General features: G+C 62.2%; 228 protein-coding genes, 2 tRNA genes, 7 pseudogenes and 1 other annotated feature (2 of these 238 cut by a window edge). Of the genes and pseudogenes, 156 read left to right on the top strand and 81 right to left on the bottom strand.

The genetic code is table 11. The features are described 5' to 3' along the window. On the bottom strand, positions 1-2,553 hold the 5' portion of the coding sequence (gene hsdR / locus KFE19_02540) for a type I restriction-modification system endonuclease (protein ID QUO38416.1). The gene continues 711 nt to the left of window position 1, outside the view; only the first 2,553 of its 3,264 coding nucleotides appear in the window; the start codon lies at positions 2,551-2,553; its stop codon lies beyond the left edge, outside the window. 3,967 nt (positions 2,554-6,520) lie between these two features. Here hsdR and KFE19_02535 point away from each other — a divergent pair. Continuing rightward, a pseudogene (locus KFE19_02535) lies at positions 6,521-6,604 on the top strand (SEC-C domain-containing protein). Positions 6,605-6,659: 55 nt separating this feature from the next. On the opposite strand, the pseudogene KFE19_02530 reads toward KFE19_02535, so the two are convergent. The 3 genes and pseudogenes from KFE19_02530 to KFE19_02520 all read right to left on the bottom strand — a co-directional run bounded on the left by KFE19_02530 (position 6,660) and on the right by KFE19_02520 (position 8,668). Then, positions 6,660-6,836 (bottom strand): annotated as a pseudogene (locus tag KFE19_02530) (site-specific integrase). Positions 6,837-6,852: 16 nt separating this feature from the next. Continuing rightward, positions 6,853-8,166, bottom strand: coding sequence for an MATE family efflux transporter (locus KFE19_02525; GenBank protein QUO39499.1), 1,314 nt, complete (start codon positions 8,164-8,166; stop codon positions 6,853-6,855). A gap of 52 nt (positions 8,167-8,218) precedes the next feature. After that, positions 8,219-8,668 carry a MarR family transcriptional regulator gene (locus KFE19_02520; protein ID QUO38415.1) on the bottom strand — a complete coding sequence of 150 codons (450 nt, stop codon included), beginning with the start codon at positions 8,666-8,668 and terminating at the stop codon, positions 8,219-8,221. Between the two features lie 322 nt (positions 8,669-8,990). On the opposite strand from KFE19_02520, the gene KFE19_02515 reads away from it, so the two are divergent. Then, entirely contained in the window at positions 8,991-9,500 is a 510-nt protein-coding gene (locus KFE19_02515; GenBank protein ID QUO38414.1) for a helix-turn-helix transcriptional regulator, read from the top strand. Between the two features lie 62 nt (positions 9,501-9,562). After that, on the top strand, positions 9,563-10,105 hold the full coding sequence (locus KFE19_02510) for a flavin reductase family protein (protein ID QUO38413.1): 543 nt from the start codon (positions 9,563-9,565) through the stop codon (positions 10,103-10,105). Positions 10,106-10,469: 364 nt separating this feature from the next. Here the strand turns inward: KFE19_02510 and KFE19_02505 are convergent, their stop codons facing one another. Continuing rightward, positions 10,470-10,745: a hypothetical protein gene (locus KFE19_02505; protein QUO38412.1), complete on the bottom strand. Its 276-nt coding sequence runs from the start codon at positions 10,743-10,745 to the stop codon at positions 10,470-10,472. A 324-nt stretch (positions 10,746-11,069) separates the two neighbouring features. Here KFE19_02505 and KFE19_02500 point away from each other — a divergent pair, with 324 nt between their 5' ends. The 4 genes from KFE19_02500 to KFE19_02485 are packed head-to-tail and all read left to right on the top strand — an operon-like array spanning position 11,070 to position 12,805. Next, positions 11,070-11,429 carry a hypothetical protein gene (locus KFE19_02500; protein QUO38411.1) on the top strand — a complete coding sequence of 120 codons (360 nt, stop codon included), beginning with the start codon at positions 11,070-11,072 and terminating at the stop codon, positions 11,427-11,429. Positions 11,430-11,484: 55 nt separating this feature from the next. Next, positions 11,485-12,057, top strand: a complete 573-nt coding sequence (locus tag KFE19_02495; protein ID QUO38410.1) for a GNAT family N-acetyltransferase — start codon at positions 11,485-11,487, stop codon at positions 12,055-12,057. A 17-nt stretch (positions 12,058-12,074) separates the two neighbouring features. Then, positions 12,075-12,452, top strand: coding sequence for a DUF1801 domain-containing protein (locus tag KFE19_02490; GenBank protein QUO38409.1), 378 nt, complete (start codon positions 12,075-12,077; stop codon positions 12,450-12,452). Then, complete coding sequence (locus KFE19_02485; GenBank protein ID QUO38408.1) at positions 12,449-12,805, top strand: DUF3795 domain-containing protein; 357 nt, start codon at positions 12,449-12,451, stop codon at positions 12,803-12,805. Before KFE19_02490 ends, KFE19_02485 begins: the two co-directional genes overlap by 4 nt. 109 nt (positions 12,806-12,914) lie before the next feature. Here KFE19_02485 and KFE19_02480 read toward each other — a convergent pair whose 3' ends face one another. Continuing rightward, the gene (locus tag KFE19_02480; protein ID QUO38407.1) at positions 12,915-13,283 is read right to left on the bottom strand and encodes a hypothetical protein; all 369 of its coding nucleotides are present in this window, start codon (positions 13,281-13,283) and stop codon (positions 12,915-12,917) included. Positions 13,284-13,289: 6 nt separating this feature from the next. Then, positions 13,290-13,805 carry a YcxB family protein gene (locus KFE19_02475; GenBank protein QUO38406.1) on the bottom strand — a complete coding sequence of 172 codons (516 nt, stop codon included), beginning with the start codon at positions 13,803-13,805 and terminating at the stop codon, positions 13,290-13,292. A gap of 194 nt (positions 13,806-13,999) precedes the next feature. On the opposite strand from KFE19_02475, the gene KFE19_02470 reads away from it, so the two are divergent. From KFE19_02470 to KFE19_02455, 4 genes are all read left to right on the top strand, one after another. After that, on the top strand, positions 14,000-14,452 hold the full coding sequence (locus tag KFE19_02470) for a helix-turn-helix domain-containing protein (protein ID QUO38405.1): 453 nt from the start codon (positions 14,000-14,002) through the stop codon (positions 14,450-14,452). A 180-nt stretch (positions 14,453-14,632) separates the two neighbouring features. After that, complete coding sequence (locus KFE19_02465; protein QUO38404.1) at positions 14,633-15,373, top strand: EFR1 family ferrodoxin; 741 nt, start codon at positions 14,633-14,635, stop codon at positions 15,371-15,373. A gap of 11 nt (positions 15,374-15,384) precedes the next feature. Next, positions 15,385-16,113: an alpha/beta fold hydrolase gene (locus KFE19_02460; GenBank protein ID QUO38403.1), complete on the top strand. Its 729-nt coding sequence runs from the start codon at positions 15,385-15,387 to the stop codon at positions 16,111-16,113. A 13-nt stretch (positions 16,114-16,126) separates the two neighbouring features. Further along, entirely contained in the window at positions 16,127-16,345 is a 219-nt protein-coding gene (locus KFE19_02455; GenBank protein ID QUO38402.1) for an aspartate dehydrogenase, read from the top strand. Between the two features lie 36 nt (positions 16,346-16,381). Here KFE19_02455 and KFE19_02450 read toward each other — a convergent pair whose 3' ends face one another. Further along, positions 16,382-16,825, bottom strand: coding sequence for a GNAT family N-acetyltransferase (locus tag KFE19_02450; protein ID QUO38401.1), 444 nt, complete (start codon positions 16,823-16,825; stop codon positions 16,382-16,384). Positions 16,826-16,978: 153 nt separating this feature from the next. Beyond that, positions 16,979-17,737 carry an alpha/beta hydrolase gene (locus KFE19_02445; protein ID QUO38400.1) on the bottom strand — a complete coding sequence of 253 codons (759 nt, stop codon included), beginning with the start codon at positions 17,735-17,737 and terminating at the stop codon, positions 16,979-16,981. 212 nt (positions 17,738-17,949) lie between these two features. On the opposite strand from KFE19_02445, the gene KFE19_02440 reads away from it, so the two are divergent. From KFE19_02440 to KFE19_02410, 7 genes and pseudogenes are all read left to right on the top strand, one after another. Continuing rightward, positions 17,950-18,858, top strand: coding sequence for a YafY family transcriptional regulator (locus tag KFE19_02440; protein ID QUO38399.1), 909 nt, complete (start codon positions 17,950-17,952; stop codon positions 18,856-18,858). A gap of 1 nt (position 18,859) precedes the next feature. Further along, positions 18,860-19,180, top strand: a complete 321-nt coding sequence (locus tag KFE19_02435; protein ID QUO38398.1) for a TfoX/Sxy family protein — start codon at positions 18,860-18,862, stop codon at positions 19,178-19,180. Between the two features lie 2 nt (positions 19,181-19,182). Next, positions 19,183-19,815, top strand: a complete 633-nt coding sequence (locus tag KFE19_02430; GenBank protein ID QUO38397.1) for a GyrI-like domain-containing protein — start codon at positions 19,183-19,185, stop codon at positions 19,813-19,815. Positions 19,816-19,832: 17 nt separating this feature from the next. Next, positions 19,833-20,261, top strand: coding sequence for a nuclear transport factor 2 family protein (locus tag KFE19_02425; protein QUO38396.1), 429 nt, complete (start codon positions 19,833-19,835; stop codon positions 20,259-20,261). Positions 20,262-20,274: 13 nt separating this feature from the next. Beyond that, positions 20,275-20,832: a DUF3795 domain-containing protein gene (locus KFE19_02420; GenBank protein ID QUO38395.1), complete on the top strand. Its 558-nt coding sequence runs from the start codon at positions 20,275-20,277 to the stop codon at positions 20,830-20,832. Positions 20,833-20,836: 4 nt separating this feature from the next. Further along, positions 20,837-21,232 (top strand): SRPBCC family protein, encoded by a 396-nt coding sequence (locus KFE19_02415; protein ID QUO38394.1) that lies wholly within the window; start codon positions 20,837-20,839, stop codon positions 21,230-21,232. A gap of 72 nt (positions 21,233-21,304) precedes the next feature. Further along, positions 21,305-21,421: pseudogene (locus tag KFE19_02410) on the top strand (helix-turn-helix transcriptional regulator). A 607-nt stretch (positions 21,422-22,028) separates the two neighbouring features. Here the strand turns inward: KFE19_02410 and ant(6) are convergent. The 3 genes from ant(6) to KFE19_02395 form a co-directional block, all read right to left on the bottom strand. Continuing rightward, the gene (gene ant(6), locus KFE19_02405) at positions 22,029-22,895 is read right to left on the bottom strand and encodes an aminoglycoside 6-adenylyltransferase (GenBank protein QUO38393.1); all 867 of its coding nucleotides are present in this window, start codon (positions 22,893-22,895) and stop codon (positions 22,029-22,031) included. A 173-nt stretch (positions 22,896-23,068) separates the two neighbouring features. Next, entirely contained in the window at positions 23,069-23,599 is a 531-nt protein-coding gene (locus KFE19_02400) for a hypothetical protein (GenBank protein QUO38392.1), read from the bottom strand. A gap of 21 nt (positions 23,600-23,620) precedes the next feature. Further along, on the bottom strand, positions 23,621-24,421 hold the full coding sequence (locus KFE19_02395) for a helix-turn-helix transcriptional regulator (GenBank protein ID QUO38391.1): 801 nt from the start codon (positions 24,419-24,421) through the stop codon (positions 23,621-23,623). Positions 24,422-24,890: 469 nt separating this feature from the next. Here KFE19_02395 and KFE19_02390 point away from each other — a divergent pair, with 469 nt between their 5' ends. From KFE19_02390 to KFE19_02350, 9 genes and pseudogenes are all read left to right on the top strand, one after another. Further along, entirely contained in the window at positions 24,891-25,304 is a 414-nt protein-coding gene (locus tag KFE19_02390) for a cysteine-rich VLP domain-containing protein (GenBank protein ID QUO38390.1), read from the top strand. A 111-nt stretch (positions 25,305-25,415) separates the two neighbouring features. Continuing rightward, positions 25,416-25,811 (top strand): replication initiator protein A, encoded by a 396-nt coding sequence (locus KFE19_02385; GenBank protein ID QUO38389.1) that lies wholly within the window; start codon positions 25,416-25,418, stop codon positions 25,809-25,811. 183 nt (positions 25,812-25,994) lie between these two features. Next, positions 25,995-26,939, top strand: coding sequence for a plasmid recombination protein (locus KFE19_02380; GenBank protein ID QUO38388.1), 945 nt, complete (start codon positions 25,995-25,997; stop codon positions 26,937-26,939). Positions 26,940-27,011: 72 nt separating this feature from the next. Next, a complete protein-coding gene (locus KFE19_02375; protein QUO38387.1) occupies positions 27,012-27,206 on the top strand; it encodes a hypothetical protein in 195 nt (64 codons plus the stop codon). Between the two features lie 145 nt (positions 27,207-27,351). Further along, positions 27,352-28,929: a recombinase family protein gene (locus KFE19_02370; protein ID QUO39498.1), complete on the top strand. Its 1,578-nt coding sequence runs from the start codon at positions 27,352-27,354 to the stop codon at positions 28,927-28,929. A 31-nt stretch (positions 28,930-28,960) separates the two neighbouring features. Further along, a pseudogene (locus KFE19_02365) lies at positions 28,961-29,362 on the top strand (transcriptional regulator). A 110-nt stretch (positions 29,363-29,472) separates the two neighbouring features. Further along, positions 29,473-29,832 (top strand): dihydropteridine reductase, encoded by a 360-nt coding sequence (locus KFE19_02360; protein ID QUO38386.1) that lies wholly within the window; start codon positions 29,473-29,475, stop codon positions 29,830-29,832. Positions 29,833-29,852: 20 nt separating this feature from the next. Next, positions 29,853-30,452: a TetR/AcrR family transcriptional regulator gene (locus tag KFE19_02355; protein QUO38385.1), complete on the top strand. Its 600-nt coding sequence runs from the start codon at positions 29,853-29,855 to the stop codon at positions 30,450-30,452. Further along, entirely contained in the window at positions 30,442-30,924 is a 483-nt protein-coding gene (locus tag KFE19_02350; GenBank protein ID QUO38384.1) for a hypothetical protein, read from the top strand. Before KFE19_02355 ends, KFE19_02350 begins: the two co-directional genes overlap by 11 nt. A 244-nt stretch (positions 30,925-31,168) precedes the next feature. Here KFE19_02350 and KFE19_02345 read toward each other — a convergent pair whose 3' ends face one another. Next, positions 31,169-31,735, bottom strand: coding sequence for a 6-carboxytetrahydropterin synthase (locus KFE19_02345; protein QUO38383.1), 567 nt, complete (start codon positions 31,733-31,735; stop codon positions 31,169-31,171). Positions 31,736-32,067: 332 nt separating this feature from the next. On the opposite strand from KFE19_02345, the pseudogene KFE19_02340 reads away from it, so the two are divergent. Together KFE19_02340 and KFE19_02335 are read left to right on the top strand one after the other, a co-directional pair. Beyond that, positions 32,068-32,719, top strand: a pseudogene (locus KFE19_02340) (Crp/Fnr family transcriptional regulator). Positions 32,720-32,793: 74 nt separating this feature from the next. Beyond that, positions 32,794-33,207 (top strand): DUF3788 domain-containing protein, encoded by a 414-nt coding sequence (locus KFE19_02335; GenBank protein ID QUO38382.1) that lies wholly within the window; start codon positions 32,794-32,796, stop codon positions 33,205-33,207. Between the two features lie 120 nt (positions 33,208-33,327). On the opposite strand, the gene KFE19_02330 is transcribed toward KFE19_02335, so the two are convergent. After that, a complete protein-coding gene (locus tag KFE19_02330; GenBank protein ID QUO38381.1) occupies positions 33,328-34,086 on the bottom strand; it encodes a MerR family transcriptional regulator in 759 nt (252 codons plus the stop codon). A 290-nt stretch (positions 34,087-34,376) separates the two neighbouring features. Between KFE19_02330 and KFE19_02325 the strand changes: the two genes are divergently transcribed. From KFE19_02325 to KFE19_02270, 12 genes and pseudogenes are all read left to right on the top strand, one after another. Continuing rightward, on the top strand, positions 34,377-35,060 hold the full coding sequence (locus KFE19_02325) for a response regulator transcription factor (protein QUO38380.1): 684 nt from the start codon (positions 34,377-34,379) through the stop codon (positions 35,058-35,060). Continuing rightward, entirely contained in the window at positions 35,057-35,959 is a 903-nt protein-coding gene (locus KFE19_02320) for a HAMP domain-containing histidine kinase (GenBank protein ID QUO38379.1), read from the top strand. The genes KFE19_02325 and KFE19_02320 overlap by 4 nt, the downstream gene beginning before the upstream one ends. A 75-nt stretch (positions 35,960-36,034) precedes the next feature. Continuing rightward, positions 36,035-36,718, top strand: coding sequence for a methyltransferase domain-containing protein (locus KFE19_02315; protein ID QUO39497.1), 684 nt, complete (start codon positions 36,035-36,037; stop codon positions 36,716-36,718). A gap of 120 nt (positions 36,719-36,838) precedes the next feature. Further along, positions 36,839-37,507, top strand: a complete 669-nt coding sequence (locus KFE19_02310; protein QUO38378.1) for an ABC transporter ATP-binding protein — start codon at positions 36,839-36,841, stop codon at positions 37,505-37,507. 13 nt (positions 37,508-37,520) lie between these two features. Further along, a complete protein-coding gene (locus KFE19_02305) occupies positions 37,521-40,172 on the top strand; it encodes an ABC transporter permease (GenBank protein QUO38377.1) in 2,652 nt (883 codons plus the stop codon). Between the two features lie 519 nt (positions 40,173-40,691). Beyond that, positions 40,692-41,006, top strand: coding sequence for a TIGR04076 family protein (locus KFE19_02300; GenBank protein ID QUO38376.1), 315 nt, complete (start codon positions 40,692-40,694; stop codon positions 41,004-41,006). Between the two features lie 12 nt (positions 41,007-41,018). Beyond that, entirely contained in the window at positions 41,019-41,732 is a 714-nt protein-coding gene (locus tag KFE19_02295; GenBank protein ID QUO38375.1) for an SDR family oxidoreductase, read from the top strand. Continuing rightward, entirely contained in the window at positions 41,729-42,181 is a 453-nt protein-coding gene (locus KFE19_02290) for a flavodoxin family protein (GenBank protein ID QUO38374.1), read from the top strand. The genes KFE19_02295 and KFE19_02290 overlap by 4 nt, the downstream gene beginning before the upstream one ends. Before the next feature lie 289 nt (positions 42,182-42,470). Continuing rightward, positions 42,471-42,929, top strand: a complete 459-nt coding sequence (locus tag KFE19_02285; GenBank protein ID QUO38373.1) for a metallophosphoesterase family protein — start codon at positions 42,471-42,473, stop codon at positions 42,927-42,929. Beyond that, on the top strand, positions 42,929-43,447 hold the full coding sequence (locus tag KFE19_02280) for a hypothetical protein (GenBank protein QUO38372.1): 519 nt from the start codon (positions 42,929-42,931) through the stop codon (positions 43,445-43,447). The genes KFE19_02285 and KFE19_02280 overlap by 1 nt, the downstream gene beginning before the upstream one ends. After that, entirely contained in the window at positions 43,444-44,133 is a 690-nt protein-coding gene (locus tag KFE19_02275; GenBank protein QUO38371.1) for an alpha/beta hydrolase, read from the top strand. The genes KFE19_02280 and KFE19_02275 overlap by 4 nt, the downstream gene beginning before the upstream one ends. Next, a pseudogene (locus KFE19_02270) lies at positions 44,112-44,807 on the top strand (SAM-dependent methyltransferase). Before KFE19_02275 ends, KFE19_02270 begins: the two are co-directional and overlap by 22 nt. A 480-nt stretch (positions 44,808-45,287) precedes the next feature. Here KFE19_02270 and KFE19_02265 read toward each other — a convergent pair. The 3 genes from KFE19_02265 to KFE19_02255 form a co-directional block, all read right to left on the bottom strand. Beyond that, the gene (locus tag KFE19_02265) at positions 45,288-45,494 is read right to left on the bottom strand and encodes a hypothetical protein (GenBank protein ID QUO38370.1); all 207 of its coding nucleotides are present in this window, start codon (positions 45,492-45,494) and stop codon (positions 45,288-45,290) included. Positions 45,495-45,715: 221 nt separating this feature from the next. Next, positions 45,716-46,159, bottom strand: coding sequence for a hypothetical protein (locus KFE19_02260; GenBank protein QUO38369.1), 444 nt, complete (start codon positions 46,157-46,159; stop codon positions 45,716-45,718). Beyond that, the gene (locus KFE19_02255) at positions 46,156-46,695 is read right to left on the bottom strand and encodes a pyridoxamine 5'-phosphate oxidase family protein (GenBank protein ID QUO38368.1); all 540 of its coding nucleotides are present in this window, start codon (positions 46,693-46,695) and stop codon (positions 46,156-46,158) included. Before KFE19_02255 ends, KFE19_02260 begins: the two co-directional genes overlap by 4 nt. A gap of 154 nt (positions 46,696-46,849) precedes the next feature. Between KFE19_02255 and KFE19_02250 the strand changes: the two genes are divergently transcribed. Continuing rightward, positions 46,850-47,299: a helix-turn-helix transcriptional regulator gene (locus tag KFE19_02250; GenBank protein ID QUO38367.1), complete on the top strand. Its 450-nt coding sequence runs from the start codon at positions 46,850-46,852 to the stop codon at positions 47,297-47,299. A 215-nt stretch (positions 47,300-47,514) separates the two neighbouring features. Here the strand turns inward: KFE19_02250 and KFE19_02245 are convergent, their stop codons facing one another. The 4 genes from KFE19_02245 to trxA all read right to left on the bottom strand — a co-directional run bounded on the left by KFE19_02245 (position 47,515) and on the right by trxA (position 49,753). After that, entirely contained in the window at positions 47,515-47,895 is a 381-nt protein-coding gene (locus KFE19_02245) for a DUF2200 domain-containing protein (GenBank protein ID QUO38366.1), read from the bottom strand. Between the two features lie 374 nt (positions 47,896-48,269). Then, positions 48,270-48,485 (bottom strand): hypothetical protein, encoded by a 216-nt coding sequence (locus tag KFE19_02240; GenBank protein ID QUO38365.1) that lies wholly within the window; start codon positions 48,483-48,485, stop codon positions 48,270-48,272. Between the two features lies 1 nt (position 48,486). Beyond that, on the bottom strand, positions 48,487-49,416 hold the full coding sequence (trxB, locus tag KFE19_02235; protein ID QUO38364.1) for a thioredoxin-disulfide reductase: 930 nt from the start codon (positions 49,414-49,416) through the stop codon (positions 48,487-48,489). Positions 49,417-49,429: 13 nt separating this feature from the next. Beyond that, positions 49,430-49,753: a thioredoxin gene (trxA, locus tag KFE19_02230; GenBank protein QUO38363.1), complete on the bottom strand. Its 324-nt coding sequence runs from the start codon at positions 49,751-49,753 to the stop codon at positions 49,430-49,432. A 191-nt stretch (positions 49,754-49,944) separates the two neighbouring features. On the opposite strand from trxA, the gene KFE19_02225 reads away from it, so the two are divergent. Together KFE19_02225 and KFE19_02220 are read left to right on the top strand one after the other, a co-directional pair. Beyond that, complete coding sequence (locus tag KFE19_02225) at positions 49,945-50,502, top strand: TetR/AcrR family transcriptional regulator (protein ID QUO38362.1); 558 nt, start codon at positions 49,945-49,947, stop codon at positions 50,500-50,502. A gap of 114 nt (positions 50,503-50,616) precedes the next feature. Further along, entirely contained in the window at positions 50,617-51,279 is a 663-nt protein-coding gene (locus KFE19_02220; GenBank protein QUO38361.1) for a hypothetical protein, read from the top strand. A 282-nt stretch (positions 51,280-51,561) separates the two neighbouring features. On the opposite strand, the gene KFE19_02215 is transcribed toward KFE19_02220, so the two are convergent. Further along, positions 51,562-52,458 carry a LysR family transcriptional regulator gene (locus tag KFE19_02215; protein QUO39496.1) on the bottom strand — a complete coding sequence of 299 codons (897 nt, stop codon included), beginning with the start codon at positions 52,456-52,458 and terminating at the stop codon, positions 51,562-51,564. Between the two features lie 141 nt (positions 52,459-52,599). Here KFE19_02215 and KFE19_02210 point away from each other — a divergent pair, with 141 nt between their 5' ends. Genes KFE19_02210 through KFE19_02190 form a run of 5 tightly spaced genes read left to right on the top strand, consistent with a single transcriptional unit; the run spans position 52,600 to position 56,232 of the window. Then, positions 52,600-53,181: a sugar O-acetyltransferase gene (locus KFE19_02210; protein QUO38360.1), complete on the top strand. Its 582-nt coding sequence runs from the start codon at positions 52,600-52,602 to the stop codon at positions 53,179-53,181. Then, positions 53,178-53,717, top strand: a complete 540-nt coding sequence (locus tag KFE19_02205) for a flavodoxin family protein (protein QUO38359.1) — start codon at positions 53,178-53,180, stop codon at positions 53,715-53,717. Before KFE19_02210 ends, KFE19_02205 begins: the two co-directional genes overlap by 4 nt. Positions 53,718-53,735: 18 nt before the next feature. Further along, positions 53,736-54,710: an alpha/beta hydrolase gene (locus KFE19_02200; protein ID QUO38358.1), complete on the top strand. Its 975-nt coding sequence runs from the start codon at positions 53,736-53,738 to the stop codon at positions 54,708-54,710. A 56-nt stretch (positions 54,711-54,766) separates the two neighbouring features. Then, complete coding sequence (locus KFE19_02195; protein ID QUO39495.1) at positions 54,767-55,462, top strand: hypothetical protein; 696 nt, start codon at positions 54,767-54,769, stop codon at positions 55,460-55,462. 14 nt (positions 55,463-55,476) lie between these two features. Continuing rightward, on the top strand, positions 55,477-56,232 hold the full coding sequence (locus KFE19_02190; GenBank protein QUO38357.1) for a carboxymuconolactone decarboxylase family protein: 756 nt from the start codon (positions 55,477-55,479) through the stop codon (positions 56,230-56,232). Between the two features lie 77 nt (positions 56,233-56,309). Here KFE19_02190 and nrdG read toward each other — a convergent pair whose 3' ends face one another. The 3 genes from nrdG to KFE19_02175 all read right to left on the bottom strand — a co-directional run bounded on the left by nrdG (position 56,310) and on the right by KFE19_02175 (position 60,066). Further along, positions 56,310-56,843, bottom strand: a complete 534-nt coding sequence (nrdG, locus tag KFE19_02185; GenBank protein QUO38356.1) for an anaerobic ribonucleoside-triphosphate reductase activating protein — start codon at positions 56,841-56,843, stop codon at positions 56,310-56,312. A gap of 217 nt (positions 56,844-57,060) precedes the next feature. Beyond that, the gene (nrdD, locus tag KFE19_02180; protein QUO38355.1) at positions 57,061-59,259 is read right to left on the bottom strand and encodes an anaerobic ribonucleoside-triphosphate reductase; all 2,199 of its coding nucleotides are present in this window, start codon (positions 59,257-59,259) and stop codon (positions 57,061-57,063) included. Between the two features lie 342 nt (positions 59,260-59,601). Further along, on the bottom strand, positions 59,602-60,066 hold the full coding sequence (locus tag KFE19_02175; protein ID QUO38354.1) for a helix-turn-helix transcriptional regulator: 465 nt from the start codon (positions 60,064-60,066) through the stop codon (positions 59,602-59,604). 114 nt (positions 60,067-60,180) lie between these two features. Between KFE19_02175 and KFE19_02170 the strand changes: the two genes are divergently transcribed. The 3 genes from KFE19_02170 to KFE19_02160 all read left to right on the top strand — a co-directional run bounded on the left by KFE19_02170 (position 60,181) and on the right by KFE19_02160 (position 62,414). Continuing rightward, positions 60,181-61,074 (top strand): TIGR01212 family radical SAM protein, encoded by an 894-nt coding sequence (locus KFE19_02170; protein ID QUO38353.1) that lies wholly within the window; start codon positions 60,181-60,183, stop codon positions 61,072-61,074. A gap of 108 nt (positions 61,075-61,182) precedes the next feature. Further along, complete coding sequence (gene catA / locus KFE19_02165; protein QUO38352.1) at positions 61,183-61,836, top strand: type A chloramphenicol O-acetyltransferase; 654 nt, start codon at positions 61,183-61,185, stop codon at positions 61,834-61,836. A gap of 194 nt (positions 61,837-62,030) precedes the next feature. Continuing rightward, on the top strand, positions 62,031-62,414 hold the full coding sequence (locus KFE19_02160; protein QUO38351.1) for a hypothetical protein: 384 nt from the start codon (positions 62,031-62,033) through the stop codon (positions 62,412-62,414). A gap of 240 nt (positions 62,415-62,654) precedes the next feature. Here the strand turns inward: KFE19_02160 and KFE19_02155 are convergent, their stop codons facing one another. Beyond that, positions 62,655-62,981: a hypothetical protein gene (locus KFE19_02155; protein ID QUO38350.1), complete on the bottom strand. Its 327-nt coding sequence runs from the start codon at positions 62,979-62,981 to the stop codon at positions 62,655-62,657. A gap of 12 nt (positions 62,982-62,993) precedes the next feature. Continuing rightward, positions 62,994-63,554 (bottom strand): hypothetical protein, encoded by a 561-nt coding sequence (locus KFE19_02150; protein ID QUO38349.1) that lies wholly within the window; start codon positions 63,552-63,554, stop codon positions 62,994-62,996. Between the two features lie 419 nt (positions 63,555-63,973). On the opposite strand from KFE19_02150, the gene KFE19_02145 reads away from it, so the two are divergent. Next, positions 63,974-64,459 (top strand): NAD(P)H-dependent oxidoreductase, encoded by a 486-nt coding sequence (locus tag KFE19_02145; protein ID QUO38348.1) that lies wholly within the window; start codon positions 63,974-63,976, stop codon positions 64,457-64,459. A gap of 44 nt (positions 64,460-64,503) precedes the next feature. Here the strand turns inward: KFE19_02145 and KFE19_02140 are convergent, their stop codons facing one another. From KFE19_02140 to KFE19_02125, 4 genes are all read right to left on the bottom strand, one after another. After that, the gene (locus tag KFE19_02140) at positions 64,504-65,310 is read right to left on the bottom strand and encodes a hypothetical protein (protein QUO38347.1); all 807 of its coding nucleotides are present in this window, start codon (positions 65,308-65,310) and stop codon (positions 64,504-64,506) included. Next, on the bottom strand, positions 65,303-65,785 hold the full coding sequence (locus KFE19_02135) for a sigma-70 family RNA polymerase sigma factor (protein ID QUO38346.1): 483 nt from the start codon (positions 65,783-65,785) through the stop codon (positions 65,303-65,305). The genes KFE19_02140 and KFE19_02135 overlap by 8 nt, the downstream gene beginning before the upstream one ends. Before the next feature lie 21 nt (positions 65,786-65,806). Continuing rightward, on the bottom strand, positions 65,807-66,217 hold the full coding sequence (locus tag KFE19_02130) for a hypothetical protein (protein QUO38345.1): 411 nt from the start codon (positions 66,215-66,217) through the stop codon (positions 65,807-65,809). A 96-nt stretch (positions 66,218-66,313) separates the two neighbouring features. Further along, on the bottom strand, positions 66,314-67,273 hold the full coding sequence (locus KFE19_02125) for a DUF1835 domain-containing protein (GenBank protein QUO38344.1): 960 nt from the start codon (positions 67,271-67,273) through the stop codon (positions 66,314-66,316). Between the two features lie 127 nt (positions 67,274-67,400). Between KFE19_02125 and yaaA the strand changes: the two genes are divergently transcribed. Then, positions 67,401-68,159: a peroxide stress protein YaaA gene (gene yaaA / locus KFE19_02120; protein ID QUO38343.1), complete on the top strand. Its 759-nt coding sequence runs from the start codon at positions 67,401-67,403 to the stop codon at positions 68,157-68,159. After that, positions 68,156-68,551, top strand: coding sequence for a hypothetical protein (locus KFE19_02115; GenBank protein QUO38342.1), 396 nt, complete (start codon positions 68,156-68,158; stop codon positions 68,549-68,551). The genes yaaA and KFE19_02115 overlap by 4 nt, the downstream gene beginning before the upstream one ends. A gap of 45 nt (positions 68,552-68,596) precedes the next feature. Here the strand turns inward: KFE19_02115 and KFE19_02110 are convergent, their stop codons facing one another. Next, positions 68,597-69,253 carry a YitT family protein gene (locus KFE19_02110; GenBank protein ID QUO38341.1) on the bottom strand — a complete coding sequence of 219 codons (657 nt, stop codon included), beginning with the start codon at positions 69,251-69,253 and terminating at the stop codon, positions 68,597-68,599. Beyond that, positions 69,250-69,675, bottom strand: coding sequence for a MarR family transcriptional regulator (locus KFE19_02105; GenBank protein QUO38340.1), 426 nt, complete (start codon positions 69,673-69,675; stop codon positions 69,250-69,252). The genes KFE19_02110 and KFE19_02105 overlap by 4 nt, the downstream gene beginning before the upstream one ends. A 145-nt stretch (positions 69,676-69,820) precedes the next feature. Between KFE19_02105 and KFE19_02100 the strand changes: the two genes are divergently transcribed. Genes KFE19_02100 through KFE19_02085 form a run of 4 tightly spaced genes read left to right on the top strand, consistent with a single transcriptional unit; the run spans position 69,821 to position 72,120 of the window. Further along, a complete protein-coding gene (locus tag KFE19_02100; GenBank protein QUO38339.1) occupies positions 69,821-70,039 on the top strand; it encodes a hypothetical protein in 219 nt (72 codons plus the stop codon). Further along, positions 70,039-70,368, top strand: a complete 330-nt coding sequence (locus KFE19_02095) for a cytochrome C biogenesis protein (protein ID QUO38338.1) — start codon at positions 70,039-70,041, stop codon at positions 70,366-70,368. Before KFE19_02100 ends, KFE19_02095 begins: the two co-directional genes overlap by 1 nt. 22 nt (positions 70,369-70,390) lie before the next feature. Continuing rightward, the gene (locus tag KFE19_02090) at positions 70,391-71,425 is read left to right on the top strand and encodes an alcohol dehydrogenase catalytic domain-containing protein (protein QUO38337.1); all 1,035 of its coding nucleotides are present in this window, start codon (positions 70,391-70,393) and stop codon (positions 71,423-71,425) included. A gap of 32 nt (positions 71,426-71,457) precedes the next feature. Then, positions 71,458-72,120, top strand: coding sequence for a metal-dependent hydrolase (locus tag KFE19_02085; protein ID QUO38336.1), 663 nt, complete (start codon positions 71,458-71,460; stop codon positions 72,118-72,120). A gap of 59 nt (positions 72,121-72,179) precedes the next feature. On the opposite strand, the gene KFE19_02080 is transcribed toward KFE19_02085, so the two are convergent. Then, complete coding sequence (locus tag KFE19_02080) at positions 72,180-73,514, bottom strand: butyryl-CoA:acetate CoA-transferase (protein ID QUO38335.1); 1,335 nt, start codon at positions 73,512-73,514, stop codon at positions 72,180-72,182. 204 nt (positions 73,515-73,718) lie between these two features. On the opposite strand from KFE19_02080, the gene cysK reads away from it, so the two are divergent. After that, positions 73,719-74,648, top strand: coding sequence for a cysteine synthase A (gene cysK / locus KFE19_02075; GenBank protein ID QUO38334.1), 930 nt, complete (start codon positions 73,719-73,721; stop codon positions 74,646-74,648). Between the two features lie 72 nt (positions 74,649-74,720). Here the strand turns inward: cysK and KFE19_02070 are convergent, their stop codons facing one another. Together KFE19_02070 and KFE19_02065 are read right to left on the bottom strand one after the other, a co-directional pair. After that, positions 74,721-75,515 (bottom strand): TIGR04255 family protein, encoded by a 795-nt coding sequence (locus KFE19_02070; protein ID QUO38333.1) that lies wholly within the window; start codon positions 75,513-75,515, stop codon positions 74,721-74,723. Positions 75,516-75,585: 70 nt separating this feature from the next. After that, positions 75,586-76,404 (bottom strand): cell wall hydrolase, encoded by an 819-nt coding sequence (locus KFE19_02065; protein ID QUO38332.1) that lies wholly within the window; start codon positions 76,402-76,404, stop codon positions 75,586-75,588. A 169-nt stretch (positions 76,405-76,573) separates the two neighbouring features. On the opposite strand from KFE19_02065, the gene KFE19_02060 reads away from it, so the two are divergent. From KFE19_02060 to KFE19_02025, 8 genes are all read left to right on the top strand, one after another. Beyond that, on the top strand, positions 76,574-76,909 hold the full coding sequence (locus KFE19_02060) for a helix-turn-helix transcriptional regulator (GenBank protein ID QUO38331.1): 336 nt from the start codon (positions 76,574-76,576) through the stop codon (positions 76,907-76,909). Beyond that, positions 76,906-77,976 (top strand): DUF2812 domain-containing protein, encoded by a 1,071-nt coding sequence (locus KFE19_02055; GenBank protein ID QUO38330.1) that lies wholly within the window; start codon positions 76,906-76,908, stop codon positions 77,974-77,976. Before KFE19_02060 ends, KFE19_02055 begins: the two co-directional genes overlap by 4 nt. A gap of 5 nt (positions 77,977-77,981) precedes the next feature. Further along, the gene (locus tag KFE19_02050; GenBank protein QUO38329.1) at positions 77,982-79,115 is read left to right on the top strand and encodes a DUF2812 domain-containing protein; all 1,134 of its coding nucleotides are present in this window, start codon (positions 77,982-77,984) and stop codon (positions 79,113-79,115) included. Positions 79,116-79,132: 17 nt separating this feature from the next. Continuing rightward, the gene (locus KFE19_02045) at positions 79,133-80,266 is read left to right on the top strand and encodes a DUF2812 domain-containing protein (protein QUO38328.1); all 1,134 of its coding nucleotides are present in this window, start codon (positions 79,133-79,135) and stop codon (positions 80,264-80,266) included. Positions 80,267-80,282: 16 nt separating this feature from the next. Continuing rightward, positions 80,283-81,467 carry a DUF2812 domain-containing protein gene (locus tag KFE19_02040; protein QUO38327.1) on the top strand — a complete coding sequence of 395 codons (1,185 nt, stop codon included), beginning with the start codon at positions 80,283-80,285 and terminating at the stop codon, positions 81,465-81,467. Next, positions 81,464-82,675: a DUF2812 domain-containing protein gene (locus KFE19_02035; GenBank protein ID QUO38326.1), complete on the top strand. Its 1,212-nt coding sequence runs from the start codon at positions 81,464-81,466 to the stop codon at positions 82,673-82,675. The genes KFE19_02040 and KFE19_02035 overlap by 4 nt, the downstream gene beginning before the upstream one ends. A gap of 63 nt (positions 82,676-82,738) precedes the next feature. Continuing rightward, positions 82,739-82,942 (top strand): hypothetical protein, encoded by a 204-nt coding sequence (locus KFE19_02030; GenBank protein ID QUO38325.1) that lies wholly within the window; start codon positions 82,739-82,741, stop codon positions 82,940-82,942. A 93-nt stretch (positions 82,943-83,035) separates the two neighbouring features. Further along, positions 83,036-83,821 (top strand): helix-turn-helix transcriptional regulator, encoded by a 786-nt coding sequence (locus KFE19_02025; protein ID QUO38324.1) that lies wholly within the window; start codon positions 83,036-83,038, stop codon positions 83,819-83,821. Between the two features lie 53 nt (positions 83,822-83,874). On the opposite strand, the gene KFE19_02020 is transcribed toward KFE19_02025, so the two are convergent. The 3 genes from KFE19_02020 to KFE19_02010 form a co-directional block, all read right to left on the bottom strand. Further along, the gene (locus tag KFE19_02020; GenBank protein QUO38323.1) at positions 83,875-85,092 is read right to left on the bottom strand and encodes an NADP-dependent isocitrate dehydrogenase; all 1,218 of its coding nucleotides are present in this window, start codon (positions 85,090-85,092) and stop codon (positions 83,875-83,877) included. A 1-nt stretch (position 85,093) separates the two neighbouring features. Continuing rightward, positions 85,094-87,334: a hydratase gene (locus KFE19_02015; protein QUO38322.1), complete on the bottom strand. Its 2,241-nt coding sequence runs from the start codon at positions 87,332-87,334 to the stop codon at positions 85,094-85,096. A 237-nt stretch (positions 87,335-87,571) separates the two neighbouring features. Next, entirely contained in the window at positions 87,572-88,954 is a 1,383-nt protein-coding gene (locus tag KFE19_02010; protein QUO38321.1) for a sodium-dependent transporter, read from the bottom strand. A gap of 178 nt (positions 88,955-89,132) precedes the next feature. Here KFE19_02010 and KFE19_02005 point away from each other — a divergent pair, with 178 nt between their 5' ends. Continuing rightward, positions 89,133-89,666, top strand: coding sequence for a cysteine hydrolase (locus tag KFE19_02005; protein QUO38320.1), 534 nt, complete (start codon positions 89,133-89,135; stop codon positions 89,664-89,666). A 150-nt stretch (positions 89,667-89,816) separates the two neighbouring features. Here KFE19_02005 and ade read toward each other — a convergent pair whose 3' ends face one another. After that, positions 89,817-91,541: an adenine deaminase gene (ade, locus tag KFE19_02000; GenBank protein QUO38319.1), complete on the bottom strand. Its 1,725-nt coding sequence runs from the start codon at positions 91,539-91,541 to the stop codon at positions 89,817-89,819. A gap of 228 nt (positions 91,542-91,769) precedes the next feature. Here ade and KFE19_01995 point away from each other — a divergent pair, with 228 nt between their 5' ends. Continuing rightward, positions 91,770-93,095 carry a hypothetical protein gene (locus KFE19_01995; GenBank protein ID QUO38318.1) on the top strand — a complete coding sequence of 442 codons (1,326 nt, stop codon included), beginning with the start codon at positions 91,770-91,772 and terminating at the stop codon, positions 93,093-93,095. Between the two features lie 47 nt (positions 93,096-93,142). Here the strand turns inward: KFE19_01995 and KFE19_01990 are convergent, their stop codons facing one another. The 8 genes from KFE19_01990 to serC form a co-directional block, all read right to left on the bottom strand. After that, on the bottom strand, positions 93,143-94,696 hold the full coding sequence (locus KFE19_01990) for a hypothetical protein (GenBank protein QUO38317.1): 1,554 nt from the start codon (positions 94,694-94,696) through the stop codon (positions 93,143-93,145). Continuing rightward, the gene (locus KFE19_01985) at positions 94,693-95,253 is read right to left on the bottom strand and encodes an RNA polymerase sigma factor (GenBank protein QUO39494.1); all 561 of its coding nucleotides are present in this window, start codon (positions 95,251-95,253) and stop codon (positions 94,693-94,695) included. The genes KFE19_01990 and KFE19_01985 overlap by 4 nt, the downstream gene beginning before the upstream one ends. A gap of 144 nt (positions 95,254-95,397) precedes the next feature. Then, positions 95,398-96,900, bottom strand: a complete 1,503-nt coding sequence (locus KFE19_01980) for an ABC transporter permease subunit (protein QUO38316.1) — start codon at positions 96,898-96,900, stop codon at positions 95,398-95,400. Further along, positions 96,897-97,550 carry an ABC transporter permease gene (locus KFE19_01975; GenBank protein ID QUO39493.1) on the bottom strand — a complete coding sequence of 218 codons (654 nt, stop codon included), beginning with the start codon at positions 97,548-97,550 and terminating at the stop codon, positions 96,897-96,899. The genes KFE19_01980 and KFE19_01975 overlap by 4 nt, the downstream gene beginning before the upstream one ends. Continuing rightward, positions 97,550-98,662 (bottom strand): ABC transporter ATP-binding protein, encoded by a 1,113-nt coding sequence (locus KFE19_01970; GenBank protein QUO38315.1) that lies wholly within the window; start codon positions 98,660-98,662, stop codon positions 97,550-97,552. Before KFE19_01970 ends, KFE19_01975 begins: the two co-directional genes overlap by 1 nt. A gap of 9 nt (positions 98,663-98,671) precedes the next feature. After that, complete coding sequence (locus tag KFE19_01965; GenBank protein QUO38314.1) at positions 98,672-99,307, bottom strand: GntR family transcriptional regulator; 636 nt, start codon at positions 99,305-99,307, stop codon at positions 98,672-98,674. Between the two features lie 249 nt (positions 99,308-99,556). After that, the gene (locus KFE19_01960) at positions 99,557-100,471 is read right to left on the bottom strand and encodes a 3-phosphoglycerate dehydrogenase (GenBank protein QUO38313.1); all 915 of its coding nucleotides are present in this window, start codon (positions 100,469-100,471) and stop codon (positions 99,557-99,559) included. 421 nt (positions 100,472-100,892) lie between these two features. After that, entirely contained in the window at positions 100,893-101,981 is a 1,089-nt protein-coding gene (gene serC / locus KFE19_01955; protein ID QUO38312.1) for a 3-phosphoserine/phosphohydroxythreonine transaminase, read from the bottom strand. 312 nt (positions 101,982-102,293) lie between these two features. On the opposite strand from serC, the gene KFE19_01950 reads away from it, so the two are divergent. From KFE19_01950 to KFE19_01940, 3 genes are all read left to right on the top strand, one after another. Next, positions 102,294-103,148, top strand: a complete 855-nt coding sequence (locus KFE19_01950; protein ID QUO38311.1) for a hypothetical protein — start codon at positions 102,294-102,296, stop codon at positions 103,146-103,148. A 13-nt stretch (positions 103,149-103,161) separates the two neighbouring features. Beyond that, complete coding sequence (locus KFE19_01945) at positions 103,162-104,463, top strand: chloride channel protein (GenBank protein ID QUO38310.1); 1,302 nt, start codon at positions 103,162-103,164, stop codon at positions 104,461-104,463. A 124-nt stretch (positions 104,464-104,587) separates the two neighbouring features. Beyond that, positions 104,588-104,767, top strand: coding sequence for a hypothetical protein (locus tag KFE19_01940; protein ID QUO38309.1), 180 nt, complete (start codon positions 104,588-104,590; stop codon positions 104,765-104,767). Here KFE19_01940 and KFE19_01935 read toward each other — a convergent pair. Beyond that, complete coding sequence (locus KFE19_01935) at positions 104,764-105,753, bottom strand: lactate dehydrogenase (protein ID QUO38308.1); 990 nt, start codon at positions 105,751-105,753, stop codon at positions 104,764-104,766. The genes KFE19_01940 and KFE19_01935 overlap by 4 nt on opposite strands. Beyond that, positions 105,750-108,008: a polysaccharide pyruvyl transferase CsaB gene (gene csaB / locus KFE19_01930; GenBank protein ID QUO38307.1), complete on the bottom strand. Its 2,259-nt coding sequence runs from the start codon at positions 108,006-108,008 to the stop codon at positions 105,750-105,752. Before csaB ends, KFE19_01935 begins: the two co-directional genes overlap by 4 nt. A 124-nt stretch (positions 108,009-108,132) precedes the next feature. On the opposite strand from csaB, the gene KFE19_01925 reads away from it, so the two are divergent. Then, positions 108,133-108,639 (top strand): DUF4330 domain-containing protein, encoded by a 507-nt coding sequence (locus KFE19_01925; GenBank protein ID QUO38306.1) that lies wholly within the window; start codon positions 108,133-108,135, stop codon positions 108,637-108,639. Positions 108,640-108,695: 56 nt separating this feature from the next. On the opposite strand, the gene hydA is transcribed toward KFE19_01925, so the two are convergent. Beyond that, on the bottom strand, positions 108,696-110,069 hold the full coding sequence (gene hydA, locus KFE19_01920; protein ID QUO38305.1) for a dihydropyrimidinase: 1,374 nt from the start codon (positions 110,067-110,069) through the stop codon (positions 108,696-108,698). Between the two features lie 270 nt (positions 110,070-110,339). Between hydA and KFE19_01915 the strand changes: the two genes are divergently transcribed. Further along, entirely contained in the window at positions 110,340-112,490 is a 2,151-nt protein-coding gene (locus KFE19_01915) for a 5'-nucleotidase C-terminal domain-containing protein (protein QUO38304.1), read from the top strand. Between the two features lie 160 nt (positions 112,491-112,650). Here the strand turns inward: KFE19_01915 and proC are convergent, their stop codons facing one another. Genes proC through KFE19_01895 form a run of 4 tightly spaced genes read right to left on the bottom strand, consistent with a single transcriptional unit; the run spans position 112,651 to position 116,192 of the window. Then, complete coding sequence (gene proC / locus KFE19_01910; GenBank protein ID QUO38303.1) at positions 112,651-113,448, bottom strand: pyrroline-5-carboxylate reductase; 798 nt, start codon at positions 113,446-113,448, stop codon at positions 112,651-112,653. Positions 113,449-113,484: 36 nt separating this feature from the next. Further along, a complete protein-coding gene (locus tag KFE19_01905; GenBank protein QUO38302.1) occupies positions 113,485-114,732 on the bottom strand; it encodes a glutamate-5-semialdehyde dehydrogenase in 1,248 nt (415 codons plus the stop codon). A 51-nt stretch (positions 114,733-114,783) separates the two neighbouring features. Continuing rightward, positions 114,784-115,590, bottom strand: coding sequence for a glutamate 5-kinase (gene proB, locus KFE19_01900; protein QUO38301.1), 807 nt, complete (start codon positions 115,588-115,590; stop codon positions 114,784-114,786). Between the two features lie 2 nt (positions 115,591-115,592). Beyond that, entirely contained in the window at positions 115,593-116,192 is a 600-nt protein-coding gene (locus KFE19_01895; protein QUO38300.1) for a hypothetical protein, read from the bottom strand. A gap of 115 nt (positions 116,193-116,307) precedes the next feature. On the opposite strand from KFE19_01895, the gene KFE19_01890 reads away from it, so the two are divergent. From KFE19_01890 to KFE19_01880, 3 genes are all read left to right on the top strand, one after another. Then, on the top strand, positions 116,308-117,051 hold the full coding sequence (locus KFE19_01890; protein ID QUO38299.1) for an ATP-dependent Clp protease proteolytic subunit: 744 nt from the start codon (positions 116,308-116,310) through the stop codon (positions 117,049-117,051). Positions 117,052-117,173: 122 nt separating this feature from the next. Further along, positions 117,174-117,686 (top strand): hypothetical protein, encoded by a 513-nt coding sequence (locus tag KFE19_01885; protein ID QUO39492.1) that lies wholly within the window; start codon positions 117,174-117,176, stop codon positions 117,684-117,686. After that, positions 117,683-117,880 (top strand): helix-turn-helix transcriptional regulator, encoded by a 198-nt coding sequence (locus KFE19_01880; GenBank protein ID QUO38298.1) that lies wholly within the window; start codon positions 117,683-117,685, stop codon positions 117,878-117,880. The genes KFE19_01885 and KFE19_01880 overlap by 4 nt, the downstream gene beginning before the upstream one ends. Positions 117,881-117,919: 39 nt before the next feature. Here the strand turns inward: KFE19_01880 and KFE19_01875 are convergent, their stop codons facing one another. From KFE19_01875 to KFE19_01865, 3 genes are all read right to left on the bottom strand, one after another. After that, positions 117,920-118,120 (bottom strand): sulfurtransferase TusA family protein, encoded by a 201-nt coding sequence (locus KFE19_01875; protein ID QUO38297.1) that lies wholly within the window; start codon positions 118,118-118,120, stop codon positions 117,920-117,922. A gap of 1 nt (position 118,121) precedes the next feature. Then, positions 118,122-119,228 (bottom strand): YedE-related selenium metabolism membrane protein, encoded by a 1,107-nt coding sequence (locus KFE19_01870; GenBank protein QUO38296.1) that lies wholly within the window; start codon positions 119,226-119,228, stop codon positions 118,122-118,124. 66 nt (positions 119,229-119,294) lie between these two features. Then, positions 119,295-119,531: a DUF3343 domain-containing protein gene (locus KFE19_01865; protein QUO38295.1), complete on the bottom strand. Its 237-nt coding sequence runs from the start codon at positions 119,529-119,531 to the stop codon at positions 119,295-119,297. Between the two features lie 554 nt (positions 119,532-120,085). Here KFE19_01865 and KFE19_01860 point away from each other — a divergent pair. From KFE19_01860 to KFE19_01720, 29 genes and pseudogenes are all read left to right on the top strand, one after another. Continuing rightward, entirely contained in the window at positions 120,086-120,517 is a 432-nt protein-coding gene (locus KFE19_01860) for a flavodoxin (protein ID QUO39491.1), read from the top strand. A 216-nt stretch (positions 120,518-120,733) separates the two neighbouring features. Continuing rightward, a complete protein-coding gene (smc, locus tag KFE19_01855; GenBank protein ID QUO38294.1) occupies positions 120,734-124,300 on the top strand; it encodes a chromosome segregation protein SMC in 3,567 nt (1,188 codons plus the stop codon). 42 nt (positions 124,301-124,342) lie between these two features. Continuing rightward, positions 124,343-124,498 carry a hypothetical protein gene (locus tag KFE19_01850; GenBank protein QUO38293.1) on the top strand — a complete coding sequence of 52 codons (156 nt, stop codon included), beginning with the start codon at positions 124,343-124,345 and terminating at the stop codon, positions 124,496-124,498. A 13-nt stretch (positions 124,499-124,511) separates the two neighbouring features. Beyond that, entirely contained in the window at positions 124,512-124,730 is a 219-nt protein-coding gene (locus KFE19_01845) for a hypothetical protein (GenBank protein ID QUO38292.1), read from the top strand. Between the two features lie 58 nt (positions 124,731-124,788). Next, positions 124,789-125,040 carry a hypothetical protein gene (locus KFE19_01840; protein QUO38291.1) on the top strand — a complete coding sequence of 84 codons (252 nt, stop codon included), beginning with the start codon at positions 124,789-124,791 and terminating at the stop codon, positions 125,038-125,040. A 21-nt stretch (positions 125,041-125,061) separates the two neighbouring features. Continuing rightward, the gene (gene ftsY, locus KFE19_01835; GenBank protein QUO38290.1) at positions 125,062-125,934 is read left to right on the top strand and encodes a signal recognition particle-docking protein FtsY; all 873 of its coding nucleotides are present in this window, start codon (positions 125,062-125,064) and stop codon (positions 125,932-125,934) included. Beyond that, positions 125,931-126,188 carry a hypothetical protein gene (locus KFE19_01830; protein ID QUO38289.1) on the top strand — a complete coding sequence of 86 codons (258 nt, stop codon included), beginning with the start codon at positions 125,931-125,933 and terminating at the stop codon, positions 126,186-126,188. The genes ftsY and KFE19_01830 overlap by 4 nt, the downstream gene beginning before the upstream one ends. 62 nt (positions 126,189-126,250) lie before the next feature. Further along, a complete protein-coding gene (gene rph / locus KFE19_01825) occupies positions 126,251-126,979 on the top strand; it encodes a ribonuclease PH (protein ID QUO38288.1) in 729 nt (242 codons plus the stop codon). Then, positions 126,976-127,566 carry an XTP/dITP diphosphatase gene (locus tag KFE19_01820; GenBank protein QUO38287.1) on the top strand — a complete coding sequence of 197 codons (591 nt, stop codon included), beginning with the start codon at positions 126,976-126,978 and terminating at the stop codon, positions 127,564-127,566. Before rph ends, KFE19_01820 begins: the two co-directional genes overlap by 4 nt. Before the next feature lie 50 nt (positions 127,567-127,616). Further along, complete coding sequence (yhbY, locus tag KFE19_01815) at positions 127,617-127,946, top strand: ribosome assembly RNA-binding protein YhbY (GenBank protein ID QUO38286.1); 330 nt, start codon at positions 127,617-127,619, stop codon at positions 127,944-127,946. Positions 127,947-127,979: 33 nt separating this feature from the next. Then, on the top strand, positions 127,980-129,170 hold the full coding sequence (nadD, locus tag KFE19_01810) for a nicotinate (nicotinamide) nucleotide adenylyltransferase (protein QUO38285.1): 1,191 nt from the start codon (positions 127,980-127,982) through the stop codon (positions 129,168-129,170). 8 nt (positions 129,171-129,178) lie between these two features. Further along, entirely contained in the window at positions 129,179-130,798 is a 1,620-nt protein-coding gene (locus KFE19_01805; GenBank protein ID QUO38284.1) for an LCP family protein, read from the top strand. 24 nt (positions 130,799-130,822) lie between these two features. Beyond that, complete coding sequence (locus KFE19_01800; GenBank protein ID QUO38283.1) at positions 130,823-132,487, top strand: LCP family protein; 1,665 nt, start codon at positions 130,823-130,825, stop codon at positions 132,485-132,487. A 29-nt stretch (positions 132,488-132,516) separates the two neighbouring features. Then, positions 132,517-132,879 carry a ribosome silencing factor gene (gene rsfS, locus KFE19_01795; protein QUO38282.1) on the top strand — a complete coding sequence of 121 codons (363 nt, stop codon included), beginning with the start codon at positions 132,517-132,519 and terminating at the stop codon, positions 132,877-132,879. 159 nt (positions 132,880-133,038) lie between these two features. Further along, a complete protein-coding gene (locus KFE19_01790) occupies positions 133,039-133,377 on the top strand; it encodes a helix-turn-helix transcriptional regulator (GenBank protein ID QUO38281.1) in 339 nt (112 codons plus the stop codon). Between the two features lie 62 nt (positions 133,378-133,439). After that, positions 133,440-133,667: a binding site (T-box leader), on the top strand. 70 nt (positions 133,668-133,737) lie between these two features. After that, the gene (leuS, locus tag KFE19_01785) at positions 133,738-136,164 is read left to right on the top strand and encodes a leucine--tRNA ligase (GenBank protein ID QUO38280.1); all 2,427 of its coding nucleotides are present in this window, start codon (positions 133,738-133,740) and stop codon (positions 136,162-136,164) included. Positions 136,165-136,323: 159 nt separating this feature from the next. Continuing rightward, positions 136,324-136,506: a 30S ribosomal protein S21 gene (rpsU, locus tag KFE19_01780; protein ID QUO38279.1), complete on the top strand. Its 183-nt coding sequence runs from the start codon at positions 136,324-136,326 to the stop codon at positions 136,504-136,506. 173 nt (positions 136,507-136,679) lie between these two features. Further along, on the top strand, positions 136,680-137,078 hold the full coding sequence (locus KFE19_01775; GenBank protein QUO38278.1) for a GntR family transcriptional regulator: 399 nt from the start codon (positions 136,680-136,682) through the stop codon (positions 137,076-137,078). Then, complete coding sequence (locus tag KFE19_01770) at positions 137,075-137,791, top strand: hypothetical protein (protein QUO38277.1); 717 nt, start codon at positions 137,075-137,077, stop codon at positions 137,789-137,791. The genes KFE19_01775 and KFE19_01770 overlap by 4 nt, the downstream gene beginning before the upstream one ends. Then, positions 137,778-138,284 (top strand): hypothetical protein, encoded by a 507-nt coding sequence (locus KFE19_01765; protein ID QUO38276.1) that lies wholly within the window; start codon positions 137,778-137,780, stop codon positions 138,282-138,284. The genes KFE19_01770 and KFE19_01765 overlap by 14 nt, the downstream gene beginning before the upstream one ends. Then, the gene (locus KFE19_01760) at positions 138,281-139,006 is read left to right on the top strand and encodes an ABC transporter ATP-binding protein (protein ID QUO38275.1); all 726 of its coding nucleotides are present in this window, start codon (positions 138,281-138,283) and stop codon (positions 139,004-139,006) included. Before KFE19_01765 ends, KFE19_01760 begins: the two co-directional genes overlap by 4 nt. A gap of 11 nt (positions 139,007-139,017) precedes the next feature. Beyond that, entirely contained in the window at positions 139,018-140,400 is a 1,383-nt protein-coding gene (locus tag KFE19_01755; GenBank protein ID QUO38274.1) for a hypothetical protein, read from the top strand. 184 nt (positions 140,401-140,584) lie between these two features. Continuing rightward, the gene (locus KFE19_01750) at positions 140,585-142,300 is read left to right on the top strand and encodes an ABC transporter ATP-binding protein (protein ID QUO38273.1); all 1,716 of its coding nucleotides are present in this window, start codon (positions 140,585-140,587) and stop codon (positions 142,298-142,300) included. Continuing rightward, the gene (locus KFE19_01745) at positions 142,297-144,033 is read left to right on the top strand and encodes an ABC transporter ATP-binding protein (GenBank protein QUO38272.1); all 1,737 of its coding nucleotides are present in this window, start codon (positions 142,297-142,299) and stop codon (positions 144,031-144,033) included. Before KFE19_01750 ends, KFE19_01745 begins: the two co-directional genes overlap by 4 nt. 335 nt (positions 144,034-144,368) lie before the next feature. Continuing rightward, positions 144,369-146,204, top strand: coding sequence for an iron ABC transporter permease (locus KFE19_01740; protein QUO38271.1), 1,836 nt, complete (start codon positions 144,369-144,371; stop codon positions 146,202-146,204). Positions 146,205-146,263: 59 nt separating this feature from the next. Then, on the top strand, positions 146,264-147,385 hold the full coding sequence (locus tag KFE19_01735) for an ABC transporter ATP-binding protein (GenBank protein QUO38270.1): 1,122 nt from the start codon (positions 146,264-146,266) through the stop codon (positions 147,383-147,385). Positions 147,386-147,460: 75 nt separating this feature from the next. Continuing rightward, positions 147,461-147,544 (top strand): annotated as a pseudogene (locus tag KFE19_01730) (ABC transporter substrate-binding protein). 1,300 nt (positions 147,545-148,844) lie between these two features. After that, complete coding sequence (locus KFE19_01725; GenBank protein QUO38269.1) at positions 148,845-149,396, top strand: hypothetical protein; 552 nt, start codon at positions 148,845-148,847, stop codon at positions 149,394-149,396. Then, a complete protein-coding gene (locus KFE19_01720; GenBank protein QUO38268.1) occupies positions 149,393-150,163 on the top strand; it encodes an HAD family hydrolase in 771 nt (256 codons plus the stop codon). Before KFE19_01725 ends, KFE19_01720 begins: the two co-directional genes overlap by 4 nt. 163 nt (positions 150,164-150,326) lie before the next feature. Here the strand turns inward: KFE19_01720 and KFE19_01715 are convergent, their stop codons facing one another. The 4 genes from KFE19_01715 to KFE19_01700 form a co-directional block, all read right to left on the bottom strand. Then, positions 150,327-151,895, bottom strand: coding sequence for a phosphoglycerate mutase (2,3-diphosphoglycerate-independent) (locus KFE19_01715; GenBank protein ID QUO38267.1), 1,569 nt, complete (start codon positions 151,893-151,895; stop codon positions 150,327-150,329). Positions 151,896-151,934: 39 nt separating this feature from the next. Continuing rightward, positions 151,935-152,711: an HAD family hydrolase gene (locus KFE19_01710; GenBank protein ID QUO38266.1), complete on the bottom strand. Its 777-nt coding sequence runs from the start codon at positions 152,709-152,711 to the stop codon at positions 151,935-151,937. A gap of 155 nt (positions 152,712-152,866) precedes the next feature. After that, positions 152,867-153,604 (bottom strand): HAD-IA family hydrolase, encoded by a 738-nt coding sequence (locus tag KFE19_01705; protein QUO38265.1) that lies wholly within the window; start codon positions 153,602-153,604, stop codon positions 152,867-152,869. Between the two features lie 14 nt (positions 153,605-153,618). After that, entirely contained in the window at positions 153,619-154,353 is a 735-nt protein-coding gene (locus KFE19_01700) for an HAD family hydrolase (GenBank protein ID QUO38264.1), read from the bottom strand. A gap of 486 nt (positions 154,354-154,839) precedes the next feature. Between KFE19_01700 and KFE19_01695 the strand changes: the two genes are divergently transcribed. Next, positions 154,840-155,844 carry a LacI family DNA-binding transcriptional regulator gene (locus KFE19_01695; protein ID QUO38263.1) on the top strand — a complete coding sequence of 335 codons (1,005 nt, stop codon included), beginning with the start codon at positions 154,840-154,842 and terminating at the stop codon, positions 155,842-155,844. A gap of 94 nt (positions 155,845-155,938) precedes the next feature. Here KFE19_01695 and KFE19_01690 read toward each other — a convergent pair whose 3' ends face one another. The 6 genes from KFE19_01690 to KFE19_01665 form a co-directional block, all read right to left on the bottom strand. Then, complete coding sequence (locus KFE19_01690; GenBank protein QUO38262.1) at positions 155,939-156,538, bottom strand: DUF47 family protein; 600 nt, start codon at positions 156,536-156,538, stop codon at positions 155,939-155,941. A 19-nt stretch (positions 156,539-156,557) separates the two neighbouring features. Beyond that, complete coding sequence (locus KFE19_01685) at positions 156,558-157,577, bottom strand: inorganic phosphate transporter (GenBank protein ID QUO38261.1); 1,020 nt, start codon at positions 157,575-157,577, stop codon at positions 156,558-156,560. A 331-nt stretch (positions 157,578-157,908) separates the two neighbouring features. Then, positions 157,909-159,630 (bottom strand): hypothetical protein, encoded by a 1,722-nt coding sequence (locus tag KFE19_01680; protein QUO38260.1) that lies wholly within the window; start codon positions 159,628-159,630, stop codon positions 157,909-157,911. Between the two features lies 1 nt (position 159,631). Beyond that, positions 159,632-160,549, bottom strand: coding sequence for a MoxR family ATPase (locus tag KFE19_01675; GenBank protein QUO39490.1), 918 nt, complete (start codon positions 160,547-160,549; stop codon positions 159,632-159,634). Between the two features lie 106 nt (positions 160,550-160,655). Next, the gene (locus KFE19_01670) at positions 160,656-161,681 is read right to left on the bottom strand and encodes a DUF4179 domain-containing protein (GenBank protein ID QUO38259.1); all 1,026 of its coding nucleotides are present in this window, start codon (positions 161,679-161,681) and stop codon (positions 160,656-160,658) included. Further along, positions 161,678-162,136, bottom strand: a complete 459-nt coding sequence (locus tag KFE19_01665) for an RNA polymerase sigma factor (protein ID QUO38258.1) — start codon at positions 162,134-162,136, stop codon at positions 161,678-161,680. The genes KFE19_01670 and KFE19_01665 overlap by 4 nt, the downstream gene beginning before the upstream one ends. Before the next feature lie 174 nt (positions 162,137-162,310). Between KFE19_01665 and KFE19_01660 the strand changes: the two genes are divergently transcribed. Then, positions 162,311-163,201, top strand: coding sequence for a helix-turn-helix transcriptional regulator (locus KFE19_01660; GenBank protein QUO38257.1), 891 nt, complete (start codon positions 162,311-162,313; stop codon positions 163,199-163,201). A gap of 59 nt (positions 163,202-163,260) precedes the next feature. Here KFE19_01660 and ygfK read toward each other — a convergent pair whose 3' ends face one another. From ygfK to ssnA, 3 genes are read right to left on the bottom strand one after another with little or no spacing between them, the layout of a single operon-like run. After that, the gene (ygfK, locus tag KFE19_01655) at positions 163,261-166,212 is read right to left on the bottom strand and encodes a putative selenate reductase subunit YgfK (GenBank protein QUO38256.1); all 2,952 of its coding nucleotides are present in this window, start codon (positions 166,210-166,212) and stop codon (positions 163,261-163,263) included. 37 nt (positions 166,213-166,249) lie between these two features. Continuing rightward, positions 166,250-166,717 (bottom strand): nucleoside deaminase, encoded by a 468-nt coding sequence (locus KFE19_01650; protein ID QUO38255.1) that lies wholly within the window; start codon positions 166,715-166,717, stop codon positions 166,250-166,252. A 1-nt stretch (position 166,718) separates the two neighbouring features. Beyond that, complete coding sequence (gene ssnA, locus KFE19_01645; protein QUO38254.1) at positions 166,719-168,062, bottom strand: putative aminohydrolase SsnA; 1,344 nt, start codon at positions 168,060-168,062, stop codon at positions 166,719-166,721. Positions 168,063-168,373: 311 nt separating this feature from the next. Here ssnA and KFE19_01640 point away from each other — a divergent pair, with 311 nt between their 5' ends. From KFE19_01640 to KFE19_01630, 3 genes are all read left to right on the top strand, one after another. Continuing rightward, the gene (locus KFE19_01640; GenBank protein QUO38253.1) at positions 168,374-169,555 is read left to right on the top strand and encodes a hypothetical protein; all 1,182 of its coding nucleotides are present in this window, start codon (positions 168,374-168,376) and stop codon (positions 169,553-169,555) included. A gap of 148 nt (positions 169,556-169,703) precedes the next feature. Beyond that, complete coding sequence (locus tag KFE19_01635) at positions 169,704-171,107, top strand: alanine:cation symporter family protein (protein ID QUO38252.1); 1,404 nt, start codon at positions 169,704-169,706, stop codon at positions 171,105-171,107. 176 nt (positions 171,108-171,283) lie between these two features. Further along, positions 171,284-171,943, top strand: coding sequence for a hemolysin III family protein (locus KFE19_01630; GenBank protein QUO38251.1), 660 nt, complete (start codon positions 171,284-171,286; stop codon positions 171,941-171,943). Positions 171,944-172,021: 78 nt separating this feature from the next. On the opposite strand, the gene upp is transcribed toward KFE19_01630, so the two are convergent. From upp to tsaE, 3 genes are read right to left on the bottom strand one after another with little or no spacing between them, the layout of a single operon-like run. Beyond that, positions 172,022-172,654: a uracil phosphoribosyltransferase gene (gene upp / locus KFE19_01625; GenBank protein ID QUO38250.1), complete on the bottom strand. Its 633-nt coding sequence runs from the start codon at positions 172,652-172,654 to the stop codon at positions 172,022-172,024. A 38-nt stretch (positions 172,655-172,692) separates the two neighbouring features. Next, the gene (gene tsaB, locus KFE19_01620; protein ID QUO38249.1) at positions 172,693-173,388 is read right to left on the bottom strand and encodes a tRNA (adenosine(37)-N6)-threonylcarbamoyltransferase complex dimerization subunit type 1 TsaB; all 696 of its coding nucleotides are present in this window, start codon (positions 173,386-173,388) and stop codon (positions 172,693-172,695) included. After that, complete coding sequence (gene tsaE / locus KFE19_01615) at positions 173,385-173,816, bottom strand: tRNA (adenosine(37)-N6)-threonylcarbamoyltransferase complex ATPase subunit type 1 TsaE (GenBank protein ID QUO38248.1); 432 nt, start codon at positions 173,814-173,816, stop codon at positions 173,385-173,387. Before tsaE ends, tsaB begins: the two co-directional genes overlap by 4 nt. Before the next feature lie 155 nt (positions 173,817-173,971). On the opposite strand from tsaE, the gene KFE19_01610 reads away from it, so the two are divergent. The 16 genes from KFE19_01610 to KFE19_01535 all read left to right on the top strand — a co-directional run bounded on the left by KFE19_01610 (position 173,972) and on the right by KFE19_01535 (position 192,075). Next, complete coding sequence (locus KFE19_01610; GenBank protein ID QUO38247.1) at positions 173,972-175,150, top strand: FtsW/RodA/SpoVE family cell cycle protein; 1,179 nt, start codon at positions 173,972-173,974, stop codon at positions 175,148-175,150. Between the two features lie 119 nt (positions 175,151-175,269). After that, complete coding sequence (locus KFE19_01605; GenBank protein ID QUO38246.1) at positions 175,270-176,253, top strand: S-layer homology domain-containing protein; 984 nt, start codon at positions 175,270-175,272, stop codon at positions 176,251-176,253. A gap of 219 nt (positions 176,254-176,472) precedes the next feature. Next, the gene (locus KFE19_01600) at positions 176,473-177,528 is read left to right on the top strand and encodes a D-alanine--D-alanine ligase (protein ID QUO38245.1); all 1,056 of its coding nucleotides are present in this window, start codon (positions 176,473-176,475) and stop codon (positions 177,526-177,528) included. 4 nt (positions 177,529-177,532) lie between these two features. After that, positions 177,533-178,906, top strand: a complete 1,374-nt coding sequence (locus KFE19_01595; protein QUO38244.1) for a UDP-N-acetylmuramoyl-tripeptide--D-alanyl-D-alanine ligase — start codon at positions 177,533-177,535, stop codon at positions 178,904-178,906. Beyond that, a complete protein-coding gene (locus KFE19_01590) occupies positions 178,899-180,800 on the top strand; it encodes an ABC-F family ATP-binding cassette domain-containing protein (protein QUO38243.1) in 1,902 nt (633 codons plus the stop codon). Before KFE19_01595 ends, KFE19_01590 begins: the two co-directional genes overlap by 8 nt. After that, a complete protein-coding gene (locus tag KFE19_01585) occupies positions 180,781-181,608 on the top strand; it encodes a YdcF family protein (protein ID QUO38242.1) in 828 nt (275 codons plus the stop codon). The genes KFE19_01590 and KFE19_01585 overlap by 20 nt, the downstream gene beginning before the upstream one ends. 24 nt (positions 181,609-181,632) lie before the next feature. Beyond that, positions 181,633-182,124: a flavodoxin family protein gene (locus tag KFE19_01580; protein ID QUO38241.1), complete on the top strand. Its 492-nt coding sequence runs from the start codon at positions 181,633-181,635 to the stop codon at positions 182,122-182,124. A gap of 41 nt (positions 182,125-182,165) precedes the next feature. After that, the gene (prfA, locus tag KFE19_01575; GenBank protein ID QUO38240.1) at positions 182,166-183,233 is read left to right on the top strand and encodes a peptide chain release factor 1; all 1,068 of its coding nucleotides are present in this window, start codon (positions 182,166-182,168) and stop codon (positions 183,231-183,233) included. A 63-nt stretch (positions 183,234-183,296) separates the two neighbouring features. Then, a complete protein-coding gene (locus tag KFE19_01570) occupies positions 183,297-184,967 on the top strand; it encodes a threonylcarbamoyl-AMP synthase (protein ID QUO38239.1) in 1,671 nt (556 codons plus the stop codon). After that, positions 184,954-186,360 (top strand): aminopeptidase, encoded by a 1,407-nt coding sequence (locus KFE19_01565; protein ID QUO38238.1) that lies wholly within the window; start codon positions 184,954-184,956, stop codon positions 186,358-186,360. Before KFE19_01570 ends, KFE19_01565 begins: the two co-directional genes overlap by 14 nt. A 215-nt stretch (positions 186,361-186,575) precedes the next feature. Beyond that, positions 186,576-187,016, top strand: a complete 441-nt coding sequence (locus KFE19_01560; GenBank protein ID QUO38237.1) for an ACT domain-containing protein — start codon at positions 186,576-186,578, stop codon at positions 187,014-187,016. Between the two features lie 18 nt (positions 187,017-187,034). Then, entirely contained in the window at positions 187,035-188,228 is a 1,194-nt protein-coding gene (locus tag KFE19_01555; protein QUO38236.1) for a homoserine dehydrogenase, read from the top strand. A 72-nt stretch (positions 188,229-188,300) separates the two neighbouring features. Further along, positions 188,301-189,512 carry an aspartate kinase gene (locus tag KFE19_01550; GenBank protein QUO38235.1) on the top strand — a complete coding sequence of 404 codons (1,212 nt, stop codon included), beginning with the start codon at positions 188,301-188,303 and terminating at the stop codon, positions 189,510-189,512. Positions 189,513-189,619: 107 nt separating this feature from the next. Then, positions 189,620-190,096 carry a hypothetical protein gene (locus KFE19_01545; GenBank protein ID QUO38234.1) on the top strand — a complete coding sequence of 159 codons (477 nt, stop codon included), beginning with the start codon at positions 189,620-189,622 and terminating at the stop codon, positions 190,094-190,096. Positions 190,097-190,189: 93 nt separating this feature from the next. After that, positions 190,190-190,459: an ACT domain-containing protein gene (locus KFE19_01540; protein QUO38233.1), complete on the top strand. Its 270-nt coding sequence runs from the start codon at positions 190,190-190,192 to the stop codon at positions 190,457-190,459. A gap of 257 nt (positions 190,460-190,716) precedes the next feature. Beyond that, complete coding sequence (locus tag KFE19_01535) at positions 190,717-192,075, top strand: PFL family protein (protein QUO38232.1); 1,359 nt, start codon at positions 190,717-190,719, stop codon at positions 192,073-192,075. Between the two features lie 124 nt (positions 192,076-192,199). Here KFE19_01535 and KFE19_01530 read toward each other — a convergent pair whose 3' ends face one another. Beyond that, positions 192,200-192,766, bottom strand: a complete 567-nt coding sequence (locus KFE19_01530; protein ID QUO39489.1) for an epoxyqueuosine reductase QueH — start codon at positions 192,764-192,766, stop codon at positions 192,200-192,202. A 224-nt stretch (positions 192,767-192,990) separates the two neighbouring features. On the opposite strand from KFE19_01530, the gene KFE19_01525 reads away from it, so the two are divergent. The 15 genes from KFE19_01525 (at position 192,991) to KFE19_01455 (ending at position 209,793) form a co-directional block, all read left to right on the top strand. Next, on the top strand, positions 192,991-195,930 hold the full coding sequence (locus KFE19_01525; GenBank protein QUO38231.1) for a 2-hydroxyacyl-CoA dehydratase: 2,940 nt from the start codon (positions 192,991-192,993) through the stop codon (positions 195,928-195,930). A 9-nt stretch (positions 195,931-195,939) separates the two neighbouring features. Next, positions 195,940-197,277 (top strand): 2-hydroxyacyl-CoA dehydratase, encoded by a 1,338-nt coding sequence (locus tag KFE19_01520; GenBank protein ID QUO39488.1) that lies wholly within the window; start codon positions 195,940-195,942, stop codon positions 197,275-197,277. 17 nt (positions 197,278-197,294) lie between these two features. Further along, positions 197,295-197,855, top strand: coding sequence for a flavodoxin family protein (locus KFE19_01515; protein ID QUO39487.1), 561 nt, complete (start codon positions 197,295-197,297; stop codon positions 197,853-197,855). Between the two features lie 176 nt (positions 197,856-198,031). After that, entirely contained in the window at positions 198,032-198,895 is an 864-nt protein-coding gene (locus tag KFE19_01510; protein ID QUO38230.1) for a class I SAM-dependent methyltransferase, read from the top strand. Between the two features lie 4 nt (positions 198,896-198,899). Continuing rightward, on the top strand, positions 198,900-199,505 hold the full coding sequence (locus KFE19_01505; GenBank protein QUO38229.1) for a VanZ family protein: 606 nt from the start codon (positions 198,900-198,902) through the stop codon (positions 199,503-199,505). 7 nt (positions 199,506-199,512) lie between these two features. Beyond that, a complete protein-coding gene (locus tag KFE19_01500; protein QUO38228.1) occupies positions 199,513-200,355 on the top strand; it encodes an energy-coupling factor transporter ATPase in 843 nt (280 codons plus the stop codon). A gap of 50 nt (positions 200,356-200,405) precedes the next feature. Continuing rightward, entirely contained in the window at positions 200,406-201,272 is an 867-nt protein-coding gene (locus KFE19_01495; GenBank protein QUO39486.1) for an energy-coupling factor transporter ATPase, read from the top strand. Beyond that, positions 201,266-202,072 (top strand): energy-coupling factor transporter transmembrane protein EcfT, encoded by an 807-nt coding sequence (locus KFE19_01490; GenBank protein ID QUO38227.1) that lies wholly within the window; start codon positions 201,266-201,268, stop codon positions 202,070-202,072. The genes KFE19_01495 and KFE19_01490 overlap by 7 nt, the downstream gene beginning before the upstream one ends. Positions 202,073-202,195: 123 nt before the next feature. Next, positions 202,196-202,951 carry a tRNA pseudouridine(38-40) synthase TruA gene (gene truA / locus KFE19_01485; GenBank protein ID QUO38226.1) on the top strand — a complete coding sequence of 252 codons (756 nt, stop codon included), beginning with the start codon at positions 202,196-202,198 and terminating at the stop codon, positions 202,949-202,951. Next, positions 202,944-204,128: a hypothetical protein gene (locus tag KFE19_01480; protein QUO38225.1), complete on the top strand. Its 1,185-nt coding sequence runs from the start codon at positions 202,944-202,946 to the stop codon at positions 204,126-204,128. Before truA ends, KFE19_01480 begins: the two co-directional genes overlap by 8 nt. 44 nt (positions 204,129-204,172) lie before the next feature. After that, positions 204,173-204,883, top strand: coding sequence for a CvpA family protein (locus tag KFE19_01475; GenBank protein QUO38224.1), 711 nt, complete (start codon positions 204,173-204,175; stop codon positions 204,881-204,883). Between the two features lie 69 nt (positions 204,884-204,952). Further along, entirely contained in the window at positions 204,953-207,271 is a 2,319-nt protein-coding gene (locus tag KFE19_01470; GenBank protein QUO38223.1) for an ATP-dependent Clp protease ATP-binding subunit, read from the top strand. Positions 207,272-207,291: 20 nt separating this feature from the next. Beyond that, a complete protein-coding gene (locus KFE19_01465; GenBank protein QUO38222.1) occupies positions 207,292-207,516 on the top strand; it encodes a hypothetical protein in 225 nt (74 codons plus the stop codon). 60 nt (positions 207,517-207,576) lie between these two features. Continuing rightward, positions 207,577-208,398, top strand: coding sequence for an EFR1 family ferrodoxin (locus tag KFE19_01460; GenBank protein ID QUO38221.1), 822 nt, complete (start codon positions 207,577-207,579; stop codon positions 208,396-208,398). Between the two features lie 24 nt (positions 208,399-208,422). Further along, positions 208,423-209,793: a triacylglycerol lipase gene (locus KFE19_01455; GenBank protein QUO38220.1), complete on the top strand. Its 1,371-nt coding sequence runs from the start codon at positions 208,423-208,425 to the stop codon at positions 209,791-209,793. 149 nt (positions 209,794-209,942) lie between these two features. Here KFE19_01455 and KFE19_01450 read toward each other — a convergent pair whose 3' ends face one another. Next, a complete protein-coding gene (locus KFE19_01450; GenBank protein ID QUO38219.1) occupies positions 209,943-211,085 on the bottom strand; it encodes a D-alanyl-D-alanine carboxypeptidase in 1,143 nt (380 codons plus the stop codon). Positions 211,086-211,265: 180 nt separating this feature from the next. On the opposite strand from KFE19_01450, the gene KFE19_01445 reads away from it, so the two are divergent. Then, positions 211,266-212,333: a hypothetical protein gene (locus KFE19_01445; protein ID QUO38218.1), complete on the top strand. Its 1,068-nt coding sequence runs from the start codon at positions 211,266-211,268 to the stop codon at positions 212,331-212,333. A 55-nt stretch (positions 212,334-212,388) separates the two neighbouring features. Then, positions 212,389-213,024: a chloramphenicol acetyltransferase gene (locus KFE19_01440; GenBank protein QUO38217.1), complete on the top strand. Its 636-nt coding sequence runs from the start codon at positions 212,389-212,391 to the stop codon at positions 213,022-213,024. Between the two features lie 50 nt (positions 213,025-213,074). Here the strand turns inward: KFE19_01440 and KFE19_01435 are convergent, their stop codons facing one another. After that, the gene (locus KFE19_01435; protein ID QUO38216.1) at positions 213,075-213,968 is read right to left on the bottom strand and encodes a C40 family peptidase; all 894 of its coding nucleotides are present in this window, start codon (positions 213,966-213,968) and stop codon (positions 213,075-213,077) included. A 56-nt stretch (positions 213,969-214,024) separates the two neighbouring features. After that, entirely contained in the window at positions 214,025-214,327 is a 303-nt protein-coding gene (locus KFE19_01430) for a hypothetical protein (protein ID QUO38215.1), read from the bottom strand. 246 nt (positions 214,328-214,573) lie between these two features. On the opposite strand from KFE19_01430, the gene KFE19_01425 reads away from it, so the two are divergent. The 4 genes from KFE19_01425 (at position 214,574) to KFE19_01410 (ending at position 217,022) form a co-directional block, all read left to right on the top strand. Next, on the top strand, positions 214,574-215,602 hold the full coding sequence (locus KFE19_01425; GenBank protein ID QUO38214.1) for a linear amide C-N hydrolase: 1,029 nt from the start codon (positions 214,574-214,576) through the stop codon (positions 215,600-215,602). Positions 215,603-215,644: 42 nt separating this feature from the next. Beyond that, positions 215,645-216,730 (top strand): endonuclease/exonuclease/phosphatase family protein, encoded by a 1,086-nt coding sequence (locus KFE19_01420; protein ID QUO38213.1) that lies wholly within the window; start codon positions 215,645-215,647, stop codon positions 216,728-216,730. 118 nt (positions 216,731-216,848) lie between these two features. Continuing rightward, positions 216,849-216,924 (top strand) — tRNA-Ala (locus tag KFE19_01415). A gap of 22 nt (positions 216,925-216,946) precedes the next feature. Next, positions 216,947-217,022, top strand: a tRNA-Ala gene (locus tag KFE19_01410). A 97-nt stretch (positions 217,023-217,119) separates the two neighbouring features. Here KFE19_01410 and KFE19_01405 read toward each other — a convergent pair. After that, on the bottom strand, positions 217,120-217,674 hold the full coding sequence (locus tag KFE19_01405; protein ID QUO38212.1) for a DJ-1/PfpI family protein: 555 nt from the start codon (positions 217,672-217,674) through the stop codon (positions 217,120-217,122). Between the two features lie 45 nt (positions 217,675-217,719). Beyond that, entirely contained in the window at positions 217,720-218,292 is a 573-nt protein-coding gene (locus tag KFE19_01400) for a putative ABC transporter permease (GenBank protein QUO38211.1), read from the bottom strand. A 130-nt stretch (positions 218,293-218,422) separates the two neighbouring features. On the opposite strand from KFE19_01400, the gene KFE19_01395 reads away from it, so the two are divergent. The 4 genes from KFE19_01395 to KFE19_01380 all read left to right on the top strand — a co-directional run bounded on the left by KFE19_01395 (position 218,423) and on the right by KFE19_01380 (position 223,227). Then, on the top strand, positions 218,423-219,403 hold the full coding sequence (locus KFE19_01395) for a helix-turn-helix transcriptional regulator (protein ID QUO38210.1): 981 nt from the start codon (positions 218,423-218,425) through the stop codon (positions 219,401-219,403). A gap of 169 nt (positions 219,404-219,572) precedes the next feature. Further along, positions 219,573-219,974 carry a ribonuclease III gene (locus KFE19_01390; protein QUO38209.1) on the top strand — a complete coding sequence of 134 codons (402 nt, stop codon included), beginning with the start codon at positions 219,573-219,575 and terminating at the stop codon, positions 219,972-219,974. Positions 219,975-219,978: 4 nt separating this feature from the next. Further along, positions 219,979-221,718, top strand: coding sequence for an NFACT family protein (locus KFE19_01385; GenBank protein QUO38208.1), 1,740 nt, complete (start codon positions 219,979-219,981; stop codon positions 221,716-221,718). Positions 221,719-221,922: 204 nt separating this feature from the next. Beyond that, positions 221,923-223,227, top strand: a complete 1,305-nt coding sequence (locus KFE19_01380; protein QUO38207.1) for a cation:proton antiporter — start codon at positions 221,923-221,925, stop codon at positions 223,225-223,227. A gap of 54 nt (positions 223,228-223,281) precedes the next feature. Here KFE19_01380 and KFE19_01375 read toward each other — a convergent pair whose 3' ends face one another. Continuing rightward, a complete protein-coding gene (locus KFE19_01375; GenBank protein QUO38206.1) occupies positions 223,282-223,500 on the bottom strand; it encodes a DUF378 domain-containing protein in 219 nt (72 codons plus the stop codon). Positions 223,501-223,723: 223 nt separating this feature from the next. Here KFE19_01375 and thrH point away from each other — a divergent pair, with 223 nt between their 5' ends. The 3 genes in view from thrH to KFE19_01360 are tightly spaced (at most 21 nt apart) and all read left to right on the top strand, a layout consistent with a single transcriptional unit that may run on beyond the window. Beyond that, a complete protein-coding gene (gene thrH / locus KFE19_01370) occupies positions 223,724-224,323 on the top strand; it encodes a bifunctional phosphoserine phosphatase/homoserine phosphotransferase ThrH (GenBank protein QUO38205.1) in 600 nt (199 codons plus the stop codon). A gap of 21 nt (positions 224,324-224,344) precedes the next feature. Beyond that, on the top strand, positions 224,345-224,488 hold the full coding sequence (locus KFE19_01365; protein QUO38204.1) for a hypothetical protein: 144 nt from the start codon (positions 224,345-224,347) through the stop codon (positions 224,486-224,488). Positions 224,489-224,506: 18 nt separating this feature from the next. Beyond that, on the top strand, positions 224,507-224,694 hold the 5' end (the start) of the coding sequence (locus tag KFE19_01360) for a DUF1015 domain-containing protein (GenBank protein QUO38203.1). It continues 1,093 nt past the right edge of the window; only the first 188 of its 1,281 coding nucleotides appear in the window; it begins with the start codon at positions 224,507-224,509; the stop codon falls past the right edge of the window.

Below are 224,694 nucleotides of genomic sequence, written 5' to 3'. Positions count from 1 at the left end.
GCCGGTCATGTTGATAAAGTGCTCCATGGTCTTGCTGTCCAGTTTCCGCTTTTTCCGCTGGAGCTTGGCGATGATCTGGTCAATCTGGTACTCAATCTGTTTTTCGTCTTCCAGCACCTCAAGGCCGTCCAGCAGTTGCCCAAAGGACTCAGATGGATTGGCTACCACTGGCTTCATAGTGTTGACTGCGTCCAGGGATTCATAGACGCCGACGGGGTCATAAATCTCAAAATGGGTCTTGTGGATCTTGGGGCACAGACGAGTGGCACGGCCCAACATCTGTTCGAACAGGATGCGGGATTTTACCCGGCGCAGGAATACCAGATTAGTGATCTCCGGCACATCAATGCCGGTGGTCAGCAAGTCTACCGTAACGGCTATGCTGGGATACCGCTCGTTCTTGAACCGTTTGATGGCCTCCTGTACTTTCTTGGGATTTCCACCGCCCACGCTGCCTGTAATCTTCATAATCGCGTCATTGTCCACACCGTATTCGGCATAAATGTTCTTGAGAATGTCCACAATCATGTCAGCGTGCTGGTCATCCACGGCGTAGATGAGCGTTTTGCCCTGCTCCTCCGGATTCTCCGGGTCGATGTCTTTCGCAATTTCGGCCAGCACCGCCTCGTTAAAAGGGCGGGTTATGACTTTCTTATTAAACTGCTCCACATCGAAGTTGAGTTCATCGTTCAACAGTTCGCTGTTAGTGATCTCCCCGGTCACCGGGTCGTAGACAGTGACGGTATCGCCAGATTGATAGTGAATGCCCTCATCCCGCAGTTTGGTATGAAGGTCGTGGGGTGCATCATGATCCACCAGATAACCCTCAATAACCGCTTCCCGATAGGTATACTTGAAAACTGGCTGGCCAAAAATCTCGGTGGTCTGGAGAGCAGGGGTAGCGGTCAGAGCAATTTTCACCGCATCGAAATACTCGATCACGCTGCGGTATTTGCTCTGATAGTCCCTCTGATCCCGGTAGAGAAGTTCGGTGTCTCCCATCTCTTTGTCCAAAAGGTAGCCCCGGTGGGCCTCATCTACAATAATTAGGTCATAGTCGCTGACCGCAGGCATGGTTTCTCCGTCATTGTACAGGATGCGTTTTACCATTCCCTGTACGGTGGCCACCTGGATGCGGGTCTCGCGCTCGATTTCTTTGTCTTCCAGTCCCTTGATGTTATAAATATCGGCCAGGGGCATCAGATCTTCCAGTTTGACCTCCTTGAATACATCCAATGCCTGCTCCCCCAGAGCGGTGCGGTCCACCAGGAACAGAATTCGTTTGAAACGACCTGTTTTCAAAAAGCGGTAAATCATGCCCAGTACCGTCCGGGTTTTTCCGGTACCGGTTGCCATAGCCAACAGAGCAGTGTTTTTCCCGTCCATGATGGCCTGTTCCGCAGCCTGAATAGCCCGTAACTGATAATCGCGAAGATTCAGGCCATCCTTATCCCGCAACAGATCAAAGGGCATCTGTTCCAGCGCGCGATTGCCGGCGTTGATGTCCTTGCCCAACATATCCAACAGGTTTTCTGGGCTCATCCATCCCCGCAGAGCCCTCGGCACATTGGAGGACTGGCGGAGATCCAGAAACCAAATGCCTGACTTTGTTTTATACTGCTCCAGATACGGCCTGCCATTGGTTGCGAAAGTAAACGGCACTTTATAGCTGTCCCAGGTTCCGACCTGGTACTGCGCATCTGCTGCGCGGATGTTGCGCGGGTAGTCCTTCCCTTGATAATCCAACACAGAAGGAATATCCTTGTGCTCCGCTTTCGCCTCAATGATACCGACAAATTGCAGGCCAATAAAAAGGGCATAATCAGCGCGGCCATGATTTCCTACGGTGGAATCAGTAGGCCATTCGGCAATCGCAAAATTATGGCCCTTTGTGGGACGAGTTCCCTTGGAGAAACGCAGATTCTCTGTGTCAGCTTCCCAGCCCACCTGCCGAAGCTGCTGGTCGATAATGTAGCGTGTTTCTGCCTCGGTTTTTTGACGCTGACTGGCCGTCAGACTGGCCCGCTTGCGGCGGCTATCTTTGGAAATAGCTTCAGCCTGTGCAGCTTTTTCCTCGGCCTCCTGGGCCAAGCGGGTTTCGGTTTGTTCTTCCGCTGCCTTGTCCATGGCCTTTGCCTGCTGCGGAGCAGGCATCACGAATTCATGGTGCTGATAACTCCAGTCGCCATAGGTCTGCATGAACCATTCACACAGACTATGCGCCATAGGCAGGAGGGCCTTTCCATCTGCCACAGAAGCATAATTCTCGTGGACCGCCTTATTGCGTACCTTGCGCAGGGCATGCAAAATATCTACCAAATCCTGTGTCAGCAAGCCCTCACGGTAGAGGGTGTCGATCCGCTTTACCGCTGTATTATCAGCAGGAAGTGCAATTCGATCATAGGTGAACATCAGATTGACGATGGTCTCACCAATCATCCCCAACTTCATCAAGCAGGAGTTGGAATCGTTATAACAGTATTCTTCAGCCAACTGTCCAAAGTTAAATAAAACCGGGAAATCTTTCTCTAAAAAACCAAAGTTACTGTGCATGATACTCCTCCATTCTCCAAGATAAGGTGCTTACATCCTTTCCCTTTCCCGAGGTACCTCCACATTATAGTTATTTCGGCACTTTGTTCCGCAGGATTCGCTCTTTGCGTGGGTGTTGTTACACCTTTCTGCAGTTTTTGCAGACCTTCAGCACAGACGCAGGGCTGGTGATCAGGCCTGCATACGCCAGACGGAGGATGGTGAGCAGGCTGTCAACCGCCCACAGAATCTGCGGGGGGCGGCGGTCAGGCAGTACTGCACTCTGCCGGACAGTGCGAGCAACTCCATGCCCTGGCCGGAAAGCTCGCCACAGGTGCTGAGAAAATGCCGATACAATCCCACTACCTCTTCTTGGAACCGGTCCAGCCCCTCACCGTATTCGAATTCACTGAACGGACGGTAGCAGGGAGCCGCAGCACTCTTTTGGCAGGACCCTGCGTTTTTTATGTCCAGCCCTAAAAGCCCGTGGTGGGCTACAAACTCAGTGCACAGACAGTCCAACCCATCTGCCTTCAAAAATACCTACCGTCCCAGTTCAGCGCATTGGAAACCAGCGTTTCCGCCTGCTGAGCGCAGTTATAGGGGATAGCCTCCGTAACGGGCACGGGCATCAGGTAGTTCACACCGTGCCAGGTACGCACCCCGTAGGCCGACTATCGGAGCCATATCATATTGAAGTTGGAAAATATGTACTTGGGATTCAAAAAAATCCCCTCCAATGTAATCGCTAAACACAATTTATCATATTTTAGAAAATGCCGCAATAGAGGATAAACTCTTGTGACTTTTAGGGCACCAACAATTAAAATGCTTTGCGACATAGAATTTTTTGATTCCCCACTTAGGCAATTTAGCCATACTGATAGATACGTAGAAAATGGCTGTCTACCGTCCATCTCCCAACTGAGTGAACGAGCACTACGGTAGAAACTTTTGACTTTTCTGGCTTGCAATCGCTTTCTACATGACGAGATTGTGAACTGGAGCCGGACGGGGCGTACCCAGGACATTCTTGCCAGGCTCTATTCTTTGTTTAGGTGTGTTAAAAATTGATACGCCTGACTTGAAAATACCTCTTGCATCTCTGCCCTGGAAGAGGTACAATACCCCAAACCCAAAGCCACAAAAAGACGCTTCCCGGCCGGGGCCAGCATACACCTGCCGCCCCTGGTCAGGAAGCGTTTTTGACCCCATATTTGACCACAGTCAGGACTGGAATACTCGGAAACAGCGGATTTAAGAGTGCAAAAAAATATCGGATACCGAGCGGAAAGTGTCGGAAAGCACTACAAATTACCACAAAAAATTTGGTTCAAGCGTTTGGGAGCAAGATGCCGGGAGTTCGAGTCTCCCCACTCGGACCACTTAGCGCATAAAAGCCGCCTATTCAGGCGGCTTTTATGCGCTTTTTGTTCTGCTTTTTCGGTTTGGGCGATTGCTGCTCAGCGATGGTTCGAGGGCAGAAAAACGGCGGAAGCATGAGTGAGAATAGCGGTCGAAACCGCCAAATTCCTAACCCATCCCTAACTACAGAGACCATGGTACATTGCTGTAGTGACACATCGGAAATTGAGTTTGTGCGCACTGTTTGCTATAATTATATTAGTATATTTCTGCCATTTTCATCAGCAATCTAAGGAGGGACAGTATGAGTAGGAAAAGTCGTGAACGAAGAGAAAAGAATAAGGCTGTCCGCCCGGACGATTATTTCTCTAATGGTATATTTGAGATGGCACGCTTCGGGAAAAATACTATTGTGAGAAATAATCAAACAAAAGAGCAACACGCTGCACAGATGGACTACCTGCGCACAGAGTACACTGCCAAATACGAGGACATAAATCAGAAAGTAAACTCACTAAAAGAGAGTGTGGCCAAGTGTGAACCATATTCTCTCCTCATGTATTTGCGAAACTTGGCCGTCATGGGAGAAATTAATATTTTCAGCGAAATCGAATACTCAAGCAGAGCCATTGCTCTCATCCGTGCGCAAGAGTATGTCCAGAGTATTTTAATATCCACAAAGAACAATTATGTTCCTACTACACCAGACGAGGAAGAGGCTCTCTATAACCAGATTGTGGCCGATTTTGAGGAGCTATATAAAGAACTCCTCCTTTTTTATCATTTCTGGGCAGCTCATATCCAGAATTCAAAAGAGATAGACGATTCTCGTCTTACTGAAATCGTGGAGTCCCAGTATATGTATTGGGTTAGAGGAAACCGTTATCAAATATTCGAATTAGAGCCGATAAAGGCGTTACTCCCTCCACATGACGATGCCTTGCTGGAGCTTTTCGGAGTTTCTTCGTCAGCAGTGATTGACGGATTAGAAAAACTCCGGTATTCTCTTTCGCAAGGATACGCAGATGCCATTATGGAATTCTACAAAGAATATGACTTATTCGTTGAAGCTGTTGACTCAGGTATTAGTCCTGAGGCCGCACTTAAATGCGGTGAAGGTCGAACTTCAAAGATTGCTGGGAAGTTACTGGGGAGTGATTTGATCAATGTTGAAGCTATTACTGGTTGGGACTCTCGGTTTATTGATATGTTGTCCTGCGGCATTAATGAATGTACCACATTTGGGGGGGTAAGCGAATTCGCTGGATGGCCCATTGTCGAGCTACCAGTAGCAAAAAAACCTTTCATTAAAATCGATGGGACATCTTATGCCTTCTTGTACTATGCTCTTTTTGATAACATATATAGAAATATCCAAAAAGGCATTATGCAGAGAAAGCCAGAATACCTTGAAGCCTGGAAAGAAAAGCAGACACGGGCAAGCGAAGAAATGGTCAAAGAACTATTCCTTAAGATATTACCTGGCGCTGAAGCTCACATCAGCAACTATTACCCTGTTAAAAACTCCTTGAAGCAAACAAATGAGAATGATATTATCATCACTTATCAGAATAATTTGTTTGTGATAGAAGTTAAAGCAGGTTCATTTCCTTCCACTCCGCCAATTACAGATTTTGATGCGCATATAAAAGCATATCAAAAATTAGCAGAGGCAGCCGATTCTCAATGTAGCAGGACTGTAAAATATATCGCAGAACATTCTCCTGCGCAATTTTATGATCACGACAAAAATCCTACATTCCAGCTTCCCGGACTTGACTCGTTCGATCACATATTTACTTTTTCTGTGACAGTTGATAATTTCAACGAGTTTGCCGCAAAAGCCGAAAAGCTGAGTATAATTTCACTGAAGGAAGAAACCATTGTTATTTCTTATGATGATTTGCTGGTATACGCAGATTATTTTGATAATCCAATCTGTTTTTTGCATTATTTGAGACAGCGAAAAGCAGCAATGCATGTTCCTCAATACCAAATGAACGACGAATTTGATCATTTGGGGCTATACATTGATAGGAATCTATACGCTTTAAATCCGTCCCAGTATGGCGATGTTAAAAACATCTTCTGGCAAGGATTCAGACAATCTTTGGATGAATACTTTAATCTGTTATTTGTAAATCCGTCGGCGGCCAATAAACCGGTTCAAAATATGCCCAAAGAAATTTCTGAAATCCTTGACTATTTGGGGCGTGATATTTCTCCAGAAAAAATTCACCTTGCACATTTCCTGATGGATTTGGCATCAGACGCAAAAGAAGATTTTGCTGAGCAGATTAAGTATGCATTGAAACGCCAACGAGAACTGAATTATACCGTACCAATAGCGGCGTTCGGGGACATCAAATACTGTGCCTTCATTTCTATCCCAGGCATCATCCAGCGTCCCGTTCAGGAACAACTTGATTATGCTTACGCCGCCGCATCAAGGAACGAAGAAATACCTGTTATGTGGATTTCACTGGAGTATGACAGCAAAAACAGATTGATTGCCGCTAAAGGGAAAAAGTGCTTCTTTTCAGATTTGAAAGGAGACGATGCTGAACGCATCCGTTGTATAGGACGTGAGAAAGCACATGATTGGGTTTTGCAATATAGGATGGTCCACGGAAAAATAGGCCGAAACGACTACTGTCCGTGCGGAAGTGGAAAAAAGTACAAATTCTGTTGTATCGAAACTCAGTAATTCAAAATGGCGAAAGCCCAAAGGACTTTGGCGTGTCCCTTGGGCTTCGCTTCTTTTATCCTACCCTTTCGAACGGTATCACCTTGCACCGGCTCTCCTCCAGCGGGTCAGGCGGTTCCGGTTTTGACTTGGCCGTAGCCGTTTCCATGAAGCCGACGATCTTCTCTGCTGCGCCGCTCTGCATATCGTTGGTGATATGCGTATAGGTGTCCAGGGTGAACCCGGCGCTGTATGGGCCCGGCATATGCTCAGTCTTTGCTGTTGCCCGCGCTGATCGCGGGATCCTGCCTGCTTTGCCGGCGGGTAAAATAAATGTAAAATCCCACATTCAAAATGATCCCGACCACGGTGGACACCGGGGCGGCAAGGCCGATCTTGGTCAGGCTGGCGTTGGGCTGGATGCTCATGAAATACGCCATGGGAAGGCGGACGAGAAGGGTCTGGACCAGCCCCTGGATCATGACCCAAAGGGTTTGCTGGTTTCCGTTGAAGTAACCGACCATACTGAACAGGACGGCGGTGGCGATGGTCTCCGGGGCGAATCCCTTCAAGTATTCAAAGCCCTTTTGGATGACCGCCGCATCGGTGGAGAAGAAGCCAGCCAGCACATCGCCTTTCAGCATGACCAGAACGAAGACCACGCAGCCGAAGCAAAGACCCACACCGATCCCGGTAAACATAGACTGTTTGGCGCGCTTGGGATTGCCGGCGCCCACATTCTGAGACACGAAGGACGCCATGGACTGCATGAGGGCGCTGGGGATCAGCATGGCAAAGTTGACGATCTTGCTGGCAACGCCGTACCCGGAGGAAGCCTCCAAGCCCAGGCGATTCACAAAGGCGCACAGCGCCAGGAAGGACAGCTGCGTCAAGCACTCCTGCAGCGCCAGGGGCAAGCCGACGGCCAGGAATTTGCGGCACTGGGGATTCAGCCGGATATCTTTTCGGCTGAAGGTAAACGGAAGCTCCTTTTTCAAGAGCAAGACCACCGCGCAGACCACGCTGACGGCCTGCGCAATGACCGTGGCCAGGGCCGCGCCCGCGGCGTCCATTCCGAACCCGGCTACTAGCAGCAGATCTCCGAAAATGTTGACCACACAGGCCACCAGGACAAACAGAAGCGGAGACCGGCTGTCGCCCAGTCCCCGGAAAATGGCGGAGAGCACATTGTAGGCGACGATGAAGAAAATGCCGCTTCCGCAGATGCGCACATAGCTTACGGTCAGGTCCAGAGATTCCGCGGGCGCCTGCATCAGCACGGAGATGGGGCGGGCGAAACAGACCAAAACAATGCACAGCACCACCGAGATCAAAGCAAACACAAGAGCGGCTCCGCCCAGGACGGGCCCGATCTGCTGCGGCTTTTTCTCACCCAGGTACCGCGCAATCAACACCGTAATGCCCATGGCCAGCTGCGTCACAACGAATGTGACCAGATTCAGGACCTGGCTTCCCGTAGAGACGGCGGAGAGGCCGGACGTGGATCCGAACCGGCCCACGACCAGCAGGTCCACCGCTCCGTATGCGGCCTGCAAAATAAGGGCCCCGAGAATGGGGACCATGAACAGGAGCAGCTTCCTGAGAATATTGCCCTGAGTAAAATCCGAATTTTTCTTATCCAACACAAACGCTTCCTTCCGACATGACACGATAGAATTTCTGAATGGTCTGAATGGTACGGTCGGCGTCTTCCTGGGAAATATCGCTCAGGAGCGGCGCCAGACGGCAAAAATACTCCTCGTTGTATATTTGGGACAGCTGCTTTCCCGCCTCCGTGACGGAAATATAGGTGATGCGTCCGTCGCTGGGGGAGGCGTGCTTGCAGAGGAAGCCCTTGGCCTCCATCTCTTTCACCGTCCGGGTCACGCCCGGCCGGGGGAGATTCAGCGTATCGCTGATGTCAGAGATCTTTACCTGCCTGCCCTGCTGCTGCAGGGTCTGGATCACGTCCAGATACGTGATATACGCCGGCGTCACGCCCTGGGGCAGCGCCGGGAGCAGATCCCGGATGCGTTTGGCCAGATAGCAGGCATCCAGCAGCGCTTTGATCGTTTTCGGTTCCATGTTGTCCCCTCCATATAGTTACCTTTGGTAATTATAGTGGAAATACTTTTTTTGTCAACCCCTGCGCTGCCGTCAAAGTGAACGAAGTCCGTTTTCCGACCTGTTTGATCGAAAAACGGACTGCTCATTGCCTTTTGCACTTATACGGATTTACTTTCGCTTTCCAAAAGTGGACTTGACGCGCTCCCGCCTCCTGCCTTATCTTTGATATAGCGACGCAAACAGTTGGGGCGGATGGCCCGAAAAACAGGCCGTGTTACTCTCCGTTGCTTGCGGCAACGGGCCGCTTTTCCTACAATGGGGGCGAAAGGAGCTGAGCCCAATGTTGAACGAAAACATCAAAGCCATCCGGAGATCCAAGGGCCTTTCCCAGCAGGAACTGGCCGTCAAGGTGAACGTGGTGCGGCAGACCGTCTCGAAATGGGAGCAGGGCCTGTCCGTCCCGGACTCCGATCTGCTCATCGCCCTGTCGGAGGCTTTGGAGACGCCTGTCAGCACCCTGCTGGGGGAGACGGTGACGGAGTCGGAGGTGGACGAGATCAAGGCTCTCTCGGAAAAGCTGGAGATCATCAATCTGCAGTTTGCCCGGAGGAAGGCCATGCGGCGCTCGGTCCTCCACTGGCTGCTCGTCGCGGTGTGCGTGGGCATCCTGGCCGTGGTCGGAGTTCTGGCGGCGGTGAACAGCCCTTACCTGGGTTGGGATTACAGCGCCCCGGAGACCGCCGTCATGGGGGTGGCCATCCACGCCTTTGAGTGGGGCTTTGTCCGCCTGGCGCCCTTTGTTCTGATTGCGGCGCTGGTGGGCGTATTTCTGACACGGAAAAAGGCATAACGCGCTGAAATCGGCACGAACTCCAAACCGTGTCGTTCTCTTTCCTCCTCAAATCGTTTAGGATGGGATCGTCAGCATATCCTCAGCCGGTCTTTATCCTGGCTGCCTACAATGAGGACGGCACCCCCAACGCCATGAATGCGGCCTGGGGCGGCATCAGCGAGGACAAGGAACTGAGCATGTGCATCAGTGAAGGCCATAAAACCACCGCCAACATCTTGGCCCGCAAGGCCTTCACCGTCAGCATGGCCACGGCGGAGCAGATGGTTGCCTGCGACTATGTGGGCATCGAGTCCGGCAACCAGGTGGCGGACAAGGTGGCAAAGGCCGGCTGGCACACCACCAAGTCGGAATTTGTGGACGCGCCCCTCATCGACGAGCTCCCCATGGCGGTGGAGTGCCGCCTGGTGAGCTACGACCCGGAGAGCTGCCGTCTGGTGGGCGAGATCGTCAATGTGAGCGCCGACGAGTCCGTGCTGGATGAAGCCGGAAAAATCGACCCGGACAAGCTGCGGCCCATCACCTTCGACCCCATCCACAACGCATACCGGGTGCTGGGCGAGAAGGTGGGCAATGTCTTCCACGACGGCGCCAAGCTGAAATGATTGCCTGATTTGATCCGAGACAGAAATGCGGGACGGAGGTATGGCCTCCGCCCCGCATTTATTTTAACAGAAGATCGTTGCCATTCTGGAAAATTTCAAAACCAGGTGAAGCACCGTTGATAGCGCGCTTTCTCTGGGAGCAAGACGCCGGAAGTTCAATTTTCCTCACTTGTACCGAAATCTTGTGATGTTGGCGGATTTTTATCCCATTGTGGACCGAAAAAAGGCAAATGTTGGTGCATGCCATGGCGGCCTTATCGCTTTCTGAAAGGCCAAAAATAAGCAAGGTGTATTTCAACCTTGCCCCTGCAGTCAGTATCTGATATTCTGTTCACCAAACGGGAAGCTGCCTGGCTGCCGCCATTTATGCCATACTGTTATTCATAAACCCGCCAAATGCAAAGATACACCAAATCAATGCGGCTGCAGCGACCAGCTTCATAACCATGCCGACTCTTGTTTTGGATCGACCAATGAACGGAGCTGTTCCGATGGAACAGACTGCCGCGCTGCAAAGAATGACCCGTTGAACGTACGTCAGATGGATCGGACTGCCGCTGATGACTGCGGAATTGGCGATCACAAAAAGAGCGGCGCCAAGCAGATAGAGCAGGATGCTGATGACATTCCGCTTCTTCATACACTTTCCCTCCTTGCAGAAATGTGCTACTATCTGCATAGACGAAAAAACCGTCAAAAGGTTCCGAAGATCGGTCCCGGAGCGGAACTTTTTATACTGCAAAACGATGGAACTGGGTTTCTCGCCCTTGATTTCACGGAGGTGCCAGAGCATGATCGTAGAAACGAAGCGGCTATTCTGCGTCTCGTTTCGGAGAGCGATGCGGCGGACGTTTACGAATGACTGAGAGAACCTGCGGTCAACTGCTTTTCCGGTATGAAGCTGCACTCCCCGGACGAGGCCGGGGAGGATCGGTAGGGGCCTGATATACAGGAGGACGGGAGCATGAAGTTTAAGGGATTGCCTTACTATTGGGGTGCGATTGCGACCACGAAATGTATCAAAGCGATCCTGTTTGCGTTTCTACCCGGGAAAACCGGAGACAAGGTAAAGCTGGATGCCTGCACCGGATGGGTCCGGCACATGGGGCGCTTTTATGAAAACAGGATTTACGCATTTGCTTTGGATGCCCGACTGACCAAAGGCGAGGCGGAAGTTCTGCTGCTGGATCAGAACAAGCAGCCGCTTTTGAAACTCAGCAGTCAAAATCCCACCCAGTCGATCCATCTGGATGGGGAAACCAGTCGATACTATCTGCAGTGGAAGTTTCAGCAAGCTTCCGGAAAATGCGAACTGCACTGGTGAAAACGCAGATACAGGCACAGCGGTATTCCATTTTATTTGATTGAGGTAACGAAGTATGGTGATTGAAACAAAACGGCTGATCCTGCGTCCCTTTCTGGAGACGGACGCGGCGGATGTCTACGAATATCTGAAAGAACCCGCGGTCAACTGCTTTGCCAGCATGAAGCTGCATTCCCTGGACGAGGCCAGGGAAGCCGTGAAAAAGCGGCTGGGCGAGACGGAATACTACTTCGCCATCACCCTGAAAGACGGAGGCAAGGTCATCGGAGAGATCGACGCCTACCCGGAGACGGGCGAGCCCCACGCGGATGAGCACGCCGTGCGGGATACCTTCAGCCCCTGCTGGATGCTGAATGAGGCCTACCAGGGAAAAGGGTACGCTTTCGAGGCGGCACATGCCTTCTTCGACTATCTCTTTTCCCAAAAGGGCGCACGGCGCATTTACGCCTATACGGAGGACTATAACCTCTCCAGCCAGCACCTGTGCGAAAAGCTGGGCATGCGCCGGGAGGGCGTGTTTTTGGAATTCATCTCCTTCGTGAACGATCCCGACGGCACACCCCGGTATGAAAACACGGTGCAGTATGCCATCCTGAAAAAAGAGTGGGACCGGCGGCAGTCCCAATAGGCAGTGGGAGGTACGATATGGGCGCAACTTCTGTTTCTGAGTATGTGGCGTCGCTGAACGAAGAGCAGCGGCGGCATGTCAGCGCATTCATTGACTTTATGAGCGCGGAATATCCGCAGTTGGTCCCTAAAATCTCCTTTTCCATGCCCATGTGGCTGCTGGGGAAGAAGATGTATGAGGGATATGTGGCGGTTTCCGCCGCGAAAAGCCATTTCTCTATCCATTTTTCCGACGAGGCGTTTCTGAACCGCTTGGCGGAGCGTCTGCCCGCCTGCAAAAAGGGAAAGCGGTGCATCAACATCCCATACGGCGATGAGCAGTCCCTTCGCGCGGTGAAAGAAAGCATCCGCGATTTTCTGGAGATCTGCCATTTTGAAGGGGGCGCGCCCCGATGAACGGCACGGAGGAGATCGGCTGCTGCGGCGCGTACTGCGGGACCTGCCGGGAGTATCGGAACACCTGCAAGGGCTGCAAGACGGGGTATCTGGACGGCTCCCGGGACCTGAGCCGGGCAAAGTGCAGGATGAAGAAGTGCTGTCTGGCCAGAGGCCATGTCACCTGCGGAGACTGCGAGGAATATGACCGCTGCGAGGTCATTCAATCCTTCCTCAACCACTCCGGCTACAAATACGGCAAGTACCAGCAGGCGCTGGAATACATCCGCGCCCACGGCCACGCCGCCTTCCTGAAAGCGGCGGAGCACTGGACCGGCGCCTATGGCAAATACCCGGAACAGGACCCGAAATGAGAAACGAGGGCCGCTGAAGATCCACGGATCTTCAGCGGCCCTTATCTTTGATATAGCGACGCAATCACTGGGCCTGGATCGCCCCGGAGACTGGCTTTCACCGGCTGCACTAGTCGGCAAACTCCACCTCCAGCTGCTCCTTGGGTTGGCCCGCGTACTGCCAGGACTCCTGGAGCCGCTGCTCCAGGTCGGCGATCTCCTGCTGGAGCTGCTCACGGTCCTTGGTCCGGTTCAGCTCCAGAAAGAGGTGGTAGCGCCCCTGCAGGGTCTCCGCTCTGGGGGCGAAGGAGATGACCTGGTCTCCAATCTGATTTCCCTCCAGTTCGTTGCGGCAGATCTCATCGTCCAGGACCGCCATGTAGAGGGCGTACCGAGTGAACTCCCCCAGGGGCATCCGGATCATCCACTTCCAGCAGGCGGCGATGCCGACCACCGCGGCCAGCCCGCCCACCAGCGCGATTTTGCAGCCTTTCTTCATGCTTCCTTATCCTCCGATGTTCTGAATGTTCTTCCCGGACTGTTCCTCCAGGAAGCGGCGGAATTCCGGGAGGCTGCCGCCCTCCAGCGCGGCCTTCTCGAAGGCCAGGGCGTGGTCCTTTCCCATGACGAAGACCAAGTGCGCCCCTGTCTCCGCCAGGGCCAGGATCCTGTCATACTGCCACTTGGACTCCGCCGCGGCGGTCCTTACCAGGAAGTGGTCGGGATAGAAGGCGGTGTCGGCGACATCGGTGCCCGGCAGGGCCCTGCGTTTGGCGAAATAGCCGTTGATGGCGTCCTCTTTCCAGCCGATCACCAGCAGGGCGGCAATCACGATGCTGTCTGCCGCAGTCTGCCAAACGTTCCCCCAGGAGATCCACAGGGACACGGCGAGAAGGGCGATGATGATCCAGGCCCAGACGCGGACCATGCGGCTCCGTTTGGCCCGCACGGTCTTGCGGACCGCCCGGGCCATGGCGGTCAGCGCCTTTTGATCATACTTGGTGTGACAGGTGAATTCCATACGTACCTCCGCGGCTGGTTTTGAAAGTGGGCATCATGATACCAGAGAAAGCCGCGGGAGAAATGAACAGTTTCTGAATTCTTTTTGATCGCGCAATTTCGCCTCAGCATGTGAACGCAGGATGAGCCAGCAACTGCCGGTTGCTTTGCTTTTTGCGTCCACAGTGGTACAATCCAGACGAGGTGGTGATCAACATGGATACCAAAGAAATCCTTCTGGACCTGCGCACCAAGCATGGACTCTCCCAGGAGCAGCTGGCGGAACAAGTACATGTGACCCGTCAGGCGGTTTCCCGCTGGGAGACCGGCGAAACAGTGCCCAACACAGAGACCTTGAAGCTGCTCTCCCGGCTGTTCGATGTCTCCATCAATACGCTGCTGGGGTCCCCCAGGCAGCTGATCTGCCAGTGCTGCGGCATGCCCCTGGAGGATGCCAATATCAGCCGGGAGCCGGACGGCACCTTCAATGAGGAATACTGCAAGTGGTGTTATGCCGACGGAAAATTTGTTTATACAAGTCTCGACGAGCTGTTAGATTTTTTGGAGCGCCACATGTCCAATGAAACCTGGCCTCCAGAACAAGTCAGGACCTATTTTAAAACCCAGCTGCCAAAACTCAATCATTGGAAATGTGAAAAACAGGAATGACTTTTGCTGAAGGCAAAGGATTTCCCCGGAAGTCTTTTCCGCCGGCTGGACAGAACCTGTCTGCGCAGGTTTCCTTTCGTTTCCGTTGTGCTTGGGCGCCGCTTCGCTTATAATGGAGGCAAGAACAGCAAAGGCGCGGCATCGGCAGAGCCGCGGGACGGAAGGAAGCGAGCACGACCAATGATCTTCTATTTTTCCGGAACAGGCAACTCGGCGTGGGCGGCCCGACAGCTGGCCCGCCTCACGGACGATACGGCCTGTGATATTACGCAGCTGAAGGAACTGCCGGATGTGGCGGATGCCCGGCAGATCGGATTCGTCTTTCCGATCTACGCCTGGGGCGTGCCGGAACTCATGGCGGACTTTGCGAAGAAACTGCCAGCAACCCAGGCGTTCACCTTCGGCGTATGCACCTGCGGGGAGGACGCCGGCCACGCCATGAAGCGGTTTTCCAGGCTGTATCCGCTTAGCAGCAGCTACAGCCTGGTGATGCCCAACAACTACATCGTCGGCTCGGACACCGACGGCGAGGACGAGATCCTGAAAAAGATCGCCGCCGCCCGGGAGGAGCTGGGGCGGATGGCCCAGGAGATCCGTCGGCAGGAGCAGGTGTACCGGGTCCGCGAGGGGGGCATGGCCGGGCTCAAGTCCGGCCCGGTCAACTACAGGTTCAACCGGTTCGCCCGCAGCGCGAAGCCCTTCTTTGCCGGGGACAGCTGCAACGGGTGCGGCCTCTGCGCCGCGAACTGCCCGGCCCACGCCATCACCCTCCGGGAGGGGAAGCCCGTCTGGGCGGCCCAGTGTTACCAGTGCCTGCGCTGCATCAACGAGTGTCCCCGGCAGGCCATCCAATATGGAAAGGCCACGGCCGGGCGGCGGCGCTACACCATCCGGGCCTATCTTCCCCAGGAGGAGCAGTGAGGGAAGCGGACATGAAAGGAACGCTGATGCCCCGGCGGAAAAAATGGTTGCTGGCAGGGGGGATCGTCCTGCTGGTCCTGGCCGTCCTGATGGGCGCCTTTTTCTGGTATGTGTCGGATTATTACCGGGCGGACGAGATCGCCCTGGAGGTGCTGGCCCAGGACAGCACCATCACGGTGCAGGACGACCTGACGATCCTCTCACCCTCGTACCCCATGGACACCGCCGTGATCTTCTATCCCGGCGCCAAGGTGGAGGCGGAGGCCTATCTACCCCTGCTGACGAAGATCCGGCAGACCGGCGTCACCTGCATCCTGGTCCACATGCCCTTCCGCATGGCGATCTTTGACGCCAACGCGGCGGAAGAGGTGATCCCACAGTTCCCGGAGTATCAGCACTGGTACATCGCCGGGCACTCCATGGGCGGCGCCATGGCCTCCCAGTTTGCAGCAAGCCACCCGGACGAGGTGGACGGCCTCATTTTGCTGGGGGCTTACATCTACGGCGACTACCCGCCGGAAAAGACCCTGACCGTCTACGGCTCTCTCAACCAGAGCGTGGAGGATCACATCGACTATACGGAGAACGTTGTGGAGATCGAGGGCGGCAACCACGCCCAGTTCGGCAACTACGGCCCCCAGAAGGGGGACCAGCCCGCGACGATCTCCGCGGAGGAGCAGCAGGCCCAGACGGTGGCTGCCATCGAGGAGTTTCTCGGGGAGTCCGACGCGCAGTCTTGAAGAGGGATGCGGGATGTTTTTCAGGAAAAAGCGGGAGACACGTACCTACGACCGGAAGACCCAGGAGCCTGTGATCCACGCCAGCATATGCACCGGGGAGAAGGTGGCGGGCTTTCGGGACCTCCGCACCGGGCGATTCACCGAGATCATGCTGATCCGCACCTCCGGGGACCTGGAGAAATTCCGCCGTCTCTACGGGATCGGAGAGGGCGAGATCACTACGCAATACTGAAAGCGGAGTGTCCGGAAATCGGACACTCCGCCTTTTTTACAAATCTCTTCGCAGATACACCATGTCCACCAGTTGAACCCCGCACTCATAGATGGGATGATCGTAGTGGTCGGTGAAAAAGTTTTTAACCAGATGGTGCCTGCGAAAGCCGCAGGATTCATAAAACGGGATGGTGGAGGGGCTGTCCCCTGTGCCGACTTGCAGTGTTGCATACCGGCCTGTATATGTCCGAATGAGAAACTCTACCAGGGCCTTTCCGTAGCCCCTGCCCTGGAAGGCAGGCGCCACGGCAATGTTTTTCAGCTCCAGGATGCCGTCTCCCTCGTCGGTTACCACGCACTCCGCTTTGACACCGTCCTCCTCCAGCACATACATGGTCCCCCACTCCAGATAGCGGTCCACCATGTCCTCCTGCTCGTCGGCCAGCAGCAGGAGATCCAGGTATCTCTTTTTGTTCGTTTCCACTTTTCTGATTTGCATAGGCACACCTTGTTTTTTCAGAAGCCGCTTCAGCGCGGCGGCGTCCAGTAAATTCACGATTGTGAAGCCGTGGGAGGCGCTGCTTGTTGCGGATGATGCAGCACAGGTGTTCCCAATCCGGATTATCTTCTGTCAAATTGAGAAATCACTCACTCAAGACGCCTTCTCAAAAAAAGCACAGATCAACGCAGCCAGTTCTTCTGCCCGGGAATAGATCAACGGATGGCCGCCTGTCTCAAAAATACGGCAGGTGATCTGGGGAGCGGCTGCTGTCCAGTTTTTGCTTTCCTCAATACAGTGGCCGGAGAGCATCTTGTCCTCACGGCTGACTGTAACGAGCATCGGACATTGGATATCTTCTATGGGCTTAGGAAACAGCGGTCCAGGACGGTGCGCCAAACAAACCAGTGCCTCCGTGTCCAGATCTACGACCTGTTCCCAATCCTCTCCCTGACACCACCGATAAAACTCCCGGGCAGCCGGGTCCGCCTTGGCTCTGCGGCGTTCTTCTGTAACAGATCGGGCAAACTCACTTGGCAGTGTACTGCCGTCAAAGCTGTCAGCTACGATTTTCCCGAATAGTTCCGGTGCCTGAAACCCGGCGTGGATGGCGGCATAGGCCCCACCGCTTGTCCCCACTAGATTGGCCCCGTCGTATCCCAAGCGGCGGCACAGCTCCACCACCTGTCTCCCTTGGTCGGCCCATATATCAGGAGGAAAAGTAGACAAGTGCTCTGACCGCCCGTTCCCCAAGAAATCCATCAGGACGATCTTGCCGTGAGATTGATACAGGGGCAGAAGCGGCTCAAACATGCGGGAAGAGGCCGTGTTCCCATGGAGAAAAATCCAGGGCGTTCCTTCGCCATATTCCTGATAATAGATCTGCATTCCTTGATAAATAAAGTAAGACATAATATGCCCTCCGAACGCTATTTCACGCTTATTTTGCGGCAGGGCTTCATTTCCCAGCCATTCAGAACGGCTTTCTCATACTCCCACGTCCTTTCCATCTGACTTTTATGGTATCAAACAATGTGAAAAAGCGCAACGGAAACAGAAACATGACAGACAGTTGTCGTGTTCCTGTGGTATAATGGACAAAAACAAGAAGGGCGGTGCATCCCATGAAGATGGAGCGGCTCATCGGAATTTTGTCCATCCTGCTCCAGCGGGAGAGGGTCACCGCCCCGGAGCTGGCGGAGCAGTTCGAGGTGTCCCGGCGCACCATCCAGCGGGACATTGAGTCCCTGTGCCGGGCAGGCATCCCCATCGCCACCGCCCAGGGTGCCAGGGGCGGCATCTCCATTATGGAGGGCTACCGGGTGGACCGGACAGTGCTCACCGCTCCGGAGATGCAGGCCATCCTGGCGGGCCTTCGGAGCCTGGACAGCGTCAGCGGCACCCGGCGCTACGCCCTTTTGATGGAAAAGCTGTCCGCCGGGACAGGCGGACTGGTGAGTGGCGGCACCCATATGCTCATCGACCTCTCCTCCTGGTACAAGACCAGCCTGCCGCCAAAAATCGAACGCATCCAGGGGGCCATCGAGCAGTACCGCACCATCCGCTTCGCCTACTTTTCCCCTAAGGGGGAGTTGGTGCGCACCGTGGAGCCCTACTACCTGGTGTTCCACTGGTCCACCTGGTATGTGTGGGGCTGGTGCCAAACCCGGGAGGCTTTCCGCCTGTTCAAACTGAACCGCATGACGGACCTCGCTGCCGGTGAACCCTTTGAACCAAGACACGCACCCCTGCCCGACCTGGAGCCGGAGCGGGTCTTTCCGGTCAAATATCAGGTCACCGTCCTCTTTGATCCCGCCTGCCGCTGGCGGCTGGTGGAGGAGTACGGGGCGGACCGCTTCACCGTGGAGCCGGACGGCCGGCTGCGCTTCATCGGCGGCTTTCCTGACGCCGACAGCGTGCTCAGCTGGGTGCTGACCTTCGGGGACAAAGCGGAGCTGCTGGAGCCGCAGGAGTTGCGGGAGCGTCTGGGGGAACTGACGAAAACGCTGGCTGACCGCTACGGGAGGGATTGACATGGCCTCTCATCAGGACTTTGTGGACTATGTGGCCGAGCAGCTGCGCCAGGCGGGCGCTATCCGCAGCCGGAAGATGTTCGGCGAATACGGCCTCTACTGCGATGGCGTGTTCTTTGCCGTCATCTGCGATGACCAGCTTTTCGTCAAGGTCACCCCGGCAGGCGAAGCAGCTTTTTCAAATCTGCCCAAGGCCCCGCCCTATGAGGGGGCCAATGACTACATCTGGGTGGAGGATGTGGACGACCGGGACACCATGACCGCCCTCACCCGCCTCACCTGTCTGGCCCTCCAGGCCCAGCCCAAAAAGAGGAGGAAATGACCATGGCCTTTGACTACAAGAAGGAGTACAAGGAATTCTATCTGCCGCCCAAGGCACCGGGCATCGTCACCGTGCCTGCCATGAACTTCCTGGCGGTGCGGGGGCAGGGAGATCCCAATGAGGAAAACGGCACCTATAAGCAGGCCCTGGAGCTGCTCTATGCGGTGGCCTTCACCATCAAAATGAGCAAGCAGGGACAGCACCGACTGGAGGGCTACTTCGACTACGTGGTGCCGCCGCTGGAGGGGCTTTGGTGGCAGGAGGGCGTCCACGGGGTGGACTATGCCCGCAAGGAGGATTTCCGGTGGATCTCCCTGATCCGCCTGCCGGAGTTTGTGACGGAAGAGGCCTTTGACTGGGCCGTCCGGGAGGCGACGGAAAAGAAACAGCGGGACTTCTCTAAGGTGGAGTTCTTCCCCTGGGAGGAGGGGCTGTGCGTCCAGTGCATGCACATCGGCCCCTACGACGATGAGCCCGCCACCGTGGCGGCCATGGAGGCCTTCGCCGCGGAACAGGGCTACGGGTTGGATTTCAGCCAGGGCCGGTTCCACCACGAGATCTACTTGAGCGACGCCCGGCGGACCAGGCCGGAAAAGCTGAAAACCGTCATCCGGCAGCCGGTGAAATGTGTGTAATGGAGTTGGAGGCAGCTATGGATATACAGGAACAAAGGGAAGCGCAGGTTCGCCGATGGTTTTCCATGTGGCTGGACAAGCAGGACACGGGCGTTGAGGAGCTCTTTGCCCCCGACGCCCTCTACATCGAGAGCTGGGGGCCGGAGTACCACGGCAGCGGGAAGATCAAGCTGTGGTTTGCCGAGTGGAACAGCCGGGGCACCGTGGAGCGGTGGGACATCCGGCAGTATTTCCACAAGGGGAGTGAGACCGTGGTGGAGTGGGCCTTCCGGTGCGCCATGACGGACGGCACCGTCCAGAGCTTTGACGGTCTCTCCCTCATCCGCTGGAACGAGGCGGGACAGATCTGCTTTTTGCAGGAATTCGGCTGCAACGAAAACCGCTATGATCCCTATGCCCAGGGGGACACCCCGGTGTTCCGGGAGGAACAGGCATTGTGGTTCTGAGGAGGGGAAGAGTATGAAAGGCTTTACCAGAGAAGAGACCCGCTTCTCCCTCTGCGGTCTCAACTGCCGCCTGTGCTCCATGCATCTGGGCGGCTACTGTCCCGGTTGCGGCGGCGGGGCGGGCAATCAGAGCTGCGTAATCGCCAGGTGCTCTCTGGAGCACGGAGGGGTCCCGTTTTGCTGGCGGTGTCCGGAGTACCCCTGTTCCCGTTACGACGGTTTTGACGACGGGGACTCCTTTGTGCCCCACCGGAACCGGCAGCAGGACATCGCCCTGGCCCGGGAGGTGGGGTTGAAATCCTATTTGACTCAGTTGGAGGAAAAGCGAGCCATTCTGGATGCACTTCTGGCGGGCTACAACGACGGCCGCCGCAAGACGCTGTTCAACACGGCGGTCTATCTGCTGCCCCTGGAGGATCTGCGCTCTGTGATGGCCACACTGGACAGTCGGCCGGAGCTTTCCGCCCAGCCCATCAAGGAACGGGCCCTGGCCGCCGTGGAACTGCTCCAGGAGGCGGCTGACCGCCTTTGTATCAGCCTGAAACTGAACAAGAAACCAAAGAAGGGGTGAGTCTATGCCGACCTCCAAGGTGACCGTTCACTTTCCCTGCCCGGTAGAGCGGGTGTGGCAGGTGGTGACCGACCTTTCTCATACTACCTGGCGCAGCGATTTGGCCCGGGTGGAAGTTCTGGGCAAAACCCACTTCGTGGAGCACACCAAGAGCGGCTATGCCACAAATTTTACCGTCACGGCCTGCGAGCCTTTCCGCCGCTGGGCCTTCACCATAGAGAACGGCAATATGTCCGGCTCCTGGGAGGGCATCTTTGAGGCGGCGGAGGGCGGCACCCGGCTCCACTGTACCGAAACCGTGGGCGCCAAGCACTGGTGGATGCGCCCCTTCGTCCACGGCTATCTAAGGCGGCAGCAGAAGTTATATCTGGACGATTTGCGGAAAGAACTGCTGAAATGAGCCGTGTTACTCTGCGTTGCTTGCGGCAACGGTCCATTCTCCCTACAATGGGGCCGAAAGGAGTGAGCCCCTATGCTAAATGAAAACATCAAAGCCATCCGGAAATCCAAGGGCCTTTCCCAGCAGGAACTGGCCGTCAAAGTGAATGTGGTGCGGCAGACCGTCTCCAAGTGGGAGCAGGGGGTTTCACTTAGATAAAGATACCACACCATTCCCACGCTGACTTTTGCTCAACCGATACAGCCGGAGGGCTGGATAACAAGAAAAGGCGGTATGCGCCCCGTGGAGGGGTAGCGTACCGCCTTTCCTTGTGGGGGTTTCCAAAGGGGGCAACGCCCCCATTTGGCACACGACTTTGCGAAGCAAAGTGTAGTGTGTTATACGCTCTGTCGGCGTTGCCGTGAAAATGCCGTTGCCGCCGGGGAGGGCAAGGGCATTTGAAGCGGCAGGAAAACAGGGCTGTGCTTGTGTGGCGTGGAGCCGTAAGCGCAGGTCTGGTTTCAACAGCAGACAGGGCGTATATGAAAGCCCCCGTTCATCGTCCTACGCTCCGACTTGTGGACAAAGTGTCCCGAAGTTGTGGCTACACTCCCGGAAAAGTAACAGGACAGCGGGTAACCGTCAAGGCTGAAATGAACGGGTTTACACCCGGCCTTGACCGCCGCCCGCCGTCCCACTGAATGGGTGGACAAGGCGGTCAATCCCTCAAAGTGCTTGTCCGCGCTCTTTCTGATTTTGAGGTATTCAGTTTTTCAAAATTGAATAATCAAAATAAATTTTTTCGATTGAAAAAATTTTATTTGTTATCATCTTCAATGCCATATTTTTTCTTTTGCCGAATCACATAATTACTGATTTTTTCATCATATAGTGGATACTGGTAATCCAACTGGCATGCCACTTCTGACGAAACCTCCCGGAACAATGCCATACATTGTTCAAAGGATTCCCACATATGGGGATAGGAATCCATATTATAAGTGGACATAAGTCGTTCCCACAATTCCTCTGGGGCATATTGCTTCATAAATTTATAGTTTTTTCCCAAACTGAAATGAAATCCCTGTTTGATACCAATCAGCCAGGAAATCATGCGAAGCAATTCTTTTCGTACTATATCATTCATATGGTCAATAGCAAAAAGAATTTCTTTGCGGCATAAGCCCTTTACTACATATGTTGTAGTATTCCAAAATTCATTACAGCAATCGTCAAACATTCTTTGAGTAGGCTTCTGCAAGTGGTAGTCTATATCCGTTGGTATTGGCGGCTTTACGATACGGTTGTCTTTATCCAACAGTAACTTTACCAGTTTATCCCATGTAAAATACTCGTCTATCAGTTCCAGCGGCAGCAAAGTTAAATCTATCTTAACATCATCAGTAAACAGCATTAAATATGAAAATCCCTTTTCTACAGCTGGAAATAATTCCATATCTTCCGGCTTTTGCAGAATCAACCTTTCACCAAATATATCTAGCCATTTATCATCACTTGTGAAGCTGTCCATATCCGTAACAAAAAAAGTAATATCAAAATCCTGAAAATCATCAGGCGGAATATTTGTATTTGTTCTAGATCCTTCCAAAGTAACCATGCGAATGCGTTTGTCTGTTTTTGCAAAATTCAAAACAATATCATAAACTTCCTTTTCTGATCTCATTTTTATCTCCTCCAATTATTGAAATAGGTGTGAAACCATTTTAGGGCTTTCCCGCCTTGATTACCCTTTAGCAAAGACGGGCGGGACTGTCAACGGCGGCGCATGAAATGCGCCGTTCATCTTGACCGTTGACTGGCTCGGCTGGCTTTGCTATTTTCTCGATGAAAAACAATTTATTCGTACTTATTTCCATCATTGTCATAGTAAACCACATGAATGGAATACTCTTTTTCTGGGTTTTTAATTGAGATAATATCCATATCATCTGTGCTGTATCTCAATGTATCTTGCACTTGTCCATTTATTGTATAAGTGATTTCGGCATACTCTGTTTTAGCACCATTAAACCAAATTAAATCATACCATTCTCCGTTTATTGCAACGCCACCAACAATAATCTCATCACTATTTCGGTTTGTTGATGTACTAAATTTGTAATCTCCATTTCCTGTTGGTTCAAAGATGGCAAGTGTAGATTTATTATCTGCACTATATGCTCCACTCACGATATAACCGCCAAGTTCCAGTTCTTTTGCAATAGTCCATTCATTCCCCTTTGAAATTGCGGTGTTCAGTATGCTTTCTCTGCTGGTAATGGTATCTCCTTTGGGAGTTAAACTAAAGAAATATAAAAAAGCGGCAGCAACGCAAATAACAGTCGCTGAAATTATCAGTAACCACTTTTTCATAACCGATACCTCCATATAATCTGATTTATTATTCTCTTACTTGCGTCCCCGCTGCGGCTTTGGATTTTTCAGCAAATCCGATTTCTGTGCAATCTTTTTCAACCACTTCTTTTCTTCCTCTGACAGTTTCCCATAGTTCAGCTTGAGCCGCTTACAGATAAATGCCATAGCCGCCTGCTCCGGGTCGCTGTCCTCTCTGGTGGTTTCCTCTGCGGTCTGCAAAAAATCTTCCAGTGGATTGTCCTCCGGGACACTGAAAAAATCGTCCTTGTGGGCTTCCCGCAGGTCGAAGGCTATCTTGTTTATGTCCTGCTGTATCACATAGCGGCAAAAGCTGTCATCGTCAATATGGGCGGCGATAAGCTGTCGCAGCTGTGGGTCAGTCAAGCCGGGATTGTGTTGTTTCATAATCGTTGCACTCACAGCGTCCACAATGGCGTTTGCGCTCTGCACCTGCTTTCCCGCTATGCCGTTCACATAGATTTCAAGGTCGGCCATGAGCCGGGGAAAATCCGGGTGTGTCGCCAGCTCACACAAAAGAGAATTGTCCACCAGCCCGCTTTTCAATAGTTCTATCATGTCATCACTCAAATGCAGGTCTGCAAGATCGGCGTTTGGGTGGTTTCTTGTTTGAGAACGGCCCAGCAGATAATCAACAGTCACTTCGTAAAACTTTGCCAACTCAATAAGGGCGTAATGGCTGATGTCCTTGAGATTATCCCCCTCATAACTCCCTAAAGCGGACTTGGAGAGGTGGGTTTTCTCCGCAAGCTGTTCCAGCGTCAGACCGCGTTCCACACGCAGGTCTTTCAATCGTTCTTGTATGGATAGTTCCATGCGCTCCCCCCTTGTCTGCAAATATCATTTTTATTATACCACAATTCCGAAAGCGTGGAAATAGCCTGTTTTTTAGGCCAATTTCCTACCTTTCGGATATACGGGACGGGCGGTCATTTAGGTGTAGACTTAGGGTAGTTCATCGATGAACGGCACCTTGAAAACAGAATGACCGTCCGAAAAGGAATACCCCGGCTGGGGAAGCACTGCAAGGAGCCAGCTTCTGGACACTTTGTCCAGAGGTCACTTCGGGACAAGTTGTCCCGAAGCTGCGGGGAGCGTGCCTCGTCGCCGCAAGCTGCGTATCATTCGCTTCCGCCAGATGGCGAAAGCTCACTCGCTCCGCTGCGGCTCCTCTCCCCACAAAGTCTGACGACTTTGTGGGGCCCCATGTTGGGAACACGCCGCAGGAATGGGGCAGGAAACCTTTTCGGAGGAACGGCAACGGAAAGCAAAATGGAGGGAACGCATGAGAGATAACCCCTATAAAGACTTGCCGCCACTGGAACGCAGGCCGAACGGTTCCCTTTACCGCATGACACCGGCGCAGAGGAAACAGGCGGCCAGCCTGATACGCCGGGAGTGCTGTTGCTTTGAGGACGGCAACTGCGTTGTTCTTGACGATGGGGACACCTGCACCTGCCCGCAGACGGTTTCTTTCTCGGTCTGCTGCAAGTGGTTCCGATGGGCGGTCTTGCCGCTGGACGGGGCGTTGGAAGCAGAAATTTTCCGGGATAAGGACTTGAAACGCTGTGCGGTCTGCGGCAGCGTGTTCGTCCCTAAATCCAACCGGGCTAAATACTGCCATGGCTGTGCCGCCAGAGTTCACAGGCGGCAGAAAACAGAAAGTGAACGGAAAAGGAGGTCTGCTGTGGACAGTTAGGAGCGGAAAAAGCCTTGATTTATCAGGCTTCGCAAGCCCCAAACCGGGGCAGGTGGTATCAAGTATCGCCCGCCCCGGAAAAAGGGCTTCTAACCGTCCACAAAACGCACTATGACAAATACCATTTATATCCATCAGCCGGAAAGGGCGTTCAGCTTCACCCGGCTCCCGAATTTCCTCTTTGAAGCCCCCACATTCAAGGCCCTGTCTAACGAGGCAAAGGTTCTGTATGCCTTTATCCTGCGCCGGACAGAGTTATCCCGCAAGAATGGGTGGGCGGATGACTGCGGACGGATTTTCCTGTATTACCCTATCTGTGAAGTGGTCACACTGCTCCATTGTGGGCGGCAGAAAGCGGTGAACACCCTGCGGGAACTGCAATACGCCGGACTGGTGGAAATCCAGAAGCAGGGCTGTGGAAAACCCAACCGCATTTTCCCAAAATCCTATGAAGCGGTTCCAAACACCGACTTCAAGAAATCCCGTTCTGGTACGCCGGAGGACTGAAAACCGCACCCTTGAAGTACGGAAATCAATCTTGAGAAGTACGAAAACCAGACGGTATATAGAAATACAAAGATTAAAATGATTGATTTATATCCATTCCATTCCTATCGTATCAGAGATAATTCCGGCGGGATTTTCCCTGTGGAAAACCCCGGATAGGAAAGGAATGGGGAAAGGAGCAGAATGGCACAACACGCAATTTTGCGGTTTGAGAAGCACAAGGGCAACCCGGCAAGGCCGCTGGAAGCCCATCACGAAAGACAGAAAGAACAATACGCCAGTAACCCCGACATTGACACAAGCCGGAGCAAATACAATTTCCATATCGTCAAGCCGGAGGGACGCTATTACCACTTCATTCAGAGCCGTATCGAGCAGGCCGGATGCCGGACAAGGAAAGACAGCACACGGTTTGTCGATACGCTGATAACCGCCAGCCCGGAGTTTTTCAAGAGGAAACCCCCAAAGGAGATACAGGCGTTCTTCCAAAGGGCGGCGGACTTCCTCATTGGACGGGTAGGACAGGAAAATATCGTGTCGGCGGTGGTACACATGGACGAAAAAACGCCCCACCTGCATTTGACCTTTGTTCCGCTGACAAAGGACAACCGCCTGTGTGCAAAGGAGATTATCGGCAACCGGGCAAACCTGACGAAGTGGCAGGATGATTTTCACGCCTATATGGTGGAGAAATATCCTGACTTGGAGCGTGGGGAAAGTGCCAGCAAGACAGGCCGGAAGCATATCCCCACCCGGCTTTTCAAACAGGCGGTTTCCCTCTCCAAACAGGCCAGAGCCATTGAAGCCGCCCTTGACGGCATTAACCCGCTGAACGCCGGAAAGAAAAAAGAGGAAGCCCTCTCCCTGCTGAAAAAGTGGTTTCCGCAGATGGAGAACTTCTCCGGGCAGCTCAAAAAATACAAGGTCACGATAAACGACCTTTTGGCAGAAAATGAAAAACTGGAAGCCAGAGCCAAAGCCAGCGAAAAAGGCAAGATGAAAGATACGATGGAACGGGCAAAGCTGGAAAGCGAACTGGACAATTTACAGCGGCTGGTTAACCGTATCCCGCCGGATATACTGGCGGAACTGAAACGGCAGCAGCGGCACACGGTAAAGGAAAGGTGATAGATATAAGCAGAAAATTTCGCCGCCCTTGTGCGGCATTGTACCTTGAAAACTGAATATGGAGGACACTGGATGGCAAAAAGCGAAAGCGATACTTTTACACCCCGGACAGGGCAGGTCATACAAGCAGAGAACGGCACGCAGTATTTTGTATGTGGGAACAACCGTATAAAAATCTCCGAACACTTCGCCGCAGGCGGGAAGCCCCTCGGTGATCTGATTGTAGATGTGGTGCGGCACACCGCAGAAAAAGCCGCTTCAACCTGATAGCCCATCATTGATAGCACACCCACGCTTATGATATAATTGCCATAGAGCAAAAGTATTGTAAGCGTGGGTTGTTTCTTTAGAAGGAGGATTTTTAACGGTGAAACAACCTTACAATACTATGATTTACAACACGGCGCTTTATATGAGATTGAGCCGGGACGATGAAAACTATGGTGACAGCGTAAGCATTGAAACACAGCGGACAATCCTGCAACAGTACGCAAAGGAACAGGGGCTTCATGTAGTCGGTGAGTATGTGGACGATGGCTGGTCGGGGACGAACTTTGAACGCCCGGATTTTCAGCGCATGATGGACGATATGGAAGCCGGAAAAGTAAACTGCATTGTCACGAAAGACCTTTCCCGTTTCGGGCGGGAACATGTGATGATGGACTACTATCTGGAATTTCTCTTTCCGGAAAAACGGGTGCGCTACATCGCCGTTGCGGAGAATGAGGACACAGAGAAAGGGCTTTCTGATTTTGTCCCGTTCAAAAACCTGTTCAATGAATGGTTTGCGAAAGATACGAGCCGCAAGGTAAAGGCCGCTTTCAAAGCGAAGTTTGCCACAGGACAGCGTATCGGTGCCTATGCTCCCATCGGGTACAGGAAACACCCGGAAATCAAAAACAAGCTGATAATCGACGAGGAAACCCGCTGGATAGTGGAGAAGATTTTTGACCTTGCCATTCATGGCAGAGGGGCAGCCAGTATCACAAGCATACTGATTGCGGAAAAGGTTCCCACGCCGGGATTTATCAACTTTCAGCGTGACGGGACTTTCGCAAATATCTATGCGGGTGCGCCGGAGGAAAAAAGCTACGCATGGACGATAGCGCAGGTCAAGAGCATTATGAAAGATGAAACCTATATCGGCCATACCATCCACTACCGGGAAACAAACATTTCCTTTAAGAACAAGCGGAGGATACGCAAGCCCCAAAGTGAATGGGTGCGGGTGGAGAACACGCAGGAGCCGATTATCAGCGAACAGGTTTTCCGGCAGGTACAGGAGCAGATAGCAAACCGCCGCAGAAAATGCAAGGACGGTACAACACAGATTTTTTCCGGATTGGTAAAATGTGCGGATTGCGGCTGGTCGCTGTCCTATGGGGAGAACAGGCAGAACAGCAAGCCTTACGGCCATTATCATTGTAGCAAGTACGGACAGGGCACACGCCAATGCTCCATGCACTATATCCGCTATGATGTGCTTTACGCCTATGTCCTCTCCCGTCTGCAATACTGGTCGGGGCTGGTACAGCATGATGAAGAACGGCTTTTGAAGCGGCTGTTAAATGCCACTGATAAGGGACAGGCCGCCGCAAGAAAGAAGCAGGCCGCCGAACTGAAAAAGGCAGAGAAGCGGAAAGCCGAAGTCGATACCCTGTTTGCCCGGATGTATGAGGACTGGGCGGCGGGGCGTATCACGGAATACAACTTCTCTATGTTGTCCGGGAAGTACCAAAGCGAACAGGCTGAACTGGACACAAAGATTGAACAGCTTCAATCCGCTATCGCCACTGAAAGCCAGAACGCCGCAGACGCAGAAAAATGGATTGCCTTGATGAAAGAGTGCGTCAATCCAACAGAACTGACCGCCGAACTTTTGAATACGCTGATTGAAAAAATCGTTGTCCATGAAGCGGTCAAAGGTGAGGACGGAAGCCGGGAACAGGAGGTAGAAATCTTCTACCGCTTTATCGGCAAAATTGATTGAATGATACCAATATCTTTAACTATGTGATACCGGCCTGTCGGTCCCGGACTCCGACCTGCTCATCGCCCTGTCGGAGGCCCTGGAAACGCCCGTCAGTACGCTGCTGGGCGAGACGGTGGCGGAGTCAGAGGCGGACGAGGTCAAAGCCCTCTCGGAAAAGCTGGAGATCATCGATTTGCAGTTTGCCCGGAGAAAGACCATGCGGCGCTCGGCCCTCCACTGGCTGCTCATCGCGGTGTGCGTAGGCATTCTGGCTGTCGCCGCGCTCCTGGCCGCGGTGAACAGCCCTTATCTGGGCTGGGATTACAGCGCCCCGGAGACCGCCGTCATGGGCGTGGCCATCCATGCCTTTGAATGGGCCTTTGTCCGTCTGGCACCCCTCGCCCTGATTGCGGCATTGGTCGGCGTTTTCCTGACGCGGCAAAAGGCATAACACGCTGAAATCAGCACGAATCGCAAACCGTGTCGTTCTCTTTTGACCCTGCTTCCGCTATGATCGTATCAGCAGCTGCAAAGAATCGATCATAAGAGGAGAACAGTACCATGAACACGGATAAAATTTACGCGGAAGCCATCGCCAACGAATACGCCCCCAAGGACACCTCCAAGGTTGTCGCCCTGCGAAAGCTGGACTGGAAGGCCAGGAGCAAAGCCACCATTTTTGCTTACAGCTTCGGCATTGGGATGACCCTGGTTTTGGGCCTTGGGATGTGCCTTTCCATGCAGGTGTTCGGAGACGGCGGCATCCTGATGGCCGGTGGAGGCATCCTCCTGGGAATTTTGGGCATTGTGGGCGTGGGCCTCAACTACCCCATCTATAAAAAGTTTCTCCGGACCGGCAAAGAAAAGTATGCCTTTGAGATCATGCAGTTGGCCCGGGAGATCAGCGAGTCGGCGGAATAAGTATAAAAGGAGGGCGGCAGATGAACAAATCGGAGAGCAAATACTTCAATACCGCCCTGCGGATGGATGAGGCGCTCATTGCCCTGCTGGAGGAGAAGGACCTGGAGTACATCACGGTGAAGGAGATCTGTCGCCTGGCCGGGGTGAACCGCTCCACCTTCTACCTCCACTATGATACCATCTCCGACCTGGTGAACGAAACCCTGGAGATGATCGACCAGCGGTTTCTCTCCTATTTCCCTCGGCAGGAAGAGGAGGTCCTGGGGGACATAGACAGCCGGAAGCGGGAGGAACTGATCCTGGTCACCCGGGAACATCTTGTCCCCTATCTCTGCTTCATCCGGGACAACAAGAAGATTTACCGGGCTGCGTTCCGCAATCCCAGCAACATGGGGGCGCATGTCCGGTACGGAGAATTGAAGCAGCGGGTCCTCGGCCCCCTCATGGAGCGGTTCGGGATTCCGGCCGCCTACCAGCCCTATTACATGGCCTACTATGTGGAGGGTATCATAGCCATCGTCAAGGAATGGCTGCGGCAGGACTGCGCCGACGAGGTGGAGACGATCGCTGGCATCATCGAGTCCTGCGTGCGGCCCAGGGATGGAAGCTATGAGAAATAGCCAGAGGGCCGCGGGCTTTCTGAGGACATGGCGGAAAGACTACATCTGCCAGATGATGGTGAGCGCCAGCGAGTCCTTTGGTTGCACGGCGCGCTTTGCCCTGTACAACGGCTACCTGGGGCTTTGCTGCGAGTCGGCCTGGCATGGGAGCATCGGTATCCTTTGCTTCCTGCTCGCGGCCATCCGGGGCATGGCCCTTCTGACAGAGAGGAGAAATAGAGCCCGTCCTGAGGCGGAGCAAAACCGCTGCCGCCGCACCTTTCTCATCAGTTCCATTCTGCTGCTGTCGCTGGACTTGGCGCTGATCTGGCCCATTTCGGTGATGGCGGCGTTGGACAAGTCGGTCTCCATGGGAATGATTCCGGCCATCACCATACGAATGCTGTACAGGGACCTGCGGCAGACAGGCAGCAAAAATAGATCCTCCCACATTGTGCTCCTCGGATCGGAACACAGTATGGGAGGATCTTGATTTCTCACCAGGCACAGGCCGGGGGCTGACGCAATGCTTGTTTCGCCCAGCAGTTGATGGCGGCCCGCCGGGGCGGCGGAGCAGCCGCTCAGCAGCAGCGCCGAAGCGGTCAGAAGAGAGAACCATCTTCTGCCCATGCTTCCGTGACCTCCTGAAAAAGCGCCGGACCCGGGAGTGCTCCGGGTCCGGCGCATCGCAAAGACTTGGCTGTGACTGTTTTCGGGATGACGGCAGACCCGAGGAATCATCCCTGCCGATAGCCGCACTTGGGGCACACGCCGTTCTCGTTCAGCGCGATGCCGCACAGGGGGCAGCGGTCGATCCGGTTGTGGGTGTCGAACTCCGCCGAGGCCGCGTTGACGCCGCTGGTGAAGGTGATCTTGGCGATGTTCAGCTTGTCCTTCAGCAGATCGTAGACGATCTTGATCATGCCCTCCACCGTCAGCGTCTCCTTGGTCACCACCAGACGGCACTCGGGATAAGCGGTGGCCAGCTCAGTCTGGAAGGCGGGGCCCTTCATCTGGTTCTGGGGGGTGCCGTTCCGGATGCCCTGCTCCTCATAGACCTTCAAAACGGCAGGCAGCAGGGGGTCGTCCTGACGCAGGATCAGGGCGTGGTCGAAATTCTTCAGGACTTCCCAGGCGGTTTTCTGGATCTCGTTGCAGGGGAACACCATGTTGACGCCGGGCTCGATGGTGTCCTCCACCTCAATGGTCAATACGCCGGTGTGGCCGTGGAGATACTGGGCCTCGCCTTTGAAGCCGTAAAAGCGGTGGGCGTACTGTAAATCCAACTTGGTGATGCTTCTCATTTAAAAGACCTCCTTACGATTAGATTGACCAGGCCAAAGATCTGCCTGGGCTGGAAGCCGCCGTTTATTTCGGCCGGCAGCATCGTCATGGATACCAAACTCTGCGCGTTTGCCCGCTAAAAGAGGGACCGCACGCTGTTTCAAAGTCCATGATTTGTATTTACTATACTGAAAAGGACAATCTTTGTCTGTGATGAAATCACCTTGGAGATGACTGTATAAAAGTAGCTTGCCGGATGGTCCGGTAAGGCGCTTGTGCAATCTCCTCTCCGCGCGGTTGACAGGGGTTGTTCCCGTCCCTTATACTGGGGACACTGTGAGGAGGACGCAGCATGAGTTTTCAGACCTACTTCCCCATCTGGGACCAACTTCAACCCCACCAGCAGAGGCGTCTCCTGGCCTCCCTGACCAATCAGGCCGTGGAGCGGGGTACGCTCCTGCGGGGCGGCAGTACGGATTGCACTGGGGTTTTGCTGATCCGGACCGGACAGCTGCGGGCCTTTGTCTACTCGGAAGAGGGGCGGGAGATCACCATTTATCGCCTGTTTGAGGGGGATTTGTGCCTGTTCTGCGCTCCCTGCCTCATCCGCTCTATCCAGTTTGATGTGACCATTCAGGCGGAAAAGGACACCGAGTTCTGGAGCATCCCGTCGGGAGTCTACCAGCAGCTCATGTCTGAGTCCACAGCGGTGTCCAATTACACCAACGAGCTGGTGGCCAGTCGGTTTTCTGAGGTCATGAGCCGGATGGAGCAGTTTATGTGGAAGAGTATGGACAAACGGGTGGCCGCCTTTTTGCTGCAGGAGGCCGCCATTGAGGGGGGCCTGCGAGCTGCGGATCACCCACGAGACCATCGCCAACCACCTGGGCTCCCATCGAGAGGTGATCACCCGCACCCTGCGGGAGTTCCAGAGCGTGGGCTTGGTGAAACTGTCCCGGGGCATGGCAGCCATCCTGGACAAGGAAAAGCTGGAGACTCTGTGAACATAACCGCCGCAGGCATCTAAGGAAACCATCCTGAGGCGTTTCCTGGCAACCGCAGGGAGGAGGTGAGTACCGTGCTTGATATGGTTCCGAATGCGGAGCAGATGATAACTTTGGTGGGAGAACCTTTATATGAGATTTGGATCCGGTTATGTGCTCTGATTGACGCATCATATAGCATGGAGCGTCTGTGGAGCAGCGGCGGAAAAGCCTGGGTCTACGAGTACAAATACCGGCGGGGCGGCAAGACTTTGTGCGCGCTGTACGCGAGAGAAAACTGCATCGGATTCATGATCATCCTGGGAAAAGACGAGCGTTTGAAATTTGAAACAGACAAAGAGCAGTACTCCAAAGAAGTACAGCGGATTTACGACGAGGCAAAGACTTATCATGATGGGAAGTGGCTGATGTTCCAGCCGACGGACACCTCATTGTTTGAAGAGTTTATGAGCCTGCTGTCCATCAAAAGAAAACCGAACAGAAAATAAAAAGGGCTGCTTGGGAGGCCGGGGAGACGGGACTGAGGGCTTTTCCACTCAAGTGGAACTGCATAATCGGCTGAAATTAGAACAAACAGGCCCCGGCTTTTGCCGGGGCCTGTTTGTTCTCTATTTTGCCCAGTGAACCACAGCATCCCGCAGGAAACGGGCGCAGCCGGGAAGGCGCTTATCGTAGTAGGCGGTAAACCGCTCGTCCATCACATAGAGCTCCGCAATCCCCCGGTGCCTAGCCGGGTCGTATCGGTTTCCGGTGAGTGTGAGCCACCGGCGGTGGAGGGCACAGATTTCCTTGCCCTCCTGGCTCTCCGGAGAGAGGCCGGCTTGGACGGCGGCCTCCAGCCGCTCCTGGATCTCCCGGCCCAGGTCCGTCCACTCCTGATATTGTTCCCGGGTCAGGTTCATCACTGCGGCGTTGGCCTCGTCCACCTCTTGATCGCCGTACTTGGCGCGGATCTCCGCTCCATAAACTTCCTCGTTATGGGCTACTGCCCGCTGCTTGAACGCCTCAAATTTCTGCTCGTCGCTCATGATCTCGTTCCTTTCTTCCGCTCCGATGGTGTCTCTCACCGACCGGATGAGCTGTTCCAGCCGCTCCCGCTCCGCCTCCAGCGCGGCCAGGTGACTGCGCAGAGCGGCCAGACGGTCAAAGGAGGGATCGTCCAGACATTTCTTGATCCGCGCCAGCTCCACCCCGAGGGTCCGGCAATAGAGAATATCCTGCAGCCGGTCCACCTCCGCCTTGCCATAGTAGCGGTAGCCGCTCTCCACCACCCGGCTGGGCTTCAGCAGGCCAATCTGGTCGTACCAGCGCAGGGTGCGGGTGGTCACCCCGGACAGGCGCGACAGCTCCTGAATGGAATACTCCATATGCATCCCTCCTTGGGAACAGGGTAGCAGTTGACGCGGCGTCAGAGTCAAGGGGGAATTTCGCGCTTGAAGGAGCCTCTGCCGCACCGGCTTTTCCGGGGTTCATCCCGAATGAGGACCGGCCCGGAAGGCGCGCTTTTTCTCGCTGCCGGCCGCGGCAGGAAGATTTTATCACGGCTCCTCGTGTCCGGCAACCGATTCCCATATGCCAAAGCCGAAACGTGTGCTATAATAAACAATCAAAACTCCCTTGCGCTGCAAGCGGAAACAACAAACGATGGGGAGCGAGTATGAAACGGATTTTTCTTTTGGAAGACGATAAGACCCTGGGGCGGGGGATCGCCATGGCCCTGACGCGGGCGGAGGCGTCTGTCGTCTGCCGGCCCAGCCTGGAAAAGGCCCGGGAGGCGCTGGAGCAAGAGCGGTTCGACCTACTGATCCTGGACGTCAATCTTCCCGACGGCAGCGGGCTGGACCTTCTGCGCCAGGTGCGGGCGGAGGGCAATGCCGTGCCGGTGATCCTGCTCACCGCCAATGATCTGGAGCTGGATGAGGTGACCGGTCTGGAGGCCGGGGCGGACGACTATATCACCAAGCCCTTCTCTCTGGCCGTACTCCGGGCCCGGGTGAACGCACAGCTCCGGCGGGGTGCGCCCAAGGCATCCTCTGCGCTGTCCGCAGGCCCCTTTGCCTTCGACTTTGACCGGATGGACTTTCGCCGGGACGGCAGATCCGTGGAGCTGTCAAAGACTGAGCAGAGGCTGCTGCGGGTGCTGGTGGAGAATCGGGGCCATGCCGTGCCCCGGGCCGTGCTGGTAGACCGGGTATGGACGGACGGCGCGGAATTCGTGGAGGAAAACGCCCTGTCCGTCACAGTCAAGCGGCTGCGGAGCAAACTGGAGACCGATCCCGCCAATCCGGAGTATCTGAAAACGGTGTACGGCATCGGCTACACCTGGGCGGTGAGGCCATGACAGGGTATATCATCGCGAGCGCAGTGGTGCTGCTGGCCCTGGCCGTGGTCGGCTATGACCGCTGGCGGACTGTCCGCACCATCCGGCGTCTGGACGACATGCTCACTGCGGCCTTGGACGGCAGCTTTTCCGAAAAGACCTTTGACGAGAGCCGCCTCTCCGCGCTGGAGAGCCGATTGGCCCGGTACCTGACGGCCAGCGCCCTGTCCGAGCGAAATGTGCGGGAGCAAAAGGACCAAATCAGCGCCCTCATTTCCGACATCTCCCACCAGACCAAGACTCCGGTGTCCAATCTCCAGCTTTACGCCCAGCTGCTCTCAGAGCAGCCCCTCACCCCCCAGGGAAAGGACTGCGCCGCTGCCATCTCCGCCCAGGCGGACAAGCTCCAGTCCCTCATTGAGGCATTGGTCAAGACCTCTCGTCTGGAGACCGGAATTCTGGCCCTCCACCCTCAGCCCGGGGAGCTTTCTGCAGTGGTGGAGCGCTCTGCCGCCCAGTATGCGCCCAAAGCCACAGAAAAAGGCATCACTCTGACTGTCCGGCAGACAGAAGGCTTTGCCGTCTTTGATGCCAAGTGGACGGAGGAGGCGGTGTGCAATCTGCTGGACAACGCCGTCAAGTACACCCCGTCCGGCGGGGCCGTGACGGTGGAGGTCAAAAACTATGAGCTGTTCTCCGCCGTCCGGGTGAGCGATACCGGCCCGGGCATTTCCGAGGCGGAGCAGGCCAAAATTTTCGGACGGTTTTACCGCGCCCAGGGAGCCTGGCAAACCGAGGGCGTAGGCATCGGTCTCTACCTCACCCGGCAGATTGCGGAAAAACAGGGGGGCTACGTGAAGGTGGAGAGCATGCCCGGGGTGGGAAGCGCATTTTCGCTCTATATTCCCCGGGAGGCATAGGATCACAGCGCGCAGGAGGATTATACCGTGAGAAATGAATATGAAAACGAGGCGTTTTTCCAGCAATATGCCCAGATGCCCCGCAGCCGGGAGGGACTTTCCGCAGCAGGGGAGTGGCATCAGCTCAAGCCCCTTTTCCCCCCGCTGGAGGGAAAGTCTGTGCTGGATCTGGGCTGTGGCTACGGGTGGCACTGCCGGTTTGCTGTGGAGCAGGGGGCCCGGCAGGTGCTGGGTATCGATCTGAGCCGGAAAATGATCGAGGAGGCCAAGCGGCGCAACCGTGGGGAAGGCATCCGCTATCGGGTGTGCGGGATCGAGGAATATGAGTATCCGGAAAATGCATGGGATTGCGTGGTCTCCAATCTGGCGCTGCACTATATCGAGGACCTGAGCGCCATTTTTGAAAATGTCCATCGGACGCTGAAGAAAAACGGAATCTTTCTCATCAACATCGAGCATCCTGTCTTTACCGCCGGCGTGGGACAGGATTGGGCCTATGGGAAAGATGGCACGCCGCTGTATTGGCCCATCGATCAGTATTTCACGCCCGGGGAGCGGATCACTCACTTTCTGGGCTGCGAGGTCCGCAAGCAGCACCATACGCTCACCCAGATCCTGATGGGGCTGCTGCGCAGCGGCTTTGTCCTGGAAGCGGTGGAAGAGGCAGAGCCTTCTGCGGATATGCTGGACATTCCCAGCATGCGGGACGAGCTGCGCCGTCCCATGATGCTGCTGGTGCGGGCAAAAGCGGTGCATTGACGGAGCCGGACCGGATTTCTTTCAAAACTGTCACATTCTTGAAAGGACCAGGACAGATTCTCATGTTAAAGTCTGTATTGTCAAAAGACGGTACAGACTTTTTCTTTGGAGGAACATCGTATGACGATTCTTGAGACCCGTGATCTGAAAAAATATTACGGCGCCGGGGATACCCAGGTAAAGGCCCTGGACGGCGTGGATCTGAGCGTGGAGCAGGGGGAGTTTGTGGCCATTGTGGGCACCTCCGGCTCCGGCAAGTCCACGCTGCTCCATATGCTGGGCGGGCTGGACCGGCCCACCTCCGGCACCGTCACCGTGGACGGCAAGGATATCTTCGCCCTGAAGGACGAGGCCCTGACCATTTTCCGCCGCCGCAAAGTCGGCTTTGTGTTCCAGTCCTACAACCTGGTGCCGGTGCTCAGCGTGTGGGAGAACATCGTTCTGCCCATTCAGCTGGACGGGGCCAGAGTGGACGAGGCCTATGTGCAGGAGGTCATTGCCGCTCTGGGCTTGGAGAAGAAGCTCCGGAGCCTGCCGGGCCAGCTCTCCGGCGGTCAGCAGCAGCGGGTTGCCATCGCACGGGCCCTGGCAACGAAGCCCGCCATCCTCCTGGCCGACGAGCCTACCGGCAACCTGGACAGCCGGACCAGCCAGGATGTGCTCAGCCTGATGAAGGTGACCGGGCAGAAGTTCGCCCAGACCATGGTGATGATCACCCATAACGAGGAGATTGCCCAGATGGCCGACCGCATCGTCCGCATCGAGGACGGGCGGATCGTGGCGCGGTAAGGGGGCGAAGGACATGAACGTCTCCAACCGGGGCTGCATCCGCCGCCTGAGCCTGCGCACCCTTCTCGCCAGCCGCACCCGGAACATCGTGGCGGTGCTGGCCATCGCCCTGACGGCGGTGCTCTTCACCTCTCTTTTTACCATCGCCCTCTCCATCAATGAGGGCATCCAGCAGAACAACTTCCGTCAGGCCGGAGGGTGGGCCCACGGTACGTTCAAATATCTGACGGAGGAGCAGTTTGAGGAGTTGAAGGACGATCCTCTCATCGACCAGTGGGGCCTGCGCCGTTTTTTAGGTATGCCCACAGAGGTTCCCTTCAACAAATCTCATGTGGAGATCGGCTACTCCGATGCGAATGAGGCCCACTGGAGCTACTGCGATCCGGTGGAAGGCCGTCTGCCCCAGGAGGGCACCGACGAGGCGGCCACCGACACCCATGTGCTGGCGCTGCTGGGAGTGGAGCCGGTACTCGGCGCAGAATTCACCGTTACCTTTGATGTGGATGGCCATACCACCACCCAGACCTTTACCTTGAGCGGGTGGTGGGAGTACGACGAGGCCATCGTGGCCAACCACATCCTGATCCCTGAGAGCCGGGTGGATGCGGTGCTGGCCGAGGTGGGCGTCACCCCGCCAGGCAGCGACGGCATGACCGGCAGCTGGAATTTGGACGTGATGCTGAAAAACGGCGCCCGCTCCATTGCCAAGGACCTCGATCAGATTTTGGAAAACCACGGCTATCAGAGCGAGATCGCCGGGGAGTACATTGCTCTGGGTGTCAACTGGGGCTACACCGGGGCACAGCTCTCGGACAAGCTGGACCCCGCCGTGGCGGCTATCATCGTGGGAGTGCTGCTCCTCATCCTGCTCACCGGGTATCTCATCATCTACAATGTGTTCCAGATCTCCGTGGCGGGGGACATCCGCTTCTACGGCCTGCTGAAAACCATTGGCACCACGCCCCGGCAGCTCCGGCGGATCATCCGCAACCAGGCCCTGCTCCTCTCCCTCGTCGGCATCCCTGTCGGTCTGCTGTTGGGCTGGCTGCTGGGGGGTGTGCTTACGCCGGTCATTACCGCACAGCTCAACGCCGTGACCACGGTGGTCTCTGTCAGCCCGCTTCTCTTTGCGGGTGCGGCCGTCTTTGCCCTGGTGACGGTGCTCATTTCCTGCCGCCGTCCCGGCCGCCTGGCGGGCAAGGTGTCCCCGGTGGAGGCGGTGCGCTACACCGAGGGCAAGGCACTAAACCGGAAAGAGAAGCGCCGTGGCAAGGGCGTGTCCCTGCTGTCTTTGGCTGCGGCCAATCTGGGCCGCAGCCGGGGAAAGACTTTTCTCACGGTGCTGTCCCTGACCCTGGCCGTGGTGCTGCTGACTGCAACGGTGACCTTTGCGGGCGGCTTTGATATGGACAAATATGTGGCTAACTTCACCGCCAGCGACTTTATCCTGGCCGACGCGGGCCAGTTCCAGACCGGCGGAGATTCGTTTAACGACGAGATGGGAGTACCGGAGGAGGTGATCGACGCCGTAAGTGCCCAGAGCGGCATTACGGAGAGCGCCCGCATTTATGGCAAAACCGGCCCGGCGCTGGAGTTTGTCACTGAGAAATACTACCGCTCCGTGCAGAGCCGCTGGAATACCCCGGAGCAGCTGGACAGCATGGTGGCCTTCATGGACCGCAATGAGGACGGCCTGCTGGCCGATCGGGTACAGCTCTACGGCATGGAGTCCTTCGCGCTCAGTCATCTGACGGTGCTGGAAGGGGATCTTTCAAAACTGGGCGATCCTGACGGGAATTATGTCGCCGCTGTATACAGCGACGATGACTATGGAAATCCGGATATGGACAGCCATTGGGCCCGGCTGGGCGATACGGTGACCATCCGATATGTGGAGGAGAGCGAATACTACAATCCCATCACCGGGGAAGTGTTCGGCTCCTTTGAGAATGTGCCGGAAGGCGTCCCTTACACGGACCGGGCAGTCAAGTACCGGGACGTGGACTACACCGTGGCGGCCCTGGTGATGGTGCCCTACGCCTTCTCCTACCGCTACTATGGCGCCGACGAGTTCGTCATGGGAGCGGAGACCTTCCTCCGGGACACCGGGACCGATTCCGTCATGTACTACGCCTTCGACACTACGGAGGAGGCCAACGCCGCTATGGAGGCATTCCTCAAGGACTACACGGGGAATGTGGTCCCCCAGTTTGACTACGAGAGCAAGACCATCTATGCCGGGGAGTTTGAGAGCACCCGACAGATGTTCCTGCTGCTGGGCGGCGCTCTGAGCTTCATCGTGGGTCTGGTGGGGGTGCTGAACTTCTTCAACGCCATCCTCACCGGCATCACCGCCCGCCGCCGGGAGCTGGCGGTGCTCCAGTCCATCGGCATGACGGGGCGGCAGCTGCGGACCATGCTGGCCCTGGAGGGACTGTTCTATACCCTGGGCGCCGCCCTCCTGGCTCTGGCGCTGATCGTGGTCACGGCCCCCTTTGTGGGCCCCGGCCTCAACAGACTGATCTGGTTTTTCACATACCGCTTTACCGTCTGGCCCATCGCTGTGGTGCTGCCCCTGTTCGGGGCGCTGGGTATTCTCATCCCGCTGCTCAGCTGCCGTGCGGCCCAGCGCCATTCCGTGGTGGAGCGCCTGCGGCAGGAATAAAGCGCAGAGCCAAAGACAACAGCCATTCGCAGGCGGAAGATGCCTGCGGATGGCTTGTTCCCGCCTCACCGCCCTCACCGGGGCGAGACAGCGGTCCGTCCGGCGGAAGGGGCTGAGCGTCCGGAAAGGCAGTGCAGTAAGGCGGATATTCCAGAGAATAGAAAGCCCGCCTGCCGGGCCTGCGAGTTCCGGCAGGCCGAGCGGCTTGCAGAGGAACAGCGGGGGCTTTTCTGCCGGGCGATTGATTCAAACGGCGAGAAGAAACATGAGATATGATAAGGGGCTTGTGCGTTTTCCCGGACGGAGGTATAATTTTTCAAACCTTCGTCCGTTGCCCGGCTGCGCGGAAAGGCCCCCGCCTGATCACGGGCGGGACAGTGAAGGCCCCGTGAACACCGGCGCGATGAGAAATGGCTGAAAACCACATATGCATATGAAAGAGCATACGGATAAAGCGGTTCCCCCGCTGGACAGTTCAGCCTGTCCGGCACGGGATGGACGCTGCGAGGGGGTCATTATATGAAAAAGTGTAAGATCACCGTCATGCGCATTACCCGGTATGAGGATCTGATGGCCCGGTATGAAAACCCCATCTCCCACGCCTGCGATATGGAGGAGGGGCGGGTTTTCATCGCCAACGGCTGGGAAAAACCGGAGGGCTTCTGCCAGAGCGCCTGGGATACCCTCTCGCCCTTTGTGCTGGCCCTGAGCCACGGGGGAGCGGATTTCTACGACGGCTGGATGAAAGATCCCAGGTCCGCTATGCTCTCCTGCAACGACGGCTTCCGCCCGGTGAGCTTCCTGGTGGAGGCTCTGGACGAGAACGCGGAATGAGGGGGAAACGCTATGTTTGAAAACAAAGTCGCCGTGGTTACCGGCGGTGCCAGGGGCATTGGAAAGGCCATCGCGGAGGAATTCCGAAAAGCCGGAGCACAGGTCTGCGTCATCGACCTGCTCCCGAATGATTATTTTGTGGGCGACCTGGCCGACCAGTCAGTCCTGGAGAACTTTGCGGCCAGGGTCGTCGCCGACTATGGCCGCGTGGACTATCTCATCAACAACGCCCTGCCCCTGATGAAGGGGATCGACCGGTGTACCTATGAGGAATTCAACTACGCCCTGCGGGTGGGGGTCACCGCGCCCTTTTACCTTGCCAAGCTGTTTGCGCCCCACTTTGCGCCCGGGGCGGCCATTGTGAATATCTCCTCTTCCCGGGACCGGATGAGCCAGCCCCAGACTGAGAGCTACACCGCGGCCAAGGGCGGCATCTCCGCCCTGACCCATGCCCTGGCGGTGAGCCTCGCGGGAAAGGTGCGGGTCAATTCCATCTCCCCCGGCTGGATCGACACCGACTATACCGTCTACCACGGCCCCGACGCCGTCCAGCAGCCGGCCGGGCGGGTGGGCAATCCTCTGGACATCGCCCATATGGTGCTCTACCTCTGCTCGGACAAGGCGGGCTTCATTACCGGAGAGAACATTTGTATTGACGGCGGTATGACCCGGCAGATGATCTACCACAACGATTTCGGCTGGACGCTGGAGGAGAGCGGGCGATGAAAACAGCAATTTGCTATTACTCCCGCCACCACGGCAACACCCGGAAGGTGCTGGAGGCCATGGCCGGCGAGGGAGGAGCGGAGCTGATCGATGTGACTGTCCGCCGGGCCGTGCGGCTGGAAGAATATGACTGCATCGGATTTGCCTCCGGCATCTATTACGGAACATTCCAGGAAGGGGTCCTCCGGTTTGCCCGTCAGTATCTGCAGGAGGGGAAGGATGTATTTTTCGTCTGTACCTACGGCGTGTATCGTCGCGGCTATTCATCGGCCATAGGTCAGATCGCCCGGGAAAGGGGCTGCCGGGTCCTGGGGACATTCGGCTGCCGCGGTTTTGACACCTTCGGCCCCTTCCGGCTGGTGGGCGGCATTGCCAAGGGCCGCCCCAATGAGCGGGACCTGGACAAAGCCCGCAGCTTCTTCCGTCAAATACAAAACCGCCTGAGCTGACGCCCGGGCGGTTTCCTTCTTCGCTGGTCCGGAGGGCTGCGGTCCCCGCCGGGAGCGGGCATGGCCGGGCATAGCCCTCTGCAAACAGCGCATCCATCCCATGCCCTCTGGACAGCTGGCGGAGCGTCAAAGCCGGGGGAGCAAATATGGCTCTTTCAGAAGACTGGCAAATCTGGTATACTAAGGCGATAGAAACGGAGACTCATTCGCTTGTGCCGGGGCGCAGCGCCGCCTGCCTGGCCGGGAACCTCTCCGGCAGCCATATCGAGCCTTGAAGGGAGGCACCTGTATGAAACTTGCGATTTTATCCGATACCCACGGCCTTCTGCGGCCTGAGGTGGCGGAGAAGCTGAAAACCGCCGATGTCATCCTCCACGGCGGCGATATCAACAAACAGAGCATTGTGGACGAGCTGCGGAGATACGCGCCCCTCTATATGGTCCGCGGCAACAACGATAAGGAGTGGGCGCAGGCCATTCCCCATGATCTTACGCTCACCCTGGAGGGCGTGACCTTTGCCATGGTCCATAACAAGAAGGAGCTTCCGGCAGATCTTGAAGGCGTGAATGTGGTGGTATTTGGCCATTCTCACAAGTATGTGCAGGAGGAAAAGGGCGGCATTTTGTGGCTGAATCCCGGCTCCTGCGGCCCCCGGCGGTTTCACCAAGAGATCACCATGATGATGGCCGAACTGGAGGATGGGAAGATTCAGGTGGAGAAAGTCACCATTCCCCATGCGGTGAAGTGATGGAACTGGGACTGACCTTTCCCCTGCAGCGGTTTGTAAAAGTGAAAGCGCCGCCCTGCGGCGCGGAGGCGGACCGCCGCCTGTGCTGGGATCTTCATGTGATCCGCCTGCGGGGACGCAAATGCCTGCTGGCCGTCCACTGCCGCAGCCGGTATGCCTTTGTGCGCTATGATGTGCCGCCGCTCCAGTGGATGGATATTCCGGAACTGTTCCGGGAGGGGCTGAGAGACAGTCTCACCGCCTCCGGATTTTCTGAAGATCCGATCAGGGAGTACCTGCGCCGGGCGGAGGATATTCATATCACCCGTACCCACGGACGCCGGGAGGTGGCCTACCTCAACCGGGCGTGGGAGGACGTGCTGGCGCTGGACCTGTGCCTGGATACCGCCGGCCAGCCTCAGCCTCTGCTGGATCACGCCGTCAACACCCGCCCCAGCCGGTGCGCGGGCTTCAATGGACTGGGCCTTGCCCTGGAGCGGATGGCCGTGACGCTGGAGGAAGGAGCGATACCGTTATGAAAATACAGCAGTTTTCGATCGGTGCGGTTCCCGCAGTCCTGTACGGGGAGCCCGCAGAGCGGAACTATCTCTTCCTCCACGGGCAGATGGGCTGCAAGGAGGAGGCGGAGGCCTTTGCCCGGGCGGCTTGTCCGCGGGGATACCAGGTGCTGTCCATCGACCTGCCCGGCCATGGGGAGCGCCAGGGCCGGGGAGAGGAGCTGCTTCCCTGGACGGCGGTGCCGGACATCCGGGCGGCGCTGGACTGGGCGGAGCGCCGCTGGGGGACCATCTCTCTCCGGGCCAACAGCATCGGGGCGTATTTCGCTATGCTGGCCGCCGGCAGGCCGGAGCGGGCCCTGCTGGTCTCCCCGGTCCTGGATATGGAGGGCCTGATCCTGACCATGATGGGCTGGGCCGGCGTGACGGAGGAGCAGCTGCGGGAGCGGGGGGAGATCCCCACCGCCTTCGGCCAGACCCTGTCCTGGAAGTACCTGTGCTGGGTGCGGGAGCATCCGCCCCTCCGCTGGACTTGCCCGGTGCGGATCCTGTACGGGAGCGAGGACAACATGACACCCCGCCGGACGGCGGAGGCATACGCCCGGCAGCACGGCGCCAAACTCACCGTGCTGGAGGGCGGAGAACACTGGTTTCACACGCCGGAGCAGCTGGCCGCGCTGCGGCAATGGGAGGAGTTGGAACTTTGAGCACGGAAGAGTGTCTGATCTGTAAGGCACCTCTGGAGTACCTGACCCGGGATGAGATCATGGAGTGCGCCATCTGTCACAAAAAAGAACCCAGCAAGACCCGCTGCGTGAAAGGTCACTATGTCTGCAACGACTGTCATACCCAGGGAATGGACAGTATCTTCGGCCTGTGCCTGTCCGAGACTTCCGCCGACCCCATTGCCATCCTCCGCCGGATGATGGACCTGCCCTTTTGCCATATGCACGGGCCGGAGCATCATGTAATGGTGGGAGCGGCCCTGCTCACTGCCTACCGGAACGCCGGCGGCCGGCTGGAACTGGGAGAGGCGCTTCGGGAGATGTACAGCCGGGGCAAGGCTGTTCCGGGCGGCGTCTGCGGGTTTTGGGGAGCCTGCGGGGCCGGAATCAGCGCGGGGCAGTACCTGGCCATTGTCACGCAGTCCACGCCTCTGGCCCGAGAGCCCTGGGGGCTGAGCAATCAGATGACCGCCCGGGCGCTGGAGAGCATCGGCAAGGCGGGCGGGCCCCGGTGCTGCAAGCGGGACTCCTTTTTGGCCATCCTGGCCGCCGTGGACTTTACCCGTGAGCATCTGGGCGTGGAAATGGAGCGGTCTGTCCCTGCCTGTCCATACAGCGGCCGGAACGGCCAATGTATCGGTAAACGCTGCCCCTTTTCGGCCGCTGCGCACAAAAGGCCCCAGGTGGCCTTCGTCTGTGTCCACAACTCCTGCCGCAGTCAGATGGCGGAGGCCTTGGGCAAGCAGCTGGCCGGGGATGTATTTGAGAGCTTTTCGGCCGGAACGAGCCCCGCTGCCCGGATCAACCCCGATGCCGTGCGTCTGATGAAGCGGGTCTACGGCATCGACATGGAGCAGACCCAGCACAGTAAGGCCCTCTCTTCTTTGCCGGAGGTGGATATCGTGGTTACCATGGGCTGCCATGTCCAGTGCCCGACGCTGCCTTGTGCGTACCGTGAGGACTGGGGACTGGAGGATCCCAGCGGCAGGGAGGACGAAGAATTTCTCGCTGTCATGGAACAGATTGAGGAAAAGGTACTTGATCTGAAACAGCGCGTCCAGGCAGGCGAACTGGGATAAGGCGGGATCAACAATGCCCGGAGCTTCTGAATTTTCAGAAGCTCCGGGCATTGTTCCTCACTCTGCTGCGTGCATCAGCTCTCTTTCAATGAGGGAGACGGCAATGGTAAGGGCATTGATGCGGCGCTTGGCTAAGGTGATTTGGGATTTATAGCGGGCAGGGGAGGCTTTCCCCTCCAGGGTCCTCACGGTTTCCCGCAGTTTATTCAGCGTGGAATCGATCTGCCGCTTGGCCTCCAGCAGCTCTTCCGTGGAATAGGTCATGTACTGCCTCCTGAAAAGCGATGTTGCTTATTCTGCTGTGTTCGGAGCCCGAATCCGGCTTCGCCCCGGGAAGGGACAAGTTGTGCGCCGGGGAACAGCCAGCCGCGCTGTGTGCGCCGTTCGGCTCCTTATTCTGAGATATCCGGCTCTGCTCGGCCGGTATATGGACTGGCTCTCCTATATGGTGCCGCCTTGGGACGAAAGGAATTCCGTCAGATCTTTCACCGCTTTCCTGATTGCCGCTGCGGTGTGCCTTTCCCGTTGGTGAGATCGGTTTGCACCGGCAGGCGTATCAGGTACTCTGTTCGTCCCGGATCAGCAGAAGCCTCCATGGGCGGCGGACAGGCGTTCAGCCGGTTTGCCCATTGGCGCTGGATGCTTCGGTTTGACCCGGAGAGCCAAACCTCCAGCTGAAAGGACTTATGGATGAATACAACCACCAGTTTCCAACCCTTTTCTTTCAATGCCGGACTGGTGAAGGAAAAGTAGGTGTATTCCATAGCGTTTTCACAAATGCTGCTTTGAAAGCGGAAGTCTGGCAGCTGCCGCTCCAGTTCGCTGCGCAGGTAACGAAACAGCCGGACAAATTCCTGATAGGACTGCTGCAGGGGCGTGGTATTCAAAAGCGCGCGATAAGTTTCCAGCAGAGAACTGTCAAATGTCATCGGAGATCCTCCTGCAATGGCATTTCCTCAAACAGCAGCGTTTGACGCGGGCTGCAACCGAGCTTTTTGAAATCAGAGAACAGGCAGTCGATGCGGACGGGGCGGATACGGATGAGATGCATAGGGCTGGGCAGCTTGCGCAGGATTTCCAGTGAGATCTTTTTTCGGGCGGCATGAGCGTTATAAGCCGCACTGAATGGCTCCACCAGTTCCGCCAGACCCATGACCTGCATTCCGTGGAGGCTGCCGCCGCTTTTGTAGCTGTCGTAGATCGCAAGGCACACATGGGGATTGCTCCGAAGGCCGATGAACTTCCGCCCGCCCTCGCTGAACATCCAGAAGCAGCCGTCATGCCAGCTGTATTCGATGGGGGTGCAGCGCACATAGTCTCCGGCTCCGGTGGCCAGAGCGCAGGTGTTGTTGGCCTGGATGTATGTCTCCGCCATGGCCCACAGCCTGCTCCGCTCCAGCCTGATGCTGGAAGCGTCTTTTTCATCCCAGTAGCAGGCGGCGGCCTGATACTCTCTGTCTGTCATGCAGACACCTCCCGGCTCATTTTCTCCAGTATAGCACATCGCCCTGGAAAATGGCAGGAAAGCGGGCGGAAGTGCCTGGTTTTCCTGGTGGATTTTTTGCGGACCGGACAGTATACTTTAATGCAGAAATTGCGGATATAGGGAGGAAACCACCGTGAGTTTGGGAAGCAGTTTATATCAGGCCCGGAAAAAGAGCGGGCTTTCACAGGAAAATGTGGCCGAAAAGCTGGGGGTCAGCCGCCAGACGATTTCGAAATGGGAGACCGGCGAGACCCTGCCCGACATACGCCAGTCCAAGGGCTTGGCCGTGCTGTATCATGTGAGTCTGGATGAACTGATCGAGTATGACTTTGACGAGCAGCAGGCCCGGCAGATGGTGGAAAGCGTCAGCGACGAAGCCCAGGCGCGGATTGACTGGAACAAGGTGTGGAGCAAGGAATATCCGGTGCTGGCCGTATATCATCAGAACGTTCGCCTGCAGGATTATGCGCCGCAGCTGCGGGAGATGCTCACGCGGCTGCAAGTGGAGTACGGCTACAATTCAACCGACGCCGTTCTGGTGCTCAAGGACATCTTGGCCCGGGTATGGAAAGGACAGCTGTAAAGGCAGCAACGAGAACACGCGGCGTTCGCTCCGGCGTGGCAGCAAAATCGTCCGCGCATAAGACCGCTGTGGGCCGGAAGGAAGGCCGGTCCGGCCGAGCGTTCTGACGCAATCATTCCCCATACCGTGCCGGGGTGTTTTGCCGGCACGGTATGGGGGTTCTTGCATATATTCGGTTGACTGGCGGACGGCAGATGCGCCGCTTGTGCGAGGGGTTATCCCAGAACGTTTCCGGAGGAGGCTCCTGCCTTTTTCAAAATCGTTTCTATGGATTTTCCCTTGGCCAGTTCGTCCACCAGCTTGTCCAAATACCGGATCTCCCGCATCAGCGGATCCTGGATCTGCTCGATCCGGACACCGCAGATCGACCCGGTGATGTGGATGCGGGCAGGGTTCATGGCGGGGGCTGTGCGGAAAAAGTCCCCATAACTGATGCTGGACTGCTCCAGCCGTGCGATGTCTGCTGGCGAGTATCCGGTGAGCCAAGTGGTGATCTGGTCCACTTCTTGCCGGGTGCGGCCTTTTTTTGCGGCTTTGGCCACCAGCAGGGGATACAGTTTGGAAAAGGGCATCTCGGTCACGTCGGTGCGGGCCATGCGACCTCCCAAAAGGGTTTGATTAAAGAGAAGCAGGATGTGCGGGCAGGGACTCTGCGGCTTCGGGGTGCGGCGCAATACTTGCAGTGATCTCCGCCCTGCCGGTGCAGAGGAAGGGAAGCCTGGCTTTGTGAGCCGCTCCCGGGCTCTGTGAAAGCTGGAGAAGACGGAACATCTGCGCAGATCATGGACGCTGACAGTCAGGGAGACAAGCCCTCCGTGCTAGCAGGCCTTGTGCTGTCATCCTATCATAAACGGCATTTGCTGGCAATCGCAGGGACCGCAGCGGAGAAAGCGTGCCGGAAAGTTCAAAGCAAAACAGGAGGGGACGGCTGCAGATGAGTGCCTGCAGCCGTCCCCTCCCTGAAAATTGCCTATCGCTTGCAGCTTTCTCTGCAGCTGCATGATCCCAATGCGCCGGAGAGCAGCCAGCCAATGAGAGCCATGTACCCCATGGAAGTAAAAGGACTGGAAGTAATAAAACAGGTTCCGGTGGAGCAGCCTGCCAGAGCATAATAGCCCAGGCCCGCCAGCGCACCGCCCAGGGTAAACAGGACCGGCCGCAGCCATTTCCACGCGCGCTTTTTCATCTCATACACCTCCTGCCAGAAATTCCTCCGCCATATGGACGGCTGTGGCTCCGTCCGCTACCGCCGTTACCACCTGGCGCAGAGGCTTTGTCCGGATATCCCCCACAGCATAGACGCCGGGAAGGGTGGTTTTGGTTGTCTCATCCGCCACGATATAACCGTTTCTATCCAGCTCCAGCTGACCTCGCACCAGCTCGGTAGAAGGCTTCCTGCCTACGCTGATGAACACGCCGTCGCAGGGAACCGCCGTCACAACACCGGTGTTTATATCCTTCAGCTTCACACCGGTCAGCCTGTCCTCGTGGAGCAGTTCCGTGACGACGCTGTTCCAGCGGAACTCTATATTTGCAGCCTCCATCAGCGGCTGATGGTAGATTTTGGTGGCCCGCAGGGTATCCCGGCGGTGGACCAGAATCACCTTTTCAGCAATACGGCTGAGCAGCAGGGCATCCGCGGCCGCGGAGTTGCCGCCGCCCACGACCACCACCGTCTTGCCCTTGAAGCGCATCCCGTCGCAGGCGGCGCAGTACGCCACACCCCGGCCGGTGAGCGCCGTCTCGCCTGCAAGGCCCAGCTCTCTGGGGCTGGCGCCGGTGGCAAGCACAACGGTCCTGCCGTAAAAAGTGCCTTCGCTGGTTTTCAGGACCTTTGGATCGGCGGCAAGGTCCATGTATTCCGCCTGAGCATAGGCGCTTTGCGCACCGAAGCGCTCTGCCTGCCGCTGCATCTTTTCCGCCAGGGTGAAGCCGTCGATCCCGTCCTCAAAGCCCGGGTAGTTGTCGATCTCCTCGGTCAGGGCCATCTGCCCGCCAGCTGAGAGCTTCTCCAGCACCAGGGTATCCAGTCCGGCACGGGCGGCGTAAAGAGCCGCCGTGTAGCCGCCTGGGCCGCCGCCCACCACGATCATATCATAGACATGCCGTTCCTGCATGGATATCCCCTCCTTATTTTGCCAAAGTGTCTTGAATAAATTGCTCGATGGCCGCCTTGGACCCGGGATTGACAACGGAGCCCGCGGCTTTCCCGTTTTTGTAGAGGATCAGCGTGGGGATCACCTCCACCTGCTCCGCCTGAGCAAGCTGAGCTTCTTCATCGATGTTGACCTTGGCCGCCACAAGCAGGTCGCCGTACTCCTCTGCGATTTTCTCGTAGGCTGGGCCGATCCGGCGGCAATAGCCGCACCAGGGAGCCCAGAAATCCACCAGGACGGGCCTGTCCCCGCCAATTGCCTGTTGAAACTGTTCCTTGTTCATATTGATAGCCGCCATATGGGTCAGCTCCTTTCCTTTGTTTGGCCTTAGTATACCCGGAAATCCGACCGGTTTCTGTGATAACGTCACACAGGACGGTTTGTTTTGTAAGAGTAGAGCGGGCGCTATGTCCGCAAAAAGAAGAAAGAGACTTGACAAAGGTGCTGGAATCCCTAGAATGAACAATGTTCATATTGGGGGGCGGCGCGATGAATACTGCTGTTACATCCAAAGAGGAGATTTTGAAAATCAGCCGGGAGCTGATCCGGCGGGAGGGCTGGTCCGCGGTCAATATCCGCTCGGTTGCAGCCGCCTGCGGCGTATCGGTTGGTTCCGTTTATAACTATTTTGACTCCAAGGCCACTTTGGTCGGGGCCGCTGTGGAAAGTGTCTGGGAGGAGATCTTCCATCGCCCGGAGGGGCGGGCTGTGTTCCAGGATACACAGGCCTGTATCATCTGGCTGTACGACCGGATGGAGTATGGCTGCAAACAGTATCCGGGATTTTTCACGCTTCACGCGCTGGCCTTTATGGGAGAGGACAAGTCCGACGGCAGGCGGAGGATGGAGCGGACCCGGCGGCATATTTTGCAGGGGCTGTGTTCCGTCCTCCAAAGGGATGCACGGGTCCGGCCGGATGCCTTTTCCGGGCAGCTTACGGCAGAGAAATTTGCGGACCTCCTGTTTTCTCTGATGCTGTCCGCATTGCTGCGGCAGGACTGTGATCCAACAGCTGTGCTGGAGATCGTGCGAAGGACCCTCTATTGAAATTCCCGCACGGTGGCGGGAATTTGCTGCCCGGGAAACTGAACGGCGTTTATTGCGGGGGCGGCCGTGCAAGCCGCGGCCGCCGGAAGCAAGATTGAAAAAGGAGAGCAGACTATGCAGGCTATGATGGAGACGACCTTTGATGCTGTTTATCTGACCACGGTCATTGCCGTCGGAATTGTGATGCTCCGGAACTGCAGGGGAAACCGCCAGTTCCGCTTGTTCGGGCTCATGGCGGTGGTATTGGGACTGGGCGATGCGTTCCACCTGGTTCCCCGGGCGGTGGCGCTGTGCACCTCCGGCCTTGCTGATTACACCGCCGCCTTGGGCTTGGGAAAGTGGATCACCTCTGTCACCATGACGGTTTTTTATGTGCTGCTGTACTATGTGTGGCGCCAGCGATACCGGATCAAGGGGCGGAGCGGACTGACCGCTGCGGTGTATGTCCTGGCCGGAGTGCGGGTGGCGCTGTGCATGATGCCGCAGAATCAGTGGCTCAGCGCCGACGCGCCGCTCTCCTGGGGCATCTGGCGCAACATCCCCTTCGCCCTGCTGGGGCTTGTGGTGATTGTGCTGTTTTACCGCAGCGCCAGAGCGCACGGGGATCGGGCATTTCGCTGGATGTGGCTGACCATCGTCTTGAGCTTTGGCTTTTATATCCCGGTGGTGCTGTGGGCGGACAGTGTGCCCATGATCGGGATGCTGATGATTCCCAAGACCTGCGCCTATGTCTGGACGGTGCTGATCGGCTATTTTGCCATGAGGCAGGAGTGCTGATAGGCCGGAGCGGAAAAAGAAAAACAACCAAACGGGGCTGACGCTGCTTGGCAGTGTCAGCCCCGTTTCATGAACTCCCGCGATCTCTGCCGCCTGCCAATCCATCCTGCTGCATCTGGACGGGGCTGACCGCAGGAGCTTCTGCCGCATACTCGCGGGGGTGGTGTCGGTCCGGCTGCAAGGCGCCCGGTCCGGTCAAGATCCCAAATAGGGAGATCTGAAAGGGCCGGCCAGACCCGGCATATGGATTGCCGTTGGAGCGCCCTTTCCGGCACGGCGGGGTCATTCTCCCGATATACCGGACGCATACAGATTTTCCTGAAGCTGATCCAGGAACAGCTCCATTGCTCTGGAAAAGCGCTGCGATCGCTTCCACACCAGATACATCCCAAGTTCCAGCCTGGGTTTCAGCGGGCGAAAGCACAGGCCGCTTCCCGAGGTGTTCACCAGCTTGTCCAGCGTAAAGGCGTAGCCCATTCCCTCGTCCACCATCAAGGAGGCATTGTAGATCAGATTATAGGTGGCTACGGTGTGAAGCTGCGCCGGTTCCCTCCGGAGCCAGCGGTACAGCTCGCTCTTGTTGTCGATCTGCCGGGAGAGGATCAGGGGCTTGTCCCACAGATCAGCGGGGGAGACAGCCGCCTTCTCCGCCAGAGGACTGCTGCGCTGCATCAATACGCCCCAGGTATCCTTCATGGGCAGTTCCATATAGAGATACTTGCTTTTGTCGAAGTCCCCCAGAAGGATTCCGAAGTCCAGCAGGCCTTTATCCAGACGCTCGCACACGTCCACGGCGTCACCGCTGACGATATGAAAGACAACGCCTGGATGGAGCGATTGAAGCTGAAAAGAGGCTTTGGCGATTTCCCGGACTCCGTCGGTCTCGCCGGTTCCGATATAGATATCGCCGCTTACCGTTTTGTTGGACTGGGTGATCTCGTTCTCGGTCCGTCCCACCAGGTCCAGGATCTCCTCCGCCCGCTTTCGCAGCAGCATTCCCTCCTCTGTCAGCGTGATCTTCCGGCTGCCCCGGATCATCAGCTGCTTGCCCAATTCCTCTTCCAGCTCCCGGAGCTGGCGGGAGAGGGTGGGCTGTGTCAGGTGCAAAGAGTGAGCCGCCGCTGAGATATTCTGTTCTTTCGCCACGGCGAGAAAATATTGCAAGACTCTCAATTCCATCATGATTACCTCCCGTTGTCCTCTATTATAGCGGACAATAAATATAGACAGCAAGCATGATTTGAAATTCATTATAGGCATTTGTTATTGTACGCGGGGGGTGCTAAAATAAGATTACCAATATGAAAGTGAGAGTAAAGAATGGATTTGGAAGGATTCTTGAAACATTTGGACAGCGGGCGGCCGGTCGGGGGCGGCAGTGAAACCCACCTGTTTATGCATGGCGTCAGTCAGGAGGCACTGAAGATCACAGCGCAGATCAACGGCAGCTATCATGAGCCGCAGGAACTGCGGGCGCTTTTTTCCCGGCTGACGGGCCGGCCGGTGGACGAGAGCTTCGGCTTGTTTCCGCCCTTTTACACGGACTGCGGGAAGAACATCCATGTGGGGAAAAACGTATTCATCAACATGGGATGTAAATTTCAAGACCAGGGCGGCATCTTCATCGGGGACGGTGTCCTGATCGGCCACAACGTGGTGCTGGCCACATTGAATCACGCCAAATCCCCCTGTGACCGCAGCACCATGCTGCCCGCGCCCATCCATATCGGGAAGAACGTGTGGATCGGGGCCAATGCGACTGTCCTGCCCGGCGTGACCATCGGTGACGGCGCCATCGTGGCGGCTGGCGCAGTGGTGAACAGGGATGTCCCGGAGAATACCGTCGTGGGCGGCGTGCCCGCGAAAGTCATAAAACATCTATCTGAGGAGGATCTGCAATGAGCAAGAAGGTTTTGGTGATTTCCACCAGCCCGCGAAAGGGCGGCAACTCGGACACCTTGGCGGACGAATTCGCCCGCGGAGCCCGGGAGGCCGGGAATCAAGTGGAAAAGATATTCTTGGCTGACAAGACCATCGGTTTTTGCAAAGGATGCCTGACCTGTGTAAAGACCCAGCGCTGTATCATCCGCGACGACGCGGAGTCGGTGGTTCAAGAGATGAAGACAGCCGACGTGATTGCTTTTGCAACTCCCGTCTACTATTACGGCATGTGCGGCCAGATGAAAACCATGCTGGACCGCTCCAACCCGCTGTTTTCCGCCGATTACCGGTTCCGTGATATTTACCTTCTGGCTGCCGCCGCGGAAGAGAATGAACACACTGTGGACGGGACGGTCACCGGCCTCATGGGGTGGATCGACTGTTTTGAAAAGGCGCGTCTGGCCGGAACGGCTTTTGCCGGCGGCGTGACCTCCGTGGGGCAGATCCAGGGCCGCCCTGCGCTGAAAAAGGCCTATGAAATGGGGAAGAGCGTTTGATCATAAGGAGGAACAGATTTGAAAGCGAGATACAACGGCTATTCCTTCCCGCTGCGGGACACCGTGACCCGGGAGAAGGTGCGTTTCCACAACCGCTATGGCATTGAGCTGGTGGGCGACCTGTACCTGCCCAGGGACGCGTCTGGAACGCTGGCCGCCGTGGCGGTCTGCGGTCCCTTCGGCGCCGTGAAGGAGCAGTGCTCCGGCCTGTACGCCGAGGAGCTTGCCTCCCGGGGCTTTGCCGCATTGGCCTTCGACCCCTCCTTCACCGGGGAGAGCGGCGGTCCGGTGCGGAATGTGGCCTCCCCCGACATCAACACGGAGGACTTCTCCGCTGCGGTGGACTTCCTCTCCACCCGGGACTTTGCGGACCCGGAGCGGGTGGGTATCCTGGGGATCTGCGGATGGGGCGGCATGGCCCTGAACGCCGCCGCCATGGACACCCGCATCAAGGCCACCGTCACTTCCACTATGTACGACATGACCCGGGTGAATGCCAGAGGATACTTCGATGCCGCCGACAGCGCCGATGCCCGCTATGAGACGAAGAAGGCTCTTGGGGCTCAGCGGACGGCGGACTACAAGAGCGGCACTTATGCCCGCTCCGGCGGCGTGGCGGACCCGCTGCCGGAGGACGCCCCCTTCTTCGTGAAGGACTACTATGACTACTACAAGACGGAGCGAGGCTACACGGAACGGTCGCTCAACTCCAACGACGGCTGGAATGTGACGTCGGCCCTGTCGTTCCTGAATATGCCAATTTTACAATATAGCGATGAGATCCGCAGCGCCGTACTGATGATCCACGGGGAGAAGGCCCACTCCTGCTATTTCAGCCGGGACGCCTACGCTGATATGGTCAAGGACAGCCCCTACGCCGGAAACAAGGAACTGCTGATCATCCCCGGTGCGGTCCACACCGACCTCTACGACCGGAAGGATATCATCCCATTTGACAAGATCTGGGAATTTTTCCAAACTCACCTGAAGTGAATGTCCCGCGGAAGGAGAATTGCATGGCCAGAATTTTTTTCGTATTCCTTGCGCTCATGTGCCTCAGCGCCTGCGGTGGCGGACGGACCGAAGACGGCGCGCCGCCGCAGGAGATCCCGCTGGAACAGGACTACAACCCCTCTGAGCAGGATGTCCAGACCTTGGAAGAGGAGGAAGCGCCCTCCGGACTGGAGGCATCGGAGGCGGAGCCGGGGCAAAAGGAACTGCCGGTGACGGCGGAACCTGCGGGACAAGCCGCCGGCGGATCAGCTGCGTCAGATGGAGGGGAGGACAGCGGTCCGGAGCAGGCTGTCCCGTCCGCTCCCGGCGAGACAGCGCCCTCCCTGTCGGAGGACCTGTCCGGAAACGCGGAACCGGAGGGGACGAAAAACGGTCAGACGGAGCGCGCTTTGAAGATCACTGTTGGCAGCCATGAGCTGCTTGCCGCCTTTGCAGACAACAGTTCCGCTGCGGCTTTCAGAGAACTCCTTGCCCAGGGACCGCTGACCGTGGAGATGGAGGACTACGGCGGATTTGAGAAGGTGGGCCCTCTGGGGACGACACTGGAGCGGAACGATGCACGGATCACAACGGAGCCTGGCGATGTGATCCTCTACCAGGGCGATCAGGTCACCATTTATTACGGCACCAACACCTGGAACTTCACCAGACTGGCCAGGATCAACGATCCCTCCGACCTGCAGGAAAGGCTGGGGGAGGGGACGGTTGCCGTTACGTTTTCCCTTGAATAGGAGGTAATTTCCATATGGCAGTAAAACAGACGGCGGGCAGGGATGCTCTGGGGGAGTTCGCCCCCAAGTTCGCTCAGCTCAATGACGATGTGCTCTTCGGGGAGGTCTGGAGCCGGGAGGCGCAGCTCTCCCTCCGGGACCGGTCCTTGGTCACGGTGGTGGCCCTCATGGCCCAGGGGCTGGTGGACAGCTCCTTCCAGTACCACCTGGCCACCGCTCGGAAAAACGGCATTACCCGGCAGGAGATCGCGGAGATCCTGACCCACGCGGCCTTCTACGCAGGGTGGCCCAAGGCCTGGGCGGCCTTCCGTATGGCCAAGGAGGTCTGGGCCGACGAGGACGCTGGCATCGATGGCAGGGCGCAGCACCAGCGGGAGATGGTCTTCCCCATCGGGGAGCCCAACGACGGCTTTGCCCGGTATTTTGTGGGACGGAGCTATCTGCAGCCTCTCTCCACCAGCCAGGTGGGGGCTTATAATGTGACCTTTGAGCCGGGCTGCCGCAACAACTGGCACATCCACCACGCCCGCAAGGGCGGTGGTCAGATCCTTTTGTGCGTGGCCGGCCGGGGCTGGTATCAGGAGTGGGGCAAGGAGGCCCGGGCGCTGCGCCCGGGAGACGTGGTCAATATCCCGCCGGAGGTGAAGCACTGGCACGGCGCCGCGGCCGACAGCTGGTTCTCTCACCTGGCCCTGGAGGTGCCCGGCGAGGACTGCTCCAACGAGTGGCTGGAAGCGGTTTCCGACGGAGTGTACGGCAAACTGGACTGAGGCCTCCGCAGCATGGCGGATCACTGTGACATCAAAGAAAAGCAGCCCGTGGACCGAGAGGTCCACGGGCCGTTTTTTTATCCTTGTTCCCGGTCTGGCAGAAATTGCAGGGTCCCGGACGCCCGGGTGGCGTTCAGATCAAGAAGGCGCTGGTTGGAGCTGCCCCGAAACCGCAGGGAGATGTCCTTCAGTTCCTCCACGAACCGGCCGTCCACCAGCACATCCAGAAGGGAGAGCATCTCATCCGTCACCTCGCAGCGGGGGTGCGTCCCCTCTGTGGTCAGTTCCTCGTAGGTGAAGCCGCTGAACCCCCAGATGGTTTTGGCCGGATAGGCCGCCCGGACCCGCCGAAGGAAAGGGACCAGTGCCCGCTGGTTCTCCGGCTCGAAGGGCTCGCCCCCCAGCAGCGTCAAGCCGCTGATGTAGCCGGGGGAGAGCAGATCCAGCAAACGTGCCTCTGTCTCCGCCGTGAAGGGCTGTCCGTAGCAGAAGTCCCAGGTCTGGGGCTGGAAGCAGTTTTTGCAGCGGTTGGTACACCCGGAGACGAACAGTGTCACCCGGACGCCCTCGCCGTTGGCGATATCGCAGTTTTTGATCTCACCGTAGTACATCTACGCTTCACGCTCCTTCCGCCTTCATCAAGTTGGGATCCGTGCCGGGCGGGACATGTGCCTGCACGGCACACCGCTGCCTGTCCGCACTTAAAATTTGTTTTTCCCGAGGACATGCGCCTCGGGAAAAACACCGCTCGGTCTGCAAGTGTGTGAGCGCAGCGAGTGCGCGCGGCAGACCGCCTGACTCGCTCAAAAGGCAGCGCCTTTTGAGCGATCAAAGGTGCAGCACCCGGTCCCGGATCTCCTGGGTCCGGCCCTGGTTCCAGAACTGGGTCCCGATGTAGCCGCAGGTCCGCCGGGCCACGTTCATCTTGTCCTGGTCCGTGTTGCCGCACTTGGGGCACTTCCAGACCAGCTTTCCGTTTTCCTCCGCGATCCGGATCTCGCCGTCCCAGCCGCACACCTGGCAGTAGTCGCTCTTGGTATTGAGTTCTGCGTAGATGATGTTGTCGTAGATGAACTGCATCACCGCCAGCACAGCCTCCAGGTTGTTCTGCATATCCGGCACCTCCACGTAGCTGATGGCACCGCCGGGGGAGAGGTGCTGGAACTGGGCCTCAAACTTGAGCTTGTCGAAGGCGTTGATCTCCTCGGTGACGTGGACGTGGTAGCTGTTGGTGATGTAGCTCTTGTCGGTGATGCCCTCGATCACGCCGAAGCGGCGCTGGAGGCTCTTGGCGAACTTGTAGGTGGTGGACTCCAGCGGTGTGCCGTAAAGGGAGAAGTCAATGTCGCTCTCGGCCTTCCACTTCCGGCAGGCCTCGTTCATGTGCTCCATGACGGCGAGGGCAAAGGGCGTGGCCTCGGGGTCGGTGTGGCTCCTGCCGGTCATGTATTTCACGCACTCATAGAGCCCCGCATAACCCAGGGAGATGGTGGAGTAGCCGTGGTAGAGCAGCTCGTCGATGGTTTCGCCCTTTTTCAGGCGGGCGCAGGCGCCGTACTGCCACAAAATGGGGGCAACGTCCGAGAGGGTCCCCTTGAGCCGCTCGTGGCGGCACAGCAGCGCCCGGTGGCACAGCTCCAGCCGCTCGTCGAAGATGGACCAGAATTTGTCCATATCCCCGCCGGAGCTGAGGGCCACGTCGGGCAGGTTGATGGTCACCACGCCCTGGTTGAACCGGCCGTAGTACTTGTGCTTGCCGGGCTCGTAGTTGCCGGCGTTGGCGATGTTGCCGATGCCGGCGTCAGTGAAGCGGTCCGGGGTCAGGAAGGACCGGCAGCCCATGCAGGTGTACACGTCGCCCTTGAGCTCCAGCATCTTCTTGGCGGAGATGTAGTCGGGCACCATCCGCCGGGCGGTGCACTTGGCGGCCAGTTTGGTGAGATACCAGTAGGGGGCGTCCTCGGTGATGTTGTCCTCCTCCAGCACGTAGATGAGCTTGGGGAAGGCGGGGGTGATCCACACGCCGGCCTCGTTCTTCACACCCTGGTAGCGCTGCTCCAGGGTCTCCTCGACGATGAGGGCCAGGTCCTTTCGCTCCTGGTCGTTTTTGGCCTCGCCCAGGTACATGAACACGGTGACGAAGGGGGCCTGTCCGTTGGTGGTCAGCAGTGTCAGCACCTGGTACTGGATGGTCTGTACGCCCCGGCGCACCTCGTCCCGCAGCCGGGACTCCACCAGCTCCCGGAGCTTGTCCTCCCCGGGGTCCACGCCGATGGCGGCCATCTCCTGCTCCACCACCTTGCGGATCTTCTGACGGCTCACATCCACGAAGGGGGCCAGATGAGCCAGGGAGATGGACTGCCCGCCGTACTGGTTGGAGGCCACCTGGGCGATGATCTGGGTGGCGATGTTGCAGGCGGTGGAAAAGCTGTGAGGCCGCTCGATGAGGGTCCCGGTGATGACGGTGCCGTTTTGCAGCATGTCCTCCAGGTTCACCAGGTCGCAGTTGTGCATGTGCTGGGCGTAATAGTCGGAGTCGTGGAAGTGGATGATGCCCTCCTTGTGGGCCTCCACGATGTCCGCCGGCAGCAGCAGCCGCTCGCTCAGGTCCCGGGAGACCTCGCCGGCCATGTAGTCCCGCTGGGTGGAGTTGACCACCGGGTTCTTGTTGGAGTTCTCCTGCTTGGCCTCCTCGTTGCAGCACTCGATGAGGCTGAGGATCTTCTCATCGGTGGTGTTGCTGCGGCGGACCAGGGAGCGGGTATAGCGGTAGGTGACGTAGTTCTTGGCCACCTCGTAGGCGCCGTGGGCCATGATCTGGTACTCCACCAGGTCCTGGATCTCCTCCACGGAGGGAGAGCGGTTCATTTTCAGGCAGCTGAGTTCCACGAACTCTGCGATCCGCCGGATCTGCATGGGGGTCATGCGGGCGTCCTCCGTGACGCTCTCGTTGGCCTTGGTAATGGCGGCCACGATCTTTTCAATATCAAACACGACCTCTGTTCCGTTGCGCTTGATGACTTTCATGCTGGTTCCCTCCGTCATTCTCTCTGCGGCGAGCCGCACAATATATCTAATGTGTTTCCCATTATAATGCACAAGATATGGTGTCCGCAGTGGCATTTGCCACCATTCTAAAAAATGGGGGCGGGCTGTGGAGCACCGCACGCAAGGCATTATTTTGCCAAAAGATCCGGCGAATGTCCATTGGGATTTTACACAGAAACGCCCCGTTGTTTTTGCTGCCGCTTTTCTTTGGTATGGACCTCTTTCCTTTCCGGCTGCAGCGGAGTACAATGGGGGTACAGGGAGGGGGTGTCCGTCCGGCAAAAAAGGAGCCGGAGGACGGCAGTCCTCCGGCCCGGGGCCTCAGCGGCGGTTCAGTTCCTTTCGCACGGCTGCGGCAATCAGCGACTGCCCCTCGGGGGAGCGCAGCGCCTGGACCACCGCGTCATGGACCATGTCCTGGAAGGCCTTGCTCTTCAGCAGCGCCGAGAACACGGCCCCCTCGCCCTGGCCGCCGGAGGAGGCGGTCACCACAGGCCGCTCCGGTGCGGGCCGCGTGGGGCGGACCGGCTGGGCCGGCTCGTCGGAGAAGGAGTTATTGAGCCAGTTTTCCATCTGGGTGCGGTCGTCGCTCTCCCCTCTGAGATAAAAGACCGACACGCCGAAAAAGGACGCCAGCTTCTGCTGCTGGTCCTGTGTGGGCGTCTGACGGCCGGTTTCAAACTTTTCCGTGGCGTTTCTGGGCAGGCCCAGCGCGGCGGAGAGCGCCGGCCGGCTCAGGCCCTTTTCGGTGCGGAGCGCCTCGATGCGCTGTGCCATTGTGACCATAGGATCGACCTCCTGTGATAGATGCGGCCCTGGGGCCGCGCTGGGATCATTATACGCCAAAGCACCGCCTCAAAAAAGAGGCAGTTCGAAATTTTCCGCCGGGAGGCACCGACCATGTACTGGAACAGTCTCAACGAGGATCTGCGGCGCCGGTACGGCCGCAAGGTCTATAAGCTGGCCCTCTCCTCCGGATGCTCCTGCCCCAACCGGGACGGGACGCTGGATACCCGGGGCTGTATCTTCTGCGACGGCGCGGGCGCCTTCGCCGAGACCGGGGACATTCCCGCCCAGCTGGCTGCGGCCCGCCGCCGGGTGGCGGCCAAGGCGGGGAAGTCCCCCCTTTTTATTGCCTACTTCCAGTCCTTCACCAACACCTATGCTCCGGCGGAGCGGCTGCGGGGGCTGTACACCGCCGCCATGGCGCCGGAGGATATCGTGGCGCTGTCCATCGCCACGAGACCGGACTGCCTGCCGCCGGAGGTGCTGGAGCTGCTGGGGGAGCTGAACCGGATCAAGCCCGTTTGGGTGGAGCTGGGCCTCCAGACCATCCACCCCCAAAGTGCCGCCTACATCCGCCGGGGCTACGACCTGCCGGTGTTCGACCAGGCGGTCCGGGAGTTGAAGGCGGCGGGGATTACCGTGGTGGTCCATCAGATTCTGGGACTGCCGGGGGAGACGGAGGAGATGATGGCCGCCACTGCCCGGTACATTGGCGCATCAGGGGCCGATGGTATCAAGTTCCACCTGCTGCATGTGCTGCGGGGCACGGACCTAGCCCGGGACTGGGCGGCAGGGCGAGTTGCCTGCCTGGATTTGGAGGCCTATATCGCGGCCCTGGAAGCGTGCCTGCGGAACATCCCCCGGGAGATGGTGGTCCACCGGCTCACCGGGGACGGCGCCAAGCGGGATCTGCTCTCACCCCTTTGGAGCGGCGACAAGAAACGGGTGCTGAACGCCATCCGCAATGCTTTTTTGCGGGACGATCTGGAACAGGGGAGCGCGCTGTGACGGCGGTTGCTCCCGAAACGGGGAAATGCTATGCTGAGCCTGTCCCGCTGCACGGACCTCACGGCTGCGGGAGGAGAGAGCCGGACAGACAAAGAGAGGAGAGAACCTATGATGTTTACCAGGATCGACCGGGAGACATGGCCGCGGAGAGAATACTTTGCACATTATTTCACCCAGGTGCCCTGCACATACAGCGCCACGTTCCAGCTGGATATCACCGGGCTGCGGGAGAGCGGCAGGCCGCTGTATCCGACCCTGCTGCATGCCATCTCCACGGCGGTGAACCGGCACCAGGAGTTCCGCATGGCCTGCAATGGGGCCGGGGAGGTAGGCTATTACGATGTGGTCCACCCCTGCTATACCATATTCCACAAAGACACCGAGACCTTTTCCAACCTGTGGACCGAATATAACCCGGACCGGGAGGCCTTCTGCGCGGCGTACCAAAGGGACCTGGCCGCCTGGGGAGACCGTCCGGGCCTGATGGCCCGGCCCGATCCTCCGGAGAATACATTCCCGGTGTCCATGGTGCCCTGGGCGAGCTTTGAGGCGTTCCATCTGAACCTGCAAAAGGGCTATGACTACCTGCCGCCTATCTTTACCATGGGCCGCTTCCGCGAGGAAGGCGGAAAGGTCCTGCTGCCGCTGGCGGTGCAGGTGCACCATGCAGTATGCGACGGGTTTCATCTGTGCCGGCTGGTGAACGAGGTGCAGGCGCTGCTGCGCGGGGGAGGCGGCAAGCCAAGCGAGCTTCACGGCTGAAAAGCCGGCGTCCCGCATGGTTTCAAGAATAGGAGGACACAGCTTATCGGACAGCGGTCCACGGCAGATCATTCATATGGAAAACCAATAATTTGTTGCATTTGCAAGTTCTTTTTCTCCTGAATCCTGTATGATAGAGCTATCCGATACCACCTGAGGGAAATCTCTCAAATCAGAGCACAGGAGGCGAGGCAATGAAAATGCAGTCCATTTGCCCGGACATCGTACTGGAGGATCCCCGGGAAGATTACAAGACCGCTGTGCGGGTGGAGCAGTACCGGGTGAGCAGGCAGGCGATTTATTTTGCTGCTTTTCCCGGTACCAGATATTTGCCTTTCCGGGCTGTACGGCAGGCCTGGGCGCAGAAGGCGGGCCTTCCCCTGACCGGCTGCTGCGGCAAGGAATTGCAGATTGTGGCCCTGAGAATGAAATACAAGGGCGATTTTTACCACACGTTTACCTTTGAAAAGCAAAAGGCGGCAGAGCAGGTGCTTGCGCTGCTGGCGGACGGCTGTCCGGATGTGGTGCTGGAGCCGGAGCGGCCAGCGCGAAAAGTCTGCGAGGCCACGGATGGATAAAGTGTACTGCGCGCTTCCTGCCGGTTCCGGCAGGAAGCGCGTTTTTGACGGTGTGCGGGGAATGGCGGCAGCTCTGCTTCGGAGCGGTTGAGCGGGGTGGCGCGCTGCGCAGTTCGCCGGAGACAGCGCGGCCAGGACGGGGGAGAACCGGCCGCTTTCGGCCCAGTTTCCAAGGGCGCATGAAAGGAGCAGAAGGCTCAGCATTGCGCTGAGGATACCCAGCAGATGCCGGGCGATCCGTCACAGGATTCCCAAGCTGAACCCAAAGCAGGCAGCGCCCACCAGCAAGGGCAGCGGCAGGGCGCCGGGATCCATGAGGCCTGGGAGCAGCAGGAACAGACTCAGAGCCCCATCCACCAGTCCCAGGATCAGGTGCAGCTGTCTCCGGAGCTGGAGGCTGCCGGAGGATACCTGCTCCACCCGGTTGAGCCGGTCTGTCAGGGCCCAGATCCGGGGACACTGCTGCCGGGAGAGCAGCTCCGTCCGCTTTTCCAGGGCACGGCGTATCTGCGGCCGCAGACGCTCGGCGTCCAGCGGCCACAGGCGGAAAGAAAAATTCGGCTCCAAATGCATACCTCCTCACTCAAAACCGGGACGCCTGTCGGTTTCCCAGCTGGCCAGTGCCTCCTGGCGGGTAGGGATCTGAGGGATTCGGACGGAAAAACTCTGACCGAACATGGGCTGGGACAGCCGGGCCATCCAGCTTTCCAAGATCTCCGGCATGAGAGGGCGGATCTCAGACAGAAAAACCGCAGCATAATAGGGCGCGGCGGCCGGTGCTTTCAAATCCAGCAGCCCGCGCTCTGCGGCCAAAGGCTGCGTACAGAAGGCCAGATCCGGAGTAAAGTCCGGATAGTACAGTGCTCCTACAAAAAAGTCGGCTTTACCCAGGGCCAGCTCTTCCGCCCGTTGGAGAAACAGCGCATGGTCCGGATGCTCCGCCGGAAAGAGCTCATCCCCCAAAAGTGTTTCACGCAGTCCGGACAAATTGTAGAAGTCGAAGTGAAAGAACAGGGTGCCGCCCGCCTCGTCATCGGTCAGACTGAATTCCGCCGCATGCGGCCCGGCGGGGAGTACCACTCCGCAGCCATAGACTTCCCACCAGTAGTTCCAATGCCGAATATGGATGTACTTTTGCATGACGCCTCCTTTGCAGGATCAGAAGAAAATGTGGCGGTATTCTATCACAGGGGCTGAGCGGCGTGATGAATTTTTCTTGAACTTTTTCCGTGCTGCGGTGCCGGCAGGATAAAAGCAGCCCCCCGGCTGTTCCGGAGGCCTGCTTTCATGTATGTGAGAGGGCCCGGTGTCCCCCAAAAGCAGGCACAGCCGGGGACATGCCAGCTCTGGTTGTACCGGCACAGGGGACAGGCGGGGCCATAGAGCAGGTGCGGCAGTTCCGAAGTGAACTGCGCCTCGGCAATCCCTCCTTTGGCATCCGGGATGGCGGTTGATGCAGCGGCAGAGGGGGCCTTTGGATACGTTCCTGAGGAATGGGCGGTTGCGGCGGCGGGGCAATGGTGGTATGCTGGAGAAAACGGAAAAAGGAGGCCCCTCTTATGAAGTGCAGCGTCGTGTATCATTCCAAGTCCGGCAATACGAAGGCCATGGCGGAGATCGTGGCCGACGGGATGCGCCAAGTGGAGGGCGCGGAGGTCTGGGTATTCTCCATCGACGCCGTGGAGGCGGACTGGCTGCGGGAGAGCGTCTGCCTGGTGGCGGGCAGCCCCACCTACTACGCCAGCATCAGCGGCGAGATGAAGTTGTTTCTGGAGACCCTGGGCAAATACGGCGTGGCCGGGAAGCTGGGCGGCGCCTTCGCCACCGCCAACTACATCCACGGCGGCGCCGAACTGGCCATGCAGACCATCCTGGATCACATGCTGGCCTACGGGATGCTGGCCTATTCCGGCGGCGGCTCCCAGGGCAAGCCGGTGATCCACCTGGGGCCCCAGGCGGTGGCCGGCCGGCTGGAGGAGACGGAGGAGACCTTCCGGCTCTATGGGCAGCGCATGGCCGCCAAGGCGGCGGAGCTCTTCGGCTGAGAACAGAGAGAAGCGGAGGACCCGAAACCGGGTCCTCCGCTGATTCATTCGCTGTGGTGGCCGCGCCCATGCCCGGCGCCGTGGCCGCTTCCGGCCTGTCCGGCACTCTGGCCGCTGCCCTGGCCCGGCTGACCGGCACCCTGTCCGGGCCCGGCCTGCTGACCGGAGGAACTCTCCGTGCCGCTCTCCAGCTCCGCCTGCCAACTGCGCAGCTGGCTCATGGTCCGGTCCCGCACGTCCTCCGTGGTGATCTCCGGGTCCAGGGCCTGGAGGGCCAGCAGCATCTGGTACTTGCCGCAGGTAAGGCCCTGGTCGTGGGCCGCCTTCGCGGTCTCCAGGTCGGCGGCGCGGCAGTCGGCGGCGCCCCGGTCCGCCGCGCAGGCGGACACCTGGGCCAGCATCTCCGCCGTCCGGGCCTCGTCGGCCCCGGCCACGGTGATGGACAGGTCCTCATCCCGGGAGAGGCACGCGGCGATGACGTCGCTGTCCAGCACCTGCGCCAGGGCCTCCTGGTAGTCCAGGAAGCGCACGTGCAGGGTCTGGGCCAGGGCGGTGCCGTCGTCGTTGCGGCCGTCCAGGGCGATCACCCGGTCGAACCGGTTCACTGTCAGCTCCAGAGAGGGGTTCACATCCACGCTGATGTAGGCCGCCGGGGTGAAACAGAGCCAGAGGCTCCCCAGGGTCAGCAGCAGGCAGGCGGCGCAGGCCGCCGCCGTGACCAGCAGAGGCCGCCGCCGGGCAGGGACCTTCTGCCAGCCGCCGGTCTGCCGGACCAGATAGGCCAGGGTCCGCTGCTTCAGGTCCTCCTCCGCCCGCACCTGGGCAAAGGCCTCCCGCATCCGCTCATCCATGGTCCTCACCTCCCAGCGTCTTTCGCAGCATCTCCCGGGAGCGGTTCAGCAGCGTGTAGACGGTGTTGACGTTTTTGCCCAGCAGACGCCCGATCTCCGGCGCGGTGTAGCCCTCGTAGTAGTGGAGATACACCGCGTCCCGGCAGGCCTCCGGCAGGGCCAGCACCGCCTCCCACACCTCCCGGTGCTCCGGCACCAGGGCGGCGGGCACCGGCTCCAGAGCCTCCAGCGGCACCGTGCGGCTGCGGAAGAAGCTCTTGAGCAGGTCCCGGCAGGCGTTGAGGGTCACCCGGATGAACCAGGCCCGCTCGTGTTCCTCCGACTGAAACACAGTGGTGCTGAGGACATATTTCAGGAACACCGTCTGGAAGATGTCCTCGGTGTCGGCCTGGTTTTTCAGGTGGATCATGCACAGCCGCCGCACGGTGTCGGCGTGCCGCTCCATGGCCCGGACCGCCTCCTGTTCGCTCCGCATGGACTTGCCCCTCGTTTCCTGTCAGTGGTTCCGGCAGCCTCCCCGGCCGCGGCCGCCGCGGTGGGACCCCAGTCCCGTGCCGTAGTTGTCGCACACCCCGTCGCCATTGGCGTCGGTGAAGCCGGCGCAGCGGGTGCCGTGGTTGTCACAGACGCCGTCGCCGTCGGCGCCCACGAAGCCGGCGCAGCGGGTGCCGTGGTTGTCGCAGATGCCGTCGCCGTCGGCGTCTATGAAGCTGGCGCAGCGGGTGCCGTGGTTGTCGCAGATGCCGTCACCGTCAGCGTCCGCGAAGTTGACGCAGTAGTTGCCGCAGTTGCCGCTGCCGTCGGTGCACCGCAGGCCCTGCCCGCGATGGCCCGCCGCCAGGGCGCCTGTGACGCACAGGGAGGCCACCAGCGCCGCGGCGGCCAGTCCCATCCAGATCTTTTTCATCCGTTGATCCCTCCTGTCGTAGTTGGGAGGCCGGAGAGGGCCTCACTGAGAATACGACTGAGGAGGCCCGTTCCGTTCAGCCGCCGGAAATTTTTTTCAGACGGCCTCCGGCGTCCGGAAGGCGGCGGTTTTCCGCAGGAGGCGGTGATAGGCGGGGCCGCCCTCCGGAGCCTCCGTCACCGCCTCCAGTTCGCCGTTTTTCAGCAGTTCCTCCATCCGCAGGGCCAGCCAGCAGTCGGAGATCCCCGGCAGATACTTCCCCAGGGCCAGGCCGATGGCACGGGCCTGGTGGAACTCCTCCGGCTGCTCCGCCAGTACACGGCGGAGGGCGTGGTCATAAAAGTCCGCGGGCACGGTGCGCAGATACCCGTTGACCACCGCCCGCAGGGGACCGTTCTCCTGCCGCAGCGCCTCCCACTCCCGGGCCAGGGCGGACCGCAGGACGGGGCCGGCCTCCCGCTGGCGGGAGATATAAGTGCCGAACTTTCCCGGCTCCATCTCGCCCCAGCTGATGTACCGGACCACGGTACCGTCGCTTCGCTCCTCCCACCGGGGCAGGTCCACCAGGTGGACCGGCGCCTGGATCCCCCGGCGCTGGAGCTCCCAGCACAGCCAGCTGAGGCCGCACCGCTCGTCGGGCTGATCGCTGTACCACACCCGCAGGGACTCCCCCTGCTCCAGCTGCGCCAGCAGGGAGCGGAATCCCTCCGCCGCGTGGTCCATCAGCTCCTCCGCGATCTGTCTGCCGGGGGCCGCCGCTCCATAGAGCTGGGTCAGGACATTCGTTCGCTCCGGCCCCAGAGGCTCTCCGGCGATGTCTCCCACACTGAGGACCAGGGGGAAGCCGAACACGATTCCGCCGTCCAGATGGACGGCCTCCGCCTGACGGCGGCGGGCCTCCAGTTCCGCCTGACGCCGGGCGGCCCGCAGCTGTGCCCGGGTGAGGCGGGAGCCGTCCTCATGGACGGCGAAAAAGGCACCGGCGCAGCTGACGGAGCGGCTCTGGGCCATCCGCAGTCCTCCCTCGGCGCTCTCACTGAACGCGATCTCCAGCATGATGCAGCCTCCTTACAAAAATACTGTACCCATCTTACCACGGTGACCGGCCTCCCGCAAGCGCTCCGCCGTTGACGGCGGGCGACGGAATGGGGTATCATGGGGAAAAATGAGAGGAGGCGGCGCCGTGCGCATCATCATCTCCCCCGCCAAGAAGATGGTGGAGGATCCGGACACCTTCCTGCCGGAGGGCCTGCCCGCATTCCTGCCGGAGGCGGAGCGGCTGCTCTCCGCCCTGCGGACTCTGACGCCCCGGGAGCTGAAGAGGCTCTGGGCCTGCAATGACGCCATCGCCGCCCTGAACGTGGAGCGGCTTTCTCATATGGACCTGCGCCGGGCCCGGACCCCGGCTCTGCTGGCCTACGAGGGCATCCAGTACCGCTACCTGGCCCCCGGCGTACTGGAGGAGGGGGCGCTTCAATACGTGGCGTCGCATCTGCGGATCGTCTCCGGCCTCTACGGCCTTCTGCGGCCCTTCGACGCCGTGACACCCTACCGGCTGGAGATGCAGGCCAGGCTGGCCGTGGATGGACACCGGGACCTCTACGGCTTCTGGGGCGGCCGCCTGGGGGAGGCTCTGGGGGCGGAGACGGACACGGTCATCGACTTGGCCTCCAAAGAGTACAGCCGGGCGGTGCTGCCCCACCTGCCCCCTGCGACCCGGGTGGTGACCTGCGTGTTCGGGGAAGAAAAAGACGGCCGGGTGGTGGAAAAAGGGACACTGTGCAAGATGGCCCGGGGAGAGATGGTCCGCTATATGGCGGAGCGGCGCATCCGGCGGCCGGAGGAGCTGACCGCCTTCGCCGCCCTGAGCTACCGGTATGACCCGGCCCGCTCCAGCGCGGACCGGCTGGTATTTTTGCGGGAACGGGAGGACGAAAAATGAACGTTTCAGACCACTATTTCGCGGATGTGCTGATGTTTTTCGACGGAAGGCCCCTGGAGCTGTCGCTGTATCAGGCCCTGTTCCGGCAGCTGGAGGCCCTCTTTCCCGATGGCTCCGTCCGGGTCCAGAAGAGCCAGATCAGCTTTTACGGCCGGCACCTGTACGGCGCGGCGTCATTGCCCGTCCGGCGGCGGAAGGACTGGCCGGAGCACTGCCTGGTGGTAACGCTGGGTCTGAACCGGCGGCTGGACTCCCCGCGGGTAGCCGTGGCGGTGGAGCCGTACCCCGGCCGCTGGACCCATCACTTCCTGCTGACGGAGGAGGACCAGATCGACGGCGAGTTTCTGGGATGGTTCCGGGAGGCCTGGGACTTCGCCGAGAGCAAACGGTAATAAGAGGAGCAGGGCGCCCGATGGGCGCCCCGCTCCTCTTGTGCTTCATGCAAAAAGTTTCTCCCCCAGACGCCCCATGGGCTTGTTCAGCTGGCGGGCGATGGTTCCCACGCACAGGGCCGCCGCCACGGTGCCCTCCCGAACGCCCTGGAGCTGGCCCAGGAAGATCAGGGACAGGAGGCAGGCCGTCAGTACCAGGCTCACGTCAAAGGTCACCTTCATGGTGCCGAATTTCACCGGCAGCACCTGGCAAAGTGCCAGCACCGTGCCCTCACCGGCCAGGGGCGCAACCCCAGCGGTGACCTCGAAGCTGACGCCCACGGCTACCAGAGCAACGCCCAACAGGCACACCAGCCACTGCTGCCAGTAGGCGCCGCACTGGACCGCTCCGGTGGCCCACATGGCCGCATCGGTCAGCCAGCCGAACGCCAGCGCCACCGGCAGCTGCAAAAGCTGCACGGGGTCATAGCGCCGACGCAGAAGCAGAATCTGCGCCAGGATCATGAGACAGTGCATGACAATGGTGGCGGACCCCACGCTCAGAGGGGAGAACAGACTGCATACATAGGGCACGCTGGAGATGGGGGAGGTGCCCAGATTTGCCCGGATGGACAGCGCTACCCCCAGAGACATGATGGCCAGGCCCACCGCCAGAAAGAGCCAGCGCTTGAGAGTGACAGTGGGTTTTTGGATCTGATTCATGCCTGTGCCTCCTCCGGCAGAGCGGCGCAGACCTTTTCCAGCAGCGCCGTCAGTTGAGCGGTCTCCTCCGCCGTCAGCAGGGAGGCGGCCTGGGTGTCCGCCCGGTCGAACAGGGCGGCCACGGCCTCCGCCGCCGCCTCTCCGGGAGGGGTCAGGGAGACATACAGCGCCCTCCGGTCCCCGGGCTTCTGCCGCCGCTCCACCAGCCCCGCCTCCTCCATCCGGGAGAGGATGCTGCCCACGGTAGCGGGCTCAATGCGGCAGTAGCCGGCGATGGCGCGCTGGTTCTGCTCTCCGCGGAGATGCAGATATTCCAGCACCTTAGGCTGGCCGGGCGAGAGCCCGAGGACTGCCGCCTCGTCCAGGATCCGGCGGTTGAGCAGGGAGTGGGCGCGCATCAGAAGATAGTGCAGGGTCTCCATGGATTTCCTCCAATAATAAGGATTCTTATAGTAATGATGCTTATTATATGACGGAGAGACAGGCTTGTCAATCCCCGGAGAGTGGTTGCAAACGGCGCTGAGTCTGGTACAATAGAGCAAGAGCGAGAAAAAAGGGGGGAGCGGCATGGCACGCATCACGGAATTTCCCGCCCCGAGCGGGGGAGAGCGGCAGGCACTGCTGGAGGAACTGGATCAGGTGCGGCAGGAGATCGCGGCGCTGGACCTGGAGGAGCCGGAGGACATGGACAGCGAGGAGTACGAGGCCTGGGGCGACCGTCACGAGGAACTGGAGGACCGGGCCGACGATCTGATGGAGGCCCTGGAGGCGCTGGGGGAGCTGTGATGAACGAGCGCTACTGCAAGCTGGAGATCTTTATTCCCGAGAGCCATCTGGAGGTTTTGGCGGAGGCGCTGCGGGCGGTGGACGCCGGCCACATCGGCCGGTACGACGGCTGCTTTTCCTACGCCCCCGTCACCGGCTGCTGGCGGCCCCTGCCGGGCTCCGCGCCGTATCTGGGCCAGAAGGGAGAGCTGAGCCGGGAGCCGGAGGTGAAGGTGGAAGTCACCTGCCTCCGCTCCCGGGCGGCGGAGACCGTGGCGGCGGTGAAGCGGGTCCACCCCTATGAGGAGCCGGTCATCAACGTGATCCCCCTGCTGGGGATCGGACTGTAAAAAAAGACGGGAGGTGCCGGATATGTTGGCCTATACGTATGTGGAGCGGGGGAAATTTGCCCTCCTGGAAAAGCCGAAGCCGGTGCTGCTGGCAGACCGGGACGCCCTGGTGCGGGTGACCCTGGCCAGCATCTGCACCAGCGACCTGCACATCAAACACGGCTCCGTGCCCCGGGCGGTGCCCGGGATCACCGTGGGCCATGAAATGGTGGGTGTGGTGGAGGAAGTGGGGCCCGGCGTGAAGAATCTGCGGCCCGGGGACCGGGTGGCGGTGAATGTGGAGACCTTCTGCGGAGAGTGCTTTTTCTGCCGCCATGGCTGGGTCAACAACTGCACGGACCCCAGCGGCGGCTGGGCCCTGGGCTGCCGTATCGACGGAGGCCAGGCGGAGTACGTCCGGGTGCCCTATGCCGACCAGGGCCTGACGAAGATTCCAGCGGGCGTCACCGACGCCCAGGCCCTGTTCGTGGGGGACATCCTGGCCACCGGCTGGTGGGCGGCGGACATCGCGGAGATCAAGCCGGGGGACACGGTGCTGATTCTGGGCGCCGGGCCCACGGGCCTGTGTACCCTCCAGTGCGTGCTGCTGAAGGAACCGGGACAGGTGGTGGTCTGTGAAAAGGACCCGGCCCGCCGGGCCTTCGTGGAGGCCCATTACCCCGGCGTCACCACGGTGGGGCCGGAGGATGCGGAGGCGGCGGTCCGCGCCCGCAGCGCCCACGGCGGCGCCGACGCGGTGCTGGAGGTGGCCGGCGGGGAGGAGACCTTCCGCCTGGCCTGGCAGTGCGCCCGGCCCAACGCCGTGGTGGTGGTCGTGGCCCTGTACGACCGGGCCCAGACCCTGCCCCTGCCGGAGATGTACGGCAAGAACCTGACCTTCAAGACCGGCGGTGTGGACGGCTGCCGCTGCGGCGAGATTCTGGAGGCGGTCGCTGCGGGAAAGCTGGACACCACGCCGCTCATCACCCACACCTATCCCCTGAAAGAGATCGAGGCGGCCTACGACCTCTTTGAAAACCGCCGGGACGGCGTCATCAAGGTGGCCGTAATACCCTGATGGGGAACCTATTAGATGAAAGGAGAACAGATATGAAGATCCAGTTTCTGGGACACGCCTGTTTTTTGCTGGATGACGGCAGCTGTAAGGCGCTGGTGGACCCCTTCCTGACCGGCAACCCCTTGGCGGCGGTTTCCGCCGATTCGGTGGAGGCGGACATGATTTTTGTCACCCACGGTCACGGAGACCACGTGGGCGACGCCGTGGACATCGCCCGGCGCACCGGCGCCCAGATCTGCTGCTCCGTGGATCTGGCGGAGGCGGTGTTCGGTCCTGCCGGTGTGCCGGCGGTGGCCGGGAATTTGGGAGGCTGGATCAAGACGTCCTTTGGCCGTGTGAAGCTGACTCCTGCTATCCACGGCAGCGGCGTGCCGGGAGGCCTGGCCTGTGGCTTTCTCTTTGAGATGGGCGGGAAGAAGATCTATCATGCCGGCGACACCGCCCTGACCTGCGACATGACGCTGCTGGCGGCAGAGCAGGTGGACGTGGCGCTGCTGCCCATCGGGGACTTCTACACGATGGGTCCCCAGGACGCCCTGCGGGCGGTGGAGATGATCCGTCCGGCGCTGACCATCCCCATGCACTTCAACACCATGCCGCCCATCGTTCAGGACGGCGCCGCCTTCGCCGCGGCGTCCGCCGCCGCCGGCTTCCCGGCCAGGGTCCTGGCGCCCGGCGAGACGCTGGAGCTGTAAAGCCAAACTGCCATACAGAAAAAGAGCCGCAGGGCCAATGCCCTGCGGCTCTTTACGTATCAGCGCTTGTTGGACCGGCGCCAGATTTTCTGCCGTTCCGCCGCGGCGGTCAGCTCCTCCCGGAAGTCCGGGTGGGCAATGGAGATCAGCAGCTCCGCCCGCTCCCAGGTGGACCGGCCCGCCAGATTGACGGCGCCGAACTCGGTGACGATATAATAGGCCTGGCTCCGGGGGTCTGTGACGATGTCGCCTTCAAAGTGGGGCAGGATGCGGGAGCGGCGGACCCCCGCCTTGTCCACAAAGGAGGACGTCATGCAGATGAAGGCCTTGCCCCCCTTGGCGTCCGCCGCGCCGGTCAGGTAGTCCAGCTGGCCGCCGGTGCCGCTGATGTGCCGCAGCCCCGCGCTCTCGGCGCAGACCTGGCCGTAGAGGTCGGCGGAAATGCAGCTGTTGATGGACACCATGTTCTCCAGCTGCGCGATGGTGGCCGGGGCGTTGATGTACTCCAGGGGCGCCGCCGTCACGGCCGGGTTCCGGTCCACCCAGTCGTACAGCGCCCGTGACCCGAACACGATGCCGGTGAGGCCCTTTCGTGGATGAAGGGCGCAGCGGGCATTGGTCAGCTTTCCGGCTTCATACAGCCGGAAGTAGGCATCGCCGCACAGCTCCGTGTGCATGGTCAGATCCTTCACGTCGGATTGGGCCAGCAATGACCCCACCACGTTGGGCATGGGCCCGATGCCCAGCTGCAAGGCCGCCCCGTCCCGGACATAGGGCACCAGCAGCTCCGCGATGCGGCGGTCCTCCTCTGCGGCCTCCGCCACCGGGAACTCCGGCAGGGGATCGTGGGGACCCTCCACGATGTAGTCCACCTCCGAGAGGTGAATGGACTCGTCGAAGCCGCCGTAGATGTAAGGCAGGTGCTCGTTGACCTCCAGGATCACGATATCGGCCTTGTCCAGGATCCCCCGGGCCACGCCCGTGGCGCAGGAGAGGTTGAAGTATCCGTGCTTGTCCATGGGCGGCACGCACATCATGGCCAGGTTCACCGTGAGAAAATGGCGGTAGTAGGGCACCACATTTCGGAAGATCATGGGGATGTAGCTGCAAAGGCCCCGATCAGAGAGCTTGCGCTCATAGGCAGAGCAGTGCCAGGAGTTGTAGCAGAAATGCTCTCTTGTGGGGTCGCACTCCACGATCTGAAGCGGCCCGAACAGGAGGTTTCCCCGCACCTTCACGTCTGTCAGCTCGTCCCGGCGCTCTGCCAGGGCGGCGTCCAGCAGGGGCGGGAAGCAGACGTTGGTGGTGTAGTCCACCCAGTCCCCGCTTTTGACGGCCTTCACCGCCTCCTCCGGCGTCACCAGCTTTGCCTGGTATTCCTGATGGAGATTCATGACGGCTCCTTTCCGTCCGGTCCGTCCGGACTGATCAGATAAAGGAAACTTCCGGATAATTTGTATCTGCCGTAAAAGGCGGGAAAACAGCTTGCGGAAAAACCTTCCGGGGCGGAAAACCAGCGCATGCCGCCCCGGTGCCATTTGACGGCAAGATGCCGGCGGGTGTATGATACGGCTATCTTGAACAGGGAGGTCCTCCTTATGAACATCGTTTCCAGCGTCACCGGCCTCATTGGCCGCACGCCGCTTTTGGAGCTGCGCCGGTACAGCGCCGCTCACGATCTGCCCGCCGTGCTCCTGGCCAAGCTGGAGTGCATGAACCCCGCCGGCAGCGCCAAGGACCGGGTGGCGGCCCGGATGATCGCCCAGGCGGAGGCAGAGGGCCGCCTGGCCCCCGGCGGCACTATCATTGAGCCCACCTCCGGCAACACCGGCATCGGCCTAGCCGCCGTGGGCGCCGCCAAGGGCTACCGGGTGATTTTGACCATGCCGGACACCATGAGCGTGGAGCGGCGGAGCCTGATCGCTGCCTACGGCGCGGAGATCGTCCTGACGCCGGGGGCGGAGGGCATGTCCGGTGCCGTGACCAAGGCGGAGGAGCTGCGCCGGACCATCCCCGGCAGCATCATCGCCGGGCAGTTCGACAACCCCGCCAACCCGGCGGCCCACTTTGACACCACCGGCCCGGAGATCTGGGCCGACACCGACGGCACCGTGGACATCTTCGTGGCGGGCATCGGCACCGGCGGCACCATCAGCGGCGTAGGCCGGTATCTCAAGGAGCGCAAGCCCGGCGTGCGGGTCGTGGGCGTGGAGCCCGCCTCCTCACCTCTGCTGACGCAGGGCCATGCGGGGCCCCACGGCCTCCAGGGCATCGGCGCCAACTTTGTGCCCGGGAACCTGGACCGGTCCGTGGTGGACGAGATCCTGGCTGCAACAGAGGTCGACGCCTACGCCGCCGGCCGGGCCCTGGCCCGGACCGAGGGCGTGCTGGCCGGCATCACCTCCGGCGCCGCGCTGTGGGCGGCGGGAGAGCTGGCCCGGCGGCCGGAGAACCGGGGCAAGGTGATCGTGGCCCTGCTGCCGGACAGCGGCGAGCGGTATCTGTCCACCCCGCTGTTCCGGGATTGAGCGGGCGGCGTTGAAAAAGAGAAGCGGAGGGGCCTGACCGGCCCCTCCGCCTGTTTTTGCGGGACGATGCCCTTATTCCGGGTCCATGGCATCCCGCAGAGTGTCCGTGAGGGCGCCTTCAAAGATGCGGCCGGCGTGGCCGTGGAGGGTTTCCAGCGCGGCGGCGGCCAGGGTGCAGGGGGTGTTCCCCGCCATGAACAGATCCATGTCGAAGATGAACTTCACCTCCGGGTCCTGGACGGCGCCGGGGGCGTTGTTTTTGATCCGGCCGGGACCGGCGTGGATCTTGGCCTGGCAGCTGGAGTCCAGCTTGACTGTTACATCGCTGGCGCAGTTGAGGAACCGCTCCTCGTCCACGTCGCCCTCCCGCAGGGGGGCGGTGTAGGCCGGGGCGATCAGCTCCGCCCAGTTCCGGCCCTCCAGGCCCAGACGGGCGCGGGAGATGATGTTCAGATACCGCAGCCCCACCCGCTGAAAATAGGCGGGCTTGTACAGCCGGATGAAGGCCGCCAGGGGCTTGTCCAGCTGGCGGGCAAAGGCCTCCCAGCCGGGATAGCGGAGGGTGGACAGGGCGATGAAATCCCGGGTCACATTCAGCTTCCACTGGCCGTCGGCGGAGAGGAAGTGATAGTTGGCCACAGGGGGCTGCTGCTGGATTTTCAGATTGGGTCCTCCCAAGCCGGTGATCTGGGGCGGTACGGCATCCTCCCGGCGGGCGTACTGGGGAAACTCCGCCCGGATGGCCTCCTGGAAGTCGGCCGGTTCCGTGGTGTTGATGGAGAGAATGGGGGGAAAGCGCAGCTGGCAGATGACCTCATGGGTCGGTGCGGCCCGGTAGTGGGTCCGGGGATGATCGGAAAACAGCATAGAGTATGCTCCTTTGCAAATTCATGTCTCTATTGTATGCCCCGGGCCGGAAAAAGTCAATCATCCCGCCTCACAGGTAAAAACGGTGACAGCCGATGGTCATGAGATAGGTGCGGTTTGCGTTGATCCACACGCCCTGGGACAGGGCCGGGGCATAGAAGTACAGCGCGCTGCCTGCGGTGTTCTCTCCGTTCAGCGTGCGCCTGGCGGCCTCCACGGAGGCCGCCGTGGGGGTGAGGAACACGGAGCCGTTGGCCACCGGCGTGAACTGCACGTCGTGCTTGCGGTCGAAGATCACGGCGGGGATGGTGTCGGGGAACTCCTCCGCCGCCACCCGGTTCAGCACCACGTTGCCCACGGCGATCTGGCCCTCCATGGCCTCGCCCCGGCTTTCGGCGCTGATGATGCGGCTGAGCCAGTACAGGTCCGCAGCGTCGTGCTGTGCGTCCGGGGAGGTGACGGCGGCGCCGCCGAGATACCGGTCCCAGCTGGTGCTGCCGCCGCAGAGGTCCGTCACCAGCCGCACCGGCACATAGGTCCGGCCCCGTTCCACAAAGACCTTGCCGCTGTATGTAGCGCCGCCGGCGGTGATGGTGTCGGCGTCCGGGTCTGCGGTCAGGCGCAGATCCTCCGACTGGGCCACGGCCACCTGTTCGGCGCTGTCCCAGGAGATCTCCCAGCCGCCGAAGGTGTCCAGCAGGCTCCGCAGAGGTGCGTAGGTGACGCCGTCGGTGAGATAGTTGACGGTGGGCAGCACCGTGCCGTCCACCTGTACCGGCACCATCCGGGCGGCGGAGGCCCGGCCCGGCAGGGCTGCCCAGGTCAGGGCGCAGGCGGCCATGAGGCCGCAGAGTGTTGTCCGTTTCATGTCGGTCACGTCCTTTCGCATAGGGGTTTGTATATCAGCATACAGGACGCCTCCCGGTGGCGGCAACCCTCAAATCCTGTCAGCGCTGGAAGAAAAACGGGGAACGGCAGGGCCTGTATTGACAATATCGTGTGACGATATTATACTGAGAACAGAAAGAATATCGTGTTACGATATTGGAGGTGAGAACATGGCCAAGGAACCGCTGAAGGTGCTGACGGAGAGCATGTTTTACGTACTGCTGTCCCTGCTGCGGCAGGAGCGCTGCGGCGCGGAGATCGTGCAGTTCGTGGACGACATCACCGCCGGGAGGGTGCCTCTGGGACCCGGGACGCTGTATACGATCCTGGCCAAGTTCCAGGAGGAGCGGCTCATCGAGGAGACGGCGGTGGAGGGCCGCAAGCGGACCTACGCCCTGACGGACCGGGGCCGGGCCCTGTTCCGCCAGGAGCTGAGCCGGCTGAAGATGTGCGTGGCCGACGGCGAGCGGGAGGAAGCAGCCGGCGGAAAGGAGGGGGGCCGATGAAGCGGAAGTGGACGCCGTACCCGGCGAATATCTGGGACGTGGAGACGGTGGAGCGGTGGCTGGAGGACGAGGCCGCCCGGGGCTGGCGGCTGGACGGGTCCCGGCAGTGGGGCGGCGGGCTGGTGCGCCTTCTGCGGACGGAGCCGGCAGTCTGCCGGGTACGGGTACAGCCGGTGGGGTTCGTCAGCCAGGAGGCCTGGCAGGAGCGGCTGGAGACCTTCCGGGAACTGGGCTGGACCTTCGGCGCCACGTTCAACTGGCATTTTCATATGGCGGCGTTCTACTGTGACGACCCCGCCGTCCCGGAACTGGACACGGATATGGAGGTCTGGGCCATGGTTTGGCGGAAGGCCTTTGTCTGGGGGCTGTGGGAGAGCGTCGGCCTGGGTGCCCTGGGCCTGGCGCTGCTGGCCAGCATGGTGCTGCTGGGCTGGGAGTTCACGGTGACGGAGCCGCTGGTGCTCCTGGCGGTCCAGGTTCTGGGCGGCGCGGGACTGACGCTGTGGACGGCGCTGTCGGTGCCGAAGCTCCTGCGGCTGCGGCGGCAGGCGTCGGCGGGCCTTCGGGAACCGCCCGGAGGAAGCTGGCGGCGGGCCGCCCGGTGGGGGCGGGTGTTCGCCGTCGTACTGGTCCTGAGCGCACCGCTGATCAATCTGGGCAATCTGTTCCATCAGGCGGAGAAGTGGGACACGTGGGCAACGCTGCCTGCGCTGACAGTCCAGGCTGTGGATGGTGAGGACTGGGACATCGACCTTCGGGTGGGGGGTCTCGCTTCCCCAAATCTGCGGATCACCTGGCGGGAGGGGGAGACCACCTATACCGCCGTCTGCTGGCAGGCCCGCTGGGAGCCGCTGGCGGAGGCAATCCGGCATCTGCAAATGGCGGAGACAGAGGGAGCCTGGCAGACGGAGGCGGGAATGGACCATCTGTCCGAGGGGCAGACCCGGGCCGCCCTGCTCCTCCGCGGAAACACCGTGGCTTACGCGGAGGCTGCGGGGCCCGGCGCCGACGATGGGACCGTGACGGACTACGCCATCCAGATGGCGGACTGTGCTGAGGGGTGGTGAGAGCCATGAAAGAGCAAAAGCGGTTTTTGATGACGGATACCAGCTGGGATACCGGAGCCATGGAGGCCTGGCTGGAGGAGATGTTTGCCCGGGGATGGCATCTGACGGAGTGCGGCTTCCGGTTCGCCACATTCCGGCGGGGGGAGCCCATCCGGGTCCGCTGCCGGATGATGCCCGCCGCCAGGGAGACCCTGGAGGCCCGGCAGGAGCGGGAGGAGGTTTATACCCAACTGGGCTGGGAATACCTCGCGAACCTGACGGACCGCTATTACATTTACATTTGCAAGAACCCCGATGCCCCGGAGTTGGAGACGGACCCGGTGGCCGCCGCCTGGATCCGGGACCGGCTGCTGCGGAAGGGGTGGCGGGACCTGCTCCTGGCCTGGCTGGCCCTGGCGGCGGTGGCTGCTTTTGCAGTTTATCGGATCGCCAACTCCGAGACCCCAGTGGAGACGGCCATCCGGGGCGTGGGGATCAGCGCGCCCCTCAGCGCGGTGCTGCTGGCCTGGGCGGTGTGGGAGACGGTGGATACCCTCCGCCGCGTCCGCCTGCTCCGCCGCCAGATGGCGGTGGGACTGCCCCAGTCCCACACCGGCGACTGGCGGCGGGCGCGCCGTCGGGCGGGGATGGTCCTGGGGGCAATGCTCCTGATGGACCTCCTGGTCATCGGCTATCCGTTTTTGCGGCTGGGCACCAGCTGGGGAGAGGGACTGGATGAGCTGACCCATCCCGTGCCCTGCCTCATGGGCTGGCAGCTGGACGAGACCCTGACGGAGGCGGACCGGACCTCCGGCACCTGCCTGATGAACCCGACCTTTTTGAACCCCGGCCACTACGACGTCTGGGACCGCTACACCGGGGAGCGGAGCGTCATCAACCAGTGCGACATTTTGCTGCTTTCCTGTCTGGCGGAGCCGCTGTACCGGGAGTGGCAGACGAGGATCCCCGTCTTCGCGGAGGCGGAGCTGACAGAGCTGGACCACCCCGGCTTTGACGGCGTGAGCTTGGCCCGATCCGGGGAGAACACCTACCTGCTGCTGTGGCAGGACAAAATCGTGCTGTATGTGGGCGCCTTCGGCGTGGCGGGCGCAGAGGCACATCTGGACGACTACGCGGCGTTGCTGAGGGAATTCCAGTAGAGGGGGAGGAAAGGCGCATGAAGCAAACGCGGAGATTCCTCATGCCGGTGGAGGGCTGGGACCCGGGCGCCATGGAGGAATGGCTGGTGTATCAGGCGGCCCGGGGCTGGATGCCGGTGTCCTTCGGCGTATGGTACGCCAAGTTCCGGAGAAGTCAGCCCCGGACCTGCCGGGTGCGGCTGGAGCCGCTCCGGGAGGAGGACAATCAGGCCCAGGCGGCCCGGAAGGAGCTCTATGAGGACCTGGGCTGGACCTCTCCGGCGGATATGACGGACTACCGGGTCTGGTACTGTGCCGACCCCGATGCGCCGGAGCTCTACACCGACCCCGAGAGCTTGTTCTGGGCCTGGAAGAAGCAGCTGTGCCGGGACCGGTGGAATGCCGGGGGGACTCTGGTCCTGCTGGGGATCCAGGTGCTGGCAGCAATGGCGGTTTTGATGTGGAGTGCGGGGGGAAATTGGGTGGACCTGCTGGTCCATTATCTGGATCTGCCCTGGCTCTTCGTGCTGGCGGCGGTGCCCTTCTTCCTGTGCATGATGGCACTGCGGCTGCGGGGGACCATCCGCACCGGCCGGCGGCTGAAACGGGACGGAACGCTGCCCCACACGGGCCCCTGGCGGAAGAACCGCCGGCGGACGGCGCTGTTGGTGGGAGGTACTTGGATCTTTCTCGTCATGCTGGTGCTGGCGGTGCTGCTGCCTAAGGTCACGGCCCGCAGCATCGACCTGGATGCGCCGGGGGAGCCGCTGCCCTGTGTGTCCTTGTCCGCCCTGGACGCCGCTGCCGGGAGCGGGGCGGAGCGGAGCTTCGCCCAGACCAAGAGCAGCTTCCTGGCGCCGGAGCATGTGCGGATCACGGAATCCGCCGGAGAGGTCCGGGTGAATACCCGTTTCGACCGCCTGCGGTTTGCCTCGCTGGCCCGGGCCCTCTATGGCGAGCAGCTGGAGGATGCCCGGAAGAGCAATCCCCGGGGCGCCTGGTCGGTGCTGGACCGCCCGGGGTTTGACCGCCTGGCGCTGATGACGGAGGAGGATCGGTCGATCCTGGTGGCCTGCCGGGACCGGACGGTGCTGTATGTGTATGCGGATGGGATCAACGATCTCTCGGCCCATCTGGACGACTATGCCGCCATTCTGGAAAAGTTCCAATAGAAGGGGAGGGACCACCGTGAAGCGAACGATTTTCGACTGGCTGCCGTTTTTGAAGCGTTGGAAAGAGAACTTCTGGGACGCTCTGGCCCCTGCCATGGGCTTTGACACCCCTGCCGTCCAGGCGTGGCTGGAGGACCGGGCGGTCCAGGGGCTGTTCCTGAACCGGTACGGATGGCTGTGCGATTTCACGCCGGGGGAGCCGAAAGCGGTCCGCTACCGGCTGGAGCCCCTGGCCCGGCGGGAGAAGGCCCCGGACCGGCACCGGCGGGAGCTGTTTGCGGACCTGGGCTGGCAGTACGTCTGCACTGTGAGAAAAAGCTGGCACATCTGGCGCTGTGACGACCCGTCGGCCTCGGAGCTGTTCACGGACCCGGAGACCGAGGGCGACGCCTACCGCTATCTGCTGCGGCGGGAGCGCAGGAACATGCGGTGGCTGTGGGCCGCTGCCGCTGCCATCCTGGCCCTGGTGGTTTGGGACTTCTGCTCCGGCCCGCACCTGCTGAGAGCTGCGGACCACTGGTCCACCTGGTGGATCACCGCTGTAGAGTGGCTGAACGTTGCCGCCCTGATCCCAGTGGGCATCTATGCCGAGCGGGTATTCCGCCGGTACATCCGGGCGCTGAAGCTGGGCCTGCCCCAGCCCCACCGGGGGCCCTACCGCCGGGCCCGGGCCATGTCCATGGTGCTGGTGGTGTTCTGGTCGGTGTTGATTTTGACACGTGTGGCCTCCATCCTCCAGCCCTCCTCCCATCCCCTGGAGCCGGTGGAGACCTTCGACCGGCCGGTGCCCTGCTTGACGTTGTCGGAACTGGGAGACGCGCCGGCCAACCGGACGCCGGAGGCCCTGCGGATCCAGAACTTTACCGCCCGGGAATCCTGGTGGGTCAGCGAAGGGGGGAGCAGAGGCAGCGACCCCGTCTTTGTCCTGGCCAAGTACTACCGGATGTGGCTGCCCTTCCAGGCGGAGCGGATGGCGAAGGCCTGGGTGGAGGAATCGGCGGCGTGGAAGGGGGAACTGGAGGCGCTTTTTCTCCCGGACCTGGATGGGGCCTGGCGGTTCCGTTTCGATGACGGCACGCAGCTGCTGCTGGTCCGCCGGGGGGCGCAGCTGATGGAATACCAGTACGACGGGGAACAGGACCTTGGCGGAAAGCTGGATGTGTTCGCCGCCGCCCTGGCGCGGTTTGAGGAGACTGTATGACAGAGGAACGCTTCATGAAAGACGCGGAATACAAGGAGCTGCGGCCTGCCAACGTCTACGACGTGGCCGCCAACGAGTCCTGGCTGGAGGATATGGCAAAGCAGGGCTACCGCCTCAAAGGCATGACCGGCTGGAGCGGCATCTTTGAAAAAGCAGAGCCCTTTTCCTGCCGGTATCGGATGCAGCCCCTGTCCAAAAAGGAGAAGCATCCGCCGGAAGAAACAGTAGAGGGATACCGGGAGCTGGGTTGGGAGTACGCCGGGACCATTCCGGGGACCTTCCACGTCTGGCGGTGCGAGGACCCGGCCGCGCCGGAGCTGGACACGGACCCGGTGGTCCAGGGGATGGGATACCGGTATCTGAGAGGCAAAATGCAGCGGAGCGCCGTAGTTGACGGGCTGCTGCTGGCGGTTCTGGCGGCACTATATGTCTGGGCCTCCGCAAACACCTCCACACCGCTGCTGGATACCCTGGAAGCAGTTCCGGGACGGATCCTGGCAGGGGTGGCCACAGGCTGCCTGATCGTTATGCTGATCGCCTGTGAGGTGCGCAGTATGCGCCGCCTGCTGCGGTCGCTGAACGCCGGGATCCCCCTGGACCGGCCCCGGCCCTACCGATGGCAGAAGTGGATGGCCCGGGGGTTGCTGGCCGGGATGGTGTTCATATGGCTGACCATGCTGCTGGGCAATATCCGGGCCATCGACGGAGGCAGTCTCTCCGGCGGATGGGATAACATGGGAAGGGACGGGGCACCCAAGGACGGTACGGTCTATGTGGATCTGGCGGACCTGGAGGGCGCGGCGGCCACGGAGATCTGGAGGAGCCATACCAAGTTCCAGGAGCTCTGTCCACGGATGTACCGGACTGCACAGCTGTCTCTGGATTCCGAAGAGGAGGGACTTCAACCGGGGGATTCCCTGCCGGTGCGCGCCTCCGCGGAGACCACCTACTACCGGATGCTGACGGAGGGACTGGCCCGGCAGCTGACAGAGGAGCTGACCCGGCGCCGGATCGCCTCCTTTGGGGTGGACGGGCATCCCGTCCTGACCGAGGTGGAGACCGATGTCCTGGACGGCCTCTGGTGGGGAGAGGACCGGTATTACCAGTTTGCAGTGGCCCGGCTGGGGCGGCAGGTGCTGTTCGTCCAGTACGAGGGGGACTCTGACCTGAGGCAGGAAGGGGCATACTTTGCCTCCCTGCTGATCTGAGAAACCAGGGTGAAAGAACCGCCTCTCCACCTCATAGAATAGAGGCGGAGAGGGGGGAGCGCCATGGACGCCTATGAGCAGAGCGCCAGCGTGTATGCCGCGGCTGCGGCCATTGCCAAAAGCGCCCGGAGCCGGGAGGAGTTGGTGCGCCTGGCCCTGCTGTTCACCCAGCTGGGGACCACGCTCTCCACCATCGCCGCTCTTCAGGCCCTGGACGCGGGCACCGCCGCCGGGGACACCCAGGCGGCGGACCTGAGCACTTTGTAAGCGCTGTAAGCCTTGTGCGCCAAGCGCTCCGGCTTGCTCCACGCAGCGTTTGTTGCGCGAGACGGGCCGGATGTGCTATGCTGGGAGCAGGTGATGGACATGGACAAGAACAAGACCGGGGCGCTGATCGCGGCGGCCCGCAAGGAAAAACATCTGACCCAGAAGGAACTGGCAAAGGCTCTCCACGTGTCGGACCGGGCCGTCAGCAAATGGGAGCGGGGCGCGGGATTTCCCGATGTGAGCCTGCTGGAGCCCCTGGCGGATGCCCTGGACCTGCGGGTGCTGGACCTGCTGCGGGGGGAGGAACAGGAGTCGGCAGAGCCGGAGCTGACGGTGCGCCGCTGCCTGGTCCTGCTGGCCCGGCAGGCCCGGGAGAAGACCCGGCGCAGGTGGGGGCAGATCCTGGGAACCCTGGCGGCGCTGGCTCTGGTGGGGCTGGTGCTCTTCGCCGTGCTGGACCGGTCCGGGGCCTTTCTGCGGCCGGTGTCCCTGACTGTGACCGCTGCGGTCTACACGCCGCAGGGCGAACCGGCGGGGGAGACCGCCGTCACCATCGACGGGGAGCGGAGGATCCTGGGGGATAAATCCTTTGTGGGGCGATTTGCCATCAGCGCCGTGGAGCCCACCTGCCGGGAGTATGTCCATGCTCAGATCCGCTGGGACGCCATGTGGGCCGGTGCCCAGGACATCCTGTTCTACCGGGCGGGGGAGTTCCTCTCCCTGGGCGTGGAGCGGATGCTGTATATCACAGAGAATATGCAGTCCTTCGGCTTGCGGCTGGAGGACGGCACCATCATCGCAACGGACCCATCGTATGTACCGCTGCTGCTGTCAGGGTATTATTACACGATTCAGCCCACAGTTTCCAACCAGTTTTGAACAAAAAGAGCCGCGCATCGTCAAGATGCGCGGCTCTTTTCCTGTGAAACGGGTTACGCCAGCTTTTCCGCCAGTCTCCCGGCGATGGCGTTCAGAAATTCCCGGCTGGTGACGGCGGTGGCGGCAAAGCCCGGCTCCACCAGGCCAACCAGGTCCTTTGTCATGACCCCGGCGTTGAGGGTGTCGTAGCAGGCATCTTCCAGCTTCTCGCCGAAGTGTACCAGCTCCGGCAGACCGTCCAGCTCGCCCCGGCGCTTGAGAGCGCCGGACCAGGCGAAGATGGTGGCCATGGGATTGGTGGAGGTCTCCTCGCCCTTGAGGTACTTGTAGTAGTGGCGGGTGACGGTGCCGTGGGCCGCCTCGAACTCCATGGTCCCGTCGGGCGCCACCAGCACGGAGGTCATCATGGCAAGAGAGCCGAAGGCGGTGGACACCATGTCGCTCATGACGTCGCCGTCGTAGTTCTTGCAGGCCCAGATGTAACCACCCTCGCTGCGGATGACCCGGGCCACGGCGTCGTCGATGAGGGTATAGAAGTAGGTGAGGCCCAGTTTCTCGAATTCCGCCTTGTAGCGGGCCTCGTACTCCTCCTCGAAGATCTTCTTGAACTCCCCGTCGTAGACCTTGGCGATGGTGTCCTTGGTGGAAAACCACAGGTCCTGCCGGGTGTCGATGGCGTACTGGAAGCAGGCTTGGGCGAAGGAGCGGATGGACTTGTCCTTGTTGTGGGCGCCCTGCCACACGGCGGGGCCGTCCACCTTCTGGACGGACACGGTGTGCTCCGCTCCGGAGGCGCCCCGGAAGGTCATGACGCACTCACCCGGCTCGTCGGTGCGGAAGTCCACGCTCTTGTACACGTCGCCGTAGGCGTGACGGGCGATGGTGATGGGGCGCTTCCAGTTCTTCACCACCGGCTGAATGGCGTCGATGAGGATGGGGGCGCGGAACACGGTGCCGTCCAGGATGGAGCGGATGGTGCCGTTGGGGCTCTTCCACATCTCGGTGAGCTCCGGATACTCCTCCATGCGCTGCCGGTTGGGTGTAATGGTCGCGCACTTGACAGCCACACCCAGGCGGCGGGTGGCGTTGGCGGCGTCCACAGTGACCTGATCCTTCGTCTCATTGCGGTGCAGGAGGCCCAGGTCATAGTACTCGGTCTTGAGGTCCACGAAGGGCTCGATCAGCGTCTCCTTGATCCAGCCCCAGAGGATGCGGGTCATCTCGTCCCCGTCCATCTCCACGATGGGGGTGGTCATTTTGATTTTTTCCATCTCAATCAGCCCTCTTTGCGTAGTAATTCATCAGGCACCCGTCCAGGATGATCTCCTTCTCATCCTCCGTCAGACCCTTCACGTGGAGCGTCAGGTCCGCCACGGACCCGTCGGCGCGGATGACCTTGGCGGGGATGTCCTCCTGCCCGGCGGCGATGGCCGCCCGGATGCCGGGGACGAACACGCAGTCGCCCGCCTCATAGGGGAATTCCGCGCCCTGGTCCAGGGTGAAGGGCAGGATGCCCCAGTTGATGCAGTTGGAGCGGTAGCGCTTGGTGGCGAACTCATAGCAGATGTTGGCAAAGCCGCCCAGCACCTTCTGACAGCTGGCCGCCTGCTCCCGGGCGGAGCCGTCGCCGGGCTTGTTGGCGAATACGCAGGAGCCGAACTGGGTATTGCTCAGCAGGGCCGCGCCGTCGCCTACCTTGTCCAGAATGGCTTTCAGCACCTCCGGGGCCCTGCCGGCCAGGCGCTCCGCCTCCAGGACGGCGGCCGCCTTGGCCCGGCCCACGTAGGCGGGCTCCCGGCGGGAGAGAGTGAACTCCGCCAGCCGCAGGGGGTTGGAGCGGTAGCTGCTGGTCTCGCCGGAGGGGATCAGCTCGTCGGTGGTGGTCACCGGGTCCCGCAGCACCGCCGCCAGCTCCACCAGCAGGTTCTCGGACAGGGGCTGCATCTTCGGCCAGTCGGTGATGTTGGGGCCCATGACCAGCTCCACACTGGGGTCGGCCTTGCCGAAGCCGTAGTAGAGGCGCTTGTCGTAGACCTCCTTGGCGAAGCGGTAGGGATGGCGGACCGTCTCATAGTCGATGTCGGTGGCGGCGGTGATCTTGCCGCCGCTCCGGGCCGTGGCCGCGATGGACCGGGCGTCCATCAGGCAGACCCCGGCGAACTGCCCCTCGGCGGGCTTGGAGCCCTCCCGGTTGGGGAAGTTGCGGGTGGTGTGCCGCAGGGACAGGCCGTTGTTGGCGGGCACGTCTCCCGCACCGAAGCAGGGTCCGCAGAAGCTGGGCTTGATGACGGCGCCGGTTTCCAGCAGGTCCGCCGTTGCGCCCATCCGGGTCAGCTCCAGGCTGACGGGCACGCTGGTGGGGTACACGTCCAGGGTGAAGGCGCCGTTGCCGGTGGAGCCGCCCCGGAGGATGTCCGCCGCCTCGGCGATATTGTCAAAGAGGCCGCCGGCGCAGCCGGCGATGACGCCCTGGTCGGCCCAGACGCCGCCGTCGTGGATCTTGCAGCAAAGCTGGGGATCGGCCTTGGGGTAGCGCTTGCGGGCGTCCGCCTCCACTGCCGCCAGAATGTCGGCGGCGTTGGCCTGGAATTCGTGGATGGTCCAGGCGTTGGAGGGGTGGAAGGGCAGGGCGATCATGGGCTCCACGGCGGAGAGGTCGATCTCGATGTACTTATCGTAATAGGCTCCGTCCTGGGGGGCCAGGGGCTTGTAGTCCTCCGGCCGCTGATGGATCTTGTAGAAGTCCTCGGTCTCGCCGTCGGTCACCCAGATGGAGGACAGGCACGTGGTCTCCGTAGTCATCACGTCGATGCCGTTGCGGAAGTCGATGGGGAGGCTTGCAACGCCCGGACCGGCGAACTCCAGCACCCGGTTGTTGACGAAGCCGCTTTCAAAGGTGGCCTTCACCAGGGCGATGGCCACGTCGTGAGGGCCCACGCCCCGCTTCGGCGCGCCGGTGAGCCACACCAGCACCACCTCCGGGTACGGCAGGTCCCAGGTATTTTTCAGCAGCTGCTTGGCAAGCTCCGGGCCGCCCTCGCCCACGGCCATGGTGCCCAGGGCGCCGTACCGGGTGTGGGAGTCGGAGCCCAGGATCATTCTGCCGCAGCCGGCCATCTGCTCCCTTGCATAGGAGTGGATGACGGACTGGTTGGCCGGGACGTAGATGCCGCCGTACTTCTTGGCGGCGGAGAGGCCGAACACGTGGTCGTCCTCGTTGATGGTGCCGCCCACGGCGCAGAGGCTGTTGTGGCAGTTGGTCAGGGCGTAGGGCACCGGGAACTCCTTCATGCCGGAGGCCCGGGCCTGCTGGATGATGCCCACATAGGTGATGTCGTGGGAGATCAGGGCGTCGAATTTGATCTGGAGATGCGCCGGGTCGCCGGAGACGCTGTGGCCCTGAAGGATGGACCAGGCCATGGTCCGCCGGCGGCCCTGGTCGGGGGTGACGCCGGCACTGCTTTGAAGAGCGCCGCCTGACAGGAACACGCCGTTGTCATGCAAAGTGATCATGGGAGAGACCTCCTGTGTCCTGCGGAAGAACCGCGTTGTTTCCGTATCAATATAGCACAAAGCCGCCCGGTTGAAAAGAGCCGTTTTGCAGGAAAAGGTGTGCCGTCCTGCAAAAATGACGAACCGATCAGAAAAAAGAGCGGTCAGCCGGTAGGCTGACCGCTCTGGGGCGAATGGATCTGACACGCAGGAGTTGAAACGGCGCGCCTTGAAAGCCGCCGGAAGCATCGTGCCTCCTCAGCCTGCAGGCTTGACGATGATCAGGCCCTGAATCAAAATTACCAGGATGATCACCGGCAGGATGAACTGGAAGTAGGGCTTGAAGGCCCGGGACATCTTCAGCCCGGTACCGGTGTTGGCCTCGGCCAGGTACTTGTCGAAGCCCCAGCCCCACTTGCTGACGCAGAACAGCAGATATACCAGAGAACCCAGGGGCAGCAGCAGGTTGCTGACGATGAAATCCTCCACGTCCAGGATCTGGCCGCCGCTGGTGGCGTTGGGCAGTACCACGGAGAAGTACCAGGAGCTGTAACCCAGGATGCAGGGCATGCTGGCGATCAGGATGAACACGCAGCAGACGATGGTGGCCTTTTTCCGGGACCAGCGGAAACTGTCGATGCAGGTGGCCATGATGTTCTCAAACACCGCCAGCACCGTGGTAAAGCTGGCAAAGGTCATGAACAGGAAGAACAGCGCGCCCCAGATCCGGCCGCCGGCCATGTTGACGAACACTCGGGGCAGGGTCATGAAAATCAGGGCGGGGCCGCTGCCTGCCTCCACGCCGAAGCTGAAGCAGGCGGGGAAGATGATCATGCCGGACATGAAGGCCACGAAGGTGTCCAGGCAGCAGATGCGGACCGCCTCTCCGGTGAGGGAGTGCTCCTTGGACATGTAGCTGCCGAAGATTTCCATGGCGGCGATGCCCAGGCTCAGGGTGAAGAAGGACTGGTTCATGGCGCCGGTGATGACCTTGCTGAGGCCGGCCTCAGAAGCCCGCTGGAAGTCCGGCAGCAGGTAGAACTTTACACCCTCCGCGGCGCCGTCCAGGGTCAGGCTGTGGACCGCCAGCACCACGATCAGAGCCAGCAGCGCCAGCATCATCCACTTGCTGATCCGCTCCAGGCCCTTCTGGAGGCCGAACGAACAGACCAAAAAGCCCGCCAGCACGATGATGACCATAAAGACCGTCATCTCACCGGGGTTGGCCAGCATGGCGGAGAACACGCCGTCGATGGCGTCGTTGGGCATTCCCTCAAAGGCGCCGGTGGTGAACTTGTAGAAATAGTCCAGCATCCAGCCGGCCACGGTGGTGTAGTACATCATCAGCAGGCAGCAGCCGATCAGGCAGAACCAGCCGTGGATGTGCCACTTGCTGCCCTTGGGTTCCAGAGCCTTGTAGGCGTCAATGGCACTCTTGCGGCTGGCTCGGCCCACCGCCAGCTCCATGGTCAGTACGGGCACGCCCATGATGACCAGAAACAGCAGATAGAACAGCACGAACACGCCGCCGCCGTAAATGCCGGTCACATAGGGGAATTTCCACACGTTGCCGATGCCGATGGCGCAGCCCGCGCTCACCAGCAGGAATCCCAGACGGGACTGGAAGTTTTCACGCTTCATTGAATTGTATCTCCCTCTCTCATTTCACAGACCGAAGGCAGAGCCTTCGGACAATACCCTATATGGTAGCTGACTGCTGTGGAAAAGTCAACCACTCCGGCAAAAAAAGGGGAACAGACTGGAAAGAGGAATGAAAGACTGATATAATGGAGAAAATTCACAAACCGGGAGGCACGGTATGGATATTTTGATCGTAGTGGATATGCAGAACGACTTCGTCTCCGGTGCCCTGGGGACCCAGGAGGCCTTTGACATCGTGCCGTATGTGGTTGGCAGGGTGGCGGAGGGCGCTGCCCGGGGGGAGGAGATTCTCTTCACCCGGGATACCCACAGTCCCGATTATATGGACACCCAGGAGGGGAGACATTTGCCGGTGCCCCACTGCATCCGGGGCAGCGAGGGCTGGGAGATCATCCCCCAATTACAGCCGGACACCGTGGGCCGCACCGTCATCGACAAGCCCACCTTCGGCAGCCGAGCCCTGGGTGAGGAGCTGGCCCGGCTGAACGAGCGGGAGCCGGTGGGGAAGATCACCCTCATCGGCGTGTGCACGGACATCTGCGTGCTCTCCAACGCCCTGCTGGCCAAGGCGTTTTTGCCGGAGGCGGAGGTCGTGGTGGAGGCGGCCTGCTGCGCCGGTGTCACGCCGGAGGCCCACCGCACGGCCCTGGAGGCCATGAAGCCCTGCCAGATCACCGTAAAAGAGGAATGAAAAAAGCCGCCCGTTGGGGCGGCTTTTTCATTCCCGGAGAGGGCCGTTCTCCGTGAGCACCCGCCTGCGTTGCCGAGCGGCAGGCCCGGTTTTGCGCCGGAGCCGGTAACGGGCTAAAATTCTTTTGATTCTTTTCTTTTAAAAAAAGAATTACACGTAGCTCTGGGTAGTGACGTCGAAGACGCCGCGGGTGGTGATGCGCAGGGAGGGAATCACCGGCAGGGCCATAAAGCTGAGGGTCATGAAGGGGTCGATGCCGGGGTTGACGCCCAGAGCGTGGGCGGCGGCCTTGGCGGTCTCCAGCTTTTCGTTGACCGTCACCAGGGGCTCGTCGCTCATGATGCCGGCGATGGCCAGGGGAACCTCCGCCTTGGGGGCGCCGTTGTCCCAGACCACGATGCCGCCGTTCAGTTCCACCACCCGGTTGACAGCGGCGGCCATATCGGCCTCGCTGGTACCCACCACGATGATGTTGTGGGAGTCGTGGGAGACGGAGGTAGCCACGGCGCCGGACTTGAGGCCGTAGCCCTGGATGAAGCCGATGCCGATGTGGTGGGTGTTCTTGTGGCGCTCCACTACAGCGATCTTCAGCACGTCGTACTCCACGTCGATACGGTCGGAGTACCCGGCGTCCACGGTGGTGATCTCGCCGTCTACCATGCCGATGATGCCCCGGGGCCGCCGCTCGGTGAAGTCCTCCGCCGTCAGCGTCTCCACATGGAAGGTGTTGTGGGAGCGCTCCACCAGATAGGGCTCGATGGGCGGGACGGGGAAGTCCTTCACCACGCCGTTTTCCACCAGCAGCTCGCCCTTCTTAAAGACCTTTTCGATGTGGAAGTCCTGGAAGTTGTCGATGATGACGAAATCGCCCAGATAGCCGGGGGCGATGGCGCCGCGGTTATTGAGAAGGAAGTACCGAGCGGCATTGTGGCAGGCCACCTTCACGGCGGTGATAGGGTCTGCACCCAGGGCGATGGCCCTTTTCACCATGTAGTCGATATGGCCCTTTTCCAGCAGGTCGCTGGGGTGCTTGTCGTCCGAGCAGAACATACACCGTTCGGAGTACTTGTCGCACAGCAGGGGCATCAGCGCATCCAGGTTCTGGGCGGCGGTGCCCTCCCGGATCATGATGAACTGGCCCCGCTCCAGCTTGGCAATGGCGTCATTCAGATCGTGGCACTCGTGGTCAGAGTAGACGCCGGCGGCGATGTAGGCGTTGAGGTCGTTGCCCACCAGGTCCGGGGCGTGGCCGTCGATCTTCTTGTGGTGGGCCTGGGCCGCGACGATCTTCTCCACCGGCTGGTCGTCTCCGGCAATGATGCCCACGAAGTTCATCATCTCCGCCAGACCCTGGACCCGGGGATGATCGTAGAAGGAGTCGAGGCTCCGGTAGTCCAGAATGGCGCCGGACTCGTCCAGCGGCGTGGCCGGGACGCAGGAGGGCAGCATGAACCGCACGTCCACCGGCAGGTCCTCCGTGGCCTGGAGCATGTACTCGATGCCGTCGGTGCCCATGACGTTGGCGATCTCATGGGGGTCCGTCACCACAGTGGTGGTGCCGTGAGGCAGCACCGCCTTGACAAACTCCTTGGGACTGACAAGGGCGCTCTCCAGGTGGATGTGGGCGTCCAGGAATCCCGGCAGAACGATCTTGCCGGTGCAGTTCACTTCCACCTCGCCGCTGTATTGGCCCATGCCTACAATGAGCCCTTCCGCCACGGCGATGTCGGCGGTGCACAGCTGGTTGGCGAACACGTTGACGTAAGTGGCGTTCTTCAGCACCAGATCCGCTTTCTCCCGGCCGGCGGCTGCGTTGATGATACGGCGCTTTTTCAGCAGCTTCCGGTTGATCTTGCCCGCGTAACTCTCAGACATAGAACCACTCCTTCTATTGAATTTTTTGATATTATTTTATCTTATGACAGGCATAACTTAAAATAATATCATATGTTGTTAGGCAAAGTATACGCCAAAAGCGGCCGTTTGTCCACAGAAAACGGAAGAAAATTTCCGGCGGCCTTGCGGCGGTGCGGAGCGGGTGCTATGATGAGGAAAACGAGGGGCGTCGGAGTGCCGCGGCCCCTGGGAAAGGCGGCGGTCCCTATGAGGAAACTGGCCGGATTTCTGCTGGCGGCGGTGCTGCTGACGCTGCCGGTCCGGGCGCTGGAACCTGTGGTGGAGCCCATTGCCGCCAGTGGCTATACCTACTATGTCATTGACGCCGGTGGGAAACTCTATGCCTGGGGAGACAGCTTCCACGGCGCGGTGGGCCCTGCGGACCAGGACCCGCTGTACTGGGAGGATGCCAATATCCTGCTGGAAAATGCCCGCTATGTGGCGGCGGGCTTCGTCATGGCCGCCGCGATTGATGCAGACGGTGCCCTCTGGGGCTGGGGCGGCCATGCGGGCCGGACCTTTGGAGAGGAGGAGCCCTACCGTCTGCTGGAGGATGTGGCGGAGGTCTCCATAGGAGATACCAGCTGCACGGCGCTGCGCACCGACGGCACCGTGTGGATCTGGGGTGCCCGGTCCGGGGAGTCTTTGAAAAAGCACCCGGACGATCCCTTTTTCCGGCCGGTGCAGGCTTTGGACCATGTGGCCCGGCTGGAGGGGGATATGGCGGTCCTGGAGGACGGGACGCTGGTCCAATTCGGGTTCGACGGGGATACGCTGACGGCCAGGACCCTGATGAAGCAGGAGGCGGATGTGCGGACCTGGAGCGGTTTTGACAGCGGCGCGTTCATCCTGGTGCAGGGGCTGGACGGCAGCCTTTGGCGGGTGCCTTGTGTGACGGTCTCAGAGGGAGATGCGGCGTATGAGGTATTTGGTCAGCCGGAGAAGTTCTTGGAGAAGGTGGATTGGTTCACACCCAGTCTGGCGGTGACGGCGGACGGGTCTCTCTGGGCGTGGGGGCAGTTCCGCCCCGCCATGCTGCGGGAGGGACAGGTGGATCCGTCAGATCCGCTGCTTACTGCTTCGCTCCCGGCGACGGAGTATGACAATGGTGTTGTGAAGATCATGGAAGGGGTCGCGGCGGCTGTGAATTGTTCAGACCGGACGCTTGTGGTACTGGAGGACGGGTCGCTGTGGCAGATTCCTGCGGCTTACATGCTCTCCGACTGGCAGGAGAACCGGGACCGGACCCCCAACCGGCCGGAAAAAATTCTGGACCAAGCGCTTGCGCCGGGTACGCCACCGGAATGGCCGGAGGAGGCCCCGGCCCCCGAGGTGCTGCCCGCCGCCTCTTTGGAGATCTGGCAGGCGGAGCAGGAGAATGCGGAGGCGGAGCCTGTTCCGCTGGAGCCCCAGGCGGAACCATCGCCAAAGCCCGCCGCACCGGAGAGCAGCCCCGCCGCCTCACTGGCGGCCGTGATTACCTCCGCTGCGGCTCTGGCCCTGGTCGGTTGGCTGCGGAGCCGGAGGCACTGACAAAACACACAGCGCCCGCGGCGTATGCCGCGGGCGCTGTGCTGTGTTCAGCTGTCCAGAGGCCGGACCTCCAGGCCGTATCGGGGCTGGCCCGGATCCAGAAGGGCCGTTCCGCCGCTGTCAAATCCAAAGTCCTCCGCGGTGATCTCCACGCCGTCGGTGTTGACCACGGCGGCGGACTGACCGGTGAAGATGAGGCTGGAACCGGCGGTGGTCAGGACCTCAAAGCCCTGGAGGCCCTCCCGGCCCGTGCCGGAGCCGCCGAAGTCATAGCCGGGCCGCTTCCAGAAGGAGGCGGTCACCTCTGCGCTGCCGCCCGCCGGGACGGTGACCGGCACCGCCAGATACAGCATCCGGTCCACGGTCAGGGCCTCGCCCAGCAGATCGTCCAGCCGCCCGTCGGCATAGCGGTCCATGGGCGCATCGGACAGAGGGCCGTATACCATCAGCAGCTCCGCCGCCGCTTTGACATACGGCTCCAGCATGGCGCCGGCCGCGATCTCCCGTTCCTCCAGTTCCTTCCGGCACAGCGCCCCAAGGGCCTCGCCCAGGGTGGTCTCCCGCCGGACCACGGTGCAGTTCGCTCCGGTGAGGGCCGGGGCGTCCGGACCATAATCGGCCAGCAGAGCATAGTCGATATCCGCCCCCAGCACGATCAGGGTGGGGCTGCCCCAGCGGTCCGGGTCGATCCGCTGCCCGTACTGCCGCCAGGTGCCGCCGTCGTCCCAGTTGGAGGCGCTGAAATCATAGCTAAGAATGGTGGTGGCCGCCGGGTCGAAGGTGCAGGAGACCACCAGCTCCGGCCGCTCCTCCTCTCCGGTGAGGGTCACGTCGGAGAAGTCATAGACGGTCACCGGGGTGCCCAGGTCCGGCGCTCCGGACAGGGCGTCAGTCAGGTAGTCCCCGTCGGACACCAGGGCGGCGTAGTCCTCCCAGCTGTACGGGCCTGCCAGGTTGTGGGTGGAGCCGTTCCGGTCGTTTTCGTCGCCGAAGGCGCCCGCGTAGCCCCCGGCGTACAGAGTGTACGATGCCGCCACACCGTCTGCGGCCAGCTGCGGGACCGTTTCGGACAGGCCCGCGAGGCTGCCGGTGACCGGGTACAGGGCCGTGACGGTCACATCGTCCGCCGTGGGGTTGGTCAGCACATAGCGGTCCGTCACTCCGGCGCCCCACTGGCTGCTGGCGCCGTCGGCGTGGGTGCCCGGAGCGAAGTCAAGGGTGAGGGTCCGCTCCGCCGTCAGGCCCGTATCGGGCTCCAGGGTGGTCAGGGGCAGCACCGGTCCGGCATAGGAGAAAAATCCTCCGCCGGGGGCCTGGGGAAGGGAGCCGCCGTCCGACCCGTCGCTTCCCGTGGCGGCACTTTCCTGCTCCTCGGCGGTGCCGGCGGTATCTTCGGTAGTGGCGGTGTCTGAGCCGCCCATGCCCAGGAAGCGCACGGACCAGAACAGCGCGCCGCAGACCAGGACGCAGCAGGCGGCAACGGCCGCGTACCGGCGCCAGACGGCCCGCTGCTGTCTGCGGGCGGCGGAGGGATCCATGGCCTCGTCGATCAGCGCCGGGTCCACCAGACCCAGGATGGAGAAGAGATGTTCCGCTCTCATATGGCCACGCCCTCCTTTTCCAGACAGGTCCGCAGGGCGCTGCGGGTGCGGAACAGGGCGGACTTCACCTTGCCGGTTCCGCAGTCCAGCGCGGCGGCGATCTCCTCAATGGACTCGCCGTACCAGTACCGCCGCAGAAATGCCCGGCGGTTGAAGGCGGACTGCTGCCGGAGAAAGCGGCTGATGAGGTCCGCGATCTCTTGGTCCTCCAGGTGCCGCTGGGCCCGGTCGGCGTCGGGCAGGCACACGTCCAGCTCCCCCAGCAGCAGGGAGAAGTCGTCTCCGCCCCGGCGCTGCGCCCGATCCCGTTTCCAGCGGTCCAGGCTCAGGTTCCGGGTGATCCGCCCCAGCCACGCCCGGAAGGCCCCGGGCCGGGCCGGGGGAATGGCGTTCCAGGTTCGAAGGTAGGTGTCGTTGACGCACTCCTCAGCGTCGCCGTGGCTGCGCAGGATGTTCCAGGCCACGGTCCGCAAAAAGGCGCCGTATTTTCCCGCAGTCTCGCCGATGGCCCGCTGGTCCCGGACCCAGTACAGGTCGATGATCTCGCTGTCCTCCATCATGGACGCGCCCCCTCTCCGGTGAATGGGCGGCGGATGGCCGCCTCTTTGCTGAACAAGACGGCAAAACCGCCGCCGTGGTTTCGCGGATAAAAAAAGTTTCCGGGGAAAAACCGTTTCCCCGGAAACCATGGTATCAGATTTTCACGCGCTCAGCAACCCAAGGCTGACCAGGAACTCCCGGGCCACCTCGTCCACGGTGCGGCCCAGAACGTCCACCTGGTACGTCAGCTCCGCCATCTGGTCGGTGGAGATCTGTCCGCTCAGCTGTTCCAGGATGTCCTCCAGCTCCGGATGTTCTTCCAGAATGTCGCCCCGGACCACGAACACGCCGAAGTAGTCAGGGAAGAAGCTCTTGTCGTCCTCCAGGACCTTGAGCCCCACCTTGCGGTTGAGGCCGTCGGTGGTGTAGACCACGGCCACGTCGAAGGTGCCGTTTTCAATGGCGGCGTACTTGAGGCCCATGTCCACGGGCCGGTAGTCCTTGAACTGCAGTCCGTAGAACTCCACGAAGGGATTGAACTTCATGCTGCCCTCCAGGGTGAAGAACTCCTGTTCGGCGCCGAAGGTCAGCTGATCTGCAATGGGGATGAGGTCGCTGATGGTCTCCAGGCCGTACTCCTCCGCCAGGGTCTCGGGCACGCCGATGGCGTAGGTGTTCTCAAAGCCCAGCTTGCCCAGCACATGGAGGTCATAGTCCGCCAGGGCCTTTTCCTTCACGTAGTCGTAGATGGTCATGCCCTCCGGCACGTCGGGAGTGTCCTGGTGGAAGAAGGTGGTCAGGAGCGTTCCGTCGTAGGAGATCATCAGGTCGCAGGTGTGGCCGTCGTCCTTCAGGGCGTTCCAGTTGTTCACCTGGGACATCTGGTCCTGGATGGTGACGGTCAGGTCGGTCTGGTCCTCCACCAGCACCTTCACCATGTGGTGCATCAGCTGGGTCTCGGAGTAGTCGCCATCGTAGAGCATGATGTCGCCGGTAGAACCGCGGCCGTAGGGCAGCAGCAGGCAGAAGGCCAGCAGGATGGCCGCCACGGGGATCCACATAATCTTGGACCCGCCCCGGGACTTGCGCATCTGCCCCTCGAACCAGCTCATGATCAGGTCCAGCACCACGGCGATCACCATGAGCACACCGGTGGCCAGGGCAATCATGCCCATGTCGGAGATGCGGATGGCCTGGGTGATGACGCCGCCCAGGCCGCCGCCGCCCACGAAGGCCGCGAACACGGCGGTGCCGATGGCGTTGACCACGGCGATGCGGATGCCGGTGAACACGGTGGGGAAGGCCAGGGGGAACTCCACCATCAAAATGCGGTAGGCCTTGCTCATGCCCATGCCCCGGGCCGCCTCCTTGACGCCCGGATCCACCTCCTGGAGCCCAAGACAGGTGTTCTGGACGATGGGCAGCAGGGAATAGAGGGTGATGCCGATGATGACGGTGGCCTTGCCGGGGTCCAGCACCACCATGATGATGCCAAGTAGAGCCAGGGAGGGGATGGTCTGGAGCAGGTCCACGATCCGCAGTATCACGGGCCGGATCCGGCGGGACACATAGGCCCAGATGCCCAAGGGCAGACCCACGGCGATGGACAGCAGGCTGGCAGCCAGCACGATGAACAGGTGCTCAAAAATGACGTCCCAGCTCATTTGCCCGCCCCCTTCCGCAGCCCTCTGGGGGTGACCTTCTTCTGGAGCAGGTCGATGACCGCGCCGAAGAGGATAGCCAGGATGGCCGCCGGGATGGCGCCCAGCAGGATGAGGGTGTTGTTATTGGAGGAGGTGCCCTGGTAGACGAAGTCGCCCAGGCCGCCCAGGCTGATCATGGAGGCCAGCACCGCCCAGGAGACGGTGTAGATGGCGGCCATGCGCACGCCGGCCACGATCACCGGCATGGCCAGGGGCAGCTCCACCCGCACCAGGGTCTGGAAGCGGGACATGCCGCAGCCCTTGGCCGCCTCGATGTACTTTCCCTCCACCTCCAGGATGCCGGTGTAGGTGTTTTTCAGGATCGGGAACATGGCGTACACGCTGAGGGCCACGATGACCGTTGGGTAGATGTTGCCCCACCAGATGAAGAGGACGCCGATGAACACCAGGCCGGGGATGGTCTGGAAGATGGACAGCACCGGAATGATGAAACCGGACAGCCACCGGGGGATCCGGGACAGCAGGATCCCCAGCACCAGTCCCACCGCAAAGCCGATGACCACGGATACCAGCACATAGGCCGTGTGCTGGCAGATGGCCGTGCCCAGCTTGGCGCCGTAGTCGTGGAAGAGGGTCTGCAGTGTTCCCATCATTTGGCATCCCCCCACAGGTTCTCCGCCACAGAGCGGGCCACGCTGGTCTTGGTGACGATGCCGGCGATGGTGTCGTCGGCGTTGAGGACCACCACGTAGCTGGCGCCGGAGTCCAGCAGGTAGTCGAAGGACTCCTTGGCCTCGTCGCCCACCCGGGCGGTGCGGGCGGTCTGGCGGATCAGGGGCTCGATGTTGTTGAGTTCCCGGCCCCAGTGGCGGATGTCGCCGATGGACACGGTGCCCAGATACCGCTTGTTCTCGTCGGTGACCAGCAGGGTATCCACGCTGCTGCGGGCCATGCGCTCTGCGCACTCCAGCACGCCCCGGTCCTTCTTCACGCTCAGCACGTTGGTGCGCATGAAGCTCTCCACCTTGGAGGGGGCGGGGCTCTCGGAGGAGTGCTTGCCCAGGAAGTTGCGGACCAGGTCGTTGGCCGGGTGCTCCAGCATCTCCTCCGGAGAGGCCATCTGGACCACCTGGCCCTGGTCCATGAAGATGATGATGTCTGCCAGCTTCAGCGCCTCGCCCATGTCGTGGCTGACAAAGACGATGGTCTTGCCCAGCTTCTGCTGGATGCTCTTCACCTCGTCCTGAAGGACCTCGCGGGTCATGGGGTCCAGGGCGGAGAAGGGCTCATCCATCAGCACGATGGGAGGAGAGGCCGCCAGGGCCCGCAGCACGCCGATGCGCTGCTGCTGGCCGCCGGAGAGCTCGGAAGGGTACTTGTTGGCGGACTGCTCCATGCCCACCATCTTCAAAAGGTCCTGGACGATCTCGTCGCACTTGGCCTTGTCGTATTTCAGCAGCTTCGGCACCACGCAGATGTTCTGGGCCACGGTCATGTTGGGGAACAGGCCGATCTGCTGGATCACGTAGCCGATGTGGCGGCGCAGCGTCACCTTGTCCTGGCCGTGGATGTCCTGGCCGTCGATGAGGATGGTGCCGCTGTCGGGCTCGATCAGGCGGTTGATGGTCTTGAGGGTGGTGGTCTTTCCGCAGCCGGAGGGACCGATCAGAATGACGAACTGCCCGTCGGGGATGGTGAAGGTCAGGTCCTTCAAAATGGGTGTTTTCCCATAGCTTTTGTTTACGTGCTCAAATTGGATCATGGCGTTTCTTCACTCCTTTACTTGCGCCTGCACCAGGCGGTGCGCCGCCTCCGCGGCGGCGGGACTTCCCACCAGGACGATCACGTCGCCGCCGTACAGCTCCGCGTAGGGTCCGGGGGAGAGGATCACGGTCTGGCCCCGGCGGATGGCCACGATGGTGCCGCCGGTGGACTGCCAGAATTTCAATGCGCCGATGCTCTTGCCGGTCAGGGGAGACCCCTGGGGCACCGGTACCTCGTAGTTGGGGAGCGGTTCCCCGGCGGCGGAGAAGGTGTCCTGGCTCTTGACCAGGGCGGCGGCGGTCTCGCCCATGCGGCGGTTGACCTCCGCGGACTGAGCGATCAGCTCCCGCAGCTGCATCCGCAGGGCGTGGATGTCGGCATCCTCCGCGAAGTTGGCAATGTAGCGGCGGGCGCTGTCGGCGGAGAGGACCACCGCTCCGCTCTGGGGCCGCACCTCTACCACCTTCATGTCCGCCAGCAGCCGCAGTGCCCGGCGGATGGTCTCCGGAGAGACGTTGTACTCCGAGGCCATGACCGACCGGCCGTAGATGCGGCTGCCCTCCGCCAGCTCGCCTCTGGCGATGCGCCCGGCCAGGTCCAGCGCGATCTGGAGGTACTGGGCCGGAACGACAGATTGTTTCATAGAGGGTATCACCTTCTTCTCCGGTTTGTATGAACGTATTTGATTATACACTGACAACTTTGAATTGTAAATAGGTGTGTCAGTTAAATTTTCGTAAATCACAAACTTTGTATATGCCGCAAAGAGAAAAAGATCCGGCTTTTGATGAAAACCGCAAGAAAATGTGGAAGCTGAGCGTCGGGAGAGGTTGCCCTCTGACAACAAAAGACCGCCCCGGACGAAAGTCCGGGGCGGTTTAGGAGTTCGGCGTTATGCCTCGAAGTGCTCGATGATATCCACCAGCTCTGCGCCGATGCGTTTTTGCGCTTCCTTGGTGCCCGCGCCGATATGGGGCGTGCAGGAGACGGCCGGATGCTGTGCCAGGGCCCAGTTGGGGTCCTTCTCGCTCATCCATACGTCCAGGCCCGCGGCCTTGACCTTGCCGCTGTTCAGCGCGTCCAGCAGGGCAGCCTCGTCCACGTTGGCGCCCCGGGAGACGTTGACGATCACCACGCCGTCCTTCATCTTGGCCAGGGATTCCGCGTCCACGATAGGCTTGCCGCTGCCCGGGGCACAGAGGACGATCACATCGGACTGGGCAAAGACCTCGTCGGGGGAGACAAAGTGCATGGTGTCGCACTCGCAGCCCTCCGGCTTATGCCGGTTGACATAAGACAGGACGTTCATGCCCAGAGCCTGGGCCTTCTGGCCCACCAGACTGCCGATGCGGCCGTAGCCCACGACGCCCATGGTCTTGCCCGAGAGCTCAAAGCCCTTGGAGTAGGCCTTTTTCTCCCACTTGTTCTCCCGCATGGTGTGACCGGCGATGGAGATGTTGCGGGCGCAGGAGAACAGCAGCGCCAGGGCCAGCTCCGCCACCGCGTTGGAGGAAGCGCGGGGGGTATTGCGGACCTGGATGCCCGCCGCCTCGGCGTAGGGCACGGCGATGTTGTCCACGCCGACGCCGGCGCGGATGATGAGCTTCAGGCGGCCGCCCTTGGCGGCGTCGATCTGGGGTTCCTTGATTTTGGTGGCGCTGCGGATGATGACCGCGTCAAAGTCCCGCAGGGCGGTGCCAAGAGAGTCCGGTTCGTAGAACTGCTCCACGACCTCATATCCGTCCCTGCGCAGCTGCTCCATGGCGCCGGCATCCATTCCGTCTGTGACCAAAACTCGCATTGCCATATGTGTTCATGCCCCTTTCTTGTATGTCCGGCACACCCCAGGGGTGCCATCGTCGCGGCCGGAGGACGGGAGTCCAGACGCCCATTGGGGGACAGGCGTATCCGGCGAAATCGGAAGGGGGAGGGGAAAACGAAGCTTTCCCCGGTTCTTCTGCCGGTGGGAAAGAAGAACGCGCAGTCATTTTCGGCAGGGCGTGTACCTGCCGAAAATACCCCGACCTGTGCGCCGGGGGGCGCACTCACCAGTGACGGGCGTCACTGGTGGGGGGGATCTAAAAGGGGGACGCAGTCCCCACTTTAAAGCGCAGCTTAGCAGGGCGTGTACCTGCCGGAAATTCCCCGACCCGCGCGCCCGTGGGGCGCACTCACCAGTGACCGGCGTCACCGGCGGGGGGATCTAAAGGGAGGACGCAGTCCCCTCTTTATGCGTGTTCTGCCTCGTACTTCTTCAGGAATTCCACCAGGGCCTCCACGCCCTCCTTGGGCATGGCGTTGTAGATGGACGCCCGCAGGCCGCCCACGCTCTTGTGGCCCTTGAGGTTGTCGAAGCCCGCGGCCTTGGTGGCGGCCACCACGTCGGCGTCCTGCTCCTTGGACGGAGACACGAAGGGCACGTTCATCAAAGAGCGGTCCTCCTTCACCACGGCGCCGGTGAAGAACTTGCTCTGGTCCAGGAAGTCGTACAGAACCGCGGCCTTCTCCTCGTTGCGCTTGTTCATGGCCTCCAGGCCGCCGTTATCCAGCAGGTACTTGAATACCTTGCCGCAGCAGTAAATGGCCCAGCAGTTGGGGGTGTTGTACAGGGAGTCGGCATCGGCGTGGGTCTTATAGTTGAGGTAGGTGGGAACGAACTTGGGCAGGTCGTCCCGCAGCAGGTCCTCGCGGATGATGACCACGGCCATGCCGGCGGGGCCCACGTTCTTCTGCACGCCGGCCCAGATCAGGCCGTACTTGCTCACATCGCAGGGTCGGGAGAGGAACATGGAGGACTGGTCCGCCACCAGAATCTTGCCCTTGGTGTTGGGCAGGGTGTGGTAGGTGGTGCCGTTGATGGTCTCGTTCTCGCAGATGTAGACGTAATCCGCATTGTCAGGAATGTCCAGATCGGAGCAGTCGGGGATGTAGGAGAAGTTCTTGTCGGCGGAGGAGGCCACGATCTTCACCTCGCCGTACTTCTGAGCCTCCTTGATAGCCTTCTTGGACCAGGCGCCGGTCTCCACATAGCAGGCCACGCCGTTTTTCATCAGGTTCATGGGCACCATGGCGAACTGGACGGTGCCGCCGCCCTGGACGAAGAGGACCTTGTAGTTGTCGGGGATGCTCATGAGCTTGCGCAGGTCCGCCTCGGCCTCCTCGATGATCTGCTGGAACACCTTGGACCGGTGGCTCATCTCCATGACGCACATGCCGCTGCCGCGATAGTTCATCATCTCGGCGGCGATCTCCTCCAGCACCGGCTCCGGCATCATGGCGGGACCGGCGGAGAAATTGTAGGTTCTGCCGTACTTCATATCTGTTTCCTCCAAACAATCGTTGATTTTTCGGCACTCTCTTGGCAAAAATGCCTGTTCAGTTTCAGTATAACACAGAATTCAAAATAATCAACAAAAAAGAAGTGGACCTTTTTCGGAAAGCCCGTCCCAGTCTATGCGGGCCGGAGGGGAGACATGACTTGATCCGGAATGTGGCGGACGAGCGCACGACCGGAAATCGGGGCTTTTGACCGGACACCGTTGCAAAAACATGCCGTGTGCGGTATAATCTAAACGTGTATGTGTGTGGGCCGGCAGGCCCGTAGTTTAGGAAAGAACGAGGAAAACGCCATGAGACCGGATGGAACCCGGATGAAGGGTCTTTCGCCTATCGTACAGGCACTGCCCTATATCATGCCCCGCCGTTTTGACGCCCAGAATTGGGCCAGTGACACTGTGGACGAGGACCTCATCAAGTCCTACATCCGCCGCAAGCGGCGGGAGGGGATGTCTGTGACCCATATGAGCGTTCTGGTGGCGGCCTACTATAAGGCGGCGCTGGAGAACCCCAAGGTCAACTGCTTCGTCATGAACCGGAAGATCTACAAGCGCAACCACTTCTGCTTCAGCTTCGTGATCCTCAAGACCCGGGCCGACGGCACGCCGGACGAGACCACCCTGAAGATCTTCCTGGAGCCGGAGGATACGGTGTTCACCATCAGCCGCAAGATCAAGGAGCACATCGACCGCAACAGCGTGGTAACCCATAACAATAGTACGGACAAATTTGCAAACTTCGCCTTTGCCGTGCCGGGCCTGGCCCGGTTCGTGTTCTGGCTGGCATACCACCTGGATCTCCACGGGCTGCTGCCCCGGAAGATCATCGACCTGAGCCCCTTCCACACCAGCCTGTTCATCACCAACCTGGCCTCCATCAACACCAGCTACATCTTCCACCACTGCTACGAGTTCGGCACCACCAGCGTGTTCGTGTGCATGGGCAAGCCGGTGCCGGATCCCATGGCGGCCCCGGGCAGCCGGAAAAAGCAGATGCCCTTGGGCGTGGTCATGGACGAGCGGATCGCCACGGGTATCGAGTACTCACGGTTCTTCGCGGCCTTCAGCCGCTATCTGAAGGACCCGGAGTCCTTGGAGACCCGGCTGGACGGCCGGGAGCAGGAGCCGCTGCTGGCGGCCCGGGCCTGAGGCGGAGGGCGCTATGCTGGAAGGATACTGGAAACGGCTGCTGGCCCTGCTGGCCCACATCGGACTGTACGCGCGGGCGCTTGCAAAGTGGCTGCTGCTGGCCGCCGTCACCGGCTGCTGCTGCGGCGTGGTGGGGGCCCTGTTCCACATCGGTGTACATGAGGCCACTGCGCTGCGGGAGGATCATCCCTGGCTGCTCTGGTGCCTGCCCCTGGCGGGCCTTGCGATCGTGGGCCTGTACAAGCTGACAAAGACCGAGGGCCAGGGCACCAATGACATCATCGACGCCGTCCACCATGGAAAGAGCCTGCGGATCTGGCTGCTACCCGCCATCTTCTTCAGCACGGTGCTGACCCACCTGTGCGGCGGTTCCGCCGGACGGGAAGGTGCCGCGCTGCAGATGGGCGGCACCATCGGTTATTACACCGGCCATCTGTTCGGCCTGGACGACCGGGATATGCGCACCGCTACCATGACCGGCATGGCGGCCTTCTTTGCCGCCCTGTTCGGCACACCTCTGACCGCCACCATCTTCGCCATCGTGGTCATCAGCATCGGCGTCATGTACCACGCCGCGCTGATCCCCTGTCTGACGGCTTCGCTGGTGGCCTACTGGATCTCCGTGGAGATGGGGGTGGAGCCCACCCGCTTTGCGGTGCAGGCGCCGGAGCTGGCGGGCGGCACGCTGCTGCGGGTGGCGGTGCTGGGCGCCGGATGCGCTCTGGTGTCGGTGATCTTCTGCGGCGCCGTCCACGGGGCGGAGCGTCAGCTCAAGCGGCGGATACCGAACCCCTGGCTGCGGGCGGTGGCCGGCGGCTGCGCCATCATTGCCCTGACCTATCTCTGCGGCACCACCGACTACAACGGCGCCGGCATGGAGGTCATCACCGCCGCTGTGGAGCAGGGGAGCGCCCATCCTGGGGCTTTTTTGCTGAAGATCCTGTTCACGGCCATCACCCTGGGCGCCGGCTTCAAGGGCGGCGAGGTGGTGCCCTCCTTCTTCGTGGGGGCTACCTTTGGCTGTGTGGCTGGGCCTCTGCTGGGCCTGTCGGCGGAGTTTGCCGCCGCGGTGGGACTGGTGGCGGTGTTCTGCGCGGCGGTCAACTGCCCCATGGCCTCCATCTTTTTGTCGGTGGAGCTGTTCGGAGACGGCGGCCTGCTGTACTTTGCCCTGGCCTGCGGCGTCAGCTACATGCTCTCCGGCTACAACGGCCTCTACTCCAGCCAAACCATCCTCTACTCCAAGCTGAAAGCCCGGTATATCAATGTCCAAACCAATGCCCACCACGCGGGCGAGGACAACGAGATCTTATGAGGGTTTCCCGTATGAATGTATAAAAGAGCCCGGCGGGCGCCTTCTGGCGCTCCGCCGGGCTTTTTGCAGGATGGATGGGCTGAACGCGGCCCATTGCTCATAAGGTGGCAGGGGAGGGATGGAGATGCGCCTTAATGACTGTGACCCGGCGGCCCTGACCACGGCGGTCAATACCCTGGCGGTGGCCATTGCGGCCCGTCTGGAGGATGAGGACCTGAGTCTGACAGCAGCCATTTTGACCCAGCTGGGGGACACCCTGGCCACCATCGCTGTTCAGCGCAGCCGCTGCGGCGATACCCGTTAGCGCCCCGTCAGCTCCGTGGGGCAGATTTCGCCCCGGGCCATCTGGCACAGTCCCTCGATGCCGCAGCGGACCATGCTGGATACGGCGGCGTCGGTGTAGAAGGCCATGTGCTGGGTCATGATGACGTTGCGGAACTGGTGGAGATAGAACCAGTTGCGGTTGGACAGGATGTCCACCCGGTGGTCGGCGTGGATGATGCCCTCGTCGCCCTCGGCGGTGTCCATGCCCAACGCGCCGATCTTTTCGGTCTCGATGCCCTCGATCAGGGCTTCGATGTCCGCCAGCTCGCCCCGGGAGCAGTTGACGATCACCACGCCGTCCTTCATCCTGGCGATGGCGGCCCGGTCGATGATGTGGCGGTTGGACTCCAGCAGAGGCATGTGGAGGGAGATCACGTCGGACTGGGCCAGCAGGGTCTCAAAGTCCACATAGGTCACCAGCGGCTCCACCGCCGGGTTTTGCCGCAGGTCATAGGCCAGGATCCGGCAGCCGAAGCCGGAGAGGTTTCGGATCACCTGGGCGCCGATGCGGCCGGTGCCGATGATACCGATGGTCAAGTCTTTCATCTCCCGGCCCTGGAGACCCGTCAGGGAGAAGTCGTTGACCTGTCCCCGCCACAGGGCCTGCTTGTAGTGGCGCAGGCACATGAGGATCATCATGACCGTGAAGTCCGCCACGCCGTTGGGGGCGTAGCTGGCGTTGCACACCCGGAGGCCGGTGGCGCGGGCGTGGTCCAGATCAATGTGGTCGTAGCCGATGGTACGGGTGGAGAGGTACTCCACGCCCAGGGCCTTGTAGGCGTCCAGCAGGGGAGCGTCGATGCGGCCCTGGCCCAGGATGGACACGCCCTCGCAGCCCGCCGCCAGCGCGGCGTTTTCCGCGGTGGGCACCTCCTCGCTGAGGATCAGCTCCACCCCCAGCGCCCGGCTCTGCCGCTCCAGCTCCGCCCGCTCGTCGGCGCGGACCTCATATACCATGATCTTCATTTGCTTCCCTCATTCTTTTTCTCAGTTTCCGGCAGGCCCAGCAGCCGCCGGGCCGTGCGCACATTGCCCCGCTCCATCTCCTGAAGCCGGGCCACCGCCGCGGCCTGAGTGCCGGGGTCCCTGGCCTGGGCGACGCAGCGATCGATCATATGCCGCAGGTCCGCCTCGGTCAGATCCTGCAGATCCACAAACAGCTCCTGGCCGATGTAGCGCAGGAAAGCGGAGACCTTTGGATCGTACACCACGCCCGCCAGGGGGATGCCCTGCCCGGCGGAGAAGATCAGGGCATGAAGGCGCATGGACACCACCAGTTCCATCCGGCTCAGAGCGCCGATGATGGTGCCGGCGCCGCCGGCGTCGTCCAGGAAGTAGTGTGGCACGGACAGCCCCCGGGCGGCCATCTGCCCGGCGCCGGGGTCCAGATGCTTTTCCACAGCGGCGAACACCGGGGTCAGGCCGTAGGTCCGGTAGGCGTACTCCGCCGCCGCGCCGAAGAGGGGCGCCTTCTCCTCGAAGCCCTTCCACCGCCGCAGGGCGAAGCAGATATACTTTCCGTGGGGCGGGATGCCGGCGCGCAGCAATACGCTGTCGATCTCGTCCTCCGGGGCCTTGGAGAGGGTCAGGGCCGGGTCTGCCGTCAGCAGGATCTCCGGCTCGGTGACGCCCATGGCCCGCAGCTCCGCCAGGGAGTCCGGCTCCCGCAGGGTGATGACGTCCACATAGCGGTTGAGGATCTTGGCAGCCAGGCGGCGGTGGCTGTCCCTGGTAACGGGGCCGATGCCGCAGCCGTACATCTGCACCTTACAGCCGGCCCGCTTGGCGGCGGAGATGTTGTGGAGATAGAACCACAGGGACCGGCGGGAGGTCACGTCCTGGATGAGGCTGCCGCCGCCGTTGATATACAGCTTTGCCTGGTGCATGGCCATGAGCCACGCCGGCAGGTTGGACCGGTGGATTGCCCGGACCCGGTAGGTCAGGCGGGTGCTCTTGGGGTCCTTGCTGAGGACCGTCATGGGCATATCCGGGTCAATGGCGCGCATCTCCTGGAGAATGGCCTCCAGAATGGCGTCGTCGCCGGCGTTGCCCCGGCCGTAGGCGCCGCAAATCACCACGCCGTCCCGGGCCGCGGCGGGGCGGCGGTGGCGGCGGAGGATCTCCCGGTAGATGTGGAGCTGGGTGTCCACGGTGTGCTGGATGGAGAACTGGGTGGAGGCCTTCTGATAGAGCTTCTCACCCAGCTGCCGGCGCAGAGCGTCGTCCCGGCCCAGCTCCGCCAGCCGGCGGCCCAGCTCCTGCCAGTCGCCGGGAGTGAACAGGTAGCCGTTGACCCCCTGGTCGATCAGACAGGGGATGCCGCCCACGGCGGTGGCCACCGTGGCCAGGTGGAACCGGGCACCCTCGGTCAGAGCGTAGGGGAAGGTCTCGGACAGGCTGGTCAGGGCGTTGACGTCCAGAGCGGCGTAGAACCGGTCCATGCCGCCGCTGATCCAGCCGGCAAAGGTCACCTGCTTGGCTACGCCCAGCTCCGCGGCCAGGGCGGTGAGCTTCTCCTTTTCCTCGCCGTCGCCGGCGATGACCAGACGCAGCCGGGGACACTCCTTGTAGGCGGCGGCAAAGCCCCGCACCAGGGTGGACATGTCCTTCACCGGATTGAGCCGGGCGGCGATGCCCACCACCACGGAGTCCTCATCCACGTCGGCTCCCAGCTGCCGCAGATAGGTCAAGCGCTCCCCCTGGTCGGGGGCAGGGGTGAAATCGATTCCGTTGTAGATGGCGTAAAACCGATCCGCCGGAAAGCCCCGGGAGATCAGCAGGTCCACCATGGCGTCGGACACGCCGATGCGGTAGTCCAGCCGGTGCAGCGCCCAGGCGTTGATGGTGCCGAAGATCAGGTGGCTCAGAGGACGGCCCATGTAGTCTAGACGATAGTCGCTGTGAACGGTGGTCACCACCGGCACTCCCGTGGTCCGGCGCAGCAGAGCGCCGATCATGTTGGCCCGGGAGCCGTGGCAGTGGATCAGCTCATAGCCGCCCTGACGGATATAAGCGGTCAGCTGGCGGCGGGTCCGCAGCACGTTGTTGCCCTCGCAGATCATGGTGGGGATGCCCATGTCCCGGGCCTCCTGGGCGAAGGGCCCCTCCCGGAAGCAGACCAGCTGGGCGTGGATTTGTTGATTCAGGTTTTGCAGCAGGCTCAGCACGTGGGTCTTGGCCCCGCCGGAGTCGCCGCCGCTGATGAGATGAATGACGTTCATGAGATGCCTTTCTTTCGTTTGGGACTTGTGAAACAGCGGAAAATATTATACAATACCTCTCGGAGCTTGTCCATAAGACAGTCCGCTAAAATCCGGGGCCCCAGGGCCCTTTACGGAGGATACCATGGAACAAAAAGCAAAACGCATCGGAAAATTCAACGTAATCGATATCATCGCCGTGCTCCTGATTCTGGCGGTGCTGGCCTTCGCCGGATGGAAGCTGCTCAGCCGCACCGGCGCGGCGGAACAGGCCGAGGAGAATGCAGTGAAGGTCACCTATGTGGTCAAATGCGAGGGCGTGCCCGCTGAGCTGTATGAGACCTGCCAGAGCCACCTGCCCTCCCCGCTGATGGCTTCCGGCGCCCTGGTGGGCGGCCAGATCGAGAGCGTGGAGAAGGAGCCCTACTACGTGCTGGGGCCTGACGGGCAGTGGATCGAGGATCCGGAGCATGTGACGCTGCTCTTCACCGCTACCACGGAGACCGCTGCCGGCGAGGTGATGACCACTAAGGTGGGGGACCAGGAGGTCCGTATCGGCAAGACCGACTACATCCTCAAAAGTGAGTATATTGAGTTCTCCGACGGCACCATCGTGGATGTCCAGTGGGACGAGCCCGACGCGGCGGAATAAGGAAAGATCCGATAAAAAGGAGGGACGGCAGCTGCCGCCCCTCCTTTTTGTACTTGTTACAGAGAGTTCTTGCCCCGGACCATGTATTTGCCCGCAGGCTCCTGGGCCAGGACCTTCCCGTCCTCCACAGACAGCGTACCCCGCAGCCACACCTGGCGGATACCGCCGGAGGTGACGAAGCCCTCGTAGGGGTTGTAGTCCACGTTGGCAACGCAGTCCTCCGCCCGGATCACATGGCTGGCACCGGGATCGTAGACCACGATGTCGGCGTCGGCGCCCTGGCGCAGCACGCCCTTGCGGGGGAACAGACCGTACAGCTTGGCGGGGTTCTCACTGAGCAGCTGGCACATTTTGGCGGCGCTGATGCGGCGCTTGGCCACGCCGTAGGAGAAGATCAGCTCGCCCCGGGTCTCCACGCCGGGAAGGCCGCCGGGGATCCTGGTGAAGTCCTCCCGCCCCATGTCCTTCTGGGCCAGGGTGAAGGAGCAGTGGTCGGTGGAGATGGTCTGGATCTCGCCCCGGCGCAGGGCCTTCCACAGCTGCTCCTGCTCCGCTTTGTCCCGGATGGGCGGCGCGCAGACATACCGGGCTGCGGAGGAGTAGTCCTCGTTGAAGTATACGGACTCGTCCAGCAGCAGGTACTGGGGACAGGTCTCCACATAGACCTTCTGACCCCGCTTCCGGGCGGCGGCCACCTCCCGCAGGGCCTCCCGGTTGGTCAGGTGCACGATGACCACCGGGCAGTCCGCCGCCTGGGCGATGCGCAGCAGGCGGCTCACGGCCTCCGCCTCCAGATAGGGCGGGCGGGTCAGGGGATGGGAGGCCGGGCCCAGCTCCCCGGCGGCCTTGCGCTCGGCGATCATGCCGTCGATGACGCCGGCGTTCTCGCAGTGGAACCCGGCGATGCCGCCCAGGGTCCTGAGCTCTTTCAGCGCCCAGTACACGTCCCGGTCCCCGATCATCATGGCCGGGTAGGTCAGATACATCTTGAACGAGGAGATGCCCTGGGCGAACATGTCCGGCAGCTCCGCCCGGATGCCCTCGTTCCAGTCGTCGATGGTCATGTGGAAGCCGTAGTCGCAGAAGGTCCGGCCGTCGGCCTTGCGGTGCCAAAGGTCCAGACCGTAGTGCAGGGACTCTCCCTTGTTGGGGCAGGCGAAGTCAATCACCGTGGTGGTGCCGCCCCGCAGGGCCGCCCGGCTGCCGGTGTAGAAATCGTCGGCGGTGGTGGTACCCGCCACATCCAGGTCGAAGTGGGTATGGGCATCGATGAAGCCGGGGAACAGCAGGCAGCCGCTCACATCCACGGTCTGGTCCGCGTCGGTGAGGTCCCGCCCCATCCGCAGGATCTTCTCACCCTCCATCAGCACGTCGGCCCGCTTCTGCCCGGAGCCGGAGACTACCGTGCCGCCCTTGAGCAATGTCCGCATAAAAACCTCCCTTTCTGGGCCGGAGGACCGGCCGCTGGTCATTTTTATTTAGTATACCACCGGCACCGTCGGATTACCAGAGGCGGCGGGGGAAAATGCGGCTGCATGGATAATACAAAAAACTTTATGTAATTCTGTAAATTTTGCTCATAAAAAATGGGGGAATTTTGCAGATTTCTGACTTTCCGTTTTTGGAGAATGTGCTATACTGAAAACATATCCGAACTGCATGGAATTCGCAGCGAATGAGTTTGAAGGAGGAATACGGAAATGAGAAGAAAGATCCTGTCCCTGCTTCTGGCTGTGGCCATGGTGTTCTCTCTGGCTGTCACCGCTCATGCGGAAGAGACGGAAGAGAAAACCATGGACGGTCAGATCGTCATTCTGCACACCAATGACGTTCACGGCGCCATCGCCGGCTATGCCAAGGTGGCGGCGCTGAAGAATGCCTATGAGGCCAAGGGCGCCTATGTCCTGCTGATGGACGCCGGCGACTTCATCCAGGGCGATCCCACCGTCAGCGTGTCGGAGGGCGCCACCGCCGTGGAATTGATGAACATGGCGGGCTACGATGTGGTCAGCATGGGCAACCATGAGTTCGACTACGGCTATGAGAACATGAAGACCCTGGCCGCCGCGGCCGAGTTCCCCATCGTGGATGCCAACGTCCTCTACAATGGCAAGGTGGCCTTTGAGGACAATGTGGTGTTCACCGCTCCCGACGGGACCAAGATCGGCGTGTTCGGTCTGGACACCCCGGAAACCGCCACCAAGGCCCATCCCGCCAAGATCCAGGGCGTGACCTTCCTGGCCGAGGACAAGCTGTTTGACTGCGCCAAGAAGCAGGTGGCTGCGCTGGAGGCCGAGGGCTGCGATTACATCGTGTGCCTTGGCCATCTGGGCATTGACGACGAGTCCACCGGCAACCGCTCCATCGACCTTTTGAAGAAGGTCAGCGGCATTGACGTGTTCATCGACGGCCACTCTCACTCCACCCTGGGCGAGGTCACCGCTGCGGCCGAGGCCGCCGGTATCGCCGGCACCGCCGTCACCTCCACCGGCACCAAGCTGGAGAACGTGGGTGTGGTCACCATCAACGGCGAGTCCATCAGCGCCACCGTTACCGCTCTGGCCGACCTGACCGCCGAGGACGCCGACATCGCCGCCCGGGCCGCCGCCATCCAGAAGGAGATCGACGACGATTACGGCACCGTGTTCGCCAAGACCGAGGTTGCTCTCAACGGCGAAAAGGACCCCGGCAACCGCACTGAGGAGACCAATCTGGGCGATCTGATCTGCGACGCTCTGGTCTGGGGCGCCAAGAAGAACGGCGAGACTGTGGACGCGGCCGTCACCAATGGCGGCGGCATCCGTGCCAGCATCGCCGCCGGCAATATCACCAAGAAGGATATCAATACCGTGCTGCCCTTCGGCAATACCCTGGGCATCGTCAAGGTTACCGGCGCCGAGCTGCTGGAGGCCCTGGAGGCATCCACCTATTGCACCCCCGCTGCCATCGGCGGCTTCCCCCAGGTCAGCGGCATCGAGTTCACTGTGGATACCACCGTGGCCTATGACCAGGGCGACCTGTATCCCGGCTCCACCTATTACGGACCCAAGAGCATCCAGCGTGTGACCATCGAGACCGTGGGTGGCAAGGCCTTCGATCCCAAGGCCACTTATTCCATCGCCACCAACGACTTCATGGCCGCCGGCGGTGATACCTACTACGCCTTTGCCGCTGCCTCTGTGAATTACGACCTGGGCATTCCCATGGACGAGGTGGTCATGGACTACATCACCACCGAGCTCAAGGGTGTTGTCACTGCTGAGGCCTACGGCGAGCCCGCCGGCCGCATTACTGTGGAGCTGCCCTTCGAGAACCCCTTCGCCGACGTGGCGGAGACCTCCGCTTACTATGACGGCATTCTGTGGGCCGTGGAAGAGGGCATCACCACCGGCCGCACGGAGACCACCTTTGTCCCCGGTGAGAACTGCACCGAGGCCAACATTCTGACCTTCCTGTGGCGTGCCAACGGCGAGCCTGCCGCCGAAACCACCGAGAATCCCTTCGGCGAAGCTGTCAGCGCCGACGCTTACTACTACAAGGCCGCCCTGTGGGCTTTTGAGAAGAAGATGATCGACGAGACCTTCGTCCCCAACACGGCCTGCACGCGTGCCCAGGCGGTGTACTTCATGTGGATGGCTGCCGGCTCTCCCGATGACGCCGCTGCCGCTTCCTTCACCGATGTGGCTGCTGATGCCGACTATGCCGCCGCGGTGAACTGGGCCGTGGCCCAGGAGGTCACCAAGGGCACCGGCGACGGCACCACCTTCTCTCCCGAGAATGTGTGCACCCGCGGCCAGATCGTGACCTTCCTGTACCGCGCGGACAGCACCGCCGAGGAAGCTGCCGCCTGAGCGTGTATTCCAAATCAGACTGACAAAAGAGGCGCTGCGTATGCAGCGCCTCTTTTTCTTTGCCCGAAGCGGGGTCATAGAGAGGAGTGCTTCCGCGCAGAGCCACCGCGCGCCCACCTGCAAAACAGCGGACCGTTCCGTCGGGACGGTCCGCTGCTGCTCATTTCATCTGCGCGCTTTTTTCATAGGCGGCGATCACCGCGTCCATGACCGCGCCCCGGAACCCGGCCTTTTCCAGCGTCCGCACACCCTGGATGGTGGCGCCGCTGGGAGAGCATACCGCGTCCTTCAGGGCGCCGGGGTGCGTGCCCGTGGCCAGCATCAGCTTGGCCGCGCCGATCAGGGTCTGGGCGGCGCACTCCATGGCCATGGGGCGGCTGAGACCGCAGGCCACGCCGCCGTCGGCCATGGCCTCCATGAAGAGGTCCACAAAGGCCGGGCCGCAGCCCGCCACGGCGCTGCCGGCGTCCATCAGATGGTCGTCCAGGGGCAGCAGCCGCCCGGCGCCGGACATGGCCTCCAGGAAGGCCGCCAGTTCTTCCTCCGTCACACCGTCGCAGGTGTAGAAGATCACGCCCTCGCCCACGGCGGAGGGGGTGTTGGGCATGATGCGGATGACGGGCCAGTCGCCGCAGCCCCGCTGCCGCAGATCTGGGATGGTCAGGGCTGCCGCCATGGACACCAGCACGAACCGGTCTTTCCGGGCCGCCAGCACCGGGCCGATCTCCTCCATGAGGCCCGCCACCATATAGGGCTTCACGCCCAGGAAGAGGAACACCGCCTGCTCTGCCGCCGCGGCGTTGTCCACGGCCCGGCAGCCCAGCTCCGCGGCCAGCGTCTCCGCCTTGGCCGCCGTGCGGTTGGCCAGTAGGATGTCGCTGCCCGAGAGCTTCTTCCGGGCCGCCCTGGCCAGGGCACCGCCCATGTTGCCGGTGCCGATGAATCCGAATTTCACCATGATAGTACCTTCTTTCTCCCAGACGGGACCGGTGCGTCAGCGCACCTGGCCCTCGCCGTAGATCACGTATTTGCAGCTGGTCAGCTCCTCCAGGCCCATGGGGCCCCGGGCGTGCATCTTCTGGGTGGAAATGCCGATCTCCGCGCCCAGGCCGAACTCGCCGCCGTCGGTAAAGCGGGTGGAGGCGTTGACATACACCGCCGCCGCGTCCACCGCGTCCAGGAACCGCTGGGCCTTGAAGTAGTTCTTCGTGATGATGGCCTCGGAGTGCTGGGTGCCGTGGGCGTTGATGAAATCGATGGCCTCCTCCATGCCGCCCACGGTCCTGACGGCCAGGATGTAGTCGTCGTACTCCGCGTCCCAGTCGCTCTCCTGGGCAGGCAGCGCCCGGGTGCCCAGCAGCGCCAGGGCCTCTTGGTCCGCTCGCAGCTCCACGCCCTTCTCGTCCAGCAGGGGGAGGGCCCGCTTCCAGAAGTCCGCCGCCACGTCCCGGTGGACCAGGACGCACTCCGCCGCGTTGCACACCGAGGGCCGGGAGCACTTGGCGTTATAGAGGATTTTCGCCGCCATGTCCAGGTCCGCCTCGTCGTCCACATACACGTGGCACACGCCCTCTCCCGTGCGGATCACCGGCACGCTGGCCTCCTTTGCCACCGCCCGGATGAGGCCCGCGCCGCCCCGGGGGATCAGCACGTCCACGTATCCGTCCAGGTGCATCAGCTCATTGGCGGTGTCGTGGGAGGTGTCCTGCACCAGGGAAATGCAGTCGGCGGGGAGGCCCGCCTGCTCCAGGGCCTGGCGCATCAGCTCCGTGACGCAGCGGTTGGACCGGATGGCCTCCTTGCCGCCCCGGAGGATGCACACGTTCCCGGATTTGAGGCACAGCGCCGCCGCGTCCACGGTGACATTGGGCCGGGCCTCGAAGATGATGGCGATGACGCCCAGGGGCACCCGCCGCCGGCCGATGATGAGGCCGTTGGGCCGCCTCTCCATCTTGTCCACCTTGCCGATGGGGTCCGGCAGAGCCGCTACCTGCCGCACGCCGTCCACGATGCCGGCGATCCGTTCGGCGTTCAGCGTCAGCCGGTCCAGCATGGCCGGGCGCATCCCGGCCTCCTTCGCGGCGGCCACGTCGGCGGCGTTGGCGGAGAGCCACTCGTCCTGCCGTTCCGTCAGAATATTGGCGATGGCCTCCAGGGCGGCGTTCTTCTTCGCCGTCCCGGCGGTGGAGAGGGTATAGGACGCGGCCTTTGCCGCCGCACCCTGCTTTTGCAGATCCGTCATATCAATGCACCCCTTTTGAGTTTGAGAGTGAAAAGTTGGGAGGAGCTCTCTTTATGCTTCGCGTTTGGCGATGAACCGGGTCCCGATGTCCTGTCCCTCCACGATGCCGTAGAGGTCCTCCATCCGCTTGCCGTTGGTGATGACCATGTCGCACCCGGCCTCCATGGCCCGGCGGGCGGCGGAGAGCTTGGTGGCCATGCCGCCGGTGCCCCGCCAGCTGCCGGCGCCGCCGGCCATGTCCAGGATCTCCGGCGTCAGGGCCTCCACCCGATGGAGCAGCTTCGCGCCGGGATGGGTTTTGGGGTCGGCGTCGTAGAGGCCGTCGATGTCGCTGAGCAGCACCAGCAGGTCCGCCCGGCACAGGGCCGCCACGATGGCGGAGAGGGTGTCGTTGTCGCCCAGGACCTTGTGGCGGCCGGTCTCGATCTCGGCAGAGGAGACGGAGTCGTTCTCGTTGACCACCGGGATGACCCCCATCTCCAGCAGGGCGGAGAAGGTGCTGCGCAGGTGCTCCGCCCGGTCCGGGTCCTCCACGTCGTCGCCGGTCAGCAGGATCTGGGCCACGGAGCGATTGTACTCGGAGAAGAGCTTGTCGTAAATGTGCATCATCCGGCACTGGCCCACGGCGGCGGCCGCCTGCTTCATCCGCAGTTCCTTGGGCCGCTCGGCCAGCCCCAGCTTGGCGGTGCCCACGGCGATGGCGCCGGAGGTCACCAGGATCACGTCGTTCCCGGCGCCGTGCAGGTCCGCCAGGGTCCGGACCAGGTGCTCCATGCTCCGAAGGTCCAGTGCCCCGGACTCATGGGTGAGGGTGGAGGTGCCCACCTTCACCACGATGCGCTGTTTCGTCTGTTCCAATGTCAGGTTCCTCCTTGGGTGGTTGTCGGTATCAAGTCGCCGATGCCCAGCAGGTCCAGGGCATCCTGATAGTCTCTGGAGGTGACGTTTTCCTCCAGCCGGGCCATGGTGTCCTTACAGGAAAGACCAGTCACTGCATCCCAAAGGGGGCGGCAGATGGTCTCGATCTCAGTCAGGGCCTCCGCGTCGGCGCAGCCGGCGCCCAGCAGCGCCGGTTCCCAGGACGCCAAATAGACCTTGGCATTGGGATATTGGCGGGACCCGGGCAGCTCCGCCATGTCCGCGATGGCGACGGCTTTTGCCCGCAGAAAGGCCAGGTCCGATGAGATGACATGATTTTCCGACGGGGCCTCCGCAGGCTTCCCGGCCGCCTCGGCCTGCTCGGCTTCTCGTGTGATCCGCTTCACATCGTTGGAGAATATCTTCATCTGGCGGCTGAAATTGGAGAGAGCGGCCTGGATTTCCTCTTCCTTCTCCGTGCGCTCCAGCGCTGCCTGCACGCCCATGCCCGCCCCAAAGGACAGCGCCAGGACCAGACAGACGATCAGGAGCCGGGGCCAATGGACCCGGAGGGCGGAAAGTGTTTGACGGATCTTCTCCACAAGATGCACCTCCCGTTTTGCGGTCTGGGCATTTTAAAATTGGATTGTTTTATCATATCACAGGAACGGGAAAAAAGAAAGTCCGAGGGGTGCGTAGTTTTCGCCAAAAACGCAGATGCTACGGGAGAAAGCGAGGGATCCTATGAGCGAACAGACCAAAGCGTGCAGCGCTGCCGGAGAAAACAACGAAAACACCGGCGGCCTGGCCCAGCAGATCGTGGACTTCGGTTCCGCCCTGACCCGTACGCCCCACGGCAGCGTCTACTGCCTCACCATCATCGGCCAGATCGAGGGCCACAGCAACGCCCCGGACCAGACCAAGACCACCAAGTATGAGCACGTCCTGCCCCTCCTTGCCAAGCTGGAGGAGGCGGAGGAGGTAGACGGCGTGCTATTCCTCCTCAACACCGTGGGCGGCGACGTGGAGGCCGGCCTTGCCATCGCCGAGCTGATCGCGGGCATGACGAAGCCCACCGTCTCCATCGTCCTGGGCGGCAGCCACTCCATCGGCGTGCCGTTGGCGGTGGCGGCCCGGCGGAGCTTTGCCGTGCCCTCCGCCGCCATGACCATCCACCCGGTCCGCATGAGCGGCACCGTCATCGCCGCCCCCCAGACGTACAGCTACTTCCAGCGGCTCCAGGAGCGGATCGTGGCCTTCGTCTCCGGCCACAGCCGCATCTCCGCCGAGGACTTCCAGACCCTCATGCTCCGCAAGGACGACATGGCCGCCGACGTGGGCAGCGTCCTCTACGGGGAGGAGGCGGTGCGGGTGGGCCTCATCGATGAGGTGGGAGGGCTCTCCGACGGCCTCCAGTGCCTCTACCGCCAGATCGAGCAGTACCGGAGGACCGGGGACTGATCAACTGCCGCAGCAAGGGCTGCGGCAGTTCTTTGCGACAAAAAGTAAAATATACTTGACAAAAAGTAAAGAGAATGGTAACATGGTCCCATCCAGGAACAGGAGGGATCGCCATGAACGGAATGACGGCGGAGACGATGATGGGCGCACTGGTGGGGCTGGCGGTGGCCGCTGTCCTGATCGGCGTTCTCATCCGGGCCAAGGTGCTGGACATGACCTTTGACGAGCGGCAGGAGCGGGCCCGGGGCACGGCCTATAAATACGCTTTCATCGCCACCCTGGTGACCGCGGCGCTGTACGGGGCTTCGGAGCTGCTGCTGGGCCGCTGGTGCGACGCCATGACCGGGGCGGTGCTGTGCTTCTGCGTGGGCGGCGGCGTCTTTGCCTCCACCTGTATCGTCAAAGGGGCCTATGTCAGTCTGCGGGAAAAGCCCCGGCAGATCTTGATCACGATGATCGCCGCCGCGGCAACGAACCTCATCTGCGGCATAGGGAACCTGGTTCGTGGCGGACTGGTGGAGGAGGGCGTCCTCACCTTCCGCGCGACGAATCTCCTGCTGGGGGCGCTGTGTCTGGTGATCCTGGCGGTGTACCTGATCCACGGGACCGGACGCGACGAGGAGGACGGGGAATGAAGAACCTCCGCCTGAAATCCGCCCGGGCCGCCAGGGACCTGAGCCAGCAGCAGCTGGCGGAGGCGGTGGGGGTCTCCCGCCAGACCATCAATGCCATTGAGAAGGGGGACTACAACCCCACCATCAAGCTGTGCCTGGCCATCTGCCGCGTGCTGGGCAAGACCCTGGACGAGCTCTTCTGGGAGGAAGCGTAAAAAAACACGGGAGACGGACCGGTCCGTCTCCCGTGTTTCTCATTTCGTCAGCGTCAGCTTGAAGTCGGGGCCCTCCGGGGCCTCCGTCACCTGATAGCCCTGGGATTTGGCGAAGCGGGTGACGTTCTCCACCGCCGCCCGGGCGTCGCAGAGCACCTCCACGCTGGCGGGGCCGTCCTTCAGGGCCTTCTGGACCATCAGCACCGGGGTGGGGCAGATGTAACCGCGGGTATCGATCATGTCATGCGTCCTCCTTTCCGGGAAGATGGGTAAGGGTCACGGCCAGCAGCACGATGAAACCCAGCACCACGGCCACCATGCCGGCGGTGCCGATGCCGCCCACCACGTAAGTACCGTCCTCGGCCACGGAGTCGGCGTTGCCGGCCAGACCGAAGTTGTGGGCCAGGGCGGCGCCCACCACCATGCCCAGCACGGTGACGGCGGAGTCGCCGTTGCCCTCACCGGCCAGGATCAGCTGCCGCAGGGGGCAGCCGCCCAGCAGCACGGAGCCCCAGCCCGCCAGGGCCATGCCCAGGAAGGACCACAGGTACTGGCTGTGGGCGATGGGCTGGGACACGGCGCCCAAGTTGTACTTGTGCAGGATCAGGTTGCCGATGGTCACCGTGGCCCAGATGGCCACGAAGCCCGCCAGCAGCCGGAAATCATGGACCATGACGGCGTCCCGGATGCCGCCGGCCATGCACAGGCGGCTCCGCTGGGCCAGCACGCCCACCACGCCGCCGGCGACCAGGGAGATCAGCCAGAAGGCGTGCTGGGAGCCGGGGCCCTCCTCAGAGAAGCGCAGCAGGGAGGGGAAGACCAGCAGCAGAACCAGGCCGATCACCAGGATCAGGGGCAGGGCCATGCCCTCGCCGGAGCGGACAGGATAGGCCCGGCCCAGGGAGAAGCCCTTGCGCAGGCACACCACGCCCACGCCGATGCCGGCGATGAAGCCCAGCAGGCCCGCCACGGCGGTCAGGTCGCCGCCGCCCAGGCGGATCACCATGCGCAGAGGGCAGCCCAGGAACACCAGGGCGCCGATCATCACGAACAATCCCAGCAGGAAGCGGCAGGCGGGGGAGGACCCGGCCTTGGCCCGGAACTCCTTGGCGGCCACGGCCGCCACCAGGGCGCCCAGGACGATGCCCGCGATCTCCGGACGGAAATACTGGACCTTGGCGGCGCTGTGCAGGCCCAGGGCACCGGCGATGTCCCGCTCGAAGCAGGCGATGCAGAAGCCCATGTTGGCGGGGTTGCCGCAGGCGGTCAGCACCAGGGCCGCCACGCCCACCACCACGCCGGTCAGCAGCAGCGGACCATAGTCCCGCAGCCAGGAATTCTCTCTCATTCCACAACACACTCCTTATACTCACTGTTTTTTCAAAAGAATAACGACGGGCGTAAAAAACCATCCTCACACCGTCAGATGGTGAAATCCGGCGGGCTCCACGCCGCTCTCCGCCAGCAGCTGCCGCAGCGATTCCTCCAGCTCCGGCGGCGCCGACCAGGCCAGGCCGCAGTCGGATGTAACGCTGCGGGGCACGGAGATCAGCTTTCCATCCAGTCCCCGGCGGCGGCAGGCCGTCTCGGTGGCAATGGCCTCCGCCGTGGTGTGGAAGGAGACGATCAGCCGCGGCTGTTTTGGTCGCACCGGTATTCCCTCCCTTTGCCGTTATTTTTTTGAAAGTATAACACAGGGGGGAGAAAAAGGCGAGATCTATTTTGAGTATCACGCAGTGGCGCTATGAATCCGGACTTTGCGGCGGCAGGAAAGCGGGCAGCAAAAAACGCAGAAAGGGGATTGACAAGCGGCAGTGGCTGTGATATATTGTGCACATGGTTAGTCAAAACTAACTATTGCGGCGGGCGGAGGCCCGCCAACTTCGAAAGCAATGGTTAGAAAAAACTAACTAATGTGTATGGAACCTGCCGACGGACCGGAATCCGAGCCGGTGCAGGCGCTCTCCGTGCCGCCGGGAAGGCGGGGCAGCTCGCGGGGGAGACGCGCCGGCGGCCGCTTTACGGCCATGGAGTCAGCACCTCCCATGGAGACCGGCAGACCGGACGGCGGGACCAGGACAGGCGACCACCTGTTTCCGGGCAGGACGGCCCCCTACGATCCTCGGGGGCCGTCCGACCGGCCAAAGGGCACCTTCCGCCATAAAGGCGGATGCACATATCACAACGCGGAAAGGAATGGACCTGATGAAAAAGATCGCCATTGTATATTGGAGCGGCACCGGCAACACGGAGGCCATGGCCGCCTGCATCGCCGAGGGCATCCGGGAATCCGGCGCCGAGGCGGAGCTGATGGGCCCCGGGGAGTTCTCTGCCGCCCGCTTTGCCGAGTTCTCCGCCGTGGCCTTCGGCTGCCCTGCTATGGGCAGCGAGCAGCTGGAGGAGATGGAATTTGAACCCATGTTCGCGGGGCTGGAGAGTGCCCTGGGCGGCAAGCGGATCGCCCTTTTCGGCTCCTACTCCTGGGCCGACGGCCAGTGGATGCGGGACTGGTGTGCCCGCAGCGACGACGCAGGCGCCATCCTTCTGGATGAGAAGGGGCTGATCTGCTATGAGGCCCCGGACGCCGACGGCCAGGAGGCCTGCCGCGCCCTTGGCCGGCGTCTTGCCGCCTGGTGAGCGGTACCTCCCCTCTCTGTTTTCCTTCGATACCAGATCTCCTTTTTCCCCTCATAGCCCCCGTGCCGCAAGGCACGGGGGCGCTCCTTTTTTTCGGGAGGATGTGTCTGTTTCGCGAGAAAAATCCCGTTTCTTCATGGAAAAATCCTTGAAAAGGGAGGGGTTGTCTGATATAGTATTTTAGTTATCGTATGTAGATTCGTAAGAGGTGAGACCGTGTACTTAAAAGCATTGGAGATCCAGGGGTTCAAGTCCTTTCCCGACAAGACCGTGCTGAACTTTGGTGAGGACATCACCGCCATCGTGGGCCCCAACGGCTCTGGCAAATCCAACATCTCCGACGCCATCCGCTGGGTCATGGGCGAGCAGAGCGCCAAGGGCCTCCGGGGTGCCAAGATGGAGGACGTCATCTTCGGCGGCACCGAAAAGCGCGCCCAGGTGGGTTTCGCCCAGGTGACCCTGGTCATTGACAACACCGAGCACATCTTCCCCACCATGGAGGAGTCGGAGGTGGCCGTCACCCGCCGCTACTACCGCAGCGGTGAGAGCGAATACTATATCAACCGCCAGTCCGTCCGCCTCAAGGACGTGACGGAGCTGTTCATGGACACCGGCATGGGCAAGGAGGGCTACTCCATCATCGGCCAGGGCAAGATCGACGAGATCCTCTCCGCCAAGAGCGGCGAGCGCCGGGAGATCTTCGAGGAGGCCGCCGGCATCGCCAAGTTCCGCCACCGCAAGGAGGACGCCGAGCGGAAGCTGGAGCGGACGGAGGAGAACCTGGTCCGCATCAATGACAAGATCTCCGAGCTGGAGCTCCAGGTGGACCCCCTGCGGGACCAGGCGGAGAAGGCCAAGAAGTACCTGATCCTGCGGGACGAGCTGCGCCTGCTGGAGATCTCATTGTGGCTGGAGAACCTGGACGCCCTGAAGGCCGGCCGGCGGAAGCTGGAGGCCGATTTCCACGCCGCCGAGGCGGAGCGGGATCAGGCCCGCGCGGCCTTGGACGCCCTCTACGCCGAGGGGGAGCAGTACGGCGCGCGGATGCAGGAGAAGGACATGGAGGCCGAGCGGCTCCGGGCCCAGGTCTCCCAGCTGGAGACCCAGGCCAAGGAGCAGGAGAGCGCCGCCGCCGTGCTGGAGGGCACCATCGCCCACAACCAGGAGACCATCCAGCGGGTGAGCAGCGAGATGACCGAGAGCGACACCCGGGCGGGGAGTCTCGCCGCCCAGGCCGCGGAGCAGAAGGAACACGCGGCGGAGCTGGAGGGCCGTATCGCGGAGGAAAATGCCGCCCTGGAGGCCCTGCTGGAGAAGGCCCGGTCCGCCGCCGAGCGGGCGGACGGCCACCAGAGCGAGGCCGAGGCCCTGCGGGGCCGGGAGGCCATGGCTGCCGCCGCTGCCGCCGACGCCCGGGCAGAGGCCGCCGCCGCGGACGCGGAGAGCGTCCAGATCCGGGAGCGCAGCGCCGCCGCCGAGGCCGACCGGGCTGCCGCCGGGGAGCGCCTGACAGAGGCGGAGCGGGAGTCCCGGGACAACCGCCGCCGTCTGGAGGACGCCCGGGACGAGGCCGCCGCCGCGGCCAACATCATCGCCGGCCACAGCCTGCGGATGGAGGAGCGGCGGAAGAAGGCCGCCGCAGCCGGGGAGAAGAAGGTCCAGCTGACCATGGACGTGGGCGCCCTGGACAACCGCATCCGCCTCCTGACGGAGATGGAGAAGGAGTACGAGGGCTTTTCCAAGGCCGTGAAGCTGGTCTGCCAGGCCCAGAGCAGCCTCCGGGGCATCCACGGCCCCGTGGCGGGCCTCATGCGGACCGAGGGCAAATACTCCCTGGCTATCGAGATCGCCCTGGGGGCGGGTTTGCAGAATATCGTGGTGGACCGGGAGGAGGACGCCAAGGCCGCCATCAACTTCCTCAAGCAGCGGGACGGCGGCCGCGCCACCTTCCTGCCGCTGACCGCCATCCGGGGCGAGGAGCTGCGGGAAAGGGGCGTGGAGCAGGAGTTTGGCTTCGTGGGCCTTGCCTCCCGGCTGGTGACCTTCGACCCGAAATATCAGAACATCTTCCACAGCCTCCTGGGCCGGACCGTCATCGTGGAGGACCTGGACTGCGGTATCGCCATGGCCCGGAAGTACCGCAACGCCTTCCGGATCGTGACATTGGACGGCCAGGTCATCAACCGGGGCGGCTCCATGACCGGCGGCTCCGCCAGCCGCAGCGCCGGCGTGCTGAGCCGGGCCGCGGAGCTTGAGAAGCTCCAGGGCCGCAGCGCCGCCATGCACCGCCAGCTGGCGGAGGCCCAGAAGGAGCAGGAGGCCGCCCAGCGGGAGCTGGACGCCGCCCAGTACGAACTGGAGACGGCGGAGGCCCAGCGCCGCCAGGCCGAGGACGAGGTACTGCGGCTGGAGGGCACGCAGAACCACTTTGACATCCTCCTGCGCTCCCTGCGGGAGAGCCTGGAGAATCTGGAGGGCGAGCTGGAGAGCCTGACCGGCCGCCTGAGTGACAACGCCCGCCGCCGGGAGGCCGCGGAGCAGGCCGTGGCGGAGCAGGAGGCCCTGGCCGCTGGGTACCGCGCCCAGGCGGAGGAGGCCCTCTCCGGCCAGTCGGAGCTGCTGGAGCACTCCAACGCCCTGGCGGAGGAGATCAGCGCCGCCAAGAGCCGCCTGGCCGCCCTGGGCGCCGAGCGGGAGGCCGCCGCAGACCGGGCCGCGGAGCTGCGGCGCCTGGCGGAGGATCTGACCGGCGGCCGGGCCCAGAAGGAGGCCATGGTAGAGCAGTGCCACCAGACTATCCGGGATGCCCAGGCGGAGATCCAGCGCCTGCGGGAGGAGTCCGCCGCACTGGCACAGCAGAGCGACGACTTGCGCCGGCGCCTGACGGAGCTGAACCAGGAGAAGATCGCCCTGGAGGCCGAGCGCACCGCCAAGAACAAGGCCGGCCAGGAGATGAACGAGAACCTGCTGAACCTGGAGCGGTCCGCCTCCAAGCTGGAGCAGCGGCTGGCAACCTCCGCCATGGAGGAAAAGCAGATCCTGGACAAGCTGTGGGAGCACTATGAGCTCAGCCACTCCGCCGCCCAGGAGGTCCGGGTGGAGCTGGAGAGCGTGCCCAAGGCCTCCCGCCGGATCGGTGAGCTGAAACGGGACATCGGCGCCCTGGGCGCCATCAACATCGGCGCCATCGACGAGTTCGACCGGGTCAACACCCGCTACACCTACCTCACGGAGCAGCGCAACGACGTGGAGAAGGCCAAGGAGGAGCTGGGCGGCATCATCGAGGAGATCACCCGCCAGATGACGGAGATCTTTGCCCAGCAGTTCAAGCTCCTGGCGGAGAGCTTCCAGACCACCTTTGTGGAGCTCTTCGGCGGCGGCCGGGCCACGCTGGAGCTGGAGGACGAGAACGACATCTTAGGCTGCGGCATTGAGATCAAGGCCCAGCCGCCGGGAAAAACTCTTAAGACCATCTCCCTGCTCTCCGGCGGCGAGAAGGCCTTTGTGGCCATCGCGCTGTACTTCGCTATTTTGAAAGTCCACCCCACGCCTTTCTGCGTCATGGACGAGATCGAGGCGGCGCTGGACGACGCGAACGTCACCCGCTACGCCCGCTACATGCGGACCCTGGCGGGGCGGACCCAGTTCATCGTCATCACCCACCGCCGTGGCACCATGGAGGAGGCGGATGTCCTCTACGGCGTCACCATGCAGGAACAGGGCATCTCCAAGATCCTGACCATCAACATGAACGACCTGGCGAAGGAACTGAAGATCCAATAAGCATGGTGACGTCAGGGTTCCCGCCGAAACCCAGCGGTTTCGGTGGGAAGCGGAGGAGCAAGGGAGCGGCCGGAGGTTTCGCCTTGGGCGGAAACGGAGGACAGCGGACTTTGCGACGACGCCATGCAGGAGCAGGGCATCTCCAAGATCCTGACCATCAACATGAACGACCTGGCGAAAGAACTGAAGATCCAGTAAGGAGCGATAAGCGATGAAAACCAAACACAAACAGGTCCTCATCATCTGTGTGGGCCTTCTGGCGGGACTGCTGTTGTTCCGGGGCGGGACCATGACCTACGCGGGCCTTGTGATCTTCCTCCTGGACCTGGGCCTGGTGCGGCTGCTGCTGCGCTGCCCCCACTGCAAGCGGTGGGTTCGGGAGTTCAGCACCGGCAAGACCTGCCCCTACTGCGGGAAGAAGCTGGAGTGAGCGCTCCGCCGACTGCGGAGGCCGGCGGGAGAGTTGAAGGTATGAGGAGGTCGATCCTGTGACGCTGCGCAGATGGATGATCCTGAGCATCGCGCTGATGCTCTCCGGGTTCGTGATGCTGAGCCTCAGCAGGACGGCAGATGTACCGGCGGCGGGCGCGGCAGGAGGCGTTTTACTGGCGGCGGGTCTTGTGATCGAGCTGCTGAAGATCCGCTGCCCGGCCTGCGGCGCGCACGTGCGGGGCTTTTTCGGCGAATACTGCAAATACTGCGGAGAGAAGCTGGACTGGGACAAGCCGCCCCGGTCCTGATCTCCGGTTTGGGAGGACGCTATGGGCTTTTTTGACAAACTGAAAAAAATCACCACCAATCTCTTCTCCGGCTTCACCGAGGCCGACGAGGCCTTCTTCGAGGAACTGGAGGAGACGCTGATCCTGGCGGACCTGGGGATGGACACCGCCCTGGACGCCGTGGAGAAGCTGCGCACCAGGGTCCGCAAGGAGAAACTCCAGGACCAGGAGGACGTGAAGGCGGCTCTGCGGGAGATCCTGGCGGAGGAGATGAACGTGGGCGACATGGCCCTGAACACCTCCACTACCCCCTCTGTGGTGCTGTTCATCGGCGTAAACGGCGTGGGCAAGACCACCTCCATCGGCAAGCTGGCCCATCAGCTCAAAAGCGAGGGCAAGCGGGTGCTGCTGTGCGCGGCGGACACCTTCCGCGCCGCCGCCGCTGACCAGCTGGAGATCTGGGCGGAGCGGGCCGGCTGCGAGCTGGTGCGCCAGCACGAGGGCGCCGACCCCGGAGCCGTGCTGTTCGACGCCCTCCAGGCCGCCAAGGCCCGGCATGTGGACGTGGTGCTGTGCGACACCGCCGGGCGGCTGCACAATAAGGCCAACCTCATGGCGGAGCTTGCCAAGCTGTCCAAGATCATCGACCGGGAGTGCCCCGGCGCCGCCCGGGAGACGCTGCTGGTGCTGGACGCCACCACCGGTCAGAACGGCCTCATCCAGGCCCGGACCTTCAAGGAGACCGCGGGCCTCACGGGCATCGTACTGACCAAGCTGGACGGCACCGCCAAGGGCGGCATCGTCGTCGCCATCGCCCGGGAGCTGGGCGTGCCGGTGAAGTTCGCCGGCGTGGGCGAGGGCATCGGGGACCTGCGCCCCTTCGACCCCAAGGCCTACGTGGAGGCCATCATATGAGCCGGATGTGTCCGGACTGCGGGCAGGCTATGGTGAGCGGTTTTTTGCAGACTGGCGGGGGAACGGCCGCCTTTGTGCGGGAGCCGCGTGTGCTGCTGCTCAAAGAGGACAAAGGCGATTTCCGCCTGCCGGTCTCCCGTCTGAGCAAGACCTGTCCGGCGTGGTACTGTCCACGGTGCAGACAGATGACCGTCTCCCTGAAGCAGAAGACCGGCGGCGCGGAGCTGGAGCGGGCTGCGCGGGGAGATTTGTAAACGAGAGATAGCCGGACTCGGGTATGATCCGGCTCTGGACCGTAAAGAAAGAGGAAGTCAAAATGATAAAACGACAGGACGGGCGGGCGTTCGACCAGCTGCGCCCCATCAAGATCACCACGGATTTCGTCAAATTCGCCGAGGGCAGCTGCCTGATCCAGTGCGGCGACACCATGGTTCTCTGCTGCGCCAGCGTGGAGGACCGCACCCCGCCCCACGTGCCGGAGGGCTCCGGTTGGGTGACGGCGGAGTACTCCATGCTGCCCCGGGCCAACCGGGAGCGCAGCAAGCGGGACGTTGCCAAATTGAAGCTCAGCCCCCGCAGCGCCGAGATCCAGCGGCTGGTGGGCCGCTCCCTCCGGGCCGCTGTGGATATGGACAAGCTGGGCGAGCACACCATCACCATCGACTGCGACGTGCTCCAGGGCGACGGCGGCACCCGCACCGCCTCCGTCACCGGCGGTTTCATCGCCCTCAGCCTGGCCTGCCGGAAGATGGTGGAGGAGGGCGTTCTGGCCTCCAGCCCCATCCGCCACTTCGTCACCGGCGTCAGTGCCGGCATCGTGGATGAACAGCCCATGCTGGACCTCCAGTACAGCGAGGACAGCCGGGCGCAGGTGGACCTCAACTGCGTCATGAACGAGTTGGGGGAGATCATCGAGCTCCAGGGCACCGGCGAGGGCCGTGCCTTCACCCCTGCCGAGCAGCAGGAGCTGGTGCGGCTGTGTGCCAAGGGCAACCGGGAGCTGCTGGAGCTCCAGCGCCGGGCGCTGAAAGGAGAGAACGGATGAAATTCATTCTGGCTACCCACAACCCCGGCAAGCTCCGGGAGATGTCCGATATTTTGTCCCACCTGGGGGTGGAGGTGGTGAGCCCCGCCGACATGGGGATCACCGTGGAGGTGGAGGAGACCGGCACCACCTTCGCCGAGAACGCCATGCTCAAGGCCAAGGCCATCTGTGCCGCCTCGGGCCTTCCTGCCATCGCCGACGACTCCGGATTGTGCGTGGACGCCCTGAACGGCGGCCCCGGGGTCTACTCCGCCCGCTACGGCGGAGAGGGCCTGGACGACCGGGGGCGCTACATGCTGCTGCTCAACTCCCTGCGGGGCCAGACCACCCGGGCGGCCCACTCCGCCTGCGCCATCGCCTGCGCCTTCCCCGACGGAAAGACGCTGACGGCGGAGGGCCGCTGCGACGGCGCCATCGCCTTCGCTCCTCTGGGCGAGGGGGGCTTCGGCTACGACCCGGTGTTCCTGGTGCCGGAGAAGGGCAAGACCTTCGGCCAGCTGACGGCGGAGGAGAAGAGCGCCATCTCTCACCGGGGCAGGGCCCTGCGGGATTTTTCCGCGAAACTGGAAACCTATTTGAAGAAATAAGCGTCTAAATATAATAACAGCCGGAGTTTTCCCGGCATAAAGGAGCACACATGGAACTGACAAGCAAACAGCGGGCCCAGCTGAGGGGCCTGGCTAACTCCATCGACACCATCCTCCACATCGGCAAGGACGGCATTGGGGAAAACCTCATCAAGCAGGCGGACGACGCCCTGGAGGCCCGGGAGCTGGTGAAGGGGAAGGTGCTGGACAACAACATCGAATACGATGCCCGCACTGCCGCGGAGGCTCTGGCCCAGGCTACCCGCTCCGAGGTGGTGCAGGTGATCGGCACGAAGTTCGTGCTGTACCGGGAGAGCCACTCCAAGCCCAAGGAAAAGCGCATCCAGCTGGTGAAGCCGGCCAAAAAGCCCCGGGTATAAGGGGTCCATCGGAGAGAAAAAAGGGGATCGAGCATGAAAATCGGTGTCTACGGCGGGACCTTCAACCCGCCCCACCTGGGCCATCTGACCGCGGCCCGGGCGGTGTTTGATCTGCTGAAACTGGACAAGCTGCTGCTGGTGCCTGTGGGACTGCCGCCCCACAAGGCTCTGCCCGCGGGGAGCCCCACGGCGGAGCAGCGGCTGGAGATGACCCGACTGGCGGCGGAGCAGCTGGGCCTGGGGGACCGGGTGCAGGTCCTGGACCTGGAGCTGCGGCGCCAGGGGAAGAGCTACACCGCCGACACCCTGTCCCAGATCAGGGAGCTGTATCCGGAGGCGGAGTTGTGGCTGCTGATGGGGACGGACATGTTCCTGACCCTCCAGACCTGGCACGAGCCGGAGGCCATCTTCGCCCTGGCGGGCATCGCCGCCTTCGGCCGCACGGAGGAGGACACGGAGGAACTGTTCTCCGTCCAGCGGGAGTATTTGTACCGGACCTACCCGGATGCCCGGATCTTCACCCTGACCATTCCCGGCGTGGTGGACATCTCCTCCACGGAGCTGCGGGAGCAGCTGTCGGCGGACCGGGGGGCCAATCTGCTGGCGCCTGCGGTGTATGGATACATTTTAAGAGAGGGCCTCTACGGCACCGGGGCGGAGTTGAAGCATCTGCCCCTGTCCAAGCTGCGGCCCGTGGCCCTGAGCTACCTCAAGCACAAGCGCATCCCCCATGTGCTGGGCACGGAGCAGGAGGCCATCCGCCTGGCGGAGCGATACGGCGCGGACGTGGAGAAGGCCCGGGTGGGCGCCCTGCTCCACGACTGCACCAAGAAGCTGGACATGGAGGCACAGCTGGCCCTGTGCCGGCACTACGGCATCCAACTGGACGAACTGGAGCAAAAGGCGCTGAAGCTGCTCCACGCCAAGACCGGCGCTGCCATCGCCCGGGACGTATTCGGTGTGGACGAGGAGATTTACAGTGCCATTTTGTGGCATACAACAGGCCATGCCAACATGACGCTGCTGGAAAAGATCCTGTATCTGGCAGACTATATCGAGCCCTCCCGGGATTTCCCGGGGGTGGACAAATTACGTGCTGTGTGCTATAAAAACCTGGATGCGGGCCTGTTGATGGGTCTGGAAATGACCATCGGAGAGATGAACGCAATGGGGAACCCTGTGCACCACGCCACCATTGAGGCGCGGGACGCATTGAAAGGATAGACAAAACTGTGGAAAAAGAGACTGGAAAGCATTTGGCGGGCGGAAGAAAGCAGCCCCGTGGGAGAAAGAGCAAGGAAAAACGGCCGAAAAAGCCCAGCCGCCTCACCCGGCAGCAGAAGCTGCTGATCGCCCTGGCGGTGGTGCTGGCCCTGGTGGTGGTCATCGTGGCCGCCTGGAAGAGCCTGTTCATCCGGCCGGATCTGAGCACCAAGCCCTCCGCCGACAGCGAGGAGACGGAGGAGATCGACTGGGGCGAGGGGACCCGTCCCCGCAGCGACGGCGAGCGCAAGAGCGAGGACTACTACACGGTCCTGATTTTGGGCCGGGACACCGGCGGCGGCGGAAATACCGACACCATGCTGCTGGCCAGCTACGATGTGACCAACCAGAAGGCCACGGTCATGTCCATCCCCCGGGACACCATGGTCAACATCCCCTATGACATCAAGCGCATCAACGCCGTGTACAACTACGGCGGCGGCGGGGACAAGGGACTGCAGTACCTTTATAAGGAGATCTCCCAGCTGGTGGGCTTTGAGCCTGATTATCAGGTGGTCATCGAGTGGGAGGCCGTGGGAGAGATCGTGGATGCCATGGGCGGTGTGTGGTTCGACGTGCCCCGGAACATGAACTACGACGACCCCTATCAGGACCTGTCCATCCATATTGAAAAGGGCTATCAGCTGCTGGACGGCGAAGGCGCCATGGGTGTGCTGCGCTACCGGCACGACAACGACCTGCGCTACGGGTATCCCGACGGGGACCTGGGCCGCATCAAGACCCAGCAGGCGTTCCTCCAGGCCATGGTGGAGCAGCTCCTGAAGGTGAAAAATGTCACCAAGATCAACGAGTTCATCAAGGTGTTCCAGGATAACGTGGAGACAGACCTGAGCTTCCAGAATATCCTGTGGTTTGCCCAGGCGGCGGTGTTCGGCGGCCTGAGCATCGACAATGTGAACTTCGTCACCATGCCCAACAAGAATGTCTCCTGCTGGAGCCGCAGCTACCACAGCTACCAGTCTTACGTGACTCCCATTGCCAATGAGCTGCTGGATCTGGTCAACAATGAGCTCAGTCCCTATGTGGAGCAGTTCACCCTCAGCGACCTGGACATCATGTCGGTGAATTCCGATGGGTCCGTCAGTTCCTCCACCGGCTATGTGGAGGACAGTAAGGCGGCCTCTCCGCCGGTTACCTCCAGCGGCAGCGGCGGCGGATCCACCACTGCGAAGCCGGAGGAGAACCAGCCGGTGACCGACGAAAACGGCAACATCCTGGATCCCGAGACCGGAGAGATCATTGGAAATGTCAATGACGGGACCACCACGGACCCGGGCACCGGCGGGACTACGACGGATCCCGGCACCGGCGGGACCACCACGGATCCGGGCACCGGCGGGACTACCACGGACCCCGGCACCGGCGGGAGCACGACGGATCCCGGCACCGGCGGGAGCACGACGGATCCCGGCACCGGCGGGACTGCCACAGACCCGGGCACCGGCGGGACCACGACGGATCCCGGCACCAGCGGGACTACGACGGATCCCGGTGCCGGCGGGACCATCACCGATCCCGGTACCGGAGACAGTGGATTTGTGATCATCGCCCCCGCACCCGCGGCATAATAGAGAGAAAAGGAGGCGGCGCCCATGCAAAAAGATGGCGACCCCGGCCGGCAGCCCGGAAAGCGACTGGCTTCCGGCAAGCAGGATAAGCCCCCCAAGGAACCTAAACCCAAAAAGCCCGGCCGGCTCACCCGACAGCAAAAGTTCCTGATCGCCTTGGCGGCGGTGCTGGCCGTGGGTGTGGTGGGCGTTGCTGCCTGGCAGAGTCTCTTTGTCCGGCCGGATCTCAGCGCGGAAAAGGAGCCTCCCGTCACCGTGGACCCGGACACCGGGGAGACGGAGGAGGTTGAGGAGATCGACTGGGGCGAGGGGACCCGCCCCCGCAGCGAGGGTGAGCGCAAGAGTGAAGATTATTACACGGTGCTGATCCTGGGCCGGGATACCGGCGGCGGCGGAAACACCGACACCATGCTGCTGGCCAGCTACGATGTGACCAATCAGAAAGCCACGGTCATGTCCATCCCCCGGGACACCATGGTCAACGTGCCCTGGGACATCAAGAAGATCAACTCTGTCTATAATTATTACGGCGGGGGAGACCGGGGCATTCAGTACCTCTATAAGGAGATCTCCCAGCTGGTGGGCTTTGAGCCGGACTTCCAGGTGATCGTGGAGTGGGAGGCCGTGGGCGAGATCGTGGACGCCATGGGCGGCGTGTGGTTCGACGTGCCCCGGAACATGGACTACGAGGACCCCTATCAGGATCTGTCCATCCATCTCAAAAAGGGCTATCAGCTGCTGGACGGAGAACAGGCCATGGGCGTGGTCCGTTTCCGGGACGGCGCCAACGGCTACAAGGACGGCGACATCGGCCGCATCGGCACCCAGCAGGCGTTTTTGAAGGCGGTGCTGGAGCAGCTTTTGAAGCTGGAGAATATCACCAAGATCAACCAGCTGGTGGAGGTGTTCCAGAAGAACGTCACCACAGATCTGAGCCTCCAGAACATCTTCTGGTTTGCCAAGTCGGCCATTCAGGGCGGGCTGAAGGTGGAGAACGTGAACTTCGTCACCATGCCCGGCAACTACAACGCTTACGCGTACAGCCGTTCCGTCAGCAAAATGCTGGGTAAGTATTCCGTCCAATCCTATGTGACGCCCTACCCCAACGAGCTGCTGGAACTGGTCAATAATGAGCTCAGCCCCTATGTGGAGGTATTCACCAAGAGCGATCTGGACATCATGACGGTGAATTCCAACGGCTCTGTCAGTTCCTCTACCGGCCACATGGAAGACAGCCAGGCCACCAACACCACGGCCTACTGGAAGTCCCTCTGGGAGCCGAAAGAGGAGGAAAAGCCGGAGGAGCCTGTGACGGATGAAAACGGCAACCTTCTGGATCCGGAGACCGGTGAGATCATCGGGAATGTCAACGGCGGCACCTCTGATGGCTCCGGCACGGGGACCGTTACAGACCCCGGCACCGGAGGAACCACGCCTGGCTCCGGAGAGAGCACCGGCCCTGAGACGGGCAACTGGCCTCTGGACCCGGTGACAGGGGAACCCCTCCCGCCGGAGATGGTATATCCGGAGGACGGGACGACTGCGGATCTCGGAACCGGAGACGGCACGGATGCGGTGCCCGGCGCGGACGGTGAGACCGCCGCAGGCCCCGGAACAGACGGCACCACGGCGGACCCCGGCACATCTGACGGTGGATTTTCCATCATCGGGCCGCCACCGGCGGCATAACGGTTGAAAGTATAGAAAGGAAGAAGCCCATGACACCGAGAGAACTGGCCATTTTGGCTGCGAAAGCCCTGGACGAGAAGAAGGGCAAGGAGATCAGTGCCATTGAAATTACAGAGCAGACCACCCTGGCGGACTTTTTCGTTATCGCCACCGGTTCCTCCAACACCCAGATCAACGCTCTGTGCGACGCGGTGGAAAAGACGTTGAAGGAGCAGGCGGGAGAGGATCCCCTGCGCCGGGAGGGTTACCGGGACGGCACCTGGGTCCTGCTGGACTACGGCTGCGTGGTGGTCCACGTGTTCTCCCCTGAGGCCCGGGAGTTCTACTCCCTGGAACGGCTGTGGCACGACGGCAAGCCGGTGGATTTGAGCGGCGTGCTGACCCCCGACTGAAAAGCAGGCGCCCCGGCGGTGAGCCGGGGCGCTTTTGACTGAAAAGGCGGCCACGAGGGCGTATTTTGCGCGGAGCGACTGAAAGTTGCGCCATAGCTGGTGGAGGCAACCGCCCGCTTCCGGTAGGATGGGGCCAACTTCAAAAGGAGGTTCACAGATATGGCGAATACGATACTCTTTGCGGCGGTGGGGCTGGGGCTCCTGTCCCTCTGGATCTGGCTGCTGTCCCTGGTGATCCGGGCCCTGCGCAAGTATATCTGCTCCGGCGGCGTCCGCCGGGAAAAGGAGGAGGCCTGCCGCTCCCTGGGAGAGGCGCTGAAAAAGCACCGGATGGAGCGGAACATGACTCAGGAATTCGTGGCGGAGGCCCTGGGCGTCAGCCGCCAGGCGGTCAGCAAGTGGGAGACCGGCGCGGCGGACCCCAGCACCTCCAATCTGCTGGCCCTGGCCAAGCTCTTCGGCATCCCGGCGGAGGAGCTGCTGCGGGAGATCGGGTGAAAGAAGGGGAGTTTCCAAGGTCCCACTTGACAAAACGGAAAAAGCCTCATAAAATGGATGCGTTAACGACTTTGAAGGGAAGAAAGACGGAATTTCCCGCCTCCAGAGAGCCGGCGGACGCTGCGAGCCGGTGGGGGAGTTCCGTGGATGACTGCTCCCGGAGTTGCCTGCCTGAACGGGAAGTAGGGCGGGACGGTGGGCCCGTTACAGCCCAGGCCCTATGGGCCACCGAGGGCCGTCTGGCAACAGACGGCTGAAGCAGGGTGGTATCGCGTTTCGACGCCCCTGACCAAGTACGGTCAGGGGCGTGTTTTTTTGCCCACACCGCAAAAACCATTCACAGGAATGAGGAGAGAGTATATGAAGTACGATTTTACCGCCATTGAGAAAAAGTGGCAGCAGAAGTGGCTGGAGGAGAAGCCCTTCACCGCCGTCACCGGGGACACCACCCGGGAGAAGTTCTTCGGCCTGATCGAGTTCCCCTACCCCTCCGGCCAGGGCCTCCACGTGGGCCACGCCCGGCCCTTCACCGCCATGGACATCATCTGCCGGAAAAAGCGGATGCAGGGCTACAACGTCCTGTTCCCCATCGGCTATGACGCCTTCGGCCTGCCTACGGAGAACTATGCCGTCCAGCACCACATCCACCCCGCCAAGGTGACCCACGACAACGTGGAGAACTTTGAAAAGCAGCTGCATATGCTGGGCTACTCCTTCGACTGGGACCGGACCGTCAACACCACCGATCCCGACTACTACAAGTGGACCCAGTGGATCTTCCTGCAGATGTTCAAGAAGGGCCTGGCCTACAAGGCCTCCATGCCCGTCAACTGGTGCACCAGCTGCAAGATCGTCCTGGCCAACGAGGAAGTGGTGGAGGGCGTGTGCGAGCGCTGCGGCGGCGAGGTCATCCGCAAGGAGAAGAGCCAGTGGATGCTGGCCATCACCAAGTACGCCGACCGCCTGATCGACGACCTGGACGACGTGGACTTCATCAACCGCGTCAAGATCCAGCAGCGCAACTGGATCGGCCGGTCCGAGGGCACCGAGGTGGATTTCACCGCCACCAACGGCGACAAGCTGACTGTCTACACCACCCGCTGCGATACGCTCTTCGGCGTGACCTATATGGTCATCTCCCCGGAGCACCCCTACCTCCAGCAGTGGAAGGACCAGATCCGGAACTGGGACGCCGTGTCCGCCTATATCGACGAGGCCGCCCACAAGTCCGACTTTGAGCGCGGGGAGCTGAACAAGGAAAAGACCGGCGTCCGCCTGGAGGGCATCGAGGCCGTCAACCCCGCCAGCGGCAAGCAGGTTCCTCTGTTCGTCTCCGACTACGTCCTTATGGGCTACGGCACCGGCATCGTCATGGGCGTGCCCGGCCACGACCAGCGCGACTGGGAGTTCGCCACCAAGTTCGGCCTGCCCATCATCGAGGTGGTCAAGGGCGGCGACATCACCAAGGAGGCCTTCACCCTCAAGGACGACACCGGCATCATGGTCAACTCCGGCTTCCTGGATGGCATGACCGTCAAGGAGGCCATCCCCGCCATGAAGAAGTGGGTCACGGAGCAGGGCATCGGCCATCCCAAGACCAACTTCAAGCTGCGCGACTGGGTGTTCAGCCGCCAGCGCTACTGGGGCGAGCCCATCCCCCTGGTGAACTGCCCCAAGTGCGGCTGGGTGCCCCTGCCGGAGGATCAGCTGCCCCTGCTGCTGCCGGAGGTGGACTCCTACGAGGTCACCGACACCGGCGAGTCTCCGCTGTCCAAGATGACCGACTGGGTCAACACCACCTGCCCCCAGTGCGGCGGCCCCGCCCAGCGGGAGACCGACACCATGCCCCAGTGGGCCGGCTCCAGCTGGTACTTCCTGCGGTATATGGACCCCCACAACGACAAGGCTCTGGCCAGCAAGGAGGCTCTGGACTACTGGTCTCCCGTGGACTGGTACAACGGCGGCATGGAGCACACCACGCTGCACCTGCTGTACAGCCGCTTCTGGCACAAGTTCCTCTATGACATCGGCGTGGTGCCCACCAAGGAGCCCTATGCCAAGCGCACCAGCCACGGTATGATCCTGGGCGAGGGCGGCGAGAAGATGTCCAAGTCCCGCGGCAACGTGGTCAACCCCAACGACATCGTGGACCAGTACGGTGCCGACACCATGCGCCTGTATATCATGTTCATCGGCGACTTCGAGAAGGCCGCCACCTGGTCCAACGACGCGGTGAAGGGCTCCAAGCGCTTCCTGGACCGCGTGTGGAACCTGGCAGAGGCCGCCTCCGACAGCTACGACGTCACTCCCGCCAACGAGGCCATCATCCACAAGACCATCAAGAAGGTCACCGAGGACATCGACTCCCTGAAGATGAACACCGCCATCGCCGCCATGATGACCATGGTCAACGAGCTGGGCGCCAACGGCTGCACCCGGGGCGATGTGAAGTATCTGCTGCTGCTGCTCAACCCCTTCGCCCCCCACATTACCGAGGAGCTGTGGGAGATGCTGGGCTTTGCCAGCCAGACCGGCAAGATGTGCTGCCAGGCCCAGTGGCCCGTCTATGACGAGAGCAAGACCGTGGCCTCTACCGTGGACATGGCCGTCCAGGTGAACGGCAAGCTCAAGGGCACCATCACCATGCCCGCCGGCAGCAACGAGGCCGCCGTGGTGGCCGCCGCCATGGCTGTGGAGAAGGTCCAGAAGGCCACCGAGGGCATGAAGATCGTCAAGACCATCCTGGTCAAGGACCGTCTGGTGAACCTGATCGTCAAGCCCCAGTAAAGAGCCGCGGGCGGACGGACACGGGGATTCCGCAAATTTTCAACAAAATCCCTTGACAACGGCCGGCAAGGTCCGTATAATAGCTTTGTTAAAGCCATAGTTTATGGCCCTTAAAGTATCCTGGATTGAGCCGGATACCTCGGAGGGAGGGAAATATAGATGTCTGAGATCCACGTGCGGGAAAACGAGTCCATCGACAGCGCGCTCAAGCGTTTCAAGCGCAGCTGCGCCAAGGCTGGCGTGATTGCTGAGGTCCGTAAGAGAGAGCACTATGAGAGCCCCAGCGTCAAGCGCCGGAAGAAGTCTGAGGCCGCTCGCAAGAACAAGAAGCGCTTCTACTAAGAACCGAAAAAACACCGTGCCGTTCGGCGCGGTGTTTTTTTGCGCCCCGGACCGCCGGAAAAAAGCGATCCGGGGCAGTTTGTTTGGTTGACAGCAAACCGTATCATTGCTATAATACAGTTAGAAAGTGTACTACTTAAATAATACGGTTTTGAAAAGGGCGGTGAGACAGCGTGATCTTTGACGGCTTCGTGCCGGTGGAGGGCAGTCCTCTGTACCGGCAGATCATCCGCCACATCCAGCGGGGACTGGCGGCGGGCACCATCCGCTTCGGGGACGAACTGCCCTCCCGCCGCACGCTGTCGGCCCTGCTGGGGGTGAACCCCAACACCGTCCAGAAGGCCTACCGGATCCTGGAGGAGGAGGGGATCATCGCCTCCCACACCGGCGCCAAGAGCCTGGTGACGGCAGACGGAGAGACCGTGGAGCGGGTCCGCCGGGAACTGCTGGCGGAGGAGGCCGGGACCCTGGTCCGGGCCATGCGGCAGATGGGGGTCTCCCGTGAGGAGGCCCTGGCGGAGATTCGGCGGCTGTGGGACGCGCCGGAGACAGGAGAGGAGGCGGAACCATGAGACGGTATTGGTCGGTGATGCTGCTGGGCGCCCGGGGCGTGTGCGGAAAGCTGCTGGCGCTGCTGGCGGTCCTGGCAGCGTCGGAGGCGGTACTGGTGGCGCTGCGGGGTCTGCCTGCCGCCTGCCTGAGCAACCTGCTGCAAGGCAGCTGCCTGTCCTACGCTTTCCGGGCGGCGCTGCTGGCCCTGGCGGTGATCTGCTGCCTCTGGGGCAGCGATCTGCTGGGCGGCGTCCGCTGCCGGTACACGCTGGAGCGGCTGCGGGTGGGGGAGCTGACCGTGGTGGTGCTGTGGGGTCTTTGTTACGCCCTGGCCTTTTTGATCCTGATGGGGTTCCAGCTGGTCTGCCTGTTGGCGGTGAGCCGGTGGTATCTGGCGGCAGGCAGCGGCACGGCCGGCCCCCAGTCCCTGTTTCTGGCCGCCTACGCCGACCCGCTGTTCCACGCCCTGCTGCCCCTGGAGGACTGGGGCCTTTACGTCCGCAACGGGATGTACGCCCTGTCTCTGGGCCTGTGCTGCTCCATGTGGTCCTTCTGGAGCCGCCGGAGCGGCTGGGGATGGGCCCTGTACGGCGTCGCCGCCCTGGCGGCGATCACCTTCCCCTCCGGGATCGGCAGTGAGAGCGGGGGACTGGTACTGGGTCTGGTGGCGCTGGCCGTTGCCCTGGGAGCGCTGGTGCCGGTGTGGAAGGAGGTGCGCCGTGGCGAGGATTGACTGGAGAAACTGGGCGCCGCCGGGACGGGACGCCCGGGGAGAGGCTGTGAATGCCCTTGGTTGTCTGGCTATGGTCACGCTGCTGGCGTGGATCCTGTTTGCGATCCGCTATATGAGCGCCTGGGAGCGGCTGTTCCTCTGGGAAAACGGTGCCCGGGTCCTGCGGACCGGGGTGAAGATGCAGGATCTCCGTGAGATCATCGGCGTTATCCCCCTGGTCTTTTGGATACAGATCGGCTTGGCGGCGGTCACGGCGGCCCGCCATTACGCGGACCACTACCGGGAGGGGAGCCGGCCGGTGTACCTGATGCGGCGGCTGCCGGACCGGTGGGAGTACCACCGCCGGTGCCTGGCCATCCCGGCGGCCACAGTCGCTGCCACAGCGGTGCTGCTGGCGGGGTCTCTGGCGCTGTTCTATGGGGCCTATATGCTGTTCACCCCGGCGGCGTGCGTCGTCCCGGGGCAATGGGCGGAGATTTGGAGGGTGCTATGATCGAATTGAAGGAAGTCGTCAAAAGCTACGGCGCCAAGCGGGCCCTGGACGGCGTGTCCCTGACGATCCCCCAGGGGGAGATCGTGGGACTGTTCGGAGAGAACGGCGCCGGCAAGACCACCCTGCTCAAGTGCATTCTGGGCCTGCTGCGCCATCGGGGGACCGTCACCCTGGACGGCGAGCCCATCACCGGGAAGAACATCGCCCGGCTGTCCTTTGCCACCTGCGAGCACTCCTTTTTCCCCGGGCTGACCGCGGAGGACCACCGGGTATTCTATCAGGCGCACTTCCCGGCCTTCCGGGACAAGCGGTTCCGGGCGCTGATGGAGTTTTTCGAGCTGCCGTCCGGCAAGCTCCTGCGGCACTTCTCCACCGGCCAGAAGAACCAGTTCGAGGTCATTCTGGCCCTGAGCCAGGGGGCCGACTACATCCTCATGGACGAGCCCTTCGCCGGAAACGACGTGTTCAACCGGGAGGACTTCTACAAGGTGCTGCTGGGCATCCTGGAGCCCACGGAGACGGTGATCCTCTCCACCCACCTGCTGGAGGAGGTCCAGAACTTCATCGGCCGGGCGGTGCTGATCCGCCGGGGGAAGATCGTGGGGGACACCAGCATGGAGGCCCTGGAGGACTCCGGCCGGGACCTGATGACCTATGTGAAGGAGACGTACCACTACCGGCCCGACCGGGTGAGCCGTGCCCTGTCGGACCTGACGGAGTGAGGGAGGCAGCCATGCGGATCCGATTTTGTATACTGGCGGTGCTGGCGGCCCTGTCCGTGGGCGTCACCGCCTGGGCCCACGGAGCCGTTTACGCCCGGCGGGAGGCGGTGACGGCGGAGCGGCAGGTGCTTGCGGGGGATCCCGCCCGGGCAGAGGGCGTGACGCTGGAGGTGCGGACCACCCTGGACCGGCACCTGTTCTGGGAGACGGAGATCACTGCCGGCGCGGAGACCGTCAGTGACACGGCGTACACCTTCAGCTACCGGGAGCGGCTGCCTGAGAGCCTCCGGCAGCCGGACGGGATCTATCTGGACATCTGGGGCAATTTCGGCCCGACGGACCGGGATGACGAGGTCGAGGACCAGGCCGGGATGGAGAAGCCGTTCAACGACGTGGCCTCCCGCTGTCCCGCCGGGACCACGGACTACACGGAGACCGTGCATCTGCGGGACTACTACGAGACGTATCCCCTCTTTCTACAGGACAGCATCGTCGATCTGCTGCCGGCGGCGGAGTCGTACAGCTTTGTGATCGAGGAGGGGGCCGAGTGGCCGGAGCAGCAGCTCCAGGAGCTGATGCGGACGTACTTTCCCATTCCGGTGCCGGAGGATGCCCTGCTGACGATCAGCATTGGCAAGGACGCCAAGGGGAACGTACAGAGCTTCGGCAGCGCTGGCTTCGAACAGCTCCCCGACCTCACCACATTCTCCGTGGTCCGGGAGGGCGGCGTCTACTTCCTCCTCAGCGGAAGCCAGGGAGAGACGCCTCTGGACACCAGTTTGTTCCCCCTGGGCTACGGGGTCTATTTCCTGCCCGTGGAACTGGAGAGCGCCGGAGAGGACTATGGGAAGGACACCTATGTGGTCCGGCTGGGCGACCCGGTCCGGGTCTGCCCCGTGGACCCGGCGGCCGCCGCCCAGGTCAGCCTCTGGGGCGGCGAGGAGGGCGAACTGTTCCTCTTCACCCGGCAGGAGGGCACCCTGACCCTGACGGTGCTGGACGGGACGGGCGCCGTCCTGGCGGATTTTCCGGTGCTGGAGGGGGCGGAGACGGGACCGGACCGGGTCTGGATCCGGGAGGACTACCTGGTGGTGAAGGCGGGAGACCGCTTCCGGGTGGTGGAGACGGCGGACCAGACCTTCCGGCCGGACCTGGAGGGCAGCTTCCGGCAGCTGCAGGAGGCGGGGCTCGACTTCACTTACGGAGAGACCACCATGGACTACGACGGGGAGCGTCTGGCCCTCGCTGGGCAGATCGGCTGGAGCTGCGCCAGCTTCCTGGCGCTGTACGGCGGGGATGGACTGGAATATCTGGGCACTTACACCCTCGGCCAGGACCGGGAAAACAGCTGTTGGATGGAGGAGACGGACCCGCTGACCGTCCGCCTGCCATAGGCGGAAAACAACCCAGAAGGCGGCTCCGGCGCAAGCCGGGGCCGCCTTTTTGCGCCGTCCCCCGGAGAAAGACGCTCCAAAAGTTTCCTTGTGATTTGCAACAAAATGCGAATTGATTTCCGGATGCTGTATGGTATGCTTATATAAAATGGCGTAAACGTTTGAGAAAGAATGGGATGCTGCCGTGAAAGTGGTTTTGGGGTATCTGAAGCCCTATACGGGCCGGGTGGCCGTGGGGGGCACCATCAAGTTCACCGCCGCGATCTTAGAGCTGGTGCTGCCGCTGCTGCTGGCCGCGGTCATCGATGACCTGGTGCCTGCCCGGGATCTGCCGGCCATCTGGCGGACCGGCGCTCTGATGGGCGTGCTGGCCTTTGCTGCCGCCGCCTGCAACATCACCGCCAACCGCATGGCCGCCTGGGTCTCCATGGAGGTGACCCGGGAGCTGCGCCGGGATCTGTACCGCCGGGTACAGGCCCTTTCCTGCGCCCAGATGGACCGGTTCTCCGCCTCCTCCATGGTGTCCCGGCTGACCAACGACACCTACAACGTCCACCAGATGTTCGACAAGGTCCAGCGGGGCGGCATCCGGGCGCCCATGCTGGTGCTGGGCGGACTGGTGCTGACCTTCCTCCAGCAGCCGGTGCTGGCCTTGGTCCAGCTGGCGGTGAGCCTGCTGACCTTCCTGACCATCACCCTGGTGACCCGCCGGGGCATCCCCTTCTACACCCAGGCCCAGCAGGCGGTGGACACGGTGGTCCGCATCCTGCGGGAGAATGCCTCCGGCGTCCGGGTCATCAAGGCCCTGGCCTGCCAGGGCCGAGAGCGGGAGCGGTTCGAGACCGCCAACCATGCCTCCCGCCGGGCGGAGGAGCAGGCTGGCTGGGTCATGGCCATGACCAATCCCATCACGGACTTCCTGCTGAACACGGGACTGACGCTGGTGGTGCTGGTGGGCGCTTTGTGGGTGGACGCCGGACGGATGCAGCGGGGCCAGATCGTGGCCTTTTTGACCTATTTCACTCTGATCCAGAGCGCCACGCTGGGCATCGCCAAGGTCTTTGTGCGCATCAGCAAGGGCGCCGCCTCCGCCCGCCGCATCCGGGAGATCCTCCAGGCCCCTCTGGAACAGACGGTGGAGCCTGCGGAGGCGGAGGAGGTGCGGCCCGGCATCCTGGGCATGGAGAACGCCACCTTCTCCTACCTGGGCGTGGAGCCGGACCTGGAGCAGGCGTCCTTCACCCTGGAGAAGGGACAGATGCTGGGCATCCTGGGGCCCACCGGCAGCGGCAAGACCACCCTGATCTCTCTGCTGCTGCGGCTGTACGACGCCGACGGCGGCGTGGTCTGGGTCGGCGGAAAGGATGTCCGGACCCAGGAACGCCGGGAATTGCAGACGCGCTTCGGCGTGGCGTTCCAGGGGGACACCCTGATCGCCGGCAGCGTGTATGAGAACATCTCCTTCCTGCGGGGCCTCAGCCGGGAGGCGGTGGAGGCCGCGGCCCGCACCGCCCAGGCCTGGGAGTTCATCGAGACGCTGCCCCAGGGGCTGGACACCCGCGTGGACCTGCGGGGCGCCAACCTCTCCGGCGGCCAGCGGCAGCGGCTGCTGATTGCCCGGGCCCTGGCGGGTGATCCGGAGATTCTGATTCTGGACAGCGCCGACAGCGCCCTGGACTACCGGACGGCGGCGGCCCTGCGGGCGGCGCTGCGCCGGGACCTGCCGGGCGTGACGCTGGTGGTGATCTCCGAGCGGGTCTCCTCCGTCCGGGAGGCGGACCGCATCCTGGTGCTGGAGAGCGGACGCATCGACGCCCAGGGCAGCCACCGTGAGCTGCTGGAGACCTGCGCGCGCTACCGCCAGATGGCGGAGCTGCAGATGGGGGAGGGAGCGGTATGAAAAAGCATCTGCTGCTGCGGCTGGGCCGCTTTCTGCGCCCCTACCTTCTGACCCTTGCGGGCATCACGGTGCTGATGGTGTGCGCCAACCTGCTGACGCTGACGGTGCCGCTGCTGTCCGGCTGGGCGCTGGACGCCGTGGGTACGGAGCCGGGAGGCGTGGACTTTCCCACTGTGCTGCGCAACTGCGCCGGGATGCTGGTCTGCTGCGCCCTGGCGGCGGGGCTGAACTATCTGGTCTCCGCCAAGCTGATCCAGGTGGGCCAGGCCGTGTCCTACGACCTGCGGAAGGCCGCCTTCCACCGGATGAGCGAACTGCCGGTCCAGTATTTCGACACCCACCCCGCCGGGGATCTCATCAGCCGCATCTGCTACGATGTAGACACGGTCAACGCCACCCTCTCCACAGACCTTTTGCAGATCTGCACCAGCCTGCTGACGGTGGCTGGGTCCTTTGTGATGCTTCTGGTGCTCTCGCCCCGGCTGGCGGTGGTGTTCTTCGTGACGGTGCCGCTGTCCGCAGTGCTGACCCGGCTCCAGATGCGGCGGATCCACCCCCTGTTCCGGCTGCGGTCCAGGGAGTTGGGCGCGCTCAATGGCTTTGCTGAGGAGCGCATCGGCCGCCAGCGGGCCATCCGCGCCTATGGCGTGGAGGCCGAGGACCTGCGTCAGTTCGAGGAACGCAACGACGAGGCCTCCCGGGCCTACTACCGGGCGGACTGTGCCAGCGCCTCCCTGGGCCCCTCCGTCAACTTCATCAACAACCTGTCCCTGGCGGCCATCAGTGTGTTCGGCGGACTGCTGTTCATCGGAGGGGGCATCTCCATCGGCAGCCTCACTTCCTTTGTGCTGTACTCCCGGAAGTTCTCCGGTCCCATCCGGGAGGCCGCCAACCTGCTCAGCGACCTCCAGGCCTCCGTGGCGGCGGCGGAGCGGGTGCTGGACCTGCTGGACCAGGAGCCGGAGCCGGCGGATCCGCCGGGGGCTCTGGACCCGGCGCATCTGGAGGGAGCCATTTCCTTCCGGCACGTGGAGTTCGGCTACGACCCGGACCGGCCGGTGCTGCGGGATTTCACCGCCGACGTCCCTGCCGGCAGCATGGTGGCGGTGGTGGGTACCACCGGGGCGGGCAAGACCACCCTGGTGTCGCTGCTGCTGCGATTCTACCAGCGGCAGGGAGGCGATATCACCGTGGACGGCCGGCCGCTGGAATCCTACGCCCGGGACGGCCTGCGCCGCCGCCTGGCCATGGTGCTCCAGGACACCTGGCTCTTCGGCGGCACCATTGCCGAGAACATCGCCTACGGCACGCCGGGCGCCACCCGGGAGCAGATCGTGGAGGCTGCCAAGGCCGCCTGTATCCATCGGTTTCTCATGTCCCTGCCGGACGGCTACGATACTGTCCTAACCGACGAGGGTGCCGGCATCTCCAAGGGCCAGCGGCAGCTGCTGGCCATCGCCCGGTGCTTCCTCTCCAACGCCGATGTGGTCATTATGGACGAGGCTACCTCCGACGTGGACACGGAGACGGAGGAGCAGATCCGCGCCGCGCTGGAGCGGCTGCGGCAGGGGAGAACCTGCTTTGTCATCGCCCACCGGCTGGTGACGGTCCGCAAGGCGGATCAGATCCTGGTGCTGGACGGCGGCCGCGTGGCGGAGCAGGGGACCCATGATCAGCTGCTGAAGCAGGGAGGAATTTACGCAAAGCTGTATAAAGCGCAGTTTTCATCGTAACTTTTCACGAAAACGTATTCGATTTTGACAAAGTTTACAAGTGAAGTGAAAATTGAACTCAAAAAAAGTGCATAAAAAGCGTAGAACTCATTTATGCTTTTTATATGAAAATTGTTAAAATCCATAAAAATTTTGTAAACAAAATAGCAAAAATACGAATTGACAAATCCTTGAAAAGAACTGATAATAGTTGTAGAAGGAGCGCAAACGTTTGCGAATATTGGTTTTTCTGCAAACGGGGACCGCAAAATTTGAAAAAATGGATGTGAGAGAGAAAAGAAAGAGGAAAAAAGCCCCCGTCGGACATCCGGCAGTAATCAGAAAGAGGTGTTATCGTGTCAAAGAAAGCCCTCCCCAAAAAGCCGCTGACCAAGAAGCGGCTGAAGAACCTGATCTTGAACGTGGTGACGAACCCGTTCAACATGGTCGTGCTGGTGAGCCTGGTGATCTTGTTCTGCCTGATCATCATCCCCCTGCTGACCATGATCTCCACCACGTTCACCGCGGCCCAGGCCGAGGTCATGCGGCGGAGAATTGAAGGCGCCCAGGTGGGCGACTTCACCCTTTACTACTGGACGTACATGCTGGCCAGCAACATGTCAAAGGCCGTTTTGTGGGAGCCTCTGCTCAACTCGCTGATCATCGGCGCGTGCGTGGTGGTCATCTCTGTGCCGCTGGGCTCCGTTCTGGCATGGCTGATGGTCCGTACCGACATCCCCGGCAAGAAGGCCCTGAGCATGCTGGTGATCATCCCCTACATGATCCCCTCCTGGACCAAGGCTTTGAGCTGGCTGGCCGTGTTCCGCAATGCCACCAGCGGCGCCGATGGATTCCTGGCCGGCATGGGACTCCCCATCCCTGACTGGCTGGCCTATGGACCCATCGCCATCATCCTCTGCATGTCCATGCACTACTACGCATTTTCCTATATCATGGTTTCCGGCGCGCTTCGCTCCATCAACTCCGAGCTGGAGGAGATGGGCGAGATCCAGGGCGCCAGCAAGCCCCAGATCCTGCGCCACATCACCCTGCCCCTGATCATGCCGTCCATCCTGTCGGCCATGATCATGACCATCAGTAAGTCCATCGGTACATACGGTGTGGCGGCCAACCTGGGCAACCGCATCGGTTTCTACACCCTGGCCACCAAGATGCGTGTGTTCATCGACCAGGGTCCCCAGGGCGTCGGCTATGCCATGAGCCTGGTGCTGGTGGGCCTGGCTGCGGCCATCATCTTCTCCAACCAGAGAGTGGTGGGCGTCCGCAAGTCCTATGCCACCGTGGGCGGCAAGGGCGGCCGGCACACCCTGATGCCTCTGGGCAAGGCCAAGACTCCCCTGATGGCCTTCCTGGTGGTGTTCCTGTTCCTGGCCATGGTAATGCCCATGTTCGTGCTGATCATGGAGACCTTCCAGGTTACCACCGGCAACGGCTACGGCCTCGACAACCTGACGCTTTACAACTGGATCGGCACCGTGGGCGAGGCTGACAAGTACATCAACCTGCCCGGCATCTTCCGCAGCAAGGAGTTCCTGAGCGCTCTGTGGAACACGGTCCGCCTGACCCTGATCGCCTCTATCATCACCGCCATTTGCGGCCAGTTCCTGGGCTACATCAGTTCCCGCGGCCGCGGCAAGTGGTACGGCAACCTGACGGAGCAGTTGGTGTTCGTGCCCTACCTGATGAGCGGCATCGCCTTCTCCACCATGTACTTCGCCATGTTCTCCGTGCCTCATTTCGGCGGCCTGATCCCCTCCCTGTACGGCACCTTTACCCTGATCGTTCTGACCTCCGTGGTCAAGCACTTCCCCTTTGCCAGTAAATCCGGTACGGCCAACATGTTGTCCATCAGTGTGGAGCTGGAGGAGGCAGCAGACATTGCCGGTGCCAGCTTCTGGAAACGGATGGCCTCCATTATCGTGCCTCTGGCGAAGAACGGCTTCATCTCCGGCTTCATGCTGACCTTCATCTCCATTGCCAAGGAGCTGGACCTGATCATCATCATGATGACTCCCACTACCCGGACCATGTCCTACCTGGCCTTCACGTATTCCCAGGACGGTTACAACCAGATGGCCGACGCCATTTCCGTCGTTGTGCTGCTGTTCATCCTGGTGTGCTATATCATCGCCAACCGGTTCGGCGCCGATATCGGCAAGAGCTGGGGCTGATCCCAGGTACCCGGACCCTGACCGTTTTATGACAGAACAGAAAGGATAAGGCGAACCATATGAGTCGTATTGAATTAAAACATATTGATAAATTTTATGGCGATAACCACGTCCTGCGGGACATCAACCTGACCATTGAGGACGGCGACTTCATGACGCTGCTGGGCCCCTCCGGCTGCGGCAAGACCACTACGCTGCGCGTGGTGTCCGGTCTGGAGCGCCCCCAGAACGGCATCATGACCATCGACGGCGTGGAGATGATCAACGCCGATGACGCCTACTATGCCGAGCCCAGCAAGCGTGGACTGAACCTGGTGTTCCAGTCCTACGCCCTGTGGCCCCACATGACGGTCTACAACAACATTGCCTTCGGCCTGAAGATCCAGAAGATGGCCAAGGAAGAGATCGACAAGCGGGTGATGGACTCTCTGCGGATGATGCGGATTGAGCAGTACAAGGACCGCTATCCCACTGAGCTGTCCGGCGGCCAGCAGCAGCGCGTGGCCATTGCACGTGCTGTGGCCTCCAGCCCCAAGCTGCTGCTGCTGGATGAGCCGTTGTCCAACCTGGATGCTAGGCTCCGTCTGGACATGCGCGCCGAGCTGCAGCGCCTGCACAAGGAACTGGGCACAACCATCATCTACGTCACCCACGACCAGGTCGAGGCTCTGACCATGTCCACCAAGATCGCCCTGTTCAAGGAAGGCGCTCTGAACCAGGTGGCAACGCCTCTGGAGCTGTACAACAACCCCATCGACCTGGAGGCTGCCGACTTCATCGGCAACCCCCGCATCAACCTGCTGGACGGGAAGGCCGAGATGAAGAACGGCCAGCTGGTGGTCAAGAGCGACCTGGGCGGCCATACCTTCCCGGGTAAGGATTTGACCAATGAGGAGTTCCCCAAGAGCGGCGAGTTCGACTGCGTGCTGGCTATCCGGCCTGAACAGGTCATCATCTCCCGGGAGCCGGTGGACGGCGCCATTCCCGTCACTGTCTACGCCAGCCAGCCCGCTGGTTCCGAGACCATCGTTACGCTGGTGGCCGGACAGGATGAATTCCTGTCCAAGGAGATCGGCCAGGCTCACTACGAGTTGGATCAGAAAGTCTGGGCCATCATTGACCAGGACAAGATCAACATTTACAACAAGGCAACCACCCGTCTCATTAAGCGCGCGGTGTGACCGCGAGTTTATGGATCGCGAGTTTCAGCCAGACACCCAACAACAAATATGCGAAAGGAGCACATTGAGATGAAGATGAAGAAACTCTTTGCGTTGCTGCTGACAGCGGCTATGGTTCTGAGCCTGGTTGCCTGCGGCGGAGGGAACGACACTGCTGCCGGTACTGGCGACGGCGGCGAGGATGCTGCGGCGTCCGAGCTGACCCTGGGTTATGATTTTGCCACGGATACCGAGCATTTCGGCCCTGTTTATGACGAGTGGAGCGATAAGACCGACGACGAGCTCTACGAGATGGCTAAGGAAGAGGGCGGCACCATCGAGGTCTACGCCACCACCTCCAAGATGCTGAACATGGTGGAAGCCTTCATGGAAGACTATCCCGGCCTGGAGCTGGACGTGATGGACCTGGACTCCGACGAAGTTCTGAGCAAGGCTGAGATGGAGTACTCCAGCGGCAACGTTACCGCCGACGTGCTGCAGACCAAGGACGTCAACGGCGCCGTGTTCTATGAGCACTATCAGACCGGCATCTTCACGCCCTACTATCCCTCCGACATCTGTTCTCACATCGATGAGGACCTGCTGAAGTACAGCCTGCCTCTGTACAGCTCTCAGGCTTTCTGGTATTATAATACCGCTGCGTTCCCCGATGGCCAGCCCATCGACAGCTGGTGGAACATCATTGAGAAGAACGAGGACGGCAGCCAGAAGTACCGCATCTTCTGCAAGGAGATCGGCACTGAGACCGCGTACCTGTCCCTGTTTGCCAGCTTCATCGTCAACGCCGACCAGATGGAGCAGGCCTATGAGGATATCTACGGCGAGCCTCTGGAGTACACCTACGACGCCTCCGACTTCGCTTTCGAGGTGCCCGAGAACAACGCCGGCGTGGAGTACATGTGGCGGTTCAGCCAGATGAAGATGACCTTCATCGACGACGGCGACGAACTGGCCCTGGCTGTCCACAACTCCACCGCTGACGATCCCGCTCTGGCTCTGGCCTCTGCCGGCAAGATCACCAACCGCGACGAGTCCGGTTATGACATCGCCTGGTGCATCAACCTGACTCCCTACACCGCTCTGCTGAACTGCGAGTCCCTGTTCGTGGCCTCCGGCTGCGACAACCCCGCCGGTGCCCGTCTGTTCATCCGCTACGTCCTGGGCGGCGCTGATGGTACTGCTGATGGTTTCGCTCCCTTCATGAAGGAAGGCAACTGGCCCGTCCGCGACGACATGGTCAACGAGAAGAACCCCGCTCAGTTGGATGAGCTGGGTGCCATCGAGAACGACTTCGGCGCCATCTATGAGATCTTCGCCGATTGCCAGGATATGTGGACCAGCTGGCTGAACCAGAATCCCAATATGTAATTCGTCCCACGGCGGCTGCTGTGTGACCAAGGAAACTGCGGGGGCGGGCATACGCCCGCCCCCGCACAGTCAATAGAAGGAGGCGACCGCCGTGCAGAATCGAAAACTGGAACAGCTGCGGCAGGAGGAGCGAAACAGAGTCTGGAAGGAGCGAGGAGACCGCTTTTGGGGTGCGTTCCTGTTCACCAAGGACGGCAAAGTGAAAAGTACGCTGCTGTTGTATTCCTTCTGCCTGAGCATGGTGTTTGTGGTGATTTACGCCGCAGCCTATGTGAGCTTGATCAACCTCCTTCATCCGATGCTGGAAGGGGCCCCTACGGCATGGATTAACTTCGTGGAGGCGGCCGTACCTACCCTGGTGGGGACGGCTGTGTGTTGTTTTGCCTGGTTCCTCCCGGAAAAGCGGATGCTTCTGTCTGCTTACCTGTGGCTGGCGGCACTGGCTGTTGCGTGTCTCGTGGCTATGCTGATCATCCTGGGCGGAGATTTCCAGGCGCAAATGCTGTTCCTGCAGTTCTTTGGGCTGTTCGTACCGGCACCCATCCTCCTGGGAGGGGGACTGTCGCTGTGGCTGTACCGCCGGTATCAGCGGCGCAGGCCCATCCTTGACAACAGGAGAATCGAAAGGACTGTGAGACAATGATCAACACCGTATTGTTTGATATGGGAGGGACCCTGGAGGATATCTACTCCGACGCGGCGAGCAAGATGGCCGCGGCCCAGGGCGTCCTCCGGATCCTGCGCAGCCACGGTGTGGACGTCCGGGTGGACGAGGACACCGCTCTCCGGATGCTGACCGAGGGCTGGGACCGGTACGCCGCGTACCGCAATCCCTCTCAGCGGGAGCTGAAGCCGGAGGAGATCTGGGGCGATTATGTGCTGACGGACTTCGGCCTGGATTTCGAGACGGTCCAGCCCTTCGCAGAGGAGCTGGCCCATATGTGGGAAGTGACCCACTATTACCGGAGCCTGCGGCCCCGGGTCAAGGAGATGCTGGAGGGATTGAAGGGCCTGGGCATGAAGCTGGGCGTCATCAGCAACACCGCCAGCTTGTATCAGGTCTACGAGATCCTGAAGGAATACGGTATCCGGGAGTATTTCCAGGATGTGACCCTCTCCTCCGTGACCGGCTACCGTAAGCCTGACCCCAACATCTTCAAGGTCTCCCTGTACCAGGTCCAGTCCGACCCGGCGGAGTGCGCCTATGTGGGCGACACCTTCTCCCGGGATGTGATCGGCCCCCAGAACATGGGCTTTGGGATGACCTTCCACATCCACTCCTTCCTGACGGCTTCCCGGGATACGGACATCCCCGACACGGTGAAGCCCACCTATTCCATCCAGGACATCTATGAGGTCTATACCATCCTGCGGGATCTCAAGCAGGGAGAGGGTGTCCGCCCGGCCTGATGCGAGCAGGCGGCCTTTGAATCTGAATGATCTGCGGGAGCCGGCAGTGCCGGCTCCCGCTTTCCGCTGTCCGGAGAAAAAACGGGAACAGCAGAACCCCGGAGGAGCTGTGGCTCCTCCGGGGTTCTGCTGTGTTCAGGAAGGGAAGGAAACTATCCATTCATTATGCGTACTGCGTGCCGGTGCCGTCCACCATGGCGTCGTAGCCCCGCTTGACCTTGTCGTAATTCTTGTCCCGGTCCAGGACCACGCCGCGGCCGGCGCCGTCCACCACCAGGCCCAGGCCGATCTCCTCCAGCTTCTGGTCCAGCTCGCCCAGCAGCTTGGGAGCGGAGCCGGGCTCCGTGGAGCGGCCGTCGAAGATGATGTGGAAGTAGACCTGCTCCAGGCCCTGCTCCTTGGCCATGGCGCAGATGGACAGGGGATAGTCGATGCAGCCGTGGGAGGACTTGTAGGTGAGGTAAGCCAGCAGGTGCAGGGAGGAGTGGTTCTTCTTCACGTGCTCCACGGCCTCCAGGAACACCGGGTTGCGCTGGAAGCTGCCGTCCTTGACGGCGGCGTCCAGGCGGACGTCGTCCTGCATGACGCAGCGGCCGGCGCCCAGGTTGGAGTGGCCCGCCTCGGAGTTGCCGGCCTTTCCGGCGCCCAGGCCCACGTGCTCACCGGAGGCGTGCAGCTTGGACCAGGACTGACCCGCCAGCAGGCTGTCCCAGTAGGGTGTGTCGGAGATGTGGATGGCGTCGCCCTCGTCGCCGGGGCCCAGGCCCCAGCCGTCGCAGATGATGAGGAGCATCTTGCGGTCCTTGCCCCAGTCACGGCCCTCCGCCAGGGACTTGCCGGTCATGACAGCAGGCTGGGGGATGCCCATGACGTCCAGCACCGTGGGGGCCACGTCGCTGAGGGCGCCGTCCCGCAGCTGGATGGGCGTGGGATCGGCGGGGTCCATCATGACGAAGGCCACCAGGTTGGTGGTGTGGGCGCCGTCGGGCTTGCCTGCGGCAGTATAGAGCTTTTCGATGTTGCCGTGATCGGCGGTGACAGCCACCACATAGCCCTTGGACAGGGCGTCGCCCACCACCTTTTCCAGGGCCCGGCTCACATGGGCGCAGGCCTCCAGCTTAGCGGCGGTGTTCTGGGTGTGGCCGATGACGTCGCCGTTGGCGAAGTTGGTGACGATGAAGTCATACTTGCCCAGGGCGTCGGTCAGGGTGTCGGTGACCTTGGGCAGGGACAGCTCCGGCTGCTGGTCAAAGTCGATGCCCTTGGGGGAAGGGATGCAGATGTCGTCCTCACCGGGGAAGGGGTTGTTCTCGCCGCCGTTGAAGAAGAAGGTCACATGGGCGAACTTCTCGGACTCGGCGCAGTGAAGCTGGGTCTTGCCGGCCTCGGAGAGGACCTGGGCCAGGGGCTTTTCCACGTGCTCCGGCGCAAAGGCGATGGGCAGGTCCTTGAACTTGTCGTGATACAGGGTCAGAATGGAGAAATCCAGGTTGTTGAGCTTGTGGATGTCCACGGCGCTGAAGTCCTTGTCGGTGAACATCTCCGTCAGCTCGATCTCCCGCTCGCCCCGGCGGCAGCAGAAGATGACAGCGTCGTTGTCCTGGATGCGGCCCACAGGGACGCCGTTCTCCGTCAGGACCATGGGCTCCAGATGATAGTCGTCCTGGCCCAGTTCATATGCCCGCTTGACGGCCTCCGCCAGCTGGGCGCCGCCATGGTTGATCTGAGACATGGGTGTACCTCCTTGATATAGATGTGAAGTCAAAGGGCTTTACTGCCCGTCGGTGGGAAGGACCAGCTTGTCGACGGCCACATGGCCCCGGGCGGGGAAGATGTCCAGCAGCTGCGGGAAGGTGTAGACCTTGGCGTCGGGCATGTTTTCCTCCGTCAGCTTCAGGGGCTTCTTGGGGTCGTACTGCACCGTCACGGTCATGCCGAAGGCGCAGGCCTTGGCGCCCACGATGTCCCGGTTCAGGTTGTCGCCCACGTAGCAGCAGTTTTCCGGCTGGGCCTGGACCTCATCCATGGCATAGTAGTAGATGGCGGGCCCGGGCTTGCGGACGTAGGTGATGGAGGACTGCTGGACGGTCTTAAAGTAGGGCCGCAGGCCGTCGGCGTCCAGCCACTCGTTCACCTCCCGGCGGCCCACCAGGTCAGAGATGATGCCCAGGGTGTAGCCTCTGGCGCACAGCTCCTTCACGGTCTCGGCGCCGCCGTCCACCACGGTGCGGATGCCCTTGGTCTGGCGGTACTGATAGGTCAGCTCCCCGGCGTTTTTCAAGATCAGGTCCCGGTCGCAGTCGTAGGCCAGCCAGCGGGTCCAAAGGACCTCCTCCGGCGCCTCGCACATGAATTTCAGGGCCCACTCCCGGTACTTGTCGTAGCGCTTGTCGATCACGGTGTCGAACCAGGCGCAGGGGTCCTCTACCTGCACGCCGCACAGCTCCGCGATTTTGGTCTTGGCGGCGGCCAGATAGGCGGGGTCCTCCTTGATGACCCGGAAGGTGCCGCCCAGGTCGAAAAAGATGAAGCGGATATCAGTATTCATAGCTCCAGCCTCCTTTGCTGATGCCGTCCCTTTTCGGCGGGCGGCAGGCCGGGCTCCCTCCGGCGGGAGGGGCAAAAGATCGCGGTTTCAGAAACCAAGAAGCGCTGAAAGCTTGCTCAGCCTGCCGAAAAAGCGCTTCGGCAGGCTGAACCGTCTCAGTTCAAGGCGGGCAGAAGATCCAGGATCTCCCGGAAATCGGAGATCACCGCGTCGGGGCGGACGGGTCCGCCGACATCCACCGGATGCTTCTTCTCGGGCGAGCGGAAGATGATGTTGCAGCCCACACCGGCCTCCACGGCGCCGGTCAGGTCCCGCTTGACATTGTCGGCCACGGACACGCAGTCCGCCAGATCCACGCCCAGCTCCCGGGAAGCGATGCGGTAGATCTCGGCGCCCGGCTTGCGCAGATGGCACACGGAGGAGAGAACCACGCTGGAGAAGTACTGGTCCAGACCGTCCTCCTCCAGCCAGTCGGGCACCTCGTTCTCGCCGATCAGGTTGGAGATGATGCCCAGGCGGTAACCCCGCTCATGGAGGGTACGGAGGACCTCCTCACCGCCGTCCACTACCACCCGGCGGCCCTTGGTCTGCCGGTACTGGAAGGACAGCTCGTGACAGACCTGGGCGATGCGGACCGGGTCATAGTCCGGAAGCAGCCACTTGCACCACAGCTCCTCGTCGCCGGACTCCTTGAATTCGCCCAGCGCCCACTTGCGGTAGGGCTCGTAGCGCTCCTCCACCAGCTGGTAGAACTCCTCATAGGGCAGGTCCGTGCCGGCGATCTCCGCCATTTTGCGGCGGGCGTGGCGCATGTAGGGCTCGTCGTTGAGGGCGATGCGCAGCGTGCCGCCCAGGTCAAAAAATACCGCCTTGTAACGCTTCTTCAGTTCCATATCAGGACGCCTCCTCAATTTCTGGCAGGAAAGATATCCAGCAGCTGGCTCAGACTGGTGATCACATGGTCGGGGGTGAACTCCTTACCGGTGGCCTTCTCCATGTTCAGAGTATCCGGCTCATCGATGCGGATCATCATGGCGAAGCCCGCGGCCTGGGTGCCCTCCACGTCACGGACCGGGTTATCGCCCACATAGGCGCACTGGGCCTCGGGGGAGCCGATACAGCGGCAGGCCAGGTGATAGATGGCCGGATCCGGCTTGCGCAGGCGGACCTTGGAGGAGAGGATGGTGGTTTTGAAGTACTGGGCCACGCCGTCGGCGGCCATCCAGTCGGGGATCTCGGTCTCGGTGACGGTGTTGGCGATAATGCCCAGGGTGTAGCCTCTGGCGCACAGCTCCTTCAGGGTCGCCACGGCGTCGGGCCGGGCCACCCGGCGGCCATCGTGGTCCCGCCACAGGCGGGTCAGCCGGGGCGCGTTGGCGAAGATCATGTTGGTGTCGTAGTCCGGCAGCATGTACTGGGTCCACAGCTCGCCCTCGGAGGCGTCCAGCAGTGTGGACTTGGATAGCTTGCGGTAGGCCTTCCACCGCTCCTCCAACTTGGCGAAGAGCTCGTCGTGGGTCTCCTTGGTCTGGATCAGCTCCATCAGGTCCGCTTCCGCCTTGTCGATGAACGCCTGGTCCTTCAGAACGATACGAAGGGTATTGCCAACGTCAAAAAAGATGGTCGTGATATCGGGTGTCATGACAGTCTCCTCCTATTTTGATATTTGAGCGGCGGTCCAGACCTCCGGTCCGCGCTCCATGAGCAGCCCACGCCCCGGCGGGCAGACCGCCGCGGCGCAGGAGTGTGCAGGATGTCTCCGGAGGGGATGGCAGGTGCCGCCGCGGAAAGAAGGAGCCGCCGGTTGCAGACCTTGGGGAGGGTCCGCACGGGCGTTCCGGGATAGCACTTTCCGGAGAGTTTGCAAACGTTTGCGCTCTTTACAACTTCATTTTAGGCTAAACTGCCCCGCTTTGTCAATATAGCAAATGCCAAAGTGTGAGAGCATTTTTCGGTTTTATGACCAATAGTTCAAAAAAAGCAGAATGATGTTGACATTGACAGAGAAATTATATATGCTTTTGTATAGAAAAAACGTAAAAGAGCGGTTTCGGACCTGGCTGAAGAAAACAGCTGGAAACGTTTGCGGCCGATTGCACCGCAGCCGCTTCGAAAAGGACGATGGGCGATGAAAAGTGTGACTTTGAAGGACGTGGCCAGGGCTGCCGGAGTCTCCTATGCCACGGTATCCAGGGCGCTGTCCGGCAGTTCGCAGATCGGAAGTGATACCCGGGAACGAATCATCAAGCTGTGCGATGAGATGGGCTATACCACCAACTATGTGGCCCGGTCCATGGTGATGAAGAAAACGGACCTGATCGGCCTGGTAATGCCGTCCATCGACAATGAATTCATGTCTCAGTTGGCCCACTATGCGGAGATGAGCGCCCGTACCCACGGATACAACATCATGCTGTGCAACTCCGGTCCGGATCTCAAACAGGAAAAGACGGTGGTGAAGCTGCTGCTGGGCCGGAAGGTGGACGGCATCCTGATCGTGCCCCAGAGCCCCAAGACCTACGAGAACATCCAGGCCTATACCGACCAGGTCCCTACAGTGTTTCTCAGCGAGAACCTGCGGGACCAGCCCCAAAGTTATGTATCCGTGGACAATAGTCTTGGCACCTTTCTTGGGATGGAATACCTCTATTCCCTGGGGCATCGGGATATTCTGTACTTTGGCCGCCGCCACTCCACCACGCATCAGCTGCGGGCGGAAGGGTATATCCGCGCCTGTCAGGAGATGGGACTCAAGCAGCGGTTTTTCAACAGCGAGTATTCCCGTTCCTCGATCGAAAATGGCTATCAAATGGCCAAGGAGCTGTTCTCCCAACCCATTGACTATACCGCCATTTTTGCCTCCACAGATTCCAACGCCCTGGGCCTTCTGAAGGCTGCGGACGAGCTGCATATTGCCATTCCTGAGCGGCTGAGCCTGATTGGCTTCGATAATATTCCCGCCACGGCTTTGCCCCGGATTGATTTGACCACTATTGAGCAGCCCATGCGGGCCATGGCGGTTCAGGCGGTGGATATGCTGCTGGACAAAATCGAGCGGGGGACCCAGGGATATGTCCATCAGATTATGACACCCAGTCTTGTCAAACGGGGCACCTGCCGCTCGCTGCAGTAAAAATTTCTTCATAATATCGCAAAAAAGCACCGCTTACGCGGTGCTTTTTTGCGGCGGCAGAGCCGTCGGGGTTAGGAGAAAAGAAATGGAAGAATCAAAGTTTCACAATGATATCCAGCAGGATATCGGCGCTGGCGTCGCCCTTGTCGGAGGCGTGGTTGAGGTGGCTGTATATCTCCCGGTATTTCAGGATGCGGCGGAAATCGTCCCCGGCAAACAGCTCCGTCATGGATTTGTGGAACTGGACGTTAAGCGTGTTTTCCAGCTTCTTGACCCGTGTGGCTTCCTGGTAGACTTTGGCGTGGTCCTTCTCCAGATTCTGCACGCACAGCAGAAGTCCATCCGCCATCTGCAGCAGGGTATTGGACATGGTGATCAGGTGTTCGTCAGGCGGAATCTCATAGATCCGCAATTCCTTCACCGTGGTCCAGGCGTAGTCGGCCAGATCGTCGGCGGAGGAGGACAGCCGGAACAGGTCCTCCCGGTCGATGGGGGTGATGAAGGTGCGATTGATGTCCTCAACCAGCTCCCGGCGAATGGCATCGGCTTCTTTCTCCTTCACTTTCACGAAGTCGCCGTTTTCCTGAGTGGGGTCCTCACAATAGCGGCACAGAGCCGCCACTGCGTCCCGGATGACGGTGACCTGCTGGATCAGCAGATGATAAAAGTTGAGACTTTCTTTCCGTTTGAACATACGGGGAGACCTCCTTCGATCAGTAAATCACAGAGAACAGGAAAAACAGTAACGCGCCCAGAGAGCCGGCGATGGGGATAGTGATGAACCAGGACAGCAGGATCTTGCCGGCCACGTTCCAGCGGACGGCCTTGTAGCGCTCCGCCGCGCCCACGCCCATGATGGAGGAGGAGACGATCTGGCTGGCGGATACCGGCGCGCCCAGCAGGGAGGAGGTCAGGATTACGGTACCGGCCGTCAGCTGCGAGGCAAAGGAGTGGATGGGCTGGACCTTATAGATACCGGTGCCCACCGTCTTAATGATCTTGAAACCGCCGAAGGCGATTCCGCAGGACAGGCACAGAGCCGCACAGACAATGGCCCAAATGGGAATACTGGCCTCCGCACCGCCGTAGATCCCCATGAGGATCAGCACGATGCCGATGGATTTTTGAGAGTCGTTGAAGGAGTGGTTAAAGGCCAGAAAGGTCATGTTCAGCCACTGTGCGTATGTAAAGAATTTGTTGACGCCAACTCCCGCGTGAAGGGTCAGGGCCAGCAGCAGCTTCAAAATCAAAAACCCCAGCACGAAGCTGACCGCAGGGGTCAGGAAGATCATCAGAACGACCTTCCCCCAGAAATAGGACCAGGAGATGGCGCCGGTGCCGAAAGCGGCGATACCGGCGCCCACCACACCGCCGATCAGCGCGTGGGATGAGGACGCGGGGATGCCGAAGCGCCAGGTGGTCAGATTCCAGAGGATCGCCGCCAGGATGCCCGCCGTGATGAATGCCAGGGCGGTGTCTCTGCTGCCGGCGTCGGTGTAGAAGGCTTCGCCCACCAGTTTCTGAATGGTGTTGGAGACACTGGAGCCGACAACCAGAATGGCAAAGGGAGAGAGAAATTCCACCACTGCGGCCCAGGCCAGAGCGGGGTTAGGGCGCATGGAGCGGCTTGCGATCAGCGTGGCCACCACATTGCAGCCGTCATGGAATCCGTTGACATAGGTAAAGACGAAAATCATTCCGGTCAGCAGAATAAAGGAGATCTCCGACGGCACGGTAGGCACTTCCTTTCCCGCAAATAGCGCAAACGATTTCAAATTTATTTTAGGGATCTGCCTTGCGTTTACTTATTTTATTATGAATATTAGTGTGAATTATGTCAATATGAACTTGAAATTATATGGCAACTTTTATAAAAGCGTCAACTAATAAAGGCGGGCGCTGTAAAAATTTACGATATAAAACTCAAACGTTTGCATTATTAACGGATGCTTAGCAGCAATTGGGCAACCAGCTTTCCCCAATTCAAAATGGATTTTAGGTCTGAGAGGGAACGGCAGGATGCAAACAAAAATGCCCCCGGCAGCGGAAGCTGCCGGGGGACCGTTACAGACTGCGGATCTGGTTCTGAATCAGAGTGCCCACCGTGTCGGCGAACTGATCCAGGGAGCGGATGCGGGCGAAGTCCCTGCCGTAGATGGTGTGGGCGGCGGGGATGTCCCCGTCATCTCCGGTGAATACGCACAGAACGGAGATGTCCCGGTGCAGCAGGGAACGGACCTCGGCGGCGGTGTTGGTGACGCCGGCGCTGTCGCAGTAGTCGGCGTCGCCCTCCGGCAGCTTCAGCTTGCGGATGTCATGGGGCTTGGCGTCGGACAGGAGGATCACCATGCGGTGCTCGCAGGGGGAGTCCTCCATCTCCTTGCCAAGGATCCGGATGGCCAGGCCGTCCCGGTTGCAGCCGGTGGTGAAGTAGCGGAAGATCCGCTCGTTTTTGTCGGTCTCCCGGTAGTCCCGGTAGCGGGTCAGGATCGTGTAGCCGCTGAGGGAGCAGAAGGCGGATACCCGCACCGGGATGCCGCAGCGGGTCAGGCTCTCGGCGATCATGTAGCCCTGGGCCGCCACGATCTGCTGGCGGTTGACCTGGGAGTTGGAGGCGTCCAGCAGGATGTCCACACTGAGATCACCGGGGTCGGTCCGCAGCACCCGGGTAAAGACCTTGTCATCGTCCAGATACAGCCCCCGCCACAGCCGTCCGGCGTCCAGGGTCCCGGTGGCGGAGCGGACCGTCACCGGCTCCAGATGGGTCAGCAGGGCGTTGTAGATCCGGGCGGTGAGCCGGTTGACGCTGTTGCGGTTGCGGATGATGTCGGCGTAGTAGAAGGCCCGGTTCTTCTCCATCTGCTTCAGCGCAGCCTTGCGCTGAGCGCCCACATAGCCCTTGGTGCCCTTTTCCAGGACGTTGCTGCCCCGGGAGTAGTACAGGTGGCAGCCGCTGTGCTCGTCTATGCACAGTTCCTGCTCCAGAAGCTTGGTTTTATGCTCGTCGTACAGAGGCTGGCCGAAGTAGGTGCGGATGTATTTTTTCAGAGCGTTCTGGTCCGTGGAGGAGAGGCCCGACCAGTTGAGATAGGTCTGGATCTCCTGGGTGTCGCCAGCGTTCTCCTCCGCCAGGTGTTCGCCGTAGCCGAAGCCGAACTGCCGCACCGGGGTCAGCTGGCTCTTGGCGGCCTCCCGCCGCCCGAAGAGGAAGTGATGGCGGCGCTTTTTCCGGGCCGCTTCCTCCTCCTTGGCCTCGCCGGGGACGAAGCCGAAGTAGTCCCGCAGAAAGCCCAGTGCCCGGTCCGCCAGGGCGTCGCCGTCCTCGTCACCGGGGAACTCCAGGGCGTTGAGGATCTCCAGCTCCCGGCCGCCCAGCCGGGGCTCCTCTCCCAGGACTCGCTGGAAGTGGGCCCGTTCCACCGTGGCCAGCAGCCAGTCGTCCTGCTCCGTCACCTTCAGGCCCAGCACCTCCCGGGCGTGGCGCCGCCGCAGATAGGGCAGGGCGGGGCGGTTGGGGGCCTCCCGGGCAAAGGCGGCGTTCTCCAGGCCCAGCCACACCAGCTGCTCGTACAGTCCCTCTTTCTCACACCCGTGGAAGGCGGCGAACAGCCGCTCCATGGCCTCCGCCCCGTAGTTCTTCCGGACGGCGCCGATGATGCTGTTCCAGTACAGGTCCGCCCGGCCCTCCCGGTCGTAGGCCTTGAAGTCCGGCTCGTAGCCATACTCCTCGGCGGCGTTCCAGATGAGGTTCCTGGCCCGCCGCTTTTCGCTGTCCCGAATGTCCATGTCAGTTGAACACGTCCTTGGCAGAGAGGTCGTCAGGCAGGCGGGTGCGGATCACATCCTGGACCAGCTGGCGCTCAAAGTCGTCGAAGGACTTGTTCACCAGGCCCAGCTCCAGCGCCCGGCCGGCGGTGAGGCCCGCGGCCATGAGGTGCACGGAGGCCATGAGGCCCCGCAGATCCAGGGGCTTGGTGGACAGCTCGCCGCCGTCGCACTTTTTCTGGATGTCCCGGAACAGCCCGGCAAATTGCAGGGCATAGTCGCTCTTGAGCCGGGGGAACTCCCGGGTCAGCAGCTTCTGGAGGCCGTCCTCCGAGATGGCGGGCATATCGATCACCACGAAGCGGGAGGTCAGGGCCTCGTTGAGCTCCCGGGTGCCGGCGTAGCCGTAATTCATGGTGGCGATGAAGCGGGTGGCGTCGTGAAGGGGGATACGGTCGTAGCCGGGCATATCGATGCTGCGGCGGAAGTCCAAAGTGGCGTGGAGCACCGCCAGGGACTCGTTCTTGGCCATGTTGATCTCATCCAGGACACCGAAGCCGCCCTTTTCCGCGCACTGGTAAATGGGACCCTTGCGCAGCTTCACCTGACCGGCCTCGAAGGTATCGGTGCCCAGCAGGGTGGCGGCGTCGGTGTTGATGTACAGGGACACGTCCCAGCTGGGGCGGCCGAAGGCGGCGGCCAGGTTTTCGGCCAGCACGTTCTTGCCGGTGGCCTTGGGGCCCACCAGCAGCAGGTTCTCCCCGCACAGCAGCGCGGTGATGGCCTCCTCCCAGATGTCCTTGCCGTAATAGAGATACCGGGGATCCGGCACCCGGCGCCGCAGGCTTTCCTCCGGCGGGAACTGGGCCCGGAAGGCCGCCACCTGCTCGATGAGCCCGGCGTCCACACCCTCATTTTTCAAAAATTCCAGCATATCCAGCATGATGGATACCTCCGTTGTTCGTACTGCCTAACATCATACCACCATTCCGGAAAATGGCAAGCGCCCGGAGAAACTCTCCGGGCGCTTTTTTTGTTAAAAACTGTTAAGATTTATCCTCCAGGGGAAAGGTCACCTGCCAGAGGCCCTCGGTCAGGGCGGAGGCGGTATGGAAGTCGCCGCGGAGGGTGTACTGCGCCAGTTCTTCCGGTGAAACGTCAAAGATAAACTGGGTGTAATCCTGCCGCTGCGCCGGACTGGGAGCTGCGAAAGAAGCGCTGTACAGAGGCTCCAGCCGGGTGCCGTCCTCCGCTTCCAGCCACAGCCAGGCGTGGTTGTCCAGCCGGGCAGCATTGCCCCGGCACAGCTGAACGTGGAACTGCCCTTGAGAATATCCGGCGGCGGTGATGGTCAGACCCGGGGCGGGCTCCGCCAGCGCCGGGCCCGGAAGCAGCATGGGCGCGCTGTCCGTCATACCCGCCTCGCCGCTTCCGCCGGTGCAGAAATAGGCATTCTCCGGTCCGCCCACGGGGACCGTCTCCGCCTCCGCAGTGAACGCTGCAAGTTCCAGTTCCACCGCCGCGTTTTCCAGGGTCTCCTTCCCGGTCAGCAGCTGCCGGACCGAGAAGGTCATTTTTTCGCCGGTGGGAATGGGGGATCCATCCAGGGTCTGAACGGTGCAGAGAAAGGTGATCGTACCGGTCTCCGGGTCCCAGCTCAGGCGCTCGCACCGGCCGCTCTGGTCAAAGGGCAGGTGAAAGGACCAGCTGTCGAAGAGGTCCGTGGTCTCGTCCACGGGTCCGCCGGTGAGAGTGATATACGCCTGGGCTGTGTCGCCCTCCACCCGGACGGCGGCCACCTCTATGGTGACGCCCCGGTCGGTACAGCTCTTTTGCACCGGCTGGAAAAACTGTGCCATGGCAGGAGAGAGCTGATAGAGCAGCTCGTAGCCTCCCTCCGTCCGCACTGCCAGAGTGGGGGTGACCAGGAGCAAAGCGGCGGCCAGAGCCGCCGCGGCCGCCCGCCGCCAGGGACGGCGGCGCCGCTGCACCTTCGCCAGGGTCCGCTCCACCAGGGCGGGGGAGGGGAGGAGCGGCTCATTCATGTGGGTATAGACTTCTGAAAAATTCATGGTTCCTCCTTCAGCAGACGGCCCAGCTTCTGCCGGGCCCGGGTCAGCTGGCTGCGGACGGTGGCGCCGTTCCGGCCCAACAGCCGGGCGATCTCTTCCGTCCGGTAGCCCTCGTAGTAGTAGAGGTGCAGCAGCGTCCGGTCCCCTGGCGGCAGAGCCGCCAGGGCCTCCGCCACTGCGGACGCCTCCGGCCCCGGGCAGGCGTATACGTCCTCCAGCGGTATGCTGCGTTTTCGCCAGGGGGAGGCCAGCAGGCTCTTGCAGCGGTTGACGGTGACCCGCAGCAGCCAGGCCTTTTCGTGGGTCTCGCTCTCAAAGTCCGGGGCGGCGCGGTGATAGCGGAGAAAGACCTCCTGGAACACGTCGTCGGCGTCGCTGCGGCTGCCGGTGACGGCGCAGGCCAGGCGGTAGACCGCCGGGCCCCAGCGGTCCACCGCGCCGGTGGTATCGGGCATGTGATCACATCCTTCTGTGGAGAATACCCCGGAGAGGCGGAAAATGCTGCAAGAGGGGACAGAAAATTTCAGAAAGAGCGGCGATGTTGCGTTTGGTTGCGGCCGTGTCAGGACCGCGCGGTGGACTTTCCCGGCGGTTTCTGCTAGGATGGGAGGCGAAAAGGAGGATACGACATGACGTTTTCCGAGAAGCTGATCCGCCTGCGCAAGCGGGAGGGATTGAGCCAGGAGGCCCTGGCGGAGGCGCTGGGCGTGAGCCGCCAGGCGGTGAGCCGCTGGGAGCAGGGGACCGCCCTGCCGGATGGGGCCAAGCTCCTGCCCTGCGCCCGGTACTTCGGCGTCAGCGTGGACTGGCTGCTGGATGAGGAGCAGGACTGGGAGGCCCAGGCGGGCCCGGCCCCGGCCGCCGCGGGAAAGGCCCGGTCCCTGGCCTGGATCATCGGCGGAGGTGCGTTGGCGGGGCTGTCCCTGCTGGGACTGCTGCTGATGGGCATTCTCAGCTCCGTGTTCCCGGCGGTGTACACCGAGGCCCCCCTGGGGGCGGCCTGGGTCCGGTCCTACGCGGGCCTGTCTGGATTCCTGAAGGTCCACCGTCTGGAGTGGCTGTTTGCCCTGTGTCTGGTGACGGCGGCGGTGGGACTGTGGATGATCCTGCGGTCCCGGCTGCGGCGGGCTGTGGAAAAGAACCCGGTTTTGCAGAGCAATCTCACACTGCTGCCCATCGCCGCCCAGGCGGGGCTGGTGTACAGCACTGCCCAGTGCCTGTGGTGGATACGCCAGGGGCGGGAGGACTACCGGGGCGCCTTCTGGTTTTCCCTGGTGCCGCTGGTGCTGGCCTCTGCCTGGATGGCCTGGAACCTGATGAAGGAAAAGGATCCGGTCCGGCGGCGGAGGAACAGCCTGATCGAGCTGGGCTACTGCACTGGGCAGCTGTGCATCGGATTGCTGACGGCGGATGGGGGCATTGGCCTGGTTGGGCTGGCGTTGAATCTGATCCTGTGCCTGTTCTACGTCCAGTGGGTCAATCCCCGGTACATGGGCCGCCGCTTCGGCAGGAAAAAATAGACGCCGGCAGACAGAAAAGGTCCGGGGCCGTTGCGGCCCCGGACCTTTTTGGCGGGTTATCAGCCAAGCAGATAGTTGTACTTGGTCAGCACAGTGTAGATGAACACCTCGATGTCGGCGGGGAGATCGTTCTTGCTGTCGAGGTCCGCCTCGAACACCTTGCCCTCCAGCCGGACCAGGACCTTCTTGCCGCCCAGGGGCAGGAAGCCGGAGTTGTTCACGCTCTCGTCGAAGCCGGCGCGGTCGTGGAACAGGGTGAACTTGTCACGATAGGGAGCGGAGTCGTAGGGGCAGAAAATGGCACAGTTGCCGCACTCGTTGCACATCCGGTCCACGTGGAGGATCTGATGGCGGCCGTCCGGCAGCTCGACGACCACGTTGGCCCGGTTGGGGCACACGTCGGCGCAGACCTGGCACACCACGTTGCAGGTGAGGCACCGGTCGCCCTCGCACTTGGCGGACTCGCACAGGATGCCCTTCTTGGCGATGGCCTCGGCCCGGGTGGCCACGGCCTTGGCGGGGATGGCGAACTTGTGGGCCTCGCCGATGACGGCGTTGGCGAAGTACTGGGCGTCGGCGATGCCCTCCACCACGGTGGCGGGGCCGCGCATGGCGTCGCCGCCGGCGTAGACACCTTCAATGTTGGTCTTGAAGGCGGGGATGCCCTTGGCGTCCACCTCGATGCCGTTCTTCGTAAAGATCTCGCTGTCCACCTTCTCGCCCACGGCGGAGATGACCGTGTCGCAGGGAATCTCCACCATCTCGCCGGTGGGGACGGGCTTGCGGCGGCCCTTCTCGTCGGGCTCGCCCAGCTTCATCTTCTCGCAGACCAGCTTGCCGTCCTTCTGCTCCACGGGAGCCACCAGCTCCAGGAACTCCACGCCGTCGGCGATGGCCAGCTCCAGCTCCTCGGCGTCGGCGGGCATGTACTTCTTGGTGCGGCGGTAGACCAGGGTGGAGGACTTCGCACCGGCGCGCAGGGCGGCCCGGGCGGCGTCCATGGCAGTGTTGCCGCCGCCGACCACGGCCACGTGGCCCAGAGGCACTTCCTTGCCGGCCTTCATGTCCTTCAGCCAGCCGATGACGGGCACCACGTTGCCGGGGATGTCCAGCTTGCCGGCCTTCCAGGCGCCCACGGCGAAGAAGATATGGGTGTAGCCCATGGCCTTCAGCTCGGCCACGGAGGGGGCCTCAGTGTTCAGCTTGACCTCCGCGCCCATCTTCTCCATCAATGCCACGTCCTTGTCGATGGCCGCGTCGGAGATGCGCCAGGCGGGGATCACCTGCCGGACCACGCCGCCCAGGGCGGAGGAGCGCTCGAAGATGGTGACGGGGATGCCGGCCCGGCCCACGAAGTAGGCTGCCGCCATACCGGTGGGGCCGCCGCCAATGACGGCCACCTTGGCGGAGGTCGCCGCGGGAGCGGGTGCCTTGATCTTGGCCATGTAGGCGTCGTAGCCGCGCTCGGCGGCCACCAGCTTGGTGGCCCGGATGTTTACCGGCTGGTCGTAGTAGTTGCGCATGCACTTGGTCATGCAGTTGTGGGCGCAGATGGTGCCGGTAACGAAGGGCAGCGGGTTCTTCTCGGTGATCAGGCGCAGGGCGGAGGCGTACTCGCCCTTGCGGCAGAGCTCAATATACTCCGGGATGTCCTGGCCGATGGGGCAGCCGCCCTTGCAGGGCGCGGTGAAGCAGTCCATCAGGGGGACCTTTTCGTAGAGCTTGCGGCGGGGCAGGGGCTTGATGGCCTTGACATGGTACTTGTCGGACCGGGCCGCCAGGCTCAGAGCCTCGATGGCGGTCACGTCCACGCCGGTGAAGGGCTTGAAGTCCATGGCATCCAGCTTGTCGCCGATCTGGGTGAAGCGCTGGTAGCCGCCGGGCTTGAGCTCTGTGGTGGCCATGGTGATGGGCCAAATGCCGCAGGCGAAGAGCTTGTCGATGTTGAAGGCGTCGGCGCCGCCGGCGTAGGAAAGGCGCAGCTTGCCGCCGAACTCCTTGGCCATCATGGCGGCCATGGTGGTGGTCAGCGGGAACAGGGACTTGCCCGCCATGTACATCTCCTCGCTGGGCAGCTCCCCGGCCTTCACGTCCACGGGGAAGGTGTTGGAGAGCTTCAATCCGAATTCCAGACCGTGCTGGTCGGCCAGAGCCTGGAGCCGGTGGAACATGGGCACGGCGTCGCTGTACTGCAGGTCCTCCTTGAAGTGGTGGTCGTCAAAGGCGATGTAGTCGTAGCCCATGCCGTCCAGAATGGACCGGGCGGTCTCATAGCCCAGGATGGTGGGGTTGCACTTGACGAAGGTGTGCAGGTGCTTCTTCTCGATCAGGTAGCTGGCGATGCGCTCGATCTCGTCCGGCGGGCAGCCGTGGAGGGTGGAGACGGTGACGGACCCGGAGACGTGGGGGGTGATGGTGTCGATGAAGTCGGCCTCGCCGGGGAAGAACTCCTTCAGAACGGCGATGCACTCCTGGAAGATGGGGGTCTGGGAGGCATCCACCATGCCATTGAGGAAGGTGTCCACCTTCTCGCCCTGGATGCCCGCCAGGTCGTAGCCCACGGACATGTTGAACACGAACCCGTTGGGGTCGCCCAGACCGTACACCTTGGCCATGATCTTGCAGGCGCACCAGGCCTTCACATACTCCTCAAAGGCCTGGGGCACGTACAGCTCCGTGGACCACTCGCAGTTGTAGCACTCGTCCTCCGCCAGGATGCAGGGGCGGTTGACGCAGGCGGACAGCTCCGCGCCGTCCATCTTCTGGACGGTCTTCAGCTCAAAGAACCGGGCACCGCCGAAGTAGCTGGCGATGATGTTCTGAGCCAGCTGGGTGTTGGGGCCGGCGGCGGGGCCGAAGGCGGTCTCGATGGTCTCGCCGAAGATGGGCAGCTTCTTCACGCCGGCCTTGTAGGGCTTGTGGACGCCGAAGACGGAGCCGTCACGCTGGTACTCGGCGGTGACCCAGGTCATCAGTTCCCGGAAGGGAATGGGGATCATCAGTTCAGACATACGCTTTTTTCCTCCTCAAATCCTAAAAAGAAATCACTTATCCCTTTTGATGGTTCTCGAAATAGGCCCGGAGCACCTCCAGGCTCTCCTCCCGCAGCACACCGGCCGTGACGGCGGGGCGGTGGGGGGAGTTGCGGAACACCATGTCGCTGCACGCGCTGCCGGTCTCGCCCAGCAGGGCGCCCAGGTCGGTGTCGCTGGCGCCGTAGACCAGCCGCCCCAGCTTTGCCCATACCAGAGCGCCGCTGCACATGAAGCAGGGCTCGCAGCTGGAGTACAGGGTATAGCCGCTCAGATCGGTGATGTGGGTCTCGGCGAAGAACCGGCGCAGGAGCCCGGCCTCGGCGTGGAAGGTGGGGTCGGCAGCGGTGTAGATCTGGTTTTCATTGGTATAGACGATCTCGCCGTCCTTCACCAGCACCGCGCCGAAGGGCTCGTTGCCGTGCTCCACCGCCAGGGCGGACAGGCGGATGGCCTCCGCCATGAACTGTTCGTCCTGGGTCATCTCAGTACTCGCAGTGGTTCAGCTTGCCCCAGAGCTTCTTGGAGGTTTCCAGGATCTTGGCGTTGACGGCCTCCTCGTCGATCTCGGTGAGGACCCGGTCCTTCATCAGGATCTTGCCGTTGATCATGGTGGTCTGGCACTGGCGGCCGGTCATGCCGAAGAGCATGTGGCCGTCGATGTTGGCGTCGGAGAAGGGGGTGAAGGGCTTGTAGTCCATGACGATGACGTCCGCCGCCGCGCCGGGGGCCAGGATGCCCAGGGTGGGGAAGCCGGTGCGCGCCGCCATCTTGGCGTTGTTCTTGAAGAGCATGTCCGTCACCTCGCACCAGCCCACATTGGGCATGCAGGCGTTGTGACGCTGGATGGTCAGGGCCACCTTGATGCTCTCCAGCATGTCGTTGGTGTAGGCGTCGGTACCCAGGCCCACCAGAATGCCCTTCTTGTAGAGCTGGAGGATGGGGGAGCAGCCCACGGCGTTGCCCATGTTGGACTCGGGGTTGTTGACGCACATGGTGTCCGTGGCCTTGATGATGTCCATTTCGGCGGTGTTCACGTGGATGCAGTGGCCCAGAATGGTCTTTTCGCCCAGGATGCCGTGGTCCTGGAGCCGCTGGACGGGACGGCGGCCGTAGTTCTGGAGGCTGTCGTACACGTCGTTCATGCCCTCGGAGACATGGATGTGGTAGCCCACCCGACCGTTGTTGGCGGCCTGCATCCGGTCGAAGGTCTTGTCGGAGATGGTGAACAGGGCGTGGCCGCCGAACATGGCCTTGAGCATGTCGGAGGGATTCTTCTCGCAGTAGTCGATGAAGTCCTTGTTCTCCTGGACGGACTGGATGGACTTCTCCTCGCCGTCCCGGTCGCTGACCTCGTAGCAAAGGCAGGCACGCATGCCGAACTCCTTGGTGACCTCGGCGATCTTCATCAGGGAGCCGGGGATCTCGCAGAAGGAGGCGTGATGGTCGAAGATGGTGGTGACGCCCTGCTTGATGGAGTCGATCACCAGGGCCTGGGCGCTGGCGCGGGTGGCCTCCAGATCCAGGTTCCGGTCGATGTACCACCACTGGCCGTCCAGCACCTCGTAGAAGTTGGTGGGGTTGTAGCCGTTGATGGAGAGGCCCCGGGCCAGGGCGGAGTAGATGTGGGTATGGGCGTTGATGAGGCCCGGCATGATGACGCCGCCCTTGGCATCCACGAATTCCGCCTGGGGGTATTTGGCCTTGAGGTCGGCGGTGGTGCCGACTTCCACGATTTTGCCGCCGTCCGTGACCACGCCGCCGTCGGGGTAGTAGCCGGTGCCGTTGGGGTCTCTGGTAATGACTTTGCCGTTTGCCAGTAAGATCATAAAGTTGTACCTCCTTCAAAATTCCCTCGGTGAAATGTAAACTGAATAAAAGAAAAAGGCGCTTCGATCCCATGCTTGGGTCGAAACACCTATCAAAAAAAGCGGAATGATAGGTGTCAGCCCGTGCGCGCAGCACTTCGTTGCAGCTATCATTCTTCCCTTATGCTTGTATTTTACCGGAGAACAGGCTAAAATGCAAGAAGGCGAGCTAAAAATTTTTTAGGCATATTTTGTGTAGTTTGCCGGAAATGTATGGAACCTTTTGCAAAAAGGTTCGTCTATATCCATAGAAAAAACGGGAGGTGGCCCCCTTGAAACGGACATATCTTTGGATGCTGGCGGCGGTTTTGCTGCTCAGCGGCTGCGGCGGAGGACAAACGGCGGAACAGGCGGAGGAGCCGGAGCAGACCGCTCCGGCAGAGGAGTTGGGGCCAGCCCCGGAGGGGCTGACTATGGAGCTGGAGCACGACGTCTACGATCCGTCCCTGACCAGCTATACCTATTTCGTTCACAATGACACCGATCAGCCCACAGGGGTGTTCGGCGCCTCATACGCCATCCAGAGAAAAGACGGCGGCGGCTGGACGGATCTGACCATGAAGGACGGCGTGGGCTGGGACGATATCGGCTACACGCTGGAGCCGGGCCAGACCATGGCCTTGAGCTGCGGCTTCTGGCTCTATGAGGAGGCGCCTGCCGCCGGGGAGTACCGGCTGGTGAAGGAGGTGGACGGCGCCCTGCTGACCGCGGAATTCTCCCTGGGGGAGAGTCCCTACACAGCGCAGACCCCTTACGGCTTCGGCCCCCTGGAGGACCTGCCGGAGCGGTACGGCGCCGCCGACGCCGCCGGGACCGGCGCGGTGATCTTCACCGACGCGGGCACGGAAAACGCGGAGGCGGTGGGAACGTTCCTGGAGAAGGCATCCCTGGGGATCCCCTGCCAGCTGAGGACCGTCCAGGACCACGGAGAGAGCACCCCTATGGTCATCGATGTGATCTGCGAAAACGACGGTTTCCTCTGGCGGATGCGCAGCGGCGGCACGGAGGTGGCGGAGCGGCGGCTTTCCTACATCGTCACTGACGGCACGGACCTCTATCTCTCCGACGGCGCCGACTGGGACGCCGGGGAGCGGTATGGTGACCAGCGGGTCTTTCTGGTGCCGCCCCTCCAGGGGACGGAATGGGTGCCCGATGTGGCGGCCATGACGGCGGACCGCCTGGCGTGGAACGTCACCCGCTACCAGCTCCGGTCCGCCGACGGGGTCTGGTGCGCCGCCCTGTGGGAGGAGCCCACGGCCTTTTCCGTCAGCTGGCAGAAGCCCGGCGAGGGCTCCGGCAGCAGTACCTACGACCTTGCGGACTGGGACGGCCTGGAGACTGCCATCACCGGCCTCGCCTGGCGGGAGGACGGCAAGCTGACGTTGAAATGCGAGACCGCCGACGGCGGCACCAGCCGCCTGACCTTCGACCCGGAGACGGAGACACTGACGTAAAAAGACGCGCGAGATTGAGCATGGCAAAAACAGGGACCGGAGAACCGGTTCCTGTTTTTTGCATAGCGCAAAATATAAATTGACAAAAACAAGGACCTTCTGGTATTCTGAAAAGCGAATTTTCAGAAAAAGAACGGAGAATCGATCCATGCTGGGAACCTTGATCGGCACCCTGAGCGACTGGCTCTATACCTACCTTCTGGTGATCCTGCTGATCGCGGCGGGACTGTATTTTACCCTGCGGACGAAGTTCGTGCAGCTGCGGCTGTTCCGGGAGTCCATCCGGGTGGTGGGAGAGCGGCCCCGGGAGGCGGGCGCCGTGTCCTCCTTCCAGGCCCTGATGGTCTCCACCGCCTCCCGGGTGGGCACCGGCAACATCGTGGGCATCTCCACGGCCATCTGCTGCGGAGGCGCCGGGGCGGTGTTCTGGATGTGGGTCATCGCCCTGGTGGGCGGCGCCACGGCCTTCGTGGAGTCTACCCTGGCCCAGATCTACAAGCGCCGGGCCCCGGACGGCAGCTGCTACGGCGGCCCTGCCTACTACATCGAGGCGGCTCTGCGCAGCCGTCCCCTGGCGGTGGTATTTGCCGTGACGCTGGTGCTGACCTATGCCGGCGGCTTCAACATGCTGGCGTCCTACAACCTCCAGTCCACCTTCTCTGCCTATGATTTCTACGATCCCGCCGTCACTCCCTGGGTCATCGGCGCCGTGCTGGCGGCGGTGGTGGGCTACTGCGTCATGGGCGGCGGAAAACGCATCATCCGCTTCACCTCCACCCTGGTGCCGGTCATGGGCGGGCTGTACGTGCTGGCGGCCGTGGTGGTGATCGCCATGAACTGGCGGCTCCTGCCCCAGGTGTTCGGCGCCATCTTCTCCGGCGCCTTTGATTTCCGGGCCATCTTTGGCGGCTTTACCGGCTCCGCCGTCATGTACGGCATCAAGCGGGGCCTCTTCTCCAACGAGGCCGGCGTGGGCTCCGCCCCCAACGCCGCCGCCTCCGCCGAGGTCAGCCATCCCGTGAAGCAGGGGCTGGTCCAGATGCTCTCCGTGTTCATCGACACCCTGCTGGTCTGCTCCGCCACGGCCTTCATGCTGCTGTGCTCCGGCGTGGAACCGGCAGAGGCCCTCAAGGGCGCGCCCTATGTGCAGCTGGCCCTGGAGAATGAGTTCGGCGCCGCCGGGCCCATCTTTATCACGGCGGCCATGGTGCTCTTTGCCTTCACCACCCTGATCGGCAACCTCTACTATGTGGACAACTGCCTGAGCTACATCGTGGGCAAGATCCCGGCCAGGGAGTTCATGGTCCTCTTTCGGATCGACGCCATGGCGCTGATTTTTCTGGGTTCCGGCATGGAGATCAACCTGGTGTGGAACCTGGCGGACGTGCTGATGGGTGTCATGGCCCTGATCAACCTGCCGGTGATCGTGCTGCTGTTCCCGCCGGTGCGGGCGGCCCTGGCGGATTACACCGCCCAGCGCCGGACCGGAAAGGACCCGGCCTTCCGGGCGGAGACTGCGGGCCTGGGCGGAAAGACAGCGTGCTGGAATTGAAAAAAGACAGCGGAGGACAGATGTCCTCCGCTGTCTTTTTTTGCTCCCACGCATAATTTTTGAGTCACGATCATAAACTACTTGCAATTATTAGATATATCGTGTAATATAATATTAAAAAACATATTACATAATATTGATGGCTATTACATATGCCTGGAATAGGAGGCTTGACGATGCGAAAATTATTTACCCATGCACAGGACCCTGTCAGCTGCTGGACCCACGCCGCCGGAGCGGCGGCAGCACTGGGGGGCGGGCTGTGGCTGCTGCTGCGGGGATTGCGGCTCCATACGCCGGGGGTGGCTCTGGGGGCGGCTTTGTGCTTCTGTGCGTCCATGGTGGCGCTTTACACCGCCAGTGCTGTTTACCATTACTATCCCGGCGATGTCACCAGCGGCGGCGTGAAGAAGCTGCTACGGAAGATGGACCACGGTATGATCTATGTGCTCATCGCCGGCAGCTACACGCCTTTCTGCCTGGTGTTGCTGCCCCAGCCCAAGGGGAGGAATTTCTGCCTGATCCTCTGGGGTGTGGCCCTGGCCGGGATCCTGGCAAAGCTGCTGTGGATCAACGCGCCCCGGGTACTCTCCACCGCCGTGTACCTGGTCATGGGCTGGGCGGTGGTGTTCCTGGCCGGGGACTTCGCAGCCTTGGGCCAGCCCTGCCTGACCCTGGTGGCCCTGGGCGGGGTGTGCTACTCCGTGGGAGCGGTGTTCTACGCCGTCAGGCGCCCCAATCTCTCCGCGGAGTGGACCTTCCACGAGATCTTCCATCTGCTGATCCTGGCGGGGTCGCTGTTCCACTACCTGGCGGTGTACTTCTACGTGGTGTGATGCTGCAAGGAAACAAAAAGGAAAGGACCATCCGGTCCTTTCCTTTTTCATATCCAGAGGCGTTCCGCAGAGGGGCGGTTACTTCGTGCCGAAGATCCGGTCGCCGGCGTCGCCCAGGCCGGGGACGATATAGCCGTGCTCGTTGAGATGATCGTCCACGGCGCCGCAGTAGATGTCCACGTCCGGGTGGGACTTCTGGAGCCGCTCAATGCCCTCCGGCGCGGCCAGCAGCACCATGAGCTTGATGTTCTTGCAGCCCCGCTTCTTCATCTCATCGATGGCGGCCTCGGCGCTGCCGCCGGTGGCCAGCATGGGGTCCACGATCAGGATGTCCCGGTCGGCGATGTCCTTGGGCATCTTGCAGAAATAGACGTGGGGCTCCAGGGTCTCCTCGTCCCGGTACATGCCGATGTGGCCCACCCGGGCGGAGGGTACCATCCGCAGCACGCCGTCCACCAGGCCCAGGCCCGCCCGCAGGATGGGGACGATGGCGAACTTTTTGCCCTTGAGGGTGGGAGCGGTGGTCTTGCAGATGGGGGTCTCCACCTCTTTTTCCGTCAGGGGCAGGTCACGGGTGGCCTCGTAGGTGATCAGCATGCCGATCTCGCTGACCAGCTCCCGGAAATCCTTGACGCTGGTGTTCTTGTCCCGCATGATGGTCAGCTTGTGCGCCACCAGGGGATGGTCCATCACATGTACTTTCCCGTTCATAAATGCGCTCCTTTATCTCAAAAAAATTGAAAACAAGATCACTGCCGGTCCCGCAGGGGCAGCGCCTGGGGCGGCCGCAGATACACCGGCGCCAGGGCCTGGGGATCGATCAGTCCGCCCCGCAGGGCAGCCTCTCCGGCGCACAGGGCCACGGACACGGCATTCTGCATAATGAGCTGGGGCGGCGCGGCCACGCATGGGATGTCCCGCTCCGCCAGTGCCTTGAGGCACAGGGGGGCGCCGTCTCCCAGCACGATCCGGGGGCCCTCCATGGCAGAGACCTCCTCCGCCAGGTCGGCAAGGCCGATGGCCCGGTCCTCGGTCAGCCGTTCCGGAGAGCCGGTGCCGCGGGAGCGGAAGAGGGCGTTGTAGACCTGATTGCGCCGGGCGTCCATGGCGCAGATGATGAGCCCCTCCATGTGGGCTACGTTCCGTGCCATGGCCTCCAGGGTGGAGACGGCCACAGTGGGCTTCTCCGCGGCAAAGGCCAGCCCCTTGGCGGCCGCTACGCCGATGCGGATGCCGGTAAAGGACCCGGGACCCACGGACACGGCGATGGCGTCGCAGTCCCGGACCGTCAGGCCGGTGTTTTTCAAAATACCCTCCACAATGGGCATCAGGGTGCGGCTGTGGGTCAGGCCGGTGTCCTGATAGCCGCTGCAAAGGACCTTGCCGTCCTCCGTCACGGCGGCGGAGACCGCCTTGGCGGAGGTCTCCAGAGCCAGGATCTTCATGGCAGCTCCACTCCTTCGATGGTGATGTCCCGGGCGGCGTCATCCTCCGGGCTCCGGGCGATGGTGACGAACACCGTCTCCGGCGGCAGGGCCGCCTCCGCCAGCTCGCTCCACTCCACGGCGCAAACGCCGCCCCGGTCCAGGTAGTCCTCCCAGCCGATGTCGAACAGAGCGTCGGCCCCCTCCAGGCGGTACATATCAAAGTGGAACAGGGGCAGACGGCCCCCCTCGTACTCGTTGACGATGGTGAAGGTGGGGCTGGTGACCCGGCCCTTGTACCCAAGACCACGGGCCAGGCCCCGGGTGAAGGCGGTCTTGCCCATGCCCAGGCCCCCCCGGTAGGCCACCACCGCGCCTGGGGACAGCACGGCGGCCAGACGGGCGCCCAGGGCCTCGGTCTCCGCCTCGCAGCGGGTGTGGAATTCCATGATCTCCGCCTCCTTTCACGGGTGTTTCCCAAAAATCAACTTAGTATATCATATTTTGAACGGAGTGTAAAAAGATTTTTGCATCGTTTACACCCCCGCCGGTTTGTGGTATACTCCAACTGACAAATTTTGCCCCGAAGAGAGGAAAACACCACATGTGGAACCGACTGAAAGCCATTCTCGCGGACTTTTTCCAGCAGGCCGATCTGGTGTTGCTGGGGCTTTGCTGCGCCGCTACGGTGTTCGGCATGGTGCTCATTGCCAGCGCCACCCACTATATGGACGCGGCGAAGATGCTGCGGTACGTGGGCGTCCAGGGCGTGGCCATGCTGCTGGGCTTTTGCGTCTACGTATTCATGTCCATGGTGGACATCGAGATCGTGCTGAAAAAATGGAAGTGGCTGGTGCTGTTCAACCTGGTGTTCATCGGACTGCTGAAGACCCCCTTCGGCGTGGGGGGTGCCAGTACCGGCAACCAGGCCTGGCTGAAGTTTCCCGGCATCCCCTTCCAGATCGGACCGGCGGAGGTGGTGAAGATCACCTTCACCCTGCTGCTGGCCAAGCAGCTGGCCTGGCTTCGGGAGGAGAAGCGGGACCTGCGGTCCTTTCCGGCTGCCGCCCAGGTGGCGGGTCATACCCTGGCGCTGATGGGCTGGTATGTGGTGATCTCCGGCGACATGGGCAATGCCCTGACCTTTTTTTTCATCTTTTTGTGCATGGCCTTTGCCGCAGGCTTCGCCCTGCGGTGGTTCGCCCTGCTGTTTGCGGGCTGCGGGATCGGTTTCGCGGCGGCGTGGGTGCTGGAGCTGATCCCCGGGTATATGATGGACCGGTTCCGGGTCCTGTTTGACCATTCCTATGACGCCCTGGATACCGGCTGGCAGCAGACCCGCAGCCTCATGGCCATCGGCTCCGGCGGCCTGTTTGGCCAGGGATACATGAACGGCACCCAGACCCAGAGCAGCTTTCCTCAGTCCCTGCCCAACCGCTGGACGGACTTCATCTTCTCCGTCTGCGGAGAGGAGCTGGGCCTGGTGGGATGTCTTGCGGTGATCACGCTGCTGGCGGTCATCATTTTCCGGGTACTGCGGGTGGCAAGGAACGCCCAGACGCCCTTCCACTGCTATATCTGCGTAGGTATGGCGGCCATGCTGATCTACCAGACCGTTGTCAACATCGGCATGTGCCTGTTCGTCATGCCCACCATCGGCGTGACCTTGCCCTTTTTCAGCTACGGCGGGTCCTCGGTGCTGACGCTGTTTGCGGCCATGGGCGTGGTATCCGGCATCAAGAAGCGCTCACCGGCCCTGTGGCGGCCGAGGCGCCAGCGTTGACACGGTGAAAAAAAGAGGAAACGGAGGCCGGGGATGACCCCGGCCTCCGCGCATATTTCGAAGCCTCTGGGCGGAGACTAGTCCTGTCACGATTTTATGGACAGGAGGTTCGATCAGCTTTGAAACACAATCTGCTCAAACGCATCCCCGTACTGGCCCTGGCGGCGGCGCTGACCCTGACGGTGGGGACCCAGGCTCTGTTCGGTCTGGGCAAAAAGGACACGCAGCCCCAGGAGGGGGCGCCGGAGGTCCGGGATCTGGAGATCGCCACCTACCGGGATATCCCCTATGAGGCCCAGTTCCTGGCCTCCGGCGGAGAGGGAGAGACCCTGACCTTCGCCGTGGCGGACCAGCCCCGAAAGGGCACCGTGGTGGTGGAGGGGGACCGCTTCACCTACGCCCCCGATGAGGGTGTCACCGGCTCCGACAGCTTCACCTACACCGCCGCCGACGCCCAGGGCCGGGTCTCCGCCCCGGCCACGGTGACCGTGGAGATCCAAAAGCCCCGCTCCGGCGTCACCTACGCCGACACCGCCGGCACCGCCGCGGCGGCGGCCGCCCAGGACCTGGCGGAGGCTGGGATCTTCACCGGCGTGAAGATCGGGGACCAGTACTACTTTGAGCCGGACAAGACCGTCACCCGGGGGGAGTTCCTGGCCATGGTGCTGGAGACCACGGGCCGGAAGGTGACGGCCGTCACCATGACCGGCTTCTCTGACGACGACGCCATCCCCACCTGGGCCAAGGCCTACGCCGCCGCCGGCGTGGCGGAGGGCATCGTCCAGGGCGTGTCCACAGCGGACGGCGCCGCCTTCCGGGGGGAGGACCCCATCACCTTCAACGAGGCCGCCACGGTCCTCAACCGCGCGCTTGACGTGGCGGATGTGGAGCTGGACGTGTGGTACGCGGACCGGGAGGCGGTGCCCTCCTGGGCGGCCCAGGCGGTGGGCAACATGGAGGCTGTCAGTGTTCTCTCCGCCGGCAGCTTCGGCAGCGACGGCCTGGACAGCGCCGTCACCCGGGCGGACGCGGCACAGATGCTCTCCGCCGCCGCCACGCTGCTGGAGGGAGACTCCTCCGGCCCTCTGGGTTGGCTGGGCTGACCGGAAAATACGCGCAGAAAGGGGCCGCCTTCGGGCGGCCCTTTTTCTGCCTCCCACGTTGGGGAAAGCGACGGACTCCCATGGTCTTCCGCTTGCTGTACTGGCGTTTTTTGCGGTTGTATTCACAGGCGCTTTGTGCTAAACTAAATAGAATTCAAATAGTATAATGCTATCAGTATGGGCTGACGCCCTGCTGCTGCGGAAGGATATGAGAGAGCTATGAAAATTGTTGTGCTGGCCGGTGGCATCTCCACCGAGCGGGAGGTGTCCCTGGTGTCGGGTACCGGTGTGTGCCGGGCTCTGCGGAAAAACGGACACCGGGCCATCCTGGTGGATCTGTTCCTGGGGCTGGAGCAGGTCCCGGCGGATCTGGACACCCTGTTTGACGCGCCGGACGGCCTGTGCGCCGACGTCCGTGTCCGCGCCCAGGCGCCGGACCTGGAGGCAGTGCGCCGCAGCCGCCCGGACCAGAGCCCCAGCCACATCGGCCCCCACGTGCTGGAGGTGTGCGCCGCGGCGGACATCGTGTTCCTGGGCCTCCACGGCATGGACGGGGAGGACGGCCGCATCCAGGCCGCCCTGGACCTGCTGGGCGTGCCCTATACCGGCTCCGGCCATCTGGCCTCCGCTGCTGCCATGGACAAGGCCGTGGCCAAGCGGCTCATGGACGCCGCCGGCATCCCCACGCCCAAGTGGCGCCTGCTGGAGTACGGCCCTGAGGAGGCGGAGAGCCTGGCAGCGGAGCTGCCTATGCCCTGCGTGGTCAAGACCATCGGAGGCGGCTCGTCCCTGGGCGTGTACTTACCGGAGGACCGGGCGCAGCTGCGCACCGCGCTGAACGAGGTGCTGGGCTTCGGCGGAAAGGTCCTGGCGGAGGAGCGGATCTACGGCCGGGAGCTGACCGTGGCCGTGCTGGGCGATCAGTGGCTGCCGGCGGTGGAGACTGTGCCCGCCGGAAAGGAGTTCGACTACGCCGCCAAGTACCAGGCCGGCGCCGCTTTGGAGACCTGTCCTGCCCAGGTGCCGCCGGAGGTCATGGAGGCCGCCGGTGACCTGGCATTGCGGGTGCACCGCTGCCTGGGGCTGGAGGTCTACTCCCGCACTGACATGATTCTGGACGAGAGCGGGAAGCTGTGGGTGCTGGAGGCCAACTCCCTGCCGGGCATGACCCCCACCAGCTTTGTCCCCAAGGAGGCCGCTGCTGTTGGCATCAGCTATGAGCAGCTGTGCCAGCGCATCGTGGACCTGTCCATGCAGATCAAGAGGAGAGGGTGAGCGTATGCAGCCTATGACCGTACAGGAGATCGCCGCCGCCGTGGAGGGCCGGTGGCTCAACCCGGCGCCGCAGGCGCCGCAGGTGCGGGCCGTGTGTACCGACAGCCGGAAGGTCCTCAAGGACAGTCTGTTCCTGCCCTGGGTGGGGGAGCGGTTCGACGGCCACGACTTCATCGACGCCGCGCTGGATGCCGGCGCCGCCGGATGCCTGTGCGCCCGGGTGCCCGAGCGGCTGCGGGCGGATAAGTTTTATATCCAGGTGGCGGATACGCGCCTGGCCCTGCGGGCCCTGGCCTCCGCCTACCGGGACCGGTTCCCCATCCCCTTTGTGCAGATCACCGGCTCCGTGGGAAAGACCACCACCAAGGAGATGATCGCCGCCGTGCTGGGGGCGAAGCTCCGGGTGCTGAAAACGCCGGAGAACTTCAACAACGACATCGGCACCCCCCTGACCCTGCTGGGCCTGACGGCGGAGCATCAGGCGGCGGTGATCGAGACCGGCATGAACCACTTCGGGGAGATCCGGTATCTGGGCGAGATGGTGCGGCCTGACATCGCCGTCATCTCCAACATCGGAGACGCCCACATCGAAAATCTGGGCAGCCGCCAGGGGATCCTGGAGGCCAAGTGCGAGATCTTTGAAAATCTCCGGCCCGGAGGGCTGGCCGTTCTCAATGGAGACGACGCCCTGCTGCGGGGCCTGGAGCTGCCCTTCCGCGTGCTGCGCTGCGGCCAGACCCCGGACTGCGACGTGCGGATCACGGAGATCGCGGACCACGGCGTGGCGGGCATCACCTGCACCGTCACCACTCCCCGGGACCGCTATGCTCTGACCATTCCCGCTCCCGGCGAGCACATGGCCTACTCCGCCTCCATGGCGGTGGCCATTGCCGAGGAGCTGGGGCTGAGCCGGGAGGAGATTGTCCGGGGCGTGGCGTCCTATGAGAGCGCCGGGTCCCGGATGCGGGTGATCCGCCTGCCGGGCAACCGGCTGATCCTGGACGACTGCTACAATGCCAATCCCCAGTCTGTCACCGCGGCACTGGAGATCCTTGCCAAGACCGAGTGTGACCGGAAGGTGGCCGTGCTGGGCGATATGGGCGAGCTGGGGAACCTGACCGCCCAGGCCCACTACAACATGGGGGCTCTCGCGGCCATGCTGGGCATTGACTTTGTGGCCGCCATCGGGGAAAAGGCCGCCAAGATCGCCGACGGCGCCGCCCAGAGCGGCGGCACCACGCTGCATTTCGCTACCAAGGAGGAGGCCGTCCACGAGCTGACGCGCCAGCTGGAGGAGAACACCGCCATGCTGATCAAGGCGTCTCATGCCATGCACTTCGAGAAGCTGGTGGAGCGGCTGCGAAAGACGTATGATTGAGATACAGGTAAACGGCCTGGTCAAGTCCTTTGAGGTGGGCCACAACGTGCTGGACGGCCTGACCTTCCAGATCGACCAGGGCGAGCGGGTGGGCCTGCTGGGCCGCAACGGCGCCGGCAAGACCACCTTGTTCAAGGTCCTCACCGGGGAGCTGGAGAGCGACGAGGGCACCGTCACCATCGGCCAGGGCCGCCGGGTGGGACTGATCTCCCAGATCCCGGTGTATCCGGCCGGCTACACGGTGGAGGATGTGCTGCGCTCCGCCTTTTCCCGGCTGGAGAGCCTGGCGGAGGAGATGCGCTCTCTGGAGCGGCGCATGGCGGCGGGGGAGAGCGATGCGGCCCTCCTGCGGCGCTACGGCGCCCTGGGCGAGCGGTTCGAGGCCTTCGGCGGGTACGATACCGACGTGGCGGTCAACAAGATCGCAAACGGATTGTCCATTCCCGCGCAGATGCGCCAGCAGCTCTTCGACAGCCTCTCCGGCGGGGAAAAGACCCGGGTGAACCTGGGACGGCTGATCCTGGAGGACACGGACATCCTCCTGCTGGACGAGCCCACCAACCACCTGGACCTCCACGCCACCGAGTGGCTGGAGGAGTACATCCGCACCTTCCGGGGCACGGTGGTCACCATCTCCCACGACCGCTATTTTCTCGACCGCACCGTCACCCGGGTCATCGAGATCCAGGACGGCAGAGCGGAGTTTTACAGCGGCAATTACAGCTTTTACGCCGTGGAGAAGGAGCGCCGCTACCAGGAGCGGATGAAGCAGTACGAGAAGGAGCAGGCCAAGATCGCCCAGCTGGAAAAGGCGGCGGAGCAGTTGCGCCTCTGGGCCTTCCAGGGCATGGACAAGACCTACCGCCGGGCCATCTCCATGGAACGGCGCATCGAGCGGATGCGGACCACCTCCAAGCCCACCAAGGCCCGGAAGATGGACGCCCGCTTCAACGCCGCCGAGTTCCACGGCGACGAGGTGCTCTCCATCCGGAACCTCTCCAAGGGCTTCGGGGACAAGCGTCTTTTCGACGGCATCACCCTCCGGGTGGAGGGCGGCGAGCGCATCGGCCTCATCGGGGACAACGGCACCGGCAAGTCCACCCTCATCAAGATGATCGTGGGGGAGCTGTACCCCGACGACGGCCGCATCCGCACCGGCCCCCAGGTGAAGGAGGCGTATCTGCCCCAGGTGGTGGAGTTCGACCACCCGGACTGGAACCTGGTGGAGAACATGATGGCCGCCAAGCGGGGCCTCTCCGCCCAGTCGGCCCGGAACCGGCTGGCGGCCTATGACTTCCGGGGAGAGGATGTGATGAAGCCCGTCTCCGTCCTCTCCGGCGGCGAGCAGAGCCGCCTGCGGCTGTGCATGCTGATGGACGACGAGATCAACTTTTTGATCCTGGACGAGCCCACCAACCATCTGGACATCGACTCCCGGGAGTGGATCGAGGAGGCGGTGGAGGCTTACGACGGCACACTGCTCTTCGTCTCCCACGACCGGTATTTCATCAACCGCTTCGCCACCCGCATCTGGGAGGTCTCCGGCGGCACCATCACCGACTATCCCATGGGCTTTGCCCAATACCGGCAGGTGAAGGCCCAGGAGGAGGCGGAAAAGCAGGAGACGGCAAAGCCTGTAAAGGAAAAGACCGTCACAGAGCGGCCCCAGCGGGGCAACAAGGCCCAGCAGGCCGCCCGGCGGCAGCTGACCATCTGCGAGCGGGACATCGCCAAGGCGGAGGAGCGGATCGCCGCCCTGGAGGCGGACATGGAGGCCGCCGCCTGCGACTATGAGAAGCTGAACGAACTGGTACAAGAGAAAGAGGCGGCTCAGACGGAGCTGGACGCCCTGTACGAAAGGTGGGAGCAGCTCAGTGAGGAGGCAGAGGGATAAAGCCAGACCCCTGTACAGATATGACCGTTACAAGGGCGCCCGGCGCCAGCGGGGCCAGACTGTCCTGACCGCCGCAGTGGTATGCGCCGCGGTGGGGCTCGCCCTGGTGCTGCTGCGCGGCCTGGGTATCCGGTTTTCCGGCTTCCTGCTGCTGGCCTTGGCGGCGGCGCTGACGGCAGGGGAGTATCTCCGGCGCTGGGCCCGCCGGTCCAGAGCCGGCCGGCGGTGCCGGCTGGTCTTCCGGGCCGCCTTGGCGCTGGTGCTGATCCCCCTGGCGCTGATCGAGATCTTTGTGATCCATGAGGGGTGCAAGGCCCCGCCGGAGGAGAGCGCCGGCGCGGTGATCGTCCTGGGCGCCGGGGTCAACGGCACTGAGCCGTCGCTGTCCCTCAAGACCCGGCTGGATGCGGCACTGGACTATCTCACGGCCCACCCGGATATCCCGGCGGTTTTGACCGGCGGCCGGGGTTACGGGGAGGAGATCTCCGAGGCGCAGTGTATGTACGACTACCTGGCGGCCCGGGGCGTGGCGGCGGAGCGGCTCATTCTGGAGGAATCCGCCTCCAATACAGCGGAGAATTTCGCCCTCTCCAGGCCCCTTTTGGAGGAGGCGGGGGTGGACCCGGCCGCGGATACGGTGGCGGTGGTCACCAATGACTTCCACCTGGCCCGGGCGGGGCTTCTGGCCGCCCGGAACGGCTACGGCGACACTGTGGGCGTGGGCGCGGCGCTGCCCTGGGCCCATCTGGAGATCAACTACTACCTGCGGGAGGCCTTCGCCATGGTGAAGAGCTTCCTGCTGGACTGAGCGTTTCATTATGTGGAGGAACCCATGAAAGACATCTTATGTATCTATTACTCCCGGACGGGGAACACCAAGAAGGCCATGGAGGAGATTGCCGAGGCTCTGGACGCGGAGCTGCTGGAACTGCGGGACGGCGTGGACCGCGGCGGCCTGCGGGGCTGGATCCGCTGCGGCCGGGACGCCATGCGCCGGACCACGGAGCCGCTGCTGTCCTTCCAGACCGGGCAGGGACTGCCCAAATACCGGCTGGTGATTTTGGGCACGCCGGTGTGGGCCGGGCGGTGCAGCGCCGTCATGCGGGCGTTTTTGAAGGCCCACGGGAAGAAGCTGCCACAGACGGCCTATGTCATCACCCGCAGCAGCAAGAACAAATACGCGGAAGTCTACCGCCAGATGGACCAGTATGTGCCTGCCGGCCACACGGCAGCGGTATCTCTGCGCAGCGGAGACGTGGGAAGCGCTTTCTGGCAGGAGGAGTTTTTACGTCAGGTCCGGGAGCTGCTGGCGGCGGAGCGGTAGACTGCGCCCTTTTGTGAAATCCACAGGAGAGGAGCGGTCCCATGCTGGAAAAAGTGAAGGCCATTGCCCTGCGCTGTGAGGACCTGGAGGCCCAGCTGGCGGATCCGGCGGTCTACGGCGACGCAGAGAAACTACGGACCGTCACCCGGGAGCTGAAGGAGCTGACGCCGGTGGCGGAGGCCTGGAGGGCTTGGTGCCGGGCGAAGTCCGACCGGGACGGGGCAGAGGAGATGCTTGCCGACCCGGACCTGCGGGAGATGGCAAAAGCGGAGTTCGCTGCCGCCCAGGAGGAGCTGGGGCGGCTGGAGGAGCAGCTGCGGCTTTTGCTGCTGCCGAAGGACCCGGACGACGACCGGGGCGTGCTGCTGGAGATCCGGGCGGGCACCGGCGGGGAGGAGGCGGCTCTGTTCGCCGCGGACCTCCTGCGGATGTACACCATGTATGTCCAGCGCCGGGGCTGGAGCGCGGAGGTCATGAGCCGCAGCGACACAGAGTTGGGCGGCGTCAAGGAGTGCAGTCTGATGATCGAGGGCCAGGGCGCCTGGTCCCGGCTGAAGTTCGAGTCCGGTGTCCACCGGGTCCAGCGGGTGCCGGTGACGGAGAGCAGCGGCCGCATCCAGACCAGCGCCGCCACCGTGGCGGTGCTGCGGGAGGCGGAGGAGGTGGATGTTGCCATCGACCCCAAGGACCTGCAGATCGATACCTACCGCTCCTCCGGCGCCGGAGGCCAGCATGTCAACAAGACCGAGTCTGCCATCCGTATCACCCATCTGCCCACGGGGCTGGTGGTGGAGTGCCAGGACGAGCGGAGCCAGTACAAGAACAAGGACAAGGCCATGAAGGTCCTGCGCTCCCGGCTCTACGACCTGGAGCGGCAGAGGCAGGCCGAGGCCACCGCCGCCGAGCGCCGCAGCCAGGTGGGCAGCGGCGACCGCAGCCAGCGGGTGCGGACCTACAACTTCCCCCAGGGCCGGGTGACGGACCACCGCATCGGACTGACGCTCTACAAACTGGACGCCTTCATGGACGGCGATCTGGAGGAGCTGATCGAGGCCCTGGTCACCGCCGACCGGGCGGAGCGGCTGCAAAGCGGCGCCGGGGTGGAATGAGAACGCGTTGAAAAGACCGGAGGCACGCAGCCGCCGGAGTTCAGAGAGATAGAGGCGAAGCATATGCACACATTGTATTTTGACCTGCGGGACACCAAGGGCCAGCAGAAGGCCATCGACGACAAGATCTACTCCGCGGCGAAGATCCTGCGGGAGGGCGGCCTCCTGGGTATCCCCACGGAGACGGTGTACGGTCTGGGGGCCAACGCCCTGGACGCCGATGCGGTCCGCCGCATCTTCGAGGCAAAGGGCCGTCCCCAGGACAACCCCCTCATCATCCACGTCACCGGCCAGCAGTGGCTGGCCCGCTATTGCAGCGACGTGCCGCCCCTGGCCTATGTGCTGGCCAGGAAGTTCTGGCCCGGCCCGCTGACCATGATCCTCAAGCGCAAGCCCATCATCCCGGATCAGACCACCGCCGGATTGGACACCGTGGGCGTCCGCTGCCCCAACCACCCAGTGACCCTGGCCATCATCCGGGAGGCAGGGGTGCCCATTGCGGCTCCCAGCGCCAACACCTCCGGCCGGCCCAGCTGCACCACCGCACAGGACGTGCTGGAGGATATGGACGGCAAGATCGCCGGCGTGGTGGACGGCGGACCCTGTTCCGTGGGTGTGGAGTCCACGATCCTGGATCTGACCTGCGATCCGCCCCGGCTGCTGCGCCCCGGCGGACTGCCTCTGGAGGAGCTGGAGCGTCTCATCGGCAAGATCGAGGTGGACAAGGCCGTCACCGGCACCCTGGCGGAGGGGGAGAAGCCCCGGGCTCCGGGCATGAAGTACCGTCACTACGCCCCCAAGGCGCCGGTCACCGTGGTCACTGGCAAGCCGGAGAAGTCCGCCCAGGTCATTGCCCAGCGGGTGGGCCCCACCTCCGGCGTCATCTGCTTCGACGAGTACGCTCACCTCTTCCCGGACCAGGTGGTCCAGACACTGGGCGCCTCTGCCGACAAGCTGTCCCAGGCCCAGCGGGTCTTTGACGCTCTGCGCTTCTTCGACGGCTCCGCCGTCACGGAGATCTACGCCCAATGCCCTGACAACCGCGGGCTGGGCCTTGCCATCGGTAACCGGCTGAAAAAGGCCGCCGGCTTCCACGTGCTGGAGGCGGAGGCGGAGCCGGTGGTGCTGGGCCTCACCGGCGGCACCGGCGCCGGCAAGACCAGCGCCCTGCGGGCCCTGGAGTCCCTGGGCGCGGTGACCATTGACTGCGACGCCCTGTATCATCAGATGCTGGATGCGGACCAGGACCTGCGCCAGGAGATCGGCAACGCCTTCCCAGGCGTGTTTGCCGCCGACGGCCGGCTGGACCGCCAGCGCCTGGGCCAGGAGGTCTTTGCCAGCAAGGAGCGGCTGGAGCGGCTCAACGCCATCGTGTTCCGCTATATGGAGCCGGAACTGCGCCAGCGGCTGGCGGACAATGCCGGCGGCCTGGTGGCCATCGACGCCATCAGCCTGCTGGAGGGCGGCCTGGACCGGCTGTGCGACCGGACCATCGCCCTGACGGCGCCGCTGGAGCTGCGGGTCCGGCGGATCATGGCCCGGGACAATATCTCCGAGCAATACGCCCGGCTGCGGATCTCCGCCCAGAAGCCCGACGAATACTACCGGGAGCGGTGCGATCTGGAGCTGAACAACGCCGCCGACAGCGCCGAGGCCTTCGAGGCGGAGGCGAAGCGCTTCTTCGCGCGGCTGATCGAGACCATCAAGGAGGAAAAAGCCCATGGAAAAGAGTGAGTACAAGCAGCTGAAGGAGCAGCTGCTTTCCAAGCGGAAGAACGGCTATGACCGCGCGCCGGAGGCGGAGCGGGCGGCTATGGAGGCATACTGCGCCGATTACAAGGCCTTTCTGGACGCCGGCAAGACCGAGCGGCTGTGCGCCGCGGAGGTGATCCGCCTGGCAGAGCAGGCCGGCTACCGCCCCTATGAGCGGGGCCAGGCCCTGGCCCCCGGCGACAAGGTGTACCGCTGCAACCGGGGCAAGGCGGTGATGCTGGCCCGCATCGGCAAGGCGCCCCTGAGCCAGGGCGTGCAGATCGCCGCGGCCCACATCGACGCCCCCCGTCTGGACCTCAAGCCCAACCCCCTCTATGAGGACGGGGAGCTGGCCTATTTCAAGACCCACTACTACGGCGGTATCCGCAAGTACCAGTGGGTCACCGTGCCCCTGGAGCTCCACGGCGTGGTGGCCCTGGCGGATGGCACCAGTGTCCGCGTCCACATCGGCGCGGACCCCGGCGATCCCCGGCTGGTCATCACAGATCTGCTGCCCCACCTGGGCATGGAGCAGAACAAGAAGCCCCTGGGCGAGGCGGTGCCCGGCGAGACGCTGAACCTGCTGCTGGGCAGCCGCCCCATCGGGGACAGCGAGGAGTCCGGCCGGGTGAAGCTGGCGGTGATGCAGCTGCTCAACGAGAAGTACGGCATCACCGAGGACGACTTCACCTCCGCGGAGCTGGAGGCGGTGCCGGCGGTGACCGCCTGCGACATCGGCCTGGACCGCAGCATGATCGGCGCCTACGGCCACGACGACCGGGTGTGCGGCTACGCCGCCCTGCGGGCCCTGCTGGACCTGGAGGAGACCCCGGCGCGCACTGCCGTGTGCGTCCTGGCGGACAAGGAGGAGATCGGCTCCGACGGCGTGACGGGCATGCAGTCCGCCGCTTTCGACACCTTTATGGAGGACCTGTGCGAGGTCCAGGGCGCGGCCCTGCGCAGCTGCTACGAGGGCTCTTTCTGCCTCAGCGCCGACGTGACCGCCGCCTTCGACCCCAACTTCGCCGAGGTCTTTGAAAAGCGCAACGCCGCCTACCTCAACTACGGCATCGGCCTTTGCAAGTACACCGGCGCCCGGGGCAAGTCCGGGGCCTCCGACGCCGACGCCGAGACCGTGGCCTACGTCCGCGGCCTCTTCGACCGCTCCGGCGTGATCTGGCAGATCGCGGAGCTGGGCAAGGTGGACGCCGGCGGCGGCGGCACCGTGGCTATGTATATGGCCAACCGCAACATCACCACTCTGGACGCCGGCGTTCCGGTGCTGAGCATGCACGCGCCCTTCGAGGTGGTGTCCAAGCTGGACTGCTACGAGACCTACAAGGGGATGGCCGCCGTCTACCGGGCGGAGCGCTGATCACCCCTCAAAGACAGACTGTGGACCTGTGGGAGACTGCCCATTTTCGGGCAGTCTCCCATTTTCCCGGCATTTTGCCCACCATGGACGGACAGAGCCCTGGGGATATTCCCCGTTTTCCCCAAAAGATTTTTCGACGTTTCGGTTGCATCAGCGACAAAAGTATGTTAAGATGGTCGACGTTGGAAGACATTTGACCATGGGAGGCGGACGAAATGGCGAGAGAGATCCGATATTACATCGTGGCGGCAGAGGCCCTGCCGGAGATTTTTGTAAAGGTGGCGGAGGCCAAGCGGATGATGCAGACCGGCGAGGCGGCCACTGTGGGTGCTGCCACCCGGATGGCGGGCATCAGCCGCAGCGCGTTCTACAAGTACAAGGACTCGGTCCAGCCCTTCAACGACATGAAGTCGGAGCATATCATCACCTTCTACGGGATGCTCAAGGACAACACTGGCGTTCTCAGCCGGGTGCTGTCGGTGTTTGCCACCTCCGGTGCCAACATCCTGACCATCAACCAGTCCATTCCCACCAACGGCTGCGCCGCTGTCACCATCTCCGCCGAAACCAGCGGCATGGCCGAGACGCTGGAGCAGCTGCTCTCGGACGTGGCCGCAGTGGAGGGCGTGGTGAAGTTTGAGGTTCTGGCGGGATAAACCGGAAGGAGAACGGCGATGATACAGATTGCGATTATGGGCCTTGGCACCGTGGGAACGGGCGTTGCCAAGGTGGTGGCGGAAAATGCCAAGCAGATCGAGCGGAAGCTGGGAGAGCCCCTTCAGGTCAAGACCATCCTGGTCCGGCATTTCCAGGACGGGCCCTACCGCCAGCTGATGACAGATGATTTCAAGCGTATCGAGGAGGACGACTCCATCCGGGTGGTGGTGGAGACCATCGGCGGTGTGGAGGCGGCCTATGAGTACACCAGGCGGGCATTGAACGCCGGCAAGCACGTGGTCACCGCCAACAAGCAGCTGGTGGCGGAAAAGGGCTCGGAACTGCTGGCGCTGGCCCGGAAGAAAAACGTCAACTACCTCTTCGAGGCCAGCGTGGGCGGCGGCATCCCGGTGCTGCACCCGTTGACCCAGTGTATGGCGGCCAACCGCATCGATGAGATCTACGGCATTTTGAACGGCACCAGCAACTATATCCTCACCCGCATGGTCCGCACCGGTGCCTTTTTCTCCGATGCCCTGCGGGAGGCCCAGGCCAAGGGCTATGCCGAGGCGGACCCCACTGCCGACGTGGAGGGCATCGATGCCGGCCGCAAGATCTGCATTCTGGCGGACCTGGCCTTCGGCAGCCAGGTGGATCCTGCTGCAGTGCCTATGGAGGGTATCTCCAAGCTGTCCCTGCGGGATGTGCGCATCGCCCAGCGGGCCGGCTACCGGGTGAAGCTTCTGGGCCGGTGCCTGCGGCTGCCGGGCGGCGGACGTACCGCCTATGTGGCGCCCCACTTGATTCCGGAGGAGCACCCCCTGGCCAATGTGGAGGATGTGTACAACGCCGTGGTGGTCAAGGGCAATGCCACCGGCGAGGTCATGTTCTACGGCCGCGGTGCCGGAGAACTGCCCACCGCCTCCGCCTGCGTGGCGGACGTGATGGAGGCCCTCCAGGCCAGTCCCCGCCGGGAGGAGATCGGCTGGGAGGCCGATCCCGCCGGGTTCCGCGACCCCATGGAGCTCCACACCCGGTACTATTTCCGCATCGAGGGCAGCCTCACCGACGCTGCCATGGCCTTCGGTCAGGTGGAGGTTCTCAGTGAGGACGGCGAGACCGCCTTCCTGACGGATTCCGTCAGCGGCGAGGACGCCGCCCGCCGGGCCAAGTCCCTGAACGTGCTGGCCTGCATGCGGGTGCTGGGCTGATTCCCAAACCGCCGCCGGGTGTGTATACTGGTGTAGCGGCGGCAAACAATTTCAGGTAAAAGAGGAAACGCTATGAGCTTGATCGTACAGAAATTCGGCGGCAGCAGCGTGAAGGATGCCCAGCGCATCCGGAACGTGGCCGGCATCATCGCAGAAACTTACCTCAAGGGCAACGATGTGATCGTGGTCCTTTCCGCCCAGGGCGATACCACCGATGATCTCATTGCCAAGGCGGAGGAGATCAACCCCAACGCCTCCAAGCGGGAGATGGATATGCTGCTGTCCACCGGCGAGCAGATCTCCGTGGCCCTGTGCGCCATGGCGCTGGAGTCCATGGGGCTGCCCTGCGTGTCTCTGGCGGCGTGGCAGGTGGGGATCCAGTCCACTTCCGTCCACTCCGATGCCCGCATCAAGAAGATCGATTCCGAGCGCATCCAGTCGGAGCTGGACCAGCACCGGATCGTGCTGGTGACCGGGTTCCAGGGCGTGGACCGCAACGGTGACGTCACCACCCTGGGCCGCGGCGGATCCGATACCAGCGCCGTGGCGCTGGCGGCGGCCTTCCGGGCGGATTTGTGCCAGATCTATACCGACGTGGACGGCGTCTACACCACCGATCCCCGCATCGTTCCCAACGCCCGCAAGCTGGACGAGATCACCTATGACGAGATGCTGGAGCTGGCCAGCCAGGGCGCCCAGGTCCTCCACAACCGCAGCGTGGAGCTGGCCAAGAAGTTCAGAGTGAATTTGGAAGTCGTATCCAGCCTGGAGCGCAAGCCGGGTACGAAAGTGAAGGAGGTCACCAAAGTGGAAAAAACCAATATCGCCGGTGTCGCCAAGGACACCAGCATCGCCCGCGTGGCGCTGATCGGACTGCAGCACAACCCCGGCGTCGCCTTCCAGGTCTTTGACCTTTTGAGCAAGCACAACATCAACGTGGACGTCATTTTGCAGTCCATCGGCCGGGAGGAGACCAAGGACATCACCTTCACCGTACATAAGAAGGACCTGGCCGAGGCCGAGCAGATCCTGGGCGAGCACAAGGAAGCTCTGCGCTTCGACCACATTGAGACCGACGAGCAGATCGGCAAGGTCTCCATCGTGGGCGCCGGGCTCATGAGCAACTGCGGCGTGGCCGCCAAGATGTTTGAGGCCCTGTACGAGGCGGGCATCAACATCCAGATGATCAACACCTCCGAGATCCGGGTCTCCGTGCTGCTGGACGAGGAGGATGTGAACAAGGCCGTCAAGGCCATCCACGCCAAGTTCTTTGACGAGATCTGAGGACCGGCGTCTGCCGATCCGGAGGACCGGGCCCGCGGGCCCGGTCCTGTTTGTCCTTCGGTCTTTCCGCCCCCGCTGCTGCATACGGTGGAGAGAGGTGAGAGACCATGAGAGATACGATCGATCGGGTGGCACTGCGGTATCTGGCCGCGGTGCTGCTGGGACTGGTGCTTCTGCTGCTCCACGGCACGGTCCGGAGCGGTCCGGCGGCGGTGCTGGTGCCTCAGCGGGCAAGTCCCTGGGAACTGAGCAAGCTGGTATTCTGGCCCATGCTGGGGGTCTGCTTTCTGACTTGCCGCCTGGGGCGGGCGCCGGGACCTGTGGTCCGGGATTTGCCGGCGGCTGTGCTGGCGAGCCTGGGAGCCGTGGCGCTGAATGGGGCGATATTGGCCGCCGGCGGCAGCGGCCGGCTGTGCCTTGCGGTCTGGGCGGGCGCCCTGGCGGCAGGGATCGCCTTCGGCCCCGACGGCGCCCGGCGCCCCCGGATCTGGCTGGTTCTGTGCGGGCTGCTGGCGGCCTGCTATGTCCTGCTGACCTTCCTGGTCCCGCCGTGGGGGTTGTTCCAGGGCCTGGCGGCGGGTTGACGATTTACAAGCCGCCGGAGCTATGCTATAATGCTTTGGTATGCTGCGAAAGAGAGGCCGGTCCGGCGGACCGGCCCACAAGGAGGAGACACTATGAACGCCATCGTCACCGTTGTGGGGCAGGACAAGGTGGGCATCATTGCCGCCGTCTGCGCCCTGCTGGCCGAAAACAACGTCAATATTCTGGACATCACCCAGACCATTTTGCAGGGGTCCTTCACCATGGTCATGGCCGTGGATGTCAGCAAGGCCCGCACCTCCGTGGGCGAGCTGCGGGGACTGCTGGAGGCTCTGGGCGAGAAGATGGAGATATCCATCCGCATCCAGCGGGAGGAGATCTTCGACGCCATGCACAGAGTGTGAAAGTACGGGGGAGCAGGCTCCCCCCCGCAGGCCCCCCCACCACCAGTGACATCGGTCACTGGTGAACGCCGCCCAGGGCGGCTGGGTCAAGGTATTTTCGGCAGGTGCATGTCCTGCCGAAAATGATTGAAATTCCTTGATTTGCTTTTTGGCAAATCAACCGGGGAAAATCGCAGGTTTTCCCCTGGCCCCCTTTCCAGGTCGGATGTTCCTGGGAAGCTGGACTTCAGAGAATAACTTTACTGTGGAGAACCATTATGCTGAATCAGAAGGAAATTTTATCCACCATTGAGATGATCGACCAGCAGCACCTGGACATCCGCACCATCACCATGGGCATCTCTTTGCTCAGCTGCTGCGACCCGGACCCGAAACGGGCCTGCGAAAAGATCTACAATAAGATCACCCGCTGCGCGGAACACCTGGTCCGCACCGGCGAGGACATTGAGCGGGAGTTCGGTATCCCCATCGTCAACAAGCGGATCTCCGTGACCCCCATTGCCCTGGTGGCCGCCGCCAGCGAGGCGGAGGACTACGTGCCCTTCGCCCTGGCTCTGGACCGGGCGGCCAAGACCTGCGGCGTCAACTTCATCGGCGGCTACTCCGCCCTGGTGCAGAAGGGCATGACCCGCGCCGACGAGAAGCTGATCCGCTCCATTCCGGAGGCGCTGTCCCGGACGGAGCTGGTGTGCTCCTCCGTCAACGTGGGCTCCACCCGGGCGGGCATCAATATGGATGCCGTCAGCCTCATGGGCCGCATCATCAAGGACACCGCCGCCGCTACCGCCGACCGGGACGGGCTGGGCTGCGCCAAGCTGGTGGTGTTCTGCAACGCCGTGGAGGACAACCCCTTCATGGCCGGCGCCTTCCACGGCGTGGGCGAGGCGGAGAAGGTCATCAACGTGGGTGTCTCCGGCCCCGGCGTGGTCCACCACGCCCTCAAGTCGGTGAAGGGACAGCCCTTCGACGTGGTGGCCGAGACGGTGAAGAAAACGGCGTTCCGGGTGACCCGCATGGGCCAGCTGGTGGCACGGGAGGCCAGCGCCCGGCTGGACACCCCCTTCGGCATCGTGGACCTTTCCCTGGCGCCCACCCCGGCCATCGGGGACAGCGTGGCCCGGATCCTGGAGGAGATGGGCCTGGAGGTCTGCGGCACCCACGGCACCACCGCCGCCCTGGCCCTGCTGAACGACGCGGTGAAGAAGGGCGGCGTCATGGCGTCCTCTTCCGTGGGCGGTCTCTCCGGTGCCTTTATCCCCGTCAGTGAGGACGAGGGCATGATCGCCGCCGCCCGCGGCGGCACCCTCTGCCTGGACAAGCTGGAGGCCATGACCTGCGTGTGCTCCGTGGGCCTGGACATGATCGCCGTGCCCGGCGACACGCCGGCGGAGACCATCTCCGCTATCATTGCCGACGAGGCCGCCATCGGCATGGTCAACAACAAGACCACCGCCGTGCGGCTCCTGCCGGCCCCCGGCAAGGACGTGGGGGATACCATCGAGATGGGCGGACTTCTGGGCTCCGCCCCGGTGATGCCGGTCCATCGGGAGTCCAGCGCGGACTTCATCGCCCGGGGCGGCCGCATCCCGGCCCCGCTCCACAGCCTGAAAAACTGAGACCATACAAAAGAGGACTGCCTGCAGGCAGTCCTCTTTGCTGTGTTTTGTACCGATCATCTTCCAGCCGGGGCCGATGGTCCCGAACCAGTGGACAGCAGGGGAGGGCGGCGGTATGCTCTGCTCAGCCCTCGGCAAATTTCGCCTTGTCCCGGTCGATCTGCTTCTGGTAGCGGTCCGCCTCGGAAAAGACGCAGCCGCAGTACTTCTGCATGTAGAACCCCAGTTCCCGGGCCCGCTGGTTCCCGGCGCGGAAGTTGGGCCGGAAGTCCCGGTACAGGAAGGTAACGCCGTGGCGGGCCGCGGCGGCCTCGGCGGCGGCCCGGATGGCCTCGTGATTTTGATAGGTGCTGGCGAGCAATGTGGAGGTGAAGGCCGCAAAGCCATGCTCCGCGGCGTACTTTGCCGCGCCCTCCAATCGGTGGCCGTAACAGTAGGCGCAGCGGGCGTCGATGTTGCCGGCCACCTGTTCTACGAACTGCCGCAGGCCGTAGTCCTCCCACACCCGCACCTCCATGCCGATGGTGGGGGCATACTCCAGCAGGCAGTCCCGCCGGGCCTGGTACTCCTTCCAGGGATGGATATTGGGGTTGTACCACAGGGCCACCGGCTCGATGCCCTCGGCGCGCAGGGGGTCGATGCAGCTTAAAGAGCAGGGGGCGCAGCAGCAGTGCAGCAGCACACGGTCCATGGAATTCGCCTCGCTTTTTGAAAAGTCCTGTTCAGTATAGCACATTTCCGGGAAAAGTCCAGAGGCGGGAAAAATAGGAATCTTAACGAATTCTTCACACTTGCTGGTGATTTTTCCAGTTGAACATCCTGTCGAAAAAGAGTATCATATCAACTAATGTGGAATCGTACGGTTACGCGGTGAAATTCCCGGCGTAACCGTTTACCTGTAAGGAGGCAGTAACCTTGAAAGTGGGACTTGACGTGGGCTCCACCACCATCAAATGCGTGGTGCTGGACGACGCGGACCATCTGATTTACAGTACATACGAGCGGCATTTCAGCCATATCCTGGAAAAATCCGAAGAGCTGCTGCGCCGGGTGGCGGAGCAGTATGTCCCCGGCGGGAAGGCAGAATTCGCCATCTCCGGCTCCGCCGGCATGGGCATGGCGGAGAGCGTGGAGGTGCCCTTCGTCCAGGAGGTGTTTGCCACCCGGGTGGCGGCCACCCGCCTGACCCCCGGCACCGACTGCATCATTGAGCTGGGCGGGGAGGACGCCAAGATCCTCTTCCTGACCGGCGGCATGGAGGTGCGGATGAACGGCTCCTGCGCCGGCGGCACCGGCGCCTTCATTGACCAGATGGCGACGCTGCTGAAGATGACCGCCGACGAGATGGACGCCGCCGCCCAGAAGGCGGAAAAGACGTATACCATCGCCTCCCGCTGCGGCGTGTTCGCCAAGAGCGACGTGCAGCCCCTCATCAACCAGGGCGCCCGGGCAGAGGACATCTCCGCCAGCATCTACCAGGCGGTGGTGAACCAGACCATCGCGGGCCTGGCCCAGGGCCGGCCCATCAAGGGCAACGTGGTGTATCTGGGCGGTCCCCTGACCTTCTCCCGGTGCCTGCGGGAGAGTTTTGACAAGACCCTGGGCGTCACGGGCCTGTGCCCGGAGAACAGCCTTCTGTTCGTGGCCCTGGGCGCCGCCTTTTACTCCGACAAGACCTTCGATCTTCTGGAGGTGGCGGATCGGCTTCAGGAGCACGGCGCCTCCGAGACCTACCGCTCCCAGCCGGCATTGTTCTCCTCTCAGGAGGAGTATGAGGCCTTCCGGGCCCGGCATGCCAAGGCCACGGTGCCCCGGGTGCCCTTCGGCGCGGACTACGCCGCCCCGGTCCACATCGGCATCGACTCCGGCTCCACCACCGTCAAGATGGTGGTCATGGACCAGGACGCCCGCATCCTCTTCACCGACTACCGGCCGAACCTCGGCAACCCCGTGCCGCTGATCCGGGAGGTGCTCCAGAAGCTCTACGACGAGCACCCGGCCCTCCATGTGGCCTCTGTCACCACCACCGGCTACGGCGAGGACCTGGCCAAGGCCGCCTTCCACGCCGACTACGGCGTGGTGGAGACCGTGGCTCACTTCACCGCCGCCCGGCACTTCCTGCCAAACGTCGACTTCATCATCGACATCGGCGGCCAGGACATGAAGTGCTTCAAGATCGACCAGGGAGCCATCAGCAACATCTTCCTCAACGAGGCCTGTTCCTCCGGCTGCGGCAGCTTCCTCCAGACCTTTGCCCAGGCTCTGGGCTACGATGTGAAGGAGTTTGCCAAGCTGGGATTGTTCGCCGAGCGGCCCGTGGACCTGGGCAGCCGGTGCACGGTGTTCATGAACTCCTCCGTCAAGCAGGCCCAGAAGGACGGGGCCACCATCGAGAATATCTCCGCGGGCCTCTCCATCTCCGTGGTGAAAAACGCCATCTACAAGGTGATCCGGGCCTCCTCTCCCGAGGAGCTGGGCCGGAACATCGTGGTCCAGGGCGGCACCTTCTACAACGAGGCGGTGCTGCGGGCCTTTGAGAAGGAGATGGGGGTGGAGGTCATCCGCCCGGACATCGCCGGCCTCATGGGCGCCTTCGGCGCCGCGTTGTACGGCCGGGGCAAGGCCGCCGCGGGGCAGACCAGCACCCTTCTGGACCGGCAGGCGCTGACGGACTTCCGCCAGGAGACGGAGAGCCGCCTGTGCGGCCTGTGCGGCAACAACTGCCAGATGACCGTCAGCACCTTTGCCGACGGGTCCACCTTCATCAGCGGCAATCGCTGCGACCGGCCCGTCACCGGCAAGGCCGACACCGGCGAGCGGAACCTGTACGCCTACAAGCGCAAGCTGATCCTGGGCTACAAGCCTGTCCCCGGCAAGCGGGGCAAGATCGGTCTGCCGCTGTGTCTGAACTTCTGGGAGCTGCTGCCCTTCTGGCACACCTTCTTCACCAAGCTGGGCTTTGCCGTGTACCACAGCCCCCTCTCCAGCCGGGACCTGTACCTCAAGGGCCAGGGCACCATCCCCAGCGACACCGCCTGCTTCCCGGCCAAGCTGGCCCACGGCCACATCCAGTTCCTCTCCAAGCTGGGGCTGGACGCCATCTTCTATCCCTGCATGACCTACAACATCGACGAGGGCCTGGGCGACAACCACTACAACTGCCCCGTGGTGGCCTACTATCCGGAGGTCATCGCCGGCAACTGCCCGGAGATCAAGGACACCAAGTTCATCTACGACTATGTGGGCCTCCACCGGCCCAAGGACTTCACCAAGAAGATCTTCACCATCCTGCGCAAGTATTTCCCGGACATCACCAAGGGGGAGATTAAGGAGGCCGCCGACGCCGCCTATGCCGAGTACGCCCACCACATGGCCCAGATCCGCAAGGAGGGTGAGCGCATCATCGACCAGGCCCGGGCGGAGGGCCGCCGCATCATCGTGCTGGCGGGCCGTCCCTACCACGTGGACCCGGAGGTGAACCACGGCATCGACACCCTCATCACCCGGGCGGGCGCCGCCGTGGTGACCGAGGACTCCATCTCCAACCGGGTGGAGAAATTCCCCACCACGGTGCTGAACCAGTGGACCTACCACTCCCGCCTGTACGCCGCCGCCCGGTACTGCTGCGACCAGCCGGACATGGACCTGGTGCACCTGGTCTCCTTCGGTTGCGGCGTGGATGCCATCACCTCCGACGAGACCCGGGAGATCCTCCAGGCGGGAGGAAAGCTGTACACCCAGCTGAAGATCGACGAAATCACCAACCTGGGCGCGGTGCGCATCCGGCTGCGGAGCCTGTTCGCGGCTCTGGACGAGCAAGATGAAAAGCGCCGTGCGGAAGGAAAGGAGGCCTGAGCCATGGAACTGGAATTTCAGAATTACCCCAAGTTTACCCCGGAGATGAAAAAGACCCATAAAATCCTGATCCCCAACATGGCCCCGGTGCAGTTCCGCATCCTGGCCGCCGTCATGGAGCAGGCGGGCTACACCTGCGAGCTGCTGGAAAACTGCGGCAGCCAGGTCTGTGAGCTGGGCCTCAAGTACGTCCACAACGACACCTGCTATCCGGCCCTGCTGGTCATCGGCCAGTTCCTGGACGCCCTGGGCTCCGGGAAGTACGACCTGGACCACACCGCCCTCATCATCACCCAGACCGGCGGCGGCTGCCGGGCCTCCAATTACATCCACCTGCTGCGCAAGGCCCTGGTCAAGGCCGGGTATCCCCAGGTGCCCGTGGTGAGCCTGAACTTCTCCGGTTTGGAGAAGGACTCCGGCTTCCCCATGACGGTGCCGCTGATGCGCAAGCTCCTGGCTTGCATCTACTACGGCGACCTGCTGGTGACACTGAAGGCCCAGACGGAGCCCTACGAGACCCACAAGGGCGACGCGGCTGCCTGTCAAGAGAAATGGCTTGACACCATCTGCGGCTGGGTGCTTCAGGACAAGGGCTGGTCCGGCCGGGAGATCAAGGCCGCCATGCCGAAGATCGCCGCGGACTTCGCCGCCATCCCCGTCCACCGGGTGCCCAAGGTCAAGGTGGGCGTGGTGGGGGAGATCTACGTGAAGTACTCCCCTCTGGGCAACAACGACCTGGAGAAGTTCCTGGCCAGCCAGGACTGCGAGGTGAACCTGCCGGGCCTCATGGGCTTCGTGCAGTACTGCGCCTACAACCCCTCGGAGACCGCCCGGCTCTACGGTGGATCCTTCCTGGAAAAGCACGTGTCCGACGTGATCCTCCAGTACATCGCCGGCATGGAGAAGGTCCTCATCAAGGTCCTCAAGGACAACGGCTATCACGCGCCGCTGCCCTTCAACGAACTGGTGAAGCTGACCGACGGCATCATCTCCACCGGCGACAAGATGGGGGAGGGCTGGCTCCTGACCGCCGAGATGATCGAGCTGGTCCGGGCCGGGTACGAGAACATCGTCTGCGCCCAGCCCTTCGGCTGCCTGCCCAACCACATCTGCGGCAAGGGCATGATCAACAAGATCCGGGAGCTGTACCCCCAGGCCAACATCACTCCCATCGACTACGACCCCAGCGCCACCCGCGTCAACCAGGAAAACCGCATCAAGCTGATGCTGGCGGTGGCCCGGGAGCGTCTGGCGGGCCGGGAGGCGCCGTCCCTGCCTGACGAGGAGGACGGCGTGGCCTGCGGCAGCTGCGCTTCCTGCACCGCCTGCGGCGGCGAGACCCTGTGAAGCGCGTTCTGATCCTCATGGGCAGCCCCCGGAAGGCGGGAAACACCGCCGCGCTGCTGGCGCCCTTCTGCGAGGCGCTGGAGCAGGGCGGCGCGGAGACGGAGACGGTGTGGCTCTATGACCGGGAGATCAGGCCCTGCCGGGCCTGCCGGATCTGCCAGCGGGACTGGACGGTGTTCGGCTGTCCCCAGGGGGACGACGTTCAGGACCTCTTTGACCGGGTGCTGGCGGCGGATCTGATCGTGCTGGCCACGCCCATCTATTCCTGGTACTGCACGGCGCCCATGAAGGCCCTGCTGGACCGGCTGGTGTACGGCATGAACAAGTTCTACGGCGAGACCCGGGGCCCCTCCCTGTGGGAGGGGAAGGCCGTGGCCTTGCTGCTGAGTTGCGGCTACCGCCCGGAGAAGGGCTGTGACCTCTTCGAGACGGGGATGCGGCGCTACTGTGCCCACTCCCGCCTGCGGTATCTGGGCAGCCACGCCGAACGGCACCTGGGCTATGACGTGCCCTTTATGGATGACGGGAAAGCGGAGCGGGTTCGGGCTTTTGTCGGGACGCTGCTGGAGAGAATATGACCGAGGCCCCGGCGCGCGCTGCGCCGGGGCCGTTTTTTCCCGGGAGCGCCGGGTTTCGCCTCTCTTCGACAGCCGAAAGGAATTGACGAACCGGCGGGGAAAGAGGTATAATAACATGATTTGCTATGGACATGCCTCCTCCGCTTGGGCGGAGGCGGAAGGGAAGGAGCGGCGATATGTGGATTGCGGATCAATGGCAGGACTATGAGCTGCTGGACTGCGGCGGCGGCGAGAAGCTGGAGCGGTGGGACGATCAGCTGCTGGTGCGGCCGGACCCCCAGGCCATCTGGGAGAGCCCCCGGCGCAACCCCGCCTGGCGCAAGGCGGACGGCCGGTATCTCCGCAGCCAGACCGGCGGCGGACACTGGGAGAAGAAGGCCCTGCCGGAGAGCTGGAAGATCCATTACGGAGAGCTGACCTTCCAGGTCAAGCCTATGAATTTCAAGCACACGGGCCTCTTCCCGGAGCAGGCGGTCAACTGGGACTTCGCCATGGAGAAGATCCGCTCCGCCGGGCGGCCCATCCGTGTGCTGAACCTCTTCGCCTACACCGGCGGTGCCACGGTGGCCTGCGCCAAGGCGGGGGCCAGCGTGTGCCATGTGGACGCGGCCAAGGGCATGGTGGCCTGGGCCAAGGACAACGCCAAGCTGTCCGGCCTTTCCGACGCCCCCATCCGCTGGATCGTGGACGACTGCGCCAAGTTCGTGGAGCGGGAGATCCGCCGGGGCAAGACCTATGACGCCATCATCATGGACCCGCCCAGCTACGGTCGGGGCCCCGGCGGCGAGGTGTGGAAGCTGGAGGAGAACCTGTATCCCTTCGTGAAGCTGTGCGCCGGGGTGCTGTCGGACAAGCCCCTGTTCGTCATCATCAACTCCTACACCACGGGCCTGGCCCCGTCGGTGCTGGGCTACCTGCTGCACCTGCTGGTGGCGGAGAAGTACGGCGGCCGCTGCACCTGGGATGAGCTGGGCCTTCCGGTGACAGAGACCGGCCTGGCCCTGCCCTGCGGCGCCACGGGCCGCTGGTGCAGCGAATAAGTCCATGGGAAGGACCGCAGCGTATCTGCTGACCCTGCTGGCCGGCGGCTGCGCCGCCCTCGCGGTGTACGGCTGCCTGCTGCCCTGGCGGCGGCGGAGACTGCGCCGCGCCGGGCTGGTGAGCCCGCCCCTCCGGGAGGGGGCTATGGCACTGTTCTGGATGTTCTGCGGCGGCATGGCGGCCCTGACCCTGACGCCCCGGTGGGTGGTGTGGTCCCTGGTGGACCTGCTCCACGGCTACACCTGGAACACGGGCGGCGACCCCTTTTTTGAACTGGGCACCGTGAGCCTGGTGCCCTTTCGGACCTTCGCCGCCGACGCCCACTCCCTGTACATCCTGGCAGGCAACGTGGTGATGTTCCTGCCCTTCGGCTTTTTTGCCGCCCTGCTGTGGCGGGGATACACCTGGAGGCGGGCCCTGGTCACCGGATTGTGCGTCACCGGCGCCGTGGAGTGCTGGCAGCTGCTGGTGGGGCGGGCCTTTGACATTGACGATCTGATGCTGAACACCCTGGGGGTCTTGGCGGGCTTTGGGCTGCTGCGGCTGCTGGAGCACGGGGCCCCGCGGGTCCCGGGGCGGTTCCGCGTGAGGAAACTGCAAGAGAAGTGAGAGAACGATGCCGACGATCATTCAAACGGAAAATCTGACCTACGCCTATCCGGCGGAGGAGGACCAGAAGCCCCTCCTGGCCCTGGCGGGCGTGGATGTGTCCATTGAGAAGGGCACCTTCGTGGTGGTCCTGGGCCACAACGGCTCCGGTAAGTCCACCCTGGCCAAGACCTTCAACGGCGTGCTGCTGCCCGCCGGGGGCAAGGTGTACGTGGAGGGCATGGACACCACCGACGAGAAGCTGCTGCTGGCCATCCGCCGCACCGTGGGCATGGTGTTCCAGAACCCGGACAACCAGATCGTAGCCAACGTGGTGGAGGAGGATGTGGCCTTCGCCCCGGAGAACCTGGGCGTCCCGTCGGAGGAGATCCGCCGCCGGGTGGACGAGGCTCTGGCGGCGGTGGGTATGAGCGAGTTCGTCCGCCACGCCCCCCATCTGCTCTCCGGCGGCCAAAAGCAGCGCATCGCCATCGCCGGAGTGCTGGCTATGGAGCCGGCGTGCATCGTCCTGGACGAGGCCACCGCCATGCTGGACCCGGTGGGGCGGCGGGAGGTGCTGACCACCATCCACCGGCTCAACCGTGAGAAGGGCATCACCGTGGTGCTCATCACCCACCACATGAATGAGGCGGAGGAGGCGGACCGCCTTCTGGTCATGGACGACGGGAAGCTGGTCATGGACGGGAGCCCCCAGGAGATCTTTACCCAGGTGGGTAAGCTCCGGTCCATGGGCCTCACGGTGCCGGACACCGTGGACCTGCTGGACCGGCTGCGCCGGGACGGCCTGGACGTGCCCCTGACGGCCCTGACGGTGGAGGCGTGCGCCGACGCCATCGCCGCCGCGCTGTGAATACGGAACAACGGGCCCGGTTCCGGGCCTGCGGAAGGAACGAGAGCAAATTGGAACCGATCCTGCAAGTACAACATCTGACCCATACCTACGGGGTGGGCACGCCCTTTCAGCGCAGCGCGGTGGAGGACGTGTCCTTCGACGTGTATCCCGGGGAGTTCGTGGGCATCATCGGCCACACCGGCTCCGGCAAGTCCACCCTGATCCAGCACCTGAACGGATTGCTCAAGCCCACCTCCGGTCAGATCCTTCTGAACGGGAAGGACATCTGGGCGGAGCCCAAGAAGATCCGGGACGTGCGGTTCCAGGTGGGCCTGGTGTTCCAGTACCCGGAGTACCAGCTCTTCGAGGAGACGGTCTACAAGGATATCGCCTTCGGTCCGGCCAACATGGGCCGCACCGGGGAGGAGCTGGACCGATGCGTCCGGGAAGCCGCCCGCATCGTGGGCATCCGGGACGACCAGCTGGACAAGTCTCCCTTTGAGCTCTCCGGCGGCCAGAAGCGCCGGGTGGCCCTGGCGGGTGTTCTGGCTATGGAGCCCCAGGTGCTGATCCTGGACGAGCCCACGGCGGGGCTGGACCCCGCTGGCCGGGAGAACCTGATGGCCAACATCCGGGACTATCACCGAAACCGCGGCCTCACCATTTTGCTGGTCAGCCACAGCATGGACGAGATCGCCCAGAACGTGGACCGCATCCTGGTGCTCAAGTCCTCCCATGTGCTCATGGGCGGCACCCCCCGGGAGGTCTTTGCCCGGGGCGAGGAGCTGCTGGAGGCCGGTCTGGATGTGCCCCAGGTGACGAGAGTTGCCATGGCCCTCCGGGACCGGGGGCTTCCCATCGACCCGGCGGTGTACACCGTGGAGGAGCTGGAGCGGGCCATTCAGGCGCTGCGGAAGGGGGGAGCCCCATGCTGAAGGATATCACCCTGGGCCAGTATTTCCCGGGGGACACCGTGGCGCACCGGCTGGACGCCCGGACCAAGATCCTGCTGGTGATGCTGTACATTATCGCCCTGTTCTGCGCCAAGAGCTTTACGGCCTACGCCCTGCTGGCCGCCGTTCTGGCGGTGTGCGTCCGGGTGTCCCGGGTGGGACTGCGGTCCCTGGTGCGGGGCCTCAAGCCGGTGCTGTTCATCATCGTCTTTACGGCCCTTTTGAACCTGTTTTTCACCCCCGGCGAGCGCTATGTGCTGGAGTGGGGGTTACTGCGCGTTTCCGACACGGGTCTGCGCAACGCCGTGTTCATGGTCCTTCGGATCATGCTGCTCATCATGGGCACCTTCCTCATGACCTACACCACTAGCCCCATCAGCCTCACCGACGGACTGGAGCGGCTGCTGAACTGGATGAAGCGCCTCCGTGTGCCGGTCCACGAGCTGGCTATGATGATGTCCATTGCCCTGCGGTTCATCCCCACGCTGATCGAGGAGACGGACAAGATCATGTCCGCCCAGAAGGCCCGGGGCGCGGACTTTGAGAGCGGCGGCCTCATCCAGAAGGCCAAGGCCCTGATCCCCATTTTGGTGCCGCTGTTCATCAGCGCCTTCCGTCGGGCCGACGAGCTGGCCACGGCCATGGAGTGCCGCTGCTACCATGGCGGCGAGGGCCGCACCAAGCTCCGGGTGCTGCGGTACGAGGCCCGGGACTACGTGGCCCTGACCGCCGGCGCCGTGATCTTGGCGGCGGTGATCGTCATGCGGAACCTGGGGATCTGACCCCGGCGGACTGGATACCCTTGCGTTGCAAGCGCCGGACCTGTCCCGGTCGGGAGAGAGCATGCCGGTACTTGAAAATGGGGCGCTGCCCCGCAGAGATATTCCCCGGAAAGGAGGGCCCACATGCGCAACATCGCCTTAAAACTGATGTACAACGGCACCGCCTACCACGGCTGGCAGACCCAGAAGAACGCTGTTACCGTCTGCGAGACATTGGAGAAGGCCATCGAGAAGATCACCGGCGCGTCGGTGCACCTGACCGGCTGCGGCCGCACCGACGCCGGCGTCCACGCCGAGCGCTATGTGGCGAACTTCCGCACCGACAGCCGCATTCCCCTGGACCGGCTGCCCTTTGCCATCAACACCCACACCCCCGAGGACATCGCCGTGAAGGAGGCCTTGGAGGTGGCGGAGGATTTCAACGCCATCGGCTCCTGCATCAAGAAGGAGTACACCTACCGGATCTACAACTCCCGGTTCAAGAACCCGTTTTATGTCAACCGAGCATATTTCTATCCCAAGCGCCTGGACGAGGAATTCCTCAACCGGGCGGCCCACCAGTTCGTGGGCACCCACGACTTCGCGGCGGTGCGGTCCGTGGGCACGGAGACCCGGTCCACCGTCCGCACCATCTACTGGTGTGACGTGACCCGGAACGGTGATTTGCTGGAGCTGAAGGTATGCGCCGACGGCTTTTTGTATAACATGGTACGGGCCATCACCGGCACGGTCCTCTACGCGGCGGAGGGAAAATTCGCCCCGGAGGACATCCCCGCCATCCTGGAAAGCAGGGATCGGACCGCCGCCGGGCCCACGGCGCCGCCGGGGGGACTGTACCTGACGAGACTTTGGTATGAGGATGAGCGGCTCAATGGATAACAAGACCCACGACATCTGGAATGACGACGACGGCGCGGAGGAGCGCCCCCGGAAGAAGCGGCACCGCCTGCGGCGGTTCCTGCTGTTCTTCCTGGCGCTGGTGGTTGTGCTGGCGGTGGTGCTGCTGGCCGCCTGGCGGGACGGTACCGGCTTTGACGCCCTGCAGCGTTACTTCTCCTACGGCTCTGCCGATCAGGAGACCAGCTATACCTATGACGCCGCTTCCAGCAACCGCTTCGCGGTGCTGGGGGACCGGCTGGTGGTGCTGTCGGATACCGCTCTGCGGCTGCTGGCCCCGGGCGGGGAGGAGATCTGGTCTGTCCAGGTAAAGATGAACGCGCCCTTTTTGTCTACCGGCGGCGGCCGTGCCGTGGCCTATGATGTGGGCGGCACGGAGCTGTACGTACTGGACGAAAACGGGCTTGTGAAGGAGTTTACCGCCGACGCGGACCACGCCTTTCTGGCGGCCACTCTCAACGCCGAGGGCTGGCTGGCGGTGACGGCGGAGAAGCGGGGCGACAAGGGCGCTGTCACCGTCTACAACGACCAGCTGAGCGACCCGGTGTTTCAGTTCAACTCCTCCGACCGCTTCGTCACCGACGGCTACGTCACCGACGACTGCAAGCGCCTGGCGGCAGTGACTCTGGGACAGGAGAACGGCATATTCGTCAGCAACATCGTGCTCTATGACCTCAACGCCGAGGACCCTGTGGGGGACTACGACGTGTCCGACGGCCTGGTGCTGGCCATCGGCCAGCAGGACGATCTGCTGGTGACAGTGACGGACACCTGCCTGGCGCTGACAGACCGGGACGGCGAGGACCAGGTCCGCTATGACTACGGCGGGGCCTATTTGAGAGAATACGCCATGGAGGGCGACGGCTTCACGGCCCTGCTGCTGAACCGGTACAAGTCCGGCAGTGTGGGCACCCTGGTGACTGTGGACGAGGAGGGGCAGGAGATCGCCTCTCTGGAGGTGCGGGAAGAAGTCCTGGGTCTTTCCGCCGCGGGCCGGTATCTGGGTGTGCTGTATCTGGACCGGCTGGTGATCTACAACCAGGACCTCCAGGAGTACGCCGTCCTCAACGGCATCAGCTACGCTAAGACGGTGCTGATGCGCCAGGACGGGACCGCCCTGCTGGTGGGTTCCCAGAAAGCGGAATTATTCCTGCCCTGAGAGGGGAATTCACAAAAGGTTTACACGGCGAAAGGTAGGCAAGCATGACCACACCTGTTATAATAGATGCGATCGCGGCGGCGGTCCTTTTGGGATTTGTCATCTGGGGCGCCCAGAGAGGGTTGTTTCGGTCCCTGACGGGGCTGCTGTCGGTCATCGTGGCCCTGGTGGGCGCGGGCCTGATCGCCGGCGCCCTGGCGGCGCCTGCCGCCCGGCTGGCCGGTCCCCTGGTGGAGGAACACATCCGCGGTCAGGTGGACGAGGCCATGGAGGTCCAGTCCTCCCAGCAGGTGGAGATGCCGGAGCTGGAGACGGAGGAGGACGACGGTTTTGCCATCGAGGACCTGCTGGCCCTGATGGGGCTGGACGAGGACGTGCGGGAATCCCTGCTGGGAGACATCCAGGAAAAGGCCGTGGACACCGGCGTGAACGTGGCCACCGCCATCGTGGAGAGCGTGGTCCAGTCGCTGCTGTACGGCGTGCTGTTCCTGCTGTCCTTCCTGGCGCTCATGCTGCTGCTGAAGCTGGCGGTGGGCGCTATGGATCTGGTGCTGAAGCTGCCGGGCCTGCACCTGCTCAACTCTCTGGGCGGCGCCGTTATCGGCCTGGCCGAGGGGGCTCTGCTGGCCTTCCTGGCCATCTGGATCGCACGGCGCCTGGGCATCTCCTTCGAAACGGAGACGGTGGCCCAGACCCATATTCTGCACTTTTTCACGACCAACACGCCTCTGAGCGCGCTGTCGTTTCTGCGGTGACGCACCGCACCGCCTCCCCGGGAGGCATGGAATATCACAAGAAGCGCCCGCTGGCGCATGGAGGTTACAATGCAGCCGACACTTTGTTCAAGATGTAAGAAAAACGTGGCCGTGGTCTTTATCTCCCGGATGGAGGGGGACCGGACCATCAACGAGGGCCTGTGCCTGAAGTGCGCCAAGGAGCGGGGACTGCCCCAGGTGGACGAGATGATGAAGCGCATGGGCATCTCCGACGAGGACCTGGACACCCTCAACAGCGAGATGCTCCAGGCCATGAGCGGCGTGGAGAATATCGAGGACCTGCCCGGCCCCGAGGAGGGGGACGAGGAGGAAGAGGACGGCAAGACCGCCACCTTCCCGTTCCTCAACCGCCTGTTCTCCGGGTCCGACGCCCCCCGGGGCGATGCCGCGCCGGAAGGCGACCAGGGCCGCGGCCGGGAGAAGGAGCGCAAGGAGCCCAAGAACGGCAAGCGGAAGTACCTGGAGAACTACTGCATCTCCCTGACCCAAAAGGCCCAGGAGGGCAAGCTGGACCCGGTCATCGGCCGGGCGGAGGAGATCGAGCGGGTGGTCCAGATCCTCAACCGCCGCCAGAAGAACAACCCCTGCCTGATCGGCGAGCCCGGTGTGGGCAAGACCGCCATCGCCGAGGGCCTGGCCCAGCGGATCGCCAAAGGCGATGTGCCCTTCAAGCTGCGGGAGAAGGAGGTCTACCTCCTGGACCTGACGGCCCTGGTGGCCGGCACCCAGTTCCGGGGGCAGTTCGAGTCCCGGATGAAGGGTTTGATCGACGAGGTCAAGCGCCTGGGCAACATCATTTTGATGATCGACGAGGTCCACAACATCGTGGGCGCCGGCGACGCTGAGGGCAGCATGAACGCTGCCAATATCTTGAAGCCCGCCCTCTCCCGGGGTGAGATCCAGGTCATCGGCGCCACTACCTTCAATGAGTACCGCAAGTCCATTGAAAAGGACACCGCCCTGGAGCGTCGGTTCCAGCCGGTGACGGTCAACGAGCCCTCCATCGAGGACTCCATCCAGATCCTCAAGGGCCTGGCCCCCAACTACGAGAAGTACCACGGCGTGAAGATCTCCGAGGGGATCCTGCGCCAGGCGGTGGTGCTCTCCGAGCGGTATATCACCGACCGCTTCCTGCCGGACAAGGCCATCGACCTCATCGACGAGGCCTGCTCCGACCTGAATTTGAAGGACCCGGACATCTCCCGGCGCATGCAGATCCAGCGGGAGCTGGACGACTATGAGAAAGAGCGCACCATGCTGGAGGAGAAGGAGGAGAAGGCCGAGGGCGACTATGCCCGGATGGCCGAGCTCAAGAGCCGGGAGCTGCAGCTGACCACGGAGCTCAACGCCCTGCTGGAAAAGGGCGATCCCCAGCTTTCCATGGAGAACGTGGCCCACGTGATCGAGCTTTGGACCAAGATCCCCGCCGCCAAGATCCGGGAGCAGGAGTTCCAGCGCCTGAGCAAGCTGGAAGAGCGGCTCAAAACCCACATCGTGGGCCAGGACGAGGCCATCTCCGCTGTGTCCGCCGCCGTGCGCCGCAACCGGGTGGGTATCTCTCCCAAGCACAAGCCCGTCAGCTTCATCTTCGTAGGCTCCACAGGCGTTGGTAAGACGGAGCTGGTCAAACAGCTGGCCACGGACCTGTTCAACACCCCCGACGCCCTGATCCGCCTGGACATGTCGGAGTTCATGGAAAAGCACTCCGTCTCCCGGATCGTGGGCTCGCCCCCGGGTTATGTGGGCTATGACGAGGCCGGTCAGCTGACGGAGAAGATCCGCCGCAAGCCCTACGCGGTGGTCCTCTTCGACGAAATCGAAAAGGCCCATCCCGACGTTCTGAACGTCCTCCTTCAGATCCTGGACGACGGTGAGATCACTGACGCCCACGGCCGGAAGGTGAACTTTGAAAACACCATCATCGTCATGACCTCCAACGCCGGCAGCGCCAACAATGACAGCGGCACCGTGGGCTTCGGCCGGTCCGTCAGCGAGCAGGACGCCGACAAGGCCATGAAGGCATTGCAGCAGTTCCTGCGGCCGGAGTTCATCAACCGGGTGGACGCGGTCATCACCTTCAACCGCCTCAGCCGTGAGAACTTCCAGGCCATTGCCCGGATCATGCTGGGTGAGCTGGCCGGGTCCCTGAAGGACAAGGGTATCGCTTTCACCTACGACGACGCTCTGGTGGAGCTGCTGACGGAGAAGTCCTACTCTCTGACCTACGGCGCCCGGAACCTGCGCCGCACCATCCAGAAGGAGCTGGAGGACCCCATGGCCACCAGGATCATCGACAGTTACGAGACCCCCATCACCCAGATCAAGGCCACGGCGGAGGACGGACAGGTGAAGCTGTACACCCTGTAAGGGCAAAAGGAGAGAGAAGCATGGCATCTTTGGGAAAACTGTTCCGGCGGGACATGGACCCCCGCTGCGCATACTGTGAGAGAGGCCAGCAGATCAACGAGCGGGAGGTGGCCTGCGTGAAGCGGGGCATCGTCCCGGCGGAGAGCCACTGCCGGTCCTTCCGGTACGATCCGCTCAAGCGGGTGCCGCCCCGCCCGGCGGCCCTGGATACGGAGAAACTGAACGAGGCGGACTTTTCGCTGTAAGCACCAACAGGCACCCCGCGCGGGGTGCCTGTTTCCACAGAGGAGAAAAGGAGGAGCCCTATGGATGTGAAGAAGGTCTGGACGCTGTATTTCAGCGCCACCGGCAACACCGACAAGACGGCAAACACCATCGCCGACGCCCTGGCCCGCCGGCTGGAGGTCCCGGCGGAGCGGATCTCCTTTACCCGGCCGGGAGAGCGCGAAAAGGAGTATTCCTTTACAGAAGGGGATCTGGTCGTCGTGGCCTCGCCCACCTACGCAGGGAAGCTGCCCAACAAGATCCTGCCGGATTTCCAGGGAAAACTCCACGGCTGCGGCGCTCTGGCGGTTGCCGTGGTGACCTTTGGCAACCGCAGCTACGACAACGCTCTGGCGGAGCTGTGCGCTGTGCTGGAGGGGGACGGCTTCCACACCGTGGCCGGCGCGGCCTTCGCCTGCCGCCACGCTTTCACCGATGCCCTGGCCGACGGACGCCCCGACTGGGACGACAAGCGGGCCATGGAGACCTTTGCCGGACAGGTCGCTGACAAGGTAAAGAACTTGACAGAACTGCCCGCCCCGGTGGCTGTGCCCGGGGACGCTGCGGCCCCCTACTATGTGCCCAAGGGCACCGATGGCCAGCCCGCCAAGTTCCTCAAGGCCAAGCCCCAGACGGACCTGGGCAAGTGCACCGATTGCGGTGCCTGCGCCCGCTTCTGTCCCATGGGGGCCATCGACCCGGAGCACCCGGCCCTGGTCCCCGGTACCTGCATCAAGTGCCACGCCTGCGTCCGCAAGTGCACCAAGCACGCCAAGTACTTTGATGACCCGGCGTTCCTGAGCCACGTGGCCATGCTGGAGCAGAATTTCACGGAGCCCAAGGAGAACGCATTCTTTCTGTGACAGAGACAAAGAGGAGGGGGAGAGATGAGAAAATGGCTGCGCCGGGGGCTCTGGACCCTGGTGATTCTGACCGCCTCCAATCTGGTGGCGGTGCTCTGCTCGCTACCGCTGTATTACCAAGTGACTGGGGGCTGCTTTTTGCTGGCAAGCCTGATCCTTCTGGCGTTGCTGACGCTGGTCCTGGTGCGTCCCTTGGGGCGGTCGCCGCTGCCTACCCGTCGGATCCGGCAGCTGGCCGCCGGAGTGGAGCTGCTGCGGTTGTTCCTGGTGACGGCCACGGCGGACCTGGTCACCACGCTGTGGTTTTTCTGCCTGCTGACCCCGTGGGCGGGCGTGGACGGGATCGTCTGGCTGGGCATCACTGCCCATGTGCTCCTGGTGGTGGCAGTGGAGGCGTCCGTCTTTTGGGCTGGCATGATAAGAGTTTACATAACTTCTGTTCAGCTGGGCCTGAAGTACCGCGTCCTGGCCGCCCTGTGCGGCTGGATCCCGCTGGTCAACATCTGGTATCTCTGCAAGATCATCCGCATCGCCTCTGATGAGGTGGAGTTTGAGACGGAGAAATGGGAGATCGACGCCGCCCGGGCGGAGAGTGAGATCTGCAAGACGAGATACCCCCTCCTGATGGTCCACGGGGTGTTCTTTCGGGACTTTCGTTATGTCAACTATTGGGGCCGCATCCCCAGAGAGCTGACCCGCAATGGCGCCACAGTCTACTACGGCGGGCAGCAGTCTGCTGCGGCGGTGGAGGACAGCGGGAAGGAGCTGGCCGCCCGCATCCGCCGGATCGTGGAGGAGACCGGATGCGGCAAGGTGAATATCATCGCCCACTCCAAGGGAGGGCTGGACAGCCGGGCGGCCATCGCCCACTGCGGCATGGCGCCCTATGTGGCCACCCTCACCACCATCAACACCCCCCACCGGGGCTGCGTCTTTGCGGAGTACCTGCTGGACAAGATCCCCCAGGCTATGCGCCAACGCATCGCGGACACCTATAACGCCACTCTAAAGCGTCTCGGCGACGAAAATCCGGACTTTCTGGCGGCGGTGACGGATCTGACCGCCTCTGCCTGCGAAGAGCGGAACGCCGTCACCCCCGACGATCCCGGCGTGGTGTATGAGAGTGTCATGTCCTACTGCGAGAAGGCCCAGCATGGCAAGTTTCCTCTGAACATGACCCACCCCATCGTCCGGTATTTCGACGGCCGCAACGATGGCCTGGTGGCGGTGGACTCTGCCAAGTGGGGCAGCCGCTTCACGCTGCTGGAGCCCTCGGGGAAGCGTGGCATCTCCCACGGGGACGTGGTGGATCTGAACCGGGAGAACATCCCCGGCTTCGATGTGCGGGAATTTTATGTCAATCTCGTGGCCGATCTGAAGCGGCGCGGGTTCTGAGAAAGACCGGGCAGATGGTAAAGCGGCGTCCCCAACAGGGGACGCCGCTTTTCTGCGCGCCGGAAGGCGCGCTTCGCCGCCCGGACAGGAGAGGGCAGGGGAGACGGCAGAGATCTCACCGGCCCTGTGCCTGGATGGTTTCCATAATATCAAAGCGGCGTCCCGTTTTGGGACGCCGCTTCGGCTGCATCGGTTTCCGCGCTCTCCGCGCAGTAGGTCTTGTACAGTTCCGCGTGGTCGTAGATGGCCCGCCAGGAGCTGTACGCGTCGGCGGTGACGCAGAGGTACTGGTGGCCGTCCGGAGCCTGGGCCCAGCTGGCGGCGCAGTTGCCGGACTGGACCACATAGCCGGTCTTGGCGCCCATGACGGTCAGTCCGCCGGTGTCCTTGTCCTCGATCCGCCGCAGGAACCAGTTGGAGAGGACCTGTCCCTCCGGATGGTCCGTGGTGGGGGCGGTCTCGTAGGTATGGGCGCCCAGCACCTCCCGGCACAGATCGTTGCCCATGGTGGCCTCCAGAATGGCGGCCATGTCGGAGACGGTGCAGGCGTGGGCCTCGTCAAACAGCCCCACGCAGTTGGTGAAGTGGGCGGTGTCGGAGAGGCCCAGTTCCTCCAGCTTGTCGTTCATCATCTCCACAAAGGCCTCGTGGGATCCGGCCACATAGGTGGCAAGGCCCACGGCCGCGTCGGCACCGGAGGGGAGGATGGTGCCGTAGAACAGCTCCCGGACGGTGACGGTTTCGTCCACCATCAGCCCAACCACGCTGCACCCGTTGACGTAGCAGTAGTCGGTGATCTCCCGGGTCATGGTGAAGGTGTCGTCCAGATCGGCTTCCTCGATGGCCTCGGCGGCCACCAGGACGGTCAGGATCTTGGTCATGGAGGCGGGATAGATCACCGTGTCCGCGCCCTTTTCCGCTAGGATCTCATGGCTGTCCAGGTCGATCAGCACCACGTAGACGCTGGGCAGCTCCTCGCCCAGCTGAACGGTGCCTTCGGTGGCGGTATAGCCGGAGGGGATCTGCGGTTCCTCTGCCACAGGCGGCTCGGCGGAAAGACTCTCTTCGGCCGCCAGATCAATACCGGCCACTTCCTCTTCCTCCGGGGTGTGGCCGGCCTTGCTGCCCAGCAGCAGGCTCACAGCCAGCACCGCCACCAGGGCACAGGGTAGGAAGATCTGCAGCTGTCGCCGCCGCCGGGCCCGCAGCTTGGCCTTTCGGGCTTCCTGCCGCGCCCGTCGGCGGGCGGCCCGCTCTTCTTCAGTGAATACAGAGGTATATTGCTCATCCATGGCAAGGCTCCTGTCCTGGGATATGATCGTTTCCATTATAGCAGAAACTGTCGAAAAATACAGAGGCAATTTCCTTCCGGCGGGCTTTTTTTGCGGCTTTCCGGAAATTCCCAACATTCCGCTGTCGGGTCAAGTCCTTTTCGCATAGCCTGAGGTAAGATCAGACTTGGAGGGGAGCGTATGGCTCTGGTAACGAATTTCTTTCTGGGCGCCAACAGCGGCGAGGGCTTTCAGAATCTTTTTTCCCAGATCACGGATCTGGAGGATACCTATGACCTGATGGTGCTCAAGGGCGGCCCCGGTGTGGGGAAGAACACCTTCATGCGGGAGATTGGCCGCGCCATGGAGGCGGCAGGGACGCCGGTAGAGTACCTGTGGTGCTCTGGGGACCCGGACTCTCTGGACGGCGTTGTGCTGCCGGGTCTGCGGTGCGCCGTGGTGGACGGCACCAGCCCCCATGTGGTGGAGCCCCGGTATCCGGCGGCGGTGGACCGGTATGTGGACCTGGGCAGGTTTTACGATCTGACCGCCGCCAAGGCCGCGGCCGGAGAGGTGAAGACCCATACCCACGCCTATCAGGCGGCCTATGTCCGGGCCTACCGGAACCTGAAAGCCGCCCGGCAGGTGGAGCTGGACGCCTTTGCTGCGGTGCGCCGCGGATTTGACGCCGACCGCGCCCGCCGTCGGGTGGAGGGCATCCTGTCCCGGGAGCTGCGGCAGAAGGGGGACCAGAGCGGCCGCACGGTCCGCCGCTTTTTGGGCAGCGTCACCTGGCAGGGCTATGTCTGGCGCTTTGACAGCGTGGACGCCCTGTGCCCCCGGGTCTATGAGTTTGCCGACAGCGCGGAGCTGGCGGGTGAGCTCTTTGCGCAGATCCGCGCCCGGGCGGCGGAGCGGGGGTGGGACACCATCGCCTGCTGCGCCCCGGAGGAGCCGGAGCGGATCGAGCACCTGCTGATCCCGGGGCTGGGCCTGGGCTTTATCACCTCCCGGCCGGGCATGGAGTACGGGCGGCGCCCCTACCGCCGGGTGCGGCTGGACGCCATGGCGGAGCAGCGGGAGGGTCGCGCCCGGCTGCGCTTCCAGACCCGCATGGCGGCACTGCTGCGGGAGGAAGGCATCGCTGCCCTCCGGGAGGCCAAGGCCTCCCACGATGCCCTGGAGGCTGTCTACAACCCCTATGTGGACTTTGACGGGGTGCGGACCCTGGCGGCCCTGGAGGCGGGGCGCCTGCTGAGCTGGCTGTGAGGGGTTTCCCTCCGGCTCCGGCTGTGGTATAATCCCTGCAAAGGGAGGTAGGCCCATGGCGTGGAAATTTGTGGATATGGAGCGGGACCCCCGCCGGGAGCAGTTTGCGTACTTCCGGGACTTTGCCAACCCGTACCTGGGTGTCACGGCGGAGGTGGATGTGACGGAGGTGCTGGACTGGACCCGGCGGACGGGGACCAGCTTTTTCCTGGCGGTGCTGTACGCCGCCGTCCGGGCGGCCAACGCCGTGCCGGAGCTGCGGCGCCGCCTCCGGGGCGGGGAAGTGGTGGAGTACGACCAGTGTCCCTCCTCCCACACGGTTGCCCTGCCGGACGGCAGCTACTGCTATTGTCGCCTGACGGCGGACCGGCCGCTGATGGAATTTTTGCCCTATGCGGCGGCGGAACAGGTCCGGGCTGCCGCGCAGCCCACGCTGGAGGACGGAGCGGAGAGCGAGAGCCTGCTGTTCGTTTCCTGCCTTCCCTGGCTGCGCTACACGGCCCTGACTCAGCCCACACCCGGTCCGGCGGACAGCAATCCCCGGATCACCTGGGGGCGGTACGGTCCCCGGGAGGGGCGGACGGTGCTGCCGGTGACGCTGCTGGTCCACCACGCCCTGGCGGACGGGCGGCATGTGGCCCGATTCTACGAGGAGTTGGAAAGAGAACTGGCCCGGATCCCAGGGCCATAAGAAAACAGCGGCACGCGTCATACGCGTGCCGCTGTTGGTTTGCAGTTGGATCAGACGTGGATACCGCCCACGAAGTATGTATTGTAATAACCGCTGGTCAGGTCGCTGATGATCACGCCGCCGCTGGAAGAAGAGGAGGAGTGGATGAACTGACCGTTACCGATGTAGATGCCGGCGTGAGAGCAGGCCTTGCCGGCGTTGCGGGCGGGATCGTTGAAGAACACCAGGTCGCCGGGCTGCAGGGCGCTGATGCCCCAGATCCGGGTACCCAGACCGCTCTGCCACTGGCCAGTGGCGGTGTGGGGCAGGGAGTAGCCGTACTGCTTGTAGATGTACATGGTGAAGCCGGAGCAGTCAAAGCCGCTGGGGGAGGCGCCGCCGTAGACATAGCGCACGCCCAGATACTGCTTAGCGGTGGCCACGATATCGCTGTTGTCAGAAGCAGACTCCGTCAGGTCCAGGAAATCGCTGCGGATGTAGCCTTCGGTGCCGTATTCGCAGGTGACGTCGTACCAACCGTCCACCAGGGCGTTAACGGTGACAATGGTGCCCTCGTCCACGGTGGCGAGAGAACTGCTCTCAGTAGAGGGATCAGAGCGGACATTGACGCCGCTGGCGTTAACCCGACCGTAGGTGGTGAAAATATTGTCCTGATCCACAGTCAGGTAGTCACCGGAGACATAGCCGGTATTGCCGTTATAGCTGATCTTGTACCAGCCGTCGATGCTGTCGTCCAGAATGGCAACCGCCACACTCTTGTCCAGAGTGGTGACGATGGAGGAATCCGTAGAGGCCTCTGCCCGCATTCTCAGGGAAGAACCGGTGGTGCAGCCGGCTCCGATGGCGATTTCACCTTCCGCTGCCAGGGCGGTGGCGCCCAGCAGAAATACGGATAAACCGGAGATCAGAGCAACTTTGACTGCCTTACCTGCAAAATGTGTCATGGGGGTGTACGCTTCCTTTCGTCGTTCTTTTGTATCGCGTGGGGAAGTGGGGCCGCTTACTTACCGGCCAGAGCACGGTCCAGCCAGACGGCGGCCACGTCCATGGCGGCATACAGGCTGTCTTTTTCGCTTTTTTTGACCACCCGGTCCCGGGACTTCAAGTCCGGATCCGTTAGCTGCAGCTGAACGGAGACCTTGGTGGCCACCTCCAGATCCTGTTCCTTCTTGGTGTCCAGAATCTGCATCATGATGATATATTTCTCAGCCATCGTCCCGTAGTAGATCAGGTTTTCGACCCGGCGGAGAGGATGGCCCTTGTACATCAGACCTTCCGCTTTCGCGGACTTGGTTTCTGCCATGGAAACACTCCTTCAAAAAGTTTGTAACCGAATTGTAACAGAATTTTTCCGTTTTGTCAACAATGGGTAACAGGCGATGACGAAAAAACTTCCGCTCCACCGAAAAACCTTGAAATTTCAGTGGGTTGTATCAATGAAAAGGTTACGAAAAAGGAAAAAAGCGGCATAGCGGCAGTTTGAAAATAACCTGAATCGGGAAAGGTGAGAGAAAAGCCTCCGGGCCGGTCCCGGGGAGAGGAGGAGCCGATGAGACGATCACAAGAGATGGGATGCAGCTGCCTTTCCTGGGCAGCGGAGGAGGGCGGACCCCTGTGGGGGCGGAACTTCGATCTGAACTGTCTGCCTCCGGATACCCAGGTGACCTTTCTGCCGCCGGGGACGGTCTATGGCGGCGCTCTGACGGCCCGCTGGGGCGCCGTGGGCGTGGGGACCCTGGCGGTGCCGGGGATGCCCATGCTGTACGAGGGGGTCAACCAGATGGGCCTCATGGGCGGCCAGCTGAACTACCGGGGCTTTGCCCATTATCCGGAGACGGTCCGGCCCGGTACCGTTCCGCTGCCGCCGGGTGGAGCGGTGTACCATCTGCTGGCCCGGTGCGCCAGCGTGGCGGAGGTGGTGGAGGTACTGGAACGGGAGGTGACCATCGCCGCCCTGCCGCTGCTGGGGGTGGTGCCCACGGTCCACTGGGCCTTCACCGACGGGACCGGGGAGAGCGTGGTCATCGAGCCGGAGGCGGAGGGGCTGCGGATCTGCCGGGACGCCCTGGGAGTTATGACCAACAGCCCCGGCTATCCCTGGCAGCGGACGAATCTGCTCAACTACGCTGCCGTCCGGGACCTGGACCGGGGGCCCGCGGCGCTGGCGGAGGATCTGGTGCCCTGCTTCTCCGGCACCGGCGGCCAGGGTCTGCCCGGGGACTGGAGTTCGCCCTCCCGGTTCGTGCGGCTGGCCTTCCTGCGGCGCTACGCCCAGCCCGGCCGCACCGAGGCCGAGGGGATCGCCCGACTGCTGCGGCTGCTGCAATCCGCCGCCTTCCCTCTGGGCGCGGTGCGGCTGGAGGAGGACCCGCCCTGGGAGTACACCCTTTATACCGCCGCGGCCTGCGCCCGGTCCCGGCGGTTCTACTGGACCACCTATCACAGTCAGCGGGTGCGGTATGTGGACCTGCCCCGGCTGGTGGAGCGGGGTGTCCTGGCCCGGTTCCCCCTGGAGGCGGAGCCGGACTTTCTGGATATCACGGAAGCGCCTCTTGCATTCCCGTCTGACCGGGTGTAGAATTCCATGGTGCAGATACAAGTATAATGTGAGGTGTGTTCGGTGAAGAGAAGGGGACTGTGGTGGAAAATTCCGACGGCGGCGCTGGCACTGGTGCTGGCGGCGGTGCTGGGTTATCTCTGCTACGCCCTTCTGACCTATTACCGGGTGGAGGACTGGCAGACCCTGACCGTCAACGGCCAGGGCGGCGGCCCGGCGGAGACGGACCGGAGCTACAAGCTGCTGTCCTACAACATCGGCTTCGGGGCGTACAGTCCCGACTACGGCTTCTTCATGGACGGCGGGGACTACTCCCGGGCGTTTTCCGAGGAGGCCGCCCGGGCCAATGTGACCGGCGCCCTGGAGACGGCGGCGGGCCAGGCCCCGGACTTCGTCTTTTTACAGGAGGTGGACGCCGACGCCACCCGCAGCTACCATGTGGACGAGCAGCAGATGGCGGCGGAGGCCCTGGGCGGAGACATGGCCTGGGTCACCGCCCAGAACTATGACTCCCCGTATCTGCTCTGGCCCCTGACCTGCCCCCACGGGGCGTCCCGCTCCGGCATCATGACCTTTTCGGCCTGCGAGGTCACCGGCTCCGTCCGCCGGAGCCTGCCGGTGGAGACGGGGCTGACCCGGTATCTGGATCTGGACCGGTGCTACACGGTCACCCGGGTGCCGGTGGCGGACGGACGGGAGCTGTGCCTCTACAATGTGCATCTGTCGGCCTACACCTCCGACGGCACCGTGGCCACGGAGCAGGTGAAGCTGCTGGCGGCGGACATGGCGGCGGAGTACGCCGCCGGGAATTACGCCGTCTGCGGCGGCGACTTCAACAAGGATCTGTGGGAGGACTCCGCTGCGGTGTTCGGTGTGGCGGGGGAGGGCCAGACCTGGGCCCAGCCCTTCCCGGAGGAGCTGCTGAGCGGCGGCATCCGCCTGGAGGTGCCGGACGCCGGCGCGGCGAATCCGGTCCCCAGCTGCCGCAACGCCGACGGGCCCTATGTGCCCGGTGAGAGCTTCGTGCTGACGGTGGACGGCTTCCTGGTCTCCGAAAACGTGACGGTGGAGGCCGCCTCGGTGGTGGACACCGGCTTCGCCTGGTCGGACCACAATCCGGTCCTGCTGACCTTCCGGCTGGAGCCGTGACCGGCTTTTCAAAAGTTTTGCGAAAAATGAAAATTGGGTGTTGACATTTCGGGATCATCTTGCTATACTAGTCCATGTTCTGAGCGCGGGAAACCAAGAAAACCGCCGGAACGCATATGGGGGTATAGCTCAGCTGGGAGAGCGCTTGAATGGCATTCAAGAGGTCAGCGGTTCGATCCCGCTTATCTCCACCAACGAAAACTGAATATGGAATGTGGGGGTATAGCTCAGCTGGGAGAGCGCTTGAATGGCATTCAAGAGGTCAGCGGTTCGATCCCGCTTATCTCCACCAACAAAAGGCACACGGTTTCGTGTGCCTTTTGTCTTTTCCGGATACATTATATAAATAACATCCCCGCCGCCCATTCCGGCGGCGGGGATGCGCGGTTTCAGCAGTCCGGGTGCTGGATGCGCTCCTTGACGGTCTGGGCCTCCTCCGGGCTCACCAGCAGCCGCACCAGCTCCAGTCCCAGGTCGATGGCGAAGCCCAGGCCCCGGGCGGTGGTGAAGGGCCCGTCGGTGACCACGCCCTCCATGGTCCAGGTGCCGCAGGGCACCTTGTCCCGCCAGGTGGGGTAGCTGGTGGCAGTGCGCCCGGCCAGCAGCCTCAGGCCGCCCAGGACGCTGGGCGCGGCGCAGATGGCGGCGATCCGGTCGCCCCGGGCGGCGGAATCTTTCAGCACGGCGGCGAGACCTTCGTGGGCCGTCAGGTTTTCCACGCCCTTGCCGCCGCCGGGCAGGAACAGCGTGTCGCCGGGCAGGACCTCCGTCTCCTCAAAGAGCCGGTCCGCCAGGACCGTGATGTTGTGGGAGCCGGTGACCTCCCGGCGGCCCATGATGGACACCGTCTCCACCTGAATGCCGCCCCGGCGGGCGATGTCCACCACCGCCAGGCACTCCACCTCTTCCATTCCGTCCGCCAGGAAGGCGTACAGTTTGCTCATGATCGTTCCTCCTTATCTTAAATCTTAATTGCAACGTCGTTTCTCTCAAAGCAGGGCTCTTGCCGCGGTGACCGCGCAGTCCAGGGCGAACAGCGCCGCCAGGACCCGGAACACCCTGGTCCGCAGCCGGGGGCTCATGGCGCCCACCAGCTTTTCAAAGAGGGGCTGCAATACCAGCAGAAAGAGCAGCCCGCCCAGACCGAAGCGGACGGAGGGGGACAGGGCGATGCGGCCCTGGAAGTTGATGCCGTAGTTCATATAGGTCTGCCAGGGCCAGGCGCCGGTCAGGGCCTCCAGAATGTAGCTGGTGACCAGCTCGATGGCGGTAGCCACCGCCATGCAGCCTACGAACAGCGCCAGCGGCCGCACCACCCAACGCAGCAGCACGCCGCCCTCCTTTTTCAAAAGCCAGCCGAAGCACAGCAAAAAGGCCAGCGCCCCCACGCCGTAGACCGGGCAGTAGGGACCCAGCAGCACGCCCCGGTCCGAGTATCCCCAGCGGTAGACCACCACCTCCAAAAATACCTCATAGGCCCAGCCGATAACGGAATACAGCAGAAAATACAGAAACAGCGCCTGAACAGCCTCCTGTCGGGACTGGGGCTCAAATCGTCTCATGAAAAATTCTCCCTTCCTTGTCGTGGCACCATCCTACCATGCCGGCGCCGGATGCGCAAGGCTCGTTCTACCGGAAGTAGATTGCCTTTTCGGGTCGGAACCGGTATGATGAGGGCAAGAGGTGAGGACAATGCAGGAGGAACGGGAGACCGTGGGCGCCCTGATCCGCCGGGCACGGCAGGACAGGGGCTTGACCCAGCGGCAGCTGGCGGAGCGGCTCCATGTGACGGACAAGTCCGTCAGCAAGTGGGAGCGGGACGTGTGCCGGCCGGACGTGGCGCTGCTGGAGCCCCTGGCCGAGGCTCTGGGCCTGGGCGTTTTGCAGCTGGTGACCGGCCAGGCGGCGCCGGAGGCGGAGGATGCCGCCCGGCGGCTGGCGGATACCTCCGTAAAGGAGATCCGCCGCAAGGCCCGGCGGGTGAGCGCCCGCTGGCTGGCGGTCCTGGGCGCGGCCCTGGTCCTGGCGGTCTGGGCACTGGCCTCCATGGGTTACCGCTTCACCGCCGAGGCCGCCGCGCGGCAGGGACTGTTCTCCGGCCGGGAGACGGCCCAGGTGCTGCTGGAGCAGCCCCTGGGCGGCTATCAGCTCTTTTTGTTCTCCGACGGTGACAGCGGCACCTACCGGACGACGCTCACGGAGCGGTGGGGTCCCCTGTGGCGGCCCCTGGGCGTGGAGGTCCGGGCGGAGGCCACGGGGCAGGCCATGGAGGGCCTGGGCGGGCTGACGCTGAACGACGACTGGGGCTGTACGCTCTTCCGCTGCGACGACCCGGCGGTGGAGACCGTGGAGGTGTATCTCACCTCCGATCGCAAAAATACCGTCACCCGGAAGGTCGAGACCGGAGAGGTCCAGCTCCTCGTGTGGACGGCGGATCTGAACCGGGAGATCTGGCCGGACGAAGAGGGCGTGGAGGGACAGCGGACCATCTCCTTCACACCCACTGCCGTGGCCTTGGATGGGGCGGGGAACGTCCTCTGGCATCTGGATATGCCCATGATCGGAGCCAGGGTCTACGCCAGCCTTTACCGCTGGTGGCCGGGCCCGGAGGGGGAGTGGCCGGGCTTCGAGGAGGCCCTGGCGCAGCAGGAGGCGTCATCCGGCCCCTTCTGAAGAACATACGAACCCATGGCGGGACCGCAAATGGGCGGTCCCGCCGCCTTTTGGGTGACAAATCCCGCGGAATGTGGTACAATATCACGAGCCGCTTCGCGGGCGGCGGATCAAGCGCAAGACCGGCGGCCCGGACCGGGCGGCGCCGGAAGGATAAGGAGAGGACCCCATGAACGACTATTTCCAGCCCCAGCTGACGGAGGACCAGCTCCGTGCCATCAGCTCCATCGGCCTTGCCCATATGGGAGACGCGGTGTTTGAGATTTTGGTGCGTGCCTGGCTGTGCGCCCATGGCAAGGCAACGGGCAAGGGCCTTCACCAGGCCACCGTGGCCCTGGTGCGGGCGGAGTCCCAGGCGGAGCGGGCGGAGCGGATCCTGCCCCTTCTGACCGAGGAGGAACAGGCGGTGTTCCGCCGGGGCCGCAACGCCCAGGTCCACACCATCCCGCCCCATGCCAGCCGGGCCCAATACGCCCAGGCCACGGCTCTGGAGGCGCTGCTGGGCTGGCTGTACCTGCGGGGACAGCGCCAGCGGATCAACGAGCTGTTCTGCGCGATGATGGAGGAGTAAGACCATGCCTTTGGATGCGATCTGTTTACAGGCGGTGGTGCAGGAGCTGCGGCCGCTGCTGATCGGGCAGCGGATCGACAAGGTCCAGATGCCCACCCGGGACCAGGCGGTGCTGACGCTGCGGGCCGGGCGGCTGCTGCTCAATGCCGGAGCCGGGACGCCCCGGCTCCAGATGACGGCCCTGGCCCGGGAGAACCCGGCGGAGCCGCCCATGTTCTGCATGCTCCTGCGCAAGCATCTGGTGGGCGCCCGGGTGGCGGACATCACTCAGCCGCCGCTGGAGCGGCTGGTGCGGCTGGAGCTGGACAGCGCCGACGATTTCGGCCGCCCCGGCCACCGGACGCTGGTGCTGGAGGCCATGGGCCGCCGGTCCAACCTGATCCTGCTGGACGAGGAGGGCCGGGTCATCGACTGCCTGCGGCGGGTGGACGCGGAGATGTCCGCCGCCCGGCAGGTGCTGCCGGGCCTTTTCTACCTGCCGCCGGCCTCCCAGGGCCGCCTGCCGGTGACAGAGGAGACGGAGGCGGGGTTCCGGGAGAAGCTGGACGCCGCTCCGCCGGAGCAGAAGATCGACGCCTTTTTGCTGGACAGCTACTTCGGCGTCTCGCCCTTAATTGCCCGGGAACTGGCTTTCCTGGCCGCCGGGGAGACCGATGGGCGCCTCTTCGGCCTGGGGCCGGAGGGAGAGGCGCGGCTGTGGGCAGAGCTGGAACGGCTCGTGACGGACATCCGGGAAAACCGCTTCACGCCGGTGGGGCTGAAGCGGAACGGGGAGCCCCTGGACTACTCCTACCGGCCCATCCGCCAGTACGGCGATGCCGCGGAGCAGGTGACCTATCCCAGTTTTTCAGATCTGATGGATGACTTCTACGCCCAGCGGGAGCGGGCAGAGCGGCTGCGCCAGCGGGGCGCGGACCTGACCCGGGCCGCCTCCACCGCCCGGGACCGGCTGCGGCGAAAGCTGGCCGCCCAGGAGAAGGAGTATGCCCAGACCCAGGAGCGGGACCAGCTGCGGCTGTACGGCGAGCTGATCACCGCCAACCTCTACCGCATGGAGCGGGGACAGCGGACGCTGGAGGCGGAGAACTACTACGATCCTCAGGGCGGCACCGTGACCGTGCCCCTGGACCCGCTGCTGACGCCCCAGCAGAACGCCGCCAAGTACTATAAGCGCTACAACAAGGCCAAGACCGCGGAGCGATACCTCCGGGAGCAGATGGACATTGCCCGGCGGGACCTGGAGTATCTGGGCAGCGTGCTGGAGGAATTGGAGCGGGCGGAGAGCGACCAGGACTTCTCCGACATCCGGGAGGAGCTGCGCCAGGCGGGCTTTCTGCGCAAGCAGGGGAAGAAGCAGATCTCCCGCCCGGCCAAGCCCCTGGAGTTCCGCACCTCCGCGGGGCTGCGGGTCCTGGTGGGCCGCAGCAACCGACAGAACGACCGCCTGACCCACGACGCGGACCGCCGGGACCTGTGGTTCCACACCCAGAAGATCCACGGCGCCCATGTGATCCTCTGCACCGGCGCTCAGGAGGCGGACGAGGCCTCCATCCGGGAGGCGGCAGGGCTTGCCGCCTGGTATTCCCAGGCAAAGCACAGCGCCAACGTCCCTGTGGACTGCACGGCGGTGAAGAACGTGAAAAAGCCCGCCGGTGCCCGGCCGGGCATGGTGACCTACATCAATTTCCGCACCGTGTACGTGACGCCGGAGGAGGCGGAGGTTCGCCGTCTGAGCCAACTATAAAAAATTTATAAAGTTTCTGTAAAAAAAGCAGGCTGTATTGTGCAATACAGCCTGCTTTTTTCTCCTTTCCGCCCGAAAGGCGGGGATCTTTTTGTGATAAATGACGCTTGCAAATTCCCGGAAAAGGTTTAAAATGAAGGCTCACATAGAAGAAAGTGAACGTTTGCGAAAACCGGCGGCTGCCGGAGAAGAGAGGAGCTTACCATGTCATATCACTATTTGCTGGACCTGGCGCTGATTCTGGCCAGCACCAAGGTGCTGGGAATTGTGACCCGGAAATTTCAGATGCCACAGGTGGTGGGCGCACTGCTGGCGGGCCTGATCCTGGGCCCCGCCATGCTGAACGTCCTGACGGAGACGGAGTTCCTGACCCAGCTGAGCGAACTGGGCGTTATCGTATTGATGTTCTCCGCCGGCATGGGCACTGACATACAGGAACTCAAGCACAGCGGCGGCGCGGGCTTTCTGGTGGCGCTGCTGGGCGTACTGGTGCCTCTGGTCATGGGCACGGGTCTGGCATGGGCTGCCGGACAGGGCGGACTGGTGCCGGACGGCGGCTTCCTGGAGGATGTATTCGTGGGCACCATCCTGACCGCCACCTCTGTCAGCATCACTGTGGAGACGCTGAAAGAGCTGGGCAAGCTGGATACCAAGGTGGGCAACACCATCCTGGCGGCGGCACTGATCGACGACGTGCTGGGCCTGATCGCTCTGACCATTGTCAGCAGCGTGGCCGGCGGAGACGAGAGCATTTTGCTGGTGCTGGGAAAGATCGTGCTGTTCTTCCTGTTCTCCGGTGTAGTGGGCTTTGCGGCCAACCGCCTGTTCCGCTGGATGATGGCCCTGGAGCACCAGCGCAATCTGCGGCGGTATCCGGTGCTGGCTTTCGTGCTGTGTCTGCTGATGGCCTACTGTGCCGAGCACTTCTTTGGCGTGGCGGACATCACCGGCGCCTATATCGCGGGCCTGGTGATCTCCTGCACCCCCAAGGCCGACTACATCCAGTCCAAGTATGAGCCTCTGAGCTACCTGCTGCTGACACCGGTGTTTTTTGCCTGCATCGGCATCAATGCCCGGGTGGACGGCATGGACGGTCCGCTGGTACTGTTTGCCGCGGCGCTGCTGGTGGTGTCCGTGATCTCCAAGCTGGTGGGCTGCGGCTTGGGCGCCAGGCTCTGCCGATTTACCGGCCGGGAGAGTCTCCAGGTGGGCGTTGGCATGGTATGCCGGGGTGAAGTGGCACTGATCGTGGCCAACCGGGGACTGTCCCTGGGGGTACTGTCGGCTACCATGATGACGCCGGTCATCATCACGGTCATCGGCGGCACGATTTTGACGCCGGTGCTGCTGAAGCTGGTGTTCCGCAGTGAGAAGGAGACGCAGGCTCAGCAGACCAGACTGATTGACCACTATGATAAGATGCGGCAGCTGGATCTGGTATCGGAGCAGCTGCTGGATCGTGACCGGGCACTGATGGACCAGGGAGAGGAACAGCAGGAGCGGAAATAACGCAGAGGGGGGACCGAAACTCGGTCCCCCCTCTTTCTATGCGGTTGGATGTGCTCAGGCGGTATGGGCGTGCCCTGTCTCCTCGCCGCTGCGGAACAGCAGTGTGATGCACCACAGGCCCGCCAGACCCACCAGGGCATAGATCACCCGGGAGAGGACCGCCATCTGGCCGCCGAAAAGGAAGGCCACCGTATCAAAGCCAAACAGGCCGATGCCGCCCCAGTTCAGAGCGCCGATGATGGCCAGTGTCAGCGCGATCTTGTCGATTACCATGCGTTTTACCTCCAATCTTGCCTTTCGGTAAGGATTTGCCCATAGTGTGCCCCACCGAAAAACGGAGTATGCAGCGCCGACGCCAACGGCAAAATTTATAAATCTCGTTGAAATGAAGGGACGGGATATTGTATAATCAGCGTAACGGCGGAGCCTGTGGACGGTATCCATTGGATAGCCGGTGCCGCAGCTGCGCAAATCACAGACACATAAAGGAGACACTATGAATATTGTATGCTTGGACATGGAGGGCGTCCTGGTTCCGGAGATCTGGATCGCCTTCGCGGAGGCCAGCGGGATCCCCGAGCTGCGCCGCACCACCCGGGACGAGCCCGACTACGATAAGTTGATGCGCTGGCGCCTGGGCATTTTAAAAGAGCACGGTCTGGGCCTGAAGGAGATCCAGGCCACCATCGCCAAGATCGATCCCCTGCCCGGCGCCAAGGAGTTTCTGGACGAACTGCGCTCCGTCACCCAGGTCATCATCCTCAGCGACACCTTTGAGGAGTTTGCCAAGCCCCTGATGGAGAAGCTGGGTTGGCCCACCATTTTCTGCAATTCTTTGGAGGTGGCCCCCGACGGGGAGATCACCGGCTTCAAGATGCGCTGCCAGCAGTCCAAGCTGACCACGGTGAAGGCCTTGCAGTCCATTGGCTACGAGACCATCGCCGCAGGCGACAGCTACAACGATCTGGGCATGATCCAGGCCAGCAAGGCTGGATTCCTGTTCAAGAGCACGGAGAAGATCAAGGCCGACCACCCTGAGCTGCCCGCCTACGAGGAGTTCGGCGAGTTCCTGGCTGCCATCAAGGCCGCGCTGTAACAGTGAAAAAAGGCGGATGCCATGGAGGGATGGTTTTGGCCTGCTGTAACGGAACTGTTCGGAAAGCCGATTTTCTGCCTCTATACGCTGCCGGCCATCCTCTGCGGCCTGGGCGTCCTCGCATATATTATTATCAAGACCATTCAGGAATTTCGAAAAAAATAACAGAAAGGGAGATGCCGCATGAATCCGACCTTTGAGAAGCTGGGCTTCTATCCCGCCGACATCCTGCTGCCCAAGGAGGCGGATATGACCAAGTGGGCTGTGGTGGCCTGCGACCAGTTCACCTCCCAGCCGGAGTACTGGGAGGCCGTGGATAAGACCGTGGGCGGCGCGCCCTCCACGCTGCGGCTGATCCTGCCGGAGGCCAA

Origin of the sequence: Dysosmobacter sp. Marseille-Q4140, from assembly GCA_018228705.1 — a bacterium.
In the GTDB taxonomy this organism is placed as follows: domain Bacteria; phylum Bacillota; class Clostridia; order Oscillospirales; family Oscillospiraceae; genus Oscillibacter.
Note: the sequence above shows the minus strand (reverse complement) of the source record. Positions and strands in the feature narration are given on the sequence as shown.

What these genes read in the sequence shown, in the direction of transcription:
- cysK (QUO38334.1), top strand. Translation starts at nt 73,719, where the DNA reads ATGAACATCGTTTCCAGCGTCACCGGCCTCATTGGCCGCACGCCGCTT.
- KFE19_02500 (QUO38411.1), top strand. Translation starts at nt 11,070, where the DNA reads ATGAAGTTTAAGGGATTGCCTTACTATTGGGGTGCGATTGCGACCACG.
- KFE19_01940 (QUO38309.1), top strand. Translation starts at nt 104,588, where the DNA reads ATGCGCCTTAATGACTGTGACCCGGCGGCCCTGACCACGGCGGTCAAT.
- hydA (QUO38305.1), bottom strand. Translation starts at nt 110,069, where the DNA reads ATGCGGACATTGCTCAAGGGCGGCACGGTAGTCTCCGGCTCCGGGCAG.
- KFE19_01935 (QUO38308.1), bottom strand. Translation starts at nt 105,753, where the DNA reads ATGAAGATCATGGTATATGAGGTCCGCGCCGACGAGCGGGCGGAGCTG.
- KFE19_02345 (QUO38383.1), bottom strand. Translation starts at nt 31,735, where the DNA reads ATGAGAAGCATCACCAAGTTGGATTTACAGTACGCCCACCGCTTTTAC.
- KFE19_01405 (QUO38212.1), bottom strand. Translation starts at nt 217,674, where the DNA reads ATGAGCAAACTGTACGCCTTCCTGGCGGACGGAATGGAAGAGGTGGAG.
- KFE19_01705 (QUO38265.1), bottom strand. Translation starts at nt 153,604, where the DNA reads ATGGAACTGAAGAAGCGTTACAAGGCGGTATTTTTTGACCTGGGCGGC.
- KFE19_01390 (QUO38209.1), top strand. Translation starts at nt 219,573, where the DNA reads ATGAACGACTATTTCCAGCCCCAGCTGACGGAGGACCAGCTCCGTGCC.
- KFE19_02090 (QUO38337.1), top strand. Translation starts at nt 70,391, where the DNA reads ATGTTGGCCTATACGTATGTGGAGCGGGGGAAATTTGCCCTCCTGGAA.
- KFE19_01530 (QUO39489.1), bottom strand. Translation starts at nt 192,766, where the DNA reads ATGGACCGTGTGCTGCTGCACTGCTGCTGCGCCCCCTGCTCTTTAAGC.
- KFE19_01925 (QUO38306.1), top strand. Translation starts at nt 108,133, where the DNA reads ATGGAACAAAAAGCAAAACGCATCGGAAAATTCAACGTAATCGATATC.
- KFE19_02425 (QUO38396.1), top strand. Translation starts at nt 19,833, where the DNA reads ATGGATATACAGGAACAAAGGGAAGCGCAGGTTCGCCGATGGTTTTCC.
- KFE19_02470 (QUO38405.1), top strand. Translation starts at nt 14,000, where the DNA reads ATGGATACCAAAGAAATCCTTCTGGACCTGCGCACCAAGCATGGACTC.
- KFE19_02280 (QUO38372.1), top strand. Translation starts at nt 42,929, where the DNA reads ATGGAACTGGGACTGACCTTTCCCCTGCAGCGGTTTGTAAAAGTGAAA.
- KFE19_01975 (QUO39493.1), bottom strand. Translation starts at nt 97,550, where the DNA reads ATGGGAACACTGCAGACCCTCTTCCACGACTACGGCGCCAAGCTGGGC.
- KFE19_01445 (QUO38218.1), top strand. Translation starts at nt 211,266, where the DNA reads ATGGCTCTGGTAACGAATTTCTTTCTGGGCGCCAACAGCGGCGAGGGC.
- tsaB (QUO38249.1), bottom strand. Translation starts at nt 173,388, where the DNA reads ATGAAGATCCTGGCTCTGGAGACCTCCGCCAAGGCGGTCTCCGCCGCC.
- KFE19_01885 (QUO39492.1), top strand. Translation starts at nt 117,174, where the DNA reads ATGACGGCGGAGACGATGATGGGCGCACTGGTGGGGCTGGCGGTGGCC.
- KFE19_01380 (QUO38207.1), top strand. Translation starts at nt 221,923, where the DNA reads ATGTCATATCACTATTTGCTGGACCTGGCGCTGATTCTGGCCAGCACC.
- KFE19_01440 (QUO38217.1), top strand. Translation starts at nt 212,389, where the DNA reads ATGGCGTGGAAATTTGTGGATATGGAGCGGGACCCCCGCCGGGAGCAG.
- KFE19_02190 (QUO38357.1), top strand. Translation starts at nt 55,477, where the DNA reads ATGGCAGTAAAACAGACGGCGGGCAGGGATGCTCTGGGGGAGTTCGCC.
- KFE19_01770 (QUO38277.1), top strand. Translation starts at nt 137,075, where the DNA reads ATGAGACGGTATTGGTCGGTGATGCTGCTGGGCGCCCGGGGCGTGTGC.
- KFE19_01720 (QUO38268.1), top strand. Translation starts at nt 149,393, where the DNA reads ATGATCAACACCGTATTGTTTGATATGGGAGGGACCCTGGAGGATATC.
- proC (QUO38303.1), bottom strand. Translation starts at nt 113,448, where the DNA reads ATGGTGAAATTCGGATTCATCGGCACCGGCAACATGGGCGGTGCCCTG.
- KFE19_02460 (QUO38403.1), top strand. Translation starts at nt 15,385, where the DNA reads ATGAAAGGAACGCTGATGCCCCGGCGGAAAAAATGGTTGCTGGCAGGG.
- KFE19_01385 (QUO38208.1), top strand. Translation starts at nt 219,979, where the DNA reads ATGCCTTTGGATGCGATCTGTTTACAGGCGGTGGTGCAGGAGCTGCGG.
- KFE19_02325 (QUO38380.1), top strand. Translation starts at nt 34,377, where the DNA reads ATGAAACGGATTTTTCTTTTGGAAGACGATAAGACCCTGGGGCGGGGG.
- KFE19_01700 (QUO38264.1), bottom strand. Translation starts at nt 154,353, where the DNA reads ATGACACCCGATATCACGACCATCTTTTTTGACGTTGGCAATACCCTT.
- KFE19_02100 (QUO38339.1), top strand. Translation starts at nt 69,821, where the DNA reads ATGGCACGCATCACGGAATTTCCCGCCCCGAGCGGGGGAGAGCGGCAG.
- KFE19_02370 (QUO39498.1), top strand. Translation starts at nt 27,352, where the DNA reads ATGAGATTGAGCCGGGACGATGAAAACTATGGTGACAGCGTAAGCATT.
- KFE19_02465 (QUO38404.1), top strand. Translation starts at nt 14,633, where the DNA reads ATGATCTTCTATTTTTCCGGAACAGGCAACTCGGCGTGGGCGGCCCGA.
- tsaE (QUO38248.1), bottom strand. Translation starts at nt 173,816, where the DNA reads ATGGAATTCCACACCCGCTGCGAGGCGGAGACCGAGGCCCTGGGCGCC.
- KFE19_02210 (QUO38360.1), top strand. Translation starts at nt 52,600, where the DNA reads ATGGATTTGGAAGGATTCTTGAAACATTTGGACAGCGGGCGGCCGGTC.
- KFE19_01790 (QUO38281.1), top strand. Translation starts at nt 133,039, where the DNA reads ATGGCGAATACGATACTCTTTGCGGCGGTGGGGCTGGGGCTCCTGTCC.
- KFE19_01590 (QUO38243.1), top strand. Translation starts at nt 178,899, where the DNA reads ATGATTGAGATACAGGTAAACGGCCTGGTCAAGTCCTTTGAGGTGGGC.
- KFE19_02245 (QUO38366.1), bottom strand. Translation starts at nt 47,895, where the DNA reads ATGGCCCGCACCGACGTGACCGAGATGCCCTTTTCCAAACTGTATCCC.
- KFE19_02215 (QUO39496.1), bottom strand. Translation starts at nt 52,458, where the DNA reads ATGGAATTGAGAGTCTTGCAATATTTTCTCGCCGTGGCGAAAGAACAG.
- KFE19_02315 (QUO39497.1), top strand. Translation starts at nt 36,035, where the DNA reads ATGCCCCGCAGCCGGGAGGGACTTTCCGCAGCAGGGGAGTGGCATCAG.
- trxB (QUO38364.1), bottom strand. Translation starts at nt 49,416, where the DNA reads ATGCAGGAACGGCATGTCTATGATATGATCGTGGTGGGCGGCGGCCCA.
- KFE19_02195 (QUO39495.1), top strand. Translation starts at nt 54,767, where the DNA reads ATGTGCCTCAGCGCCTGCGGTGGCGGACGGACCGAAGACGGCGCGCCG.
- ftsY (QUO38290.1), top strand. Translation starts at nt 125,062, where the DNA reads ATGGGCTTTTTTGACAAACTGAAAAAAATCACCACCAATCTCTTCTCC.
- KFE19_02395 (QUO38391.1), bottom strand. Translation starts at nt 24,421, where the DNA reads ATGGAACTATCCATACAAGAACGATTGAAAGACCTGCGTGTGGAACGC.
- KFE19_01555 (QUO38236.1), top strand. Translation starts at nt 187,035, where the DNA reads ATGATACAGATTGCGATTATGGGCCTTGGCACCGTGGGAACGGGCGTT.
- trxA (QUO38363.1), bottom strand. Translation starts at nt 49,753, where the DNA reads ATGGCGGCTATCAATATGAACAAGGAACAGTTTCAACAGGCAATTGGC.
- KFE19_02380 (QUO38388.1), top strand. Translation starts at nt 25,995, where the DNA reads ATGGCACAACACGCAATTTTGCGGTTTGAGAAGCACAAGGGCAACCCG.
- catA (QUO38352.1), top strand. Translation starts at nt 61,183, where the DNA reads ATGATGTTTACCAGGATCGACCGGGAGACATGGCCGCGGAGAGAATAC.
- KFE19_01820 (QUO38287.1), top strand. Translation starts at nt 126,976, where the DNA reads ATGAAATTCATTCTGGCTACCCACAACCCCGGCAAGCTCCGGGAGATG.
- KFE19_01670 (QUO38259.1), bottom strand. Translation starts at nt 161,681, where the DNA reads ATGAATTTTTCAGAAGTCTATACCCACATGAATGAGCCGCTCCTCCCC.
- KFE19_02330 (QUO38381.1), bottom strand. Translation starts at nt 34,086, where the DNA reads ATGGAGTATTCCATTCAGGAGCTGTCGCGCCTGTCCGGGGTGACCACC.
- KFE19_01635 (QUO38252.1), top strand. Translation starts at nt 169,704, where the DNA reads ATGCTGGGAACCTTGATCGGCACCCTGAGCGACTGGCTCTATACCTAC.
- KFE19_02045 (QUO38328.1), top strand. Translation starts at nt 79,133, where the DNA reads ATGAAGCAAACGCGGAGATTCCTCATGCCGGTGGAGGGCTGGGACCCG.
- KFE19_02115 (QUO38342.1), top strand. Translation starts at nt 68,156, where the DNA reads ATGAACGTTTCAGACCACTATTTCGCGGATGTGCTGATGTTTTTCGAC.
- KFE19_01950 (QUO38311.1), top strand. Translation starts at nt 102,294, where the DNA reads ATGAGACCGGATGGAACCCGGATGAAGGGTCTTTCGCCTATCGTACAG.
- KFE19_01600 (QUO38245.1), top strand. Translation starts at nt 176,473, where the DNA reads ATGAAAATTGTTGTGCTGGCCGGTGGCATCTCCACCGAGCGGGAGGTG.
- KFE19_01480 (QUO38225.1), top strand. Translation starts at nt 202,944, where the DNA reads ATGGATAACAAGACCCACGACATCTGGAATGACGACGACGGCGCGGAG.
- KFE19_02285 (QUO38373.1), top strand. Translation starts at nt 42,471, where the DNA reads ATGAAACTTGCGATTTTATCCGATACCCACGGCCTTCTGCGGCCTGAG.
- prfA (QUO38240.1), top strand. Translation starts at nt 182,166, where the DNA reads ATGCTGGAAAAAGTGAAGGCCATTGCCCTGCGCTGTGAGGACCTGGAG.
- KFE19_02320 (QUO38379.1), top strand. Translation starts at nt 35,057, where the DNA reads ATGACAGGGTATATCATCGCGAGCGCAGTGGTGCTGCTGGCCCTGGCC.
- KFE19_02205 (QUO38359.1), top strand. Translation starts at nt 53,178, where the DNA reads ATGAGCAAGAAGGTTTTGGTGATTTCCACCAGCCCGCGAAAGGGCGGC.
- KFE19_02015 (QUO38322.1), bottom strand. Translation starts at nt 87,334, where the DNA reads ATGATCACTTTGCATGACAACGGCGTGTTCCTGTCAGGCGGCGCTCTT.
- KFE19_02390 (QUO38390.1), top strand. Translation starts at nt 24,891, where the DNA reads ATGAGAGATAACCCCTATAAAGACTTGCCGCCACTGGAACGCAGGCCG.
- KFE19_01545 (QUO38234.1), top strand. Translation starts at nt 189,620, where the DNA reads ATGAGAGATACGATCGATCGGGTGGCACTGCGGTATCTGGCCGCGGTG.
- KFE19_02140 (QUO38347.1), bottom strand. Translation starts at nt 65,310, where the DNA reads ATGGATGAGCGGATGCGGGAGGCCTTTGCCCAGGTGCGGGCGGAGGAG.
- KFE19_01465 (QUO38222.1), top strand. Translation starts at nt 207,292, where the DNA reads ATGGCATCTTTGGGAAAACTGTTCCGGCGGGACATGGACCCCCGCTGC.
- KFE19_01565 (QUO38238.1), top strand. Translation starts at nt 184,954, where the DNA reads ATGGAAAAGAGTGAGTACAAGCAGCTGAAGGAGCAGCTGCTTTCCAAG.
- KFE19_02450 (QUO38401.1), bottom strand. Translation starts at nt 16,825, where the DNA reads ATGCAAATCAGAAAAGTGGAAACGAACAAAAAGAGATACCTGGATCTC.
- KFE19_02265 (QUO38370.1), bottom strand. Translation starts at nt 45,494, where the DNA reads ATGACCTATTCCACGGAAGAGCTGCTGGAGGCCAAGCGGCAGATCGAT.
- KFE19_01830 (QUO38289.1), top strand. Translation starts at nt 125,931, where the DNA reads ATGAGCCGGATGTGTCCGGACTGCGGGCAGGCTATGGTGAGCGGTTTT.
- KFE19_01510 (QUO38230.1), top strand. Translation starts at nt 198,032, where the DNA reads ATGTGGATTGCGGATCAATGGCAGGACTATGAGCTGCTGGACTGCGGC.
- KFE19_01375 (QUO38206.1), bottom strand. Translation starts at nt 223,500, where the DNA reads ATGGTAATCGACAAGATCGCGCTGACACTGGCCATCATCGGCGCTCTG.
- KFE19_02105 (QUO38340.1), bottom strand. Translation starts at nt 69,675, where the DNA reads ATGGAGACCCTGCACTATCTTCTGATGCGCGCCCACTCCCTGCTCAAC.
- KFE19_02150 (QUO38349.1), bottom strand. Translation starts at nt 63,554, where the DNA reads ATGCAAAAGTACATCCATATTCGGCATTGGAACTACTGGTGGGAAGTC.
- KFE19_02095 (QUO38338.1), top strand. Translation starts at nt 70,039, where the DNA reads ATGAACGAGCGCTACTGCAAGCTGGAGATCTTTATTCCCGAGAGCCAT.
- KFE19_02275 (QUO38371.1), top strand. Translation starts at nt 43,444, where the DNA reads ATGAAAATACAGCAGTTTTCGATCGGTGCGGTTCCCGCAGTCCTGTAC.
- KFE19_02310 (QUO38378.1), top strand. Translation starts at nt 36,839, where the DNA reads ATGACGATTCTTGAGACCCGTGATCTGAAAAAATATTACGGCGCCGGG.
- KFE19_01400 (QUO38211.1), bottom strand. Translation starts at nt 218,292, where the DNA reads ATGAGACGATTTGAGCCCCAGTCCCGACAGGAGGCTGTTCAGGCGCTG.
- KFE19_02025 (QUO38324.1), top strand. Translation starts at nt 83,036, where the DNA reads ATGGACATGGACAAGAACAAGACCGGGGCGCTGATCGCGGCGGCCCGC.
- nrdG (QUO38356.1), bottom strand. Translation starts at nt 56,843, where the DNA reads ATGTACTACGGTGAGATCAAAAACTGCGATATCGCCAACGGCGAGGGC.
- KFE19_02495 (QUO38410.1), top strand. Translation starts at nt 11,485, where the DNA reads ATGGTGATTGAAACAAAACGGCTGATCCTGCGTCCCTTTCTGGAGACG.
- KFE19_01990 (QUO38317.1), bottom strand. Translation starts at nt 94,696, where the DNA reads ATGAGAGCGGAACATCTCTTCTCCATCCTGGGTCTGGTGGACCCGGCG.
- KFE19_02420 (QUO38395.1), top strand. Translation starts at nt 20,275, where the DNA reads ATGAAAGGCTTTACCAGAGAAGAGACCCGCTTCTCCCTCTGCGGTCTC.
- KFE19_01890 (QUO38299.1), top strand. Translation starts at nt 116,308, where the DNA reads ATGCTACGGGAGAAAGCGAGGGATCCTATGAGCGAACAGACCAAAGCG.
- KFE19_01365 (QUO38204.1), top strand. Translation starts at nt 224,345, where the DNA reads ATGGAGGGATGGTTTTGGCCTGCTGTAACGGAACTGTTCGGAAAGCCG.
- rph (QUO38288.1), top strand. Translation starts at nt 126,251, where the DNA reads ATGATAAAACGACAGGACGGGCGGGCGTTCGACCAGCTGCGCCCCATC.
- KFE19_01695 (QUO38263.1), top strand. Translation starts at nt 154,840, where the DNA reads ATGAAAAGTGTGACTTTGAAGGACGTGGCCAGGGCTGCCGGAGTCTCC.
- ade (QUO38319.1), bottom strand. Translation starts at nt 91,541, where the DNA reads ATGTCTGAGAGTTACGCGGGCAAGATCAACCGGAAGCTGCTGAAAAAG.
- KFE19_02475 (QUO38406.1), bottom strand. Translation starts at nt 13,805, where the DNA reads ATGGAATTCACCTGTCACACCAAGTATGATCAAAAGGCGCTGACCGCC.
- leuS (QUO38280.1), top strand. Translation starts at nt 133,738, where the DNA reads ATGAAGTACGATTTTACCGCCATTGAGAAAAAGTGGCAGCAGAAGTGG.
- KFE19_01745 (QUO38272.1), top strand. Translation starts at nt 142,297, where the DNA reads ATGAAAAAGCATCTGCTGCTGCGGCTGGGCCGCTTTCTGCGCCCCTAC.
- KFE19_02030 (QUO38325.1), top strand. Translation starts at nt 82,739, where the DNA reads ATGGACGCCTATGAGCAGAGCGCCAGCGTGTATGCCGCGGCTGCGGCC.
- rpsU (QUO38279.1), top strand. Translation starts at nt 136,324, where the DNA reads ATGTCTGAGATCCACGTGCGGGAAAACGAGTCCATCGACAGCGCGCTC.
- KFE19_01470 (QUO38223.1), top strand. Translation starts at nt 204,953, where the DNA reads ATGCAGCCGACACTTTGTTCAAGATGTAAGAAAAACGTGGCCGTGGTC.
- KFE19_01570 (QUO38239.1), top strand. Translation starts at nt 183,297, where the DNA reads ATGCACACATTGTATTTTGACCTGCGGGACACCAAGGGCCAGCAGAAG.
- KFE19_01980 (QUO38316.1), bottom strand. Translation starts at nt 96,900, where the DNA reads ATGAGCTGGGACGTCATTTTTGAGCACCTGTTCATCGTGCTGGCTGCC.
- KFE19_02480 (QUO38407.1), bottom strand. Translation starts at nt 13,283, where the DNA reads ATGAAGAAAGGCTGCAAAATCGCGCTGGTGGGCGGGCTGGCCGCGGTG.
- KFE19_02445 (QUO38400.1), bottom strand. Translation starts at nt 17,737, where the DNA reads ATGTCTTACTTTATTTATCAAGGAATGCAGATCTATTATCAGGAATAT.
- KFE19_02010 (QUO38321.1), bottom strand. Translation starts at nt 88,954, where the DNA reads ATGAAGCGTGAAAACTTCCAGTCCCGTCTGGGATTCCTGCTGGTGAGC.
- KFE19_02360 (QUO38386.1), top strand. Translation starts at nt 29,473, where the DNA reads ATGAACACGGATAAAATTTACGCGGAAGCCATCGCCAACGAATACGCC.
- KFE19_01970 (QUO38315.1), bottom strand. Translation starts at nt 98,662, where the DNA reads ATGATCCAATTTGAGCACGTAAACAAAAGCTATGGGAAAACACCCATT.
- KFE19_02430 (QUO38397.1), top strand. Translation starts at nt 19,183, where the DNA reads ATGGCCTTTGACTACAAGAAGGAGTACAAGGAATTCTATCTGCCGCCC.
- KFE19_02485 (QUO38408.1), top strand. Translation starts at nt 12,449, where the DNA reads ATGAACGGCACGGAGGAGATCGGCTGCTGCGGCGCGTACTGCGGGACC.
- KFE19_02400 (QUO38392.1), bottom strand. Translation starts at nt 23,599, where the DNA reads ATGGAGGTATCGGTTATGAAAAAGTGGTTACTGATAATTTCAGCGACT.
- KFE19_01915 (QUO38304.1), top strand. Translation starts at nt 110,340, where the DNA reads ATGAGAAGAAAGATCCTGTCCCTGCTTCTGGCTGTGGCCATGGTGTTC.
- KFE19_02070 (QUO38333.1), bottom strand. Translation starts at nt 75,515, where the DNA reads ATGCTGTTTTCCGATCATCCCCGGACCCACTACCGGGCCGCACCGACC.
- KFE19_01560 (QUO38237.1), top strand. Translation starts at nt 186,576, where the DNA reads ATGGCGAGAGAGATCCGATATTACATCGTGGCGGCAGAGGCCCTGCCG.
- KFE19_01650 (QUO38255.1), bottom strand. Translation starts at nt 166,717, where the DNA reads ATGACCCAGGACGAACAGTTCATGGCGGAGGCCATCCGCCTGTCCGCC.
- ssnA (QUO38254.1), bottom strand. Translation starts at nt 168,062, where the DNA reads ATGATCTTACTGGCAAACGGCAAAGTCATTACCAGAGACCCCAACGGC.
- KFE19_01535 (QUO38232.1), top strand. Translation starts at nt 190,717, where the DNA reads ATGCTGAATCAGAAGGAAATTTTATCCACCATTGAGATGATCGACCAG.
- KFE19_01960 (QUO38313.1), bottom strand. Translation starts at nt 100,471, where the DNA reads ATGGCAATGCGAGTTTTGGTCACAGACGGAATGGATGCCGGCGCCATG.
- KFE19_02505 (QUO38412.1), bottom strand. Translation starts at nt 10,745, where the DNA reads ATGAAGAAGCGGAATGTCATCAGCATCCTGCTCTATCTGCTTGGCGCC.
- KFE19_02080 (QUO38335.1), bottom strand. Translation starts at nt 73,514, where the DNA reads ATGAATCTCCATCAGGAATACCAGGCAAAGCTGGTGACGCCGGAGGAG.
- KFE19_01450 (QUO38219.1), bottom strand. Translation starts at nt 211,085, where the DNA reads ATGGATGAGCAATATACCTCTGTATTCACTGAAGAAGAGCGGGCCGCC.
- KFE19_01985 (QUO39494.1), bottom strand. Translation starts at nt 95,253, where the DNA reads ATGGAGGACAGCGAGATCATCGACCTGTACTGGGTCCGGGACCAGCGG.
- KFE19_02005 (QUO38320.1), top strand. Translation starts at nt 89,133, where the DNA reads ATGGATATTTTGATCGTAGTGGATATGCAGAACGACTTCGTCTCCGGT.
- KFE19_02415 (QUO38394.1), top strand. Translation starts at nt 20,837, where the DNA reads ATGCCGACCTCCAAGGTGACCGTTCACTTTCCCTGCCCGGTAGAGCGG.
- KFE19_01845 (QUO38292.1), top strand. Translation starts at nt 124,512, where the DNA reads ATGAAAACCAAACACAAACAGGTCCTCATCATCTGTGTGGGCCTTCTG.
- KFE19_01870 (QUO38296.1), bottom strand. Translation starts at nt 119,228, where the DNA reads ATGAGAGAGAATTCCTGGCTGCGGGACTATGGTCCGCTGCTGCTGACC.
- KFE19_01995 (QUO38318.1), top strand. Translation starts at nt 91,770, where the DNA reads ATGAGGAAACTGGCCGGATTTCTGCTGGCGGCGGTGCTGCTGACGCTG.
- KFE19_02305 (QUO38377.1), top strand. Translation starts at nt 37,521, where the DNA reads ATGAACGTCTCCAACCGGGGCTGCATCCGCCGCCTGAGCCTGCGCACC.
- KFE19_02085 (QUO38336.1), top strand. Translation starts at nt 71,458, where the DNA reads ATGAAGATCCAGTTTCTGGGACACGCCTGTTTTTTGCTGGATGACGGC.
- KFE19_01965 (QUO38314.1), bottom strand. Translation starts at nt 99,307, where the DNA reads ATGAAACAATCTGTCGTTCCGGCCCAGTACCTCCAGATCGCGCTGGAC.
- KFE19_01500 (QUO38228.1), top strand. Translation starts at nt 199,513, where the DNA reads ATGCCGACGATCATTCAAACGGAAAATCTGACCTACGCCTATCCGGCG.
- KFE19_02290 (QUO38374.1), top strand. Translation starts at nt 41,729, where the DNA reads ATGAAAACAGCAATTTGCTATTACTCCCGCCACCACGGCAACACCCGG.
- KFE19_02060 (QUO38331.1), top strand. Translation starts at nt 76,574, where the DNA reads ATGGCCAAGGAACCGCTGAAGGTGCTGACGGAGAGCATGTTTTACGTA.
- KFE19_01425 (QUO38214.1), top strand. Translation starts at nt 214,574, where the DNA reads ATGAGACGATCACAAGAGATGGGATGCAGCTGCCTTTCCTGGGCAGCG.
- nadD (QUO38285.1), top strand. Translation starts at nt 127,980, where the DNA reads ATGAAAATCGGTGTCTACGGCGGGACCTTCAACCCGCCCCACCTGGGC.
- KFE19_02490 (QUO38409.1), top strand. Translation starts at nt 12,075, where the DNA reads ATGGGCGCAACTTCTGTTTCTGAGTATGTGGCGTCGCTGAACGAAGAG.
- KFE19_02295 (QUO38375.1), top strand. Translation starts at nt 41,019, where the DNA reads ATGTTTGAAAACAAAGTCGCCGTGGTTACCGGCGGTGCCAGGGGCATT.
- KFE19_01660 (QUO38257.1), top strand. Translation starts at nt 162,311, where the DNA reads ATGACGTTTTCCGAGAAGCTGATCCGCCTGCGCAAGCGGGAGGGATTG.
- KFE19_01680 (QUO38260.1), bottom strand. Translation starts at nt 159,630, where the DNA reads ATGGACATTCGGGACAGCGAAAAGCGGCGGGCCAGGAACCTCATCTGG.
- KFE19_01515 (QUO39487.1), top strand. Translation starts at nt 197,295, where the DNA reads ATGGGCAGCCCCCGGAAGGCGGGAAACACCGCCGCGCTGCTGGCGCCC.
- KFE19_01430 (QUO38215.1), bottom strand. Translation starts at nt 214,327, where the DNA reads ATGGCAGAAACCAAGTCCGCGAAAGCGGAAGGTCTGATGTACAAGGGC.
- KFE19_02350 (QUO38384.1), top strand. Translation starts at nt 30,442, where the DNA reads ATGAGAAATAGCCAGAGGGCCGCGGGCTTTCTGAGGACATGGCGGAAA.
- KFE19_02300 (QUO38376.1), top strand. Translation starts at nt 40,692, where the DNA reads ATGAAAAAGTGTAAGATCACCGTCATGCGCATTACCCGGTATGAGGAT.
- KFE19_02375 (QUO38387.1), top strand. Translation starts at nt 27,012, where the DNA reads ATGGCAAAAAGCGAAAGCGATACTTTTACACCCCGGACAGGGCAGGTC.
- KFE19_02225 (QUO38362.1), top strand. Translation starts at nt 49,945, where the DNA reads ATGAATACTGCTGTTACATCCAAAGAGGAGATTTTGAAAATCAGCCGG.
- KFE19_01860 (QUO39491.1), top strand. Translation starts at nt 120,086, where the DNA reads ATGAAAAAGATCGCCATTGTATATTGGAGCGGCACCGGCAACACGGAG.
- KFE19_02355 (QUO38385.1), top strand. Translation starts at nt 29,853, where the DNA reads ATGAACAAATCGGAGAGCAAATACTTCAATACCGCCCTGCGGATGGAT.
- KFE19_01760 (QUO38275.1), top strand. Translation starts at nt 138,281, where the DNA reads ATGATCGAATTGAAGGAAGTCGTCAAAAGCTACGGCGCCAAGCGGGCC.
- KFE19_02050 (QUO38329.1), top strand. Translation starts at nt 77,982, where the DNA reads ATGAAAGAGCAAAAGCGGTTTTTGATGACGGATACCAGCTGGGATACC.
- KFE19_02130 (QUO38345.1), bottom strand. Translation starts at nt 66,217, where the DNA reads ATGAAAAAGATCTGGATGGGACTGGCCGCCGCGGCGCTGGTGGCCTCC.
- KFE19_02440 (QUO38399.1), top strand. Translation starts at nt 17,950, where the DNA reads ATGAAGATGGAGCGGCTCATCGGAATTTTGTCCATCCTGCTCCAGCGG.
- nrdD (QUO38355.1), bottom strand. Translation starts at nt 59,259, where the DNA reads ATGAAAGTCATCAAGCGCAACGGAACAGAGGTCGTGTTTGATATTGAA.
- KFE19_01690 (QUO38262.1), bottom strand. Translation starts at nt 156,538, where the DNA reads ATGTTCAAACGGAAAGAAAGTCTCAACTTTTATCATCTGCTGATCCAG.
- KFE19_02435 (QUO38398.1), top strand. Translation starts at nt 18,860, where the DNA reads ATGGCCTCTCATCAGGACTTTGTGGACTATGTGGCCGAGCAGCTGCGC.
- KFE19_01580 (QUO38241.1), top strand. Translation starts at nt 181,633, where the DNA reads ATGAAAGACATCTTATGTATCTATTACTCCCGGACGGGGAACACCAAG.
- KFE19_02220 (QUO38361.1), top strand. Translation starts at nt 50,617, where the DNA reads ATGCAGGCTATGATGGAGACGACCTTTGATGCTGTTTATCTGACCACG.
- yhbY (QUO38286.1), top strand. Translation starts at nt 127,617, where the DNA reads ATGGAACTGACAAGCAAACAGCGGGCCCAGCTGAGGGGCCTGGCTAAC.
- KFE19_02125 (QUO38344.1), bottom strand. Translation starts at nt 67,273, where the DNA reads ATGCTGGAGATCGCGTTCAGTGAGAGCGCCGAGGGAGGACTGCGGATG.
- KFE19_01455 (QUO38220.1), top strand. Translation starts at nt 208,423, where the DNA reads ATGAGAAAATGGCTGCGCCGGGGGCTCTGGACCCTGGTGATTCTGACC.
- KFE19_02520 (QUO38415.1), bottom strand. Translation starts at nt 8,668, where the DNA reads ATGGAACCGAAAACGATCAAAGCGCTGCTGGATGCCTGCTATCTGGCC.
- KFE19_01905 (QUO38302.1), bottom strand. Translation starts at nt 114,732, where the DNA reads ATGACGGATCTGCAAAAGCAGGGTGCGGCGGCAAAGGCCGCGTCCTAT.
- KFE19_02135 (QUO38346.1), bottom strand. Translation starts at nt 65,785, where the DNA reads ATGCGGAGCGAACAGGAGGCGGTCCGGGCCATGGAGCGGCACGCCGAC.
- KFE19_02065 (QUO38332.1), bottom strand. Translation starts at nt 76,404, where the DNA reads ATGCGAAAGGACGTGACCGACATGAAACGGACAACACTCTGCGGCCTC.
- KFE19_01800 (QUO38283.1), top strand. Translation starts at nt 130,823, where the DNA reads ATGCAAAAAGATGGCGACCCCGGCCGGCAGCCCGGAAAGCGACTGGCT.
- KFE19_01395 (QUO38210.1), top strand. Translation starts at nt 218,423, where the DNA reads ATGCAGGAGGAACGGGAGACCGTGGGCGCCCTGATCCGCCGGGCACGG.
- KFE19_02110 (QUO38341.1), bottom strand. Translation starts at nt 69,253, where the DNA reads ATGAATCAGATCCAAAAACCCACTGTCACTCTCAAGCGCTGGCTCTTT.
- KFE19_01710 (QUO38266.1), bottom strand. Translation starts at nt 152,711, where the DNA reads ATGAATACTGATATCCGCTTCATCTTTTTCGACCTGGGCGGCACCTTC.
- KFE19_02170 (QUO38353.1), top strand. Translation starts at nt 60,181, where the DNA reads ATGTACTGGAACAGTCTCAACGAGGATCTGCGGCGCCGGTACGGCCGC.
- KFE19_02175 (QUO38354.1), bottom strand. Translation starts at nt 60,066, where the DNA reads ATGGTCACAATGGCACAGCGCATCGAGGCGCTCCGCACCGAAAAGGGC.
- truA (QUO38226.1), top strand. Translation starts at nt 202,196, where the DNA reads ATGCGCAACATCGCCTTAAAACTGATGTACAACGGCACCGCCTACCAC.
- KFE19_02510 (QUO38413.1), top strand. Translation starts at nt 9,563, where the DNA reads ATGGGATCGTCAGCATATCCTCAGCCGGTCTTTATCCTGGCTGCCTAC.
- KFE19_01630 (QUO38251.1), top strand. Translation starts at nt 171,284, where the DNA reads ATGCGAAAATTATTTACCCATGCACAGGACCCTGTCAGCTGCTGGACC.
- KFE19_02145 (QUO38348.1), top strand. Translation starts at nt 63,974, where the DNA reads ATGAAGTGCAGCGTCGTGTATCATTCCAAGTCCGGCAATACGAAGGCC.
- thrH (QUO38205.1), top strand. Translation starts at nt 223,724, where the DNA reads ATGAATATTGTATGCTTGGACATGGAGGGCGTCCTGGTTCCGGAGATC.
- KFE19_01550 (QUO38235.1), top strand. Translation starts at nt 188,301, where the DNA reads ATGAGCTTGATCGTACAGAAATTCGGCGGCAGCAGCGTGAAGGATGCC.
- KFE19_02055 (QUO38330.1), top strand. Translation starts at nt 76,906, where the DNA reads ATGAAGCGGAAGTGGACGCCGTACCCGGCGAATATCTGGGACGTGGAG.
- upp (QUO38250.1), bottom strand. Translation starts at nt 172,654, where the DNA reads ATGAACGGGAAAGTACATGTGATGGACCATCCCCTGGTGGCGCACAAG.
- KFE19_01610 (QUO38247.1), top strand. Translation starts at nt 173,972, where the DNA reads ATGTGGAACCGACTGAAAGCCATTCTCGCGGACTTTTTCCAGCAGGCC.
- KFE19_02160 (QUO38351.1), top strand. Translation starts at nt 62,031, where the DNA reads ATGAAAATGCAGTCCATTTGCCCGGACATCGTACTGGAGGATCCCCGG.
- KFE19_01880 (QUO38298.1), top strand. Translation starts at nt 117,683, where the DNA reads ATGAAGAACCTCCGCCTGAAATCCGCCCGGGCCGCCAGGGACCTGAGC.
- KFE19_02240 (QUO38365.1), bottom strand. Translation starts at nt 48,485, where the DNA reads ATGAAAAAGCGCGCGTGGAAATGGCTGCGGCCGGTCCTGTTTACCCTG.
- KFE19_02035 (QUO38326.1), top strand. Translation starts at nt 81,464, where the DNA reads ATGACAGAGGAACGCTTCATGAAAGACGCGGAATACAAGGAGCTGCGG.
- KFE19_02385 (QUO38389.1), top strand. Translation starts at nt 25,416, where the DNA reads ATGACAAATACCATTTATATCCATCAGCCGGAAAGGGCGTTCAGCTTC.
- KFE19_01715 (QUO38267.1), bottom strand. Translation starts at nt 151,895, where the DNA reads ATGTCTCAGATCAACCATGGCGGCGCCCAGCTGGCGGAGGCCGTCAAG.
- KFE19_02455 (QUO38402.1), top strand. Translation starts at nt 16,127, where the DNA reads ATGTTTTTCAGGAAAAAGCGGGAGACACGTACCTACGACCGGAAGACC.
- KFE19_01540 (QUO38233.1), top strand. Translation starts at nt 190,190, where the DNA reads ATGAACGCCATCGTCACCGTTGTGGGGCAGGACAAGGTGGGCATCATT.
- KFE19_01435 (QUO38216.1), bottom strand. Translation starts at nt 213,968, where the DNA reads ATGACACATTTTGCAGGTAAGGCAGTCAAAGTTGCTCTGATCTCCGGT.
- KFE19_01755 (QUO38274.1), top strand. Translation starts at nt 139,018, where the DNA reads ATGCGGATCCGATTTTGTATACTGGCGGTGCTGGCGGCCCTGTCCGTG.
- KFE19_01595 (QUO38244.1), top strand. Translation starts at nt 177,533, where the DNA reads ATGCAGCCTATGACCGTACAGGAGATCGCCGCCGCCGTGGAGGGCCGG.
- KFE19_02020 (QUO38323.1), bottom strand. Translation starts at nt 85,092, where the DNA reads ATGGAAAAAATCAAAATGACCACCCCCATCGTGGAGATGGACGGGGAC.
- KFE19_02260 (QUO38369.1), bottom strand. Translation starts at nt 46,159, where the DNA reads ATGACATTTGACAGTTCTCTGCTGGAAACTTATCGCGCGCTTTTGAAT.
- KFE19_02255 (QUO38368.1), bottom strand. Translation starts at nt 46,695, where the DNA reads ATGACAGACAGAGAGTATCAGGCCGCCGCCTGCTACTGGGATGAAAAA.
- KFE19_01735 (QUO38270.1), top strand. Translation starts at nt 146,264, where the DNA reads ATGAGTCGTATTGAATTAAAACATATTGATAAATTTTATGGCGATAAC.
- KFE19_01505 (QUO38229.1), top strand. Translation starts at nt 198,900, where the DNA reads ATGGGAAGGACCGCAGCGTATCTGCTGACCCTGCTGGCCGGCGGCTGC.
- KFE19_01665 (QUO38258.1), bottom strand. Translation starts at nt 162,136, where the DNA reads ATGCCCGATACCACCGGCGCGGTGGACCGCTGGGGCCCGGCGGTCTAC.
- KFE19_02525 (QUO39499.1), bottom strand. Translation starts at nt 8,166, where the DNA reads ATGGTCCCCATTCTCGGGGCCCTTATTTTGCAGGCCGCATACGGAGCG.
- csaB (QUO38307.1), bottom strand. Translation starts at nt 108,008, where the DNA reads ATGAACGTCATTCATCTCATCAGCGGCGGCGACTCCGGCGGGGCCAAG.
- rsfS (QUO38282.1), top strand. Translation starts at nt 132,517, where the DNA reads ATGACACCGAGAGAACTGGCCATTTTGGCTGCGAAAGCCCTGGACGAG.
- KFE19_02515 (QUO38414.1), top strand. Translation starts at nt 8,991, where the DNA reads ATGTTGAACGAAAACATCAAAGCCATCCGGAGATCCAAGGGCCTTTCC.
- ygfK (QUO38256.1), bottom strand. Translation starts at nt 166,212, where the DNA reads ATGTCTGAACTGATGATCCCCATTCCCTTCCGGGAACTGATGACCTGG.
- KFE19_01875 (QUO38297.1), bottom strand. Translation starts at nt 118,120, where the DNA reads ATGATCGATACCCGCGGTTACATCTGCCCCACCCCGGTGCTGATGGTC.
- KFE19_01945 (QUO38310.1), top strand. Translation starts at nt 103,162, where the DNA reads ATGCTGGAAGGATACTGGAAACGGCTGCTGGCCCTGCTGGCCCACATC.
- serC (QUO38312.1), bottom strand. Translation starts at nt 101,981, where the DNA reads ATGAAGTACGGCAGAACCTACAATTTCTCCGCCGGTCCCGCCATGATG.
- KFE19_01490 (QUO38227.1), top strand. Translation starts at nt 201,266, where the DNA reads ATGCTGAAGGATATCACCCTGGGCCAGTATTTCCCGGGGGACACCGTG.
- KFE19_01460 (QUO38221.1), top strand. Translation starts at nt 207,577, where the DNA reads ATGGATGTGAAGAAGGTCTGGACGCTGTATTTCAGCGCCACCGGCAAC.
- KFE19_01475 (QUO38224.1), top strand. Translation starts at nt 204,173, where the DNA reads ATGACCACACCTGTTATAATAGATGCGATCGCGGCGGCGGTCCTTTTG.